This is a genomic window from Mesotoga sp. BH458_6_3_2_1 (assembly GCF_003664995.1).
Lineage (GTDB): Bacteria > Thermotogota > Thermotogae > Petrotogales > Kosmotogaceae > Mesotoga.
This window is the reverse complement of record NZ_JFHL01000002.1, coordinates 1-230,686: the sequence shown is the minus strand read 5'-3', so window position 1 is coordinate 230,686 and position 230,686 is coordinate 1. Positions and strand designations below refer to the sequence as shown.

The 230,686-nt window shown below is 44.5% G+C and carries 208 protein-coding genes, 5 tRNA genes and 4 pseudogenes (1 of these 217 cut by a window edge); 89 read left to right on the top strand and 128 right to left on the bottom strand.

The window, feature by feature from the left end; translation table 11 throughout:
• The 3 genes from Y697_RS01420 to aglA all read right to left on the bottom strand — a co-directional run.
• A protein-coding gene (locus tag Y697_RS01420) for a DUF5700 domain-containing putative Zn-dependent protease (RefSeq protein WP_121549924.1) crosses the window boundary here: on the bottom strand, positions 1 to 965 show its 5' portion. Its footprint begins 7 nt before the window's first position; 965 of the gene's 972 nt are visible here — the first part of the coding sequence; its start codon is at positions 963 to 965; its stop codon lies beyond the left edge, outside the window.
• Between the two features lie 80 nt (positions 966 to 1,045).
• On the bottom strand, positions 1,046 to 1,585 hold the full coding sequence (locus Y697_RS01415) for a DNA-3-methyladenine glycosylase I (RefSeq protein ID WP_121549923.1): 540 nt from the start codon (positions 1,583 to 1,585) through the stop codon (positions 1,046 to 1,048).
• Positions 1,586 to 1,761: 176 nt separating this feature from the next.
• Positions 1,762 to 3,180 (bottom strand): alpha-glucosidase AglA, encoded by a 1,419-nt coding sequence (gene aglA / locus Y697_RS01410; protein WP_121549922.1) that lies wholly within the window; start codon positions 3,178 to 3,180, stop codon positions 1,762 to 1,764.
• 291 nt (positions 3,181 to 3,471) lie between these two features.
• Here aglA and Y697_RS01405 point away from each other — a divergent pair, with 291 nt between their 5' ends.
• The 3 genes from Y697_RS01405 to Y697_RS01395 are packed head-to-tail and all read left to right on the top strand — an operon-like array spanning position 3,472 to position 6,496.
• The gene (locus Y697_RS01405) at positions 3,472 to 4,704 is read left to right on the top strand and encodes an ABC transporter substrate-binding protein (RefSeq protein ID WP_121549921.1); all 1,233 of its coding nucleotides are present in this window, start codon (positions 3,472 to 3,474) and stop codon (positions 4,702 to 4,704) included.
• A 38-nt stretch (positions 4,705 to 4,742) separates the two neighbouring features.
• A complete protein-coding gene (locus Y697_RS01400; protein ID WP_121549920.1) occupies positions 4,743 to 5,687 on the top strand; it encodes a carbohydrate ABC transporter permease in 945 nt (314 codons plus the stop codon).
• Positions 5,684 to 6,496 (top strand): carbohydrate ABC transporter permease, encoded by an 813-nt coding sequence (locus Y697_RS01395; protein ID WP_121549919.1) that lies wholly within the window; start codon positions 5,684 to 5,686, stop codon positions 6,494 to 6,496. The genes Y697_RS01400 and Y697_RS01395 overlap by 4 nt, the downstream gene beginning before the upstream one ends.
• A 57-nt stretch (positions 6,497 to 6,553) precedes the next feature.
• On the opposite strand, the gene Y697_RS01390 is transcribed toward Y697_RS01395, so the two are convergent.
• From Y697_RS01390 to Y697_RS01375, 3 genes are all read right to left on the bottom strand, one after another.
• A complete protein-coding gene (locus Y697_RS01390; protein ID WP_121549918.1) occupies positions 6,554 to 7,561 on the bottom strand; it encodes a hypothetical protein in 1,008 nt (335 codons plus the stop codon).
• A 337-nt stretch (positions 7,562 to 7,898) separates the two neighbouring features.
• Entirely contained in the window at positions 7,899 to 8,714 is an 816-nt protein-coding gene (locus Y697_RS01380; RefSeq protein WP_121549916.1) for a GNAT family N-acetyltransferase, read from the bottom strand.
• Positions 8,711 to 9,772 (bottom strand): alanine/ornithine racemase family PLP-dependent enzyme, encoded by a 1,062-nt coding sequence (locus Y697_RS01375; protein WP_121549915.1) that lies wholly within the window; start codon positions 9,770 to 9,772, stop codon positions 8,711 to 8,713. Before Y697_RS01375 ends, Y697_RS01380 begins: the two co-directional genes overlap by 4 nt.
• Before the next feature lie 92 nt (positions 9,773 to 9,864).
• Between Y697_RS01375 and Y697_RS01370 the strand changes: the two genes are divergently transcribed.
• Genes Y697_RS01370 through Y697_RS01320 form a run of 11 tightly spaced genes read left to right on the top strand, consistent with a single transcriptional unit; the run spans position 9,865 to position 22,176 of the window.
• A complete protein-coding gene (locus Y697_RS01370) occupies positions 9,865 to 10,287 on the top strand; it encodes a DUF123 domain-containing protein (protein WP_121549914.1) in 423 nt (140 codons plus the stop codon).
• Positions 10,268 to 11,050 carry an S-adenosyl-l-methionine hydroxide adenosyltransferase family protein gene (locus Y697_RS01365; RefSeq protein ID WP_121549913.1) on the top strand — a complete coding sequence of 261 codons (783 nt, stop codon included), beginning with the start codon at positions 10,268 to 10,270 and terminating at the stop codon, positions 11,048 to 11,050. Before Y697_RS01370 ends, Y697_RS01365 begins: the two co-directional genes overlap by 20 nt.
• Positions 11,037 to 12,332 (top strand): PAS domain-containing sensor histidine kinase, encoded by a 1,296-nt coding sequence (locus Y697_RS01360; protein WP_121549912.1) that lies wholly within the window; start codon positions 11,037 to 11,039, stop codon positions 12,330 to 12,332. Before Y697_RS01365 ends, Y697_RS01360 begins: the two co-directional genes overlap by 14 nt.
• The gene (locus tag Y697_RS01355; RefSeq protein WP_121549911.1) at positions 12,322 to 13,680 is read left to right on the top strand and encodes a sigma-54 dependent transcriptional regulator; all 1,359 of its coding nucleotides are present in this window, start codon (positions 12,322 to 12,324) and stop codon (positions 13,678 to 13,680) included. The genes Y697_RS01360 and Y697_RS01355 overlap by 11 nt, the downstream gene beginning before the upstream one ends.
• Positions 13,643 to 16,231, top strand: coding sequence for a CBS domain-containing protein (locus tag Y697_RS01350; protein ID WP_121549910.1), 2,589 nt, complete (start codon positions 13,643 to 13,645; stop codon positions 16,229 to 16,231). The genes Y697_RS01355 and Y697_RS01350 overlap by 38 nt, the downstream gene beginning before the upstream one ends.
• A 2-nt stretch (positions 16,232 to 16,233) precedes the next feature.
• Positions 16,234 to 17,304 (top strand): hypothetical protein, encoded by a 1,071-nt coding sequence (locus tag Y697_RS01345; protein WP_121549909.1) that lies wholly within the window; start codon positions 16,234 to 16,236, stop codon positions 17,302 to 17,304.
• Between the two features lie 14 nt (positions 17,305 to 17,318).
• Entirely contained in the window at positions 17,319 to 17,897 is a 579-nt protein-coding gene (locus Y697_RS01340; RefSeq protein ID WP_121549908.1) for an NUDIX domain-containing protein, read from the top strand.
• Positions 17,858 to 18,727 carry a 4-(cytidine 5'-diphospho)-2-C-methyl-D-erythritol kinase gene (gene ispE, locus Y697_RS01335; protein ID WP_121549907.1) on the top strand — a complete coding sequence of 290 codons (870 nt, stop codon included), beginning with the start codon at positions 17,858 to 17,860 and terminating at the stop codon, positions 18,725 to 18,727. Before Y697_RS01340 ends, ispE begins: the two co-directional genes overlap by 40 nt.
• Positions 18,709 to 20,397 carry an NFACT family protein gene (locus tag Y697_RS01330; protein WP_121549906.1) on the top strand — a complete coding sequence of 563 codons (1,689 nt, stop codon included), beginning with the start codon at positions 18,709 to 18,711 and terminating at the stop codon, positions 20,395 to 20,397. The genes ispE and Y697_RS01330 overlap by 19 nt, the downstream gene beginning before the upstream one ends.
• A complete protein-coding gene (locus Y697_RS01325; protein ID WP_121549905.1) occupies positions 20,394 to 21,314 on the top strand; it encodes a hypothetical protein in 921 nt (306 codons plus the stop codon). Before Y697_RS01330 ends, Y697_RS01325 begins: the two co-directional genes overlap by 4 nt.
• A 13-nt stretch (positions 21,315 to 21,327) precedes the next feature.
• Positions 21,328 to 22,176, top strand: coding sequence for a rhomboid family intramembrane serine protease (locus tag Y697_RS01320; protein WP_121549904.1), 849 nt, complete (start codon positions 21,328 to 21,330; stop codon positions 22,174 to 22,176).
• A gap of 29 nt (positions 22,177 to 22,205) precedes the next feature.
• On the opposite strand, the gene Y697_RS01315 is transcribed toward Y697_RS01320, so the two are convergent.
• From Y697_RS01315 to Y697_RS01195, 25 genes are all read right to left on the bottom strand, one after another.
• On the bottom strand, positions 22,206 to 23,369 hold the full coding sequence (locus Y697_RS01315; protein ID WP_121549903.1) for a type III PLP-dependent enzyme: 1,164 nt from the start codon (positions 23,367 to 23,369) through the stop codon (positions 22,206 to 22,208).
• 126 nt (positions 23,370 to 23,495) lie between these two features.
• Positions 23,496 to 24,443, bottom strand: coding sequence for a GAF domain-containing protein (locus Y697_RS01310; protein WP_121549902.1), 948 nt, complete (start codon positions 24,441 to 24,443; stop codon positions 23,496 to 23,498).
• Positions 24,444 to 24,447: 4 nt separating this feature from the next.
• A complete protein-coding gene (locus Y697_RS01305) occupies positions 24,448 to 25,575 on the bottom strand; it encodes an LCP family protein (protein ID WP_259462257.1) in 1,128 nt (375 codons plus the stop codon).
• Positions 25,576 to 25,649: 74 nt separating this feature from the next.
• Positions 25,650 to 26,360: a hypothetical protein gene (locus tag Y697_RS01300; protein ID WP_259462256.1), complete on the bottom strand. Its 711-nt coding sequence runs from the start codon at positions 26,358 to 26,360 to the stop codon at positions 25,650 to 25,652.
• Positions 26,347 to 26,940, bottom strand: coding sequence for a bis(5'-nucleosyl)-tetraphosphatase (symmetrical) YqeK (gene yqeK, locus Y697_RS01295; RefSeq protein WP_121549899.1), 594 nt, complete (start codon positions 26,938 to 26,940; stop codon positions 26,347 to 26,349). Before yqeK ends, Y697_RS01300 begins: the two co-directional genes overlap by 14 nt.
• Positions 26,912 to 28,135: a hypothetical protein gene (locus tag Y697_RS01290; RefSeq protein WP_121549898.1), complete on the bottom strand. Its 1,224-nt coding sequence runs from the start codon at positions 28,133 to 28,135 to the stop codon at positions 26,912 to 26,914. The genes yqeK and Y697_RS01290 overlap by 29 nt, the downstream gene beginning before the upstream one ends.
• Positions 28,136 to 28,151: 16 nt before the next feature.
• Positions 28,152 to 28,430: a DUF503 domain-containing protein gene (locus Y697_RS01285; RefSeq protein WP_121549897.1), complete on the bottom strand. Its 279-nt coding sequence runs from the start codon at positions 28,428 to 28,430 to the stop codon at positions 28,152 to 28,154.
• A gap of 104 nt (positions 28,431 to 28,534) precedes the next feature.
• Entirely contained in the window at positions 28,535 to 30,607 is a 2,073-nt protein-coding gene (fusA, locus tag Y697_RS01280; protein ID WP_121549896.1) for an elongation factor G, read from the bottom strand.
• A gap of 28 nt (positions 30,608 to 30,635) precedes the next feature.
• Complete coding sequence (locus tag Y697_RS01275; protein WP_121549895.1) at positions 30,636 to 32,309, bottom strand: phosphodiester glycosidase family protein; 1,674 nt, start codon at positions 32,307 to 32,309, stop codon at positions 30,636 to 30,638.
• A 12-nt stretch (positions 32,310 to 32,321) separates the two neighbouring features.
• On the bottom strand, positions 32,322 to 33,623 hold the full coding sequence (locus tag Y697_RS01270) for a thymidine phosphorylase (RefSeq protein WP_121549894.1): 1,302 nt from the start codon (positions 33,621 to 33,623) through the stop codon (positions 32,322 to 32,324).
• Positions 33,620 to 34,822 carry a cell wall metabolism sensor histidine kinase WalK gene (locus tag Y697_RS01265; RefSeq protein WP_259462255.1) on the bottom strand — a complete coding sequence of 401 codons (1,203 nt, stop codon included), beginning with the start codon at positions 34,820 to 34,822 and terminating at the stop codon, positions 33,620 to 33,622. Before Y697_RS01265 ends, Y697_RS01270 begins: the two co-directional genes overlap by 4 nt.
• Positions 34,823 to 34,874: 52 nt before the next feature.
• Complete coding sequence (locus tag Y697_RS01260; RefSeq protein ID WP_121549892.1) at positions 34,875 to 35,594, bottom strand: response regulator transcription factor; 720 nt, start codon at positions 35,592 to 35,594, stop codon at positions 34,875 to 34,877.
• Complete coding sequence (locus Y697_RS01255; protein ID WP_121549891.1) at positions 35,566 to 37,041, bottom strand: radical SAM protein; 1,476 nt, start codon at positions 37,039 to 37,041, stop codon at positions 35,566 to 35,568. The genes Y697_RS01260 and Y697_RS01255 overlap by 29 nt, the downstream gene beginning before the upstream one ends.
• Positions 37,034 to 37,441 carry a thioesterase family protein gene (locus tag Y697_RS01250; protein WP_121549890.1) on the bottom strand — a complete coding sequence of 136 codons (408 nt, stop codon included), beginning with the start codon at positions 37,439 to 37,441 and terminating at the stop codon, positions 37,034 to 37,036. Before Y697_RS01250 ends, Y697_RS01255 begins: the two co-directional genes overlap by 8 nt.
• A 7-nt stretch (positions 37,442 to 37,448) precedes the next feature.
• Positions 37,449 to 39,356 carry an ATP-dependent zinc metalloprotease FtsH gene (gene ftsH, locus Y697_RS01245; protein WP_121549889.1) on the bottom strand — a complete coding sequence of 636 codons (1,908 nt, stop codon included), beginning with the start codon at positions 39,354 to 39,356 and terminating at the stop codon, positions 37,449 to 37,451.
• Between the two features lie 4 nt (positions 39,357 to 39,360).
• Positions 39,361 to 40,752 (bottom strand): tRNA lysidine(34) synthetase TilS, encoded by a 1,392-nt coding sequence (gene tilS, locus Y697_RS01240; protein WP_121549888.1) that lies wholly within the window; start codon positions 40,750 to 40,752, stop codon positions 39,361 to 39,363.
• Positions 40,753 to 40,794: 42 nt separating this feature from the next.
• Positions 40,795 to 40,870: transfer RNA gene (locus Y697_RS01235), tRNA-Thr, on the bottom strand.
• A gap of 44 nt (positions 40,871 to 40,914) precedes the next feature.
• Entirely contained in the window at positions 40,915 to 42,450 is a 1,536-nt protein-coding gene (rny, locus tag Y697_RS01230; RefSeq protein ID WP_121549887.1) for a ribonuclease Y, read from the bottom strand.
• A 54-nt stretch (positions 42,451 to 42,504) separates the two neighbouring features.
• Positions 42,505 to 42,942 carry a regulatory protein RecX gene (locus Y697_RS01225; protein WP_121549886.1) on the bottom strand — a complete coding sequence of 146 codons (438 nt, stop codon included), beginning with the start codon at positions 42,940 to 42,942 and terminating at the stop codon, positions 42,505 to 42,507.
• On the bottom strand, positions 42,942 to 43,991 hold the full coding sequence (recA, locus tag Y697_RS01220) for a recombinase RecA (RefSeq protein ID WP_121549885.1): 1,050 nt from the start codon (positions 43,989 to 43,991) through the stop codon (positions 42,942 to 42,944). The genes Y697_RS01225 and recA overlap by 1 nt, the downstream gene beginning before the upstream one ends.
• The gene (thpR, locus tag Y697_RS01215; protein ID WP_121549884.1) at positions 43,975 to 44,547 is read right to left on the bottom strand and encodes an RNA 2',3'-cyclic phosphodiesterase; all 573 of its coding nucleotides are present in this window, start codon (positions 44,545 to 44,547) and stop codon (positions 43,975 to 43,977) included. The genes recA and thpR overlap by 17 nt, the downstream gene beginning before the upstream one ends.
• Position 44,548: 1 nt before the next feature.
• Positions 44,549 to 45,055: a CDP-diacylglycerol--glycerol-3-phosphate 3-phosphatidyltransferase gene (gene pgsA, locus Y697_RS01210; protein WP_259462292.1), complete on the bottom strand. Its 507-nt coding sequence runs from the start codon at positions 45,053 to 45,055 to the stop codon at positions 44,549 to 44,551.
• 19 nt (positions 45,056 to 45,074) lie between these two features.
• Entirely contained in the window at positions 45,075 to 46,376 is a 1,302-nt protein-coding gene (rimO, locus tag Y697_RS01205; protein ID WP_121549882.1) for a 30S ribosomal protein S12 methylthiotransferase RimO, read from the bottom strand.
• On the bottom strand, positions 46,373 to 46,909 hold the full coding sequence (locus Y697_RS01200; protein ID WP_121549881.1) for a DUF4416 family protein: 537 nt from the start codon (positions 46,907 to 46,909) through the stop codon (positions 46,373 to 46,375). The genes rimO and Y697_RS01200 overlap by 4 nt, the downstream gene beginning before the upstream one ends.
• Positions 46,909 to 47,244: a hypothetical protein gene (locus Y697_RS01195; protein WP_121549880.1), complete on the bottom strand. Its 336-nt coding sequence runs from the start codon at positions 47,242 to 47,244 to the stop codon at positions 46,909 to 46,911. The genes Y697_RS01200 and Y697_RS01195 overlap by 1 nt, the downstream gene beginning before the upstream one ends.
• Before the next feature lie 149 nt (positions 47,245 to 47,393).
• Between Y697_RS01195 and Y697_RS01190 the strand changes: the two genes are divergently transcribed.
• From Y697_RS01190 to Y697_RS01160, 7 genes are all read left to right on the top strand, one after another.
• The gene (locus tag Y697_RS01190) at positions 47,394 to 48,047 is read left to right on the top strand and encodes a redox-sensing transcriptional repressor Rex (protein ID WP_121549879.1); all 654 of its coding nucleotides are present in this window, start codon (positions 47,394 to 47,396) and stop codon (positions 48,045 to 48,047) included.
• Complete coding sequence (gene udk, locus Y697_RS01185) at positions 48,047 to 48,652, top strand: uridine kinase (RefSeq protein ID WP_121549878.1); 606 nt, start codon at positions 48,047 to 48,049, stop codon at positions 48,650 to 48,652. Before Y697_RS01190 ends, udk begins: the two co-directional genes overlap by 1 nt.
• An 18-nt stretch (positions 48,653 to 48,670) precedes the next feature.
• Positions 48,671 to 50,992, top strand: a complete 2,322-nt coding sequence (locus Y697_RS01180) for a hypothetical protein (protein WP_121549877.1) — start codon at positions 48,671 to 48,673, stop codon at positions 50,990 to 50,992.
• Entirely contained in the window at positions 50,989 to 52,011 is a 1,023-nt protein-coding gene (locus tag Y697_RS01175) for a BMP family protein (RefSeq protein WP_121549876.1), read from the top strand. Before Y697_RS01180 ends, Y697_RS01175 begins: the two co-directional genes overlap by 4 nt.
• Positions 52,012 to 52,151: 140 nt before the next feature.
• Positions 52,152 to 53,693: an ABC transporter ATP-binding protein gene (locus tag Y697_RS01170; protein ID WP_220665718.1), complete on the top strand. Its 1,542-nt coding sequence runs from the start codon at positions 52,152 to 52,154 to the stop codon at positions 53,691 to 53,693.
• Positions 53,690 to 54,745 (top strand): ABC transporter permease, encoded by a 1,056-nt coding sequence (locus tag Y697_RS01165; protein WP_121549874.1) that lies wholly within the window; start codon positions 53,690 to 53,692, stop codon positions 54,743 to 54,745. The genes Y697_RS01170 and Y697_RS01165 overlap by 4 nt, the downstream gene beginning before the upstream one ends.
• Entirely contained in the window at positions 54,742 to 55,701 is a 960-nt protein-coding gene (locus Y697_RS01160) for an ABC transporter permease (protein WP_121549873.1), read from the top strand. Before Y697_RS01165 ends, Y697_RS01160 begins: the two co-directional genes overlap by 4 nt.
• A 33-nt stretch (positions 55,702 to 55,734) precedes the next feature.
• On the opposite strand, the gene gltX is transcribed toward Y697_RS01160, so the two are convergent.
• From gltX to Y697_RS01120, 8 genes are all read right to left on the bottom strand, one after another.
• Complete coding sequence (gene gltX / locus Y697_RS01155; RefSeq protein ID WP_121549872.1) at positions 55,735 to 57,183, bottom strand: glutamate--tRNA ligase; 1,449 nt, start codon at positions 57,181 to 57,183, stop codon at positions 55,735 to 55,737.
• Complete coding sequence (locus Y697_RS01150; protein ID WP_121549871.1) at positions 57,176 to 57,712, bottom strand: NUDIX hydrolase; 537 nt, start codon at positions 57,710 to 57,712, stop codon at positions 57,176 to 57,178. Before Y697_RS01150 ends, gltX begins: the two co-directional genes overlap by 8 nt.
• Before the next feature lies 1 nt (position 57,713).
• Complete coding sequence (locus tag Y697_RS01145; RefSeq protein ID WP_121549870.1) at positions 57,714 to 58,106, bottom strand: cytidine deaminase; 393 nt, start codon at positions 58,104 to 58,106, stop codon at positions 57,714 to 57,716.
• Positions 58,060 to 59,427 (bottom strand): hemolysin family protein, encoded by a 1,368-nt coding sequence (locus tag Y697_RS01140; protein WP_121549869.1) that lies wholly within the window; start codon positions 59,425 to 59,427, stop codon positions 58,060 to 58,062. Before Y697_RS01140 ends, Y697_RS01145 begins: the two co-directional genes overlap by 47 nt.
• A gap of 20 nt (positions 59,428 to 59,447) precedes the next feature.
• Positions 59,448 to 59,915, bottom strand: a complete 468-nt coding sequence (locus Y697_RS01135; RefSeq protein WP_121549868.1) for a 23S rRNA (pseudouridine(1915)-N(3))-methyltransferase RlmH — start codon at positions 59,913 to 59,915, stop codon at positions 59,448 to 59,450.
• Positions 59,912 to 61,045, bottom strand: coding sequence for an imidazolonepropionase (gene hutI, locus Y697_RS01130; protein WP_259462254.1), 1,134 nt, complete (start codon positions 61,043 to 61,045; stop codon positions 59,912 to 59,914). The genes Y697_RS01135 and hutI overlap by 4 nt, the downstream gene beginning before the upstream one ends.
• Positions 61,046 to 61,125: 80 nt before the next feature.
• The gene (gene ftcD, locus Y697_RS01125) at positions 61,126 to 62,040 is read right to left on the bottom strand and encodes a glutamate formimidoyltransferase (RefSeq protein ID WP_121549866.1); all 915 of its coding nucleotides are present in this window, start codon (positions 62,038 to 62,040) and stop codon (positions 61,126 to 61,128) included.
• Between the two features lie 17 nt (positions 62,041 to 62,057).
• Positions 62,058 to 63,149 carry an FtsW/RodA/SpoVE family cell cycle protein gene (locus Y697_RS01120; RefSeq protein ID WP_121549865.1) on the bottom strand — a complete coding sequence of 364 codons (1,092 nt, stop codon included), beginning with the start codon at positions 63,147 to 63,149 and terminating at the stop codon, positions 62,058 to 62,060.
• A 227-nt stretch (positions 63,150 to 63,376) separates the two neighbouring features.
• On the opposite strand from Y697_RS01120, the gene panB reads away from it, so the two are divergent.
• Both panB and Y697_RS01110 read left to right on the top strand, forming a co-directional pair.
• Entirely contained in the window at positions 63,377 to 64,177 is an 801-nt protein-coding gene (gene panB / locus Y697_RS01115; protein ID WP_121549864.1) for a 3-methyl-2-oxobutanoate hydroxymethyltransferase, read from the top strand.
• A gap of 45 nt (positions 64,178 to 64,222) precedes the next feature.
• Positions 64,223 to 64,951, top strand: coding sequence for a biotin--[acetyl-CoA-carboxylase] ligase (locus tag Y697_RS01110; RefSeq protein ID WP_121549863.1), 729 nt, complete (start codon positions 64,223 to 64,225; stop codon positions 64,949 to 64,951).
• Here Y697_RS01110 and Y697_RS01105 read toward each other — a convergent pair.
• Together Y697_RS01105 and Y697_RS01100 are read right to left on the bottom strand one after the other, a co-directional pair.
• On the bottom strand, positions 64,941 to 65,165 hold the full coding sequence (locus tag Y697_RS01105; protein ID WP_121549862.1) for a S4 domain-containing protein: 225 nt from the start codon (positions 65,163 to 65,165) through the stop codon (positions 64,941 to 64,943). The genes Y697_RS01110 and Y697_RS01105 overlap by 11 nt on opposite strands.
• Before the next feature lie 109 nt (positions 65,166 to 65,274).
• Positions 65,275 to 66,609, bottom strand: a complete 1,335-nt coding sequence (locus tag Y697_RS01100; RefSeq protein WP_121549861.1) for a hypothetical protein — start codon at positions 66,607 to 66,609, stop codon at positions 65,275 to 65,277.
• A 247-nt stretch (positions 66,610 to 66,856) separates the two neighbouring features.
• Here Y697_RS01100 and Y697_RS01095 point away from each other — a divergent pair, with 247 nt between their 5' ends.
• From Y697_RS01095 to Y697_RS01080, 4 genes are all read left to right on the top strand, one after another.
• The gene (locus Y697_RS01095) at positions 66,857 to 67,993 is read left to right on the top strand and encodes an ABC transporter permease (protein WP_121549860.1); all 1,137 of its coding nucleotides are present in this window, start codon (positions 66,857 to 66,859) and stop codon (positions 67,991 to 67,993) included.
• A 115-nt stretch (positions 67,994 to 68,108) separates the two neighbouring features.
• A complete protein-coding gene (gene rimP / locus Y697_RS01090; RefSeq protein WP_259462253.1) occupies positions 68,109 to 68,567 on the top strand; it encodes a ribosome maturation factor RimP in 459 nt (152 codons plus the stop codon).
• A 21-nt stretch (positions 68,568 to 68,588) separates the two neighbouring features.
• A complete protein-coding gene (gene nusA / locus Y697_RS01085) occupies positions 68,589 to 69,617 on the top strand; it encodes a transcription termination factor NusA (RefSeq protein ID WP_121549858.1) in 1,029 nt (342 codons plus the stop codon).
• Between the two features lie 28 nt (positions 69,618 to 69,645).
• A complete protein-coding gene (locus Y697_RS01080) occupies positions 69,646 to 70,113 on the top strand; it encodes a Fur family transcriptional regulator (RefSeq protein WP_121549857.1) in 468 nt (155 codons plus the stop codon).
• Here the strand turns inward: Y697_RS01080 and Y697_RS01075 are convergent.
• Entirely contained in the window at positions 70,044 to 71,345 is a 1,302-nt protein-coding gene (locus Y697_RS01075; RefSeq protein ID WP_259462252.1) for a ComEC/Rec2 family competence protein, read from the bottom strand. The two genes, Y697_RS01080 and Y697_RS01075, sit on opposite strands and share 70 nt — an antisense overlap.
• A 158-nt stretch (positions 71,346 to 71,503) precedes the next feature.
• On the opposite strand from Y697_RS01075, the gene Y697_RS01070 reads away from it, so the two are divergent.
• The 10 genes from Y697_RS01070 (at position 71,504) to Y697_RS01025 (ending at position 82,078) form a co-directional block, all read left to right on the top strand.
• Positions 71,504 to 72,571, top strand: a complete 1,068-nt coding sequence (locus Y697_RS01070; protein WP_121549855.1) for a polysaccharide pyruvyl transferase family protein — start codon at positions 71,504 to 71,506, stop codon at positions 72,569 to 72,571.
• A gap of 4 nt (positions 72,572 to 72,575) precedes the next feature.
• A complete protein-coding gene (locus Y697_RS01065) occupies positions 72,576 to 73,676 on the top strand; it encodes an iron-containing alcohol dehydrogenase family protein (protein ID WP_121549854.1) in 1,101 nt (366 codons plus the stop codon).
• Positions 73,673 to 74,851: a class I SAM-dependent rRNA methyltransferase gene (locus Y697_RS01060; RefSeq protein WP_121549853.1), complete on the top strand. Its 1,179-nt coding sequence runs from the start codon at positions 73,673 to 73,675 to the stop codon at positions 74,849 to 74,851. Before Y697_RS01065 ends, Y697_RS01060 begins: the two co-directional genes overlap by 4 nt.
• A gap of 77 nt (positions 74,852 to 74,928) precedes the next feature.
• Positions 74,929 to 75,741 (top strand): septum site-determining protein MinD, encoded by an 813-nt coding sequence (gene minD / locus Y697_RS01055; RefSeq protein ID WP_121549852.1) that lies wholly within the window; start codon positions 74,929 to 74,931, stop codon positions 75,739 to 75,741.
• A gap of 16 nt (positions 75,742 to 75,757) precedes the next feature.
• The gene (locus Y697_RS01050) at positions 75,758 to 76,033 is read left to right on the top strand and encodes a cell division topological specificity factor MinE (RefSeq protein WP_006491911.1); all 276 of its coding nucleotides are present in this window, start codon (positions 75,758 to 75,760) and stop codon (positions 76,031 to 76,033) included.
• A 6-nt stretch (positions 76,034 to 76,039) separates the two neighbouring features.
• The gene (locus Y697_RS01045; protein WP_121549851.1) at positions 76,040 to 76,441 is read left to right on the top strand and encodes a secondary thiamine-phosphate synthase enzyme YjbQ; all 402 of its coding nucleotides are present in this window, start codon (positions 76,040 to 76,042) and stop codon (positions 76,439 to 76,441) included.
• 86 nt (positions 76,442 to 76,527) lie between these two features.
• The gene (locus tag Y697_RS01040) at positions 76,528 to 79,245 is read left to right on the top strand and encodes an O-antigen ligase (protein WP_259462251.1); all 2,718 of its coding nucleotides are present in this window, start codon (positions 76,528 to 76,530) and stop codon (positions 79,243 to 79,245) included.
• 101 nt (positions 79,246 to 79,346) lie between these two features.
• Positions 79,347 to 80,084, top strand: coding sequence for an ATP-binding cassette domain-containing protein (locus Y697_RS01035; protein WP_121549849.1), 738 nt, complete (start codon positions 79,347 to 79,349; stop codon positions 80,082 to 80,084).
• Positions 80,077 to 81,033 carry a SufD family Fe-S cluster assembly protein gene (locus Y697_RS01030; protein ID WP_121549848.1) on the top strand — a complete coding sequence of 319 codons (957 nt, stop codon included), beginning with the start codon at positions 80,077 to 80,079 and terminating at the stop codon, positions 81,031 to 81,033. Before Y697_RS01035 ends, Y697_RS01030 begins: the two co-directional genes overlap by 8 nt.
• A 16-nt stretch (positions 81,034 to 81,049) precedes the next feature.
• Positions 81,050 to 82,078, top strand: coding sequence for a M42 family metallopeptidase (locus Y697_RS01025; protein ID WP_121549847.1), 1,029 nt, complete (start codon positions 81,050 to 81,052; stop codon positions 82,076 to 82,078).
• A gap of 30 nt (positions 82,079 to 82,108) precedes the next feature.
• Here Y697_RS01025 and Y697_RS01020 read toward each other — a convergent pair whose 3' ends face one another.
• From Y697_RS01020 to Y697_RS01000, 5 genes are all read right to left on the bottom strand, one after another.
• On the bottom strand, positions 82,109 to 82,534 hold the full coding sequence (locus Y697_RS01020) for a hypothetical protein (RefSeq protein WP_121549846.1): 426 nt from the start codon (positions 82,532 to 82,534) through the stop codon (positions 82,109 to 82,111).
• A 91-nt stretch (positions 82,535 to 82,625) separates the two neighbouring features.
• Positions 82,626 to 83,189 carry a multidrug transporter gene (locus Y697_RS01015; RefSeq protein ID WP_121549845.1) on the bottom strand — a complete coding sequence of 188 codons (564 nt, stop codon included), beginning with the start codon at positions 83,187 to 83,189 and terminating at the stop codon, positions 82,626 to 82,628.
• A complete protein-coding gene (locus Y697_RS01010; RefSeq protein ID WP_121549844.1) occupies positions 83,186 to 83,947 on the bottom strand; it encodes an ABC transporter ATP-binding protein in 762 nt (253 codons plus the stop codon). The genes Y697_RS01015 and Y697_RS01010 overlap by 4 nt, the downstream gene beginning before the upstream one ends.
• Entirely contained in the window at positions 83,944 to 85,293 is a 1,350-nt protein-coding gene (gene dnaB / locus Y697_RS01005) for a replicative DNA helicase (RefSeq protein WP_183083675.1), read from the bottom strand. Before dnaB ends, Y697_RS01010 begins: the two co-directional genes overlap by 4 nt.
• Positions 85,294 to 85,306: 13 nt before the next feature.
• The gene (locus tag Y697_RS01000; protein ID WP_121549843.1) at positions 85,307 to 86,428 is read right to left on the bottom strand and encodes an alanyl-tRNA editing protein; all 1,122 of its coding nucleotides are present in this window, start codon (positions 86,426 to 86,428) and stop codon (positions 85,307 to 85,309) included.
• A gap of 161 nt (positions 86,429 to 86,589) precedes the next feature.
• Between Y697_RS01000 and Y697_RS00995 the strand changes: the two genes are divergently transcribed.
• The 5 genes from Y697_RS00995 to Y697_RS00975 all read left to right on the top strand — a co-directional run bounded on the left by Y697_RS00995 (position 86,590) and on the right by Y697_RS00975 (position 93,192).
• Positions 86,590 to 87,576, top strand: a complete 987-nt coding sequence (locus tag Y697_RS00995) for an ABC transporter ATP-binding protein (protein WP_259462250.1) — start codon at positions 86,590 to 86,592, stop codon at positions 87,574 to 87,576.
• Positions 87,573 to 88,745, top strand: a complete 1,173-nt coding sequence (locus Y697_RS00990; RefSeq protein WP_121549841.1) for an ABC transporter ATP-binding protein — start codon at positions 87,573 to 87,575, stop codon at positions 88,743 to 88,745. The genes Y697_RS00995 and Y697_RS00990 overlap by 4 nt, the downstream gene beginning before the upstream one ends.
• Positions 88,742 to 90,466 (top strand): ABC transporter substrate-binding protein, encoded by a 1,725-nt coding sequence (locus tag Y697_RS00985; protein ID WP_121549840.1) that lies wholly within the window; start codon positions 88,742 to 88,744, stop codon positions 90,464 to 90,466. The genes Y697_RS00990 and Y697_RS00985 overlap by 4 nt, the downstream gene beginning before the upstream one ends.
• An 82-nt stretch (positions 90,467 to 90,548) precedes the next feature.
• Positions 90,549 to 91,520, top strand: a complete 972-nt coding sequence (locus Y697_RS00980) for an ABC transporter permease (RefSeq protein WP_121549839.1) — start codon at positions 90,549 to 90,551, stop codon at positions 91,518 to 91,520.
• Positions 91,521 to 91,530: 10 nt separating this feature from the next.
• Positions 91,531 to 93,192: an ABC transporter permease gene (locus Y697_RS00975; protein ID WP_121549838.1), complete on the top strand. Its 1,662-nt coding sequence runs from the start codon at positions 91,531 to 91,533 to the stop codon at positions 93,190 to 93,192.
• Between the two features lie 644 nt (positions 93,193 to 93,836).
• Here the strand turns inward: Y697_RS00975 and Y697_RS00970 are convergent.
• The 5 genes from Y697_RS00970 to secG all read right to left on the bottom strand — a co-directional run bounded on the left by Y697_RS00970 (position 93,837) and on the right by secG (position 98,919).
• Positions 93,837 to 94,265, bottom strand: a complete 429-nt coding sequence (locus tag Y697_RS00970) for a hypothetical protein (protein WP_121549837.1) — start codon at positions 94,263 to 94,265, stop codon at positions 93,837 to 93,839.
• Between the two features lie 54 nt (positions 94,266 to 94,319).
• Entirely contained in the window at positions 94,320 to 95,567 is a 1,248-nt protein-coding gene (locus Y697_RS00965) for a hypothetical protein (RefSeq protein WP_121549836.1), read from the bottom strand.
• A 116-nt stretch (positions 95,568 to 95,683) separates the two neighbouring features.
• Positions 95,684 to 97,372 carry an S-layer homology domain-containing protein gene (locus tag Y697_RS00960; protein WP_121549835.1) on the bottom strand — a complete coding sequence of 563 codons (1,689 nt, stop codon included), beginning with the start codon at positions 97,370 to 97,372 and terminating at the stop codon, positions 95,684 to 95,686.
• An 88-nt stretch (positions 97,373 to 97,460) separates the two neighbouring features.
• Complete coding sequence (tyrS, locus tag Y697_RS00955; RefSeq protein WP_121549834.1) at positions 97,461 to 98,654, bottom strand: tyrosine--tRNA ligase; 1,194 nt, start codon at positions 98,652 to 98,654, stop codon at positions 97,461 to 97,463.
• A 13-nt stretch (positions 98,655 to 98,667) separates the two neighbouring features.
• Positions 98,668 to 98,919, bottom strand: coding sequence for a preprotein translocase subunit SecG (secG, locus tag Y697_RS00950; RefSeq protein WP_121549833.1), 252 nt, complete (start codon positions 98,917 to 98,919; stop codon positions 98,668 to 98,670).
• Positions 98,920 to 98,967: 48 nt separating this feature from the next.
• Here secG and Y697_RS00945 point away from each other — a divergent pair, with 48 nt between their 5' ends.
• A complete protein-coding gene (locus Y697_RS00945) occupies positions 98,968 to 100,716 on the top strand; it encodes a lipopolysaccharide assembly protein LapB (RefSeq protein WP_259462248.1) in 1,749 nt (582 codons plus the stop codon).
• Positions 100,716 to 100,985 carry a chromosome segregation protein SMC gene (locus Y697_RS00940; protein ID WP_121549832.1) on the top strand — a complete coding sequence of 90 codons (270 nt, stop codon included), beginning with the start codon at positions 100,716 to 100,718 and terminating at the stop codon, positions 100,983 to 100,985. Before Y697_RS00945 ends, Y697_RS00940 begins: the two co-directional genes overlap by 1 nt.
• Positions 100,986 to 101,169: 184 nt before the next feature.
• Here Y697_RS00940 and Y697_RS00935 read toward each other — a convergent pair.
• From Y697_RS00935 to Y697_RS14880, 5 genes and pseudogenes are all read right to left on the bottom strand, one after another.
• Positions 101,170 to 101,340, bottom strand: a pseudogene (locus tag Y697_RS00935) (iron-sulfur cluster assembly scaffold protein); the annotation flags it as partial.
• Positions 101,341 to 101,450: 110 nt separating this feature from the next.
• Positions 101,451 to 101,567, bottom strand: coding sequence for a hypothetical protein (locus Y697_RS15120; protein WP_366144357.1), 117 nt, complete (start codon positions 101,565 to 101,567; stop codon positions 101,451 to 101,453).
• A gap of 253 nt (positions 101,568 to 101,820) precedes the next feature.
• Positions 101,821 to 102,143: pseudogene (locus Y697_RS15115) on the bottom strand (SufD family Fe-S cluster assembly protein); the annotation flags it as partial.
• Between the two features lie 69 nt (positions 102,144 to 102,212).
• Positions 102,213 to 102,527, bottom strand: coding sequence for a hypothetical protein (locus Y697_RS14885; RefSeq protein WP_259462247.1), 315 nt, complete (start codon positions 102,525 to 102,527; stop codon positions 102,213 to 102,215).
• A gap of 142 nt (positions 102,528 to 102,669) precedes the next feature.
• On the bottom strand, positions 102,670 to 102,837 hold the full coding sequence (locus tag Y697_RS14880) for a hypothetical protein (protein WP_259462246.1): 168 nt from the start codon (positions 102,835 to 102,837) through the stop codon (positions 102,670 to 102,672).
• 284 nt (positions 102,838 to 103,121) lie between these two features.
• Between Y697_RS14880 and Y697_RS00915 the strand changes: the two genes are divergently transcribed.
• A complete protein-coding gene (locus Y697_RS00915; RefSeq protein WP_121549829.1) occupies positions 103,122 to 103,940 on the top strand; it encodes a DUF368 domain-containing protein in 819 nt (272 codons plus the stop codon).
• On the opposite strand, the gene Y697_RS00910 is transcribed toward Y697_RS00915, so the two are convergent.
• The 5 genes from Y697_RS00910 to recJ form a co-directional block, all read right to left on the bottom strand.
• Complete coding sequence (locus tag Y697_RS00910; protein WP_121549828.1) at positions 103,941 to 104,951, bottom strand: rod shape-determining protein; 1,011 nt, start codon at positions 104,949 to 104,951, stop codon at positions 103,941 to 103,943. It lies immediately after the preceding gene.
• 24 nt (positions 104,952 to 104,975) lie between these two features.
• A tRNA-Arg gene (locus tag Y697_RS00905) sits at positions 104,976 to 105,051 on the bottom strand.
• Positions 105,030 to 105,740, bottom strand: coding sequence for a Holliday junction resolvase RuvX (ruvX, locus tag Y697_RS00900; RefSeq protein ID WP_121549827.1), 711 nt, complete (start codon positions 105,738 to 105,740; stop codon positions 105,030 to 105,032). The genes Y697_RS00905 and ruvX overlap by 22 nt, the downstream gene beginning before the upstream one ends.
• The gene (locus Y697_RS00895; protein WP_121549826.1) at positions 105,721 to 105,993 is read right to left on the bottom strand and encodes a DUF3343 domain-containing protein; all 273 of its coding nucleotides are present in this window, start codon (positions 105,991 to 105,993) and stop codon (positions 105,721 to 105,723) included. Before Y697_RS00895 ends, ruvX begins: the two co-directional genes overlap by 20 nt.
• Entirely contained in the window at positions 105,986 to 109,129 is a 3,144-nt protein-coding gene (gene recJ / locus Y697_RS00890; protein WP_121549825.1) for a single-stranded-DNA-specific exonuclease RecJ, read from the bottom strand. Before recJ ends, Y697_RS00895 begins: the two co-directional genes overlap by 8 nt.
• Positions 109,130 to 109,189: 60 nt before the next feature.
• Here recJ and Y697_RS00885 point away from each other — a divergent pair, with 60 nt between their 5' ends.
• Positions 109,190 to 109,933: a pseudouridine synthase gene (locus tag Y697_RS00885; RefSeq protein WP_310793762.1), complete on the top strand. Its 744-nt coding sequence runs from the start codon at positions 109,190 to 109,192 to the stop codon at positions 109,931 to 109,933.
• Positions 109,934 to 109,969: 36 nt separating this feature from the next.
• Here the strand turns inward: Y697_RS00885 and Y697_RS00880 are convergent, their stop codons facing one another.
• The 5 genes from Y697_RS00880 to acpP are packed head-to-tail and all read right to left on the bottom strand — an operon-like array spanning position 109,970 to position 115,206.
• Positions 109,970 to 111,793, bottom strand: coding sequence for a PEGA domain-containing protein (locus Y697_RS00880; protein ID WP_121549824.1), 1,824 nt, complete (start codon positions 111,791 to 111,793; stop codon positions 109,970 to 109,972).
• Positions 111,794 to 111,819: 26 nt separating this feature from the next.
• Positions 111,820 to 113,331 carry a DUF5693 family protein gene (locus tag Y697_RS00875; protein ID WP_259462245.1) on the bottom strand — a complete coding sequence of 504 codons (1,512 nt, stop codon included), beginning with the start codon at positions 113,329 to 113,331 and terminating at the stop codon, positions 111,820 to 111,822.
• Positions 113,259 to 114,023 carry a hypothetical protein gene (locus Y697_RS00870; RefSeq protein ID WP_121549823.1) on the bottom strand — a complete coding sequence of 255 codons (765 nt, stop codon included), beginning with the start codon at positions 114,021 to 114,023 and terminating at the stop codon, positions 113,259 to 113,261. Before Y697_RS00870 ends, Y697_RS00875 begins: the two co-directional genes overlap by 73 nt.
• A complete protein-coding gene (locus Y697_RS00865; RefSeq protein WP_259462244.1) occupies positions 114,020 to 114,913 on the bottom strand; it encodes an RluA family pseudouridine synthase in 894 nt (297 codons plus the stop codon). The genes Y697_RS00870 and Y697_RS00865 overlap by 4 nt, the downstream gene beginning before the upstream one ends.
• Positions 114,914 to 114,954: 41 nt before the next feature.
• Entirely contained in the window at positions 114,955 to 115,206 is a 252-nt protein-coding gene (gene acpP, locus Y697_RS00860; RefSeq protein WP_121550322.1) for an acyl carrier protein, read from the bottom strand.
• A gap of 140 nt (positions 115,207 to 115,346) precedes the next feature.
• Between acpP and Y697_RS00855 the strand changes: the two genes are divergently transcribed.
• Positions 115,347 to 116,171 (top strand): purine-nucleoside phosphorylase, encoded by an 825-nt coding sequence (locus Y697_RS00855; protein ID WP_121549821.1) that lies wholly within the window; start codon positions 115,347 to 115,349, stop codon positions 116,169 to 116,171.
• Positions 116,168 to 117,151, top strand: a complete 984-nt coding sequence (locus tag Y697_RS00850) for a bifunctional oligoribonuclease/PAP phosphatase NrnA (RefSeq protein ID WP_121549820.1) — start codon at positions 116,168 to 116,170, stop codon at positions 117,149 to 117,151. The genes Y697_RS00855 and Y697_RS00850 overlap by 4 nt, the downstream gene beginning before the upstream one ends.
• Here Y697_RS00850 and Y697_RS00845 read toward each other — a convergent pair.
• From Y697_RS00845 to folE2, 4 genes are read right to left on the bottom strand one after another with little or no spacing between them, the layout of a single operon-like run.
• Positions 117,148 to 117,783 carry a site-2 protease family protein gene (locus tag Y697_RS00845; protein WP_121549819.1) on the bottom strand — a complete coding sequence of 212 codons (636 nt, stop codon included), beginning with the start codon at positions 117,781 to 117,783 and terminating at the stop codon, positions 117,148 to 117,150. The two genes, Y697_RS00850 and Y697_RS00845, sit on opposite strands and share 4 nt — an antisense overlap.
• Complete coding sequence (gene rsmI / locus Y697_RS00840) at positions 117,776 to 118,480, bottom strand: 16S rRNA (cytidine(1402)-2'-O)-methyltransferase (protein WP_121549818.1); 705 nt, start codon at positions 118,478 to 118,480, stop codon at positions 117,776 to 117,778. Before rsmI ends, Y697_RS00845 begins: the two co-directional genes overlap by 8 nt.
• Positions 118,477 to 119,103 (bottom strand): 16S rRNA (guanine(527)-N(7))-methyltransferase RsmG, encoded by a 627-nt coding sequence (locus tag Y697_RS00835; protein WP_259462243.1) that lies wholly within the window; start codon positions 119,101 to 119,103, stop codon positions 118,477 to 118,479. The genes rsmI and Y697_RS00835 overlap by 4 nt, the downstream gene beginning before the upstream one ends.
• Before the next feature lie 54 nt (positions 119,104 to 119,157).
• Positions 119,158 to 119,922 carry a GTP cyclohydrolase FolE2 gene (gene folE2 / locus Y697_RS00830; protein ID WP_183083674.1) on the bottom strand — a complete coding sequence of 255 codons (765 nt, stop codon included), beginning with the start codon at positions 119,920 to 119,922 and terminating at the stop codon, positions 119,158 to 119,160.
• Positions 119,923 to 119,973: 51 nt separating this feature from the next.
• Here folE2 and Y697_RS00825 point away from each other — a divergent pair.
• Positions 119,974 to 120,062: transfer RNA gene (locus tag Y697_RS00825), tRNA-Ser, on the top strand.
• Positions 120,063 to 120,080: 18 nt separating this feature from the next.
• Here Y697_RS00825 and lepB read toward each other — a convergent pair.
• The 22 genes from lepB to Y697_RS00715 all read right to left on the bottom strand — a co-directional run bounded on the left by lepB (position 120,081) and on the right by Y697_RS00715 (position 134,225).
• Positions 120,081 to 120,923, bottom strand: a complete 843-nt coding sequence (lepB, locus tag Y697_RS00820; protein ID WP_121549815.1) for a signal peptidase I — start codon at positions 120,921 to 120,923, stop codon at positions 120,081 to 120,083.
• 6 nt (positions 120,924 to 120,929) lie between these two features.
• Entirely contained in the window at positions 120,930 to 121,277 is a 348-nt protein-coding gene (gene rplS / locus Y697_RS00815) for a 50S ribosomal protein L19 (protein WP_121549814.1), read from the bottom strand.
• A 1-nt stretch (position 121,278) separates the two neighbouring features.
• The gene (locus tag Y697_RS00810) at positions 121,279 to 121,863 is read right to left on the bottom strand and encodes an RNA methyltransferase (protein ID WP_121549813.1); all 585 of its coding nucleotides are present in this window, start codon (positions 121,861 to 121,863) and stop codon (positions 121,279 to 121,281) included.
• The gene (gene trmD, locus Y697_RS00805; protein ID WP_121549812.1) at positions 121,853 to 122,596 is read right to left on the bottom strand and encodes a tRNA (guanosine(37)-N1)-methyltransferase TrmD; all 744 of its coding nucleotides are present in this window, start codon (positions 122,594 to 122,596) and stop codon (positions 121,853 to 121,855) included. Before trmD ends, Y697_RS00810 begins: the two co-directional genes overlap by 11 nt.
• Complete coding sequence (rimM, locus tag Y697_RS00800) at positions 122,593 to 123,153, bottom strand: ribosome maturation factor RimM (RefSeq protein WP_121549811.1); 561 nt, start codon at positions 123,151 to 123,153, stop codon at positions 122,593 to 122,595. The genes trmD and rimM overlap by 4 nt, the downstream gene beginning before the upstream one ends.
• Positions 123,150 to 123,383, bottom strand: coding sequence for a KH domain-containing protein (locus Y697_RS00795; RefSeq protein ID WP_121549810.1), 234 nt, complete (start codon positions 123,381 to 123,383; stop codon positions 123,150 to 123,152). Before Y697_RS00795 ends, rimM begins: the two co-directional genes overlap by 4 nt.
• Positions 123,383 to 123,673, bottom strand: a complete 291-nt coding sequence (gene rpsP / locus Y697_RS00790) for a 30S ribosomal protein S16 (RefSeq protein WP_121549809.1) — start codon at positions 123,671 to 123,673, stop codon at positions 123,383 to 123,385. The genes Y697_RS00795 and rpsP overlap by 1 nt, the downstream gene beginning before the upstream one ends.
• Before the next feature lie 31 nt (positions 123,674 to 123,704).
• The gene (gene ffh / locus Y697_RS00785; protein WP_121549808.1) at positions 123,705 to 125,021 is read right to left on the bottom strand and encodes a signal recognition particle protein; all 1,317 of its coding nucleotides are present in this window, start codon (positions 125,019 to 125,021) and stop codon (positions 123,705 to 123,707) included.
• A 236-nt stretch (positions 125,022 to 125,257) separates the two neighbouring features.
• A complete protein-coding gene (locus Y697_RS00780; RefSeq protein ID WP_121549807.1) occupies positions 125,258 to 125,830 on the bottom strand; it encodes a thymidine kinase in 573 nt (190 codons plus the stop codon).
• 4 nt (positions 125,831 to 125,834) lie between these two features.
• Entirely contained in the window at positions 125,835 to 126,569 is a 735-nt protein-coding gene (locus tag Y697_RS00775; protein ID WP_259462242.1) for a carbohydrate kinase, read from the bottom strand.
• Positions 126,570 to 126,597: 28 nt separating this feature from the next.
• On the bottom strand, positions 126,598 to 127,236 hold the full coding sequence (upp, locus tag Y697_RS00770) for a uracil phosphoribosyltransferase (protein WP_183083673.1): 639 nt from the start codon (positions 127,234 to 127,236) through the stop codon (positions 126,598 to 126,600).
• Positions 127,223 to 128,512 (bottom strand): serine hydroxymethyltransferase, encoded by a 1,290-nt coding sequence (glyA, locus tag Y697_RS00765; protein WP_121549804.1) that lies wholly within the window; start codon positions 128,510 to 128,512, stop codon positions 127,223 to 127,225. Before glyA ends, upp begins: the two co-directional genes overlap by 14 nt.
• A 21-nt stretch (positions 128,513 to 128,533) precedes the next feature.
• The gene (mtnA, locus tag Y697_RS00760) at positions 128,534 to 129,562 is read right to left on the bottom strand and encodes an S-methyl-5-thioribose-1-phosphate isomerase (RefSeq protein WP_121550321.1); all 1,029 of its coding nucleotides are present in this window, start codon (positions 129,560 to 129,562) and stop codon (positions 128,534 to 128,536) included.
• Positions 129,563 to 129,579: 17 nt separating this feature from the next.
• The gene (locus Y697_RS00755) at positions 129,580 to 130,359 is read right to left on the bottom strand and encodes an Mrp/NBP35 family ATP-binding protein (protein WP_259462241.1); all 780 of its coding nucleotides are present in this window, start codon (positions 130,357 to 130,359) and stop codon (positions 129,580 to 129,582) included.
• A 23-nt stretch (positions 130,360 to 130,382) separates the two neighbouring features.
• Positions 130,383 to 130,805: an OsmC family protein gene (locus tag Y697_RS00750; protein ID WP_121549803.1), complete on the bottom strand. Its 423-nt coding sequence runs from the start codon at positions 130,803 to 130,805 to the stop codon at positions 130,383 to 130,385.
• 40 nt (positions 130,806 to 130,845) lie between these two features.
• A complete protein-coding gene (rplT, locus tag Y697_RS00745; RefSeq protein WP_121549802.1) occupies positions 130,846 to 131,205 on the bottom strand; it encodes a 50S ribosomal protein L20 in 360 nt (119 codons plus the stop codon).
• Positions 131,206 to 131,228: 23 nt separating this feature from the next.
• Positions 131,229 to 131,432, bottom strand: coding sequence for a 50S ribosomal protein L35 (gene rpmI / locus Y697_RS00740; RefSeq protein WP_006491740.1), 204 nt, complete (start codon positions 131,430 to 131,432; stop codon positions 131,229 to 131,231).
• Positions 131,401 to 131,967 (bottom strand): translation initiation factor IF-3, encoded by a 567-nt coding sequence (gene infC, locus Y697_RS00735; RefSeq protein WP_259462290.1) that lies wholly within the window; start codon positions 131,965 to 131,967, stop codon positions 131,401 to 131,403. Before infC ends, rpmI begins: the two co-directional genes overlap by 32 nt.
• 126 nt (positions 131,968 to 132,093) lie before the next feature.
• Positions 132,094 to 132,169 (bottom strand) — tRNA-Lys (locus Y697_RS00730).
• A 49-nt stretch (positions 132,170 to 132,218) separates the two neighbouring features.
• Positions 132,219 to 133,022: a carbon-nitrogen hydrolase family protein gene (locus tag Y697_RS00725; protein WP_121550319.1), complete on the bottom strand. Its 804-nt coding sequence runs from the start codon at positions 133,020 to 133,022 to the stop codon at positions 132,219 to 132,221.
• On the bottom strand, positions 133,015 to 133,467 hold the full coding sequence (locus Y697_RS00720) for a hypothetical protein (protein WP_259462240.1): 453 nt from the start codon (positions 133,465 to 133,467) through the stop codon (positions 133,015 to 133,017). Before Y697_RS00720 ends, Y697_RS00725 begins: the two co-directional genes overlap by 8 nt.
• Positions 133,468 to 133,508: 41 nt before the next feature.
• A complete protein-coding gene (locus Y697_RS00715; protein WP_121549799.1) occupies positions 133,509 to 134,225 on the bottom strand; it encodes a tetratricopeptide repeat protein in 717 nt (238 codons plus the stop codon).
• Positions 134,226 to 134,306: 81 nt separating this feature from the next.
• Here Y697_RS00715 and thiI point away from each other — a divergent pair, with 81 nt between their 5' ends.
• Genes thiI through Y697_RS00695 form a run of 4 tightly spaced genes read left to right on the top strand, consistent with a single transcriptional unit; the run spans position 134,307 to position 137,618 of the window.
• Positions 134,307 to 135,521 carry a tRNA uracil 4-sulfurtransferase ThiI gene (gene thiI, locus Y697_RS00710; RefSeq protein ID WP_121549798.1) on the top strand — a complete coding sequence of 405 codons (1,215 nt, stop codon included), beginning with the start codon at positions 134,307 to 134,309 and terminating at the stop codon, positions 135,519 to 135,521.
• Positions 135,496 to 136,248: a 1-acyl-sn-glycerol-3-phosphate acyltransferase gene (locus tag Y697_RS00705; RefSeq protein ID WP_121549797.1), complete on the top strand. Its 753-nt coding sequence runs from the start codon at positions 135,496 to 135,498 to the stop codon at positions 136,246 to 136,248. The genes thiI and Y697_RS00705 overlap by 26 nt, the downstream gene beginning before the upstream one ends.
• A gap of 10 nt (positions 136,249 to 136,258) precedes the next feature.
• Positions 136,259 to 136,792, top strand: coding sequence for a bifunctional nuclease family protein (locus Y697_RS00700; protein ID WP_121549796.1), 534 nt, complete (start codon positions 136,259 to 136,261; stop codon positions 136,790 to 136,792).
• Positions 136,779 to 137,618 (top strand): polyprenyl synthetase family protein, encoded by an 840-nt coding sequence (locus tag Y697_RS00695; RefSeq protein WP_121549795.1) that lies wholly within the window; start codon positions 136,779 to 136,781, stop codon positions 137,616 to 137,618. Before Y697_RS00700 ends, Y697_RS00695 begins: the two co-directional genes overlap by 14 nt.
• Before the next feature lies 1 nt (position 137,619).
• On the opposite strand, the gene Y697_RS00690 is transcribed toward Y697_RS00695, so the two are convergent.
• Entirely contained in the window at positions 137,620 to 138,441 is an 822-nt protein-coding gene (locus Y697_RS00690) for a serine/threonine-protein kinase (RefSeq protein ID WP_259462239.1), read from the bottom strand.
• An 84-nt stretch (positions 138,442 to 138,525) separates the two neighbouring features.
• Between Y697_RS00690 and Y697_RS00685 the strand changes: the two genes are divergently transcribed.
• Complete coding sequence (locus tag Y697_RS00685) at positions 138,526 to 139,377, top strand: PHP domain-containing protein (RefSeq protein ID WP_121549794.1); 852 nt, start codon at positions 138,526 to 138,528, stop codon at positions 139,375 to 139,377.
• Here the strand turns inward: Y697_RS00685 and Y697_RS00680 are convergent.
• The 5 genes from Y697_RS00680 to Y697_RS00660 all read right to left on the bottom strand — a co-directional run bounded on the left by Y697_RS00680 (position 139,339) and on the right by Y697_RS00660 (position 143,247).
• Positions 139,339 to 139,527, bottom strand: a complete 189-nt coding sequence (locus Y697_RS00680) for a MoaD/ThiS family protein (RefSeq protein ID WP_121549793.1) — start codon at positions 139,525 to 139,527, stop codon at positions 139,339 to 139,341. The genes Y697_RS00685 and Y697_RS00680 overlap by 39 nt on opposite strands.
• Positions 139,527 to 140,420 (bottom strand): bifunctional enoyl-CoA hydratase/phosphate acetyltransferase, encoded by an 894-nt coding sequence (locus Y697_RS00675; protein WP_121549792.1) that lies wholly within the window; start codon positions 140,418 to 140,420, stop codon positions 139,527 to 139,529. The genes Y697_RS00680 and Y697_RS00675 overlap by 1 nt, the downstream gene beginning before the upstream one ends.
• Before the next feature lie 118 nt (positions 140,421 to 140,538).
• Positions 140,539 to 141,369: an endonuclease VIII gene (locus Y697_RS00670; RefSeq protein ID WP_121549791.1), complete on the bottom strand. Its 831-nt coding sequence runs from the start codon at positions 141,367 to 141,369 to the stop codon at positions 140,539 to 140,541.
• Between the two features lie 338 nt (positions 141,370 to 141,707).
• Positions 141,708 to 142,385: a PspA/IM30 family protein gene (locus Y697_RS00665; RefSeq protein ID WP_121549790.1), complete on the bottom strand. Its 678-nt coding sequence runs from the start codon at positions 142,383 to 142,385 to the stop codon at positions 141,708 to 141,710.
• Positions 142,386 to 142,443: 58 nt separating this feature from the next.
• Positions 142,444 to 143,247: a hypothetical protein gene (locus Y697_RS00660; RefSeq protein ID WP_259462238.1), complete on the bottom strand. Its 804-nt coding sequence runs from the start codon at positions 143,245 to 143,247 to the stop codon at positions 142,444 to 142,446.
• Between the two features lie 25 nt (positions 143,248 to 143,272).
• Between Y697_RS00660 and Y697_RS14875 the strand changes: the two genes are divergently transcribed.
• A complete protein-coding gene (locus tag Y697_RS14875) occupies positions 143,273 to 143,575 on the top strand; it encodes a hypothetical protein (protein ID WP_259462237.1) in 303 nt (100 codons plus the stop codon).
• Between the two features lie 712 nt (positions 143,576 to 144,287).
• On the opposite strand, the gene Y697_RS00655 is transcribed toward Y697_RS14875, so the two are convergent.
• From Y697_RS00655 to argS, 6 genes and pseudogenes are all read right to left on the bottom strand, one after another.
• Complete coding sequence (locus Y697_RS00655; protein WP_147433176.1) at positions 144,288 to 144,638, bottom strand: hypothetical protein; 351 nt, start codon at positions 144,636 to 144,638, stop codon at positions 144,288 to 144,290.
• A gap of 362 nt (positions 144,639 to 145,000) precedes the next feature.
• Positions 145,001 to 146,836, bottom strand: a pseudogene (locus Y697_RS15110) (ABC transporter ATP-binding protein).
• 6 nt (positions 146,837 to 146,842) lie between these two features.
• On the bottom strand, positions 146,843 to 147,349 hold the full coding sequence (locus Y697_RS00645; protein ID WP_121549787.1) for a MarR family winged helix-turn-helix transcriptional regulator: 507 nt from the start codon (positions 147,347 to 147,349) through the stop codon (positions 146,843 to 146,845).
• Between the two features lie 389 nt (positions 147,350 to 147,738).
• Positions 147,739 to 148,134, bottom strand: a pseudogene (locus Y697_RS15105) (phage portal protein); the annotation flags it as partial.
• A 239-nt stretch (positions 148,135 to 148,373) separates the two neighbouring features.
• Entirely contained in the window at positions 148,374 to 149,696 is a 1,323-nt protein-coding gene (rlmD, locus tag Y697_RS00635; RefSeq protein WP_121549786.1) for a 23S rRNA (uracil(1939)-C(5))-methyltransferase RlmD, read from the bottom strand.
• On the bottom strand, positions 149,696 to 151,327 hold the full coding sequence (gene argS / locus Y697_RS00630) for an arginine--tRNA ligase (protein WP_121549785.1): 1,632 nt from the start codon (positions 151,325 to 151,327) through the stop codon (positions 149,696 to 149,698). The genes rlmD and argS overlap by 1 nt, the downstream gene beginning before the upstream one ends.
• Before the next feature lie 163 nt (positions 151,328 to 151,490).
• On the opposite strand from argS, the gene argF reads away from it, so the two are divergent.
• The 3 genes from argF (at position 151,491) to Y697_RS00615 (ending at position 154,023) form a co-directional block, all read left to right on the top strand.
• Positions 151,491 to 152,432 (top strand): ornithine carbamoyltransferase, encoded by a 942-nt coding sequence (gene argF / locus Y697_RS00625; protein ID WP_121549784.1) that lies wholly within the window; start codon positions 151,491 to 151,493, stop codon positions 152,430 to 152,432.
• An 8-nt stretch (positions 152,433 to 152,440) separates the two neighbouring features.
• Positions 152,441 to 153,379 carry a carbamate kinase gene (arcC, locus tag Y697_RS00620; protein WP_121549783.1) on the top strand — a complete coding sequence of 313 codons (939 nt, stop codon included), beginning with the start codon at positions 152,441 to 152,443 and terminating at the stop codon, positions 153,377 to 153,379.
• A 92-nt stretch (positions 153,380 to 153,471) separates the two neighbouring features.
• Positions 153,472 to 154,023, top strand: coding sequence for a TetR/AcrR family transcriptional regulator (locus tag Y697_RS00615; RefSeq protein ID WP_121549782.1), 552 nt, complete (start codon positions 153,472 to 153,474; stop codon positions 154,021 to 154,023).
• 83 nt (positions 154,024 to 154,106) lie between these two features.
• Here the strand turns inward: Y697_RS00615 and Y697_RS00610 are convergent, their stop codons facing one another.
• Positions 154,107 to 154,751, bottom strand: coding sequence for a hypothetical protein (locus tag Y697_RS00610; protein ID WP_121549781.1), 645 nt, complete (start codon positions 154,749 to 154,751; stop codon positions 154,107 to 154,109).
• Positions 154,752 to 154,826: 75 nt separating this feature from the next.
• On the opposite strand from Y697_RS00610, the gene Y697_RS00605 reads away from it, so the two are divergent.
• Positions 154,827 to 155,918, top strand: a complete 1,092-nt coding sequence (locus tag Y697_RS00605) for an AI-2E family transporter (RefSeq protein WP_121549780.1) — start codon at positions 154,827 to 154,829, stop codon at positions 155,916 to 155,918.
• Between the two features lie 133 nt (positions 155,919 to 156,051).
• Here Y697_RS00605 and Y697_RS00600 read toward each other — a convergent pair whose 3' ends face one another.
• Together Y697_RS00600 and Y697_RS00595 are read right to left on the bottom strand one after the other, a co-directional pair.
• A complete protein-coding gene (locus tag Y697_RS00600; RefSeq protein WP_121549779.1) occupies positions 156,052 to 157,683 on the bottom strand; it encodes a capsule assembly Wzi family protein in 1,632 nt (543 codons plus the stop codon).
• A 13-nt stretch (positions 157,684 to 157,696) separates the two neighbouring features.
• Positions 157,697 to 159,076, bottom strand: coding sequence for a hypothetical protein (locus tag Y697_RS00595; RefSeq protein ID WP_259462236.1), 1,380 nt, complete (start codon positions 159,074 to 159,076; stop codon positions 157,697 to 157,699).
• A gap of 46 nt (positions 159,077 to 159,122) precedes the next feature.
• Between Y697_RS00595 and Y697_RS00590 the strand changes: the two genes are divergently transcribed.
• From Y697_RS00590 to cysK, 3 genes are all read left to right on the top strand, one after another.
• Positions 159,123 to 160,286, top strand: coding sequence for an MFS transporter (locus tag Y697_RS00590; protein WP_121549778.1), 1,164 nt, complete (start codon positions 159,123 to 159,125; stop codon positions 160,284 to 160,286).
• Between the two features lie 68 nt (positions 160,287 to 160,354).
• A complete protein-coding gene (epsC, locus tag Y697_RS00585; protein ID WP_259462288.1) occupies positions 160,355 to 160,909 on the top strand; it encodes a serine O-acetyltransferase EpsC in 555 nt (184 codons plus the stop codon).
• The gene (gene cysK, locus Y697_RS00580) at positions 160,906 to 161,793 is read left to right on the top strand and encodes a cysteine synthase A (RefSeq protein ID WP_183083671.1); all 888 of its coding nucleotides are present in this window, start codon (positions 160,906 to 160,908) and stop codon (positions 161,791 to 161,793) included. The genes epsC and cysK overlap by 4 nt, the downstream gene beginning before the upstream one ends.
• 10 nt (positions 161,794 to 161,803) lie before the next feature.
• Here the strand turns inward: cysK and Y697_RS00575 are convergent, their stop codons facing one another.
• The 5 genes from Y697_RS00575 to Y697_RS00555 are packed head-to-tail and all read right to left on the bottom strand — an operon-like array spanning position 161,804 to position 167,617.
• On the bottom strand, positions 161,804 to 163,468 hold the full coding sequence (locus Y697_RS00575) for an Ig-like domain-containing protein (RefSeq protein WP_121549776.1): 1,665 nt from the start codon (positions 163,466 to 163,468) through the stop codon (positions 161,804 to 161,806).
• A 17-nt stretch (positions 163,469 to 163,485) separates the two neighbouring features.
• The gene (locus Y697_RS00570; RefSeq protein ID WP_121549775.1) at positions 163,486 to 164,580 is read right to left on the bottom strand and encodes a YncE family protein; all 1,095 of its coding nucleotides are present in this window, start codon (positions 164,578 to 164,580) and stop codon (positions 163,486 to 163,488) included.
• Positions 164,577 to 166,394 (bottom strand): peptidoglycan DD-metalloendopeptidase family protein, encoded by a 1,818-nt coding sequence (locus Y697_RS00565; RefSeq protein ID WP_259462235.1) that lies wholly within the window; start codon positions 166,392 to 166,394, stop codon positions 164,577 to 164,579. The genes Y697_RS00570 and Y697_RS00565 overlap by 4 nt, the downstream gene beginning before the upstream one ends.
• 5 nt (positions 166,395 to 166,399) lie before the next feature.
• Positions 166,400 to 167,296: a DUF881 domain-containing protein gene (locus Y697_RS00560; RefSeq protein ID WP_121549773.1), complete on the bottom strand. Its 897-nt coding sequence runs from the start codon at positions 167,294 to 167,296 to the stop codon at positions 166,400 to 166,402.
• A gap of 48 nt (positions 167,297 to 167,344) precedes the next feature.
• Entirely contained in the window at positions 167,345 to 167,617 is a 273-nt protein-coding gene (locus tag Y697_RS00555; protein WP_103133832.1) for an HU family DNA-binding protein, read from the bottom strand.
• A gap of 216 nt (positions 167,618 to 167,833) precedes the next feature.
• On the opposite strand from Y697_RS00555, the gene Y697_RS00550 reads away from it, so the two are divergent.
• From Y697_RS00550 to rpsB, 9 genes are all read left to right on the top strand, one after another.
• Complete coding sequence (locus Y697_RS00550; RefSeq protein WP_121549772.1) at positions 167,834 to 168,754, top strand: ABC transporter substrate-binding protein; 921 nt, start codon at positions 167,834 to 167,836, stop codon at positions 168,752 to 168,754.
• Positions 168,755 to 168,872: 118 nt separating this feature from the next.
• A complete protein-coding gene (locus Y697_RS00545) occupies positions 168,873 to 169,499 on the top strand; it encodes an ABC transporter permease (RefSeq protein ID WP_259462234.1) in 627 nt (208 codons plus the stop codon).
• Positions 169,483 to 170,172 carry an ABC transporter ATP-binding protein gene (locus tag Y697_RS00540; RefSeq protein ID WP_121549770.1) on the top strand — a complete coding sequence of 230 codons (690 nt, stop codon included), beginning with the start codon at positions 169,483 to 169,485 and terminating at the stop codon, positions 170,170 to 170,172. The genes Y697_RS00545 and Y697_RS00540 overlap by 17 nt, the downstream gene beginning before the upstream one ends.
• A gap of 58 nt (positions 170,173 to 170,230) precedes the next feature.
• Complete coding sequence (locus Y697_RS00535; protein ID WP_121549769.1) at positions 170,231 to 170,767, top strand: DUF177 domain-containing protein; 537 nt, start codon at positions 170,231 to 170,233, stop codon at positions 170,765 to 170,767.
• Between the two features lie 17 nt (positions 170,768 to 170,784).
• Complete coding sequence (gene rpmF, locus Y697_RS00530; RefSeq protein WP_110989758.1) at positions 170,785 to 170,967, top strand: 50S ribosomal protein L32; 183 nt, start codon at positions 170,785 to 170,787, stop codon at positions 170,965 to 170,967.
• A gap of 12 nt (positions 170,968 to 170,979) precedes the next feature.
• Entirely contained in the window at positions 170,980 to 171,969 is a 990-nt protein-coding gene (gene plsX / locus Y697_RS00525) for a phosphate acyltransferase PlsX (RefSeq protein WP_183083689.1), read from the top strand.
• A 1-nt stretch (position 171,970) separates the two neighbouring features.
• On the top strand, positions 171,971 to 173,797 hold the full coding sequence (gene glmS, locus Y697_RS00520) for a glutamine--fructose-6-phosphate transaminase (isomerizing) (RefSeq protein ID WP_121549767.1): 1,827 nt from the start codon (positions 171,971 to 171,973) through the stop codon (positions 173,795 to 173,797).
• 123 nt (positions 173,798 to 173,920) lie between these two features.
• Positions 173,921 to 174,289: a ribosome silencing factor gene (gene rsfS / locus Y697_RS00515; RefSeq protein ID WP_259462233.1), complete on the top strand. Its 369-nt coding sequence runs from the start codon at positions 173,921 to 173,923 to the stop codon at positions 174,287 to 174,289.
• A gap of 288 nt (positions 174,290 to 174,577) precedes the next feature.
• Positions 174,578 to 175,387, top strand: a complete 810-nt coding sequence (gene rpsB / locus Y697_RS00510; protein ID WP_121549766.1) for a 30S ribosomal protein S2 — start codon at positions 174,578 to 174,580, stop codon at positions 175,385 to 175,387.
• A gap of 692 nt (positions 175,388 to 176,079) precedes the next feature.
• On the opposite strand, the gene Y697_RS00505 is transcribed toward rpsB, so the two are convergent.
• From Y697_RS00505 to Y697_RS00495, 3 genes are all read right to left on the bottom strand, one after another.
• Positions 176,080 to 177,237 carry a cytochrome c biogenesis CcdA family protein gene (locus Y697_RS00505; protein WP_121549765.1) on the bottom strand — a complete coding sequence of 386 codons (1,158 nt, stop codon included), beginning with the start codon at positions 177,235 to 177,237 and terminating at the stop codon, positions 176,080 to 176,082.
• 24 nt (positions 177,238 to 177,261) lie between these two features.
• Positions 177,262 to 179,010 carry a nitrous oxide reductase family maturation protein NosD gene (locus Y697_RS14870; RefSeq protein ID WP_259462232.1) on the bottom strand — a complete coding sequence of 583 codons (1,749 nt, stop codon included), beginning with the start codon at positions 179,008 to 179,010 and terminating at the stop codon, positions 177,262 to 177,264.
• A 142-nt stretch (positions 179,011 to 179,152) separates the two neighbouring features.
• Positions 179,153 to 183,706, bottom strand: coding sequence for an InlB B-repeat-containing protein (locus tag Y697_RS00495; RefSeq protein WP_121549764.1), 4,554 nt, complete (start codon positions 183,704 to 183,706; stop codon positions 179,153 to 179,155).
• A gap of 1,851 nt (positions 183,707 to 185,557) precedes the next feature.
• Here Y697_RS00495 and Y697_RS00490 point away from each other — a divergent pair.
• A complete protein-coding gene (locus Y697_RS00490) occupies positions 185,558 to 193,522 on the top strand; it encodes an FxLYD domain-containing protein (protein WP_121549763.1) in 7,965 nt (2,654 codons plus the stop codon).
• A 99-nt stretch (positions 193,523 to 193,621) separates the two neighbouring features.
• On the opposite strand, the gene Y697_RS00485 is transcribed toward Y697_RS00490, so the two are convergent.
• On the bottom strand, positions 193,622 to 197,953 hold the full coding sequence (locus Y697_RS00485; RefSeq protein ID WP_121549762.1) for an InlB B-repeat-containing protein: 4,332 nt from the start codon (positions 197,951 to 197,953) through the stop codon (positions 193,622 to 193,624).
• Positions 197,954 to 198,364: 411 nt separating this feature from the next.
• On the opposite strand from Y697_RS00485, the gene Y697_RS14530 reads away from it, so the two are divergent.
• On the top strand, positions 198,365 to 198,541 hold the full coding sequence (locus Y697_RS14530) for a hypothetical protein (RefSeq protein WP_183083670.1): 177 nt from the start codon (positions 198,365 to 198,367) through the stop codon (positions 198,539 to 198,541).
• 147 nt (positions 198,542 to 198,688) lie between these two features.
• Here the strand turns inward: Y697_RS14530 and Y697_RS00480 are convergent, their stop codons facing one another.
• The 5 genes from Y697_RS00480 to Y697_RS00460 all read right to left on the bottom strand — a co-directional run bounded on the left by Y697_RS00480 (position 198,689) and on the right by Y697_RS00460 (position 205,097).
• A complete protein-coding gene (locus tag Y697_RS00480; protein ID WP_121549761.1) occupies positions 198,689 to 199,123 on the bottom strand; it encodes a membrane lipoprotein lipid attachment site-containing protein in 435 nt (144 codons plus the stop codon).
• Positions 199,124 to 199,148: 25 nt separating this feature from the next.
• Positions 199,149 to 200,195 (bottom strand): hypothetical protein, encoded by a 1,047-nt coding sequence (locus Y697_RS00475; RefSeq protein WP_121549760.1) that lies wholly within the window; start codon positions 200,193 to 200,195, stop codon positions 199,149 to 199,151.
• Between the two features lie 33 nt (positions 200,196 to 200,228).
• Complete coding sequence (locus tag Y697_RS00470) at positions 200,229 to 200,951, bottom strand: InlB B-repeat-containing protein (protein WP_121549759.1); 723 nt, start codon at positions 200,949 to 200,951, stop codon at positions 200,229 to 200,231.
• A 19-nt stretch (positions 200,952 to 200,970) separates the two neighbouring features.
• Positions 200,971 to 204,207, bottom strand: a complete 3,237-nt coding sequence (locus Y697_RS00465) for an InlB B-repeat-containing protein (protein ID WP_121549758.1) — start codon at positions 204,205 to 204,207, stop codon at positions 200,971 to 200,973.
• 110 nt (positions 204,208 to 204,317) lie between these two features.
• A complete protein-coding gene (locus Y697_RS00460; protein WP_121549757.1) occupies positions 204,318 to 205,097 on the bottom strand; it encodes a serine protease in 780 nt (259 codons plus the stop codon).
• Positions 205,098 to 205,267: 170 nt separating this feature from the next.
• Here Y697_RS00460 and miaB point away from each other — a divergent pair, with 170 nt between their 5' ends.
• The 3 genes from miaB (at position 205,268) to priA (ending at position 211,381) form a co-directional block, all read left to right on the top strand.
• Positions 205,268 to 206,572 (top strand): tRNA (N6-isopentenyl adenosine(37)-C2)-methylthiotransferase MiaB, encoded by a 1,305-nt coding sequence (gene miaB / locus Y697_RS00455; RefSeq protein ID WP_121549756.1) that lies wholly within the window; start codon positions 205,268 to 205,270, stop codon positions 206,570 to 206,572.
• Between the two features lie 1,245 nt (positions 206,573 to 207,817).
• Entirely contained in the window at positions 207,818 to 209,101 is a 1,284-nt protein-coding gene (locus Y697_RS00445; protein ID WP_121549754.1) for a nucleotidyltransferase, read from the top strand.
• A gap of 3 nt (positions 209,102 to 209,104) precedes the next feature.
• Complete coding sequence (gene priA, locus Y697_RS00440) at positions 209,105 to 211,381, top strand: primosomal protein N' (protein ID WP_121549753.1); 2,277 nt, start codon at positions 209,105 to 209,107, stop codon at positions 211,379 to 211,381.
• 1 nt (position 211,382) lies between these two features.
• On the opposite strand, the gene Y697_RS00435 is transcribed toward priA, so the two are convergent.
• From Y697_RS00435 to Y697_RS00415, 5 genes are all read right to left on the bottom strand, one after another.
• On the bottom strand, positions 211,383 to 212,582 hold the full coding sequence (locus tag Y697_RS00435) for an ABC transporter ATP-binding protein (protein ID WP_121549752.1): 1,200 nt from the start codon (positions 212,580 to 212,582) through the stop codon (positions 211,383 to 211,385).
• Positions 212,579 to 213,595: an ABC transporter ATP-binding protein gene (locus Y697_RS00430; protein WP_121549751.1), complete on the bottom strand. Its 1,017-nt coding sequence runs from the start codon at positions 213,593 to 213,595 to the stop codon at positions 212,579 to 212,581. The genes Y697_RS00435 and Y697_RS00430 overlap by 4 nt, the downstream gene beginning before the upstream one ends.
• A gap of 13 nt (positions 213,596 to 213,608) precedes the next feature.
• Complete coding sequence (locus tag Y697_RS00425; protein WP_121549750.1) at positions 213,609 to 214,490, bottom strand: ABC transporter permease; 882 nt, start codon at positions 214,488 to 214,490, stop codon at positions 213,609 to 213,611.
• Between the two features lie 14 nt (positions 214,491 to 214,504).
• Positions 214,505 to 215,539, bottom strand: a complete 1,035-nt coding sequence (locus Y697_RS00420) for an ABC transporter permease (RefSeq protein WP_121549749.1) — start codon at positions 215,537 to 215,539, stop codon at positions 214,505 to 214,507.
• A 113-nt stretch (positions 215,540 to 215,652) separates the two neighbouring features.
• The gene (locus tag Y697_RS00415; RefSeq protein ID WP_121549748.1) at positions 215,653 to 217,494 is read right to left on the bottom strand and encodes an ABC transporter substrate-binding protein; all 1,842 of its coding nucleotides are present in this window, start codon (positions 217,492 to 217,494) and stop codon (positions 215,653 to 215,655) included.
• 172 nt (positions 217,495 to 217,666) lie between these two features.
• Between Y697_RS00415 and Y697_RS00410 the strand changes: the two genes are divergently transcribed.
• Positions 217,667 to 217,741, top strand: a tRNA-Val gene (locus Y697_RS00410).
• Between the two features lie 21 nt (positions 217,742 to 217,762).
• Here the strand turns inward: Y697_RS00410 and Y697_RS00405 are convergent.
• Positions 217,763 to 218,611: a purine-nucleoside phosphorylase gene (locus Y697_RS00405; RefSeq protein WP_121549747.1), complete on the bottom strand. Its 849-nt coding sequence runs from the start codon at positions 218,609 to 218,611 to the stop codon at positions 217,763 to 217,765.
• 120 nt (positions 218,612 to 218,731) lie between these two features.
• On the opposite strand from Y697_RS00405, the gene Y697_RS00400 reads away from it, so the two are divergent.
• The 12 genes from Y697_RS00400 to Y697_RS00345 all read left to right on the top strand — a co-directional run bounded on the left by Y697_RS00400 (position 218,732) and on the right by Y697_RS00345 (position 230,630).
• The gene (locus tag Y697_RS00400) at positions 218,732 to 220,474 is read left to right on the top strand and encodes a proline--tRNA ligase (RefSeq protein ID WP_121549746.1); all 1,743 of its coding nucleotides are present in this window, start codon (positions 218,732 to 218,734) and stop codon (positions 220,472 to 220,474) included.
• Entirely contained in the window at positions 220,474 to 221,385 is a 912-nt protein-coding gene (ftsY, locus tag Y697_RS00395; protein ID WP_121549745.1) for a signal recognition particle-docking protein FtsY, read from the top strand. Before Y697_RS00400 ends, ftsY begins: the two co-directional genes overlap by 1 nt.
• 1 nt (position 221,386) lies before the next feature.
• Positions 221,387 to 221,851, top strand: coding sequence for an Rrf2 family transcriptional regulator (locus Y697_RS00390; protein WP_121549744.1), 465 nt, complete (start codon positions 221,387 to 221,389; stop codon positions 221,849 to 221,851).
• A 61-nt stretch (positions 221,852 to 221,912) separates the two neighbouring features.
• Positions 221,913 to 222,389, top strand: a complete 477-nt coding sequence (coaD, locus tag Y697_RS00385) for a pantetheine-phosphate adenylyltransferase (protein ID WP_121549743.1) — start codon at positions 221,913 to 221,915, stop codon at positions 222,387 to 222,389.
• Between the two features lie 78 nt (positions 222,390 to 222,467).
• Positions 222,468 to 223,073: a translation elongation factor Ts gene (gene tsf / locus Y697_RS00380; protein ID WP_121549742.1), complete on the top strand. Its 606-nt coding sequence runs from the start codon at positions 222,468 to 222,470 to the stop codon at positions 223,071 to 223,073.
• A 46-nt stretch (positions 223,074 to 223,119) separates the two neighbouring features.
• Complete coding sequence (locus tag Y697_RS00375; protein WP_121549741.1) at positions 223,120 to 223,821, top strand: uridine monophosphate kinase; 702 nt, start codon at positions 223,120 to 223,122, stop codon at positions 223,819 to 223,821.
• Positions 223,822 to 223,834: 13 nt separating this feature from the next.
• A complete protein-coding gene (eno, locus tag Y697_RS00370) occupies positions 223,835 to 225,118 on the top strand; it encodes a phosphopyruvate hydratase (protein ID WP_121549740.1) in 1,284 nt (427 codons plus the stop codon).
• A 58-nt stretch (positions 225,119 to 225,176) separates the two neighbouring features.
• Positions 225,177 to 225,845: an L-serine ammonia-lyase, iron-sulfur-dependent subunit beta gene (gene sdaAB / locus Y697_RS00365; RefSeq protein ID WP_121549739.1), complete on the top strand. Its 669-nt coding sequence runs from the start codon at positions 225,177 to 225,179 to the stop codon at positions 225,843 to 225,845.
• Positions 225,842 to 226,723, top strand: coding sequence for an L-serine ammonia-lyase, iron-sulfur-dependent, subunit beta (locus tag Y697_RS00360; RefSeq protein WP_121549738.1), 882 nt, complete (start codon positions 225,842 to 225,844; stop codon positions 226,721 to 226,723). The genes sdaAB and Y697_RS00360 overlap by 4 nt, the downstream gene beginning before the upstream one ends.
• An 82-nt stretch (positions 226,724 to 226,805) precedes the next feature.
• A complete protein-coding gene (gene rpsO / locus Y697_RS00355; protein ID WP_099829023.1) occupies positions 226,806 to 227,066 on the top strand; it encodes a 30S ribosomal protein S15 in 261 nt (86 codons plus the stop codon).
• Positions 227,067 to 227,168: 102 nt separating this feature from the next.
• On the top strand, positions 227,169 to 229,352 hold the full coding sequence (locus tag Y697_RS00350) for a polyribonucleotide nucleotidyltransferase (RefSeq protein WP_121549737.1): 2,184 nt from the start codon (positions 227,169 to 227,171) through the stop codon (positions 229,350 to 229,352).
• A 6-nt stretch (positions 229,353 to 229,358) separates the two neighbouring features.
• Complete coding sequence (locus tag Y697_RS00345; protein ID WP_121549736.1) at positions 229,359 to 230,630, top strand: pitrilysin family protein; 1,272 nt, start codon at positions 229,359 to 229,361, stop codon at positions 230,628 to 230,630.
• The last annotated feature ends 56 nt before the right edge of the window (positions 230,631 to 230,686 follow it).

Genomic DNA, 230,686 nt, shown 5'->3' with positions numbered 1-230,686 from the left:
CCAAGAAGTTTCCCCAACATAAGAAAGGTCTCGTCTTCCAGGAGGTAGTAGGATTTCCTAAATGCTACCTCCTGGTAGGTTCTTAGGAAGGCAACAGTATCACCCACAGTCGCAATCAGTTTTTCTCTTCCCAGCTCTTTCTCGATTTCCGTAGCCATTTTCATTCCAACCGGAGCAAGACTTCCGATGCCAAACCAGCTTCTCTGCATGATCAGACGGGCCTCGTTATCGGAGATGTTATTCTGCGCAAGATTAAGAAAGACCTCCTGAAGCATCTCAAGATGCTTCTCAAACTCTCCCATTATCTTCTCTCTCGACAGCGCAACTCGTTTCATTACAGGAATCTTTGACACGTCGCTCACAAGATTCGCAATTCCTTCACACTCTATACTCACAAATCTGTAAACCAATTGGTCAAGCGGCGTCTCGTCGAACTCGAGTCTCTCTCTGGTAATTGAATTTCTTGCTATGTGATGAGCTTCATGAGCCATTACTTCTTCGATAGCCTCTATACCCACATCTAGAGCAAAAATCGGATCGAAGTAGACGCCTTTATGATCTGCATTGGCGTTGTAAGGCATTGGAATAAAGAAGACGTTTAGCCCTTCGAATGATGCCCCTTTTGGAAGATACTCTTCGGCCATTGAGATAGCCTTCGATCTGATCTGCTTTTCATCTCTCTTGATGAAATCAAAGAAGGTTCTTAGCTCAGGTTCCCTCTCTCTGATCTTCTCTACATAGAAGATCAGCTCCGTGCAATCCTTAGAGAGACCGGAAAGATCTTCTCTTCCAGAAAAAGCAGCATTCAGACATTCTTCTACCTCTGAATCACAGATGCGGAACTGTCCAAACATTTTTGCAAGCGGCGAAGCAAGGATTTTGCTCGCTTTTTCATCGTAAGAACCATTTCTGGAATCAAGCAAGTCTATTAGGGCAAAAATCTCTTCTGTATGAAAACAGCTCATCTAGATCACCCCACGCAGCTATCTAATTAAGCAAGAGATATTATATCATCAAACGATGAAGGGAGATGAGAATTCTCAATCTAGGTTTGCACCTCTGTATACCTGAAGCAGTATACAAGATGATCGTTCACCAAGCCGGCTGCCTGCATTAGAGCATAGACGATTGTTGGTCCAACGAAAGTAAAGCCCTTATCTTTTAGAGCGTGCGAAATCTGATGAGCTTTTTTACTCACTGCCGGGATTTCTGAGACATTAGCCCAGACATTCACCACCTGCTTGTAATCAACAAAACTCCAGATAAATCTATCAAATGTGCCAAACTCCACTTCAATTTGATGAAATTTCTTTGCATTGTTAATAGCTGATTCTATCTTTCTTCGATTTCTGATAATTCCGGAATCTGCCATTAGCTTTTCTATCTCATCCTCATCAAACTTTGCAACAATAAGAGGGTCAAAACCTGCAAAGGCCTCCCTGTAACTTTCTCTCTTTCTTAGCACTGTGCGCCAACTGAGACCAGCCTGAGCTCCTTCCAGAACAAGAAACTCAAACCACTTCTTGTCTTCATGAACGGGAACACCCCACTCAGTATCGTGGTATTTGATGTACACATCATCCATTTCGGCCCAGGGGCAACGTATATTAGCTGTCAGATTTTTTCACTCCACAGAGTTCGAGTTTTTTCCGATTCCGAAGAATCATTTCCCTGTTTCTCTGAAAAAGCAGTTAACTGACAATGCGATTCACAAAAACAGATTGTAAGAGCCCTTCATGTTTCTAAAAACGACTTGGCACTCTATTTGTCCCATCCTTCCGAATCGAATATTTCTTGAACAACCGCTTTTGCCTGCTCATAAGATTTCGTTCTAGGATCCTTTAGAAGAATCTCGACAATAAGATCGGGGTTCTTCTCTTCGAAGGCTTCGAGAGCCCACTCCATCCTGAGTATTCTTGGTTTCAAGTACCACTGAATGACTCTTTCGGGCAATGCCGGATCAATCGCCTCTACGTGAATCCCATCTTTGTCTACTATCGCAGGAACTTCAATTGCAACATCGTCATCAATATCTGCAATAACACCCTCATTCAGAGTGTTAACAACTAATCTTGCAGAATTCCCATTTACAATTGCGTCAATGAAGGGAATATGCTGCTCACCACTCATAGAATCTTTATCGTAAAGTTGATTTGCCTCTCTCGTGAAATCACTGGACAGACCTTTCGTACCCTCAATTATAAGCTTATCCAGACTCGCATCCGGAAACTGCTCGATTGCCTTTGCAAGAGCAAGAGTTGCATCAGTAACCTCTCCAAGCTGCTCTCTGTACCACCTCCAGCCAGGCACGGAATCCGGGCTGCCCCAAGGACTTCCATACCACTTTTCCATGGTCTGCTGGTCGTAATGATACTTCCACCCGCTATTTCGTACGGTATCTCCGATTGGAACCAAACCGTAGAATGAATACATGTCAAGAGCAGCAGGTGACATCTGGACATTGAAAGGATTTGACGGCTTGAACTCATTGCATTCATACTTTGACACGTAATCCTCAAACAAAGGATAGAGGTCCTCCCCGTTTCTCCTAAACCTATTTAGCCATATCCCGTGGTTTACGCCGGCAACCTGCCAGTCAAGTTCAGATGTATTCACTCCAAGTGTCGCGGCTACCTCCAGAACATCGTAATGGCCGTGACAGAATCCTACCATATTGATTTTCGAGCGCCTCCTTATCAGAGTTGTACCCTCGAAAACTGGATTGGCTGCCTGAAGAAGCCATGCATTCGGTGCACGCTTCTCCATGATTTCCGCGATTCCTAAGAAGTGCGATAGTTGGTTCCAGTTAGTCAGAGTATAGTAATCTGAGACCATGTTGAACTCTTGAGTGTCTATCCCTCTGCTATAGCCGTGCTTCTCGCCGATTGCCCTTACTCTTTCCAGAAAAGCGTGTCCTCCAACCAGTGCCGAGTTAATCACAAAATCGCTTCCCTCTATAGCTTCTTCCAACTCCACAGTCTTAGTAAACTCAAGACTTGTGCCCATCTCTTCTGCAAACTTTGATGCAAGGACCTGAACTGCGTCAAGTCTCCGCTCGTCAATGTCCATCAATGTTATCGTGCTACCATGAAGACCAATCGTCTTGCAGAGATCACTAACCAGCCTCAGAGAAAACACCGCACTTCCCGCACCAACTATGCTTATGTTAACTGCCGACAATCCAATCCCTCCCAATAGTTTATGAGTAAATGATACCACTACCGTGCGAGTCGAAGAAAACTGGCGGGAGAAAACTGCCATAAATCTCAGATTTCAGCCCCAATACATTGAATTAGAGGGCTGCGCGTAAAGGAGTGCAGTTATCTCTCGACAAATAATCACCGGCTTCTATTCAAAGGAGTTGCTTAGTGAAATGTTAACAGTAGTATAATCTTCATTAGGTTCTCATTCGGTCTGGGGATAAAGAAGACTATTGCGCGGCGTGAAGCCGAACAAACAGGGGGTGTTTTGATGAAAAAGTGTCTTTTGGCAGTTCTTCTTCTCTCCGTAAGTCTGCTCTTTGCCTCGGGAAGTGTTGAGATTTTCAGCTGGTGGACTGGTGGAGGAGAAGAGGAAGGACTTGCTGCCATCTATGAGGTATTTAGAACCAAGTATCTCGACGTCGAGATAATTAACGCAACCGTCGCCGGTGGAGCCGGTACAAACGCAAAAGCTGTCTTGAAAACAAGAATGCTGGGTGGTAATCCTCCTGACTCCTTTCAGGTGCATGGAGGTATGGAACTAATCGACACTTATGTGATTACCGATATGATGGAGCCGCTCACCGACATTCTGGAAAGCTGGGGAATTCTCGATAAATTCCCCGAAGACATTATGACAATATGTAGCTACGAAGGAGAAGTCTACTCGATTCCCGTAAACGTTCACAGAGGAAACGTAGTCTTTATTAACAACGAAATCCTTACGAAAGTCGGTATAGACAAGGTCCCTACCGATGGACCGGGATTCTTGGAAGTCTGTGCAAGGATTGAAGATGCCGGTTATATTCCACTATCCCTTGGAGACAAGGATAAGTGGGAGGCCGGGCACCTGTTTGAGACCGTGTTGCTTTCGGCTTTGGGACCAGATAAGTACAACGGCTTATGGGACGGAACTACAGGCTTCGAAGATCCAGGAATTGAAAGAGCTATCATAATTTTCGAAGAACTAATTAAGTATGTAAATGAAGACCATGCAGCTCTCACCTGGCAAGATGCTACAAGGATGGTCTTCGATGGAAGGGCTGCCTTCAACGTAATGGGAGACTGGGCAGAAGGTTATCTGAAAACTCTGGGATGGACACCGGGAGAGGAGTTCAGCTGGATGGCAGTTCCCGGAACCGAGGGCTCCTTCATGGTAGTAACGGATACGTTTGGCCTGCCGAAGGGCGCTCCAAACAGAGAAAACGCACTTAAATGGCTCGAAATTGTTGCTTCAGTCGAAGGTCAAGATGCATTTAACCCGATAAAAGGTTCGATTCCTGCGAGACTGGATGCAGACAAATCACTCTACGATCCTTACCTGACATGGTCTATGGAGGACTTTTCTACAAACGCGCTATGTCCCTCTATAGCTCATGGATCTGCTGCGCCTGAAGGCTTCATAACCGAGCTGAACGACGCTGTTAACATCTTTATTACTACAAAGGATAGGGCGGCTTTCCTGAGTGCCATAGAAAACGCTGCTGAAGACTACATCTATTAATCCTTGCGAAATGGGGCCCGCATCTGTGGGCCCCATTATTGGAGGTGTTCCAGATCAAGAGGAAGACAAAACGCGGGATTATTTCCTTTTTCATTCTTTCGCCAACCTTTGCGGCAATAGGAATCTTCGTATATTTCTTCATTGGTTGGACGAGTAGAACTTCCCTTTCCAACTGGAATAGTTTTGCCAGGCTTCTTAAAGGCGAATTCGAATTTGTCGGACTGCGCAACTATTTCAGGCTTTTCGAAGACCCGCGATTTCAAACCGATCTGTGGAACACTCTGTATTTCACACTTTTCTTTATTCTAGGGTGTCTTCTGCTGGGAATTGTTTTAGCTGTACTGATTGATCGTAACCTCAAGGGATCAAGTGTATTCAGAAATATTTATCTGTTTCCAATGGCGCTTTCATTCGTTGTGACAGGCGCAGTCTGGAGATGGATCTTCGCTCCTGGAATTCTACCAAGCAGTCCTCAAGGTATGAATCTTCTATTCAATCTGGTAGGACTGGATTTTTTTCAGTGGAAGTGGTTCACCAGCACTGAGAGTTTCCTAAATTTCAATATAGCGCTGATTCCAGTGATAATCGCAGCTGTATGGCAGATGTCAGGCTATACAATGGCCATGTATCTTGCAGGGCTTCGTGGGATATCCCAGGATCTCGTGGAGGCTGCCGAAGTTGATGGAGCAACCGGCTGGCAGATCTTCTGGAAAATCAAGTTTCCTATTCTAAGACCGATAACTCTAAGCGCGATGATTATTTTAGGTCACATTTCGCTGAAGATCTTTGATCTTGTTTACGCTATGACCGGCAGCGGCCCAAACAACGTAACCGACGTACCGGCTATCTACATGTTCGAAACCACTTTCAGAGCGAATAAATATGCGACCGGCTCAGCAATAGCGATAATCATGCTTCTGATGGTCGCCGTAGTCATAATCCCTTACCTTGCTTCTGCTTTCAGAAAGGAGAAGAGGATATGACCAAAAAAATCCTAATCTATATCCTTCTTACTGTTTTCGCATTGTTCTTTCTGATGCCTGTCTATGTGTTGTTGGCAACAAGTCTCAAACCCCTTAAAGAAGTGGGGCTTGAGCGAATGTGGTTTCCTCCGAACGATCTTTCCTTCGATGGGTTTGCCAAGGCCTTCAGCCGTCTTGCACCTAACTTAAGAAACTCGTTCCTGTTGGTCATCCCTGCAACGCTTTTCTCGGCAATCATAGGATCGATAAATGGATATGTTTTGTCTAAATTGAAGTTCAGGGGCTCAGATCTTCTCTTCGCTCTTGTTCTTTTCGGAATGTTTATTCCTTATCAGAGTGTCCTTTTTCCTCTAATACGCTTTCTACAAGATATCGGGCTTTACGGCTCTATATGGGGATTGGTATTGGTTCACGTAGTCTATGGTTTGCCAATAACCACCCTGATTTTCAGGAACTACTACAGTGAAGTGCCTACTGAATTAATTGAAGCGGCCGGAATAGACGGAGCAGGTATATTCAAGACATACCTGAAGGTTCTATTTCCGATATCCCTTCCTGGTTTTGTGGTAGTAGTCATATGGCAGTTCACGAATATCTGGAATGAATTTCTTTTCGCCGTGACCGTTACCAGTGACCCCACAAAACAACCAATTACTGTTGCCCTTGTGAATCTAGCGGGGAGTCAGGTTGTCGAGTGGAATGTCCAGATGGCAGGTGCGCTGCTGGCCGCTCTACCAACATTGATAGTCTATATACTGCTCGGAAAGTACTTTCTGAGAGGGCTTCTTGCTGGTTCGGTAAAAGGCTAGAGAACTCTAGGCGATCCTTCTCAGTCATCACTCAGAGCTCTGTCGAAAAGATGCCGTCTATTCTGTGCCGAAAATCTCGGCAAGCTCATCTTCAAACTTCATAACCCTCCCTTCTCTTGAAGCTTTCAGGTAAAGGTAAAGCTGTCTTCCAACAACATCGCTCATCGTGAAGCCTGCCTTGCCTTCCATGGTCTTATGGAAGCTTTCTGCAACCTCCTCTCCAAATTCGTCCAGCAGGTAGGCATATGTCATCCCGTAGATAAGAAACTCGGCGAACATATCCTCCCAGGAAGGATACCTCTTTCCGTAAGACTCGAGAACTCCAAGCGAGAAAGGTGAATGCTCGAGTCTTTTGACGAGTTCGGCATTCCGCGAGAGAAAGGGATCTAAAAGCGGGTGACAGAACTCGTGAAAAGCAACGATTCTGGACCAGACGAAGTTCTCAGAATAACTGGAGAATTCCTCATCGGGCGCCGTGACCCCTGGCTCATAGGGCCACTTCTCGGTCGCTTTGCCTGGATATCTTGCAATACAGTAGAGCCCGTCAGATCCAGATACACCAAGGGAAACAAGTTCAGGATAAAGCGGATTTGGAGCGAAAACGAGCTCCTTGTCAATTACTCCAAAGAAACCGCCAATAACTCTTTCAATACAATTACCAACCAAAGCTTCGATAGCATCTTTCTCAATCTCATTCCATAGCGGCTTCTGGCTTTCCCAGAGTTTCTCCAGAGTTCCGGACTCGAGAACCCCCCTGATCTCCTTGTTCAACCCGCTCCTGCATAAACCCGGTTCGTATCTTTCGAGAAATGATGGAAATTCAATTGGCTCGAGACCAGGCCATGAATGGCTAAGAATGTAAGTGAAGAGAAAATAGGACGGTGTTCCATCTCTCAGTAGCCTTTCAAGCTCATGAAAACGGACCTTACTGCCTATAATGAAGTTCTCTGTATCCAAATAGAGAGGGTGGTGTCTGTGGGGCTTCTGATTTGCACTTTGATTCAGCTCTGATGTCATAAGGGCTATTGCCATCACTCGGATCCGCTTGTCAACTTCGACCTTCATCTTCCACCTCATCTTCAAAATGCGTCATTATGAAACAGAAGGAATCTTGATACAGACTCCAATCTTCGGAATCATACCAAAGATTGAGATGAAAGCAAAACTGAATCTTTGCGTAGATCTCATTACTGTATTGAGTCCCGGCAATTGATGCCATCAGAAACCGTCCTGGTAATTGTAGGATACCCCAGTCTCTAGATGCGGAACTGAAGCAACTAGAGTTCGTAACAGCCATTCCGCTCTCGCTCAGCTCAACACCATCTCTTCTAGAAACGAAAAAACTATCCAAGATCGCCGAGAACCACTGTCACAAGATATAGTCGAAAACGACTTGTGGAGATCAGATTTGAAGAGTTGAACCATCGGCGTAATAGAGGAATACATCCTTTGTTCTCTCGAAAGGCTTGAATCCATTCAGCAGAAAGGGTTCTAGATTGAAATCCTCGCTGGCCATGGTATGCATCCGGCCGAAACCTTTCGCCTTCGCGTAAAACACAAGCTCCTTCACGAAAACCTCAATACTCTCCCTGTCCACCATTTCAATGAAATTGATGTCAAGGCAATCATTGAACTTGGAGTTCATCGACAAAACCGCCCAGTTAGCGCCATCTGAAAGCTGCACAGGATGTATCAGGAAACTGGTCTTGTTTGGAACTTCTTTTGGAATAAATGACCAGTCTTCGCTTATGTGACAGCTGATTTGTGGAATTTCACTGCATTCCACTAGATCAACGGAATGGGAAGTCAATTCGTCAATCTCCTTCTCCAGATTTGTGAAGACAGCTATTCGTTCGAAGCCAAAAGCTTCGTTCATTTTGATCGAAGCTGTGTTGTCAAAGTAAGTTGCAAAATACAACCTTTCAATCCCCAGATTTCTGGTCAACTGCAACATCTCTTTGCCTAACTCTTTCCCGTATCCCCTTCCCTGAAAGGCGGGGTCTATTCTCATTCCTTCCATCCAACCCACTTGGCGACTGAACAGCCTGAGGTTGTCTATACCAATCAGTTTTCCTCCCTTCCAGAGCCCCATGAAATAGCACGAAGGATCGCGAACCCACTTCTCAAAGACTTGTGGAATGTAATCATCACCTTCCCATATTGTCTCTACGATTTCCATAACCCTCAAATGATCTACCTTCTCAAGTCGCTTTATCATAGGTACACTTTCCTCACATAGGGGGATGTCATAACTCTCAGCAGTGCTCCGTAAGACATTCTGAAGGGAATCGAGTCACCAACAGCAAAGGACTTCTCGGAATCGGTTATATCCACTATTAGATGATCGCTGGAAGCATGAATTATTTCACATCCAGTTTCTAAAGGCGTCAATCCTGAGGGAACCACATCTTGTTCGCCAAGATCAAGTATTGCCTTCATTCTATTCCCTTTATCTAAAAACCTTGGAATCCGACCAAAGGCATCATGACCGATATCTCCAATTGGTAATGAGGGCTTCTCTGCAAGTTCAATGATCTCTCCTACGAGAGTGAATGTGTTTTGCAGGGTTCCCGGAACTCTTCGATTGTTTGTGACATCTGTTCCACACATTATCGACTCTCCCAGTCGAAAGTGGTTTATGCCTTCTGGAAGACTCTTATCTTCAAGCAGGGGTAATGAAGCTGTGTTTCCGGCAGAGTATCTCCTAACTGGGTAACCGGTAGTCCTCTTCAGAGATTCGCCCAGATTGAGAAGGATTTCGAATTTTTCCGGAGTTGCAATTACCCCTCCAAAACATCCAAGATTGGTGCCGATCCCATCAAGGTCCTTACCGACGATAGCGAATGCTTTCTCGAGAACTTCTTGAGCCTCATAAAACATGACTCCCTCTCTAAGGTCTCCAGTATCTACCATATATATGAACTTCAGTTTTTTCTCAGTTTCCGATGAAATCTCCTTTAGTCTGGAAAGATTCTCAAGATCTCCAATAAGCACTGAATCAACAAGCTCTACAACTTGCGGGAATCGAGACTTCTCTGGAAGTCTGAGCAGAATAAAACTCGGATTGATGCCTGCGCCTTTCATCCTCGCGACATTCTCAAGTCTTGATTCGCCAATTTCCGTAATCCCGTTTTCAACTAAAGATACCGCTACCTCAGGATCTCCGCACACAACTTTAGTTACTCCAGCGACCTCAACACCATTACTTTTGGCAAGCTCCACGATCTTTCTTGAATTCTTCGCTATGCTATTCTTATTCACTTCAACGTAAGCCATCTAGATCACCTCAATAAATTATATATTAAGCTTGCCACCAAGTTCCAGCCGCCAGTCATCTCGCACTGAAGCTGTCGTATAATATCTACATTATGGATTACAATAAAGGTGATTATGTTGTTCTTTTCTTTCTCAAAGAGGCGGTTGTGATTTCAAGCCTTTGCAGGAGCTGGACCCTTGATGCGGGCTATTACATGTATATCGGTTCGGCAATGAGCTCTCTAGCAGAAAGAGTGAAAAGACACCTAATCGAAGAAAAGAGAAAATTCTGGCATATTGATTACTTTAGGGAGAAAGCCGAGGTCGTGGCCGCTCTGCTTCTTCCGACAGAAGAGCAGAGAGAGGAAGAGCTTTCGAATTTCGTCTCCGAGTATGGTGAAGCAGTCCCCAAATTTGGAGCTTCAGACTGCTCAACTGACTCGAATCTCTACAGACTCGAATCAAGGAGTATTGAGAGAGTCTTTTCTTCTATCGTTTGCAAATGGAGGGATAAGTGTGATAGCTTTTTTGACTGACTGGGGTTCCGACAGCTATTATGTCGGGGTAGCAAAGGCTGTTATTAGGGAGCTGAATAGGAAGGTTGAGGTAATTGATGTTAGTCACGAAATCAAACCCTTCAACATAAGACAAGGTGCCTACATCATTCATAGGACACTCAAAGATATGCCTGAAAGTGTTGTCTTTTTGGCAGTAGTTGACCCCGGGGTGGGCACGTCGAGAAAACCGATACTAATGGTTCTCAAGAATGGGATGAGGCTCGTGGGACCTGATAACGGCCTGTTCACCTTTGCGGCCGAAGAATACGGAGTTCACGAGATCCGGGACCTCGAGAACAAGGAGTATCACTGGGGGAACTCAAGAAGCTTTCACGGAAGAGATATCTTCGCTCCCGTAGCTGCTCATGTAGCCGCCGGACTGGAACCGGAAAAGCTGGGTTCAAGACTGATGAACTTCGAGTATCTGAAATTCAAGAAACCCGGCAGGGAAGGAAACACGATTGTCGGTGAAGTGGCGTTTTATGATCACTTTGGAAATCTTGAAACTAACATCCCTGTAGACCTTGGAAATGATCTCGAGGAAGGTGACGTAATTGAAATTGGGAAGGGGAGAAGACCATTCAAGGCAACATTCGGAAAGACATACTATGATGTGAATTCGGGGAATCTGCTAGCCCATTTCGATTCAAGCGGATTCCTAGAAATCACTGTGAACAAAGGGAGTGCCCGAGAGTTCCTTTCTTTAGAAGAAGGGGAACCCATTACACTTGTCAAAGTTTGACAAAGGATTGTTCAATCCTGGCTACCACTATATAGTCGGTGGGGTAGTCATGGGAGCGGGAGTTCTATTCTCTCTCGTATACGGCTTCAGTCTAGAAAGAATGTCACTTGTAATTCTTCTCGCACTTGCGTCAGTTATTACCGTATATCTTACATTGGTAAGGCAGCTTGAAAGGCTCATTAGACTTATCCGTACGGGAGAAAAGAAATCGATTGGCGAACTTGAGGGGCAGTTTAATGAGATATATGGCTTCTACAGAAACCTCTCACTACAGATAGAAGAGGAGAGAAATTATTACGAAAAACTATACAGGGATTACTCAGAGCTTTTAAACACACTTGACATTGCCGTAGTCTCGGTTGACGAAAAAGGCAACTTTGATCTCGTTAACGATTCTTTTATCCGAAGCTTCTCCTATGGTGGTCAGGGAGGAAGATATCTCCGTATCGACAGATTCACGAGAAGAACAGGTCTTATCTTCCCACTTCAGGAAGGCCAGTACGAGGTTTACAGCAGGAAGCTTGGGAAACGCTACCTCGTATCGGTAGCCCACAAAAAGAAGAGCGGTTTTCTGCTGACTCTGACAGACAAGACCAGCCAGTGGAAAACAAAACAACTTCTGGAAAAGACAAGAAGGTACGCAGTAGATGCCCAGACAGTTGCCGATCTCGCACACGGTCTAAAACAGCCTCTAGCAAATGTTAAGTTGGCTCTTGATCTTTACAAGAGAACAAACAAGCCGGAGTATATGGAGACTCTTTCAAAAGAACTCAACTCATTCCAAAGTAGGATTGGGGGAATTCTGCAGATCTTCAGATATGGCGAAGAGTTCGATAGGGTAGATCTTTCTGAACACGTGATGAAGGTAGCTTCCTTCATGTCTTCGATCTTCTCGGAAAAAAAGATACAGTTCAAGGTTGTCTCTCTCGACAAAGGAATCGTTCTCATTCAGCGGGGAAGGCTTGAAAATGTTCTAAAAAACTTACTCATGAACGCCGTTGAAGCAAGCATACCGGGAGAGAGCTCAATCATCTCTAAAGTCCGGACATCTAGAGAGATTGTTACGCTTATTATTGCCGATACAGGAAAGGGAATTGATTCTGCCGCTTTGCAGAATGTATTCAAACCATTCTTCTCTACAAAGGCCGAAGGATCGGGATTGGGACTGTACCTTGTCCGCAATTTCTGTGAAGAGAACGATGTAAGATTGAAGATGAGAAGTATTCCAGGAAGGGGAACCGTGTTTGTATTAACCTTCAGGAGGCAAAGAGATGAAGAGTAAGGTTCTGTTAGTCGACGATGATCTCGCCTTTAATGGCTTGCTGGGCTCCGCTCTGGAAGAAGAGGGGTACGAAGTCGTTCAGGTTTACAATCTTGTTCAGGCAAAAAAGCAAATTTCAGAAGAATTCTTTGACTGCCTTATACTGGACGTGAGACTCCCCGATGGTTCAGGACTTGACATTCTCCCTGAAGCCTCGAATAATGCGCCCGTGATAGTCGTTTCTGCTCATGGGGATATAAATACAGCTATTGATGCGGTGAGAAAGGGAGCCTTCAATTTCCTGGAGAAGCCCTTCGACCTAACTCATGCTCTTCTTGAAGTTAAGAGGGCCATTGAGTTTTCAGAGCTTTCACAAGAGAGGGACAGTCTCGCTGAAAGAATCTCTATCGAACCGTCTGTTGAGATAGTAGGCAACAGCAACAATATCCTTCAACTAAGGGAGACAATTGCCATTATTGCACAAAAAAAAGTAACGGTCCTTCTTGAGGGAGAGAGTGGGACAGGCAAAGAGGTCGTTGCAAGGTCAATCCACCAGCAAAGCGGAAGGAGAAAGTTCGTTCCGATAAACTGCGGTGCAATACCGGAAACCCTATTCGAAAGCGAACTCTTTGGATATGAAAAAGGAGCCTTCACTGGAGCATTGAATTCGAAGCCTGGTCTTGTCGAAGAATCACACCGTGGAACACTCTTTCTTGATGAAATATCCGAGATGCCACTTGCGATGCAGGTTAAGTTGCTCCGCGTGTTGGAAACTTCCTCAAGCCAAAGGCTGGGCGGTAATTCTTTCCGTAAGCTTGATCTCCGGGTTATCGCAGCTTCAAACCGAGAACTCGAATCGGCAGTTGGAGAAGGGGATTTCAGAAGCGATCTGTACTATAGATTGAATGTTGTTAAGATAAAAATCGAACCGCTCAGGGAGAAGAGAGAAGACATTCCACTCTTGATAGACTACTTTCTGCCAAAGCTGTGTGATGAACTGGGACTAAAGAAAGTCCCAAAAGTGCCGGAGAGTTTTGTCAAAAGGATGAAGGAGTACGATTGGCCAGGAAATATCCGTGAACTGAGGAACAGACTCCTATCGATTCTTGCAATGCACGGCAGGCTTGAAAATCTTTCACATTCAGTTCTCCCCGAGCGGGTTAATCCCGAAGAAACAGAGTTCAAATTCGAAGAAGTCACTCTTGATGAGCTTGAAAGGTGCTATGTTAGGTGGTTGATCGATCGACATAAAGGAAACAAGACAAAGGTGGCAAGGATCCTCGGAATAAGTAAGAGCACGCTTTACGAGAAGCTAAAGAGGTGGAGTGTCTGTGAAAGTAATAACAACACACCGGAACCCCGATTTTGATGCATTTGCGTCTGCAGTAGCTGCTCAGAAGCTCTACCCAGATCATGTGATTGTCTTTGGAGGACAACTTGTTCCTGCATTGAAGGGATTCCTTTCATCCAAAAGTCTTTTGTTATCATTCTACAATGTGAATGAGCTGAAGATCTTCAGTCTCTCTTCCCTAGTCGTTGTCGACACTTCAGACGTGAAAAGAATTCCCTCTGTTCTTCAGCAAATGATAGGTAAGAGCACCGAAGTCAGATTCTTTGATCATCACAACACAACTCTTTCGGAATCGCAGCATGGGGTTTTCAAGGAACTTGGATCTTGCACCACTCTCATGTGTAACCAACTAAGAAAGAAGAGGAAAGAAGTGACTCAAAGTGAAGCAGTGCTCTTCGCTACAGCTATCTATAGAGAAACAGGGAACTTCACTCACGCCTCGACCAAGGCCCAGGATCTAAGGACGGCCGCCTGGCTAATAGACATCGGAGCACAACCCGACGGCCTAGGAGTCTATTCGAGTTATAAGTTGAGCTCCTCCCAGCAAAGACTTGTCGAGTCTCTTATATTGGGCCTCAAGAGCACATCGATAAGGGGTGTGGAAATCAATATGGCTACTGCAAAGAGGAATTCACTGCCCGCCGGGTTCAGTCTTGCGGTCGAAAAGCTCTGGTCATTCCTTGGTGTAGAGAACCTAGTAGTGCTTCTCGAAACAAATAATAGGGTCTACTTCACACTTAGGTCGCGCTACATGAATCTCGAAACAGCTGAGCTCGAAGGCATTCTCAGGAATGGCGGAGGGTCTTACACACTAGGTTACTTCGAAAACTGCTCTGCAACGGAGGCAGAAGAAAGAATAGTAAGAAACTTCGAAGACAATATTGAACGCTTGATAAAGGTTAGGGAGATTATGTCCTCACCTGTCAGGACCGTTCTTGTCGATATGAGAGTCGAGGACGTCTTCAAAATCATGCAGCGAACTGGCCATCACTCTCTCCCGGTAGTGGACCATGAGAAAATCGTGGGCGTTTCCAAATACAGAGATATCGAGAAGGCTGTACGTCACGGTCTCTCTGAAAAGAGAGTTGTTGAAGTTATTGACAGGTTCTTCGTAACATCTTCAGCAGATGATTCCGTTCAGTTGGTGACCGACAAGATGGTGGAGAACAACACAACTGCAATTCTAATTCTTGACAACGGCATATTAAGTGGAATAGTGACACGAACTGATCTGTTGAGAAGTACTTTTGGCAGAAGAAGAATAATTGATCCCGGAGAAAGCCATGGAGAACAGAATTACGCAAAGTTCCCGGTAGAAGATTTCATAGAGGAGCGCACAGAGAAACGCATAGTAACGATGTTAAGATTTCTTGGTGCTGTCGGTTCAGAACTCAACATGCCGACGTATATTGTGGGAGGGTTTGTAAGGGATCTGTTGCTCAACAAGCATAATCTAGATCTGGATATCGTTGTTGAGGGCAATGCAAATACTTTTGCAGAAACTTTCAAGAAATACTTCAACATAAAGATAGTGGAACACAAGGAGTTCCTTGCAAGTTCGATGTTTTTCAACGACGGTCTGCGAATCGATGTGGCAACCGCCAGGACCGAGTATTACAAGAAACCTGCAATGCTTCCTGAAATCGAGATGAGCACAATCAAGAAGGATCTCTACAGAAGGGATTTTTCCATCAACGCAATGGCGGTGAAGCTTAATCAAGAGGAGTTCGGTATTCTGATTGATTTTTTCGGTTCAAGGAAGGACCTTTCAAATGGAGTAATTAGGGCTCTTCATCCGCTTAGCTTTATAGAAGATCCGACAAGAATTCTCAGAGCTGTGAGATTCGAGCAACGTTTTGGATTTGAAATTGAGATTCGGACTGCCGAACTGCTAAAACTGTGCGCTGCTGAAGGATATTTGAATAGAGTCACCGGACAGCGGCTGCGAGATGAGTTGATCAAGACTCTACAAGAGCCCCTTCCACTGAAGGCACTTAGGAGACTTTCCAGTCTTGGCGTAACTGAAAAACTCTTCCCGCAATCGAAGTTTGATAGAGAGACTGACCTCATGCTCGACAGATATTTCAGCAGAAGAGCCAGGAACGCTTCACTGGTTGGAGAGGACAGGATTTTCTATACTCTCTTGATGATAATGCTTAGAAACAGCGACAACGAGGCTGTTGAATGGTGTATAGAACGTTACGGACTTACGAGAAACTTTCTCGACAGGCTTACTGATGCAATGAGTACTGCTGGTAGAATAGTAGTTGAGAAGCCAAGAAAGCCTTCTCAGTTTCACATCCTGTTGAAGTCAAGAAAGTCGGAAACCTTGAATTTCGTTGATTCCTGTCTCGATGAAGAACAAGATCTTCTGTTTCTAACTTATTTGAGAGGGCTGAACGAAATTAGGCTGACAGTTGATGGAACTGTGCTAATAGAAAAATACCGCATGAAAGAAGGTCCGGAAATCAGGGAACTTCTCGAAGAGTTGTTATGTGCAAGGCTGGATGGTCTTGCTGAAGAGAAGGAAGATGAGTTTGTCAGGGAATACCTGAAAGGGAGGGGATAGAAATGAAAAGAGCAAAGTTGTTCGTAATGCTGGGTCTGTTTGTAATACTTGTTTTCACATTTTCTTCGTGCATTCCTAAGCTTCCGATTCCCGTTTTGTTTATTCAAGAAAGTAACAGAGAACCTGGAAAACCAATCCTCATTAAGGTCGAGAATATCGGTACTGTAGATGTAACCAGTTACGATTGGAAAGTAGAAAATAAGAACGGAGATAATATTACCTCTCAGAATCTCAAAAAGAAAAGCTTCGACACTGCGGTAGTATATCTCCCCACTGTCCCCGAAAACAGCGAAGTAAAAGTCACTGTATATGCGAATTTCAGCGGTGGTTATGTATCAAGAAGCGAAGAAATCAACTACAATGTAAAGGAATCCGTTCTGGTTGAGGTTTTTGAAAAAATCGGTGCTCTATTTAATGAACCATCCATTTGGTTTAGTGGAACTAGCTTTCCATCAGTAAGAGTCCCAACTTTCGTAAGATACAGAGAGAATTATCTAGAATCCGCTGTAGGATTTGATCCATTCGCCCAGAGGCTGTTGTTGGGAATACTACCAATGTCTGCGAGCGGCATATTCAGTCAAGGGGAGGTCTTCTTCCAAAACTGGCAAAGTCTCACGAAAAGTGGGTACTCATCAAGCCAGATGACGACACTATTCAACAGTGCACCAGTTTCCGATAATTGGAGTATTCGAATCAAACCAGTCAACTTCAGTGGTTGGAGAGCAACGGGTTGGAAGGTAAGCGTTGAAAACATTGATCGTTTTACAGATGACCTTTGGCTGTTCAGAGCGCGAAAAAGTGACAATCTGGCAACTCATTTGGTAAGAATTAACAACTATTACAGCACTTCTTCTGATGAGTTCGAGGAAGAAGCCGTGGGAACTTTCGTAGACTTTACGTTCAACGAGACGAATATTGTTGGACCATCTAAACATCTGTGGGATGAGAACTACTATTTCGGGGTCATCGTAGTAGAGAAGACCGCACCCTCAAGCAGCTTCAATGAAGAAGCAATTGCATTTAGCGTTCTGAGAGGCTCTTCGATGGTGCTGTTCCCGGATCAAAACTGGTAGTAAAGGAGAAAAATTTGGAAGAAAGAGTTCTCGTAGTCGATGTTGACTGTCTAGGAGAGCTGGCAACCCGAAACGGGTTGCTGGCTCTTCCTTTAGATGAGATAAAGATGAGAGTCGAGAGATTCGGAAGGTTTGTACGTCGCTCTGAAGCTGAAAACGATGAATCGATGAGGCAAATAATACCTTATGCGGTTTTCAAGAATGGGAATGAACATCTCCTTATGAAGAGAACAAGAAAACAAGGCGAAGTGCGTCTTCACGACATGTATTCAATAGGTGTTGGGGGTCATATAAATCCAGAAGATGGAGCATTCCCCTGGGAGGCTTTTGAGAATGGCTTCGAACGGGAAATCCGAGAAGAGGTCTCAGTTAACATCCATTCAATGGATTACATGGGGATCTTGAATGACCTTCATACAGCTGTAAGCAGGGTCCACATGGGAGTTGTCTACTTGGCAGAAGTGGATTTCAACGGATTTAATGAAGTGGAGAAGTTCACCGGTGAGATGGTTGACCTGGCAAAGCTTTCCAGGTACAGGGAGAAGATGGAAACATGGTCTCAAATAGTTTTGGAATACCTTCTGTCTCATTGAAATGCCCGGCAAAGATAAATCTGTATCTTGCGGTAGATAAGAGGAGAAGTGACGGATTTCATAACATAAGCACCGTCTTCCAGACGATAGACTTATTTGACGAGTTGATCCTTACTCCAGGAGTCACTGATTCTTACTTCAAATGCAATACCGACCTTAGCTGGAATCATGAGAATACTCTTCACAAAGCGCTTGCTGAGGTTGAAAGGCAGACTGGTAGAAAAATCGAAATCGGAATGGAATTGAAGAAGAGGATTCCTTCAGGAGGAGGTTTGGGCGGAGGTAGTTCAGATGCCGCTTCTTTATTGAGATTCTTTGCTAAGGCATTCGAGATCGAAACTGAAAGAGTGATCGAAATGGCATCGGCGGTCGGTAGCGACGTCCCATTCTTTCTTAGAGGCGGAACAGCCATAGCTTCGGGAAGAGGTGAGATTCTGAGTTATCCCGGCGATGTGACGGGTTATTCAGTTGATTTGAGCTTTCCAGAGGTTGAGGTCTCGACAGTATTGGCATACAGACTAATAGATGAATTGGATTCATTTCATTGCATTGACGAGAGAGGAGCCAGGCAATACTATGAGGCTCTGAAAGCTCGTGATACCGTTAGGCTAAAAAATGATTCACTAAACTCATTTCAGAATCCAATTTTCAGTCGTTTCGCGGAGATCAAAGACCATTATTCGAAATCCCTGTTGGAGAAACCTAATGCAGTAGTTACGATGATGACAGGATCAGGATCAACAATCTTCTCACTTTTTCAAGGCAGAATGGGAAAGCACAAATTCATTAGTTCAGAGGAGCTGAGTAAAACATGGTTTTCGACGGGCTGACTCTTCAAAGAGCTGCTGCAGAGATCTCGGATAGCAGAGGAATGCAGCTGAAACAGCAATATCAAATAGGTAGGACGGAGTTCTTCTTCAGGTTGTCGAAAACCGGTATTGAGGTCTCAATTAACCCGTCTTCCCCATACATCGCAAAAGGAGAGAGGAAACATAACTCTCCGTCACTGGAAACACCGTTCAGCCTCTTCTTGAGAAGACATCTCAACGGATTCTTCCTAATCAATCTAGAGCAGAAGGGAATGGACAGGATACTTAGATTTGACTTCGAAGGAAGAGACGCCTTTGGAGAGAAAAAGCAATACTCGCTGATCATGGAGTTTATTGGACCGGGCTCGAACATTGTTGTACTGGATGAACAAGACATGATAGCACAGGCTTTTAGGGAGATGGTGACCTCTAAGAGAACCATTGCCCGGGGCTTGAAGTATTACTCTCCTGACACACCCTGCAAATCTCTCAGAGGGCTGTCTAGAGAAGAGATCAAGTCTCATCTACTTAAGTCGACCGATATTCTATCGTCCGCTATCAGAAAGTCCTTTACAGGTTTTTCCAGGGCGACGGCCGAGAATATCATCGGTTATCTTCAACTCGAAGATATTCCCCCAGAAATGATTGAAGAGGAAAGGCTTTCTGAAGCAGCTGAATTTCTGAGTAATCTTTCCAGTAATAGTAGCGACAACCACCTTTTTATTCTCGAGGGGGAAGATGGTACTGAGATCTCTCCCATCCCACTCGATCACAAAAACCGTTGTGAGAGAGTTAGAGCATCCGAGGCGATAAAGCGCGCGCTCGAATCTGCTGGCATTGAAACTGAGATTGACAGGCGAAAGACTTCCATTGTCAGGAAAATTGAGAAATCCTCTAAACGGATTGTCAAATTGATTGAGAAGCTGGAGAAGGAGCTAGCCGAACTTGAAAACTACGAAGTATACAGGAGGTACGGAGAGCTTCTCGTCGCAAACTTATACAGACTGAAGGAAAGACAGAAGGAAGTTGAACTTGAAGACTGGGAAACTGGTAAGATGACAACGATTTCTCTAGACAAGAAACTTACACCCTCAGAAAATGCTCAGCTATTCTTCAAGTACTTTGGCAAATCTCATAGGAAGGAGCTTCATATTAAGAAAAGGCTGAGAGTCCTTCACGGGGAGAGCGAATACTTGGAGCAACTCAAAGAAATGCTTCTTCAAGCCGAATCAATCGATGAAATTCGTGAGTTCTCATCTGAACTTGAAGAGGCCGGTATAATCCGAAAGCCGAAGAATGCTAGAAATGAAAGGAAAAAGCTTAAGAGATCTGGCCCAAGGATCTTTGAAAGAGATGGTTTCAAATATCTCGTTGGAAGAAACAACGTCGAAAATGATGGAATCACGAAGAACGCCTCCAGGAACGATATCTGGTTTCACGCCAGAGGTATTCCAGGAGCACATGTTATACTTAAAAGAGCAGGTATTGAGATTTCAGTAGATGCAATCCACTTCGGCTCTATGCTGGCCGCAAAGTATTCGAAAGGCAGGCAATCAGGAAAGGTAGATGTTGTCTATACGGAAGTTCAGAACGTCAAGAAACCAAAAGGAGCAAAACCAGGAATGGTTCTATATAGAAGCGGGAAAACAATCACTGTAGATCTTACGAAAGAGATGGTGGAAGGAAATTGATAAGACTTCCGCCATATATATTTTTCCTGGGAGGCTTTCTAACTTACGCCTCGATTTTCTTCTCAAGCGCAGTAGTCTCAATGACAATGTCGGTTATTGGAATGACGATAAGTCTATATATATGGTATATTCTTGCCTGGAATCGCGACCGGCATCTGGCAGAAATGAAGAAGAAAGGTCTTGTTGAACCGGAAAACCTCGCTGAGCTCAAGATAACAGGGAATTCTAGGTTCTGGGTGGTATTCTATTCTGCAGCTTATTTGACAATGAATTTCACCGGATTGTACATTATCAAGGCTATTGTGGAGCATGTGGACATCGGCCTTAATTCTGCGAACGTAGACGAGCTCATTGAGTTGCTGGGTACTGGTTATATTCTTTCCAGCTGGTTGTTTTTCATAACTGGAATTGCAGCTCTATTTCTTTACGGAAAACTTATCACGATTTTGTACAACGATGAGATGAAAATACAGTCACTCGAGAGCAAACACAGGAATATACCTGTGCTGATTATCAAGCCTCTATCTATTGCTCTAATGGTAGTTTTTACTCTCGTCACTTACGGACTTTTCAGTTGGTTCATGAGATACAGGCTCGCTGCTGTGCAGAGATTCCACAATCAGATTGAGAGGAAGCTGGACGAGCTTGAAGTTTCCTTCAGAGAAAAAGCTGTGGAAGCTCAGAAGATCAAGAAGAACCTTACGCAAACGTCAGTTGGTGAAGAGATTATTGAGAAATACTCTGAGAGCCTTGCCTCAACTGATGAAAGTGAAGAACGAAAAGAGGTCATTGCTTCTCTATTCAGAGATCTCGGTAGTCTTAAATCCGATCAGGCCAGGTCTTTGCTCAGAAATTTGCTTTCCAAGCAGTTACTCACTGAAAACGAGTTCAATAAGCTCATCAGACTTTTGGTTTAGCAGGAGGAAAGAATTGATCCGATTTAGAAGCGCAACGATAACTTTGATAGTCATAAATGTGGCTGTATATCTCCTGGTTGCAATTATGGGGCTCTTTAGAGGTCCTCAGGGAATTAGTTATCGTGACCTTATCACGATATACGGTGGAGTCAGCAGGTTTGCCCTTTCAAACGGCTTGATATATACGCCGCTTACGGCCCTCTTTCTCCATGGGAACCTCATGCATATTCTTTTCAATATGTGGGCCCTTTTCCAGCTGGGTCATGTGGTCGAAGGTGTATACGGTATGAAGTGGTATCTATTCTTCTACTTTGCCACAGGAATCGGCGGAAGTCTCAGCGCTGCCGCCTTTTCGAATGCTTTCACAATCGGTTCGAGCAGTGCGATCTTCGGCCTTGTTGGCATCCTCTTCACCCTAGGGCTCAAGAAGGACACTCCGGTTGCATTGAAGTCGATTACAGGGTATTCCCTTTTGCCCATTATACTGATAAACTTGTTTCTTGGATTCAGTATCCCCGGAATAAGTAACGCAGCTCATATCGGGGGTCTTGTGGTTGGAGCAATCATTGGGTGGTTTGCAAAGCCTGCCTATGTTAGGTTTGGTCGCTCCAGAAGGGTCTATACAAAGGTGAAAGAAAAGAGCCCTGAAGAAACCTCAAGAGATATTCTTGTTAAGTACATTCCTTTACTGAACACCCTAAAGGACGAAAGATCGGAAGAAAGAACAGTAAGAGTAGCTCAGCTCAGGAGTGAATTGAGCAGCTTGAAAGATCAAGAGATAGCCTCAAAAGTACTATGGGAACTATATAAACGAGATCTGATTTCTCAGGAGGAATTCGAGAGGCTGAGAAAATTTCTATAATTTAATTGGAGCCCCTTTCGGGGCTCCAATTATTCTATGAAATCACCGTCAATTGGTGTTCTTGCATCTATGAAGTCTTCTACGAAAAGCACTCTAGGAGCATCTATCCCATTGAAATTGGTTGCGTATTCTGTTGTATAAGCACCCGCGTTGATAAAATACAGAATATCTCCGTAGCCTATATTCTTCGGCAAATCAATTTCGTGGTAGATCGTGTCAACAGAATCACATGTGGGTCCTGCAAGATGAAAAGAGATCTTTGTGTCATCAACCTTTCCTTCGGTAAGGACCTCGTATCTGAACCCTTCGATTGTCTCCGTGAGGCCGTGAAAGACACCTGCATCTATGTAGACCCAGTTTTCATTACCCTTCTTGCTTCTGAGAATAACCTGGCTCACGAGAATCGCCGAATTCCCAACCATTGATCTTCCTGGCTCTATGAAAAGCTCAAGATCGGGGATCGAAGACATATATCTGTCAAGCGCTTTGTTAATAATGTCACCATATGCCTTGACAGACTTGATTTCTCTGACATGTTTAACTGGCATACCTCCACCAAGGTTCAACATTCGAAGGTCGATACCCCTGGAGCGTAGAGTCTTGAAAACCTCTGCGGCATCACTTATCGCGTCGTCCCAGCTATTGACGTTGTAATTCTGAGAACCAACATGGAAGCTTACCCCATATGCATCAAGTCCCAGCTGATCTGCATATTCCATTATTGAAATGACATGATTAACATCGGTTCCAAACTTTCTGGAGAGAGGCCAGTCACAATCGCCACCGCTGGTAGCAATTCTTCCATATACTTTGCTTCCGGGAGCGTGAGCGGCTATTTTCTCAACTTCCATTTCAGAGTCGACAGCATAGTAATCTATTCCAACGGAATAAGCGTATGCAATGTCCTCCACTTTCTTGATTGTGTTTCCAAAACTCATTCTATCTGGACCAATTCCAAGCGAGAGAAGTTTCTCAATCTCACCGCGAGAAGCTACATCAAAATTACTGCCGAGGTCCCGAAGAGTCTCGATAATCCTGGGGTGTGAATTCGCTTTAACCGCGTAAAACACCTGAACATTCCTAACATGGCTTACAATGTCGAAATAGTTGTTTCTGACGTAATCCATATCCATTATCAAGAATGGTGTCTTCACTTCTCTTGCGGCCTTTCTTACCTCAGGGGTAATGTGCACTACGGCATCCCTCCTATAAAATAATCAAGTTATTGTAGCATCGATACTATGAAGGAATGCCAAAGATAAAATGTCATTTATAGTTTAATAAAGTTACAAAACTATATCGCCCAATATTAGCCGCTTTCAGCTTTCGATGAGGAGTCTGCAAGTTTTTTCGAGAAATTCCCGATCGAGATCATCGAAACTATTTTGAAAATGACTGTCAATGTCTAGTTCACCTATTACCGTCCCTCCAACCAAAAGTGGAAGAACTATTTCTGCTTTCGTTCTTGCACTGCAAGAAAGATAGTTGGATTCCTTGGAAACGTCAGGCACAAGAAAAACCCTCTTAGTCTCCGCCGCTTGGCCGCATATGCCACTTCCGAAATTGATCTTAACGTGTTCGGTAGGTTCACCCACATAGGGACCAAGAACCAGGGAGTTATTATTAACAAGATAGAATCCAGTCCAATTATAATAATCGACAAATTTATCAAGCAGCTTCGAAACAATCGTTAGCTTTTCTTCCAGAGAATGTCCCTGTACCTTCTTGTCAATGCGCTCGAATACTCTCTTGAGCCTTGCTGCCTTTTCTGAACCACGCATATAATGACGAACATTCATGCTTGAATAGTCGATAAAGTCATCAAGAGCACTTAAAACCACACTAAGGAAGTCCCTTACCGTATTCTCTTTCCAGCAATAGAGAAGATCTATCATTACTACATTTCCCTTTGACGTTGGAACAATCAGGTGTTGTTGTTTTCCAAGAGCACCCAGTATGTGGATCACGAAGTCTTCCCTTTCCAGGTGAAGTTGTGACGACATTCTTCCCAGCTCTTTGAGCACCTTCGTCTTTTCGATTGGACCTTGAGTTTCCCAATAGTGAGAAAGCCTATCGATTTCTCTCCTTTCAAGGCCATCCAGTGCTTGAGCAAGCAACGTTTCGTCAAGGTTGTTTTTGAACATGTATTCTTCGAGAACTCTTGGATGTCTCTCTCTATAAAGTACCCAGAAATCGTTCCATTGTTCTTTCGGATAGTTCAGAATACCGAAGAAATCGTATGTGAAATCCCTGAAGATACTCCTCATCTCGTTACTTTCCTCCTACACCAAGCAATACATATGCATCGTAGCCGGATTGATAAAATCTATTTTTCGACAGGGAATCTATTAGCGAGTAGTAATACTCAAGCCCTCCGAAGCTAGAAGTAACAATGACAAAAGGTCTGTGATAAACATGGGCCTTCGAGAAAAGCTCTCTGATCTCAGAAGCTCTCGAGTTAATGAAGAGATATGTGTCACGCTTCTCAATTCCTGATACATCAGGAACGATACCCGTTGCTCCTACCTTCACTCCGGCCAGCGAAGACCACTGACCCTTTATTGTCTCGGCAAAATCACCGAATTTTGCGCTGAAGTCCGGAATGTTGTTCACCACGAGGATCTTTGGAGAGGCGCCCTCCGCCTTAACTGCTTCTGGTTCATTCTCGCCCGGTCCAGAAGGAATTATTCGGCCGTTGTCATCAATATAGTAGTCTATTTGTGTGAACCTTACAGCTCTTTGCCCGGTGAAAAACCCAACTGCCAAATCTGTCAGCGACTTCTTATCTATACTGATATCAGTTCTTTCAATCACAAAGTCTATCATCTCGATTATTTTCGATGGCCCCGCCTTAATCAGGTTTTGGACAAACTGCTCGACAACTTGCTTCTGCCTTTCAATACGACCTAGGTCTCCCGAATCCGCCTCCCTGTAGCGAAGGAATTTGAGCAAATCCTCCCCTTCAAGAAAATGAATACCGGGTTCAAAGTGAATGTGTAGTCCTTGTTGAAAATCATCGTGGTGCATAAGAGAGGTAACTTCCACGCGAATGGGACCGGAAAACTTTGTTACTTCAGTGACTGTATTGAAGTCTATAGAAACTGAACCAGTGATTTTTCTCTCTGTGAGCTTCTCGACTTCTCGAATTAGTACCTCCATTCCAAAAGAGTTAAATAGAGAGTTGATCTTTCTTCTTTCCGACTCGTGTGTAATGATCGTGTCTCTTGGGATGCTTTTCAGCAACAAAGTCCCTGAGGATCCGAAGTAAGCTACCGATATGTAGTCTGTTCTTCCACCGACAGCATTTTCAGAGTCTCCACCGGTATCAGTCCCAACTATCAGGAAAGTCTCACCCGCAAGATCTCTCCCCAACATAGAACTATACGCTTCCTTGAACATCAGAAAGATCAGGAAGAAGAAAAGAACAACCTGAAAGATCACAAGGACAACCAATGAGAGATGAACGGATTTCATCAGTTTGAAAGTGCTCTCTTTACGTTCTCCAGAGAATCAGGTTTTAGATAGAGACGGCTTATGCTCTCTTCTCCAACCCCTACAGAGATCTTCATAGGAAACTGTGTCGATGTCTCCAGTTGATAGGCCATTCTCGACGAGTTACCGAGTCTTTCGAGAAGCACAGCAACTGCCTTGGGAGTCATGGTAGAAGCACCATCGTACTCCTTGAAGGTCTCGGCATAGCCTGCTATCTTCCAGTAATCCAGTATCTTGAATCCCCTCAGTGCTATTGCATCGATTAGCTGAACGGGATTCAGTGCATCAACACTAAGCCTGGAGGCAAGCGTATCGATAAACTCAGGAGAGAGGTTAGCAAAATACGAGAAATCACCGTTAGTACCAAGCCAACTATGGATTAGATCGATTGCTGCCACTCCCGTTTTGGGATCTAGAACTTCTTGCGAATTCTCAATAGTGGCATAGACAGGGAAAGTAACCACTGAAGTTCTGCCTCCAGCAGTAGTTCTCAAGTAGTAGTAGAGAGAATCGTCACCCTCCTGCCAGTAGAAGAGATAGTCGACATTTCCCGCCTTCATTTCATCGCTGTTTTTCACACCGTTGATTGTGAAATATACGTAACCTGCACCAGCTGCAACAACTATTACTATAACGAGAATCAGCCACAACAACTTTGGACCACGTCGTCTCTTTGGCTTAATTAGAGACATGATTGGCACCTCCAAGCAATTCATTCCACGTCCATACAGTCTCGGGAAGCAAAAGACTGCCTGTATTAATGGCCCATGCTATCTTCAATCTTATCACGTCAGCAAATGATTTTTCTAGATCGACCTCAGCCGCTTTCCGAATCTGAAGGGCTTCTGGAAAGGATCTACCTTCCTCGCCAATATCCGAAATCATAAGTATTTTTCCTAGAAGAGTCATACCCGGGACTCCGCTTACATGCCAGTACAAAGCCTGAAAAACGTCTTCTTGCACGCCGTGTTCTTCCCTCAGATGAAAGGCTGCTATTTTGCCATGAAGAAGAACCGGAGCATTTCTCTCGATCTCCGTGGCTTCTATTCCGTAGAAAACCGACAAGCGTAGGAGCTCGTCTTCATCATGATCCCGAAAGATATCGTGCGAAACAGCGACTAACCCAGCCTTTGAAGAATCAATACCGTGTATTCTGCTTAGCTTCCTTGCGAGTCTTTCTACTCCAAAAACGTGCTTCAGTCTCTCTTCGGAACACATTTTTCTTGCTTTGTCTCGGACAACTTCAATTAGCGTATCGTATTCGATATTCAATCTCAACCTCCGCTGTCTCATTTGGTTTGACTGAGATTGTGGCAGACCAAATTCCCGATTCCTTTACATATTCGAATCTGCCTCCGAAGTTTGTGAGAAACTGATCAGCGTTTTGACCAAGATAGTCCTCGATTTCCACATCTATTGTTTCCTCTGAAAGGTTTCTCAAATAATACGTGTTTTTGTAATATCTGTGACTGGAATCAACTTTCGTTGTTACTGAGCTCCTTCTACCTGTGATCTCGATCGATCTGGCGATGCTTTGCAGAGTAATGCTTTCCCCAGCCGCTATGTTGCCTATTCCAGCAGATCCAATATATACTGAACCACTCCAGATCTCTATGTTTCCAGATGGGAGATCAATCGGTACTTCGTCCAAAGATACATCTATATCGACACCGGAGAAGCCGCTTTCCCCTCTGTTGGCTCTGAACACGAGTCTCTTCTTTCCAGCAAACACCTCGCAGAGGAAAGCAATGTGGTTGGTCCCGCGTTTCAACGGGACAGAAATGTCGTAGAGTCTAGTTTCCGCATCGGAAGTAGCGGGAGATACTGAGTAAGATTCATTTGCTGCCTTAGCTGCCATCTCTCTCATCGCATAGCCGTAGCTTGGATTAGAAGAAACCAGAGTCACGTTGCCTTCAGTATCAAACTCCAAATAGACGACCATAAGACCGGTAATCATAAAATCTTCTAGTGACAGGGAGTACTTCACGGTCCAGCTGTTGTTTCTCATTTGGTATGCAAAGGATGAACGCCCATTGAAACTATCGGGAGCGGTTAGCAAAAACTGACCATTAGGATTGAATTCTCCGGTGAAAACAGGAGAACCTTTTGGATTAACAAGAATCTCTCCGTAAGAATTTCTGAAGACAGGAAACGAGGAGATAACTTCGAGCATTTCAACTCTTCCATCGTCAAAAAAGTACTTGATTTCCTTTCCGATGCTCTTCTCATATAGTGACTGAACACTATCACCGGGAATGAAGTTGATCACGGTGCTTTTCGGCACATCCAGCACCGAAAGAGTCTCAGGAGAGACCTGGACCCCAAACGGCACTTCTATGACAGCTACTCCCCCCTCAAATGTCAGCTCTCCCGTCAAAATCGAGAATCCGTTGAAAATATAAAGCTGTTCGGAAAACGAAACAACCGCAAGAAAAATAAGTATTGCAAAAGTAATTCCCTTTCTCATTTTTCACCTCCACTTCTCACCAAATCTCTCCATTCTCTCCGATGATCTCAATGCCATTCCAGATAATGCGCTGCCAAACCGATTGGAAGAGTGAATCTAATTCACCTCTCTCGTTTGCAACTATGCTTACCGTTAATTCCGCCTCCTTCTTCGAATCATGTTTACCGGTTTCGACGACAGAAGCGTTGAAGTTTTTTCTGAGATCACTGATTAGAGGTCTAATTACCGCACGCTTCTCCTTCAGAGAACCGACCCCATATAGCCGTAACAGATATGTCATGTAACCCACATGCATTTTACCCTCCAGGTTTCTGAAGTCTTAAGTCTATGACATTTATCACTCAACTACCGTTCAAAAGAAAGCGGGGGATAACCCCCGCTTGAATTACTGTCTCGCTACTACTTCTGCTGTTCTTCGAGCTCTCTTTGTCTCTCCAAAATGATTTTCTGCTGGACGTCGGGCGGCGTTTCCTGATAACCATTGAATCTCATAGTAAAGTAACCTCGCCCGCTGGTTATGGAGCTTAACTTGTTTGCAAAATCAAGCATTTCCGCAAGTGGTACCTGAGCAACGACTTTCGAAGTACCCTTCCCTTGAGGTTCCATGCCCATTGGTCTGCCCCTTCTAGAAGTTATCTCACCCATTATGTCCCCTGTCGCTTCTTCGGGAACGAAGACATCTACATCCATCAAAGGTTCAAGAATTACGGGATTGGCTTCTCCCATGCCATTCTTGAACGCCTGCCTGCCAGCTATCTGGAAAGACATATCTGAAGAATCTACATCATGGTAAGAACCGTAGAATAGCGTTACTTTCGAATCGACTACTGGATAAGAAGCCAGCACGCCCTTCTTCATTGCCTCAACTACACCCTTCTCGACAGCAGGTATGTAATTCTTTGGAACAACCCCACCAACGATTTTATCTATAAACTCAAAACCACCGCCACGCTCATTTGGCTCAATCTTTATCTGAACATGTCCATACTGACCATGTCCCCCGGTCTGTTTCTTGTGCTTATATTCAGCTTCAACAGTCTTCCTGACAGTCTCTCTGTATGCAATCTTTGGTTTTCCAACTTCGACATCTACAGAGAAAAGTTTCTTCAGCCTTTCTATCATTATTTCGAGATGCACAGAACCAAGACCGCTGATAACCGTTTCATTGGTTTCGGGATCATTTTCCCACTTAAAAGTCGGGTCGGATTCAGCCAGTCTTGCTAAACCTCCGCTTATCTTATCTATGTCTCCCTTTGATTTCGGCTGAATCGACTTCGAAATCATCGGTTCAGGCATCAAAGGAAGCTCAAGCGTCAGCTGTCTATCCTTGTGAGCCACAGTGTTTCCTGCGGCGCTTTTCTTCAGTTTGCTCAGCTTGACTATATCTCCAACCGTTGCCTCATCTACCTCAATTTCCTTTGTACCCTCTGGTAACATGACGTGACCAACCTTCTCAGAGGAATCCTGATCGACAACAACGAAGGAGTCCCCCTGCTTCAGAGTACCGGAGAGTACCTTCATAAAAGTAAGCTTCCCAACGAACGGATCAACGACAGACTTAAAGATGTAAGCCACAAGAGGTTCCTCTTCTGTGGGCTTGACTTCAATTCTTTCTCCAGAGAGAAGTTTAGCCGGCTTCGCAGAAGTCTCAGAAGGTTTTCTCCCTACTTCAATCACGAACTCCAGGAGCTGCTGAATTCCAATATTCTTAGCGGCCGAACCTAGAAGGACCGGTATTACTTCATTCGCCAGGTAGGCCTTCCTGAAGGCTGAAAGCAGTTCTTCGGTCGAGAGTTCTTCTCCCTCCAGATACTTCATCATCAGTTCTTCATCGTTCTGGACGATATCCTCAATCATTTTTGTTCTTGCCTCTGCGGCAGAAGACTGCAGATCCGCGGGGATATCTTCTTCACTGCATCTTCCTCCGTCTTCAACAATAAATGCCCTCATCTTCACAAGATCTACTAGACCTCTGAAGTCGTTTTCTCGTCCTATCGGTAGCTGAACGAGGACTGGAGTTCTTTCAAAAGTGTCTGCGACGTCTGTAAGGGTCTCTTCATAGCCGGCTCTTTCCTTGTCCATCATGTTGAAGAACGCAATTACTCCTTTTCCAAGCTCTTTTGCGATTGTCCCAAACCTCTCGGTCTGTATCTCTAGCCCGGCTGTTGAGTTTATGACCGCCACAATATTCTCTGACGCAAAGATGCCGCTTGCAGTCTCCGCATAGAAATCCGACATGCCAGGGGTATCGATAACATAGATTCTGCTGTCGTTATGGGGTAAACTTGTGACTCCCATAGAGAAACTTGCTTTCTTCTCTTTTTCAACTTCTTCAGAATCAGTTGCCAGGATGCCTATTCGATCGATTAACTTTGCATTGAAAAGCATGGCATCAACAATTTGAGTTTTACCAGACCCGTGGTGCCCAATGAGTGTAATGTCTCTTTTGGCATCGATCGGAATCTTGTCCATATCTGACCACCTCCAAATCTATTTCAATCTATTTACGCGACCCAGTAATAATTACGGGTAGAGAAGGCACTCCTGAAGAAGGTGAGTTGATTATTTCACCATTCACAGACATTACAGAAGACTTCCCACCATCAAGACACATCAAGGAAAAGAATCCCTTGTCTTTGAAAAATTCTATCATCTCTTTGAAAGTTAAGCCATAGCTGCTCTGTTGGTAGCCGTCGATCACTATAAAAACAACTTCCCCAGTCACTTTTACTCCAACAAGTGTTCTTGGAGCTCTGACATCAAGAAGCGATGCTGAATAGTAGTTCCTTTCGTAATCAGTGACCGGCCTACTATTATGTATGATCATTGGTCCACCTTCGACGGCTCCCGTTATCCTCTCGCCATAGGAATTCAGAAGCTCCAGCGAAACTGCTCTACCCACTGAGACTGAATCCGATATTTTCTGAAGCGATGAAGGTGAAAGAACGAGAACATCTAAGCCCTTCTCCACTCTAGAAACAAAACCCTTGCTAATTATCCTACCGTCTCTTATTGAAAGGTAAACGAAGTCGTCAAATTCTGGGATACCGTTACGGTATTCGTCAGTGTATAGAACCGCCTCTCCTCTGTACGGAGAATTGACTCCCGTGATCTGTACAAAACGGTCATCGAATCTTGCCAGATAGATTATGTCCATCCTGGAAACGTGGACTCTGCCCTCCTCAGTGAAGTAAATTGCGGGTCTACCAAGAGTAGGGAGTCCGAGGACCTCTCCATTTCTCACAAGAAGACCGATAGGAAGATTCTGATTCTGATCGAAATAGCCACCGTTTATCATTATCTGCGCACCGCTTCTTCTGAGAGTGTCAGTTGCCTTTTCCAGTCCGGAGATTCTATCATTTGCAAGCTCAATTTCGAAAGAGAACTTTGCACTATTCATTTCAAGGAAGGACATTGTGAATTTCTGACCGCCCGCATAGGATTCGAATATGTTCAGATCAAAATCAAAACTGGTTTCCTGCTGTATAGTCCTCCCCATTCCACTCTTTCCCCTAAGAATCAACGTTCTTCCCTTTATCTCATACTCGACGTCAGGCCACGGTTTCTCAGCAGATATCTTCACGAAACCCCTCCCCGTGGTCACAGTCATTCCATCATATGCCAGGAATGGATCAATCTTCGCGGGCCTTAGAGTCACGGCCAACGAACCGCTCCCAGTCCACCATATCGTAAAAAAATCTGGAAGTATATCTCTGTCTAACGTTATCGATATTGAATCCTGCCGATTGTCAATACTTTTGACAGTTAGCGGCTGAGAATAAAGTATCAGCGCCTCGCTTTCGCTGAAAAAAGACTTACCGGTTATCGCCGCAAGCAATTCTGCGTTGACGTGGACCTTGTCGTCTTTTATAATCAGTGAGTTTTCAAATTCGCTCCCAAACTCGACTGTAGCCCTCTGATTCTCATGGGAGAGAGATACGATGATCCCTGAAGGAAGAATCATTATTGTCTCTTCCTGACGAAGAGACTGAGAAACAACTACGCCCCTTATGAGCTCTCCAATTATTTCAAGTTTAACGAAATCCATAGACCGCTCAGTAACTACTGCATCAGTAAATACCCTCGTCTGTCCTCTTTCGTCGAGATAAATCAGATTCTTTGCTGAGGAAACGAACGAAAGAAACAGAAAACAAATAACGAAAATTCGTCTCATTGAATGCACTCCTTAAAGCACTTCGTAGACTATAGGAGGAGGTGTGGACTTCTGTTCTGAAAGCACAAAGCTCTTTTTAATCGCTTCGATCTCCTTCTCAATCATATTTTCATTATTCACATGAATTATTGCGATAGGCTCACCCTCTTGGACTCTATCTCCAATTTTCTTCAAGACCTCCAAGCCCACGGAAGGATCCACGACATCTTCCTTCTTCGCTCTTCCAGCACCCAGTCTCATACAGATAAGCCCTATTGATTCTGCGTCGACAGATCTCACATATCCATCGGAACTAGATCTGACTTCCTTCACAAAAGCGGCTCTTCTGAAATATGTGTCATACTGCTCTGAAAAACCTTCAGGCCCACCTTGAGCACTGACGAATTCATCGAACTTGCTTACTGCTTCTCCGGAGACTATTAGACGATCAACAACCTCTTCGGCATCTTTCACATTTGCAACGCCACCAATTACTAGCATCTGACTCGCAATAACTCTGCAAAGGTGACTGAAGTCACCGGGACCGGCTCCCTTAAGTGTCTCTATTGCTTCTGCGACTTCCAACGAGTTACCGACAGCGATCCCCAAAGGCTGATTCATATCGCTTATTACAGCCTTTGTCGTCCTCCCCTTCCTCTTTCCTATATCGATCATAGCAAGTGCAAGCTCTCTGGCTTCTTCTAGACACTTCATGAAGGCGCCTGTCCCAATTTTGACATCAAGCAGTATTCCATCTGAATCGATTGCGAGTTTCTTGCTCATTATACTTGAGGCAATAAGTGAAATCTCATCAACTGTCGCAGTAACGTCTCTCAAGGCGTACAGCTTCTTGTCTGCTAACGCAACCTGTGCAGTCTGACCGGCCAGTGCAATTCCAATCCGCTCTGACTGTTGCTCAAACTCCTCAATACTCAGTGAAGTCACAAACCCTGGAATTGACTCAAGTTTATCAATAGTCCCACCCGTATGACCCAGACCTCTTCCAGATAACTTGGCGAAGACTAGACCTGCAGCCGCAACGATAGGTCCAACAACCAATGTCACTTTGTCCCCGACACCTCCAGTAGAGTGCTTATCTACTTTCGTGCCATTAATGGATGAAAGCTGAATCTTCTCTCCGGAATCAATCATTATTTCTGTCAAATAGAATCTCTCTTCTGAATTTAGGTGATTAAAATACACTGACATTAACCATGCTGCCATCTGATAATCGGGCACATCGCCACTAACAAAACCCCTTATTAGAGAACAAAGCTCTTCCTTTGTGTTCGGGAGTCCGTTTCGCTTTTTCATGATTATGTCGTATGTCCTCATTCAAACACCTTCTTAAGTGGTAGCTTTACCTTTATGATTGTCCCCGTTCCATATTCACTTTCAAGAGAAATCGCGCCTCCGTGTTTCTCGATTATGAACCTCGTAATTGCCAGCCCCAAGCCGGTACCACCCATCTTTCTAGATCGTGCCTTATCTACTCTATAAAAGCGCTCGAAAATATGATTTAGAGAATCTTCAGGTATCCCAACTCCAGTGTCTTCCACTTCTATCATCGCATGGTTGTTCTGCGCAAAAGCTCTCAGCCAGATCTCTCTCGGCCCGTGTTCCTTTGCAAAAGTATACTTAACGGCGTTATCAATCAGATTTAGAAGAAGCTGTACGAGTCTGTCAAAGTCACCCTCTACAAAGATTCCCTCTTCCATGTCAACATTGACAGAGACATCTTTCTCGTTTGCGAGCGGTTCAACAATCCTCATGACATACTTGACTACTTCTCCAAGTTCGACATCTTCCTTACTGAAAGAGGCTTCACCAGATTCAAGCTTCTCCAGATCAAGCAAATCGTTGATCAGTCTCGTCATTCTGGCGGATTCGTTTTCGATAATTGACAGGAACCTGTAGACCGTCTCTTTGTCTTCAAGATCATCTTCAGCAAGCGTTTCAGCATACCCATGAATTGATGTCAGGGGTGTCCTGAGTTCGTGAGAAACGTTGGCAACAAAGTCTCTTCTCATTGCCTCGACTTCCTTTTCTTTAGTTATGTCTCGCAAAAGTATGAGGTATCTAACGTCGTTTTTAAGAGGCACTCTCATTATTTTGCACTCTCTTATTGTTCTCTTGGGATAGTATATAGTTATCTCGGATTCCTGGTTTTCCTGAGTTCTAACCGAATCTTCAAACAAATCACCGATGTAGTAGTTATCTATCCCTTCGCTTATTTTTCTTCCAACAATTTGCTTGCTGGAAAGCTCTTGGGCGGCTTTGTTTGCGTATTCTATCTTTCCATCCTCTGCTACTATCAAGAAGGCATCGCTAAGATTATCGAAAATTGTGACTAGATTCTCGATTCTGGCGTTAAGAGAGGACATATCCTCTTCGATTTTCGAGACCAGTTGCTGGACCTTCTTATATATGAAGATAAACTCGGCGCTTCTTGGAACTTCAACGAGATCCGCGAAGCGCCTTTTGGCGGCTTCTAATCTCTCATTTTTCTGTTTTTCGTGTCTGAACAGAATCAAAAAGAGAAAAGCTATCACCGCAACAGTAGCGAGGACAGCATAAAGCAACGAATCAGTCTTCCTTTCCGGGATCTCTAAACTTGTAACCTTTGCCCCTAACAGTAATAATGTACTTCGGATTGGAAGCGTCTTCTTCGATCTTCGTTCTCAATCTTCTTATATGTACGTCAACAGTCCTGGTATCGCCGTAGTAATCGTATCCCCAGAGCTTGTCGAGAAGAACATCACGACTGAATACTTTTCCCTCGTTTTCGGCTAAGAACCTTAGAAGCTCGAATTCCAAGGGAGTGAGACTTACCATTCTGTTCCTGACTCTCACTTCATACTTCTCAGTATCGATCTCAAGATCTCTGGCAAGTATCTTCTTTGGCCTTTCCTCTTTTGCCTGAGCACTTTGCTGAATTCTTCTAAACACTGCTCTGATTCTAGCTAACACTTCTCTTACACTGAATGGCTTAGTGATGTAATCATCTGCGCCAAGCTCAAGCCCCAACACCTTGTCGAATTCTTCACTCTTGGCACTCAAAAAAATCACAGGTGTCTGTCTGAACTTTTCAGTGGCTCTGAGATTTCTGACCAGCTCGAATCCATCCATTCCAGGAAGCATAATATCGACGATGAACATGTCTGTTTCGTTATCTTCGGCGATCTTCAATGCTTCTTCGGCATCATAGGCTTTAAGTACATCATAGCCCTCCTTCTTCAGATTGAAAGTTAGGAGTTCCACGATCGAAGGTTCATCGTCAACGACCAGAATACTCTTCTTTGCCATGCTTATTCCACTCCTTCCGTTTCGAATTCACTTCCTCTGCATATTTGCTCAGAATAGGTGTTGGATCAATTCCACGTACTACGTATCCGAGTAATTCTCTACATCTTTCCTTATCGATATTGGCAAGGGCAAATTGAATTTGCGACTCTCTAAGGCTCTCGAAATCAATCTTTATTCCCTCCATTGCCAATTCCGATCGAATCTCCCTTTCATACTTTCTAAGATTTCCTATTGACTCCATTGGCATTCCTTCAAATGGAGTTCCCGGTTTCGGAATCAGAGGATTGAGACTCAAAGTAACACTTGAGTATCCCATTCTTTTTGCTTTTTTGGCCGTTCTCACTATCCCTTGCCTGTCTTCAGAGTCTTCAAATACCGCACCAAAAATATAGTACATCTTCACTTTCCGGAACCCGTTCTCCCTTCCAAGTTCGAGCGCCTTCACAATATCTCTGTCACTTATCCCTTTTGAAAAGGCATCCCTCATTCTTTGACTTCCTCCTTCTGGAGCAATTGTAAATGAGCTCTGCTTTGAAAGCCTAAGTGTTTTCAATAGAGTACTTGAAAGAGAATCCAGTCTGAGTGAAGAAACGGACAGCTCATAGCCTTTTTCTATACAGTGTCCGGCTACTTCCTCAACATTCGGATAGTCAGTAACCGTTGCTGCCACAAGGCCAAATCTCTTAGTTATTGGAGAAACGGAATCCATGAGATCAATTGTATCCTTCAATCCTCTAAACCTTGGCCTACCGAATCTGTGTCCCGCTACACAGAACTTGCATTTTCTGTAGCATCCTCTGCCGATCTCAATTAGGTATCGATCTCCAAAAACAGAATCTGGGGTAATGTAGACACTTTCTCCAAGAGAGTTCGAGAAGGCCGGTTCCACTCGTTTTGTAGTCATAGCAGCGACAATCTCTTCTCTACTCATTCGATGGTCTACAGAAGAGAGACAACCGAGGAACTCTTCGCTCAAATCTCCTTTGTAGACAACATCACCAACTTCGGCAAGAAGGACGTCACTGAAGTAAGTCATGGCACCACCAATGAGGATTACCGGGTGAAAACTGTTCCTTTCCTCTCTCTTGAGGGGAATGGAGAACCTATTAAGAATGTCAAAGACGTTTAGCAAATCGAGTTCAAAATGTACCGAAAAAGACCAGATTCTGAATTCATCTAGGGGCGTAAGCGAATCAAAGGAATAGTACTTCGAAAAACCACTGCTGTAAAAAAACCTCTCCGCTCTCACACTCCCTATTTCATTAAACTTCTTCAGTAACACGTGAGTTGACAAACTTGCGCTTCCTACTTCATAAGAGTTTGGATAAATGATTGCCACTCTTACATCTCCAAAACTCTCCAGATTCTTAATAAACCGTTCCCTAGATTTAAGATTAGAAACTAATTCGTACTCATCCCAGCTTCTTTTGTCTCTCGGTCTACGCACCAAACACTCTCCTGAGAAAGTCAGTAGAGATGAATTTCCGCGAGAACTCAAAAGAACCTGCTTCCGAACCAAGTTGGTCTACCGACCCCGAAAATCGAACCTCGGCATTGTCAGAAACGGATTCAATCTTTATATGTACTAACAGCTCCTCATCCATCAACAGAGGAGAATGATGCCTGATAAAACTCTCAGATACTACCGAGACAAGGGACTCAGATTCAAAGTCAGCGATAATTTTGTGACCACAATTATGAACAATCTTCATCAAACCGCTCGTGGAAAGGAGGTTCAGCAGTTCAAAATCGTATCTCTCTGACCATCTCAACGATACATCGGTTAGAGTCACCGCTTCGGTGTATTTCTTGCCTATCAACGACTTTAAATGCTCGAAATCCAGCATTCGGCAGTCACTCCAGTTTTTTGGTGATCTCAGGATCTGATGCATTTGCTCCAGGCGCAATATCTACCGCTTCAAGGTCATCCTTATAATAGTTGCCGGCTTTCAGTTCCAGAATCTCTGCAAGTTCTCTGCCGGAGATGGTCTCCTTCTGGAGAAGGTAATCTGCCGCTTCATCGAGCTTCTTCCTATGATCGGAGAGAACTCTCTTCGCCTTTTCATAACAAGTAAGAACTATTGTCTTTACCTCAGAATCGATTTCACTGGCAATCTCCTCTGAATAATTCTTCATTCTGGTCAGTTCTCTTCCAAGAAAGACCTCATCTTCTTCCTTGCCCCAGGCAATTGGCCCCAATCTCTCACTCATTCCGAACTGAGTAACCATGCTTCTTGCCATGGCGCTTGCCCTTTCAAGATCACTTGCAGCTCCCGTCGTTATTTCACCAAATACAAGATCCTCGGCGGCCCTGCCTCCCAGTGCTTGAGACATGTTATCCAGGAGTTCAGACTTGGTTATGAGATACCTATCTTCCAAGGGAAGGCTCTCCGTGAAGCCCAGCGTTGAAGTCCCACGAGGAATAATCGTAACTTTGTGGACTGGAAAGGCCTTTGGAAGTATCAATCCGACCACGGCGTGACCAAGCTCATGATAGGCAAGTATCTTTTTCTCTCTTTCACTTATTATCCTGGACCTTTTTGCCGGGCCCGCGAGCACTCTGTCGATAGCTTCTTCAAGTTCGGTCATTCCTATCATCTTTTTCTTCTTTCTGGCCGATAGAATCGCTGCCTCATTAATCAGGTTCTCAAGATCAGCCCCTACAAATCCAGGAGTTCTCCTACCGAGAAGCTGCACATCTACCTCGGGATCTATTGGTTTTCCACGCATGTGAATTTTGAGAATTTCCGATCTTCCCTTCAAATCTGGCGGATCAACGGAGATTTTCTTGTCGAATCTTCCAGGCCTTAACAAAGCCTTGTCAAGAATATCGGGCCTATTTGTTGCAGCGATTACAATTACATCCGTCTTTGCATCAAAACCGTCCATTTCTACGAGGATCTGATTCAGTGTTTGTTCTCTCTCATCGTGGCCGCCACCAAGTCCAGCTCCTCTATGCCTTCCCACGGCATCGATTTCATCAATAAAGAGAATAGCAGGTGCCGAGGACTTAGCCTGGGTGAAGAGATCTCTAACCCTTGCAGCTCCAACTCCAACGAAAAGTTCCACGAAATCTGAACCGCTTATGAAGAAAAAGGGAACACCGGCTTCACCTGCAACTGCCCTTGCAAGAAGTGTCTTTCCTGTTCCAGGAGGACCGACAAGCAACAGTCCTTTCGGCATTCTCGCACCCGTATCAGCAAAAACAGTCGGATCCTTAAGATAGCTCACAATATCAGCCAGTTCTTGTTGAGCTTCCTCTACTCCCGCAACATCTTTGAAGGTCACCTTTTTGTCTGTACTGACGTATTTCTTCGCAGGGCTCTTAGTGAATGTGAAAGCCTGAGAGTTTCTTCCTGACATTGATCTCATAAGGAAGAACCAGATGAAAATTATTATCGCCAAAGGAATGATAGTACCTAGCAGGTTGACCCAGAAGAGAGAGTCACTACCTCGTTCAAATGTTATATTTACTCCCCTTTCAGCTAAACGGTCAATGTGATTCTGAAAAGTCTGGGTTACGAGAGTTTGAGAAGGGACATAAGTCTCAAGAGATCTTCTCGGATTATCTCCTGTTATGTACATGACCTTCCCGTTGTCATAAATAACTATATCAATAATGTTATTGAAGTCATCCAGGAACTTCGTGTAGGGAACTACAACACTTGTCTCAGATGGATATAGGCCCCTGAGAGCAATCAGCAGAAAAATGCCCAAAACAACGTAAAACAAGATCATTCCAATCCTGGGCTTCTGATCCACAGAACTACCTCCTTTCAAGGCAAAAAGCTACAGTATCAAGACTGGAGGGGCCAACTCTACAAAGCTCGCTCGTGACAACACCTGGAATCCAAAGGATCTCTCCAGAAGCGTTTTCAAGAACCAGAATCTTACTTGAGAAGCCCTTCAAACCTTTCTCTGAAAGCACACTAACCGCTTTCTTCTTTCGCTTCATTCCAAACGGAATGATTGTATCTTCCGCTTTCATTGTTCTCAACCTCATCGGTAATACAACCCTGTTGGCAGAACATATACTGTAGAAAGCACCGTCTAGTTTCTCAAATTCCTCTCTCGGCTTCTTAGTCAGCCTTTTCAGTGTAATCTCCCATCTATTATAGGAACAGGCAAAAGGCAAAAAATCAATGATTCTTTCCTTCAACCCCTTCAATAACAGCTCTCCCACATGGAAGAAGACATACTTTCCGATTTTCGAGGCCTTTACATCCTTCCTAAACTCTACTGTCCATCTTCCTTTAGCGGAGGTGAGAAGATTGTAAAAAGCTATGACACGCTCTCTTGAAGGCGGATAACTGTCGTAACTCAAGTCTGAGACTATTTCTCTTGCCATCTCGAGAACTACGGCTTTTTCGACTGTAATCAGCTTTGAGCTTTCTATGAAATATACATCGTCCACAAGTTCAAATTGGTCGAGAATCATTTCAACCTTCGCATGGATAATTTCATATCCATCGTATATATTTTCAAAGAACCGCCATATGGCTTCATTGAGGGCCGGATTCATCTTTTTCAACTCGGGGATGATTCGCAAACGAACGTAATTGCGCTCAAAATCATCCTCAGAGTTGGTTTGATCCTCCATAAATGTAACCCTGTTAATTGTAACATAATCTATAATACGTTGCATATCGCTGAACAGCAAAGGTCTGATCAAATCACCACTGAATGGGCGCAGTCCCACTACACCTTTCATACCCGTTCCCCTCGCTAACCTTAGTAGAATATTCTCGACTAGATCGTCACGATTATGACCTACAGCTATCAGGTCGGCTTCGACCGCAGACTTCACATCTCTTAAGAAATCGTACCTGACCTCTCTCGCAGCCGACTCAATAGATAGGCCGCGCTTTTTCTTCATTAGATCTCTTACATCACGTTTCTCATGGTAGAAAGGCACAGATCTCTCTCGGCAAAAATCATCAATCATCCTCGCCTCTTGATCAGGACCTTCCTTTCGAAGGCAATGATCTAGATTAGCCGCGAAAAGCTTTATCCCCAACTCTGCCTTCAGGTTGATCAGAATGTTTAGGAGTGCCATCGAGTCTTTCCCGCCTGAGACAGCAACCAGTATCTTCTGATCCCTTTTGATTAGGTGCCATTTCTTTATGAAATCTAGGACTTCAAACTCAAATTGATCCATCTCTTTCACCACCAATAATAATGCGCCCGCTAAGGGCGCATCTGGAGCCAACGAAGGGACTTGAACCCCCAACCTGCTCATTACGAATGAGCCGCTCTACCGGTTGAGCTACGTTGGCACCCGACTTCAATTCTATATTACTGCTTTTCACATGTCAATCCGTCAGGAAGCATAAGAGACGCTTCTTCTCTCTCTTATAACAGTTACCTTGATGACGCCTGGATACTCAAGTTCCTCTTCTATCTTCTTAGCAATATCTACAGCCATCTTCTCGGCCAGAAGATCGTCGACCTTCTCAGGTTCGACAATCACGCGAATCTCCCTCCCTGCTTGAATAGCGTAAGCCTTTTCTATGTGCTTGAATCCGGTCGCAATGTTCTCGAGGTTCTCCAATCTCTTTATATACATGTCTAGAGATTCTCTTCTTGCTCCAGGCCTTGAAGCAGAGACCGCGTCCGCTGCAGCCACGAGGACAGCTTCAGGGGTTAGTGCCTCGGTTTCACCATGATGGTACTGTATCATATTAATTACATGAGCCTTTTCTCCATATCTCTTTGCAATTTCACCGCCAATAATTGCGTGTGATCCCTCAACTTCATGGTCAATCGCCTTACCTATGTCGTGAAGAATTGCCCCCCTCTTCACCTTGTCAATATTCAAGCCCAGTTCCGAAGCCATTAGAGCTGCCAGATGAGCCACCTCAACAGAGTGTTGCAACACGTTCTGACCGTAACTGGTTCTGAACTTCAGCCTCCCAAGCAATTTGACAAGCTCAGGATGCATGGAGGGAATCCCCACTTTCATCAGGGCCTCCTGGCCGGCCTCCTTTATCTCGCTGTAGACTTCTTTTTTCGACTTCTCGTACATCTCTTCGATTCTTGCCGGATGGATTCTTCCGTCTTCAACGAGTTTATCTAGAGTCATTTTCGCTATCGCTCTCCTAAGAGGATTGAAACAAGATACAACGACTACCTCTGGTGTATCATCGATCACAAGATCCGAACCAGTAAGCTTTTCGAAGGCCCTGATGTTTCTTCCCTCTCTTCCGATAATTCTTCCCTTCATTTCATCGGAAGGGAGACTTACTGCGCTTACTGTCACATCGCCTGTATAGTCTGCAGCGTAACGCTGCACAGAGTTTACGATGACCCATTTCGCATATCGATTCCCTTCTTCATCATAATGATCCTTCATTTCCTTCAATCTCTGAGCAAGATCGTGTTCATAGATCTCTTCAGCTCTCTTCAGGACAATCTCCCTGGCTTCTTCCATAGAAAGATCGGCCAGACTAAAGAGCTTCTTTTCAGCCTCTTCTTTCATTTCTTCAACGCGAACCCTTTCTGAATCGAGTAGCTGCCGCGTCTTTTCAATAGCCTCTTCCTTCTTGTCGATGTTGTCTTCTCTTCTGGAAATCCTGTCTTCCCACTGCTTCAATTCTTCACGATCTCTCTTGAAATCCTTCTCCTGCTCTTCACGAAGTCTGTGAAGTTCTTCACGACCTTCGATTAGAGCCTTTTTCTTCATATGATCGGCCTCTTCCTGGGCCCTCTTGATGATCGATTCAGAATCTTGCTTTGCAGATTTTAGCTGAAGCTCCAGATCCTCCTTTGCCTTCTTCACGGCCAAGGGGGTAAGTATAAAATAAGCCAGCGCTATTCCTGCCGCCAGGCCGGCGATTATACCAATCAATAGCATCATAGTTTCTCGTCGCTGGTCCTTTAACTAGCCTTCGAGGAAACCAGCTCCCTCCCTTCATGATTTCTGTTTTATCTCACCAATAATCTCGTCGATTATCGTAGACGAAAAACCCTTTCTGTAGAGTTTTCTTCTAATCTTATCAGGATCTGTCTGTTCTGTGTTACCTGCTGCCTTCTTTGCAACCTCTTGCAAGTCGCAATTCTCTAATTCTTTGTCCATCGAATCTCTAATAAGCTCTTCCGAAACGCCAAGCTTCAGAAGCTCTTGTTTCAGTCTGAAAGGTCCCTTATAATAAACATTCAGCCCATCACTGATATAAAATCTGGCAAAGACCCTGTCGTTCAGTAGATTCTGCTTTTCCAACTTCTCAATGACCTCTTCAATCTCTTCTTCGGAATACCCCTTCTTGAAGAGCTGTGTGCGGATTTCCTTTCTTGATCTTAACCTGTATCTCAAATATCTCAGAGCATCTTTCAACGGATCGGAAAGCATCAGCTATCCTCGTCCTTCTCCTCTTTCTTCACTTCCAGAAGCGGCAGATTAAATTTCGTTCTCAGTCTGTTTTCCATTTCCAGCATTAACTCGGGGTTCTCCTTCATGAACTCCACTCCGTTGGCCTTTCCCTGGCCAAGGCTTACTTCATTACCATCGGTGGCAATGTATGCATACCATGCACCTTTTCTATCAATCATGTTTTCTGAGAGTGCAAGATTGAAAAGCTCATTCGCGTGTTCTATTCCCTGTCCGTAGATTATGTCTACCTTCGCTTCGCGGAAAGGGGGAGCAACTTTGTTCTTGACAACTTTAATGGTTGTTTCATTCCCCAAGACTGTATTTCCTTCTCTTATCGCACTGCCTCTTCTGACTTCTAGCCTGACCGAAGCATAAAACTTCAGTGCGACACCTCCTGTAGTGGTTTCAGGGTTACCATAGACTACTCCGATTTTCATTCTCGTTTGATTGATGAATATCACAATGCATTTTGACTTGCTCACATTTCCCGAAATCTTCCTCAATGCCTGTGACATCAAACGAGCTTGCAAACCTACTTGTAACTCACCCATAGCGCCCTCTATTTCAGTTCTAGGCACGAGTGCGGCAACCGAATCTACTACAATGAGGTCCACTGCATTTGACCTGATCAAACCATCTACGATATCGAGGGCCTGTTCACCGTAGTCCGGTTGAGATATCAGAAGATTATCAACGTCCACGCCAAGATTTTGAGCGTAATGAATATCCAGGGCATGTTCTGCATCAATAAAGGCAGCTATTCCGCCACGTTTCTGAACTTCTGCGATGGCATGCAAGGCTATTGTTGTTTTTCCGCTTGATTCCGCACCGTAGACCTCAACAACTCTACCTCTAGGATATCCTCCCACTGTGAGGGCGATATCAACTGCAAGTGACCCGGTCGAGATTACCTCAATGTTTTTTCGGTCTTCCTTCTCTCCCATCAACATAACCGAACCCTTTCCAAACTGCTTTTCGATATCCTTTATCGCTCTTTCGAGTGCGTTCTTCTTATCCTTCGACAGCATGTTCAATCAGTCCTCCTTCAAAGCTGCATGTGAAGACCTTCCTGTACCTCGCTCCATCCCTGGAGAGGATAGATTCGAATACCGATACTTCTCCAACGGGAAAGATTATTCGTTCATCTTCAATAGTGCTTAGGAATTTGCGCCACATTGGCGGGCTGAACTTCATTCTTCCAACGGTCAAGTGAGGTCTGAAGTTTCCGTCAACCGGCAGATTCATCGCCTCCAAAACAACTTTGGTTTCCCTCTGGAGATTCAGAAGACTTTGATTCCGCTCTATCGCTACCCAGATCACTTTTGGCAACTCCTTATGTTTAAAATAACCTATCCTTCCAGTTTCAAGTGTAAACGAAGGGAAACCCCTAAGTCTACGCGATAGCATTGATGCTATCAAAGAAAGTCTCTCCGGTTCAATATTGTCTAGAAAGGCTAGGGTAAGATGGGCGTTTGTGCCCGGAACCCATGAAGCTTTGAATCCCATTCTCCTAAGTCTTTCCGAAATACCATCTATCATCGCCGGAACTTTCTCTCCTGTATCTACTGCAATAAACGAGCGCAATTTACTTTCCCCCCTTGAAAATATCTATATTCTTAAGCAGGTAATTGGCGCCACTTATTGCTGTAACTGCCGCAATTAATATCTCTAGCCATAACATCACTCCCCTGGGAGGAATATCCCAGAGCAAATTGGAGTAGAGCAGAATCAAAAAAGTCATTTGAGAGACCGTCTTTGCTTTTCCAAAAATGTCAGCGGCGATCACTTTTCCCTTGTTCGATGCCACCATTCTGATTCCCGAAACCACTGTATCTCTAGTTACAACTACAAATAGGAACCATAGACTGACTTTCGAAAGAGCCATGAAACCGAGAAATATAGAAGTGACCAGAATTTTATCAGCTATCTGGTCTAGGAATTTTCCTAAATCAGTAACCAATCCGCGTTTTCTGGCAATCCTTCCATCAAAAAAATCAGTAAGAGAAGCAATCAAAAAGACAGCAAACGAAAAATAGTATCCAATTGTGTTCCCTGTCATTAGGAGCACGAGAACAGGCAAGGTTAGCACCATTCTTGACAACGTTAGAATATTAGGCAAGTTCATCCAGCACAACACCTTCCATGTCATGTTCATAAGTTTCCGTAATTCTTGCCTTCAAGAAAACTCCTTCCTCATTATGACCCTTCAACACGACCACTCCGTCGACTTCAGGAGCACTGTTGTAAGCTCTTCCCAAAGTGTAGCTGGCACCGCTTTCCTCAAGCAATACAGTCAATACCTTTCCTTTGAAGTGTGAAAGCCTTTCAGCGGAAATGGTATCCTGTTCTTCCATTAGTGTCTCTAGCATTTGTGTCGCATGTTCCTTTCCGACCGTCGCTCTCTGGCCAAACGCTTTTGTTCCTTCTTCCCTGGAATAAACAAAGCCTCCAAGTCGGTCGAATTCTACAGTTCTCACAAAGTCCAAAGTCTCATTGAAAGTAACTTCGCTTTCACCAGGAAATCCAACCATGACTGTAGTTCTCAAAATAGCGTGAGGAGCCTTCTGCCTTATACATAGAAGCATCTCAAGAAGCTCGGCAGAATTCCTGGATCTCCCCATTCTCTTCAGAATTTTGTCCGAACCACTCTGAACAGGCATGTCAAAGTAATCTACTACTTTCGGCAACGAGATGATCGTATCCACCAAAGCATCATCAACATGATCGGGATGAAGGTATAGAAGGCGTATCCAGAAATCGCCTTCGAGATCATTCAGTTTCCTGAGAAGTCCTTTGAGGTCAAGTCCTTCATTCAGATCTCTGCCATACTGCGTGGAGTCTTGAGATACCAAGACTACCTCCTTAACACCCTTTTTCACAAGAGAAAGCGTCTCCTTAACCACACTTTCTGAGGCGCGACTAACCGATCTTCCTTTGAAACTGGGAATTGAACAGAAAGCACAATCTCGATTGCATCCGTCTCCTATCTTCACGTATGCAGAATACTTGCCTGCCACTCTGTTGGAATAATCATAGACTACCTCGGGCTCTCTGTGATAGAAAAACTCTTCCTTCTCAATCAAATCAGCAAGAGTCATCGGGCTTGTAACCCCTATCAAACCATCGATTTCTATAATCTCCGACTTCAACTCTTCAAAATACCTCTGAACAAGACATCCTACTGCAAGTACTTTGAGCCCAGGATTTCTTGCTTTGAAGGAAATGGACTTGAATATTTCTTCAAGACTTTCCCTTTTCGCGTCGTCTATAAATCCGCAGGTGTCAATGACTAGCAAGTCAGCAATCAAGGCATCTTTCACAATCTCATGTCCCCTGCCTATCATAATGCCCATGAAATTATCCATATCGGCCATATTCTTAGAGCATCCCAGGGAAAGGACTCCAAATTTCATAGTCTTTCCTTTCTCTTCAGGAGATACAACTCTCTAATTCTCATCAATTCTTCGATGTATTCCCGATCCCTGTAGTTAGGATAGGTATATGGAAGAGGTGTAAAAGAACCGTTGACAAACATAAGTGTAATTTCCGCAGAGATGCCGTCCCACAAATAGATTCGATTTGCCCAGTGCTTTGTGGAAGCAAGAACAAACTGTGCATGGTGGACGTAACCCGGATCGAGATTAACTTTTCGCTTCCCTTCAAGTCTGAAGTTCTCTTCAACCCCATTGGTAATCTTCTTTATCAACGAAAGCTGCTGAGGATGAACCAGTCTTTTGAAGGAGATCAGCTTGCCTTTGAGGTTGTAGCCCATTTCATCATTATAATAAGACGTGTACTTGTCGAAGTCCAGAGACCTCGATATATAATCTGCCGGTCCAAACTTCCTCTCAAGAACTGGCTGAATTTCCTGAAGCCTGTAATCTATGTATGAACCGAACATAAAGACAACGAGATTCACCATTTCTGTCTTTCGATAACTTCCCATCACCTTACACTCACTTCCGCCAGTGGAATACTCACGTTGATAATCTTCCCGCCACTCATTATTGAGTACCTTCCGGGTAGCTCTTGTTCAACGACAAGTCTATCGTTTCGTTTTATCTTCAGTACCAGGTTTTCTCCTGGTTGAAGCAAATACCCTTCATCATCAAAAAGCACTCTCAATCGACTTGTAATATCAAAAAAACCAACTTCAAATTCGGTAGACTGCGCTTCTTTTACGTACCTGTAAATGAAGAGAGTTTCTACGAAAAGGAAGAGAGACAAAATCAGCAGCACTACCGACGCAAATTGACTATTCAACCCAACTCTCTTTCCCATAAAAAGTGCTCCAGTCTATATTATGAACATTCTAAGAGTAATTATAGCACGTTGATGTATGACATTTTTTGAGTGGTCTGATCAAAGGTAGTTAATGAGTAACCGTGTTATAATTTTCGCAAAGAAACCGGCCGGGAGGTTGATTAACAATGGATAGCAGGAGGATCCCCAAACCTACGATAAAAAGGCTTGCCGTATACCACAGATGTTTAGAGAATTTGGTTATCTCTGGTGTGCCTAGCGTATCCTCAAAGGATCTTGCGGAAAGGCTTGGAATCAAAGCTAGCCAAGTCAGGAAAGACCTATCTTATTTTGGAGAATTCGGAAAGAGAGGCGTAGGCTATGCCACCGAGCTTCTGCTTGACAGTATAAGCGAGATACTTGGAATCAGGAAAAAATGGAATACTTGCATCGTTGGAATGGGCAACCTGGGGATGGCTCTGGCAAACTATCCGGGCCTTTCCAATTCAGGCTTCATTACAAGAGCTCTATTTGACAACAACCCCAATAAGATAGGAATCCCAATGCCAAATGATCTTGTAATCGACTCTACTTTGTTGCTGAAAGAGATTGTCAGGGAAAGAAATATTGAGATTGGTGTCATTACAGTTCCCGCAAATGCTGCACAAAGTACTGCTGAACTGCTAATCGAGGCCAGCATTAAGGGAATAGTCAATTTCGCTCCAGTGAGACTCTCGTTGCCGCCAGAAGTGAGGAATGAAGAGATAGATATCTCTGTCTCATTCAGGTCACTGGCCTTCAACATGACCTTTGGATCTTCAAGAAGGGTAAGAATAAGATAATGGTGCTTGTTTCGATAATCGGCGGCAGTGGTTCAGGCAAGACATCGGTTACCAACGTAATCTACAACCACTTCAAGGATAGAGCTGCAATACTCTCAATGGATGATTACTACAAGAACCTCGATCCTGGGACAGATCCAAGAGAGTTCAACTTCGACTCACCAAGAGCCTTCGATTTTGAACTCTTTGAACAACACCTGAAGTCGACAAAAGGGAACAAAAGCATTATGGTTCCAGTCTATAGTATGGTTACTTACCGACGGGAAGAGGGAATATGCAGAGAGTTCAAACCAAAGCCGCTTGTTATTGTTGAAGGGCTCCTTGTTATGTTCAAGAAAGAGATGAGAGATCTCTTCGATTTTTCTATATACATAGATGCTCCTTCAGATGAGAGACTGATTAGAAGGATTGAGCGCGATACCAAGGAGAGAGGAAGGTCTGTGGACAGCATAATTGAGCAGTACAGGAAGTTTGTTGCGCCTTCGTTTGAGAGCTTCATAGAACCGCAGAAATACTTTTGTGATATAGTTTTACCTGACGGAGCCGCTAACACTACTGGGCTAAATGTAATAATAAACGCTATTGAAAACATGTTGAACAAGTGATCGGGCTGGAGGTGTAAAGTGCCAAAGACTATACTCTCGGTCATCTTCTTTCTGGCAATAGCTGTTCTTTCCTTTTCCTTTAGCCAGAAACTGATTGTTGAGGACTTTAACACTTATGTAGATGACTACGGCCAGCAAGAACCACAGCTACCGAAGGTCGTCAAACTTATTGAAGACCTCGATTATCTGTCGATTTACAGATTGTATAAGCTTCAGATGGTAGGCAGTATTGAGAAAAAAGAAAGTTCGACAACAATTGCAGGACTCCTCACAAAGCATCTTGAGGCATTCGCTGAAGAGGACTTCCGCGATAGCGACGACAGAATTGCTTACAGCGCTTTTCTCGCGTGGGTTCTTTCAGACATTTCGGGAAAGGCCTTTGAGACATACTCGCTTAATGAAATGCCGGCCTACCTCGAAGTCTTCAATGCTTATTCCTCAAGAGTGCGAAGTATGGCCGAGGTTGTCTACAAGGAGTGGATCGCCTACTCTTTGGGTCTATTGGAGGAGAAGCCAGGAGCATTTCCTGAAGCGTTAGGGGTATCTAACTCATTTTCCTCTTTCAGTTTGAACGTTGACGCTCCAATTGAGTCAGAGCGGGAAATATTAAGTCTTTCCGATAACAGAATAATCGATGCGCTTAACGAGACAGTAGCCAAGCTAAGCTCAAAAGAGTACAGTGTGAGTACTCTAGTTGAAGAAGAAATCAGCAGGTTGGCGATACAGACGGCCATGGATCTCGCTCAATTAGGAGATGCCCAATTGATGTCCGATGGAAGAGAGCTTTTTCGACTTTGGCTTCTGAGATCCATGGGGCTGATCGAATACGCACCTTTTTTCCCCGAGTCGATTGCCGTAAGAGAAAAGGAAATTGCTGGATTTCAGCTTGATATTGAACCCGTAGACTCCAAGTATGAAGTACTAATCGACTCACTTGAGCAGAACCCTGGAGTCAGGACAACTGTAATAGAAAAGATTGGAATGGGAGCACAGCTTCTTTCAATGAAGCAATTCACTCCCGTAGGTCTAATCGAAAGCGATATTGCAGACGAAGTAAGGAAGATTGTTCCAATTCAGGCGAATATTATGGGTGGAATAAGGAATGAACTCTCTGCAAATCTTGTTCGGAGTGTTGAAAGGAGCCTCAATCTCTGGTGGCTGAGGGTTCTTGTGTATGCATTATTAGTGGTTCTGGCGTTCACAATTCTCCCTTCCGTCAAGAAGTATCTGATTGGCTTAATAATACTTCTCGAAACCCTCTATCTATTTTTCATAGGCAATATCACTGCAGGTATCTTTGACCTATCCCTTCATTCAATAGTCGGGCTTCCAGCCTTTGCTTTCATATTTATACTAACTATCTCTTCTCTGCTGAACAGAAGGAAAAGAAGCAGGATTCTTATCCTGAAGTTGATCCTCCTTGTCTTGATCTCAATATTCCCCTTCCTCAATCTTCTTAACGAGCAGCCAGAGATAGCTATGGACAGCTTCGAGGGATTCTATGATTCCGTCTATTATTCGACACTGAAGAATGATGTGTTTCTCGCTCCAGAATCGATGATTAGTCTGCAGACTAGAGACCTGAACTCTCTTGTTTCAAGCGAACTGAACGCTTTCAAGAGAATTCTGCGAGTAGTCATTCCAAATAAGATGAATTCATTCTCAGCATCAGCCGAAATGAGTTACAGTGTCGACAGCAATGGAAGACTTAGAGTTGCGGCTCCCGCCTTCACTGAGTATTTCTCCATTGAGAATCAAACTACATACATCTCCGAGCTCCAGGGCCTTACAAAGGACATTGATAGTTTCATAAGGGATAGCAATAGAAATAGCAGGAGTTACTCAACGTCGGTATCGACTCTGATAGCAACGTCGGAAAAAATAGTTGTTTACGCCGGAGAGAAAATGAGGGAGGATTTCACCTACTCGCTCGAAACGGTCCTTGGATCCAAACCAGAATTGGCAATTGCTCTAAATGATTATCATGAAGAGATTGATCCCCTTCTCGAAAGCGACCCCTCACCAGTACCTGTAAAAGTATATAGAGTTCGTGAATTTGCGGCACTATTAGTCGCTCTATTATTACTAGCAGTTTCTCTATTCGTTGTTAGAAGGCCCATGATCTCCTATATCAACCTGGCAATTATCGTCCTCTATTTCTTCTTGGTTCTGCCAGGAATTAGCAGCTTGAATCTCTTTGTTCAAGGCGGGTCTCCAATCTTAAGAGTGACCATTAATCCCTCAATAAACGTTTTGTTTTTGATTGTTTTTGCGGGTATAATTGTTTTATCAGTTCTATGGATCTTACTATCTCATAAGAAAGGGAGTGTTAGTGAATGAAACTAAGATTATTGCTGGTGTTCTCACTTATTCTCATGATTGCCCTCCCAGTAATGGCAATGAAGGTAATCATGGTTACTGACGTCGGCGGACTTGGAGACAAGTCTTTTAACGACGGAACATGGGAAGGAATTGTGAAAGCTTCTGATTTCCTTGGATTGGAAAGGGAAGTAGTTCAATCCAAAGAACAGGCCGACTACATACCGAATCTATCCAACGCCGCAAAGGAAGCAGATATTATCTTCGGAGTCGGCTTCATGATGGCCGATGCGCTTTACAAGGTTGCTCCTCAGTTCCCGGACACTTACTTCATCGGTATCGACATCGATCCGATCGAGAATATGCCCAACAACGTGGCAACGTATCTATTTAAAGAACAGGAAGGAGCTTTCCTGGTAGGCTATGTAGTAGCCGCTATGACTGAGACAAACATGGTAGGTTTTGTTGGTGGTCTCCCAATTCCTCCGGTCGAAAGATTCCGCTATGGCTATGAGGCCGGCATTAGAGTTTACGAAGAGCTTCACGGAAAGACCATTAGCATGCTTCAGGGATACACTATGGACTTTAACGATCCAAAGAAGGGTAAGGACCTCGCACTCGCTCAGTTCGCTGAAGGCGCAGACATCGTCTTCCACGCAGCAGGTGCATGTGGAAACGGAGTAATTGAAGCCGCTGCTGAAAAGGGAGAAGGTTTCTTTGCAGTAGGAGTTGACGTTGATCAGGACTACATGGCTCCTGGAAGAGTCCTTACCAGTTCAGTCAAGAGAGTCGACATGGCTTCTTATCAGGCCGTTATGAGTATTGCACTTGGAACTTTTGAACCAGGAACGAAGACCCTCGGTATTAAGGATGAAGGCGTTGGAATCAGCCCCATGACTTATACTAAGGATGTTGTTGGACCAGTTATCCTTTCCGAAGTTGAATTCCTAAGAGGTCTTCTTAAGGCTGGAACATTTGTTGTTCCAGATACACAGGAAGAGCTGGATGCATTCGTTGTCCCAGAAATAACCCTTCCATAATGGAAGCTCTTCACACAATCGTGTGATATCAAAGATCGGGAGAGCAGACTCTCCCGATTTTTCGTATCATGTACGATGGAGGTGAGCGTGTGAAAGAAAACAACGTTGAAAACCTCGATCTCTCCGGCATCGCAGTTGCAATGAAGGGAATTGTAAAGACATTTCCTTCCGTTGTCGCTAATGATCATGTCGATTTCCAAGTCAAACAGGGTGAAATACACGCACTTGTTGGCGAGAATGGTGCAGGAAAATCGACACTCATGAATCAGTTGTATGGACTTTATACTCCTGACGAAGGAGAGATTTTTATAAATGGCAAGAGGACAGTAATCAATGGTCCTAAAGATGCTATTGAAATGGGTATTGGTATGGTTCATCAGCATTTCATGCTTGTGGACAATCAGACTGTAGCTGAAAACGTCGTCCTCGGTTCTGAACCGAAGTACGGCCCTCTAAAACTCTTCTTGGACACTGGAAAGTCACGAAAAATCGTTAAAGAATTGTCGATGAAGTTTGGATTGGCCGTTGATATTGATTCGTATATCGAAGACATTCCTGTTGGAATGCAGCAAAGGGTTGAAATTCTAAAAATTCTCTACAGGGGCGCTGAGATTCTGATCTTCGATGAACCGACAGCCGTTCTTACTCCCCAGGAAACTGAAGAGCTTTTCAAGATTCTCCGAGTACTTAAAGAGAATGGTAAGACTATCATCTTCATTACTCACAAACTGAACGAAGTGATGGCTATAACTGACAGAGTAACGGTAATGAGACTTGGTAAAGTTACCGGTCAAGTAAACACTAAAGACACTAACCCGAGACAACTCGCCACAATGATGGTCGGAAGAGAAGTTCTTCTACGTGTGGAAAAGGAAGAGAAGCAGGCTGGTGATACTGTTCTCGAGGTAAAAGACCTCCATGTCAAAGACAACAGAAATCTATACACTGTTAACGGAGTCTCTTTTTCGGTCCGTCAGGGCGAAATCGTGGGAATAGCAGGTGTTGCAGGCAACGGTCAAACAGAGCTTGTTGAGGCAATAACTGGTTTACGGAAGGTTGAAAAAGGCAATGTCTTCCTTAGCGGCATGGATCTTACCAATCAAACCGCGCTGGAGATTAGAGAGACAGGCTTAACTCATATTCCGGAGAACAGAATCAAACGAGGCATGGTAACTCAGTACCCCGTATTTTACAATCTTATCCTTGGGAAACAGGACGAAGAACCCTTTTCACAGGAGGGGTTTATTAACCAGAAAGCTGTTAAGGATTTCGCCAGGGAAGTTGTGGATACATTTGATGTCAGGCCAAAGAATATAAACATGCTTGCTGGAAACCTCTCAGGCGGAAACCAGCAAAAAGTGGTTGTAGGGCGTGAACTGAGTATCGTACCGATAGAACCGAAAGTTGTGGTAGTCTCTCAGCCGACAAGAGGACTAGATATAGGAGCCATTGAGTTCATACACACAACTTTGATTTCAATGCGTGACAAGGGTATTGCAATGCTTCTGATTTCAATGGAGCTGGACGAGATATTTTCCCTTTCTGATAGAATACTCGTCTTCTATGAGGGCGAAATAATGGGGGAAGTAACTCCTGATGAAGTCGATCGAGAAGAAATAGGACTGATGATGGCCGGTCACAAGAAGGCCGAGGTCGTCAGGGAACGGAGTGATGAAGAATGAATACAAGCAAAATCTACGCATTACTAGTACCTGTTGTCTCCGTTTTAATAGCTCTCCTGATCGCCTCCATTATCATCATAATGATCGGAAAAAATCCGATAACTGCCTATTCCATAATGCTTGAAGGTGCATTCGGCAGTCAGGAAGCAGTCGCGGATACAATCATGAAGATGACACCTCTAATTCTAACCGGTCTTGCAGTAGGGTTCGGTTTCAGAGCGGGAGTTTTCAACATAGGCGCAGAGGGCCAAATGACAATGGGCGCACTCATTGGCGCCATAGTAGCTATGAACATTGGGGGAATACCCTCGGTAATCGCTATTCCTCTTTCGATACTTGTTGGAATGCTTGCCGGTGCCTTTTGGGCGTCTATAGCCGGTTTTCTTAAGGCATTTACAGGGGCTCACGAAGTTATCTCGACGATAATGCTCAACTGGATTGCTGCAAACATTGCCTCTTTTATGGTATCTGGACCTCTTGCGGTGGGCTCGGGTACTCCTAAGAGCCCAGAAATTGCAGAAGCGGCTAAGCTTCCAGTAATACTAAAGGTTCAAGCCACAGAACTCAGTATTGGGATTTTTATTGCCATTGCCGTGGCAATAATAATGTACATCTTGATAGAGAAGACTACAACTGGATACAAGCTAAAGGCCGTTGGGTTCAACCCTCATGCAGCAGAGTACGGTGGTATTAGCATAAGAAAGAGTATAATTCTAACCATGGCGATCAGTGGTGCTCTTGCCGGAATGGCAGGAATAGTTGATCTCATTGGGGTCCCACCTCACAGATTTGTCGGCGAACTGACCGGTGGAAGGGGATTCGATGGGATCACAATAGCTTTGATCGGTAGAAATCATCCTATCGGTATAATTTTTGCTGCTCTACTTATTGCTGCCCTTAGGACCGGCTCAAACGCGATGCAAATTAGAGCCCAGATACCAAACGACATTGTTTCAATAATCCAGGGGATAGTAATCTTTCTTGTTGCAGCTGAAAGGATCGTATCCACACTCATATCCTGGAGGCGAAAGAAAGGAGTGACTGCAATATGAGCTGGATCGAAGCGATCTTTGCTATACTTGTCAACCCTTTGTTCTACAAACTGACTCTGCTTTCCGCAACTCCTTTGATTTTCGCCTCTCTCGGAGGTACATACAGCGAAATCACTGGGGTAACGAATATTGCTCTCGAAGGTATCATGCTTATGGGAGCGTTTACCTCTATTGTTTTTACCCTTCTTTCAGGCAATGCGTGGATTGGAGTTCTTATGGCAGTAATTATTGGAACAGGGTTCACGTGGTTCCATGCATGGGCTAGCATAAGGTGGTCTGCAAACCAGATTGTAAGCGCTACAGCCCTTGTCATCATTGCTCAAGGGACGACGTCCTTCTTGATGATTCCAATATTCGGAAATGAAGGCCAAACTGATTTCATTGGTAGAGTTGCGTATCTTGAAGCCGGTTGGCTGAAGGAAATCCCTTTCATAGGGGATATTTTCGGTTCTATGAGCCCTTTTACCTATCTTGCGATCATCTCCATAGCAGCAAGCTGGTTCCTGATGTACAAGACACCTCTAGGACTGAGAATGAGAGCCGTTGGAGAGAACCCGGAGGCCGCGGATACTCTTGGGATAAACGTATTCAGGATAAGATATTTTGGAGTTCTTATGAGTGGTGTCTTTGCCAGTCTTGCAGGAGCTTTTCTATCAGTAGGAGAGCTAGGAAGGTTTGTTGAGAATATGATTCACGGAAGAGGGTTTATTGCTCTTGCAGCGATGATTCTAGGTAACTGGAATCCAGTTGGCGCGATGTGGGCCGCGATTTTGTTTGGGGCTGCAGAAGCGATGAATCTTCAGCTGCAAAGCAGTTCGATTGTCTCGGTATCTGCAAGTGTCAAACCGCTTTTCAATATGCTTCCTTTTGTAGTAACGCTTATTGTTGTTGGCGGCTTTATTGGGAAAACAAGATCACCTGCAGCTTCGGGAACGCCTTACGAAAAGGAATCATGATAATTGAGAAGAGGCCCCCAGGGGCCTCTTCTCCTATGCCATCCTTAGTGCCCGCTGAAGCCGATTAAGTGTCTTATTTCTTCCAAGAAGGAATATAACATCTACTAGTTCGGGCCCTTCTTCGGCCGATGTAAGGATATACCTTAACGTCATGTAGAAACCCTTTCTATCAGGTTTCATATCTTTTATGATAGCTCTTATGGTCCCAATTATTTCATCGTTATTCCAGGAATCAAGATATTCTACTCTGTCTTTGAAGGCTTCAAGAGCCCTGTAAACTTCCCTTTCGCTATCACTGGATGGGCTGAATTGAGTCAGCTCAGGGTCATCGAAATACAACTTCATTTTCTCTGGTACTTCAGAAAGTGTCTCAACTCCCTTTCGAACAGAGTCAATGGCTCTTCTTAACCACTTTCTGTTGGCAACAACCTCTTCAGAAGTCATTAGCTTCGATTCCACAATAAAGGGGATTGTCAGATCCGTTATCCTGTCAAGGTCGGTTTCGCGAATATAAACCCCATTCATCCACCTTACCTTAGCGTCGTCAAAGATCGCCGCACTTGTATTGACCCTTTCAATTGTGAAGCTTTCAACTATCTCTTCATGTCGTAAGATTTCCTTCCCATCCGGGTGAGACCAACCCAACAAAGCAAGGAAATTGAAGAACGCTTCAGGAAGAAATCCTTTTTCTCTGAACTGCTCGACCGAGGTATCGCCATGCCTTTTGCTGAGCTTCTTTCCATCAGGTCCAAGGATCATAGACACATGGGCAAATGAGGGTATTGCGACCCCGAAGGCTTCATACAGAGCCAGCTGTCTCAGTGTGTTTGAAAGATGGTCGTCTCCTCTTATCACGTGAGAGATCTCCATTGAGATATCGTCGGCAACTACGGCAAAGTTGTAGATTGGCTGCCCGTTGGACCGCATTATCACGAAATCACCAATCGCTCCCTCTTTAAAGACGACCTCTCCCTTTATCTTGTCCGAAAGCCGGTACTCTTTACGTGGCATTTTGAAGAAGACAACGGGATTCAGCTGTTTCGATTCAAATTCAGATACTCTATCGGCTGAATTGAAGGACTCCAGCATCGAGTGATCGTAGTGTGGAGCTTTACCTTCCGAAAGAAGCTTGTCGTGAAGTCCCTCTATCTCCTCTGGATAAGCGTAAACCTTATAGGCCAGATCTCTTTTAAGGAGATCTATGACCATGTCTCTGTAAATCTCACCTCTTTCACTCTGCCTGTACGGTCCAGATGAACCACCAACGTCTGGTCCCTCGTCCCATGTAATGCCCAACCACAGGAGTGCTTCCATCAGTTGTTCTTCGAACTCCTTCGTGGATCTGGAAATATCTGTGTCTTCAACTCTCAGAACGAGTTTCCCTCCGTAGTGCTTTGCGTACAGATAGTTAAAAAGCGCAGTTCTCGCTCCGCCGACATGGAGAAATCCAGTAGGGCTGGGCGCAAATCTCACTCTAATCATTATAATCACTTTCCTTTCCAAGAAAAGAGAGCAAAATACCTGAGATCGTTTTGCTGTCAGTTATCTGCCCGTCGATTATCATCTTGATAACCTCTTTAGTGTCAATCAGAACCGGTTCCACAAATTCACCCACATCGGGACACGGAACCTGAAATCTTTCAACTTCCGAAGAGTAGATGTGAATTATCTCATCGGAAAAACCCGGCGAAGTCTCAATCGTTGCCAGTTTTCGCAGATCTTTCGGAATGTATCCCGTCTCCTCCAGCAACTCTCTTCGGGCACATTCTTCAGGACTCTCACCTGCATCGAGTTTTCCTGCCGGAATTTCGAGCATATACTTCTGAACAGGAAAACGGAACTGCTTGACAAGAAGCAATTTGCTGCCCGAAACCGCAACAATTGCCACTGCCCCAGGATGTCTTACAACCTCTCGAGATGCGGTGCTTCCGTCCTGCAAGGTCACAGTGTGCTTCTCGAGTTTTAGGATTCTGCCAGAGAAGATTTCTTCCTTCGCAATTGAAAGCTCCATCTTACTTCTCCATTTCGAAATGAAGAGGCAGTAACTCATAGGTGCTTGTTCTTAGAATTCTTTCACTTCCTACGAGAATTACTTCGAAGTCACCAAATTCAACCATAAACTGTCTACATGCTCCACATGGAGAGGTTGGCTCCTTCTGGTCGCTCACTACTGCAATACTCCTGAATCTCCTGTAACCTCTTGAGACTGCAGATACTATTGCCGCTCTTTCGGCACATATGGAGAGTCCGTATGAACCGTTCTCCACATTAGTTCCAACGAAAACCTCACCCTCCTCTGTCAGCAGAGCCGCTCCAACGGGAAATTCCGAGTACGGTGAATATGATCTATCCTTTGCCTCAATAGCCTTCTGTATTAGTGCTTTCTCCTCTGAAGTGTCTTTCATCAACATCCCTCCTATCAACATTGAGCCTAATCTTCTCTACCTTATTCTTTCCGGCCGCCAGGATTTCGAAAGTGAAACCATTTACGATTATTTTTTCTCCCACTTCCGGAAATCTCTCAAGAACTTCAAGAAGATACCCGCCTATTGTCTCAAATTCAGTATTGGGAAATGGCTGCTCCAGTTCTCTCTCTATATCGTTAATCGGAGTCATTCCATCAACAATATACTCACTTTCACCAAGTCTCTCTATCATCATCTCTTCTGACTCCTCATCGTACTCATCGAGGATCTCGCCTGTCAGTTCCTCAATAACGTCTTCCATCGTTATTATTCCTGCCGTTCCTCCATACTCATCAATGACCACCGCGAGATGATTTTTCTTCTCTCGGAATTCTCTCAGCAGGTCATCGACCTTTTTAGTTTCAGGCACGAAATACGGAGACCTCATTATCTCTTCAACATGAATAGTCTTAAGAACGTTATTGTCCTTTCTCTCTAGAATGAAATTCAGCAGATCTTTCGCGTAGCATACTCCAACAATTCTATCTATGTTCTCTCTGTAGATCGGGTATCGAGAATATCCTTCCGATTCGACAAGTTCCATCAAATCTATGAGCGGCTGCTCTTCTTCCAGCGCCTCGATCTCTACTCTCGGAGTCATTATCTCTTTTACTGAGATGTCTTTCAATTCCAGAGTTCTCTTCATTATCATTCTTTCTTCCGATTGGAGTACTCCCTCTTCATGACCGGCATCTACTGCAGATCTTATTTCGTCCTCAGTAATGAATGGCGCAAAATCAACCTTCTTTCCCCCAACAACTACTATGAAGAAATTCGAGATATGCAATAAGAGCCATAAGAGAGGTTTCAAAACCACGGTGATTACAGTGATTACCGTTATCATTCTTCTGAAGAATCTCTCTGAATTCTCACGTGCGAAAATCTTAGGAGTTATCTCTCCAAACACCAGAATGAGAAAAGTCATGACCCCCGTAACAAGCGCCGCGGCAATTCCGGCCGAATTATTCGGAAGAAGTCGAAGTGCAAGTAAAGTCGCGAGTGACGAAGAAAGGATGTTTACAACATTATTCATCACAAGTATTGCAGTAAGAACTGAATTCGGGTTATCGACAAAGTATTTCACAGAACTGCTGAAGCGCTTTTCTTTGCTATCCATAAGATCGCGTAGTTTCAATTTGCTCATAGTCATGAGAGCCGTTTCTGTTCCAGAGAAGACACCCGAAAGGTAAAGAAGAAAGCCAAGTAGTACAAAGTTCAATAAGAGCGAAACAGGATCCCCGCTACTAGTAGGGTCTTCCACTTCTAATTTGCACCTCCAGATCAATAATGATACGGTCTGTTGTCCAGAATTGTGAATCCCCTGAAGAGCTGCTCCAAAAGTAAGAGAACAGCCATTTCATGAGTGAATGTCATCCTTGACAAAGACAACTTCTGCCAGTCTCTCGAAAGAACCTCTTCGCTGAAACCTAATGGTCCTCCGATAAAGAAAGACAGACTACTTACTCCTATATTTTGCCATTTTTCAAGCATTCGTGCAAACTCTTCTGATGAGTATTGATCTCCACGATCATCGAGAAGGAGAATTGTGTCATAAGGACTGGCAATTTTCAGATACCTCTTTCCCTCTTTCTCTTTAACCCTTTCCCTCTCCCTATGGATTTTACCACCCAGTGGGAAATACTCAAGATCAATTCTTGCAAAGCTAGTAAGCCATTTTCTGTACTGTTCGATTCCTTCAACTATGAAATGCGACTTTGGCTTTCCGGTAACAACAACCTTTATATTCATCTTACCCTGTTCCCGTTCTTAATTACTCCTTCTACAAGATCCCTCGAAAAATTGTAAACTATTTCGCTATAATCTTCTGCCCTAATTAGCACCATATCTGCATCGTATCCTACCTCAAGCATTCCCTTCTCTTTCTCAAGGCACAACGCCTTTGCACTGTTCGCCGTATAGGCATTTATAGCCTCTTCAACAGAAAGACCGCAACGGGATACCGCAAGGAAGATAATGAAAAACGGATTGAATATATTGCAAGAGCCCGGGTTAAAATCCGATGCTATCGCTACTATCGCCCCGAGATCGATGAGTTTTCTACCTTTGGCAAAAGGCTCATTGAGAAAGAATGAAGTCCCGGGAAGAAGAGTAGCAACTGTCTCACTTTCTGCCAGAAGTACTAAAGTCTCATTGTCAGCTGAAATCAGATGATCTGCCGAAACGGCTCCCAGTTCAACTGCCAGTCTTCCTCCACCTGACGATGAAAGTTCATCAGCATGGAGCTTAACTTTGAAACCCTTCTTTTGTGCCTTCATAAGGTATTGTCTGGACAGGGCTTCGTCGAAGACCCCATTCTCACAGAAAATATCGATCGTGTCTGTCAGTTCCACCAAATCATCGAATATCCCCGCCATTAGATCCAGAAATTCCTCTGGTGATCCATACTCATCAGTTACTGCATGCGCTCCCAGAAAAGTTGGGACAACATCTACCGGATGAATCGAATCCAGAGCTCTCAAGACCTTCAGCTGTTTGAGCTCATTTTCTTTATCCAGACCATATCCGCTTTTCCCTTCAACAGTTGTAACACCGAGCGAGAGCATTGAATCCAGAGAACTTAAGGAGTCGGCAAGGATGCTCGTGGCCGAAGCCTTTCTTACCTCTTTGACGGTAGATATGATGCCTCCGCCGGCTCTCATGATATCCATATAGCTCTTCCCTGAAAGTCGCATTATGAACTCGCTGCTCCTGCTTCCAACGAATGGGATGTGTGTGTGACAGTCAACAAACCCTGGCATGACGACGAGTTGACTTCCGTCAATATACTGATAGGCCTCCACGTATTCCCGACCGATGTACGATATCTTCCCTTCCTCAATAGCGATGTTCACATCGTGCTTTATCTCGAGAGAAGACATCTCTTTGCCCCGGAGAGGGCCGGCCTTTGGAGGAGATACGGCCTGTCGTATATTCAAAATGGCGAGCTCGGCAGGCACTTTCATTTATCCCTATCTGCGATGAAGTCCAGCACCCTTTTCTCAAGAATCGTAGAACCTGAGAACTTCTCCAGTCTTAAGTAGTGCTCAGCAACCTCGACAAGCGCTTGTAAAGGAGTAAGACCGACGATTTCGGAGCCAACAATCGGAACACCGTATCTCTCCGCTTCTGACTTTATTACCTCAAAAACTCTGAAAAGAGGAGTCTTTCTATAGTTCGTCATGTTCATCGAAATCTGAACGATGTCTCTATCCTCTAGCCTAAATCCAAGAGCTTTCACGTAGCGAAACCCTCCACTTATATTCCTTATCGATCTAGATATTCTGTCCGCAATCTCGATCTTATCAGTTCCCAAATTGACGTTGAAAGCAATTAAATATTCTCTGCAACCTATAGCTACTACTCCCGCAGACGGATGAATCTCCGAAGGGCCGAAGTCAGGCTTCCATTGCTCACTTTCAATCTTCGAAGCAAAATTCTCAAACTCCCCTTTTCGGATGTTTGAAAGACTTACCCGTTCAGGTGCAGATGCAGAATCTTCGTACAAGTAGACGGGAATCTTTAGTTCCTCCCCGATTCTCTTTCCAAGTCTCTTTGAAAGCGTAATACATTCTTCTTTAGTCGTATTCATTACTGGTACGAGCGGAATGACATCCGTCGCGCCCATTCTCGGGTGTTCACCGGAGTGGTTTCTTAAATCGATCAATTCCTCCGCCTTCTGAGCCATGCTAAACAACGCAGTCTCCACTGCTTCAGGTTCTCCAGTTATAGTAATTACAGAACGATTGTGATCTGGATCACTTGAATAGTCAAGAACCCAAACGTTCTCTACTTTCCTGGCTTCCTCAACAATCTGCTCAATAACGTCTAATCTTCTACCCTCACTGAAATTTGGCACTGATTCTATGAGTCTCATTCATACCCCCTCACAATCTACTGCTCTCCAAGTTCTTTTTCATATTCAACCTCTTTTACTGAGTAACTATGGACTATTCCTAACTGAAGCGCAAATATCATCGACGATGATCCGCCGTAACTTACGAAAGGCAACGGGATACCAGTAACTGGCAGTAGTCCCAGATTCATTCCAACATTCTCAACCACATGAAAGGCAAAAACCGCGAATATTCCGCTAAGAACTATTCTACCAAACTCGCTCCCTGTTTTTCTTGTGATCGACCAAATCCTCCAAAGCAGAAGCAAATACATGATAAGCAACGAAACGGCTCCAATGAAGCCCCACTCCTCACCAAGAACCGAGAATATGAAGTCAGTGTGATCTGCTGGAACGTATCCAAGCCTGTTCATCGTTCCCTGAAGCATTCCGGTGCCCTCCAGACCACCGGAGCCAATCGCCCTGATTGCCTGTATCGTATTATAAGCTGCTCCGGAGGCGTATTCCTCGGGGTGAAGGAAGCTCAGAAGTCTATCTCGCTGGTAAGGTTTTAGACCGAACAAAAAAACTACTGGCACCAATAGAGCGATAAGCGCAGTCATTGCAATCATTAGCTTATCGTATTTCTTACTGACTAGAGTCATGAAATACCAGATGATCATTACGATAATTGTCGTTCCCAGGTCGGGTTCAAGATAGATGAGACCAACGAAGACACCAGTAATCAGCACACCCAGAAAAAAGAGCCCATACTTGCTTTTCCCTTCTCTCGAATAAATATATCCAAGGAAGATTATCAGGGAGAATTTTGCAAGCTCTGATGGCTGGAAGCTGGCAATGCCAAGATCTATCCATCTTCGAGAACCTTCGACCGGTCCCAGGTAAAGAACTGCGCCCAATGTGACAACAGAGAGCAATACCAACAGAAAAGAAATACTCTTCCAAAAACCTCTCTTAACTACATAAGCAGTAAAAACGAAAACCGCGCACGAAAGCAGAACCCAAACAAGTTGCCTGCCGAACAGGTACTCTTCTCTATCACCAAAAGTGGCACTGTAGAGCACTATCAGGCCAAATATCATCAGTGAAACCATAATTAACGGAAGCAAGAACTCAACTCTGCGCTTCATATACACTCCTCTCATTCAATATGATTATATAACTTCTGAATCACCTTACGCATTAAGGCCTTCATCTGGGAATCCCAGTAGAAATGTGGTCTTGACTTTGCTTTGTCTTCGAGGCCGACAAAAATGTATAATCGAACCGGAGAGGTCTCCATAATCAAAGATAGTCAACGAGAGGAAAAGACTGAACCCGGAGACGCAGACGAATCTGAAGGAGAAGTGAGGATATTATGAATGTGAGAGAGATTCTTGAATCAAAGGATCAAAGGAAGCTTTCCATGGTTTCCGCATACAGTTACTTTGAAGCAAAATTCGCTGAAGAAGCGGGGGTAGACATAATATTGGTCGGAGATTCTCTCGGAACTCTTGTCATGGGTAAGAGGGATACCTTATCAGTTACGATGAACGAGATGATCTGGTCTCTCAAATCCGTTCGCCGAGGTTCAAAGAAGGGATTTATTGTTGCAGATATGCCTTTCGGATCCTACCAGTGTTCTACAGAAAAAGCCGTTGAGAACGTCATGGCTTTTCTTAGGCATGGAGCCAATGCAGTAAAGATTGAGGGAGGATTCGAAACAGCCGATCTAATAAAGTATCTGGTAGACAGAGGGTTCCCCATAATGGGGCACATTGGAATAACTCCTCAGCATGCCAGTTTGGTTGGGGAATACCAAGTTCAGGGAAGAGACGAAAAGAGCATAAAAAGGTTGATTGAGTCCGTAAACGATCTTGAAGAAGCCGGAGTCTTTGCAATACTTCTCGAAATGGTGGTAGAAGATGTGGCAAAGAGGCTAACGGAGGATTCTTCGGTACCTACCATAGGTCTAGGTTCAGGGCGATACTGTGACGGACAGTTTCTGAGATGGCATGACCTTCTGGGAATAAACGATGAATCGAGGCCAAGATACGTTAAGAGATTTGCAGACCTTAAATCGGAGATAATTGAGGCCCTCTCGAATTTCGATGAAGAGGTTAAGTCAGGTACCTTCCCCGACGAAAAGAATGCCTTTGAGGGCGCCGAAGAAATTTGATGCCCCTTGACGTTTCTGAACTGTCTGGAGAGGTAGGACCCTAATATGATGGCGGGAGAGAATGTGATTTCTTTCTCTGAGATAGATTCCACTAATCGGTTCGCTGTTGATAACCTGGACAGACTTCCTTCTGGTACAGTAGTCTGGGCTTTATCGCAAACAAAGGGTTATGGGAGGCACAAACGAGTTTGGCACTCTAGCAAAGGCGGGTTGTGGTTCTCAATAGTCTTCAAACCAACACTGATTAGAGAACCAAATGAATACACTAAACTTGCTTCCGTCGCTATTGTTGAAACTCTTCTCCAGCTTGACTTCAAGTCTGTAAGGATCAAGTGGCCAAACGATGTTCTGGTAAATGGCAAGAAAGCTGCCGGAATTCTCACAGAGGCCGTTTTTGCTGGCAGCTCACTCGGTGCCATAGTAGTAGGCATAGGTGTCAACGTAAACAATGAAATGCCCGACGAAATTAAGCAAACCGGGATCAGTTTGAGTACCGTGAAGGGTAATCACATATCACTTGAATCGCTTCTAGACAGGCTTCTTAAGAGAATAGAATTCCTCAGAAAGACCTACCTAATCAGAGGAAAAAGTAGATACCTCACCCGACGATGGAAAAAACACCTCGCTTTCGGAGAGAATGATGAAATAACTGTATCCCTACGCGAAGATGAAAGAGTCACTGGTATAATTAAGAGGATAACCCCTTCATCCCTGTTGATCGAACAAGAAAGCGGAACAGTCCTAGAAATAAAGTCAGGGGAGGTTATTCTCTAATCTCCCGAACAACCTCCGACCGGAAATCCTCAGTAACCTTCACAATAAGTGTTCTGTTTGAAAACCTTATGGAAACGATGTCATCGGGTTTTACTTCCGATGCTGGCTTTGCCGGAGTATTGTTTCTTGAAACGTAACCCCTCTCAATCGCTCTTTTTGCAACTACTCTTCTTTTGATTATCCCATTTGTTTTCAAGTATTTGTCTATCCGCAAGAGAAATCTCCTATGAGTATACACTTGACTAACTAACTCAAAATAGGTATAATTATGTCATCGAGATGTTCTTGCCCCCGCCACTCCGCTAGGTGCAGGGGCGCTTTTTTTACATAATCACTATAAGACTTCTTACTCCACCCATCTCTTCAAGATACTGGCTGTTTAGAAGAACGCCGCTTTCGATTTCGAGACCCATGAGACCTGTCAAAATGTACCCGGAATCGACAAACAACCTGGCGAATCCCTCCACTCCCGTGAAATCCAGAAGTTTGCTGTATGTAGCTAATTCGGAGACTATTACTCCATTATTAAGCGCTTCAGTAGTTTGAGTCTGATTCTTTGATGAAACGAAAAGCCATCCGTTCTGGATCCATATATACTGCCCTTCCACTAACAGGCTGTCGTTGGAAACCAACACTTTTAGATTCGGTTCTGCCTCCTCTATCATGAACTTGATTCTATCTAATGTGCCCTTGTAGGAGGCTCTCACAACGTATGAGTAGCCCACTGAGTCTGTACTTTCAGTTGTCGTTCCCCCTGTACCCATTAGACTTGCAAAGATATCATCTACCGAAATGTTGGCATCAATCATAATTTCGCCATTCATATCTTCGGACAACTCACTAATGCTTAGATTACCGATTCTTAGCGCCTCCAAATCCAAAGGTATCAATCCCATTTGCTCAACATCTAGATCAGAAAGAAATGAGAAGTTGTTAATTTTTACAGATCCAGAAACAAGTGGAAGATGTCGCCCGACTTCAAGCTCTGAGATTGAGGCTCCGCTAAGAATCTCAAAGAACTTCTCCCTACTTTCTTCCGATTGTGGTATCGAAAGAACCTCTGCTATTAGAACTTCTTCGCCATTCCATATAGAACCCTTTTGAATACTATCTCCCGTTGCAGAATAGAAGTAACCAAAGCCGGGAGAAAGTTCAGCTATGACCAAATCGAGGTCAAATCCCTTTTCGGCAAGCGAATAGGGCTCAAGATCACCTATATAAAGGTAATCTTGATCAGCAGCAATATTCAGATTAAAATCCGAGGGCAGCAGCTGTGGAAGGACCTTTTCGATGGCAGACTTCAGTGTCTTTGGATTGTCAATTGGGCCAAAGACAGCCACGAAACGATCATCACCCTCTGAGTCGACCCATACAGCCAACCCAAAATCCCTATCAAAAGCCTTGTATATATCCTTGGGATCGAGACCGTTGTTGTAAGCAAGCATTTCGACATACTGTGCTATCAGCTGCTCTATAGCAAGCTGGTTAAGAACCATATCCATGAGAACGGTTTGCTTTGTCACACCGTAATTCTCTTTGAGATTCTCAACAACGAGAATACTGTGAGACTTTGCAGGGAGTTTATCTGCCATAGAATAAACGCTGGCAAGTGTCAAAGACCCGATGATTAGTAAAACGAATACTGTAAACCTCTTCATTTATGCACCTCCAAGATCACATTCCAGATTTTGACGCAAAAAGGAGCGAATCTGTTCTCATTGTGATTCTACCATTAGACACAAAACAGATGAATCCCACCTGTGATCTTTTCGCGAAATCTTCTTAATCACTTCAGTAAAGAAGACTTAGAGGTTTTGAGTTGTTTCGAGAGAGTATAATAGTTGAGAAAAGAAATCGCGGGGATTTTGATTAAGCATCAGAGTTGATTGAAACGGGGGATATTACTTGAGATTTTTCAGACTAGTGCAAAACGATCTTCTTCTGATTTTCAAGTCAAGGACCTTCCTTATAGTCCTGGTTTTACTTCCAGTGCTACTAGCGTCAATCTCCGCTATAACTTCTGATACTGGAGGTTATTCTGATCTAAGAATTGGCATTATTAACGAAGATAAGACTTTCATAGGACTTTTCTTTATTCAATATGCCAGCTCAATGCTTAAGGGAGAGAATATCATCCAGTTGTCTGGCAGGGAGGAAATTGATTCAGTAATAAACATCCTTGACGGTGTCTTCATAATACCGAGGGGATTTGCGAACAAACTTCTCTTCCAGGAACCGTCTGAGCTGATCTTTATCCCAAATCCCGGCTCTATGCAGACCGCAGTTGCACTCTACCAGGTCTTGAGTAATGTCTTGAGGGAATTCAAGGCTCTCCCCGTTGTAGCGGATCCCGAATTTATGAAGACCGTAGATATCGATCCAAATTATGTGGCTCCTTCTCTTACAGTAGAGGGGATTTCTGAATCGAAACTCAGCTTCTCTTCCCTTCTCTTCCCAATAGTGCTGGTTACAACTCTAATGTTCATGACATCAATAGGTGCTGCAACAGGTGTTTTTGAAGATAGAAGAAACGGTGTAATCGACCTTCTGAGGCTTTCGAACATCGGCTCATTAAAGTATATAGGAGCTAAAGTAGTAAGCTTTATGGTGTTTTCAACGGCACAGGTCTTGATATTCATGATTGCTGGAAGTTTCTTTGGACTGGAAATAGCATCCAACATTTTGCTCTATTTAGCAGTGATAGAAGTGTATATCTTCTTGTTCACATCTATTGGCTTGCTGATAGGTACCGTTCTCAATTCTTCGAGGAGCGCCCAGCTAACTTCCATATCAATAGTTACGACCTTGCTGGTTCTGAGCGGAATTATTGTTCCCCATTCGATGTTTCCTGACTGGCTTGAATCTTTCAGTAGAAACCTGCCGACAACATCCCTTCTGGTACTCCTTCAGGGAATTTCAATGCTAGATTTCAGTCTGTCCAAGGCGGTTATCCCTTCTGCAGTGAATCTATCAATTGCGGTGGTAATAACAATAATTGCTGGCCTTATGACTCTGAGAGAGGATATCTCACTCGCAGACTAGATCTTGATCGCAATATTGACTGGCGTGGTCAAAAGAGTTATAATTGTGCTAGTTGAAAACTCCCAAAGGGAGAGGGCTTTCTTGCCCTCTATTTTTTATTATGGTGGTGTTGTTTGTGGAGGACCTGAAGAAAGAGTTGCTTGAACTGGCAAACGAAGTCGCAAGTAACCTTGGCTATTCGATCTATGATCTCGGACTTTCGAGAAGGGGAAAGAAAAGACTAGTGAAAATCACGATCGATAAGCTAGATGGGTATGTATCTATTAGCGACTGCGAATTGTTCTCAGCCGAGTTTGGTAAGGCGCTTGATTCAGCGGACCTCGTACCATTTTCATATGATCTGGTTGTAGAGTCACCTGGGCTGGAACGCGCTCTTAGAAGCCTGAAAGATTATGCTAGATTCGTAGGCGAGAAGGCGAAAATAATTCTCCAAGAACCCGTTGATGGGGTTTCTGTTGTGATTGGGAAGATTATCTCATGCGAAGGCGACGTTATCACTGTTGAGAATTCCGAAAACGGTAAAGAGATAGCATTCCACTTTTCAGACGTAAGACGTGCCAACCTAAAACTATGATTTTGACGGTGAGGTGTTCATATGAATCTCAATCTCTTGGAAGCCCTGGATCAGTTGCAGGACGAAAAGAACATTGAAAAGGAAGAAGTCTTAGATATACTTGAGAAAGCATTGCAAAGTGCCTATAAGAAGAACTTTGCTTCCGAAAGTGATGTTGACGTTAGGATAGACAGGCTTACAGGAGACATAGAGGTCTTCGAAAGGCTTGCTGTCGTCCAATCGGTCGAGAATCCTTCGGTTGAAGTGACGCTGGAGGAAGCTCTTAAAATCGATTCTACAGTTGAAGTTGGTTCAATAATCGAGAAAAAACTCAACATAAAGAAATTCAAGAGAATTGCCGCTCAGACTGCTCGACAGGTTCTAATTCAGAAAATTCGTGAAAGAGAAAAGGAAAACCTGTTCGATAAGTACGTCGATATGAAGGGAACCGCAACTACTTCCGAGGTATTGAGAGTTACCGCCGAATGGATTGATCTTCGAATCGGCAAACTGGAAACCAGAATTCCCACGAAAGAACTTATCCCTGGTGAACAGCCTAGACTGAATTCTCTTATGAAGGTATTTGTTGTGGACGTCACGAGGTCTGCGCGAGGACCTCGTTTGCTTGTCACGAGGCGGACACCTGAGTTTGTAATAGAACTGCTGAAACTTCAGGTCCCGGAAATTGCTGGAGGAGATGTCACAGTCAAAGCAATTGCCAGGGAAGAAGGTGTCAGGTCTAAAGTTGCTGTATTCAGCCAAAATACAAAGGTTGATCCAGTCGGAGCTTGCATTGGTGAGAGTGGTACTAGAATCGCTGAAGTTCTAAGAGAAATAAAACCCGAGAAAGTCGACATTTTGAGGTGGAGCGACGATCCAGCCGAATTCGTTGGAAATTCGATTGCGCCTGCCTCTGCTCTTGAAGTAAAAATCGCGAATCCTGAAAACCATGAGGCAGTGGTCTATGTCTCGCCAACCCAGCTATCTCTTGCAATTGGAAAGGGAGGCCAAAATGCGAGACTTGCAGCAAAACTAACTGGCTGGAAGATAGACATAAAACCCATAATGTAACTCAGTCTGGCTTGAACGGAGGCTGATTATGAAGAAAGACCTGCTTAGGGCAGAACTGAAGAAGAGAAATCAGAGGATGACTGCTCAGCGAGAATACGTGCTTAGGTTCTTTCTAGAAGCCGAAACGGATCACCTGAGTGCAGACGAAGTATATCAGAAGGTTCAGGGAAGAAAATTCAGAATAAGCAAGGCAACAGTCTACAGGACGATCGAGTTACTTGTGGAAATTGGTCTCCTCAGGAAAATCATCTTCAGAGACGGAGTAGTCAGATATGAGCCGGTAAAAAAGGGAGAGCATCACCATCATCACATAATCTGTATTAATTGCGGGGCAGTTGTCGAATTTCACCTGGACAACCTTGAAGAACTAGAGGAGCTCGTAAAATCGAGGACTGGCTATACAATAGATGATCATCAACTGAAGTTCTACGGCTTGTGTCCAAAGTGCCAGAGTACAATGAAGAACAGAAATAGTGACAACAATGACACTAGATAAGCCGGAAATGGTTCAAGACTTATCGAGGGAAGCACTTCCCCAATTCTCTTCGTAGTCTCTTCGAGCAAGATCGAAATAGTTCTCAGACTTCCCGAAACAAAATCGCTTATCACTCTCAGTCCGAGGAGATCTGTCACTAAGATGACTATCATTCCGACATACGCAGGGACGACAAATATAGGAACCATGATGACAGTAAGCGGAATTCCGACAACCGATAACGTTCCAAATGTGCTTAGAGACAGTGGAATAACCGCTGTTTGCGCGATCAAACCAACCAGAAAAGCCTGGCCAATCAGATTCCTGTTCTCGATTTCAGGCAGAAAGATTAGCAGGGCAGCGGTGGCAAAAAAACTCAGTTGGAAAGAGATGGATGCAACGATTGAAGGCTGAGCAATAACGAGAGTCATTCCCGATATTCCAAGTATATTTAGCGGGTGCTGGCGGTAATCGATTAGTTTGAATATAGAATAACAAAACAGCATTAGGAAAGTTCTGAGTGCCGAAATTGCCGGGCCGGTAGACAGCGTGTAGAAGAAGAGTATCGTAATTGAGATCAAGATTCTTGTGTTTCTGCCCAGCAAAAGAAACGAAAGAGTGGAATGAACCAGTAAGTACATAAAGCCAATGTGTAGGCCTGAAACGGCAAATAGATGAGCTACTCCTAGATCCGAGATTCTCCTTCTGGTTTCATAATCGATATACCTTCTGTTGCCGGTGAAAACCGCCGCAGCTACCGTGTCCTCAAGTCTATACTTCGAAAGCAGTCCATCAACGAATTTTCCGGGAAAAGAGATGATCTCGACTCCATCTATGCATCCTTCGACACTTGAAACAATCTTGAATAGCGGATAAGACTCCTGCCTTTCCAAGGTACCGGTAGTCCAGATTATCTGACCAGGAAAAGCAGTCGCATCTCTATCCGAAAGTCTAATATTAACAGCGGGGTGAAGTTTCGTCCACTCACCCCCAACGAGTATCTTTCCCATACTTGCCTCGATACTTCCAGATCCTCCTTTGCATATATACCCAACATATTCAACCTCTCCCGTGTCAGGAAGTCTAAGTGTTACGGTTTGGGCGAAGCAACCTATTACGAAAAAGACCAGCCATGTCAGCGGACTGATTTGTTTCGAGGAGAAAAGGAGTACGGAAGTTGCCAGAAAGACTACAGGCAACCAGCCATTCGCTTTCCAAATTAGTGCAAAAACAAGCAGTTCTCCTAGCAACACAGCCAGGAGGCAGTAGAAAAATGGGAAAGCCGTCTTTCTTTTCAGAAGTCCGTCTAGCATATATTAATTCTACATCCCTCGCAACGCTTTGTGAACAACGTGTTCGATGATTCACATGTGATAGAATAATATCGTTGAATGTTCCTGGAGGTTTTGAAGTGAGACAATTTTCTTTTGGCGGGCTGACGCTGGTGGGTTACTATGGATACAATAACCTTGGCGACGATCTTCTATTGCTTTCATCACTATCTCTCATCCAAGAGATAGGGTTTGAAGGGCCGATCTATTTGCCGGCCGCCTCTCACATTGACAACATTGGTCACAGATTTCCTTCAAAGCTCGACATCAGGTTGATCAAGAGATTCGGCGTAAATGATCTCAGAAATTCTATTAAGCACTCGATGGTAACCGTCTTTGGAGGAGGTAATCTTCTTCAGGATCAGACAAGCTGGAGGAGTTTTTTATATTACTATGAGATCGCAAAACATACGCTAAGAAATCGCAAGCCACTTCTATTTCTCTCACAGGGGTTCGGTCCAGTGGGCAAGTCTGTGAACAGGAATGCTCTGAACAAATTGCTGAAGAATCCCTTGACTTACGGAGTTATGAGAGATGAAGTAAGCTATAAGCATTTTGCATCGATTTCCAGAAGCGCGATTTTGGGGACAGACTATGGTCCCTATTACCTGCAGAACGAAGGGATAATTCCTGATAAACGAACTATGGAAGATGGACTTGCAGTTATTGTTTTGAAGAACGGAACCAACGTTGACGATGTACTAAGTTCTTTGAGACTCAACAATCTCACCGAAGTCTGTGCTGTGGGCTTCCATAACCATCATGATGAAGAAAAGAGAAGTGAGCTTGAATCAAAGGCGCGATCAAATGGTTTCAAAGTCAGGAAACCTCCCGAAGACCTTGAAGGAATGATAAAAATCTTCAACAATGCTGAATTGATAATTACTGAGCGTCTTCACGGAGCAATACTAGCCATCTCTCTTGGAGTTCCATTTGTTTGGAAGAGAAACAGTAAACTCGATAGATTCGTAAAATCTCTCGACAGGAACTGTGATCTCTTTTTTGAAGGAAGTTGTGAGAGCTTGAGCCTGGCCATTAACAGTTCACTGAAGAATCCGATGAATCTTAAAGAGCGTTACTGGTCACAGATGGACACAACTATCAGCGAATCCAAAGAGCTACTCAAGAAACTGCTGTTAAGAAGGTGATTAGATGTGGAAGTATTTCCTGCCGACAAAGATTTTCGCCGGAATCGAAATTATAAGTGAGAACGCCGAGTTATTGAGGGAAGTTGGAACAAATGCGTTCTTAGTTACCGGAAAATCGTCCGCCAAGAAGTGCGGGGCGCTCGATGAAGTACTGAGCGTACTAAGGGGCCTAGATATTCCGAACATGGTATTTGATGAAGTTGAGGAAAATCCCTCTTTCGCAACGATCGAAAAGGGCGGAAAAAAGCTCTCTGCGAGCGGATGCGATTTTGTGATCGCAATCGGTGGCGGAAGTCCACTTGACGCCGCCAAAGCGATCTCAGTTATCGGAATGAACAGCGAATGCGATTGCAGAGATCTATACACTGGACAAAATCTTCCTGCCTTTCCGATAATCGCAATTCCTACTACATCCGGCACAGGAAGTGAAGTTACACCATACTCCATTCTAACTGACGGCGAAGGAACCAAAAAGGGCTTTGGTATGCCCTCAACTTTTCCCTACATCTCCTTTCTAGATCCAAGGTACACTGTCACGATGCCCGCAGACATAACTGTCGCGACTGCACTAGATGCCCTATCTCATTCAGTGGAGGGAGAGGTAGTTAACAATGGGAAAAACCCACTTGTTAAGATGCTTTCCAGGGAGGCAACTGGAATAGTCAAGGAATTTCTTGGAAAGGTCCTAATGAACGAAGACAACGTATCTTTGAGAGGGCAGATGCAGTTCGCTTCCACAATAGCAGGGATAGTGATTGCTCATACAGGAACAACGGCTGTTCATGCAGCCGGTTATCCACTTTCATCCTTCAAAGGGGTAAGACACGGTATGGCTAATGCACTCATGTTGATCAAAGTATTCAGGAGGATTGCTAATGCCGATCCAGAGAGAATAGCAAGTGCCATCGAACCTTTTGAAGATCTTGATGAGCTTAACGCTTTCTTGAAGAAATTTGGTGTGGAAAGGGTAGATTTAAGGATTTCAGATGAGGAAATTGAGAAATGGTCTGAACAGACAGCGAAAGCATCTCACTTGAAAAAGACACCCGGCGATTTCGATAAGCAGTTCTTTGCCCAGTTGTACCGGGAGATAAAAAACCATTGACCTCCAGAGTGATTCTAAAAAGATCAATAAAGAGACGGATTGCGTTCGGTCATCCGTGGGTCTATGACAACGAAATAGATAGAAGCGACGTTATTGACGACGGCTCCATAGTCGATGTCTTAACCTATTCCGGTCAGTTTTTGGGTAGGGGCTATTACAACTCGGGTTCCACAATAAGAGTGAGGCTTCTGACAAGGAGAAATTGCAGATTTGACGTCGATTTCTTCTCGAGGAAGATAGAAAGGTCTGCCTTCTTGAAGTCTTCTCTGCTAAGAACCAGCGATGCCATGAGAATCGTTTTTGGTGAAGCAGACGGACTTCCCGGATTGATAGTAGACAGGTTTTCAGGGTGGCTCGTTGTTCAGTTCAACACACTCGGCATAGCGCACTTGAAAGATGTGATAGTTGAAGCCTTGATCTCAGTCTTGAAACCGAAGGGGATATTCGAAAAGAGTGAGGGAATCTCCCTCAGAAAAGAAGGCCTGGATGCGAGAGAGGATTGGATTTACGGAAGCGGACCGGAGCTCCTCCCTTTTTCTTCAGATGGAATCATTTTCTTTGCTGATACTAAGGGCCAGAAGACAGGATTCTTCCTCGATCAAAGAGAAAATGCAGAGAGATTGTCTGAGTATGCGGCCGGCCGAAATGTCCTAGATGTATTTTCCTATACTGGCAATTTTTCGTTCCACTGCTTAAAGAAGGGAGCCCGAAGCGCAACTCTGTTAGACGCTTCGGAGAGGGCTCTTTCAGTAGCCAGAGAAACAGCAGAAGCAAATCGATTTACGGACAGTTGTGAATTCGTGAGAGCAAACGCCTTCGATTATCTGAGGACGAGCCGTTTCTCAGGTAGCGATCTTGTCATAATTGATCCTCCGGCAATGGCAAAGACTCCATCTTCGAAGAGGAGCGCTCTGAGAGGATATAAGGAACTCAACTTGCGGGCAATGAAGATCCTGAAGAACGAAGCGCTTCTTGCATCCTCTTCTTGCACTCAGATCGTTTCCGAAGAAGATTGGTCTCGGACTATTAATGACGCTTTTCACGACAGCAAGAAAATTGGTGTAATTGTATTCAGAGGAGGTCAACCTATAGATCATCCCGAGGTTAGCTCGATCTTCGAAACCAGATATTTGAAATTCTGTCTGTTTCGAATTTTTGAGCTAGCTGATTATTGATCGACGGATCGAATACTGTCGATGTATCAATGTAATGCTATAATTCAGAAAAGTCTAACGGCTGGAGGTAGATATATATGGCCAAAGTATACGTTGTGACTTCCGGAAAAGGGGGAGTCGGCAAGACAACAATCACGGCCAATATTGGTTGTGCTCTTGCCAACAAGGGGGCTAAGGTCTGTCTTATTGATGCAGACATTGGTCTTAAGAATCTAGATATTGCTCTGGGCCTTGAAAACAGAGTTGTTCATACAATTCTAGATGTTGCAAATGGTAAGGTGACGGCTTCCGAAGCGCTGGTGAGGCACAAGCAGATCAAAGGGCTATATCTACTTGCAGCCTCTCAAATAGCAACGAAAGAGATGCTTTCCCCAGAAGATATGAAGAAGATGATCGCAGAACTTTATCCGAAATTTGATTACATTATCGTCGATTCTCCCGCAGGAATTGAGAGAGGGTTTAGAAACGCAATCGCTGCAGCCGAAAAGGCCTTAATAATAACCACTCCTGAACTGCCCGCAATCACAGACGCGGATCGTGTCATCGGACTTCTCGAAAACTCTGGAATGCAGGAATCAAATATCAGGCTAGTCATAAACCGATTCAAAGTTCAGATGGTCAAACGCGGTGATATGCTTACTAGAGAGGATATCCAGGGGAACCTCGCAATAGATTTAATTGGAATCATTCCCGACAGCGATGAAGTAATCGTGGCCACAAACAAAGGCGTACCTGTTATCCTGAACGGAAACGGTGAAGGAATCGGAAAGGTCTTCGAGAACATTGCTTTGAGGATGAACGGGGAACCTATCCCGGTCGAGCAGGATATCCTTGAGCATGGATCGAAAGGATTCCTTGAATTCCTGAAGCGCATCTTCAGAAGAAATTAAGAGGGAGTTGAAGTGTATGTTCTTTGGACTTTTCAGGAAGAAGAAAAAGACTGAGGGAAGCAGAAAAGAAGCAAAGGATAGACTTGATTCCATAACCGGTGGCAGGAGATACTCAGTACCGGTGAGAGAGGTAATACCACAAGACATTCTTCAAAACAGCGGCAAGGATATGGTACATCAGATAAAGACCTATGTAGCTGATAAATACAAGGTTAAGGAAGAGAATGTCAAGGTTCAGCTTGAAGAGCATAATGGATATGTGGTTATCATTACAAACGTTGTTTTTCACTGATTTGTCATGAGATACTCCATAAATACGAAATTCAGAAACCAGCTAATAGACATTACAGATCTCGTAATCCAGTCTGTCAGAAAGTCAGAAGCTTCTTGTGGTCTTGTCAATGTCTTTGTACCACATACCACAGCTGCAATCACAATTAATGAAAACTCCGATCCCGATGTTGCTCACGATATCTTGCATTGGATGGGAGATGTGATTCCGAAAAGCAATGAATTCAAACACCTGGAAGGAAATTCAGACGCACACATAAAGGCAACTCTTGTGGGATCTTCAATTTCGATTCCGTTCAGGGATGCTTCACTCCTGTTGGGAACCTGGCAGTGCGTCTATTTCTGTGAGTTTGACGGTCCCAGAAGCAGGGAAGTGATTGTTACAGTAATAGAAAAAGCAAATCTCTGACGGGTCTCGTCTCGGGTACTTGTTGAGGATCGAGAGAAGACATAGGGGGCGATATGCACAGAGGAAGATTAGCATTTTTTGCTCTTTTGGTTTTTGGATCTTCGCTTTTTGCAATCAAGGGGTTCACGTGGGACATGGGCATTCCTAAGTTCTATTTCTCATCTGTTTCGATTGCAGTTTTTGTCGTCTTCAGTTCTTTGAAAGCAGTAAGAAAGCCATATCGCTTAGGTGTCTCGGCCCCGCAGGTCTTCGCTCTGTTGTTTGGCGCTTACGCCTGCCTCACGACTCTTCAGCTGATTGGCACCCTGCCTCAGGTCTTTCTTACGTCGCTCGGGTTCGCGATGAATCTGCTTCTTTTTGTGCTTTTCTCAGTTCTGATGTCTGCAGAGAGATCCGATACTCTACTAATAATTCTTCAGCTCTTTATGTTTGCTGGACTTGTAATTGCCTTCGATGCAGTTTTTTCATTTTATTCTGGTCACGGTTTGTTGTGGGGAACAGACAACAATCCCTTTACCAGGGGAAATCTCTCTTCAGTAATCGGCAATGTCAATTTCACCACCGATTTGATGGCGATGTTACTCTTCCCGGCTGCTTTTCTAACAGTTTCAAAGAAAAAAATCTGGAAATTTGATAATATCCGACGAGCTTTCTATCTGGCACTTTTTTCGCTGTTCCTTATTGTTATTATGATTGGTCAAACCAGAGCTGTATATTACTCTGTAATAGGTTCCATAATCTTTATGGCGGCTTTCTCGATCTTCCCTCTCTTGAGATTCAAGATGAGATCCTTCGCTTCAGCACTGGACAAGCTGTTCAGTATTCTGCTCATTTTTTCTGCCGCGGGGATAATGATCATCTACTCGGGCGACAATGTGCTCACCAGTGGAAGATTCAGCTTTTCAGAAAGGATTTCTTATACTACAGAAGACAGTATCTCTGTTGACGTCAGGATTCTTCAGTGGAAGGCAGCAGTCAAACAGTGGGAAAAATCAACTGTACTTGGTACTGGATTTGGATCATACAAGTACCTCTCGACCGAAAACATGGGAGAGGTGATCGTTGAACAACCGAAATACATGTATGTCGCAGGACTTAACAGTATTCGCACTCACAATGAGTATCTTCAACAAATGGGAGAAACAGGAATAATTGGAATCCTATTGATTGCAGGTTTCGTTATTTCCATGCTGCTAAACACAATCAAAGTGGTGAGAAAGTCTTCATCTGTAGAAAAAATCATACTGTATCTTTTTCTTACCGCAGGATTGCTGGTAATTTTTATTCACTCGACTCTTTCTTTTCCCGGACATTTGATGCCCAACGCTTTGTTCGCCGCCTTCCTCTTTGGATTCATTATGAACCCTGATCTAAGCGGAGAGAGGAGACCCGGTTTTCCCATGGACAAAGCTTTTCCTCTATTGATCGTTTTGTTTGCTCTTACCACATCCGTTCTGATGAGCCGAACTTTCATCTCTGAAGGTCTATTTACTAGAGGCTACATAGAATATAGAAGACTTGAAAGCATAAATCCTCAGATTCCAGAGCTTGTGAATTCAATCGGTAACATCAGAAAGGAAGTTGAGGCCGCAGAAAGTCTGGAGGGAAAATACTCATACCTGCAAAGCGAAACCTATGTATCTGAACGGTTCGAGACACTGGCTGAGAGTTATCCTAACGCGCCATTTGAACTCCTTCAATCAATGGCTTCCGAAGAACGTGAAAAGGCCTTAGAATCGACTTTGACGGGCCTCAACTCTAAACTCAGATCTGCTTCTTCGGCTCTTTTGAATGCAAGACAAGATTCGACTGATAGTTTCTACTCTGCAATGCGCAATCTATCAACTTCAAGGGAAATTTCGGGAGGCCAGTATCTGTCGGAGGCTTACCTTGGATACATGTATTTGACCGCACAAAGAAAAGAAGACTTTCGTCTGAAACTCAACATGTCAGGAGGTGGAATCGAAAGCGCTTTCAGAGAGATTTTCTCAAGAGCTGATATTTTCTCAATCTGGCTTGCCGAAGACAATTCACCCGGAGCAATGCTACGTGAACTCCAAATCGATCACGCCTATTTGAGCGATCTGGCAGATCTTCTCAAGCCGGACCTTGCTGCAACAGACGTATCAGGACTCTTTCAGGATATAGATATAAACCTGTTGATAGACTATCAAGTGACTCTCGATGCTGTAGATGCACTTTTGCGGTCCTTAAAGATATCTCCCGATCTTCAAGTAGTAAGGAATACAGCGAATCTTCTATTTCGAGTAATTGCTTCTGCCGAAATGATCGCAGACGAGCTTGAGCATTTCGCTCCTTACGTAATTGGCACTAACGCCTTGAATAGCCTAATAGAGAAGATCAGAAGAATTCCAGAATCAGAAAGAAAAGACCTTGCGACTCTTTACGATATTGCGATTGATTACAATCCCGGAGGATGGCTGAAAGGGAACGATAACATCTACGGCGAGTATTCGAGAAACCTGCTCCTACTTTACGGTTTGGAAGCACTAGATGAGGTACTTGAAATAGCGGAAAAAGAAGTGTTCGCATGGAGTGTAATGAAAGTCACCGATAGAGTGGTTCCTTCAGGCTCGATAGGAGAACTGACTCCTCTCAAAGAACATATTTCAAAAGAATGGTTTGAAGATCAATATAGGGAAGTGCATTCTTGGTGCAGAGATACTTCAGTAGAGATCTCAAAGCAGATTGAGAATGGAGAGCTTTCTGGAGAAGCCTTAAATAAAGCTCAGACTGCCCTCATCAAATGTGATAAGTTCCTGCAGCTTTATTCTCAGTGGTGAGAGATCAAAAGTCACCGGGGTGTTACACAGACAATATGCCGGGTAATGTGGACGTTATTAATCGGACTTATGATAGTGTTGATGTAAATGGAGGTTTGTTTATGCTGGAGGTAAAAGAAATCAAGTTAGTCAGGGAAGAGCGGAAGATTCTGAACAGTCTCACGGCTTCCTTTGAAAAAGGTCGAGTTTACGCAATTCTCGGAAACAATGGCGTTGGAAAGTCAACACTATCATATGTTCTTATGGGTCTCGAGTCGCATAAAGACTACGAGGGAAATGTTTATCTTGATGGAGAAGAAATAGATTTACTGTCAGTACCAGAGAGAGCAAAGAAAGGCATCTCTCTTGGTTGGCAGGAACCGGTAAGATTCGAGGGGCTTACGGTTAGAGAATATCTTACTCTAGGCGGCAAACTGAAGCTTTCCGTAGAGGAACTCGATGAGACGCTTTCCACAGTAGGCCTCAACAGAGATTACCTGGATAGGTTTGTTGATGAATCGCTCAGCGGCGGAGAGAGGAAGAGAGTCGAACTGGCTTCAATAATCCTGGTTAATCCCCGAGTCACTATTCTCGATGAACCTGATTCCGGCATAGACATAATGTCTATGGAAATGATTGAGCATGTACTCGAAAGGCTTAGAGACAAAGGCTCCATAGTTATAATCATCACTCACCGGGAAGAAATTGCAAGGATGGCAGACGAAGCATATCTTCTTTGTGGAGGCAGAATACTTGCTTCGGGTGAACCGGAAGAAATCGTTAGTTTTTACAGGAAACTCTGTGACAGCTGTCAGCACATAAATGAGCCGGTTAAGGAAGGCGGGCTTGCCAATGATTGAATCAAACTATGAGAGAGAATTCACGGCAATTGCCAAGGAGTATGAGAAATCAGGCGGCAATGTCTCTGATTTCTTGAGGAAGGATATTGTATCGATTATTGTTGGCGGAAACAAAGTAATTGGTAGGAATACGGTAGATGGCGTGCATGTGAGGGCAAAAGAATTGGACAATGGAGTAGAGATTTGGATTGACATCGATGATGGCACTGTAATAGAAAACCCCATACATCTCTGTACCGGTTACTTGAAGCCCGAAGGAACTCAAGAAATTCTTATTCATAACCACTTGGGAGACAGAGCCAGGGTGAAATTCATTTCTCACTGCGTCTTTCCTAGCGGCGTGAATTTTACGCACTCCATGGTCGCCGATACAGATGTTGGAAAAGACTCAGAAATGTTGTACGAAGACACGCACATGCACAGTAAGGATGGCGGTGTAACCGTCAAGGCAACGTACAATACAATCGTCAGAGAGGGCGGTAGCTTTCAGAACCACTTTTATCTAACGAAGACCAGAGTCGGAAAGCTTTTCGTCAAGATGAGTGTTACTCTTGAGAAATACGCATCGGCTCATATAGAATCCAAGGTTTATGAACGCGAAGATGACTATCTCGAAATAGATGAAGAACTCTACCTGAATGGTGAGGGCTCTTCAGGGATAGCAAGAACAACTGTATTTGCTACTGACAGAAGTCGGGCCAAGATTATTAACAAGGCCTATGGAAATGCACCTTTCTCCAGAGGACACATAGAATGCAACGAGATTATCAAAGGTGACTCCGTAGAGGTCGGAACGGTTCCCGAGTTATACGTCACAAATGAAAAGGCCGAGCTTACTCACGAAGCATCGATCGGAAGAGTAAACGTAAAGCAGATGGAGACATTGATGTCCAAGGGTCTGAGTGAAGAAGAGGCAACTGATATGATTGTCAGAGGAATGCTCAGATAGAAATGGGGGGAGTCCTTTGAATTACTCGGAGCAGTTTCTTGTGAAAAAACTAGTAGATCTAGCCAAGATACCTAGTCCTTCTGGTTTCACAGATACGATAATTACTTATCTTGATTCTGAACTCCGTGGAATGGGGCTCATTCCACGCAGAACCAGAAAGGGCGCTCTTGTCGTCGAGATAGGAGGGCAAGATAGACCAATAGTATTGGCAGCTCATGTAGATACTCTTGGAGCGATGGTTAAGTCTTTGAAGCCAAATGGGCGCCTTGAGATGACGAATATCGGTGGTTTCACTATGAACAGCATAGAAAACGAAAACTGCATCGTTCACACAAAATCTGGCAAATCCTTTACAGGAACTATTCAGTCGATTTCACCTTCAGTTCACGTCTTCGAAAATGCTCGAACCCTTGAGCGGAAGATCTCTAATATGGAAATTCGTGTCGATGAAGAAGCTAAAGACGCTGAAGCACTTCAAAGACTGGGAATAGAAGCAGGTGATTTTGTCTCATTCGATCCCAGAGTAACTGTGACTGATAATGGTTTTGTGAAGTCAAGGCACCTAGATGACAAGGCAAGCGTGGCTGTCTTACTTGATCTGGCAAGAAGGGCCTCATCCGGTGAAGTGACCTTTGGAAGAAAGACATATCTCTTCTTCTCAAACTACGAAGAGGTAGGTCACGGAGCCTCTGCGGCGATGCCTGAGGACTGTGAAGAGATTATTTCGGTCGATATGGGCGCGATAGGCGATACTTTGAAAACTGACGAATTCGTAGTTTCGATATGTGCAAAGGATTCAGGCGGCCCTTACGATAATTCGGTTGTAAGGAATTTGATCGAAACAGCAAAAAAAGTCAGTGTCGATTATGCAGTTGACATATATCCCTTCTACGGCTCCGATGTCGAAGCATCGCTCAGAGCTGGATACGACGTTAGGTTTGGACTTGTCGGCCCGGGAGTTGAATCATCCCATGGTTATGAAAGGACTCATTACAGAGCTTTGGAAAATACCTTGAAGCTTTTGATGGGATACATTGAAAGCTGAGGCACAGCAGCGCCCCAGCCATCTAAAATCCTAGAATACTATCTTACCTTTCTTCTGGCCCTTTTCCTGACCAAGCTGGTTTACAAAACCCGCTGGTGCAACGTCTATTACTTTGCTTTTTTCAGCTTCCATAGTCTCTTGGAGTCTTTTTCTATAGGCATCCATCTTTTCCTTGAGCTCGGTAACATCTCCTTCTAACCAACCGAAAATGCTCTCAGTCAACTTAGAAGAAATCTCCTCAATCTCATCGCTTTCTTCCATCATTCCAGCGTTCTTAGTGACCTCAAGCTCTTCACTCACTGCCTTCTCGACATCATCCCTAGTAAGCTCGGGCACCGTTGTCTTAACCAAACGCATAGCTATGTTAGTTCTGAGCCTTAGATCATCTATAGTTGCCTCTAGATTATCTACTCTGGACATTATCGCTCCTAAGAATTGATCAAGTGAAATCTGCATCTCTTTTCAGCTCCCTTCAACGTTTTTTCTCACAGTAATTTTACTACCGAAAAGGTCAACTATAGTTAAGGCTATGTTTTTGATCGTAATATTAGTCATTTCTGTCGAATCTATGCCTTAGTCTAAACAGCCACAAAGATAGAACACCAACAAGCAGAAAGGCAAACAAATCACCCGATGCAATTTCGAAGAACCAGAAAGAAGGAAGGTAACTGTTTGCAAACAACGGAAGAGTGAGAGCCGACGGAAATAGCCAACCCGAAAGAAGCATAACGGCAGCAATAGAAACGGCTATTAGGCTCTCCCGGAACTCCCTCAGCTTTCGGAATATCAGGAAAGAAATCGAAGCTACCGAAGCAATAAGAGCGTATGAGGAGATTATTCCCAGCGCTGACTGCAAGTTCCTGTTCTGATTGGCCAAAATCACAGTCACCAGAATCAGAGTACATGGCTTCCTTAAAATCCCTCTAACGATTCTGGACAAAGCGTACATAGATTCAATCTTTTTTTCGAACTGCGGTCTATATACTATGACTCCCAGTAAGATTGTGAAGAGCAGCAAGCCCTTTGATAGAGAGGGGTCCCAAAAAAACAGGACGGAAACTGCCACAAAACCAATGATAACCTCCTGAAAGAGTATAATCAGTCTCTTCACATTCCCTCCTGTAAACTCTTGACCAAAGCATCTATACTGCTGTCGCCTGTAATATCAAGAAAGAGCTCTTCAAGAGTCGATTCAACACTTCCAAAATCCTCTCTTAGGGCTGAAAGCGTCCCCTCGGCAATGAGTCTTCCTCTATCAATGATTCCTATCCTGTCACACATCTTCTCGGCAACCTCAAGTACATGAGTTGTCATGAAGACAGTCGTTCCCTTATCGGCCATGTTTCTCAACCAGGCCTTCAATTTGCCCGCACTCGACGCATCAAGACCCACAGTGGGTTCATCGAGAAAGATAACGGTCGGCTCTCTCATAAGGGCAATGGCTACCATCAGCTTCTGTTTCATTCCGTGTGAGTAATCGCCTATGTATTTCCCGAGGTAGTCGATTTTGAAGGCATCGGCAATGTCCATAAGCTTCGACATAGTCTCCTTTGGAGGAAGACGATAAATGTCAATTATGAATTTGACAAACTCAACCCCTTTCAAGTTGTCATACATCTTCGGTTCATCAGGAACAACAGAGATCAACCCCTTTATTTCCAGCTTGTTTCTCTCAATATCCAACCCAGCAATTTTAATCTTCCCTGAACTAGGGGCAATTACCCCGGTGAGCATCTTAATGGTCGTTGTCTTTCCCGCTCCGTTAGGTCCTAGAAAACCGTAGATCTCGCCGGAGGGAATGGTTAGATTAACCTGGTCAACAGCTATGAGGCTTCCGAAACTCCTTGTCAAATTCAGAGCTTCTATCATCGATTTACCTCAAACGCCTTATCATAGAACGTGGCCGTCTTCGGGTGAAACATCAGCTCGATAGTTCCGACGGGACCGTTTCTCTGTTTTCCGATTATTACCTTTGTAACTTGTGGCGAATCACTTACCTCGCTCTTATCTTTGTAATAGTCTTCTCTATAAAGGAACATTACAGTATCAGCATCCTGTTCAATGGCGCCAGATTCTCTGAGATCGCTCAAGCGGGGCATCTTGTCCTCTCTTTGTTCCACAGCCCTCGAAAGCTGAGAAAGAGCTACTACAGTAATATCCAACTCCCTTGCCAGTAGTTTCATGGATCGAGAAATCTCCGAAATCTCCTGCTGCCGATTATCAGATCTGCCTTTTGTATGCATTAGCTGAAGATAATCAACAAAGAGAACCTGAACATTGTGCTCCATCTTTATTCTTCTTGCCTTGGCTCTAAGTGATCTGGGGTCCAGCGATGGTTCATCATCGATGATGATCGGGGCCGTTTGCAGGGTGCTGGCTCCATTTGTCAAGCGCTTCCACTCTTCATTACCGATATCCCCCGCCCTGAGTCGCGATAACTCGAAGTTTGTCACATTGCACAGAAGTCGTTGAGCAAGCTGTTCCTTAGACATCTCCAGGCAAAAAACCGCTACAGGCAACTGGAATTTCAAAGCCATGTTGCTTGCCATACTCAATGCAAAAGCAGTCTTGCCCATTGATGGCCTAGCAGCAACAATGACAAGATCGGAGGGTCGGAAACCAGTTGTAACTTCGTCAAGCCGTCTGTAACCACTAGCAATACCGGTAATCCTTCCAGTAACAGCGTTCTCCTTCAGTCTTTCCAAATTATGGAAAAGCTCATGCATTATCTTTCCAATATGCTGGTAAGTCTTCGAAATCTGCGCCTCTGTTATCTGGAATATCGCCTTCTCTGCGCTATCAAGAATATCGTCAGTCTCTTCCCCTTCGTAAGCGTTTTCGACAATGGAGCTAGCTGCCGAAATGAGGGAGCGCAGAAGCGACTTTTCCTTAACTGTCTTTCCATAGTAAAAGAAATTGGCTGAAGTGGGAACGACATCGGCAAGTTTCGCAAGATCCACCTCTCCTCCCACTTCTTCAAGGACGCCACCGGTTCTCAGCCTCTCAGTAACCGAGACAATGTCTACTGGACTTCCTTCATCAAAAAGCTTCTCCATAACGGAAAACACAAGCTGGTTCTTTCGCGAGTAGAAGTCTCTACTAGTGAGAAGCTCCATCACGTCAGGAACAACATCTGGATCTATAAGGATGCTCCCTATCACTGCTTCTTCAGATTCAATACTATTGGGAGGTACTCTTGCCTTCAAAATGCTCACCAACTTCTCTACATTATCCAAAGCTCTTCAAAATCAGTTTCTTAATTACCGAATAATCCCCTTCGAAAACAAACTGGCCCCTTTCTTTTCCAGAGCCACCCTTTACATCAAACTCTTCTTTTACCCTGTTTAGAACCTCTTTACAGTCCACTCCTTTACCATATAAAAAGATTCTATCTCTCGCCTTACCAACAATAAGATACTTTTCTAGAGTAACAAACCTTGGAATAGATGCTAGGATGCTTTCTTCATCCTCAAGAAACGTCACTTCAGAGCTAGATTCATCTATCTCTTTCGCAGTATAAATGGCCAATCTTTCGGAAAGACTCCTGACTGTCGAACTGTTCTTCTTAACTTCACTTAGAAGCGATTCTACTCGATTCGGCAAATCGGAGTAGCTACAAGTCAAGGAGAGGGCCGACTCAGCAATTAGATTGTGCTTCAAAATATAGTCGTTTACGGCTCTATCACCTGCCACGAAATAGACTCTGGTTAACTCCCCTTTGGCCTTCTCACGTCTCAAGATCTTCAGTAACTTTATTCGGCCGGTACTTTCAACATGAAGACCTGAACAAGCACTCAAATCTATTCCATCTATTTCAACTAGTTTGATGTCTCTCTCACTCTCTGCAATTTCGCGTTTGATTTCCTTTCTAAGATTCAGTTTTTCAAGCTCAGGTCTATTCACGATGAATCTTCTTACCTGAAGATTGTCATTAATCAGCTCATTGCAGGTCCTCTCGACATAATCGATCATATCATCCTTAAGGATTCCAAGAGAAAGATCGATTGAAGTGTGTTCTTCCCCCATCTGAAACCCCACGGTTTCGGCATCCAATTCGCGAAGAAATATTGCCGATAACAAGTGCTGCGCAGTGTGCTGTTGGGAGATATCCTGTCTCCTCGTCTCATCGATATTGATTTCCACCGATTCACCTCTGCCCTTATCGATTATTCCATCTACTTCGATAAGAATCTCATTATTCGACTCATTTACAGACAAGATATCCAGTCCGTCCACTTTTCCACGGTCGCCAAGTTGTCCTGCTTCTCCATCAACATACACATTACCGTAACATATCCTGACGTAGGTAGTACCTTCTCCAAACCATATTTCCCTTACTGCTTCTAACATACATCGCCCCCGGCCACTTGATATTATGTGCAAATATATGTAATAATTATACAGTAGCATTTCTTAACTCCGTGGGTGATAATTCGAAAAATGAATATGAGGTGATTTGGTTGCAGGAAAGGCCTATCCTTTCGGTAAAAAACCTCTCTACTCACTTCAATATGGCCGAAGGAGTTGTTAAGGCCGTTCAAGATGTCTCTTTCGATCTTTATCGAGATGAGGTCTTGGGAATAGTTGGAGAGACTGGTTCTGGGAAGAGTGTGACTGTGAAAACAGTTGCGGGGATGGTTGATAACCCAGGCTTCATTGCTGGTGGCGAAATTCTCTTTTTGACCGATGAATTCAGTAAGAGCGGTGAAAAGGACTATATTGATTTGGCAAAGCTTCCAAAAGATAGTTTCTCCAGAGTCAGGGGGAAACACATAGGAATGATCTTTCAGGACCCAATGACTTCGCTTGACCCGATGTACACTGTCGGTAACCAGATGATAGAGACCATTGTTCACCATAAGAAAGTTACCGAAGAGGAAGCAAGAGAACGATCGATAAAGCTTCTCGAACAGGTGGGAATTCCAAAGCCCTCCGAGCGAATCGATGATTACCCCTTTCAGCTTTCTGGGGGACAGCGCCAGAGAGTAGTGATAGCGATAGCGCTTTCGTGTGATCCGGAAATCCTGGTTGCCGATGAGCCTTCAACAGCTCTGGACGTGACAGTTCAAGCTCAGATTTTGGAACTGATGAAGGATCTTCAGGAGCAGTTCAATAGCAGCATGATTTTCATCACACACGATCTGGCTGTAATTGCCGAAATAGCCACGAAAATTAGTGTAATGTATGGAAGCTATCAGATGGAGATGGCAGATTCTCTTGAGATCTTTGACAGTCCGATGAATCCATACACATTTGCGCTACTCGAATGCATACCGAGACTCGATATAAAACAAGATCAGCTCCTCCCTATTCCTGGCCAGCCGCCAGTAATGTTGAATCCACCCGTGCTATGCCCATTCCTTCCAAGGTGTTCAAGAGCAACGGACAAATGCTATAAAGAGATGCCTCAGCTTGAACAAATGAAGGATAATCATTTCGTCAGATGCTGGAACCCAATTACTAACAAAGTACTGCTGGTCAAGGAGGCTCAAGAATGAAGCTTCTTGAAGTTAGAAATCTGAAGAAGTACTTCCCGATCAAGCAAGGCTTCCTCATAGAGAGAGTTGTTGGTTTTGTCAAAGCCGTTGACGACGTATCCTTCTCGGTTGATAGGGGCAAGACCATAGGAATCGTCGGAGAGTCGGGATGCGGAAAGACGACAATCGGCAAATCGATTATTCGTCTACATGAAGTAACTGATGGAGAAATGCTTATTGACGAAGAAGACACCACTTTCTACTTCATGAAGAAGCGAAGAGCAAAACAGTATTTGAGAGAGAAGTATTTCGATACTGAGAAGTTCAATAACGGCGATGGTGTTGTGTTCGAACCTTTCGAAAAGAAGATGTACGATGTATATAATGGAGTCAATAAGGACTCTTCAAAGGCGATAGATATCCTGTTTGATAAGTCAGATCACAAGAAGAAGCTTCTCAGGCAAAAGGCACAGATAGTATTTCAGGACCCAATGTCTTCTCTGAATCCAAGGATGACAGTTGGGCAGATGTTAACTGAACCGCTTCTTTTCCACAAACTTGCTAAAGACCTTGACGAAGCAGTTGAAATGGTGAAGGAACTCCTTGTACAAGTCGGCCTTAAACCTTATCACGTGGACAGATATCCGCACCAGTTCAGTGGTGGTCAGAGACAGAGGATAGCCGTTGCAAGGGCTATCAGTGTAAACCCGGATCTCATCGTTCTCGATGAGCCGACTTCTGCCTTAGATGTTTCGGTTCAAGCTCAGATAGTCAATCTCTTTGAAAAACTGCAGGAGCAACTCAATGCAGGTTATGTTTTCATCTCTCATAACCTTTCTCTAGTAAGATTTATATCGCAAGACGTCTCTGTAATGTACCTTGGTAGGATCGTAGAACAGGGCAACAGCGAGTCGATTTTCAAGGATCCATTGCATCCTTACACGAAAGCACTTCTTGCTGCGGCTCCAATACCCGATCCGAAGAAGAAGCGAAATCGCAAAGATCTTGTCGGCGGCCAGGTACCAAGTCCAATAAACAGACCGGCAGGCTGTTTCTTCAATCCAAGATGCAAGTACAGGATGGATATTTGTACCAAGGAATATCCGCCCATGTTTAGGGCGGATGAGAATCATTATGTTGCGTGCCATCTTTATTCCACATCTCATGAACAAGGAGGGGAAAGTAAATGAAGAAACTCTTAGTGCTTCTCGTAGTACTCATTGCTGCAGGATTACTCTTTGCGGCCCCTGAGTACCAAGTAGAAGAGACATTCAATGGCAAGCCCGGAGGAACTTTCTATTACTGGGGCTTGGGAGATCCAAAGACCTTCAACTATGACTGGGCTCAGGAAACCAGTTCAACCGATCCTCTCGGATTCACTCTTGCAACTCTCATCGAAGCCGACGAGGGCGGTATGCCATCGCTTCCCGGTCTGGCAAAAAAATGGTGGTTCTCTGATGACGGACTTACCTTCTTCGTACAAATAAGAGAAGGTCTCCAGTGGTCCGACGGGGCACCATTCACAATGGACGACGTGTACTGGACATTCGTTGACTTGTCCTTTGTTCCAGAGAACACGGCCAACGGAAACGGCTCTTATCTCGATTCAAACGACCAGCTTCCAGTGGTCGAGATCGTCGATGAAACCACGATCTCCTTCACATGGACAGTACCTCAGGTTACTGCTTTAAGGCAGATTGGCTTCCGCCCGATAATGCCAAAGCACATTCTGGAGGAAGTTGTCGCCAATGGTACTTACCCGGAGTTCTGGACAATTGCAGACTTTGATAAGCTAGTCGGAATGGGACCCTTTGTGATTACAGATTACGTCGAAGGCGTAAGGATTGTATTCGAGAGGAACCCCTACTACTGGAAGGTTGACGCAAGTGGAGTACAACTACCCTACTTCGATAAACTCAACTACGAGCTTCTTGCAGACCAGAACACATCTCTTCTCAGATTTGAGGCTGGCGAAATCGATCTTTACGGACCGACTGCCGAGCAGTTCCCAAGGCTGGCAGAAATGGCCGCAGAAAAGGGCTGGATAACTGGCGTCGGTGGACCGGCTCTCGGTTCTCAGTTCGTAACTTTCAACTTCAATTCCACAGATCCAGTCAAGAGAGAATGGTTCAGAAACGATGGATTTAGAAGGGCCTTTGTCTATGCAATGGATAGAGATGCCATCATCGAATCCCTCTACAATGGACTTGGTTCTCCTCTGTATGGGCCTGTATCTCCATCGAGTGGTTTCTACAATCCGGAAATTGAGGAGTTTGCCTACAAGTACTCAATCACGAGAGCAAGACTCGAGCTCAGGAGAGGCGGCTTCAACTGGCTTCCAGATGGAACCTGTGTGGATGCAAATGGAAACCCAGTTGAGTTTGAGCTCATAACCAATGCTGGAAACGTAGTCAGAGAGGCAATAAGCAACATTATCGTCGATGGGGCTGCCAAACTTGGAATAAAGGTCAATTTCAGACCAATTGACTTCAACACCGTTGTTGCAAGACTGACAGACGCAACCTACGAATCAGTCGTTATCGGATTGACAGGCAGTGTGGATCCTGGAACAGGCTGGAACGTTTACAGGCTTGACGGCGGTCTGCATTTCTGGAACTATCCTCCTGACTACAATCCTGATGACCACATAACTGAAGACATCTACGTTCTTCCCGACTGGGAAAAGAGAGTAGACGAGATCTACAGACTCCAAACGTCTGCCGTTGTCGATCAGGACAGATATGACTTGTTTGCGGAGTTCCAGGTGCTTTTTGCCGAGTATCAGCCGGTGGTCTTCACAATGGCACAGAACTTCCTTTATGTCTACAAAAACAACATTAAGATGCCAGTCGAAAAACTAACACCTGCAACTGGCCTGCTCTTCCAGTTAGAAGGCTGGTGGAAAGAGTAATATCTTGATTCTCGATGCGGGAGGGCTTCCCTCCCGCTTTTATATAATCAGAGACTTAGCGAGAGTGTGAGGAGGTAATGAGGTGCTGAAATATATAGTTAGAAGGCTGATTCTGGCAATTCCAGTTCTGCTCGGAGTCTCTATACTGGCCTTCATGATTATATCCGCTGCCCCTGGTGATTTCTTGGATGCCTATAGGTTAAACCCTTCTATTTCGAGAGATCAAATAAAGGTTCTTGAGAATCAATTTGGCCTTGATCAGAATGTCTTCGTGCAGTATTTCAAGTGGTTGGGCAATGTTCTTACAGGCAACTTTGGATACTCCTTTAGTTACAGGATCCCGGTTTTTGAACTGGTTTGGAGAAGACTTGGAGCTACGCTATTACTCAGCATAAGCACATTGATTTTCACTTGGGGAATAGGTATTCCTCTTGGTATTTATTCAGCCCTTCATCAATACTCGCCCAGTGATCAGGCTTTTTCCTTCCTTGCATTCATTGGAATTTCTATTCCAAATTTCTTTTTTGCACTGCTCTGGCTATTTATGGCCGCCAAAACGGGGTGGTTCCCAATTGGGGGAATTATCTCTCAAAACTTTAACGATATGAATGTCATGGGAAAGATCGGAGATTATCTCTGGCACGTGGTTGGACCTATGGTTACACTGGGAACTTCTGGACTGGCCGGCCTTATGAGACAGATGCGAGGTCAACTGCTCGATCAGTTGAGACAGGATTATGTTCTCTTTGCCAGGGCAAAGGGTATGCCAGAAAAGAATGTGATCTATAAACATGCCGTTCGAAATGCGATCAATCCTATTGTAACGATGTTCGGATATGCTCTTTCCGGCTTGCTCGGAGGTGCAGTTCTAACAGAGACCGTTTTTGGATGGCCCGGAATGGGAAGACTGGTTATCGAAGCCCTGAATGCTCAGGATTTGTTCCTTGTCATGGCCACATTGCTTCTTTCTGCTGTCCTTCTGGTAATCGGCAATCTTCTGGCTGATCTTCTGCTTGCCTGGGTCGATCCCAGAATTCGGTATAGACTGAGCTGAGGGGTGTGACATGAAGAAGAAAACAATCATAGATAACAATACATTACAGAGTCAGGAAGTCAGCAAAGAAGACCTCTTTGAAGTAAAGTACATGAGCCGTTGGCAGCTGGTCTGGAGGGCACTTAGAAAACATAAGCTCGGAATGGTTTCTCTCTGGATTCTAATTATCATGTACATAATCGCATTACTGGCTGATTTTCTTTCACCCAATAGCCCTTATGAACAAACTCAGGGATTGTCTTTTGCACCGCCTTCAAGAGTTCATTGGACTGACGAGAGCGGCAAGCTCACTGCTCCTTACATTTACGCCTGGGTAATGGAAAGAGACCCCGAGACGTATAGAACAACATTTGTTGAAGGTGTTTCTATAGGCTCAATTTCTGCCTTAGATAGATCAACCGGAGAGGAGATTCTTTTCAGACAGGGCGAAGATGGCGTCCTCGATATATTCCTGACAATAAAGACTGTCAGATACGCTCTCGACGCAGAAGGCAATAGGGCAAATCTAGGTCAACCCGATTACTCGATCATCCAGAATATCAAACTGAATGAACTTGAGCTTTTCGAAAGACAACTAGTTACTGAGACTACAAATAGAACCACGATAGATTCCCTGAGTCCGAGCAGGTTCAGGGAACTTCAGAGGATTGGCCCGCCTGTGAAAGTGGTAACTGAACGATCCCTCCACAGGGTTTTTGCGCAAAAGGAAGATGAAATCAAGGATATTGTTCTGGAAGCGATCAGCATATACAATGAAGTGATCGATGTCGATGGCGGAGATGTTAAACTTGCAACTGAGTTCCTTGCGGAACTTGAGATCTCACCTAATTTACTTGGTGTGATTGTTGAACCGGAAATAAGAGAATATGAAACGGTGAAGTATCCAATCAAGTTCTTCGCGAAGTCCTGGGAATACAAATTGTTGTGGCTGTTCCCGACTAACATACATCTCTTTGGTACGGATCAACCGTCCAAGCTACTTCTGTTCGGTGCCGATAGATATGGTAGGGACGTTTTTTCGAGAATTCTGGCAGGTTCGAGAATCTCAATGAGCATCGGACTACTTGCTATCCTGATCACCTTCTCTCTAGGTCTTTCAATTGGAGGTGCTGCAGGATACTTCGGCGGTATTACAGATGAAATACTTATGAGGGTCACTGAGGTTCTGATGTCTATACCGAGTTTCTACCTGTTGATCTCGCTGAGAGCTGTTTTGCCGACGAGTATTCCCTCGCATATGACTTATCTCTTGATAGTTGTCATCCTAAGTTTCATTGGGTGGCCGGGAATGTCGAGGGTTATCCGAGGAATGGTTCTAGGCCTGAAAGAGACCGAGTTTGTGCAGGCAGCTGTAGCCATGGGTTATCCGTCAACCCGTGTGATTCTCAGACATATAATTCCAAACACTGCAACCTACATAATTGTTGCGGCCACTCTTTCGATCCCCGGATACATTCTAGGTGAAGCTGGATTGAGCTTTTTGGGTCTCGGGATAACTGAGCCATCAGCAAGTTGGGGACTTATGCTATCGCAGGCGCAGAGTATAAAGGCAATGACTGAAGCTCCTTGGCTACTAATACCGGGAATCTTCATATTCATTGTGGTAATGGGATTTAACCTTCTTGGCGATGCGCTGAGAGATGCTCTCGATCCCAGATCTCTAGGCTACTAACTATAGAGCTAGTATATAGATTGTGTTGAGCGGGTCATTCGACCCGCTTATCTATTGAGTTGAGAATTGTATTGCTAACGTTTTCTATTCAGGAGAGAAAATGCAAAGAAGATCCCATCTCTGAAAGAGAAAGTTAGGGAGTTATTGTATCTGTTCCGAATTAGGCTTCCGTTATTCTCTTCAATATCTTGCAATTTTGTAGCTGAACACACTCTCTACCATCCTCGCCCCCGTATTTTCAAGCAAGAAGGATGACTTGCGAGGCAAAAATGAGGGGAAAGGTAGTAGACAGAGAAACTGAAAGGATCACAAAATGTAAGCATACAAGTTTCAAAATTCTGCCGTGGAATAAAGCTTACTATTTTGCTTCCCACACTTTTCCCCTTAAGGGAATCATCTCTCTTCACTGAACGTTGCCAGTGTCAGTTTATTGCTCCAGGCTTATACTACTCCCAGATGCTTGCGTACATTGCGATTATTACAAGAACAGCACGAGAACTTTCTTTAGATCCCTTGAGAGACCAGCTCACAGTCAAATCTCTCATCTAGAATATTAGACAGGCATCAACAAATGTCCCTGTCCAATCAACACTATAACGGTCAACCCAACTGAATAGCTCATTCAGTCACAAGCCTCTGTCAATCTACTCTTCTTCTTTGTCTCCTGATACCATTATCATCAGGACAATCAGTGCGGCCATGACAAAGACGATTATTCCTGGCAGCAAATACCCAATGATAGTAAACATCATCGAAGAAGGTATATAGTCCCTCAAAGGGATTAGCCACCAGGTGAAACCACCTGCTAGGCTTTCACGAATGTAGAGAACTAAAGAGCCGGCAAGCAATAGTTCTTCAAATATTGGAAGGGCAATCCTCTTTGCCAATGCACAGTACTGAAGAAAGAATCCGGTTATGAACAACGCAATTGGAAAGAGAAAGTCCATAATCTCCATATCGATACTCTTTCCTTCTAGTAAGGAGTTCACAACTTCTCCCCCGCCAAACAAAAGGGCTATTACCACTGCAATGATCATTAAGAGATTACCAAGAAATATGTATATTCCCCTCATGCTCTCACCTCAAAAAAAACCGGCCCAAGAGGGCCGGCTCATATACTAACTGAATCAGAATGTTTTGGAGAAGTAGAGTCCAACTGACCAGTCAACTGCGGGGAGAATATCAACGTTCGCCCTGAAAGTAATGAGATCAAGTACTGGGAAGCTCAGGTTCACGTTGAGCGCAGATGCAGAGTCCTTAATGTAGTATCCGCCGCTAGCACCGATAGTCGGCTTGAATCCGCCCATCTCAAGTGACAAACCAGCTTCTGCGTAGGCCGATATATTAGTCCAGTCGGCAAGAACGTCTGTAAGGATTTTGTAACCAAACCCTGTTTTGTGCGCATCGTCCTTAGTCCTGAAATCACCAGAACCGACGAAGACATCGAGACTAACAGGACCTGCTGCCCAACCGAGAGACTTGACCAGGAAGCCAAGCTCCATCGTCTGTGCCGGAGTTGCGAAGTCGTAGTTATACACAAACTTGACTCCTGCATAGCCGATTCCTTCCTTGGAAATGACGGGCTGTATCCATGCACCAAGTGCATTCGCAGCGATGTCGTATTCTACGTTTGCATCAATAGCAAGAACACCAATTGCGTATCCAACGTTTAGACCGACCCACTGACCGAGAGTATCTGAGTATCTCGCGTATGGGTTCAGAGTCAGAAGACCCACTTCAAGAACATAATCGACATCGACTACGTAATTGAAGACAGGAGTTCCCGTGAGGTCACTCGCACTGACGCCACCCTTAATCGTTAGACCCTTGAAAGGTACCAGAGCTGCCTCAAGAATTATATCGCCACTCCACTTAAGAGCATTAAGCCCGGTCTGCGCAGAGAAGGAGAAAATATCCCATGCTCCCCTCAATGCAATCCTGTCACTCGCGCCAAGTAGATCAGGTTCCTGGGTGGCAACCTGAAGGCCGAGTTCCTTTAGATTCAGAACAAAAGTGATTCCCTTTGTCTTGCCGTAATACGAGAACCAGTTAAGACCCTTGCCACTGTCATAGGCAAAAGACTTTGCCTTGAACCAGCTGGCGGCGGCCTTGTCATTCTCGACCGTGAAAGAGTTGAGAGCTACTTTTCCATCAGCCAGGTCAATGTCTAAGCTAAATGTCAGACCATCAACATCTGCAGACGCTCCGAAACCGATTCCCTTAAGAGTGAAGTCCAGATTTGTGTCCAGACCGTTCTTATCGAGCTCTACATGCCCCCACAGTGTTCCTTTCAAGTAGGGATTCAGAGTTACTGTAGCAGAGAAAGCAACCGAGATGGCCAGAAGTACCACTAAGATTCCAACAAGCTTCTTCATGCACACTTACCCCCTTTATAAGAGTGTTTTTGGTTTTTGGTGATGCGCATAACGTAAATATACCACATTTCATGTAACAAAAGCAAACACATGCGTTGCTAAGTTGCACAGAGAGATCATTTCAGGATTAACCCTACGGCTCCAAATGCTAGTGCTACAAAAGAGAGAATTATGGCTGCATTTGTATTGATTATGTTCTGCTTCTGTGTGTCTTCCAGAGCCGATATCTTGCTTTCCAAGGCCACGTCATTCTCTTCAAGCGCAGAGATCCTCGTTTCTGCAGCTGCAAGAGCAGTCTTGTCTGCCTTGTTCCTGTCGAGCTTGAACATCTGAATCGCCATTGTGTTGGTAATACTCTTCAAGCTGTCAACTTCTTCCTCTAGGACTCCGACTTTTCCCTCAAGAGAAGCTGTTCTGCCTTCAATAGAAGCGATCATATCGGCATGTTCGTCAAGAACCGCAATGTTAGCATCGATTTGATCGAATGCGACTTCCAACATTTCGTAATTGCCAGCGACTTCATTTTTCACCATAATGACTTCGTCAGCTAGAACATTGATCTCTGCTTTCAATTTCTCTTCGGTCAGTCCAAGCTTCGTGTAAAGGAAGTTCATTTTGGCAGCCAGCTGATCAGGAGTCACATAGTTCAGCTCAGAGATTCTCTTATTAGCAGAAATTACGGCATTGCTCAACATCCTAGATAGAACTTCAAGATCGGTGACTCTCCCTTTCAGAGTATCTACGTCACCGGACGAAGCCTTTGCCGAAAGCTCTGTCTTCAATTCAGAAAGCTGGTTGTCCAGAGAATCAAGTCTCGCAATGTTCAGGTCAACCTGATCAAATAGAACTTCCATGGTCTCGTCAATCCCAAATAGAGCTACTTCAATCTCTTCAATTTCAGTGTCATAGTACTTGACTTCGGGCATCTTGGCAATGCTGTCCTGGATCATGAGGATCCTTGTGTACATAAGAGAAAGCTTGTCATTTAACTCCTCATTGGTCACATAAGGCTCAAGATCAGGCATTTCGCCCGACAGCTTTGCCTCAAGATCGGCTAGATCAGCCTTAGTGGCCATCCCTCTCCTAAGTGCGAATAGATCAGCAGTCAAACTGTTCATAACATTCTCAGAAACACCGAGTCTCGAACTAAGCGCTGCAACCTCATCATTCTGTTCGTTCTCATCCTTCTTAAGGTTGGCAATGGCCTGTCCTAGAAGTTTGACGGTTACTTCAAGATCGGTTGCCCTGTTCTTGAGAGATTCGATGTCCGATGGAACTCCACTCATTGCGCTTAGCTTTTCGTTAATGAGCCAAATTCCATCATTCGCGCTGACCGCTTCCGCGGAGAGTCTGTCGATCTCATCATAAAGGAATGCGATCGCGTCATCGAAGGTTTTCAACGACACGAAGTCTCCAGACATTCCATTTTGTTTCAGAGATGCGACCGTTGCTTCGAGTGCCCTCAGTTCCGCCGTTAAATCAACCAAATTCTTCTTGTTGTCAGAGATCTCCAAGGAAAGTCCTGCAACTTTCTTAGTGAGCGAAAAGACTACTTCTTGGAGCTTAGCATCCCCGGCATCAGAATAATCCATAAACCTGGCAAGAGTCATAGCCAGTTGGTAACGAGTAACATCTTCACTACCTCTGAATGTGCCATCGGGGAAACCAATGAACAATCCACCGGCTGTCGTCTTAATAACGCTATCGTAGGCCCAGTGATACTCTGACAAATCGCTGTACTCAACACCCAAGACCAGGCTCGCGAAGGTAACAACGACTAGCGCCAGTATAGAAAGCTTCTTCATGGATCCTACCCCCTTTCAAAATGTTGTCATTTTCTACGCAGACTACGAGTTTATTATACAGTAAAAATACGTCAATATTCAAGAGTATTCAGCACTTGACAAGGCGATAGAAACGCTTTTTTCCGATTCTAAGAACATCTCCATCGGAAACATCGAGAACGGAATGAATATCATCGAGAACTTCGTCATTCACTCTCACTCCGCCCTGATCTATCAACCTTCTTGCTTCACTTCTTGATGAAATATTAGCATGAGAGACGAGAAGATCGACAATTGAAATACTCTCTGCCGGAAGTTTTATTTCCGGCATCTCTTCAGGAAGCTCTTTGTTTCTGAATATATTTACGAATTCTCTTTCAGCATTCAGCGCTATCTCTCTCCCATAGAACTGGGACGTGATCTCAACACCTAGTGCCAATTTTATATCTCGCGGATTAACTGCCTTATTCAGAAGTTCTCTGTCATATTCAGCAAGTTCGGCATCACTCTTATTGGTAAGCAATCTGAAATACTTCATCATCAAAGAATCTGGTATGGACATTACCTTTCCAAACATATCCCTCGGGGAGTCCTCGAAAGCTATGTAGTTGTCGTAGCTCTTTGACATCTTCAGTTTCCCGTCAGTGCCTTCAATGAGAGGGACGGTGAGAATCGCCTGAGCCTCAAGTCCGTACTCCTCTTGAATCTTTCTGCCCACCACAAGATTGAAGAACTGATCATCGCCGCCAATTTCCACATCTGCCTTAACCACGACGGAATCGTAAGCCTGAGCAAGAGGGTAAAGAAACTCAGATACACCTATTGGTTCGTTTTCCGAGTATCTCCTTGCGAAGTCGTGTCTCTCCAACATCCTTGCGACAGTGTACTTGGAAGAAAGTCGTATCACATCTTCAAAACTCATAGCATCCAGCCATTCGGAATTAAATCGGATTTCAGTAAGATCTCTGTTTAGAATCTTGAAAGCCTGATTGCTATAGGATTCGGCATTCGCTTTGGCCTCCTCCCTGGAAAGCATGGGTCTTGTCTTTGATCTCCCTGAAGGATCACCAATTCTAGCTGTGAAATCGCCAATAATGAGAACCACTTGATGACCAAACTCCTGGAAAAGCCGAAGTTTCCTCAATACTACAGCGTGACCCAAATGAAGATCTGGTCTGGACGGATCCACACCAAGCTTAACCCTTAAAGAACACTTTTTCTTAAGCTTCTCAAGAAGCTCTTCCTCTGAGATTAGCGAAACATGATTCTTAGAAAGCTCCTTTAGCTGTTCCTCAGGCCCCACCAAATCTACCACCTTAAGCGCCAAATGCTCTGGAAATCACAAATGCAATAAGAATGCTGTTCACCATGAATCCAATAGCAAGACCTAATGTGATCTTTCCCATGGTATCCAGCCCTTTCTTTCTTCCAAACATGGTGTGAGAAGCACCGCCTCCAAGAGCTCCACCAAGCTCGGCTGATTTCGACATCTGGAGCATTACAGCAATTCCAAGCCCTACACTTATTGCAATGTGTAGAGAAATAAGTACGTAAGCAAGAACAACCATCAAAAAATACCTCCTGTATCTTCTATCGCTCTTCTGGTATTATACAATATGTGCGGGTTTGTAGCAAATGAGAAGCAGAAGGTAGTTGGTGATTCTTTGAAAGACAAGACGGTCTTGGTTTATCTTCCATTGAAACCGGAAATCGCGAAGGCAAACAATCTCCCAGTGAAGCTGCCTGTCCTGGTTGAAGATATGAAGTACATAACAGACAGGGACAGAATTGATCTCGATGTAATCATTAGGGGACTCGAAGCCCAGAATAGGATCGAGCAGAATGACTATTACGAATCGTACCTTCTTTACTATTACTTTGAAGCCTTTAAGAGAGCCTTAAATTCAGGCAATCTTGAAGAAGCAGGTCAATTTCTCGAGAAGACAGCCAGAGTTAAAAAAGATTACAGATATCACTTTTATCTCGGCCTGTTGCTTAGAGAGGAAGAGAAAATTGAGCTGTCGGAGATTGAGCTCAAGAAGTCGGTCGAGATGAACGAAGAGTTCTACATCGGGCACTACGAACTTGGAAGGCTTCTACAGATTCAGGAGGAGTACGAAGATGCAGTTTCCTCTTACATGAAGTCTATTGAGAAGTCCGGAGGTCAGTTCTCACTTCCCCTGGTCGCCACGATTGACTGCTTCATTTCTAAGGGTGAGTATGAAACAGCGCTGGAGATAATTGAAAGAGTGAAGAAGGGATTTCCTCTTTTCGCGGATGTGCTTCTAAGAAAGGGCGTAGTACTTAACGAAATTCAGAAGTATTCTCTTGCCGAGGAGGCTTTCACCGATTGCATCGGCCTAGCGAATGACTGGAAAAGCTTCTATAATCGCGCTTATTCAAGGGCGAGGCAGGGAAAGCTTTTCGCAGCCCTTGAGGACTTGAGAACTGCTTATGATCTCAGCAGGAATACGGAAATTCTATACGAAATGGCGATAGCAGAGAAGAACATCGGAATGCTTGAAGATTCACTTTCTCACTGCGAAAGCTACTACAGCAATACAAAGGACGAGAAGGCTCTCGTGTTGAGGGCCAGAATTCTTGACATGATGGGCGAATACGACACGGCTCTCGAGACCCTTGATGATACACTCCTTGAGTTAAGAAATTCAATACTGCTGCACAAGTCTATGGCAGAGGGTGAGATTGCATGCAATCTCAGCTTTCAAGATGCGATCAGTGAGTCTTTCTACAGTTATCTGATGAAGAATTATCGAGATTCACGGTTAACTGAACCCAGTTTCCTGGAATCGGGAGAAATCAACGTTGAAAATCTGATGGCCTTTCTTTCGGATGCGAATGATGAAAACATAATCCGAAGAGTCTCAGACTTCTTTGAAGGAATGATTCCACGAGAAACTAGGGAAATCACGTTGTCCGAGGTCGGCCTCTTTACCGAGATGATTTCTCATCTAGATTTTCTTCCTTCCCAGCAAGATTACCTTTCATACCTCATGGCTTTCATAGTTTCAGGCAACGGAAGAACCACCGCAATATTCAGAACACTGGTTTATCTGCTGAGATGGGCTTTGTCCGAATTTCCTTTCAGGATAGAGTTGTTTGTCGACGAGTACCTTGAGGAACTAAAGGATCTTGATTTCGATTTCGCACTGAAAATCGCAAAACTGATTGAGTATGGTGGGACCGACATTGATACCCTTCAAGAGGAGGCTCGCACCGACCCTGAAGATGTCACGCTTGCGATTATAAATGCACTGGATAAGGGAACCATCAGCGATTTGAAGATCCAAGACGAATCGCTTAACAGGTACATAATCAGACTTTCTGGAATAGGAGGAAAATGATGGACAATATTGATCAATTGCTAAAGAGGTTCTTTAATGCACTCGAGCAGCATACTGCCGATGGAATTGATGAAGAGACGATCGCCCAGATACTTCATAAAGAGTTTGACGGTTCAGAGAGAGAAATGCTTATTACCGTACTTGATTCTCTATTCGGAGAGGTTACGAAAATGGCGGAGAACCCGAAGGACTACTTCTTCAGCAATGAGCAAGAAAAACTCGACAAGTATCTGGAGGAAAAGGATAGAAAGGTTGATCATACAGACTAAATTGGTGTATAATCAACCTGTAGGGTTACTTCAGCGCAGAGTATAGCCGGTGTTATGCACCGGTCTTTTTTTGCTGTTCAGAAATTAGAACTTTCGCAGTTGTTTTCCATGAAGGATTGCACACTTCAATCTCTCAAAAAAGTCAGCATCAACGATTTTTGACCCATCATACTCTCACCACGTCTCATTTTCTCGAAATTACAATTGTCGCACCGGCTTTTTCAAGAGATTTACCTTCTAGAATCTCCGTCATAACTGCCGCATATACCTCGCTTATCGCGCAGCTTTCGCCCTCAAATCCCATAGAATTAACAATTCCTCTTCCAATAATCAGATAATTAGTAATCGAATCTCCACAAGAAGTGTTCGAGCCCTAGACTGTGTAATTAGAGTCCTCTGGACGTCCTCGATGCGTATTGTTCATGAAGTGATACATTATGAAGTCGGAATATTGTTGCTCGCAGTTCATAAGAACCACCTTTCTACTTTGCAAATCCCTTCTATAAGTCTTTCAACATCTTCAACCGTATTGCACAAGTAGAGTGACTCTCTACAAGCCGAAGTAATGCCAAGTGCATCCATCTGAAGTTGAACACAATGATGACCGCTCCTGATGCAACTGCCTGAGTTCTTTCAAGGAATTCGGCCAGATCGTGAGAGTGTGTTTTCTTGTGATAAAATAGCAAAATCGCAGACTATCTGGTGAACTGTAAACAGTAACATCGGAGATCTCTTCTTTCTTCTCTCTAGCGATTTATGCAAGATGGGAAACGCACTCGTGTGTCGCGGGCACACCGACCTTGTTCAGGTATCGGCGGGCCGATGCAAGTGAAACGGCACCGGAAATGTTCTGTATTACGCCCTCCTCGACAATTGCCCCTTGGTATTCAAGTTGTACGTTTTCTTGGATCGGTTCTGAATCGTAGAATACCTGACCTTCGCATCTTTTAGAGCAAAGATTTCTACCATGCCAACATGAAGATTGAGATCGTTGAATCTCGTAGCAGAACAGCCTTCTATGAACTGTAGATCTGAACCTTAATCTGCAATGATCAACGTGTGCTCAAATTGACCGCTGCTTTCCTCGTTCATTCTAGAATGTACCTGAAGAGGAAGGGGGACTTTGACTCCTTTGGGTACATAAACGAATAAACCGCCTCTCCTAGAATCCTCTTCCGCTTATAAAACGGTACTTAGTATCTGAAAGGAATTCAAACTCAGTACTGTCTAGGAAAACTTCTTCTCGTATGATCCGGCCCCCTTGAGTGAGCCAAAGGTCCCTTCATATCCCTTCAATTCAACTTCTCTAGCAAGTTCCTTTCCTCCGCTCATTGCTATCGATCCATCGATCAAGACGTGAATATGGTTGGGCTCAACATGCTCAAGAAGCCTCTGATAGTGTGTGATTAGTAAAACTGAAGTTTCTGGATTTCTGAATCCGTTTATTGACAACGCTGTGCTTTTCATAGCGTCGACATCCAGCCCGGAATCTATTTCGTCAAGAACCGCAAACCTTTGCTCAATTAAGTTCTTCTTAACCATCTCGAATTTTTTCTTCTCCCCTCCGGAAAAGCCTACGTTCAAATATCTATTAATTCACTTTCGAGACCAAGTTCAAGAGATAGTTTGTCGATTTCTTTGCTCATTTTCAGTAATGGCTCCCGGCTGCCGGTCCTTTGAGAGACTAATATGAGAAGGCTCCTGAGTCTGATCCTTGGAATTTCCTGAAGATGCTGAAAGGTATGCACATTCCCATTCGAGCTCTTTCGTCTACAGCCCATCCAGCTGTGTTCTTATTCATGAATTTCACAGTACCACTAGTAACTCTGTATTTGGGGTTTCCCTTCAGCACATTTGCTAGAGCTGATTTACCGCTACCATTGGGTCCGATGATAACTTGCAACTCTCAGTTTCCTATTTTGAGGCTCAAGCCCTTCAATATCTTTACGTTATCTTCCGCCAAAACTGCATGCAAGCTTCTAGCTTCTAGAAGCGTCAATTCATCACTCCAAACCCGGAATTTATTTTCTGGGTTCTAACATAATACCGACAATTATTGCCGATAATCGTCACCTGTAAGTGAGATACCGTTTCTAAGGATATATAATTGGAGAAATTAAGGTATGGAGGTGCTTCGTGCTCTATGTAGTCTTTATTGGTTTCCTCATGGGTCTTGCCAATCTCATTCCAGGCGTTAGCGGTGGAACTATTGCTCTACTGGGGGGGCTATATGAACGTTTTGTAGGTTCTATATCGATGCTTACAGCTCTCAAGATTCGTAGAGAAGAGATTCTCTTCTTGATAGAGCTTGTCATCGGTATCGTTACAGGAATCTTTGGGTTCTCAGCTCTTATTGATCTTTCTCTTTCAACCGTCCCTTCACTTATGTACGGGATATTCTCAGGACTTGTGATAGGAGGCATTCCAGTAGTTTTCAAACGAATCGAGAAACTAGGCATCAGCGCATTACTTTCGATGGCAGTGGGAGCCTCGGTTGTTATTCTTATATCACTCCTAAGTCCCAGTGCTGGAGGCGTTTCACTCACCGACCACGGCGCAATTAGTCTGATCTATGATACAGTCGCTGGCTTCTTCGGGGCTTCAGCTATGGTACTTCCAGGGCTTAGCGGAGCATTTATTCTTCTGATTATGGGAGAGTACGCCAGGGCCATCTCCGCAATCAAGAGCTTCGACCTGGTCATCATTGCTTTCATTGGGGTAGGTGTGATCCTGGGAGTGTTATTCGTAAGCAGACTTCTTAGATACTTGATGAAGAAGTTTCGCAGTGAGACTTTTGCCTTCCTTCTCGGCCTAATGATAGGTTCAATACCCGATCTAATCACTAGACCGGGAAAGAATACTGATCTCACATTAATTGTTTCAGGAGTCATTTTGGGCGTTCTTGTTTCTTATCTTCTCGCCTTACTTGAAAAAAGAAACAAGATTCAAGTCTAGCTATTTACTATGATTGATTGCAACCCTCTGAAGACGTTTATCGTTGTCGAGCAACTCGCCAATTCCTTTGACGACGCATGTCCTTGGGTCCTCGGAAACTATCGTCTTTATACCGGTTTCTTGAATGATTAGATCCGGCAAACCTCTTATCAGGGAACCTCCACCGGTAAGTACAATGCCAGTGTCCATAATGTCTGCAGCGATTTCCGGAGGTGTGTCTTCTAGAATCTGGCGAAGATTTAGCACGATGTCCTGAAGTATCTGTGAAATTGCCTCATGAACATCGTCAGAGGTGATTCTGATATTCCCTGGAAGGCCGTTCAGCGCATCTCTTCCTCGAACCTCAAGTTCGTAGCTCTCCAGTGTCGGGAAAGCCTTTCCAATCTTGATTTTCACATCTTCGGCGGTCGAGCTTCCAATAAGGAACTTGTATTTACGCTTCACAAATTTGATTATTGCATCGTCCATCGCATCTCCCGCAATTCTTAGAGAACGAGAAACCACTATTCCTCCAAGGCTTATTACAGCTATATCGGAGGTCCCTCCCCCGATATCTACTACCATATTTCCTACAGAATCGAATATATGAAGTCCGGCTCCTACAGCAGCCACAACGGGTTCAAGTACCAGATATACTCTGCTTGCTCCCGCAGCCGTGGTAGCCTCAATGACTGCTCTCCTCTCTACACTGGTAACCTTGGCCGGAACCCCTACGACAACTGCGGGTCGAGAGAGTGAGAATTTCGTGCGAGTTCTCTTGACCAGCTCTTTCAGAGCCTGTTCAATTATCTGATAATCGGCAATAACCCCGTCTCGAATAGGTCTGACGGCCTTGATATCTTTTGGGGTCTTCCCAATCATTTCCTTAGCTTCAGACCCTATTGCAATTATCTTCCCGGACTTCACTTCAACGGCGATGACCGAAGGTTCATCTATGACAATATCTTTGCCTTTCTGGAAGACCAAAAGTGAAGCAGTTCCCAAATCGATGCCAAGATCGCCCTTTTTCATAAATAACCTCCCGTGTGACATAAATGGCGTGCTCGGTGGGATTTGAACCCACAGTCTCTGGATCCGGAGTCCAGCGCTCTATCCGTTGAGCCACGAGCACTCAATAACCTGCGGTCCTCTTGAATTCAAATGAACCATCCCATCGAGCGCTTCACCACAAGCGATTACTATTATATCGTAAGTTGAAAAGTCTATGTCGTCAATGAGGTTTACTGGCTTCAATCCTTTCCTGAAGAATGAAAGGAAGACCTGTGGGTCTTCAACAAACACCCCTGGCTTTTTCTCCAGTGAGTCTATTCCCTTTATCAGTCCAGATTTCGGTTTGAAAAACAACACTCTGCTACCTGACGGAAGTTCTGGCAAATTCCGGCATACACTTCTATTGTTGTGTACTTCCCATTTAACAGCCTTCCCGGAGGACTCATTCCTGAGAATCTGCATTGCGCTGAAAACATCCCTTACCTTCGCGAACTCTATCCCAATCTCAACGGACATTTTTCTTGCACTTTCAGTTGTAAGGGTTTCATCAACCAGCAGTACATTTCCAGGAAACATCTTCTTCACTTTCTCGGCAAATGAGACTGCTCTCATAGTCGATTCACTGTATCTGCCCGACATTGAAATCGGCAGACCAACAACAACTGTCTCGATTCTTTTCTCTTTCAAGATTTCAAGGAGAGATTTTCGGTAGCCGGCGTGATCTATCGAATATAGAGGGATCTCCACTCCCTCTATCTGCAAGGCAAGTCCTATTCTTGATGTACCAAAGTCAATTCCAAGTTTTATCATAGAAGGACCTTACCGGATTATCAACGAAGTAACTTGTGAGCAAGACCTCAATTTCTGCCTCCAAAAGGAGTTCTGAAATTACATCAAGGTCTCTCGAGGCGACCGCAATGGAAAGAGAACATCCCGTGAATAGATTGGGTGGCGTCGGAAAAATCTTTGCCTGCAAACCGCCACTTCTAAGCAGTGACAAAGCTTCAAGGATGTCTTTTTTCGAAACCGTGACCAAAGCATCCAGTTGCCGAGTGTCAACCAACTTTCAGCACCTCTTCTGCATTTGTAAGACTCCTTAGCAAGCCTCTTGTGGTCATGGTTGAGAGTTTGGTTGCAAACCATCTGGTCATTCTCTTCTCAGCAACTCCCTCTCTGTATCTCAGGGTCTTCTTAACCTGAGAGGTATCAAGATCTGAGCTTGAGCTGCTATGCCATACGCCACTTTCTATGCTTAGCAGATTCATCTCCTCCAACATTGACAGAAAGACTTTCGAAATCCCGTCTTCAAAGCTGAGCGCCTTTCTTATATCTCTTTCTGAAGCCGGCAGAACATCCTTCAAATCCTGATAGACAGCTTCCAGTTCTTCAACGGTGGGAAACAGCCTGTCCATTTCACTTGTATTGGAAATAAGATCTGCCTTATTGAAAGACAAATTCAGAAACAGCTCAGAATCCTCGCCAGGTCTGGTTGATACGGAATCAATGACCTCGAGGAAATTTCTTGGCGCGCTGTAGAATACAATATTCGAGTTGCCCAAGGTGACACCCAGGCCATCGCTCGAAGGAGTCGTTATCAGAACTCTTATCTTCTGTCTCTCAACTAGCGAATAGATGACAGATCTCTGAAAATCCTTAAGAAGATAATTGTAAAAGATCAGCTCACCGTTCTGAAGAGCATGAGAGAGCCTAGAACCCATCGATTTTGCGAGAGTTACCGTTTTGTGCGGAGAATCAACGATAACAGCAACGTTCTCTCCATGTCCAACTATTGACATAACTTGCTCAACTTTTTTTCTGGAGCCACGGTTGTCGATTATGCCCACTCTCTTTATGGGACTGGGTTTGTATATATTGGATATCCTCCTGTCCGAGAGAAAATCCTTCAAATCGTCATAGAAGACGCTTCCCGCGAAACCGGAAATACTAAGCACCTTGTCGACGTTTTTGAGAAATGCTTCAAGATCAGGGTGATCTTTGAAGATACCTGAGAGGATATAGGTTGGTTCGTCAAAGATTATCTCGCCGGCGATCTCGGAAATTTCCTTGAATCTCTCGACAAAGAACGGTAGCGTAACAAATACCACAGGTTCATCCAGCCTACCACGGTAAAGAGAGTTTGCAAAGACTGGCTTTATCGAATCTAAATAATGCTGCAGCGAATAATAAGTGTGTGCCAAGGTACCGTTGATGGCCGATACTATGAAGGTTTTCTTTCCCTGCTGATAGTTCTTCAAAATCTTGAGAGCCAGGAAGGGATTCTTTATTCTGATATTGCCGAACACTCCCCAAGGATTTCTGGTGCTGATATCCAAGAATTCCGGACACTTGTGAGACAGCTTCTTCTCTAGTTCGCCAATTAGTGACGATACATCTGTCTTGCCTTGTGAACCAGGCTGCTGATTCTTCCAGTCTCTAATGAACTCAAAAACGAAATTCTTGTCTCTAACTTCCTCTTCAAATACCGGATCTATGTATAATTTCGCGTCTGAAAGTGAAAGCTTAACACTTTGAAGTCCGTAAAGACTGTCGCTCTTCACTGAGGCTATCGCATCAACCTTCAACAGATTCGGCTTCACGTACTTGAAGTCATCAAACATGGTGCCCATGTTATACCCGATTGCAAGAGTCTTCCTATCACCGCTGCGAAGAATTAGCTTCACATGGTCGCTGCTGCTGCCAAACATCTTCGCCTTCTCTATGTTGAGACCTTTAATCAAGAATCTCGGCTCGGGATTAGAGTGGCCAAAGGGTCTCAGAAGTTCGAGCTTATCAAGAATGCCTGACGTAATGGAATCAAGAGACAGAACATCATCGACATCGATCTTGAAAACAGGTTGTTTCTTTCCGTACAACCTTATATAAGCATCGTTTATCGCGGCTCTGAATTTTGATATGTTCTCTTTGTCAATGCTGAATCCAGCTGCCATTTCATGTCCACCAAACTCTCTAAGCAAATGAGAAACTTCATTCAACAGACTTATTATGCTTACTCCTGCAGGACTTCTGGCCGAACCTTTACCGTCTGAACCATTTGTGGCAATTAGGAAAACTGGTTTATTATGAATTGAAACAAGCCTTGAAGCCACTATTCCTAGTACTCCTAAGTGCCAGTTATCTCCATCGATTACTAGAGCAAAATCATCCTTGAAACTTGCAGTGTTTGCGAGATCCTTTTCAGTCTGATCAAAAATCTTTGCCTCTATAGTCTGTCGGTTCTGGTTGTGTTTCAGAAGACGGCTGGCAGTATTCATTGCCGAATCCATGTCTTCGCTTATGAGAAGCTCCAAGGCAACTATAGCGGAAGCCATTCTTCCCGCAGCATTAAGCTTCGGAGCGATCTTGAAAGCGATATCTTGCGCTGTAAGATTCTCAGCTGGAATTCTAAGATATGACAGAAGGGCCTTCAAACCAAGTAATGGACTGCTCTGGATCTTGGCAGTACCTTCCCTGACTATGTAGCGGTTCTCATCCCTGAGCGGGACTATATCGGCGATAGTTCCAAGCGCGACAATGTCCAGATAATCCTCCGGATCAATAGGGCAGTGAAGGGTCTCATTCAATGCCACCAGCAGTTTGAAGGCCACGCCAACCCCGGCAAGTCCCTTGAAAGGATAATCATCGTCCGGTCTCTTCGGATTGATTATGGCATCGGCAGGTGGGAGAACATCCTTAACTTCATGATGATCCGTGACAACAACATTGAAGCCTATCTCCTTTGCGTATGTTATCTCATCGAATGAAGTAACCCCGCAATCTACGGTTATTAGCAGGCTATGCCCCTGGTCTCTCAGGTCCTTGATTGCGTCCTTACTTAAACCGTATCCTTCTTCCAACCTCAGGGGGATGTAGTAGCTAACATCGAACCCCATTCTTTTCATTGCAAGATAAAGGAGCGCCGTACTGGTAACTCCATCAACGTCGTAATCACCAAAGATTACAATGCTCTCTTTTCTTTCTCTAGTTTCAATGATTGTCCGAACGGCTAGCGGCATATCTCGTAGAAGGAAGGAATCGTGGAGAACAGTTTTGTCAGGATTAAGAAACTTCATCGCCTCAACCTCATTATCGATTCCACGTGTCACTAATAACCTTGCTAGAAATTGATCAATACCCATGAATTCGACCAGTCTATTCACGGCCTCATCATCGGGCTTTAGGAGAAGCCACTCCTTTCTCATAAAGATCCACCCTCTCTTTTTTCTTTTGAAAAGATTATACCATTCTGCACAATAGCTTGGATGAGACACCGGCTAGTACCACAAGAAAAGGTATTGTACAATTTGTCCATGAGACTCGATGCTTTTTTGTCTAAATTCGCCGGCTTCAGCAGAAGTCAGAGCAGAAAAATGATCAAAAACAGAGTAGTGACTGTAAATGGCGAAATAGTCAATAGTCCTTCTGCCATTGTTGATGAAAAAGACAAGATAGTTGCCAACGGAATGACTGTAGAGGCTTTTGGCATGATATACATAGCTCTTAACAAACCGGTGGATTATGTTTGTTCAAGAGAGAAAGCCGAAGGCAAGAGCGTCTTTGATCTTGTTGAAACGAACTTCTCGGCGGGACTCTCAGTCGCAGGACGACTTGATAAAGACACGACCGGTCTTGTATTGCTCTCCAACGATGGTAAGTTCATTCACGAAGTTATATCGCCTCGCAATTTCGTGGAAAAAGAGTATATGGTAGAAACTTCCAATGAGATAACCGAAGAACAAGTTTTGGCTCTCTCCCGCGGAGTCTTTATCGGTAAGGATGAATTCTCAAAGCCCGTTTTTCTTGAAGTCCTGGATTCCTCTCACCTCAAAATCGTTCTCACGGAAGGTCGGTATCACGAGGTGAAGAGACTTGTTTCAGCAGCTGGAAACAATGTAAGTCGCCTGCACAGAACTAGAATTGGCTCTTATGTTCTTTCCAGTGTACTGAAGCCGGGAGAATGGGATTACTTGTCAAATGCAGATACGAAAAGAATAACCGGGACCTGAGTCCCGGTTATTTGCTATCAAAGGAAGCAAGTATTGCTAGTCAATTTTGGAGAGATTGAACGAGAGATTATGATCTCCCTTTCCAAAATAGCGGTATGTGACCGATACACGGTATCCATCGAGTACGAGCACAACTTCGTAGTATCCTGGATCAAGCTCGACAACTGTGTTGGATCTGCCGTAGTCTCTACCGTTTATGAAAATTCTGGCATTTCTTGGATCTGAAGAAATCGTAATCCTTGCAATCGGCCTTTCTTCTATCAGAGTTATTTTTGTCGACGAGCTTGTTCCCGCCGCAAGGTTGACATCCTTACTGTCTGTTATATAACCGGATTTTTCAACTCTGATCGTGTGTCTTCCCGCATCGATATCAATTGAAAGCGGAGATCTCCCGACATAGACATTGTCTACAAAAACTGAAGCATTTGTCGGCTCAGTTTCAACTGTCAGTCTAGCCTTCTTGGCATAAAGAGTAGCACTAACCTGTCTGTCTCTGTCGAGCGAAACACTCGTAGAAAAGTCTTCATAACCATCCGCAGTTACTCTAACGGTGTAGGATCCCTCTCTAAGCGTGAGATTCAATGGTGTTCTGCCTTGATAGGTCCCATTGATATATACGAGAGCATTTGACGGGGAACTAGTAACGTTTAATTTGTAATCTCTCACCTGAGGGCTCAAAGTAATAGACTTAGAAATCGAGCGGTCAAGGACGAAAGTCTCCGAGTAAGTTTCATAACCAGATCTCTCGATCCTTAGATTCTTAGTTCCACCCTCCAAAGTCACGTTCAATGGACTTCTTCCTACGTATGCATTGTTCACATATACATCGGCTCCGGAGGGACTTGTGATTACAGATAGCTGATGGCTTTGAACAACAGGAGTCAACGTCAAAGATTTCGAGATATTCCTATTTAAAACAAAAGTCTCCGTATAAGTCTCATAACCCGCTTTGGATACACTAAGATTCTTCGTTCCTTCTTCGAGGGTGACATTCAATGGTGTTCTGCCTATTGAACTACCGTTAATGTACACTACAGCGTCACTGGGGTTCGTAACCAGAGAAAGCTGATACTCCTTGGCAAACTTCTGCAGATCAAGCTTCACATCCAGTGTACGCCCACTCTCAATGGTGAACTGTCTGGTTTCGGTCCTGTATCCGTTCATGTATGCCGTAACCATGTGGTTTCCCGGATCGAGGTCTATGTTAACGGGACTCCTGCCGACCATCTTTCCGTCAACGTATAAGGTTGCATTTGACGGTGTTGTGGTTATTCTCGCTCGACCAGTGCTAGGCATAATGTCAAGATAGAACCAGGCAGTGGAGACTGCGTACTCCTGCTTGTCTATCACCGGTATTACTTTCATAGTGACGAAGTCTTCTGCGCCTATACTAGCCCTAGGGAAGATATCTCCCGATTCAGCCCTAACCATAAGATCATCAAGGAAACCAAGGGGCGATGTGGATGCCACTATCTGGAAGATTTCCTTACCGCCGCCGGTTTCGCTGGTCAACTGAAGCCGGTATCTGGTAGTTGCATTGTCAGTCGGAAGCGAATAGGTAACACCGGCCTTCAGTGCGTTGTTACGGTCATAGCCGTTAGGGAAAATTAGCTGAATCTCTCCGTTTGGCGTTATATCGTAAATTGCAACATACGCGTCTTTGCTCACTTGGAAATATGTCTTTACTTCTTCACCGGAATAATAGAGTGAACCATTATCTCTATCAAGCCAAATAGAGACTTCGAGGCCTCCCTGAGGCTGTTCCGGTACAATTATGACTTTCTGCACATCATAAGTTACTACACCAAAAACTGATATTGCCAAGAAAAAAAAGAGAATGACAAATATTGTCTTCTTCATAATTTCACCCCTCCCATTATCAGGTATTAATTAGACTGATTTTCATCAACCTCGTTCAATGATCCTTCAACTGCTCTTCCTAACTTATTATACTTCTTGACAATTCCAATCACTAGAAGTGAGATTACTGTTCCAAAACCTAGACCGTATAGACTCCTGACCAAGCCGGTCCAGAGGGGAACGGTCGCATGACAAAACGTGTTTACAATGGAAACGATCACAAGAGACCCACCTGAAGCAATAATCGGACCGAGCTTTCCTTTGATGTCGAAAGAAAAGTGAAGGAGCAAGGCAAGCAGCGGATATGCAAACAATTCTTTGAAGCGCGGCCGAACAACAAGAAGATTATCGAGAAAGTCTCTCAATGATCTTTCCAGATCAAGAACAAAAGTGAAGTTACCACTTCTAAGGATATAGTAGGCGGCTGCAACAAGAACAAGAGCAACTACCATCAAATCGCCCTTCGTAACCTTCTTAGCGATACTCCTAGCAAAACCGCTAACAAATAACCATCCAGGAAGTGCTACTAGAGATAGTTTTACACCTCGAAAGAGCTCAAGCCCGTTCTGATAATCTGCTCCGACCATAGAAGCGTTCACGGCGATTCCAAGGAAAACCGAAAAGGAGAAGAAGAGAAGAAGTCCCTTGAGAACCCCCGTTTTCAGAGAAGACACCTTGATATATATGGCGAACTCTCCAGATATCACGGCTAATGGAAGACCCACGATCGGGAAAAACAATAATAAAGCAGTACAGACAACCGCAAGCAGCGGACTGATAGACAACAGGAGAACAAACACGAACAGAGATGCCAAAAGTACAAACCTTGATGAACCTGTCCTTGGAGAGACGATCTCTCCAGAGATCAGCCCCCTGTAGCTGAGATTTTCATATACTTCGGAAACCAAATGATCGTAGTCAAAATCGTTATCAGGTGTGAAGAAAAGTATTGCGTCAACACTTCTCTCTCTTATTGCTCTTAGGTATCTTGTCACTGCTTTCTGGATATCGTAGTTTGGATACTCTTTCTTCTTCAGGTTATGTACGCGGAATACCAGAGACTTGTTGATTCGTGCCGTCAAAACATCCTTTACGTACTGACCCCTTTCATCAAACTCCATATATCCTGCATAAGCGGAATGGCTGTCAAGAATTGCAGCCAGTTCCGAAACAGTGTAAGGAGACACGCCGGTAAGAATTACGGGTATCTGAAGCTCCAAAATCTCTTCAAGACTGAACCAGTCTTCCCTAAGATCGATCAGAACAACTGAAGATTCAAGCGCGGTCGCCGTCTCAATCTCCTTCACATAAACAAGCTGTTTGGAAGGAACTCCTTCAACTGCTTTCTCAGTGATTAACGCCGCGCTGCTGTAATTAGAATCTAGAGCAACTCTCCAGGGAATGTAAAGAAGAATCAATAGCAGTCCAACAATGAAGGCAATGAGGACTACTCCGTTTCCAAGACTTACTGTATTCCTTTTTCTTTCGTTTCTTTGTCTTCTTCGAGGCTTCTTAGGTCTAACGGGAACTTCCGCCAATACTTTTCTCTCCTCCCGATTAGAAGATAAAGAAATAATACAACACCGATTAGAAATGGAGAATACGGCAAGAGAAGAATCAATCTCCAGCTCGTGATCATTGAACCAAGACTTGATCCAAAAACCTTGACAAAAGCGGGATTAAAATCTCTCTCATCGGAAAATTCATCTATTACTCTAATTAGATCTCGGTAAGAAAATCTCTCTAGAATGTAACCGGCAAAGCTTGAAACCGCGCCGTAGAATACACTCTGATCAGTCTTCTGAGGATATCTCCTATCAAATTCCGTAAAATCAAAAAAAGCGGCTCTCAACTCGGGTCTCTTTGTCCGAGTATGGAGATTCTGAAACCCTTCTGCAATAAGCTCATGATACCATAGAGGGATTTCATCGGGATTAAGACCTTCACTTCTTAGATATTCGAAGAAATAGACGTGCGCAAGTTCATGCCTTGCAACTCCCGACCTGTAAGAAGAGGTGTAGAGAAATATCTGATATATCCCGTTGTCATCAATCGCTGCAGGTTGCTCATGACCTTCGCCCTTAAGAATAGTAAGGCTGTATTTTACCGAGAAACTGTAGATCATTGATAGCTCAGCATTTGCTTCTTCTATCTCTTTTCTGATCTCCAACTGACCGAATCCAGAGACAGTCGCTAAAGTAATGACTAGAATCAGTAATATTGACTTCATTTAAGGTTGACCAACACTTTCTGGAGGTCAACAGCAAGGTGGGAAGCGATCTCGATTCTCTTTCCATTTTCTCTCGTGAAGGAGAGTCTAGAGCAGTGAAGAAAATACCGCTTGAGTCCCGTTATCTTCTTAAAATCTCTATTGAAGTCCCTGTCACCATACACATCGTCTCCGACAACCGGATACCCCGCTTCACTCAACTGGCGACGTATTTGATGCTTCTTCCCGGTAAATAGATCAACCCAAAGCAGTGAGACCGATTCAAAGCACTTTTCAACCTCAAAAGCCATTGACTCCACGAATTTCTCTCTACGCGAGATTAACTTTCGGTTTTCCTCTGGAATACCTTTCACTAGCGTGTAGTAGCCCTTTTCTACTTCCCGCTCTCTAAAAAGCCTAGAGAGCTCTCTAGCAGCTTCCGGCGATTTGGCAAAGACAATCACTCCGGAAGTGTGCTTATCAAGCCTGTGAACTGGGCGGGGCACAAAACCTCTGGCATCTCCATATGCCATCAGCCCTTCGATGAGCGTTACTATCTGAATTCCCTTACCGGGATGAACGGATATCCCCGAAGGTTTGTCCACCGCTACTATCAAATCATCTTCGAATAGAATAACAAGGGGAATTTCGTGAGGAGTCAGTTCGCGCGTTTCTTCAAGACGCTTTAGTCTTGAAGGATCTCCCGAAAATACTACATGAATTACATCTCCAATCTTCAGTCTCGAGGAACCGTCTTTCACTCTTTCTCCGTTTACTCTGACGTTTCCCTTTCTCAGAAGCTTGTAAATAGACGAAAGCTTGAGATCCGAGAGCTCTCTTCTCAAGAATCTATCAAGCCTTTCATAAAAATTATCTTTCAAGACTTTCAGTTCTCTTTCGATAGAAATCACTCCACAAAATTTTAAGGGGGCTTCAAGCCCCCTTACAGACCTCAGTCCTCAACGCCCAGACCTTTGTTGATACTCTCCACAATATCTCCAACAGTAGAGATACTCTCGATCTGTTCATCCTCAACCTTGAAATCAAATTCATCTTCGAATGCCATAACAAGGTCGACCAGATCAAGGGAATCGGCTCCGAGATCCTCGGTAAGATCGGAATCCATGGCGATTTCATCTTCCTCTACGCCTAGTTTCTCAGAGATTATGCTTTTCACTCTGTCGAAAACTTCATCTGCTGTCAAAGGATTTCCTCCCTTCGAATTCTTTCTGGAAATCGGAACAATTATATTGATCGAAAGCTCCAAAGTCAAATGGGTCTCGATTCTCAAAAGCTTTCATTATTATATAATAATTTGAAAGGCTTTACTTTCGGAGGTTTGCTATGACAAATTTTGAAGAGATGAAAAAGACAGTAATCAAACGAGTCAATCTCGTGCCGAAGGCAGCGCTAATACTTGGATCGGGTCTTGGTTACTTGACGGAGCAGTTTGCTGAACCAACGGCAATAGAATACTGCGAGATTCCTGGCTTTCCTGACACTACAGTAGAAGGTCACTCAGGAAGGCTCGTTTTTGGTATTTTCCATGGACTCCCTGTTGTTGCAATGGAAGGACGTTTCCATTTCTACGAAGGTCATGAGATTAAGGACGTTTCTGCCCCAATATACTTGTTCAAGGAACTGGGAGTGGAGAATTTGCTGATCACAAATGCTGCCGGTGGAATAAACAGGAGTTACACTCCCGGAGATATCGTAGCAGTGACCGACATTATTAACTTCGGTTTTCGAAACCCCCTAAGGGGTCAGAATGACAAGCGTTACGGAGTAAGATTTCCCGACATGTCTGAGATCGTCGACAGAAATTGGCTGAATGAACTACGGGTGAGACTTGACAACAAGGGAATAGACTTGAAGGAAGGAACGTACTGTTGGGCTCTAGGTCCAAGTTACGAGACTCCCTCAGAGATTAAGGCATTTGAATCCTTCGGGGTCGATCTCGTCGGAATGTCAACCGTTCCGGAAATAATCTCAGCCAAGCACTGCGGAATGAAGCTTCTTGTTCTTTCTTGCGTGACCAACATGGCCTCGGGAATTCTTAAGGAAAAATTGACTCACGCCGATGTTGTGAAAACAGCCAACAGAATCAGACCCAGATTCACTTCTATCGTGCAGCAAGCAATCGAATCAATAAAGGTGAACAAATCATGATAAGAAGAGTTAACAGTGTCCTTTCATGCATTCAGGAAGCCAATAACGTACTTGTCGTCGGCCATATAATGCCCGACGGAGACTGCATTTCTTCCGTTGTATCTCTTTCAATGGGTCTGGAGAAATTCGGCAAGATAGCCACACCGGCAATCGACTGGAGGATCCCATCGAGTTTCAGTGCCTTTCCTTGGGTAGAAAGAATAAGGGAATATGGCGAGGAAATCTCTGAACCGGACTTGATTATTGTTGTTGACGCATCTTCCCCTGATAGAATCGGTAGGTTTGAAGAGTTTCTAAGAAAGGGCATCCCCTCAATAGTGATTGATCATCATGCCACAAACACTTATTTCGCAAATGAATGCTGGGTAGATGCTTCATATTCGTCGGCTGCCCAGATGGTTCTCGACCTCCTCAAACTTATGGATGTTGAATATGACAGCGATCTTGCCCTGATGAACTACCTTGGCATAGCGACAGATACAGGATTTTTCAGATATTCTAACGTGGATAGCTCGGTCTTTGAGGCTGCGGCTGAACTCGTCAAATTGGGTGCCGATCCCGCCTTTGTTGCAACAACGATTCTGGAGACCAGAAAGATCGAAGAACTATTCTTAGAAAGAGACGCAATCGACAACATTAAATTGATTTCAGAGAACAGGTTTGCTTATTCTTACCTCACCATGAGGGATTTTGAAAGGCACTCACTGACGGAGGACGATTTTACTGGATTTGTTGGTGAATTGAGATCTATTGAAAGTGTTGAAGTTGCCCTCTTTGCTTCGGAAGCCGGCAAGGGACAGGCCCATGTCTCTTTAAGATCTAAGAGATATTTTGATGTAAGTGAGATCGCGGTCGCGTTCGGAGGTGGAGGACATCAGAAGGCTTCAGGCTTCACTCTCAACTATGAAAGCGATCTAAAAGAGGCTCTCAGAGAGGTCGTCGAGATGATCGATTCCAGGCTTCGAAATGAAACGAATTAGGCAATTAACCTCGCAAGAAGCTGTATGAATTGTGTTATTGGCCACATTATCAACTGAATTATGCCCATTAGAGACAGAACAAGAAGAGTTAGTATTCCGTAGAGTTCATACTTGACCAACCAGTTGACCTGGCTTTCGGGAACGAGCACAGTAACAATATTCGCTCCATCTAGCGGTGGTATTGGGATTAGATTGAATAAAGCAGTGTTGAGATTGATTACCATTGTCCAGTAAACAACATCCGCGATGTAACTGGCAGGAAATAAACTGACACTATCCGGCAAAAAAGTTGAATACTGGTAAAGACCTGAAAGATAAAAGAGAAGACCTGCAACAAGGCCCAACGAAAAGTTAGCAATAGATCCCGAGATGGAAGTCAGTATAGCTCTGAAATACCCAACTCTTCTCAGTTTCCAATAGTTGACAGGAAACGGTCTCGACCAACCAAACTTGAAAAAGTAATACATCAGAAGGCCGACAGGATCTATTCTTCTAATGAATCCCGGCGCTCCCCATTCTGGCTTGATTGCTTCGAACTTTTTTGCGGTTATGAAACGAGCATACTCATGGGAGAGAATAGTTGCCGCAATTGCTGGTGACAGGCAGAAGAAGTTCCTCATCATTTCAAGCATTTTGATTCTCCCTTCCCGAAAGAACGACCGTTATCTCTCCCTTCACTTCGGAAGTTCCGAATCTCTCAATTGAATCAGATACTCTCCCAAAGAACGATTCCTGGAAAAGTTTAGTCATTTCTCTTCCAACAAAAACTTCCCGATCGCCAACTATTTCAAGGAGATCGGTCAAGGTCTCGGTCAGTCTGAACGGGGACTCGAAAAAGACTATGACACTCTCCGCATAAAGCCCTTGAGCAATCTTTCTGAAGATCCTTCTGCGATTCTTCCCTCTTGGAAGGAACCCAAGAAAAGTGAAGTGACTCCCCGGAAAACCGCTAATCGCAAGCGCAGATGAAACGGCGCTGGGACCAGGGGCGATATCGATTTCGAATCCTCTCTCGCGACAGACTCTAATAATCAGAGCTCCTGGATCCGAAACCACAGGCATTCCAGCGTCACTAGAAAGGGCGATTTGCGCTCCCTTTTTTAGCCGCTCAATCACGAAAGGCACTCTTTCCTCCTGGTTATGCATGTTCAGAGATACGACCTCTTTCTTGGATATTCCAAGAGCAGAGAGTAGTACCCTCATTCTCCTTGTATCTTCTGCGAGGATAACATCTGCAACTTCCAGTATCTTCCTGCCTCTCACTGTCATGTCATCTAGATTGCCGATTGGAGTTCCGACAATCCAGAGTTTCCCAGTATTTTCCGTCACTTTGAACCTCCGAGCGGTGACTTTGAGGCCATTCCGACTCTCCGTGGAAATTCCGGCGGTGTTTCAACTTCCTTTTCGTAGACTACCAAGAACCTGGTAGATCCGTCTGAAAGACGATATTCCTTCTCTTGGGATAGACTAAGTCCAAGCCTCTCTTCCGCAATTCTTGCGAATCTTCTCTCCTCATTCCACCCAGGTCCCTTATAGAGAACAATGCTGCCACCAATCTTTACCAGTGGGGCCGCGAGCTCCATTGAAATGTCACTCCTTGCTACTGCTCTGAGAAAGGCCGAATCGAAACTCGCTCTTTCCTCGAGAGCAAACTCTTCAGCTCTTGCCGTCTTCACTGTAACATTGCTAAGTTTCATCTTGAGAGCGAATCTTTCGATCTCTTGAGTCTTCTTTGCAATCGAATCAAGAAGCACCCAACATGATTTTGGAAAAACCGCTGCAAGCAAAAGACCGGGAATCCCCCCACCACTTCCGATATCCACATAACTGCCTGTCAACGTAGAATTGGCAAACGGGATCAGAGTGTCCTCGAGGTGCACTGTTACTGCCCTTTCGAATATCCTAACTGATGTGAGATTATGTGGAGAAGAAATCACTAGCTCTAAAAGCATATTACACTTCGAGCGAAGAGATGGTTCAAGCGAATCAAATGAGAACATTACGGCTCATTCCTTTTCGATGCAAGCGTATGCCTCGTGATTGTGAATTGACTCCTGACTGATCACTTCTACCCTGTACCAGTTGATGCGATCATCCTCTTGAAGAAATAGAACGACTTCTCGCGAAAGATCCTCTACAAACCGGGGGTTATCATACGAGTGTTCTGTAATATATTTCTCGTCTTCCCTTTTTAGAAGAGAATAGATCGGGGCGCTCGAAGACTTCTCGACAAACTCAATGATTTCTTCAATCCATACAAGAGAATTCATTCTGACGGAGGCAAAGACTTCTGCCCTTTGGTTGTGAGCTCCTCTGTCACTTATCTCCTTTGAACAGGGGCAAACGGTCATGACGGGAACTTTAACTCCTAGAATAAAATCAAACGCCCCATCCTTCATGGTATTGAAAGAACACCCGAATGAACTGAAACTCTCACTACCACTTACCGGAGCATTCTTTCTGATGAAATATGGAAACTCAACCTTAATGTGTGCAACATCTGCTTTAAGTGATTCTTTCATGTCATCAAGAATCGATTCCATATTTCTCGGGGTGATTTTTCGATGGTGTCTCTCCAAAACCTCCACAAATCTAGACATGTGGGTACCTCGAAAATCCTTTGGAAGATCTACAAAAAGATCGAATTTTCCAATTGTCTGTTGTGTCCCGAACTTCCTGTCCAACACAACTATTGGATACTCGATTGACTTTATCCCAACCATATTGATCTTTATGTTCCTCTTGTCCTTCTCATTCTGTACGTCTCTCAAGATTTAGCACCCCTTGAATCTGAAGTATCAAAGAGGTATAATTTTCTAAACGGAGGCGTATCCTAATTGGCTAAGGAGCCGGTCTTGAAAATCGGTGGGGTTGACGCCCCTTGTGGGTTCGAGTCCCACCGCCTCCGCCAGAACCGGGGTTTCCCCGGTTATTTCTTTAATGGGCCAAAATCCGATAAAGGCCAAATGGTAAGCATCGGGCTCCCAACTATCGCTTCCTCCGGAACAAAGCCAAAATACCTGCTGTCGAAGCTATTGGTGGAGTTATCTCCCATCATGAATCTGAAACCTTCTGGAATCCTGACTTTGACTTCCCCGGTTGCAGGGTCCTGACTAATATACTCTTCCATTCCAAGAGGTCCCAGTACTGTATCATAGTACTCAGTATATTCGATTAGCCCCTTGTATGCCTGGTAAAGTCTGTAATACGGCGAAATCCTGACAGAGGGATCATCGGGATGAGCCAGCCCGAAATAGAACATCGGATCGTAGAATATTCCTTCCCTTACGTATCGCTTTTCTTCCAGCGCAGGAGGGATATCCCCATTGACGTAAAGCTGATAGACTGGATTAGCGGAAGTGTAGTCTGGAGCTTTTCTTAGTTCCAGTATGTCACCCGGTTTCCCGACCAGCCGTTTGACGTACTTTACATGACCCCTGTACTCGGCAGGGGCGAATAGGTCCATGAATTTATCAAACCCCCGCAGATACTTCTGCGATTCGATATCCACATACGGAGTCCAAAACACGACGATATCCCCATAGTCCGGTTCTCTATATTCATAGGTGACTTTCTCCACGAATAGTCGAGCGGGAGGGTTAATTGTAGGTATCATCGAGCCAGTCGGAACTAACATCGTCTCAAAAACAAACAGACGAATTATCGTACCAAAGACAACCGCGTAAAGAATCGCCTTTCCCCACTCTCTAACTTCGTGGAGAAAGCGCGATCCTTTCTTTTCAGAGGCCTTTTCCGACATTTTGGCAGACACTTAGCCTCAGTCCCTTTTCTCTTTAATCTTTACCTTACCCTTCACATCTCGAATGTAGTAGATCTTAGCTCTTCTAACCTTTCCCCTTCTGAGAACTTCTATCTTCTCTAGAGACGGGCTTGTGAACGGGAAGATTCTTTCAACTCCAACACCTGCCGCTCCAACTCTTCTAACGGTGAAAGACTTTCCGGTTCCACTACCTCTGATCCCCATAACAATACCCTCAAAGGCCTGAATCCTTTCTTTGTTACCCTCTTTGATCCTTACGCTTACCCTTACCGTATCGCCCGGACCCATCTTCGGCAGATCTTCCCTCAAATGTTCATTTTCCAGAGACCTTATGTACTGATCCATCTTAATCCCTCCTAACATCTATTGTATCCTCTCGAATTAATCTATCTAATACTATTGCAACCGCCGCTCTCACAGAGAGGTGATTGAAATCCGAATTAGCTCTCAGTGGTTCCAACGAGTAGTTGCACATTTTTTCTATTTCCTCCGGTAAGCCCCAGCTAGTTCCAAAAAGAAGAAGATGCGGCTTTTTGCCCCCGGCAATAATGTTTCTCATGGCTTCGTAAGTGAGCCTGTCTCTTCCCCTTTTAGCAGAAGTGAAAACAAGATCAGGCTTTTGACCTTCGATCTCTTCTATATCTTCAAGAACATCTTCAATATACGATGCCCTCTTAACAACCGTCAGCGCTTCACTTCTGCTTGGATTGTACTCTTTTCCAAACTCCTCAAGCCAGTAGTTGAGGACGTTATCTACTATCTCTCTCTGCGCGGGAAGATTGCTTACCACAAAATAACCCTTTAGATTGTAAGTTCTGCAAGTGCGGGAGATATCGTGAACGTCGAGATTTGTAACGGCACTCGAAACGATATTCCCATGTCTTCCCAAAACCGGGTAGTGAATCAAAGCAAGATATATGTTATTCAACATCCTTTTTCAGCTCCTTGAAGAGCATAAGTAAGGCCTTCTTATCAGAGAGATCAAACTCATGCTTCAAAAAGATGTCAGGCCTTCTTTCGATTGTCCGCCTCAAACTCTCAACTCTTCTTTGAATTTCAATCATCTCGTGATTTCCACTGAGAAGCACCTCGGGCACTTTAATTCCATTCACTTCTCTAGGCCTTGTGTAATGCGGGTGATCAAGGAGTTCAGAGAAAAAGGAGTCATTAATGACTGATTCCATGTCTCCAACCACCCCTGGTATGAATCTTGAAATAGCCTCTATCATGAGTATGGTGGGAACTTCCCCACCGCTGAGCACGAAGTCACCAATCGAGAGTTCTTCATCAACCACGCTCATAACCCTTTCATCAATCCCTTCGTAACGGCCACAGATGAAAGCAATATGATTGAGTTTGCTGAGTTCAAGAGCTTTTTTGTTATCAAAGACCTTTCCTTGAGGAGAAGGGTAGATTATGTATGGCCTGCTACTTTCTGTAAAGCGACTCGCAACTGCCCTTAGAATCGGCTCAGCCTTCATTACCAAACCGCTCCCTCCACCGAATGGATAGTCGTCGGTAGTTCTGTGGCGATCATCAGTGAAATCTCGAATATCTAAGGCTTCAAAAACAATTATCTCGCTCTTTAGCGCTCTCGAAATTACACCCCAGTTGAAAATCGTTTCGAAAAGCCGTGGGAATATGGTTAGAACATCTATCCTCATTCAGGCTTAACCTCTTCAAATTCCAAAGACCTCGCAATAATCGTCTTATCATCAAAGTTTAGCTCTATAATACAGTCCCTAATCATAGGAATGAGTTCTTCTCGGATCGAAAAGTCTTTCTTGGTTTTGACAACAACCATTACATCATTCGAACCGGTTTCAATAATATCGTCTACAATACCAATGAAGTCCCTATTCTCATCGAAAACTTTGCAACCAAGAACCTGAAAGTAATAATACTCTCCTTCGCTCAGTTCTGGCAATATCTGTACTTCGATGTAGAGATGGAAGCCAGCAAGTCTTTCTGCCTGAGCCACCGAATTGATACCTTCGAAATGCAGGATCCATCCTTTTGTTGCTCTACGGGCTCCGTCAATTGAAGCCATGAAATGCGATCGCGTTTTTTCGTTGTAAAGAAGAACCTTCCCAACGTTCCTGAAGACATCTTCATCTTCAAGGGAGACTTTCACCTTCATTTCGCCGTGAAGACCATGGGGCTTCACTATCCGCCCGATAGGAATCATGTTTTCCAGAATACCGTCTTTCAAATCGCTCATCTGACCACCTTAAGAATGAAACTTTCTTTTGATGAGCCTGCAAGAGCGTTGAGTAGCACGTTGACTGACTTGATTGTCCTACCATCCTTTCCAATAATCTGGCCAACATCTTCTTCTGCGGCACCAATTTCAAAGACCGTGTTCCCGTTTTCGTCAAGTGTCTCTGAAACGGTTATCTGATCGGGCTCTCTAACTATTCCCTTCAGAATGTGTTCAAGTACTTCCCTCATTACTCTGCTTTCTCTCCAACTTCCTTGACAAACTTCAGTTCGTGAACCTTCTTCATAACTCCGAATTTTGCAAGAATCGATCTTGCAGTCTCTGTCGGTTGAGCCCCCTTCATAATCCATTCCACTGCCTTATCAACATCGACGCTCATGATACCGGGATCTCTTATAGGATCATAGAAACCCAGAGAGTCAATATATGCTCCGTCCCTGCGTTTCTGAGAATCGACTACAACAAGCCTGTAAAAAGGCCTGTTTCTTCTACCCATTCTTGTTAGCCTTATCTTTACCATTCTTTGCGTACACCTCCTGATTCTCTACTATCTAAAATGGAAATCCTTTCATACCTTTTAGAAGCTTTCCTTTCCTTCCAAACTGCTTCATCATACTCTTCATCTGATCATATGATTTCAGGAGCTTATTCACATCCTGAATTGACGTTCCGCTTCCTCTTGCTACTCTCTGTTTTCTCGAGTAATTGAGCAGCTTTGGATTTCTTCTCTCCTGTGCATTCATCGAACTGATAATCGCCTCTGTTCGCTTCATACTTTTTTCGCTCCCGGCCAAATCCACATCTTTCGGTGCACCGGGTATCATTTCCATAATATCTGCGATCGATCCAAGTTTCTTTACTTCTTTCAATTGCTCAAGGAAATCCTCAAGATCAAACTTGTTCTTAAGGAATTTCTCTTCCATCTCTTTCGCCTTTTCCTCGTCTATGTTAGATTGAAGCTTATCTATAAGAGACAGCACATCTCCCATGCCAAGTATCCGTCCAGCAACTCTGTCAGGATGAAAAGCTTCGATCCCATCGGGTTTTTCAGAGACTCCGATGAATTTCACTGGCTTTCCCGTAACATGTCTTATGGATAGAATAACTCCACCTCTGGCATCCCCATCAAGTTTTGTAACTACGAAGCCCGAAAGCTCTAGTGCTTCGTTAAACGCCTTTGCAGAGTTAACCGCATCCTGACCCGTCATTGCATCAACAACCATGAGAATCTCATCGGGCTTGACTGCAGCAACTATGTCTTTTAGCTCTCTCATCATAGTGTCATCAATATGAAGTCTTCCTGCAGTATCAAGAATCACGACATCATTTATGTTCTTTACGGCCTGCTGCATTGCTTCCTGTACAATACGAACAGGGTTCTTTCTGTCACCCGTGAAGACAGGCATATCTATCTGTTTCCCCAGCTGCATCAACTGATCTATGGCAGCCGGCCTGTATACATCTGCCGCAACAAGAAGCGGCTTTCGGCCTTCTTTTCTCAAAAGAGTACCAAGTTTCGCGGTGGTTGTCGTTTTTCCGCTTCCCTGCAATCCAACCATCATGATCTTGGCAGGTTGACTCGAAAGTTTCAGTGGAACGTTCTTTTCACCCAGCATATTTATCAGTTCATCTCTCACAACTTTTATGAACTGCTGATCCGGTGAAAAAGATTTGAGTACTTCTTCACCAAGCGCCTTTTCTGTTACACCGCTAATAAATTCCTTGACTACCTTGTAGTTAACGTCTGCTTCTAAGAGCGATAGTTTGACCTGCTTAACGGCATCTTCTATGTTTTTTTCCGAGATTCTTCCCTTTCCGCTCAGCAATCTGAATGCTCTGCCGAGTTTGTCCTGGAGATTTTCAAACATCTAAACACCTCCACAGCTTGAAAAGTATACAACGCGTCTGCACGCGAATGTTGAACTTATCTAAACAACAACTGTGATTATCTTCTACTTATATTAAATTTTGATTACCGGAAAGACATCAATATACTTAATTCACCTATGTTCCTTCGAGGAACATCTCTAGTAGATTGATCAGCAATACTTGCTGAAGAGAACACACCTCGCTCTGGAAGTAATTTAACGACGCAAGCAAACACTCATTTGTGATTCAATGAATTAAGTTTTATGTAACAATCTCTGCAGACTGCAATGTATTTCTCCATTCCCCCAACATCGATTTCTGTATCGATTGCACCTGAAATCCTGTGAGTTACTGTTGCACTATATTCTCCACAAATATGGCAGACGGCCTTTTTCTTTATCACTTCATCTGCTGCAGCCATCAGATTTGCAGTTACAGCAAACGGTCTATGTTTGTAGCTGAGATCGAGTCCCACGCAAAATACATCGATCCCAGCGAAAATCATCTTCTGTACCACTTCTAGCAGACCCTGATCAAAGAAATTAGTCTCGTCAATGAATATTGCATCGAGCTTCTCATTTTCCCGCGAGACGATCTCTTCTATTTCAGAAGAGTCATACACATTTATCGCTTCCGCCATTTGGCCTGAATGACTTACAACATGATTGGATGAGTATCGGGTATCAATTATTGGCTTGAAAACCCTTATGCGTTTCTTCCCAAGAGTGTAGATTTCAACCATAGAGAGAAGAGTCGAAGTCTTCCCGGAATACATTGGTCCTACAACAACCGTGAGTTTGCCCGACATAAACTCAGCTCCTTATCACATAATCAAGACTGTCCCTAATGCCAAGCAAGAACTGTCCGACTGATTTTCCTTGATAACAATATTCTCCACTTGTCTTCACAGCTTCTTCTATTGCCTCTTCAGGAGAGGCCCCTATCGTAACCAGCAGCGAAAAGATTGCTCCAAAGAGATCTCCGCTGCCAAAGCGATTTTTTCCGATTCTCGGAGGCAAATACTCCTTCTTTCCGTAAAATGCACCTTTTGACGAAGCCTTCATAATGACTCGTCTGTCGTCTCTATCAAATGACATATAGTCATTAGCGAGAATGAAATCGTACTTCTCTAAACCCTCAAGTCCTTTGAACTCATGAAAGGGGGAAGGATCTATTATCTTAATCCGGGACTCTATGGAAGCTGCCTTTGAGGCCGCAAATTGGCCAATCTCAAGAGTACTGTACAGGAGATCGAATCTCTCCCCAGAAAGAAGCTCGAGCAATTCCTCATCAATGCTTACTAATGAAGGTTTCTCAACTGCGATAACCTCGGAATCTCTAAAGAGGAAGATCCCACTAGAGCAATTCGAGGTGACCGGAATAGACTCAAAAGGCCATTTTCGCGAATCACCGACGCCAAAACAGCTCAAAAATAGAACATCGGCGCCAATCAATGAAAGGCAGTTAGCCACATTGAAACCCGACCCCCCCGGAGTCTGTTTAATCTCGGCGTTGTGGCCACTGCCCGAAATCTCGATATCTTCCAAGTAACCACCTAAAATGAGAGCACGAAACTTACTTCGTCCTGTAGAGTCTATCACCGGCATCTCCTAATCCAGGAATGATATACGCATGGTCATTCAGTCTTTCATCAAGAGCTGCAGTGAAAACCTTCACGTCAGGGTGGTTCTTCTCGATGAGTCTCACACCTTCGGGAGCTGCGATGAGACACATCAAAGAGATCTGCTTCCCTCCGGCTCTCTTTACCAGCTTCAAAGCCCAAGAGGACGATACGCCAGTTGCAAGCATCGGATCTAGAACGAAGATCTGAGTAGTTTCGTCGATCCTGGGGAGCTTTGAATAGTATTCAACGGGCTGAATCGTGTCGGGATCTCTGTATATGCCAATATAGCCAACTGAAGCATTGGGCATTAGAGAAAGAACCCCCTCAACCATGCCGAGGCCGGCTCTAAGAATAGGAACTACGGTCACTTTTTTATCTTCGATGGACTGACCGGCCATCCTGACGAGGGGAGTAGTAATTTCCTTCTCATAAGTAGGTATGTGTCTTGTCGCCTCATATGTCAAGAGCAGGGTTATTTCCTTGAGGAGTTCCCTGAATTCTTTGGGACCGGTCTGATCATCTCTCATTATTCCCAACTTGTGCTGAATTAGAGGGTGATTGACGATTGTAAGCTGATCAAACACACTCATCACTCCTGTGTATCAAATCAGAATAAAGGGGGAATCTTTCCGTCAAAGCCTTGACTTCCCCACCAATCTCTTCCACTTTTGATTCAGGTATCTCGCCCTTTTCACCTTCTATGTTTTCAAGGACCCGGATCATCAAATCGGCAATAATTGGCATTTCCTTCTCCGTCATACCCCTTGTAGTGACGGCGGGAGTTCCAATTCTTATTCCACTGGTAACAAAAGGAGATCTAGTCTCCTTTGGAATGGTATTCTTGTTAACCGTAATGTCTGCTCTCTCAAGAGACTTTTCAGCAGCCTTCCCTGTAACATTTATCGGATTAAGATCTACAAGGAAAAGGTGAGTATCTGTTCCACCGGAAACTATCCTTAATCCTTTCTCTTCAAGTGATTTCGCCAACTGACGAGTGTTCTCCAATATGCTCTGCTGGTATACTTTGAAGTTATCCTCCAGAGCTTCGCCGAACGAAACTGCCTTAGAAGCAATGACATGCATCAACGGACCACCCTGAGTTCCCGGGAAAACCATCTTGTCTATCGACTTGGCAATCCCTTCATCATTTGTAAGAATCATGCCACCCCGAGGACCTCTAAGGGTCTTGTGTGTTGTCGTCGTTACTACGTGAGCAAAGTCTAGCGGATTGGGGTACAGACCCGCAGCTACAAGACCGGCGAAGTGAGCCATGTCTACCATAAGAATCGCGCCTACTTCATCCGCTACCTCTCTAAACTTTCTGAAATCGATTATTCTGGAATAAGCGCTTCCACCGGCAATAATTACCGTAGGTCTAGCTTCGAGGGCAAGCTTTCTAACTTCACTATAGTCAATGAGCTCGCTCTCCTCGTCGACACCATATGCTACAACATTGAAAAGCTTCCCTGAGAAATTAACCGGAGAACCGTGAGTTAGATGTCCTCCGTGGCTCAAAGACATTCCCATTATAGTATCGCCAGGCTTGGCAACCGCCAGATAGGCAGCCATGTTTGCCTGTGATCCCGAGTGTGGCTGAACATTTGCGAATCCAGCATCAAAAAGCTTCTTGGCCCTTTCTCGAGCAAGCTCTTCGACTTCGTCAACATAGACACATCCACCATAATATCTTTTGGACGGATAGCCTTCCGCGTACTTGTTTGTCATGACAGATCCCATAGACTCCATGACTGCCCTGGAAACGAAGTTCTCAGAAGCAATCAACTCTAGCCCGTTTCTCTGTCTTTCTAGCTCTTTGACCATGATATCGAATACTTGCTTGTCACTATTCTTCAAAGACTCCCACATGTAAAAACCTCCTCCAGGATTCTATTCAAACATTTTCTTGAGTGAAATGTTGTAAGGTGGCCTTGCAATTCCCTTTTCCGTGATTATTCCGGTTATCAAATTCCATGGAGTTACATCAAAAGCGGGGTTCAAACATTTTACATTGTCGGGAGCAATCTGGTAGCCTCCTAAGTGAGTTATCTCGCGGTGATCTCTTTCCTCTATGGGGATTTCATCTCCTGTAGGAGTTGAGAGATCCACAGTACTTAAAGGAGCAACTATGTAGAAGGGAATTCCATGTCTCTGAGCAAGAATCGCCACTGAATATGTCCCTATCTTGTTTGCTGCATCACCATTTGCTGCAATTCTGTCCGCTCCCACTAGCACTAGATCTACCAGTCGCTTCTTCATTACCCAACCAGACATATTGTCACAGATGAGCGTGACGTCGACTCCCGATTGCATGAGCTCCCACGCCGTCAATCGAGCCCCCTGAAGATAAGGACGTGTTTCATCGGCGTAAACGTAGATCTTCTTACCCTGTTGAACAGCAGCACGCATTACTCCGAGCGCCGTACCGTAGTCAACTGTTGCAAGGGCGCCAGCGTTACAGTGAGTGAGTATTCCATCACCGTCTCTCACAATTGCTGCACCGTTCTTCCCTATTGCCTTGTTGATCTCGATGTCTTCACTGGCTATTTTCAGTGCTTCGCTTTCGAGAGACGCAATCAGACCTTTCCTTTCCAGCTTTCGGAGCTGGTTAAGCGTCCTTTCCATTCTATCAAGAGCCCAGAATAAATTCACAGCAGTAGGTCTGCTCTCTGAAAGTCTTTTCTTGACCGATACCATGTGTCCGAAAAACATCTCTTCAGAACCAGTTCTAGCCTCTCTTGCACCGAGAAGATAGCCGAATGCTGCACTTGCACCTATTGCCGGCGCACCTCTGACAACCATATTTTTGATTGCAAGATATACGTCTTCGTGAGTTAAGCATTCAACATACTCTTCCTTTGAAGGAAGGCTTCTTTGATCGATGAGTATCAGTCTGTCTTCTTTCCATTCAAGCGTCATGCTCTTGAACTTGCCCACTACAGCTTCACCCTCTGAACAATCTCTTTCACAGTCTCTCGATAGGCGGCTTCAAGCTCGGAACCCCTCATGTGTGTCACTATACTCTTACCAATATCCGAAAATCCTACTAGCGCCGGATCAAAGGGAAGGGAACCTAGAAGCGGAATATCAAAGAGATTCTCAAGGTCCTTTCCTCCACCCTCTCCAAACAGCTTTATTACCTCTCCACAGTTTGGACATTTCATGTATGACATGTTTTCAACAATGCCGAGAGGCGTTCTGTGCATGGTCTTGACAAGATTTATCGCTCTTTTCACGTCCTGAACCGCAACGGCCTGAGGTGTCGTCACCACAAGCGCCATTATGTCGGAAAGAGTCTGGAGAGCAGTTAGCGGCTCGTCTCCTGTACCTGGAGGAGAATCAATAATGAGAAAGTCGAGTTCGCCCCACGCAACGTCACCCAGAAACTGGTATATTGCCGTAGTCTTCATAGGACCTCTCCATACTACCGGGGCATCATCTTCAACAAAACTGGAAATGCTTATAACCTTGAGATTCGGCAGGACCTCTGGGGGAAAGATCTGATTCTCAATAACCTCAGGTTGTTTCTTGAGTCCGACCATTCTCGCCACATTCGGACCGTGAAGATCAATATCCATGAGACCAGTTCTGAATCCCTCATCGGCAAGAGCCAGCGCTAAATTCACTGCAACAGTGGATTTACCCACTCCTCCTTTTCCTGACATCACAAGTATTTTGTGCTTTATTGACTTGACATTGTTTCTTATCTTCTCCATTGCTTCCGCCATCTCTTGTGGATTCAATTTTCTTCACCCTCATATTCAATCCTCATTGCAAGATCTACCGAGTTCTTCAACATAGCAGAGACAGAGCAGTATCTTTCCTGCGAGAGATTAACTGCCTTTTCAATCTTGTCCTTCGGAAGATTCTTGCCGGAGAAATGGTAGACGAGTTCAATATTTGTGAAGACTTTTGGATGTTCTTTAGCATACTCATAGTTTGCAGAAATCCAGTATTCGTAGTCGTTGACCTTCATCTTGGAGAGTATGGAAACAACGTCCATCGACGTGCACCCCATCAATGCAGCCAGAACCGTCTCCATTGGGCTTGGTGCAGACCCATCTCCACCTGAAGCTTCCTTGGCGTCCATATATATATCATGACCTGAGGGGGTTTTTGCGTAGAAGGCCATCTTTCCTATTCTCTTAGCAGAGTATTCCATTGTCTCATCTCCTCTCAAAAAAAAAGGGCCTAAGCCCCTTTTAATTTCCGTTCAGTGCCGATTTGGCGATCTCGCAATACTCCCTAAACGTATTGAAGTCATTGACTGCAAGGTCTGCAAGCATCTTTCGGTTGATGTTCACACCAGCGATTTTCAAACCATGGATCAGATCATTATACTTAGTGCCTGCGATTCGCGCACCGGCATTGATCCTGGTTATCCAGAGTTTCCTGAAATCTCTCTTTCTTATCTTCCTTCCCGCATAGGCATAGACACCGGATCTTATATAAAACTGCTTTGCCAGCCTGTACCTTCTGCTCAAGGCACCTCTATAACCCTTCGCGGCTTTCAGATATTTCAGCTTTTTCTTCTTTGAATTTACTCCACCTTTTACACGCATCTAAATCTCACCTCTCAAAAGGGTCAAATGCCCAGGCTTTTCTTGACTTTCTTCTCGTATCCGCCTTCGACCAGCTTCCATTTTCGAGCCTCTCGGCGACTGCTTTCACTCTTCTTACCGGTATTATGACCAGTTCCTGATTGGTTCCTCATGATCTTTCCACTACCGGTAACCTTATACCTCTTGGCACTTGCCTTATGAGTCTTCATTTTTACTTTGTTGCCCATTATCTTTACCTCCTTGAGGAGCTGCCTTTGGCTTAAGAATCATCCACATATCTCTTCCCTCCAACTTTGGAGGCCTATCGATATCGGAAATCTGCTGTAGCTGATCTGCAACTCTTTCGAGAATCTCTCTTCCTTTATCTGAAAAGACGATTTCCCTGCCTCTGAACATTATGACGACCCTAACTTTACTTCCCTTTTCAAGGAATTCTTTTATCCTGTTCGTCTTGGTCTGGAAATCATGCTCATCAATCCTGATTCTGAATTTCATCTCTTTAAGCTGTGACTGCTTGGTCTTCTTCTTTGCTTCCTTCTTTCGCTTGTCCTTTTCGTACTTATACTTTCCGTAATCCATTATTCTTGCAACCGGCGGATTTGCCGCAGGCGCCACAAGAACTAGATCTAGACCCTTTTCTCTGGCATTTTTAAGCGCTTCTGATGTCTGAACAACACCCAGCTGTTCCCCGTTAATGTCAACAAGTCTCACCGTCTTCGTCATTATTTCATTGTTTTTCGGTGTTGAATCACCTCTTGCGATACTACATCACCTCTCATATAAAAAATTGGCGGAATAACCCGCCATGTCAATAACCTATTCTTAAGGTATTGACCCCTCAACCTTCGGGCGGGGGTGGGAGAAAATCTCCACTTAATTTACACTCTCTGGTGAGCCGTGCAGGGATCGAACCTGCAACCTATTGATTAAGAATCAATCGCTCTGCCTGCTGAGCTAACGGCCCACTAACGGTATTTATTGTATCTCATGGGAATGAACCTGTCAACCGGGTTTCAAACGTATAGATCGTCTCTTAAGTTAGAAAAATACCCGTGAGAATCACGACTCTCGTTGAATCGATATCTCTTGACAAGCTTAGTGTCAACATCGGCAAAAGCAAAACCTTCTGCGCCACCACAATCTGCAATGATTTCCCCTGAAGGCGAAACGATTCTGCTTTCTCCGACAAAGTTCATAGACTTATTCGATCCAACTTGACTGGCTGCCGCAAGGAAGCACCCGTTTTCAATTGAACGAGCTCTGGTCGCAGTATCGTAAATCAACCTTCTCTCTCTTCCAAAGGCGAATGGAACTAAGAGAACCTCGGCTCCTTGCCTGCAGAGTTTTCTCGAGATTTCGGGGAACCCGATTTCATAGCACATAAGTAGTCCAAACTTCACACCCAAATACTCAAAAGACTTGAATTCTTTGCCAGGAGTGAAGACTTTTTTTTCATCGCGGAAAAGGTGAGTCTTGTTGTAGTAGATCGCTTCAAGATAAGGAAGCATTATTACAGCGGAATTGAAAAGACCGACTTTCGTCCTGTTCACCATTCCACCGACAATAGCAATGTCATTGTAATCGGCAAGCGCCGAAAGGATCTCTTCTGTCTCCTCCTGCATCTCGACTGCATTGTTGACGGTGGCTTCATCCGTTCCATATCCGCTGTTGAACATCTCGGGAAGAACAACAATGTTCACATCCTCTTCAACAAGACTCTCAATATAGCTTGTCGCCTTCTCCAAATTCTCGCCCGGCTCATCATTGTCTGCTTTGAACTGAACAATTCCAATTCTGATTTTCTCCGTTCTACTCATACTTATCTTCACCATCCCACTCAAAAGGAGTCCTCACAATGGGCTTCAGAATCCTTCTAAGATCCTGAGCTGCAACTAAAATCATTAGAACCGCAGCAAGCACGATTCCGCCACTTCCCAACCTAAAATTCGCGATTCTGCCTATCGCCACTCCAACAAGAGTCCAATACAAAAGTGAAAAGGCAACCGCCAACGGCTTCTTATGGTGAAAAAGTCCGTAGAATCCCGATAATGCTTGCGCCGCGGCGAGAATAAGAACTTCACCTTCGTACATTGTGCCAGTTGTATCCTGAAAGAAGCCAAATAGTAGAACTACATAAAAGAGAATAAGGGTAAGGTTCTGAATTTTCGAAACACGAACTGTCTTGCTTCCAAGAATCATACCCGTAAAAACTAGAAAGGCAGCTATCGCCGAAAGCAAAAACGAGTAATTAAGGAACGGCATAAGAACAAGTGGAACGAGAGAAAAGATGATTCTGTATAGCATCAGTATCCGTTATCTTCCAGCCACTTCTGCGCCTTTTCCTTCGACTCCTGACCTTGAACCACGAAATCACTCTGAATTTCCAGTTCAAGAACCTTCTTGTAGTATTGTGCGGCCAAATCTTTCTTTTTCCATACCTGATAAAGTAAAGCGAGCTCGTAGTAACTGTTGATATATGCAGGATCATTTTCAATGGCCTTCAGGAATCGTTCTTCCGACTTTCCGTAATTTCGGTATGGCCAGGGAGTATCTCTATCTCTCATTCCTTTAGCAATAAAGGGAAATGGACTGTCTGGCATCAGTTCCATAGCCTTATCTATACTCTTATCGAAGTCGGTTATCAGGAACATAGATTGGATTATCCCCGCCATCTGAGCAAGCTGTCCTATCGCCGCACCTTTTACATAGTAGGCCATCCCATAAGAATCGTCCATTTTTATTGCCTTTTCTGCAAGTTCCCTTGCCTTCTTATAGTGAGTTTCTCTATCTTTCTTGTCTTCTATCCAGTTTGCATACTCTCTGTGAGAATCCGCAAGCAACGTGAGAATTTCTATGTCTCCTAGATCCTCTGACTCGAGTCTCTCTATGAAGCTGGTCATCAGCCCAGTGTTCTGTACCGCCCTTATCTGAACAAATTCAGATTGGAGCGTCTCGAAATCAGAAGCAATAAAAAGCGATGAAAATAGAACCAAGAAAGAGATTAATAGCAGTTTCTTCATGTAAAGGAACACCTCCTTAGTAAGATTATATGATAGGAATATTATATAACTACAATGGAAAAAACAACCCGGAGGTATTTCATGGATAGATTCGTAGTAGTGAGATATGGAGAAATTGCTCTAAAGCAGGGAAACAGAAAACTCTTCGAAAAGGTCCTGTCAAACAACATAAAGAGACAATTAGGAAAGTCGACTGTAGAAAGGATCCGGGGGCGAATAATAGTCACTGTGCCTTCTGACAAGCTGCAAACAGCCACGGAAGTAATGTCTCGGACATTCGGAATCCAGAACTACAGTTTGGGGACGTGGACAACTTACGATCTTGAGGACATCTATCTGACTTCCACAGACCTTGCAAGGAGGGAGGTCGAGAGAGGGAAAAGAACCTTTAAGGTGGAGACCCGAAGGCTCGACAAGCGATTCCCTTTGAAAAGCATCGAACTGAATCCTCTTGTTGGGGAGCGGATTCTTGAAAAGATCCCCGAAACTTCTGTCGATCTTCACAATCCGGATTTCAAGATCGAGATTGAGATAAGAGATGAAGGAGTTCTCATTTCATGCGGAAAAACGACCGCTAACGGAGGTCTACCTGTTGGAGTAAGTGGTAGGGCTATTCTGCTGCTTTCTGGGGGAATCGATAGTCCTGTGTCCGGTTGGCTTGCCCAGAAGAGGGGATTAGATCTTGACGCCATTCACTTCTCCAGTCCACCATACACGGGTGAGAAGGCTTTCGACAAAGTTCTCTCTCTTGCGAAATCCCTTTCTCTCTACAATGGAGGCAGGGAGTTTAGACTATATTCAATTCACTTCACAGAAGCTCAAATCGCCGTTCACAAACATGTTGAAGAGAGATACAGTCTTATCTGTCAGAGAAGGTTAATGATGAAGATCACAAACAGAATTGCTGAAAGGAACAGGATAATCGCTGTCGTGACTGGAGAGAACCTTGGTCAGGTGGCGAGTCAAACTCTCGAGAACCTGAGAGTAATTGAAGAACAGACAGATTTGATAGTGCTTAGGCCTTTGCTTACTTACGATAAAATCGAGACAATAGAGCTTGCCAAGAAAATAGGGACGTTTGAGACGTCAATATTGCCTTATGAAGACTGTTGTACGGTGTTCGTGCCATCGAGTCCCGCAACAAAGGCAAGACTATTCGACATCAACCGGGTAGAAGCCGGGCTGGACTTTGAGGACCTGACGACGAGGGCCCTCAACAAGTCGAAAATGTACAGAATGAAGAACGGCGAGATATTGGAGGTAGGGGGAATTGAGATTCCTGAAAAAGCTACTTAGTCTGGTAGTTACTGTCTGGATAGCCGTGCTTGGAGTCCTTTACATCTGTGTCTATGGCGGAATCGTGATCCTTATTGGGAACTTGATAGGCAAGATAAAAGGGAAGAAAGAGAGAAAGACTTTCATCTCAAGAGAAGTCTCGAGATTTGGCAGAGCGGCCTTTGTACTTTCGGGATCAAAGGTAAGGGTAGCAGGTAGGGAAAATGTGCCCCAGAACGGACCAATGGTAATCGTCGCAAACCATCAAAGCGCGTTCGACATACCGCTTATTCCGGGCTACGTCTATCCGGAAATTTCTTTCATAGCAAAGAAAGAGTTGTCGAAAATTCCAGGTGTCAGCTGGTTCATCAGTGCTCTTGACGGAGTATACATTGAGAGAGGAAACAGATCGCAGACAGCAGGTGCTATGAGAAAGATCTTCAGAATACTGAAAGAGGACGGGACGATTCTGCTGTTTCCGGAAGGAACTCGAAGCACAGCCGGAGAAATTGGAGAGTTCAAAGACGGGAGTCTTTCAATACCTTTCAAGCTTGGAGTTAAAGTCATCCCTGTAGCTCTAGACGGAACTCGTAATCTTCTGAAGAAGAACAGTTTCCTTATCACTCCGTCAAGGATCTCTCTTGCCATATCTAAGCCTGTTTTACCGGAAGACTTCGCTTCCGAAAAAGAGTTCTGCCAAGGAGTCTATAATATAATTGAAGATGCACTGGAATCACTGAGAAACTGAGGTGAATTTTATGTTGCAGGTAAGACTCAGGGGATTGGCCCTAGACCAGAGTAATTCCCCAGTAGTCATACTGGAAGTTGAGAAGACAAACAAGGGGTTTGGAATATGGATTGGCCCATTTGAGGCAGAGGCTCTTGCCCTTGCTGTTAGTGGAAAAGACTTTCCAAGGCCTTTGACATATGATCTCTTTCTTAATACAGTCGCTCAACTTGGGGGTAATTTCGAGAAGGCAGTTATCGGTCAGGTAAAAGACAATATCTATTACGCGACTCTACATTTGCAGGATCGAAACGGTCAGTTTTACGTGATAGATGCTCGCCCATCTGACTGTCTGGTGCTCGCCGTTAAGAAGGGTTTCCCGATTTTCGTAGAAGATGCTGTATTCGTTGAGAGTTCTATCGACCTAAGCAACCTTCAGACTGACACTCTTCAGCACGGTCCGGAAGAGGAAAATGAAGGCTTCAAGAAGTTCGTTGAAAACCTTGACATTGAAGAGCTCAAAAAACACTTCAGAGGAAAAGACGAGAACAATGAATCTAGCTGAATTTACACCCTTTTTCAATATGAATCTTAGAAGGTTTCTCGATGAACTGGACCTTTATGAACCATTGAAAGAAGTAGTCTCTTATACTCCTATGGCTGGTGGAAAGAGACTCAGAGCATATCTTGTCTGGGAACTAGCTAGGTTCACTGGGTTCGGCGAGGAAAATGCCATAAAGACAGGTATTGCCGTAGAACTCTTCCATAGCGGAAGTCTGATCCACGATGATCTGCCTGCGGTAGATAACGATACTATGAGGCGGGGCTTACCATCTAGTCACGTTAAATTTGGTGAGTGCAAAGCCATATTGGCAGGGGATTTTCTCATGCTGTATCCCTCAGAACTCCTCTCTTCACTAGATATAGAAAGCAGTTCTAAGCTGAATCTCATGAGACTCTGGCAAGAGACTTCTCTTGAGGTAGTCAAAGGTGAGTTCGAAGACGTCTTCCCCGTAAACAAGTCAAGAGAACAAATGGAAAGAATTCACGCTGCCAAGACGGGTTCTCTTTTCGGCTTCTGTTTCGCAGCTCCGTTTGCGGGAAAAGAGGAAGAGAAATTCGTTCAAATGCGCCAGCTGGGGCTGAGATTCGGCAAGTTGTTTCAGATGATGGATGACATAAAAGATGTAACATCTACAAAAAGTGAACTTGGAAAAACACCGGGAAAAGATGGTAAACAAGACAAGCTCACTATACTCTCGTTCGAATCCATTGAGGAAGCTCAGACGAAAGTCAAAGAGATGTTTCTCGACCTTCTGGAAGAAATCGACGAGTTCTATGATCTTTCAAGAGAAATGGTAAGTGTTTACGACTTGATTGCCAGACGCTGAATCAAAGTCCAAAGAATCTGGACTTCAAAGCTCTTCTGAAAGCTGCCGCATCAGAGTACCTTTTCTCTGAGAGCAATGCCATTGATTTGTCGAGAATTCGCTTGGCTCTTCTTGAAAATGTGTCGAAGATGAGAGGAACTCCCTTAACTCTTTCTGTCGAAGGAACAGGATCCTCTCCGCTCTGCAGAAAGTATAGAATCCCCCCAACTGAATACACATCCCATGAGTAGTTTGGAGGAGAAGAAGAATAGAATTTCTCGGGACAAGTATAGCTGAGGGATACCACTTTCGCGAGGGAATTCATAAGGTACACATCTTTTAGACATGCTGCGCCGAAATCCATTACTTTTATTCTTCCATCATCTGTGAGCATTACGTTGGTAGGTTTCAAGTCGCCGTGGATATAGCCTCTTTCGTGAATAGACGAGACTCCTTTAAGTATGCTTTCCACCGTTTCAAAAGCCTCTTCATCGTTCATCACACCTTCGTCTCTCACTGCGTCCTTCAAAGTTTTTCCACTTATTAGCTCCATCACATAGTAAGCGGTGTTATTCTCTGTGAAAAGATCTAGAACCTTAACAACTCTGTCATCTTCGATTCTGGACATTATTGTGAATTCTTCGGAGAAGGAAGAGAGCTTGTCGAAATAGATCTCTCTCAGGTCATCGCTCACCGGCTTGACATTGTTGCCTTCTCTTTCTACGCCTCTGGGAAAGAACTCTTTCACGGCGACATTATTTCCCTTGTGAAAGTCAGAGCATAGATAAGTTAAACCGAATCCACCTCTGCCCAACGGCTTGATAACCCTGTAACGCTTCTTCAAAATTGTACCTTCACTGAGGTAGTATTCTATTGTCATCACCTCTAGTAGAATAATATCATCATTAATGAGAAAGGTGGCAGACGAATGTTTGTTGATTTTCACTGTCATTCAGACCATTCAGATGGAACCAACTCGGTTGCTGGGATAATTGAAGAATCCCTCGATAAGAGAATTATCGCTCTCTCGATAACAGATCACGACACTCTAGCCGGTCAAGTTGAAGCAAGCGAGCTTTCTTCACAGATGGGAATAAGATACGTAAAAGGAGTAGAGATTAGCTGTGATTTTCACGAGACTCTTGACATCCTTGGTTACGGAATGATTTCATCGGCTGCGTCTATCGAAAACAATTTAAAAGAAGTCAGGCTGAAAAGAGATCTCAGGAATACCAGAATTCTCTCAAGGCTGAGATCCCTAGGAGTTCATATAGCGGATGAAGAACTCGAATATTCTTTTCCTGGTGAGAGTCTCGGAAGACCTCACATAGCAGATCTCATTGTGAAGAAGGGGTACGCTGATTCAATAGAAGAGGCCTTTTCTCGGTTCATCGGAAGAGAGGGAAGAGCATATGTAGAGAAAGAAAAACTATCGATAAAAGCCGCCATAGAACTCATCCTTTCTGCCGAGGGCATTCCAGTCCTAGCTCACCCTCTTTCGATGACGCTAGATCGCAATCGAACTGTAGAGATGATAAGAACAATGAGGTCTTACGGTCTGAAAGGAATAGAGGTATTTTACAAGACATACGATATAGAAACGAGAAATGAACTTCTTGAGATCTCGAAGGAACTTGATCTGCTTGCCACAGGTGGCAGTGATTACCATGGAGAACACAAAAAGAATCTTGAACTCGGGATCGAGATTCCTGATAACTTTGTCTTTAGGTTCCTTGAATCTCTACCCTCCCACGATCGCTTTGATAATCAAGACCTCTGAACCATCATCAAGAAAACTATCCAGATCAGCCATTTTCCTATCCTTTAATACTATGTACCGATCAGAATCAACGTCCAGACTGATAAGAAGCTCTCTGACTGAAATTCCGCCTTCAAGATCTAGAACTTCATCTTCAAACTCTACTTTCATCATCGTTCTCCTAATGAGTAACTTGCCAAAGCAATCGAGGCGAGTTTTGAAGGAGATGAGTCGGCCCTTGATACAATAACAATCGGTGCCGAGGCACCCAGAATTAGCCCCGCAATCTTTCCGCCCGCAAAGTAGACGGCCGATTTCCCAAGGAAGTTTCCGCTAGCAATGTCAGGCACGACAAGTAGATCTGCCCTGCCCGCAACTGGACCGCAAACCTTCTTTATTTCCGCTGCGAATGATGATATTGCATTATCGATTCCAAGAGGGCCATCTATCTCACAATCTATTATCTGTCCCCTCTGGCCCATCTTCGAGATCACTGCAGCCTCAAGGGTTTCTGGCATGTCTTCATTTACTGTTTCAACAGCAGCTACCAATGCGACTTTTGGCTTTTCATAACCTAGTGATATCAAAAAGGATACTGCATTTTCGATTATAGATATTTTGGTCGGCAGGTCTGGGCGAATTACCATTCCACCATCCGTAACGAAGACTATCCTATCAATTGCCGGGACTTCAAGAGCGGCAATATGGCTCAGGATCTTTCCGGATCTCAGCCCCCATTCTTTGTTGAGAACTGCCTTCAGCAGTGTGGAGGTCTTGACAAGACCTTTCAATACTATATCGGCATATCCGGAGTTCACCAGCCTGATACCCTTCTCACATGCTTCCTCGGGACTTGAAGCACTCATAACCTCTCCCTTTAGTCCTTCTTCTTCGAGGATCTCATTCGTTCTTTCTTCATCACCTACGAAGACTGGCATCGCTATTCCCTCATCAAACGCAAATTTTAGAGCTTTGACTCCTTCTCTGTCTTCCGAACCAACAAGTACAACTCTTCTTGGACCCTTGGCCTTAGCCAAAGAAATAAGCTCAGAAAAACTTTTCACAGAAAATCCTCCTTGCTCAACAGTTTCTATAGGCAAGTATACCCTATGATAGAGTACTGATTGACTCTCTTTACGCTAAATCAGTATCTTCTCAAGAAAGCTGAAAAGGTAGAGCATTTCACTCCAGCCTCTGGCAAGATGGGCAGAAATATACCTTTCCGCCAAGATAGTTTTGCCTTCCTATCGTTCCGCCACATCTAGGACAAGCCTTGCCAAAAGTCGCCCTTCCAATGATTGTCTTATACTTCCCTTCAACTCCAAAGAGGTCCTTCTCAGAATCTCTACCACCATTTTCAGTCATATCTTTGAGAACGGTCTTAATCGAAGAAAACAACCTCTCTTTGTCACCATCAGAAATCTTACCTATCTTTATTCTTGGATGAAGCCCGGCAGTCCAGGCTATATCTTGAAATACACCGTTACCCAAACCCGGTATCCGCTGCTCAGTTGCCAGGAAGGCCTTTAGACTAAGCGAATCGGCCTTTTCGAAGTCAAAGAGCTTCGAGAAATAGTTTTCATCGAAATCCTCACTGATAGGTGACGGTTTCTCCTGTGCCACAAAATAGTACTTGTTGTCAAAATCACCTTCTTCGAAGCACCATAACCCTCCATAAAGCTGAACGTAAACACTCAGGGATGAACCGTCGCCGAACTTCACTGTGAGCTGGGACTTCACTTTTGGCTTCTGATCTTGAGAGTAGAACCTAGGGGCGGCTCCATCTGAGAAAACCAATCGCCTCCTGTCGGCGGAAATTTCTACCATTCCACCTATTGCCCTGGCCGAAGAAAAAAACGAACCAATCAACAGTTTTTGATATTCGATTGGATCTCCAAGATAGAAAGAGAACTTGCCTGGATTCTCAGGCACTTCAACTCCGTCAACTATCTTACCGGAAAGAGTCTCGTCTATCTGACTCGCAAGCACAAATGCTTCGGGAATCTCTATCACAATTCACCTCCACAGAACGTAAGTTGATCAAAATTGAGGGGCCTCGCCTTGACGTCGAGCTTGACAATCAATTTTGTTTCAGACCTGTTTACATTTGCGAGCCGGCTATTCTAAGAAAACAGCAGGGAGAGTCAACTTCAAAAAGAAGAAGCCGAAACAAGCTGCGCGCATCCAAAACGGACACACTAATCTAACTTATCTTCGGCCTCAGAAACTTCATAAAAGGCGGACCCAAGTGTTCGTTCCAATCTTGATTCTCGTGTTTACTCTGGAGACACTGCTCCTACCACGAGAATAAGCATACTTACTTAAAAGCAACAGAAATCGAGAAAAAACTGTTAAACACCAAGATCCTTCTTCATCTGTTCAAGCTCTTCATCAACTGCAAACGAACTCTTGGCAGCGTACTTTTCTTCAAGGGCCTTTGCCTTGTCAATAGTCTCGGTGTTCAATTCTGCCATGGCATTGGCCTCATCTAGCATTTTTTGGGCCTTGTCTTCCAATCTTCCTACTGCGTCCATTGCTCCCTGAGTCTTTCCAGCAGAGGAAGTCACTTCGTTTATCTTCTTCTGAGTCTTGGCAACGGCCACCTTAGCCTTTATCATCGACCGTTTAGACTTGAGTGACTCAATATCTGAAACAAGTTTGTCGTGCATCTGGCGCATCTTCACAGCGTTCTCGTGAGCTGCTGCGTAAGCAGTCATAAGACCGGCTCCTACATTCTCGAGTTCCTGCTTCTTTGCTATGAAGACCTTCGCATCTTCTTCATTTTTTGCCAGCAATGCCCTCTTTGCAAAATCCGCGTATTTGGCCACTTCACCCATGTTTTCATCGACTAGACGCTTTGTTCTTGTTTCCTCTGCGATTACTCCCGCCGTCCCTCGCTTCACTTCAGCGAGATCTTCACTAAGTTCGCGAAGATGCTGATCAATCATCTTCGAAGGGTCCTCCATTTTGTCCAGCAGAGCATTCACGTTTGATTTGATAATGTCGTTGAACCTGTCAAGAATACCCATTTCTTCCTCCCACAACTAGCCTGTATAAGGCTTTGAAATAGTTTGCACTATCAGAGAACTAAGTTTTGTCATCATCATCATATTTCTTTGTCAACTCTTCTACGTCCTTATCACCGAATTTCTCGAGCGGTGTGTTCAGAATCTCTTCGGTCTGCTTGGCCTCAATGTTCTTCTGGCGCTTCACATTACTCCACCAGAAAAGCAATAGCGCAACTAGTGCAATAACTCCTATGATAATAAACACTGGAATCCAGGGTGATCTGGTAACAGTCATTATCCTGTCTGCCGCGTCAATGAATGCCTTGGCGAAGAACTCTTCATCGGCGAAGTTGTCATAATAATAATACTTGTCTATGTAATCGAGAAGGATATCGGCAGCCTCGTCGTCGATAACTGTCTTCGCCTGATTACCGCATATATATCTGTCCATATAGCCGTCGCCATATTCGAAGAAGACTACTAGGCAGTGAGCTTCGTCTGTGAATAGCCTATCGTAAAGACCGCTGGCGAAATCCGCGAGGTCATCTTCAGTTGGATAGTGAGAGCCGTTTACAGTATCTGTTATGTACAGATAAGGTTGAACGCCCGTCTCCTGATAGAAGTGTTTCATGCCGTTTATAAGAACAGAGTCTTTGTTAATCCACCCGAGCTCATCTGTATAATACCCGGTTTCGTTAACCGATCCTTTTGGCAGCGGTTCTCTCGCGATCGTCGATTTGGTGATCTCAACATTACTGGTATTACTTCCACAAGAGGAGAAGGTCCCTGAGACAACCAGTACAATCAGTATTATAGCGATAACGATCACACCAAATGCAAAGACGCTGCAGCCACTGCATCCGGCACATCCGGCAGTATTCACTCCAGACCCACCCGTAGTCGGCCTCTTGAAACCTCCGACAGGAATTCTGAAGGGCGATGTAAAAACCTTTTTGCGCGAAGAACTACCAAAGGTTCCTGAAGGGAAAGAGCTACCCGGTCTGCTTGAAGTGCTTCCTCTAGAGCTACTCGAGCTACTGCTTGAGGACCGACTGCTTCGACTGCTACTAAACGATCCTCCGCTTCTTCCACCGCTACTTCTGTTGCTCGATGACGACCCGCCGCTACTTCTTCTAGCCATTGCTTATCTCCTTTCGGGTAAGGAATCCTCTCTGCTAATTATAGGCCAAAGGGCTGAGAAATGTGTATAATGATACGAGTATCTGAAGATATTGCTGTCACTCAAACAAATGCTGATAAAGAGAATCATGCATCAGACTTTCTTTAGAATTGTGCTAACATTGATCCCCGTTGTCGAATCAACTATCACAATTCGTGCAGTGCTTTCTTGTCCAGAAAACATGGATTCATAGACGTAACATTCAGCAAGAGACTCTCCCAAATCGAAAAATCTTGAGTTAGTTCATTTTGAGGTAAAAACCATCTCAACATACTTCAAAAACTTGCAAGGAAATTGAACTATGAAGGTTTGTGAAATGGCCATCCGATAAAACGCTTATTTGAGCGATTCGCCATCTTCCTTGGCTTTAAGACTTTTCGCTCAGCTTCGGTAAAGAATACGGCAGGAGCCACCTGGCGAATTCATGAATGAGTTCAGATAAGAGTGGTGTTCATATTGTCCCACTCAAACGACTCATATATGCAGCAGCCTATGCGATTTGGCTTCTTTGCTTTGCCAGTCTTCATTCCATGTTGAATTAACCACTCATGTGATGTTTCCTGTACTTATCGTGAACCATTTCGTTTGCCAGGTCAGCAGTCTCAGCGGGGTTTTTGTTCTGACAATACCACTTCGGTTAAGGACTCTATTAACATTAGTGCAACCGCTATTGAGCTGTCCCCAAAAGTGAAGTTCATTAGGATGTTGAAACTCTTTCTTGCCACATCCTTCGAAGCAAGAAGCTATTCTCTAAACTGGGGCACCTTACCTCCTTGCTTTTCGATCTGTTGCCGACACATCTCCTTCAGCGTTATTTTCTTGCGACTGTAATGAGCGACAGGTTTGAAAATCTCCCTAAGATGTTCATCGGTAAGTTGTTCTAGTTCATGCGGAGTCGAAACCTCAGAAAAAAGTTCAACAGCCGCACGAATTACTCTCTTTGTATGCGTCATCGTCGAGAGAGTTACCGAAACACTGTTCTTGAACGGAGTACTGTTCACTCCGTCGGACATCCACTCATTGTCATGTTCGCTGAACAACGGGTAATTCTGGCTCAGTATATCGAATACTTTTTCTATTTGACTTCTGTCCATCTCACTCTCGAGATCCGTAATCACTTTTGATAGATCTTCTAAACGGATCGGTTGAGCTCTACGACGACATCTTCATATCTTATAGGTGCTTGTTATCAAATAGTTCTCAATCTTTTGGCAGACCATATACTTCTCCACTCTATAAGACTATCGTTACGTATTCTCTGAACCTCATCCCAAAGACTCTCAAATGACAATCCGAACCTCATCCCAAAGACTCTCAAATGACTATAGGTTTATCTTTTAGAATTAGAAAGGATAAAACACCCTGGTTATCCGCTTGATGAAGGCTTTGATATTAGTACCTATCTTCTCTCATGTAGACAGACCGTCTCAATATGGCCTGATTATGCGGTAGTGTGCTACTCCCTTGGTTCCAATGCGCCAAAAAACTGCGTTTCATAGAGTTCGGTGTAACCGCCACCAGCTTCCAGTAAGTCAGTATGAGTGCCTCGTTCGGCAATACGCCCTTCTTTCATGACCAGGATCTCATCAGCCGCCAGAATGGTGGAGAGACGATGAGCTATTATGATGCTGGTTCGGGTGGAAATGAGGGGGTCGATAGCTTTCTGGATCAGCTGTTCGGAAATGGAGTCTAATGATGAAGTCGCTTCATCGAAGATCAACACAGCCGGATCTTTGAGAAGCGCCCGAGCAATGGAAATGCGCTGTTTTTCTCCGCCTGACAGCTTAAGTCCGCGATTTCCAACCAAAGTGTCAAAGCCTATGGGCTGCTTGCTGATGAAATCGTAGATATTCGCCTTGATACATGCTGACACGAGTTCATCTTCCATCGCCATCGGCTTTGCATACAGTAGGTTGTCCCGTATGGTTCCGTTGAACAGATACGTCTCCTGTGTCACGATGGCAACATTCTGGCGGAGCCATCCGAGATCGAGTTTTCGGACATCGATACCGTCAAAGGTAATACTACCTTTCGATACATCATAAAGGCGCGGGATCAAGTTGCTGATGGTACTTTTACCGGATCCGGAGGGACCCACAATGGCAATGCTTTTTCCGCTTTCTAGGGAAAAGCTGACATCCCTTAGGATCGGCCGGTCTGGCTCATAGGCGAAATCAACGTGAGAAAAGTTGATATTTCCCTGTGCAGAATGCGGCACTACGGCATTCGGATCACTGGCAATGTCAACGGGCAGGTCAAAATACTCAAAGATGCGTGTAAACAGCGCCATGGAGCGGATCCAATCCACCTGGATCCCCATGAGTGAATTCACAGGAGAATACATTCTGCTCAACAGTGCGACCAATACCGTGATGTCGCCCACCGACAGATCCGAACCGTATCAGATTATCAGCAATCCTCCCACCAGATAGATCAGCATGGGACCGATGCTGGCAAAGGTACCCAGTATGACACGGAACCAACGGCCGGCCATTCGTTCACGGATGTTCAGTCGAATCATCTGATGGTTGGCCACTTCGTAACGGGTGATTTCAGCCTCCTCCCGGTTGAACAGTTTGACCAGGAGCTGCCCGCTCACAGACAGGGTTTCATTCAGGATACCGTTGACTTCATCGTTACGGGCCTGAGCTTCCCGTGTCAGGCTCCAGCGGGCCTTGCCCACCCGCTTGGTGGGCAACGTGAAGAACGGCACGATGATGATACTGATAGTGGCAAGAATCCAGTTCTTCTGATACATGGCCAGCAGAGACACGCCTAGGGTAATTATATTGGAGAGGATGCCGGTCAGAGTTCCCGTGATTAGTTGCTGGACACCGGAGATATCGCTGGTCATCCGGGTGATGATCTCACCCGGATGGTTGGTGGTGAAAAACTGGTGCGGCATGGACTGCAGATGTCGATACATGCTGTTGCGCATATCGTAAGTGATGTGCTGTCCGATCCAGGTGTTGAGGTAGCTCTCAAGGACACCGATGAGATTAGCTCCCAAAGTCACGGCCAATGAGATCAGAAGCAGGCGGACCAGCAAGTTCAAATCACGGCCAATAAGTCCTTCGTCGATAATCCGACCTGTTAGAACGGCAGGCATAATAGACAAGACCGACGACATCAAAATAGTCGCCACCACCAGCAGCATTTGCTTCCAGTATGGTTTTAAGTAAGATCCGATGCGCAGAAGGAGTTCCCGTGTGATTTTTGGCCGGTTGATCTTTTCTTTCTCTGACAGGAAGCTCCATCCAGACCGCTTGGTAATCCCCGGCCTCAGTTCCATGAAAGATCACTCACTCCTATTAGCTTCGTTCCCGTGACATCCTTCGGATTCCTGAAGCCCTGTCTCCGAATCGCTGAGGGCTTCGATACCATCAGCTAGTTTGTTGGCAAGCCCGATCATATCCCTGACTTCATCCTCGGTGAGGATCTGACTCACGGATTTATAGAACTGCTTGCGTTCAGCGTGGATCCTCTCTAAGTGAGCTTCTCCTCTTGGCAACAACCGAACCAGAAATACCCGCTGATCCCGAGGATCCCGCTCCCGACTGATTATTTGCTCGGTTTCCAGACGTATCAGTTTCTCGTTGAGAGAAGATGGTCGGATCTCCAGCAGAGTTGCCAGTTCCCGCGTCGATATGCCTTCCCGATCACGAATCATGGACAGCAGGCGATAGACTCCTCTGCCCAGATTCGTCCGTCTGGCCGGCCGCCGACGCAACAGACGCATGACACGGTCCAGGGAAGCCAGCATGGCTTCATTGGTATTGTTGTCACTTGCGTTTTTCGATTTCAAATATATCAATCCTCCTTTGTAACAGGTACCTGTTGGTTTGATAATTACATTATACAACAGGTACCTGTTATTTGTCAAATCATTCACTGATTAACGTTTTAAGCCTGATATCAAGGTTAAACCCTCAAATTCAGTAATTTTACAAAAATCAATATGAGACTCCCGAACCAATACGAGGAAATGTTTACTTACATTCAGTAAGAGCCTTTAACAATTGACAATACTGCGTCAAAATATTTCAGGGTGATACAAATGGCAATCAGATATGAAATTGCCGCAGAACAGAAGACAAAATTGAAGAAGCGAGCAAAGCAAGCGACTAGGCAATCAAGGCCTTAGAAGAATCAACAGCCAAGTCCAAGATATAAAGTTTTCCTCAGGTATCACCCAAGGGATTGTTCCTCAATTTTAGAAAAGTTCGACATTTCCACGTCCCCCCACGTGTGGAGGTACACGAAAAATTCGAGCGATTTCATTTATTTGGGATTTCCGTGTTTCTAAAAACTGTGCCTGTTTGTTCCTGTGAGATCCCAATCTGTTGATATTTCATGCCTTCCTCAAGCACTGCTTCCTTGATAGGCCGTATTCCAGCTTTCGTTAACTTTCTGTGGATGTTTGATCGTTCCCAGATATTCAAGTACTCCTTCCAGTGTAGCCCCATTAGCGAAAAACTGCGCTCCATAATATTCACAGGCAATCGCCATAACAATCGCGTTCATGGCCATGGAAATCGGAGAATACCGCACAAGTCCACCGAATTCTAAGCCAGGAATGTGACGTAAATCGTAAATCGCTGGCGGAAACGTAATAATAAAACGTCTTCTAGTCTGTTATTCATCTAATCTGAAGTTACACAGTAATTCTATCAACTCACCAAGCCAACATCCAACTTGTCTACTCAGCCTTTAACCTTAGCTATCTTGGATAAGCTCCCACAAAGCAAAAAAAAAGCCGTGATTATCATCCTGGCCGAAACCGGAACTCAAATCACGGAAAGTCCTTTTATAGATACATTTCTACACTTTTACTTCTCTACCCTCGACATCAAGACAACAGTCTCAACATGCCATGTCTGAGGAAACATATCAAATGCCTTCATAGATGAAATTTCAAATCCTGCTTCCATTAGCTTTGCAACATCTCTTGCGAGAGTTGCAGGGTCACAAGAGACATAGAAGATTCGCGAGGGCCTTGCCTTTTCAAGAAGTTTGATACCTTCACCCACGCCAGCTCTTGGAGGATCTAGAATGACAGTCGAAAACTGCCTCTCATTTGATTTCAAGTAATCTATGACGTCACTCATAACGAGATCAATTCCGAACATTCCATTTAGATTCGCGTTGGCTTTGAGTGCCTTTACCGAAACGGGATTCGACTCTACTGACGTGACCTTCTTCATCTGATTTCCAATGGTGATCGAGAAGGTACCAATACCGCTATATAGATCAAGAAGAGAATCACCGACCGATTTTCCCATTTCATTCACTATGTGCTGAACTATCAGTTCAGTAACTTCCAGATTATTCTGAAAAAATGCAACAGGAGGAACTTCAAATCTCTTCGCAGAAAGATCCTGTTCCAGGATACCCTCTCCAAAAAGAGTTCTTGATACTCCCCTCATCACAACTCTGTCATTACTGTTCATTATATGAACGAGAGTTGAAACCTCGCTCAGTCTTTTCTTTACGCTATAAACTATATGGTCTTCATCCGGGAGTCGTTCACCCTTCGTAACAAGAATTGCCATAACCTGACTTCGATTGCCTCTCAAAATCAGGTGCTTAAGTTCACCCTTTCCGTTTGCCCTGTTGTAAGGTCTTAGAGACGTCTTTCTTAGAATATCTTCAAAGACCGCTCTTGTCTTCTCGAAATTTCTCAAGCCCAAGACACAATTCCGACAATTCACAGGGAACTTGCTGTTTCTCCTGTAAAGACCAAGGGAGAGTCCCTTCTTTCCCTGATAGCAAACAAATTCCATTTTCAGCCTGTAATTCACTTCTTTCGGAGAGGGAACAATCTCAAAATCATCAACTTTGATCTTTCCAACTCTGCTGAACTGCTCTCGAATAATCTCTCTTTTCCAGTGGAGCTGTTGAGAATACTCGAGCGTCTGCCAGTCGCATCCGCCGCATACTGGGAAGCTTGTACATAGTCTTTCCCGTCTTGCATTTGAGGGAGTTACGATCCTTTCGGTCTTCATCAGATGGAAGTCGTTCTTTCCTTCACTTCGGCTTGCAAGAACCACTTCCCCGGGGTAACCTCCGTCCAGCAAGGCAACCTTACCTTCTCTCGTTCTGGCAAGAGAGTACCCTCCAGCAATAAGCTTCTCTATCTTCAGTTCTTCCATCACATACTATCGGGAGCTTCCACTCCAAGTAGATCTAGCCCGGCTTTCAAAACATTCTGCAGAGCCTTGCACATTGCCAGTCGAGCCCCGGAAAGAGCCGGGTTCTCTGGATCAACAATGATGTTTTTGTTGTAGTATCCATGAAACGCCCTTGAAAGATCCTCCAGATAAGAAGTCAGACGATTTGTCCTGTAGTCTGTCACTATAGAATCTAGAATCTCAGGGAAGATGGTTAATAGCTTGATGATTTTTCTGTCTTCCTTAGTATTCAGCAACTTCAATGAACTCGTTGATATCATCACATTCTTCTCATCTGCAGTCCTAAAGACATTGCTTATTCTTGCGTTGGCATACTGGACGTAAAAAACAGGATTGTCATTCGACCTCTGCCTTGCCAGATCTATATCAAAGAGCATGTGAGTGTCAGGATCGAACATCGCGAAGAAATATCTCGTCGAATCCACTCCCACGGCTTCAACTAGTTCATCCAGAGTTGTGAACTCCCCTCTTCTTGTAGACATCTTCACCACTTCACCCTCTCTCTTGAGGTTTACATACTGGTGAATAATCACGTTCAAAAAATCATCATCAATATCGAGCGCTTTCATCGCTGCTTTCATTCTGGGTATGTGACCCATGTGATCTGCACCCCAGATATCGAAAACTTTCTTGAACTTCCTCTCGTGCTTGTTGTAGTGGTAAGCAATATCTGTCATGAAGTAAGTGTTGGTACCATTTGACCTAACTAATACCTTGTCATCATCTTCAACAAACTTCGATACCTTCAGCCATCTTGCTCCTTCGGATTCGTATATCAACTCCTTACCTTCCAGAGATTTGATAACGAATTCAACCGTTCCGTCTTCAATAAGAGAACTCTCATAAAAGATATTTTCAAAGTCTACTCTCAGCCTCTTTAGGGTTCCCAAAATGTCTTCGAGCATCTTATCAAGCGCATACTTCTTAAAGAAAACTTCTGATTCATCGTTCCAGCTCCCTTTGAAGCGATCACCAACTTCATTTGCGAGTCCTTGCGCAATCTCAACCAGATACTCGCCTTGATAACCATCCTCAGGAAGTTCTTCTTCCCGGCCTAGGAGCTGATTGTACCTTACCCACAGAGATCTCCCAAGAAGCCCTATCTGTCGACCCGCATCATTTATGTACATCTCCTTCTGAACCCTGAAACCCCTTGAAGAGAAGACCCTGCATAAAACATCGCCGAATACTGCCTGGCGTCCATGGCCAACAGTAAAAGGCCCTGTTGGGTTGGCACTGGCAAATTCGAATTGAATATTTGCTTCGCCCTGTTTCTTCCAGAAGCCTGGCTCTTCAAGGATTTTGGCCAGTACAGAAGAGAGATAATCTATGGAAAAATCGACGTTTATGAACCCGGGTCCAGCCACCTCAACTCTACTGTAATCTGATTCCTTTCGCAGCTTTTCGGAAATCGAAACAGCGATTTCTCTGGGACTCCTCTTGAGAGATCTTGAGAGAATGAAGGCAACATTGGTCGAGAGGTCACCGTACCCTTCGGGAGGTATCTCAATCTTAAAATCTACTTCCTCTTCTTTTACACCGAACTCTTTTAACAAGCGCTTCATTGTGCTCTCCAACTTTTCTTTGAACAAAGGTCACCTCCATATTAGGGCAATATACCTTAGCATACAAAAGCATAACACCGCATTGTTGTGATATGGTTTAGTCTACGTTTCCTCGCGCCCATAAACACAATTGAAAGCAAGGACTTATATATGTATTATATTAGAGATAACCAAAACAAGGAGGGTTAAGATGGGCGTAAACCTTAAAGGAAAGAGCTTTTTGACACTACTTGATTTCACAAGAGATGAGATCCGCTATCTACTGGATGTTGCGAGGCAGGTGAAGGTAGAGAAACGGGCTGGAACTCCGACCAGTAGATTCACCGGCAAGACACTGGCAATTGTATTTGAGAAGCGGTCGACAAGAACAAGAACTGCCTTTGAAACTTCTTTTGGAGAAGAGGGAGGCCACGCGGTATTCCTCTCAAAAGATGACATTCACCTTGGAGTCAAAGAGGATCTGAAGGATACTGCAAGAGTCCTTGGAAGGATGTTCGATGCGATAGCGTTCAGAGGCTTCAAACAGGAAACAGTTGATGTGCTCTCTCAGTGGTCAGGGGTCCCTGTGTACAACGGTCTTACTGATCTGTACCATCCGACTCAAATCCTAGCAGATTTCATGACGATCGAGGAGAGCCTGGGCAGCCTCAAGGGTCGAAAGCTTGTCTTCGTTGGCGATTCCAGAAACAACATGGCTAACTCTCTTATGATAGGTTCTGCGAAGATGGGTCTGCATTTCGTTGCATGCGGCCCAAAGAGCCTACACACAGACCCAGCGATAGTTGATAAGTGCAGTGAGATTGCGAAAGAATCTGGAGCTAAGGTTGAGGTTACTGAAGACGTGGAGAAGGCACTGATGGATGCCGATGCGGTTTACACCGATGTTTGGGCATCTATGGGAGAAGAAGCAAAGCTTCAGGAAAGAATAGCCCTGTTGAAGCCCTATCAGGTAAATACTGAGATGATGAGAAAGACTGGAAAAACAGAGACGATCTTCCTTCACTGCCTCCCTGCAGTTAAAGGAAATGAAGTAACTGAAGATGTCTTTGAGAGTCCCGTTTCAAGAGTCTTTGAAGAAGCAGAGAACAGAAAGCACACAATTAAGGCAGTTATGATAGCCACACTGCTGTAGGGGGCAAAATGAAGAGAATTGTTGTTGCAATAGGTGGGAATGCGCTCAATAAGCCAAATGAAAAACCAACCGCAGAAGTAATGGAAAAGAATTTGCTCTCGACAACCTCCTATCTTGCTGATCTTATCGAGGAAGGGTATGAGCTGGTTATTACTCACGGAAACGGACCTCAAGTGGGCAACCTGCTGGTTCAGCAGGACATCGCCAAAGAAGTATTTCCACCCTTTCCAATTGATGTTAACGATGCGATGACTCAGGGTTCGATCGGCTACTTGATTAGCCAAACCTTGAACAATGAACTAATCAAGCGCGATCATAGGAGAAACATTGCTTGCGTTCTAACTCAGATAGTTGTAGATAAGAATGATCAGGGCTTTCAGAAACCTTCGAAACCTGTAGGACCATTCTATGATGAAGATACTGCTAAGGAACTTGAGAGAACCAAGGGCTGGACCGTAAGGGAAGACGCCGGAAGAGGCTTCCGCCGTGTAGTTCCTTCGCCAATTCCTCTTGATGTTCTTGAGATTGAGCCGATAAGAGAGATGATTGAGGATGGAACAATAGTGGTTGCTGCAGGCGGTGGCGGAATCCCCGTCGTCAGAGATAAGTCAGGGACGATCAGCGGAGTTGAAGCAGTTATAGACAAGGACAGAGCCTCAGCATTACTTGCAAAACTAATTGAAGCAGACGCTCTAGTAATCCTCACCGGAGTAGATCATGCCTACATAAACTATGGAAAGAAAGACCAGCAGGAACTGAAGGAGCTGACTGTTGAGAAAGGCCTTGAGTTGATGGAAGCTGGCCACTTTGCAAAGGGAAGCATGCTCCCAAAAATCGAATCCGCAATCGATTTTGTTTCTAGAACGGGAAAGGAAGCAATAATAACCTCTCTGGAGAAGGTAGACCTGGCACTTAGAGGAAAATCGGGTACAAGAATTGTTCCATGAATAGAAGCCGGGTATTCCCGGCTTCACTGTTCATTTTCAAATACAATGTGATATAATATGTGTTATACGAATGATTGAAAGGAGTGACGACAGTGCGTGGACAAGAAACGAGAGAAAGAATAATGGAAGCAGCTATACAGGTGATAGCCGAGGAGACAATTGAGGGACTGAGTACACGGAAGGTTTCAAGCATAGCAGAAGTTAATCTTGCGGCGATTCACTATCACCATCGCTCCAAAGAGGGAATGCTGATAGATCTCTCGAGGCACATTCTGAACAACTACGTACTTCCAAGGCTCGAACCGCTCATCGATCAAGCCAAACAACCCGTTGAGATTGCCAGAGATCTTTATTCCGAAGTGATAAAGCTTTTTTCCGAAAGATCTGACATAATGGTTTCTCTTGTTTACCTTTGGCTTCACGGAATGAAGAACAAAAGAGTGAGAGAGATTCTTATCAACGCAAGAGCCGACTTCTACGATAGAGTCGAGAGGGCTTTAGGCGCTTCAATGTCCATGAGGAGAGCTTCGAAGGTATCCCATCGCCTCTTAACCTACATGGCAGGTAAGGTTATGGAGATGTCCGTCGATGGAGAGATGCCCGACGAAAAGGAAGTAGATGAGATAGCAAAACTCCTTTCATGAACCCGATGGTACGAGGATTATTCATCACAGGCGCAAACAGCATAGTACGGATTCTACCGTGATGCCGGAAAAGACTTTGCTTCTCAGTTAAGGAATCCTAGGTTCAACTGTATTCCCACAAAACTGTAAGCAGGAAAAGGGTTGAAAGAAGCGAGGTCGTCTTTGACTTCCCACTTCAATGTGCCGACCAGTTCAATGCTTTCGATATTTACAAAGTAGAACTTCTTGTCAATATCCAGTCTTCTCCTCGCTGAGAACCCGATGGAGGTGAAACTTTGCTTTTCGGTCTCGCCGGCCACCTTCTGAAATCTCCCCAGCGTGGCACTCACAGTGCTCAAATAGTTGTCAAAGAACACTTCGGTTTTCAGTTGCCCACCAAGGAAGGATGCGTCAGGCGCGGCATATTCATACAGGCCGCTAACTTCAAGATAAACAACATTGAAGTCATATCCTAGCTCTGCGACCACTCTTGCTTCCTCCAATGAAGAAAATGATACTCGGGACGCGACATGAAAGTTGCCGTCGTAGCCAAGAGTGAAGTAAGGACCCTCATCGATAAACCAACCGGCCTCTAGAAAGGGGAGAATTCCTATTCTCAATCCTATGTCCCTGAAACCGATCATTGTCCTCACCGATCCCGGAATCATCATCCTGGAAGAGTGAGTTGATCCAAATAACATCACAGAAAATAAAAAAAACACGATCACGATAATATATACTCTTCTCATAGGGCACCTCAGTTCCGAAAATATACATAATGAGTATACAACAGATTTGCCATTATTCTCTGGCGGAGGGCTAATATGAAGACAACAAAATTCTGGGTTCTTGGGTATTTCATAGCAATCTTCATGACTCTTTTCCTCTTCCCTATGACTTCCCGAGTCTTAGGCCTGGCCTTTATTTTCTCGCTAATAATTAATACACCGGCGCGGTTTGTAAGTAGAAAGATCCCTAAAGGAGCGCTCAATATCATCACAGGTATTGCCCTCCTTACATTCATGTTCTTCCTGATATACAGCGCTATTCCAATAACCATCAGAGGAGTTAGAAGTCTATCTACCGAGTTAGATTCATTGTTCAATGACGGAGCGTTTGACAAGTGGTTGGAAAAGCTTCCTCCTTTTGTTTCCGAAGCGATAGTTGATATCGTTGAAAGTGCATCTCAGTGGCTTAGCGATTCGGCAATTGCCATTGGACAATATGTTGCCTCTAACATAACTTCATGGATTACCGGAGTTGTACTGCTCATCATAGCGGGATTTGTCATTGCTCGCAGAACGGGTTTGATTCAAAAAGGCGCACCAATACTTTTCCCCGGTTGCGACCAAGACAAGGTTGGCAATTTTTTTGACTCTCTGTATAAGGATTTTCAGACTTACATAGGTGGTCAATTGATCATTGCGCTTGTTGTCGGGACCATTATTGGGATCGGATCTGCAATAATCGGAGTACCAAACGCAATATTCCTCGGATTGCTAGCCGGAATAACGAATTTCATTCCGTATTTGGGAGTAGTAGTTACATCGATTCCGATGATAGTCCTTTCTTTCGTTAGCAAGGGTTTTTGGGGGGTTGTCGGATCTATTGTTCTGCTTGTGTTCGCGAACCAGATAGAGATCTGGTTTCTCTCTCCGAAGATCCTTTCGAACAGAGTCAAGATCAACTGGTTCATAGTCCTTGTATCGATAATTGGATTTGGAGAACTCCTGGGTGTCTTCGGAGTAGTCTTCGCTGTCCCAATTCTGATATTCGTTAAGAGATTCTGGATGGACTTCGTCCTCAAGGAAAGGGGTGAAAGCAATTGGGAATCTACGATAGAGACTGGTACAAAGAAAGTCAGGGACAAGAACCACCCTCTCCAGGAAGAACAGACAGATTCACAAAGGGATTGATTGTTGGTTTGATAATCGGATTCATCATCGGCTTTCTGATCTTTGGCTTCATTTGATTGCACTGCTCAGAAGGGGCGAAGAGCTGGTCGCCCCTTCTGAGCAGTGGTCAACTCATAGAGTCCTACAGTTTTATCTAGAAAACGTAAGATACATAAGGCCTTATTTCGAAAATCGGTTTTTCATACCCTCCATTCTTCTTGAAATAATCTCCAAAATAAAGAGAGAAGTCGCTTCCGAACGTAAAGTTCCGGTAAGGGATCATTACATTGAGCTTCAAAATGTTAGCATTAACGGTTTCACCAACTGGCCCGCTCCAGTCTTCAGGGGCCGTAAATTCGCCGGGATCGTCCTCCGGCTCCTCCATGTTCAAGTACGGGGTTTTCAGAGTAACCTCTCCCTGTTTGAAGTGATCATACACGAAGGAGATTGAAAGCCCATTCGTCATTATTGCATTAGCCATAAGAGAAAAACCGTTCAGATCAGGGCCATACTTAAAACCGAGCGGATAGTCAGTGAAATCCCTGCTTCCGGGTAGCTCGGATTTAGTGTAGATTCTGTTTGTAAATGTAAGAAGCGGCTGCCAGCGATTGTACATCCACGTGTCAGTGTGATAGAGCTCTACGGAGGCAAGAAGCAGCGTTCCCTTAATGTCCATCGCGTATCTAAGACCAGCACCATAAGCCAGCGCCGTTGGCTTGCCCCGAGCTCCGGCTTCAGTAGAACCGAAAGAGACGTCATCTATGGCGATTTCTCCGTAGAGCTCTATACCCTTGAAAGGAACAAGAGAAAAGTCAAGCGATGCCATGACGTTGGAGAAGTCTTCGCCGTATGTATTGTGGAAGATTATGAATGGATTGGCATCGTTCAAATCGGGATGTTTCCCTCCAACGACGTTAAGTTCTCCTACACCGACCCTCCCCCATGTCGAAAACTGAACATCGAAACGATGACCAATAATAGTCTTCGCTCCTTCGGTGTATGGCCTTCTCTGGTTCAGATCCCACACCTTTCCCTGTTTCACCCACTCCTCATCGTTCAGGAGTGAAGTCGGGGTTATAACCAGAAAAGAATAGGTAAAACGGCCATTCTTCCAGAGAGGCGTAGTGTATGAAGAAGAGATGTTATCGTAATACGATGATGCATCACTTATCGTCAGTCCATTTCTCATAGGCCCCCAGGCCACCTTGTACCTACCCAGGGAAGCATAGAAGTTATTGCTAGCATAGGATACATAACCGAATGTTGGCCAGCTCATATCGAGCGCCTCGAGTTTTCCCTCAAAAAGCTCTACTGGAAAATTCATATACGGCTTCGAATCAAAGTTATCACCGTGACTGATGTAGCTTCTGTAGTCTTTCGGGATATCGAGATTTATGAACCCCGTTATATTGTCTGATACTTCGCTTTCAAACCCCAGAACAAGCCAGGGCTTCAAAGTATCGTACCGATACCTCAAATAAAGAGGAACAACAGATTGCAACCGCCCCTTCTGCTTGAAGGGTTCGAAATTATGTATCAAGAACTGCGGAGTGACTCGGAGAAAAATGTCTGTCCCGGCCGCGATCTTCACCGTAGGTTGTTCTACCTGAACTGAAGCAAATCCCTCTGGAATTGCCGTATTTGCAATAAAGAGAGTTTTTCCATCAATCAGGTTTCTGCCCAAAAACAAGTTGTATTGATCTGTGCCCTTGAATATCAAAGTTCCCTGACTGCCAAACACTGCCACTACCAGTGTAAAGAACAGAAGCAAGGTTAACTTCTTCATCGGCGATACCTCCCTATAGTAGTGAAAACATTCTAATAAAACCAATATTTATCCAGAAATCAACCTTCTTGGAAAAGGTCAGTTTACCGGCAACGAAGAGAGTTGTGTTTCTATTTGCTGCATAAAGACCCTCTCCTGTCAGAATGAAAGAGGTAGTTATTGGTTTCTTCGGTCCGTACCATTCTGCATCGAAGGGTGGCGAATATGGAGAATCGATTGTGATTGAACCGATTCGCAGCAGTTCCGCAGCGATTTTCAACGAAACGCTCTGGCTCTCATATTCTATGCCAATCAGAGTAAGTGTAGAATCGGGGCCATAGGGAAACCCGAAGAACCCTGTGATAACGGGCCAAAAATCGAGATGTAAGACATTAAATCTGTACGGATATGTAAATTTTCCAATATTTGTTCCTCTGTTATAGAGATATGTGGTGGAATGATAGTGTTCCATCCTGACTCTGAGGCCACCGTCTTGCAGAAGAGTCTTGTCTCTTATTTCGTGTTCTGATTCATTCAGTTTCAGCCCAGAATATGGCTTACCATCGGAAATTCTCCAGAGAAAACCCGCAACCCAGCCAAATGCCGTTGGATTGGAATTCTCGCCCTCCGATTCAAGTCTGAAGTCATCAAGCGTGAACTCACCGTAGGCAACCACGCGGTCAATTCTTACCTCGGCCGCTATGGTTGCTGTGACGTTTGAATGATCTTGATAGGTATGATGATAGATTAGAAATGGTCCAATGTCCTGCAGGTCAGGGTAGACACCATAAACGAGATTTTCTTCGCCGAAAGTGACTTTGAGATTGTCGTTCATATATCCAAAACGGTGACCAAGAAGCGTCTTGGGTCCACCGCTAACTGTTCTGTCGGAAGATATGGCAAAGAAATTATAAAGATACTCTCCTGATTTGGCTTTGCCATTCAACTCAATCCACAGGTGATCGAAATATGGCAGAGTATTGGAAAGAACGAAACTGTAAGTAGAACCACCAAGACTCAATTTTCGCCTTCCCAAAGAGATCAGCGAGTTTTCATCCTTTCTCTCGAAGTAACCCAGCCTGGGAAAATTCATATCTACCTCCGGAAGAAAAGATGTCTTCGACAGCGGTAAGTTAGTAAACCACTCTCCCGTCAAGTAATCAGAAAACTCCTGTCTAAGATCCATATTCACATACAGCCTTGATTTTCCCAGGTAAATCTCCATGCCGCCCGAGAAGATTGCAGGAACGCTTAAATAGCGATTGAGGTCTTCCAGGCTTGGCTTATAGCTGTTGCTGACTGCCTGAAAGCTGTTAAACGACAAGGATGGTGAGAGAATCACATGGAGTCCAGTACTCCCGAGAGCTATTAGTGGTATGATAAGCATCAAAAGCAGTGCATGTTTTTTCGACAAGAGATTCACCCCCACTAGAATTTTACACCAGGAGGTTAAATATTCGGTGGACATTTCTCTTTTTAGGGCCTCTTCCAGCGTCCGTGAGATCGTTACTGAAATATTCATATATTCAAATCTCAGCATCACCGCTCTTTTCAGTCAGCTTTTCCACAGCAAAGGCTTTTCATCAATAGAGATCGGGATTCTGATGGCGGTTACTCCTACCCTCTCAATTATTGCAAATCCTTTTTGGTTTAGGCGATCAAGCAGGACAGGGGGGCCATCTGTTATGGGAACAGTTTCTATTGTCTCGGCAGTCTCTGTCTGGACAGTTTTCTTCTCATCAACCTTTGAAACTTCATTGATTGCAATGTGTTTCTTCGCGTTCTTTGTTGTGAGCATAATACCTATCGCTGAGTCTGTGGTCGTTCCTTCTTTGAGAAAAAAGAGTAAACGCTTTGATCGCGTAAGATTATTCGGAACCGTTGGTTATTCGATTACCGCCCTTATGTCGGGAATCATATTGAAGTACGGATTTGTCTTTATCTTCATAATGGCCACAGTGTCATTATCTACAGTGGCCTTTGTAAGTAGAACCTATCCGACAGGCAGGAAACTGAAAAGGACAGATGAAGAGACTGATCCCTCATCTTTGCCACTTCAATTTTATCTGCTTGTACTTGCCGGTGTCGCCTCCATTACTATTGGAGCATTTGGATCAACCTTTTTGCCTGTCTTAACCAGCGAAAGAGGTTTCAATGTTTCCTCGGCAGGGTTCGCGTTTTCTTTGATGGCTTTTTCGGAAGTCCCATTCCTTTTCTTCGCAGAGAAGGTGGTTGAGAAGATTGGTAATACACGCCTTCTAGTAATAGGAATCTTTGCAACAGGTCTTCGATGGTTTTTGACATCGATGGCGATTTCTTTTCCCGTCTTTCTCCTTCTTCAAATGCTTCACGGCATCAACTATATTGTTGTCTATTACTCTGTCATGAATTACATCCATACAAGATTTGAAGCCAGCAGAGCCACCAGAGCGCTTACAATCTACTGGATGTCGACTACCGGATTGAGCTATCTTCTTGGCTCCGTACTTGGCGGAGTGCTCATTCGTACATTTGGAATTGTAAGAGTGTACACTGCCACAGGAATAACCGGTATGGCGATTGCCATCTTCTTCTCGTTTTTATTTGCCGCGTTCCACAAACGAACTGCCTTCACATATCTTTAACTTCAATGCCGATAACAACGGTATACTTACAATAGATAATTTCAATTGAGGGTGATACAGTGAAAGGGATGAAACGCATAAAGCAAACATTGATAGATATCTCTATGGACGTAGACTCCTATCTTGAGAAGGACCCTACAGCTTCCAGCAAATGGCACATCATTCTCTTCTCTGCGGGTTTTCATGGTCTTTTGCTATACAGGATTTCTACCCTTCTTTGGAAAAACAGGCTTGTTTTTCTGGCCAGGGGCCTCCATCTATTTTCAAGGATAGTATATTCAATGGACATTCACCCTGCAGCTCGAGTAGAAGGCGGAGTTGTAATTGATCATGGTGTAGGAGTTGTTATAGGTTCGACGGCTTCAGTGGGGACGGGAACGCTGATATGTCACGGAGTGACTCTAGGCTCAAAGAATGTGATGAAGGGAAAGCGGCACCCGGACATTGGGCGAAATGTTGTGCTTGGGGCGGGGGCTAAGATACTTGGCCCGATTTATATTGGAGATAATTCTAAAGTCGGCGCAAACAGCGTGGTTATTGAACACGTGCCTCAATTCTCTATTGTTACCGGCATACCGGGGAGAATCCATAGGGTATGTGAAAGACTGGGATCACAACAATGATTTCTATTGATTCTCTAATAGGTAACACCCCGATCATTAGGCTTCGATCTCTTGGAGATTCTTCATCCATAATGCTTAAGATCGAGAAGAACAATCCCGGAGGAAGCGTAAAGGACAGAACAGTGCTTGGAATGATTCTTGACGCCGAGAGAAGTGACATTCTCAAAAGTGGAATGACTATAGTAGAGCCGACCAGCGGCAACACGGGAATTGCAATAGCAATGCTTTCGGCTTCCAGAGGTTACATGTCGGTTATTTTTATGCCCGAATCGGCAAGCATTGAACGAGTTAAGCTAATGGAAGCCTTTGGTGCTAAAGTGATAAGAACTCCATCTGATAAAGGGATATCCGGCTCATATGACGAAGCCAAGAGCTTTCTCCAGAGCAATCCGGGTTCAATAATGCTTGATCAGTTCAACAATGATGCTAATCCGTTGTTTCACTTCTCTACTACCGGTCCTGAGATTTTTAAGCAGGTCAACCGGGAGCTGGACGCCTTCATTTGCGGCATGGGAACGGGAGGAACAGTGACCGGAATTGGACGCTATCTCAAGAAGGAAGTTCAGAATATTCATATAGCCGGTATCGAACCTGCGGGTTCGCCCTTCATTTCACAGGGGAGAGCTGGCTCTCACCAAATTCAAGGAATCGGTCCCGGCTTTAGACCGAAAGTCCTCGACCTTTCAGTGCTGGACGAAGTAATCACCGTTGAGGACGAAGAGGCTCTATCTATGATGAAATGGCTCCACACAAAAGAGGGATTAATGGTTGGAATATCATCCGGAGCCAACGTTGCGGGAGCTCTAAAACTTTCCCAAAGAGGTTTCAAGCGAATCGCAACGATAGCTCCGGACACTTACGAGAGATATTTGAGTATGACTTAAGACCTTCTTCCTATGGACAATCGTGCTTGTACACTGCATAAAGCCTGATTGGACTTTCTACATAGACCGTGATAATTCTTCCTACAACCTCTTCTCCGTTCTTAATCCATCTGTCGAAGGTGAAGTTATCAACTTTTGGAGCGCTTATGGACACTTTTTCACCTGATTCATACCAGGCGGCACCTTCAATTACGATTTCGAGATCTACAGGAAGGTTGTGAGTAATATTTATGTAATAGCTCGCATCGAAACTAACAGAGAAATCAACTGAATCTCCAAGGACAATTGATCGCTCAGGGCTCTCTTCACCATCACTCCATCTGGCAAATTCCAATCTAATATCATCACCATCTGGTAAGACCGAGTCATAAAGCTGCTCTTCTGGAACCTCCATCAGGACAACTTCACTCTTCTGACCCTCAAAGATTACAGGCAATTGGCGCTCAATTCCATTTATGACTACTAGAGGTGCCACCGGAAGATCATCCTCTGCAATGATTTGAAGTATAACTGGAGGCACCACGGTGGTGAATTTCCAGACAGGACTCTCGACGGTCTCCTCTCCATCTGATGCAACGACTTTCCAATAGTACTCAGTATCTGGGTCAAGGTCACCGGGAACGAAGTTGTCTACAAAAATATCTGCGGCAACTAAAAGTGGATCTTGATCTTTACCCAGGTAGATATCGTACTGAAGAGCATCGCCATCCGGATCACTGCAAGTCCATTTCAGAGAAGAGCCGGTTGCAACATCTGTCTCGCCATCTGTCGGTGATTGGTTTGTAGGAACTTCTGGCTTCCTGTTCACATTCTCAACAGTAATCTGGAACTGATCGGAGCTTGATGCGCCTTTCGTATCAGTTACTCCAATTGTCGCCCCATACACTCCAGCACTTTCGTAATCTGCTGAGTACTCGTAGATGCTCCCTTGTACAGATCCCACACCATTTATCAATTCAAAAGTGAGTGCGTCACCATCAGGGTCTGTTGCGAAGTCTAGAAGATCGACTGACAGATTTTCGCCTTCCTCAATGGTTTGATCTGGTAGATTGATTTGCGGCGCTCCATTCGAGTCAAAAACGGTTATGGAAAATGATGTACTATCAGTCCCGCCCTTGCCGTCGCTAATACCAACAGTGACGCTATTCTCTCCAACATATATGTCACTTGAACTGAACATATATGTATTTCCCATGATTTCTCCGACTCCACTAATGAGAGAGAATGCCAGAGCATCTTCATCGGGGTCATCAGAAAAGTCCGTTAGGTCAAGCCGGAGTTCTTCTTCAATCTCAACATGCTGATCCGGCACATCAATTGAAGGCGCTCTGTTCTTATCAACAACGGTTACAGCGAATACCCTGTTGTCAGTCAGCTCGTTACTATTAGCAGTAAGCTCAACACTGTAGACGCCAGCAGAATCGAAATCAGGGCTGTAAACAAATTTGGTTCCGATTATTTCGCCAACTTCACTGTCTATCTCAAATGTAATTGCTTCAGCACTATAAACCGGAAACACGTAGGCCATGAGATCAAGTTCAAGAGTACTGCCTTCGTCAACAAACTGAGTATGGATTGCCTTTAGCAATCTAACCGTCGGATCAAAACAGGATACTGTTGAGATTAGCACTACGGTAACAACGATAGCAAGTCCGAAAAACTTTTTAAGATTCATCTAAACCTCCAAAATCATCAATGCCTGATTAGCTGAAGCGCTCCTGTATTCTTGCCGGTCTGCCAGTCTTCTTGAAGTAAAACAGCAACTTCCTTCCCACTGAAAACAATGTCAACCGGATAACCATCTAACTCTACATATTCTATCGTATTTCCCCTACTATCCAAAACCTCTAGTGTTCCAGTAATAGTCTCAAGAACGTAAATTCTATCTCCATTGTGAACAACCTTTATTGGACCTCGCCCCACAAGATCAAAATACTTCGATTGGTAGCTCGATAAGTCTATCGCCATAATCTGGTCTTCACCGGTCAAGGCAAGCCAGATCTTTCCATCATGAATTGTCGGAAAGTTCGGATATCTTCCAAGCTTGATTGTCTGAATCTGAGAAAAATCACTTTTTGAAAGGACTTCCAGAGTCTCTTCAACATATGATACAAGAAAGACCCTATTGTCTTCCAAGAGAATGTAGGAGGGCCTCTTTCCGATATTCACTTCCTTCACCAAGTTGCCCCATTCATCAAAGACTAATAGTCCCTTCTCTGTTTCATGAGAGCGCGTCAGCATGTTGTAATTGTGAAAGAGCGAGACGAAGAAATTCTTTGCATCCTCGGCAACCGACAGTCCGATTACTGGCAGATTTTCCCTCTTGAGAATCTCTCGTTTGTCGATATCAAGCACAAGAAACTCGTAATCATTAGTCAACATTCCGACTTTGCCGTCAATAAAAGAACCGGTTACCAGTCTGCTGGAAGTTGGAATCTCGTCCATCTTCTTCCATTTGCTGGGGTGACCGGAAACGTCAACAACAATCACTCTCCCACTGTAGAATCCAAAGCAATATAACTTCCCATCCCTGTAGATGAGATCATTTATCCCATCGTTTCTCATGGAGTCGAAAATAGTCAGGGGTCTGAAACTTGTATCAAAAACAACTAGTTCCGAGTCACCTTTTACAAGGGTTACGAAGTACGTACCGCTGCTATTCTCAACCTTCTTAAGTCCCGAAGGCATGATACCAAGAGGATATCGCTGACCAAGGGTGATTGTTCCGGATGCTGTAACTGCTATTATTCCAATGAATAGGAGAAAAAGAATCGGTGATCTTTTCAAGGTTTCTTCACCACATACACCAGAAGATCTTCTTTGAAATTTGACGCTATATCGAAATCGTGGGTGTAAACATCGATCTTATTACCTCTTATAGAACTACCGGTATCCTCAACAACAAAGAATCCTTTGTTTGGAGAGGATGAGAAGAACGGGATATAGACAATCGAGCCAAGAGGAATTACGCTGGGATCGGCAGCAACCGTTCGATATCCCTTCACAAAATCCCCACTTGCAGTCATCTTGAAAGAAGGTGACGTTGGATTCTTTGCATCATCCCATTCAGTATACATTGTAACCTCGAAAGTTCCCACGTTCTCAAATATTATATCTGCAGGGTTAACCGGCACGTCAGCTTTCCAGAATTCAAAATGGAGGTTTCCTTTTGCATCGGAGGCCGATCCGATTGTATCTCCAACCCGAACAAAATCGCCTTTCACTACTGTACGACTACCAAGGCGCGCATACACAGTCTTAATATTGTTTCCGTGATCTACGACAACCATTTCACCGTATAGATCGTTCACACGCTCGGACAAAATAACCTTTCCAGGAAGAAAAGCCGTGATTCTTGATCCGGGCGGTACAGTCAAGTCCATACCTGGATTGGCGTAACCGTAATCATAGCTTCCGAAATTAGACTCTATCGAATCGACAAGAAAGTCTACTCCAAGGTTCAAACCGAAATGAGTTGCAATTGATGCCTTGGCCATCAGATTGTCAAGAGAAAGAGGAATCTTGATCTCGTCACCGCGGTAGATTAGATCCCAGTTTTTAACATCCGTATTCATAACCTTTAGCTGCTCCACCGTCACACCGTAAGCTTGCGAAATACTCCAGAGACTGTCTCCCGACTTCACAACGTAAGATACATAAGATGTAGGTTCTATGGTCTCGTAAGCAGCTGCTCCAAGCCTGCTTCGAATGTCGGAAATCTCTCCCAGGAAAGTGGTCATAGTAACAAACTCTCTCTGTTCAGGCTCTTCCTGCTGTTCAATTGCCTCGAGATTGCTGGCAAGCTCTCTAGTTCTTGAATCCATTTCCTCAATTCTCGAAACGAACTCGTTGAAAACCTCTGCATCAATCACAGAGGAACCCACAGTCTGCTCCAACTCGGCAAGCCTTCTTGCCAGTGAATCGTACTTAACGCTGTCTACAACCGAAGTATCCGTCCTGGCAGAAAGTTCCTCAATTTTCTGTACCAGTTCATCGTATCTGCCGTCTGTGTTTTCCGGTTCCTGCTGAACGATAACGGTCTCGGCATTCTTGATCTCTTCAATCCTCTGAAGAAGCTCATCATACTTCGCTTCATCGATAGAACTATCGTAACTACCAACTTCAGAAATTCTCTGGACGAGTTCTGAATATCTTGAAGAATTAAGAGACTCGAGTGCCTGAACTTTTCTGTTCAGGTCGTCGATTTCTCTTGTGATGATATCATTCTCCACCGAGCCGGTGAGAACACCGTCAATCTTGTCATAGAGTGTCTTAACTATTGCAGCGGAAGAAGCTGAATCGATTACTGACTCGGCGAGCATATTCTTTATTATCTGAAGTTCGGCTCTCAAAGCTTCGAGCTCTTCATAGCCTGCATACGTAGGCTCTATTGCTTGAACAAAGTTAATCCGGAAGGCAAGCTCTTGAACTGCGTCTTCCAGTTGGACAATCTTTCTCTGACCTAGAGTCAGAGAATCAATCTTCTGTTCAATAGAATCCATCCTTGCAAGAAAGTCATCCCTAGTAATGAAAGGTGAGTCACACCCTGTGAATAACAAAAAAACAGGTACAAGAAGAAATAGAAGGGCAACTTTTTTCAACTGAATCAACCCCCTCCCGCGGGAATGGTAATGAATTCAAGTGGCAGAAAAGTCACTTCAATTTCTCTGCCCTTAAAAAACTCCTTCAAGAGACCCAGACCGGAAACCAAATAATCGTAATCGCCCAACACTTCAATAACAATAGGCGAAATTTGTGTAGGGACATCATCAATTATAACAGTTGCTCCTACGCAACGCACGTAAGTATATGGCATTATTCTCTTCCCGTTTAGTGAGATCTTAGTCGCCCTCAAGGCATAAAGTTCATTCAATATCATGAGAATATCACTGTCGTGAAGTATGCTGCTCCCTTTAAAGCCCGATTCTATTCTAATCCGAACACCTTTTCCAACTTCTTCATCGAAAGACTCATTTGCAGAACTTGACGAAGCTCTCACGCTCTCTACAGATTTCTTCAGATCAACTGTACTTGTTTCGAGCAATGTCTTCAAATCTTCTACCTGCCATTCAAGCGAGACGATTTTCCCCCTAATCCCTTCTATCTGAGATGAGTAATCAATACTATCTCCCTTATCGAGCGAGCCAATAGCATTTTGAATGTTCTTGACATCTGCGGACAATTTCGTAAGTGAATCGACAACAGCAGAACTACTCATGGAATTTGACGCTGAATTCATCGCTGAAACGATTACTTCGAAATCCGAGATGATTCCCGAGAGATCACTTCTCACCTCGATTGATGAAAGTGAATCGAGATTGAGATTGAGTTGGGAAAGCCTTTCTGACATGATTTGAAGTTTGTTTTCGATTTCCTTGGTGCTGAGGCTCGAGATCATCTGATCGCCAAACTGCTTAAGAAAGTAGATGTTGAAGAAAGCACCCAAAGCCACGATAATAACAAAGACAATAAGAAGAACCCAGATTCCTTTCAAGCTTTTCACTCCAAAACAAAAGCGGCGGCTACTCTGGCCGCCGCAGAGTCTACGACACTATTTTACCTTTTCCTTCAGTTCCTTTCCAGGTACAAACTTAGGAACTTTTCCACCCGGAATCGTGATGGGTTTCTTGGTTCTAGGATTGACACCCTTTCTGGCCTTTCTTGAAGCTACCATAAATGTGCCAAAGCCAACCAGTCTCACAACGTCACCCTTAGACAGTGTCTTTTCAATAATCTCGATCACCGTGTCCAGGGTTTTTCCAGCATCCTTCTTAGTAACACCCGTTTTCTCAGCGATTTCAGCGATGAGTTCTTTTTTGTTCATACTGTTCCCCCCTTCGCATGAGATGTCGCTATTATTCTACCACTCAGAGCCTAAATTACCAAACTCCTTATAGAGGGCGATTTTGGCCTTCTCAAGCAAGAAACCCGCCATAAGAGTCCTAATTCGCTTATGAGCTCTCGATTTGGCCTTCAAAGCTGATAAGCCATCGCCACGCTTGAAAAATGAGTGTATAATTGTCAGTGGAGGTGGTTCTCTATGAAAAAAGTCATAATTGTATTCTTGTTGCTGTTCCTTACCGTAATTTCTTTCGGGGTAAATTACATCAATCCAGTCGGTCCCACACTTATTCCGATCGCAGAATTGCTGTCTTCAAACATCTCCGAAGAAATACCCGGCCTCGAAGTGAATCTTTGGAGAAGCGTTGACGAGGCAATATCCTTGTTGGTGACTGAACAGGCTCAGATCAGCCTTCTTCCCGTCACCGTTGGGGTCAAACTTGCGGCGTCAGGGGTAGACATAAAACTCGCCGCAGTTAGCATGTGGAACGGCTTTTATTTCATGTCTTTGGAAAAGGGAATAGTCATAATAGATGATCTAGTTGGCACCGAAGTCTACACGCTTCAAGCTCCGGGTCAGACGGCCGATACTATTCTGCGAGGCGCACTTGAATCTAAGGGATACGAAGTTGGAAGAGATGTGACAGTTGTTTACGTTGGAGGAGCAGAAGCTGTTCAACTTCTTGCAAGTGGAAAAGCAAAGGTCATCCTTGTACCTGAACCCTTTGCCTCGCTCGCCGAAACGCGTGTGCAGGGAGTTATAAGATCCATGCCTATCGAAGATCTATGGAGCAGTTTCAATGATGAGAAAATCAGGATCCCTACTTCGGGAATATTTGTGAGCGGTAGTCTGGATAGAGGAGTTGTAGAGTCATTCTTGCTCCTGTACCAGCAGTCTATGAACCTCTCTATAGCTAACCGGGAGAAGACTGCACAGATTGTATCGGAAAAGATGGGCGGATTTCCAATTCCCGTATTGCATAAGGCAATGGACACGGCAGGTTTTCTCTTCCTAACCGCTGAAGAGGCAAAGAAAGAAACCGTCATCTATCTTGAAAAGCTTCGGGAACTGAATCCCGAACTGACAGGTGATGTTGACCTAGATGCTCTCTTCTTCTAAGAGAAAGTATCTTGCACCGATTCTCTCAGTTGGTTTTCTGGTACTGATCTGGTTTGTTGCTTCACGACTTGTGTCAAGCAGTCTCCTGTTACCGAGTCCTGGCGAGACCGCAAATGAATTGGCAAGGATCGTTTCAAGCGCAAGAGGCTGGTCGAATATTGCCGAGACGTGCTTAAAGGCATTTATCGGGCTATTTCTTGCTCTTGGGTTTGCTCTTGTTGCTGGATTCTTGATGGGACTGCTGGATGCTCTCTATGATCTTCTAAGACCTGTTGTCGTTATTCTTCAGTCCATACCCATAGTTTCCTGGCTTGCACTGGCAATTTTCTGGTGGGGAGTCGGTTTCACTTCTCCTGTCAATATTGTGTTCTTGACTTTGTTCCCTATCTTCACCATAAACATCGCCGAGGGAGTGAGAAATGTAGACAAGAAATTGGTAGAGATGGCGAGGATTTACAAATTGCCAAGAGATATTGTTCTCAGAAAGATCTATCTGTCCTCGGCTTTTCCTTTCATCGTATCCTCAATGAGAGTGGGAATAGGAATAATGTGGAAATCCGTCGCCGTTGCGGAGTTTATGGTAGGAACTTCGGGAATAGGGAGAGCAATATCTGATGCGAAATATTCTATCAACATCGAAAGAGTCTTCGCGTACACTTTGATTCTGATTATTCTGGGCATCTTAACTGAGAAACTTCTCGACTTGATAGTCAGAAGGGGTAGTCGTTATGCGTTTAAGAATTGAGAACCTTCATAAAGGATTCGATGGCGAAAAGATAATTGACGGCCTGAGCTATTCGCTGGAAGGTAACTTCTTTCTGACAATTCTGGGTAGCTCTGGGAGCGGTAAAACAACTCTATTGAGAATTATCAGCGGTATACTCAAACCCGAAAGGGGCACGGTGGATGTTCACAGTGAGCGGCTTGGATTCGTTTTTCAGGACGACAGGCTCGTCCCTTGGTTAACGGCAGCTCAGAACATCTCTATTGTTGCTCCAGAAAGCAATCCGGTCGAATTTCTTTCATTTGTGGGACTGAAGGGGCAAGGAGACAAGTATCCTTCTCAGCTTAGCGGTGGAATGAGAAGGAGACTTAACATAGCAAGGGCACTGGCCTTCAATCCCGATCTCATTCTTATGGATGAGCCCTTTGGCTCCCTCGATATCGTCATAAAAGATAGCCTAATCGATGACATCCAGAAAATCTGGATCGATAGGAAGATCAGCGTAATTATGGTGACTCATGATCCATCCGAAGCAGCAAGACTCTCTACAGATATAATGCTTGTGCGGGACAAATTTTCGAAGATCGAGTCCATACACCTTGGAAATCCTGTTGAAAGAAGCCCGGATGAGAAAGATAAAATTGCCAGAGATCTGCTATCCAGAATGAAGGAATCTTCTTCATTTGTTCAATGAAACGTGCGTAATTTGAAATACCCTTGTTGTAATATTTGCTGGCACAGAGGTGATTTGAATGTCAAAAGTTTATGAATTGATCGTTGATCTGAATAGTTTTGAGTTCAACAAGACTATAGACGTAGTACTAGATCCTGACTTCACCGAAGAGCTAAGACTTTCAGGTCAGGTGAACGTTCACGTTGAGTTATTCAAAGACAAAGATTCGATTATTGTGACAGGTTCAGTTGGGACGGTTATCGAAGACAATTGCGCTCGATGCTTGAAGGAAGTGTCAATTCCTATTGAAGGGACAATCGAGGCCACCTATGTTCATAAGGATTCTCTTCCACTTATGAAAGAGGGAACAAGCGATGATCTGGAGAATTTTCTGCAGTTTGAAGGAGATCTTCTGGACTTGTCAGAACGCGTTATAGAGGCTATAATTGTTGAGGTTCCTCAGAAGGTTCTCTGCAGGAAAGATTGCGCGGGACTTTGCCCGTATTGCGGAGCAAATCTAAATGAGGAGCCAAATCACTCGTGCCAGAAGAAGGAAGAACTTCCCGATGGCTGGCACAAAGCGGTGTCTGAGCTCAAATCGAAATTGAAGAGTTAGATATAGGAGGGATTAGAGTGGCCGTTCCAAAGCAAAAAAGAAGCAGAAGCAGAACCCACTTGAAACGCGTAAAGATGTATAGCCCGATCAAGGTTGCTGTTTCTACATGTCCAAACTGTGGAGAACCAAAACAACCACACAGAGTTTGTTTGCATTGTGGTTTTTACGGAGGAAGACAGATTCTTGAGATCGGTGAGTAGTAGATGCAAGGCATAAAGATTGCCCTCGATGCTTATGGTGGAGACAGTGCCCCAGAAGTCAACATAGATGGCTCTCTTCTTGCTCTTAAGGAGTTTCAGGATCTCGAGATAGTTCTGGTCGGCAGAGAAGAAGAACTGAAGCTTCTGCTGAAAAGGACTCCAGAGACCTCAAGAATTTCAATAGTTGATGCAAGAGAGGTTTTTCCGATGTCGGAGAAGCCTTCTCTTTTGTTGAGAAAGAAAGACACTTCCCTATACAAAGCCGCCCTGCAAGTGAAGGAAGGAAAAGTCGATGCTCTTGTATCAGCAGGTAACACAGGCGGAGTTCTTGCTGCGGCACTATTTGTTGTTGGCAGGATAAAGGGTGTCGATCGCGGTGCCATTGCTGTTCTTATTCCTTCTAAGAACGGTTTTACCGTACTCATTGATGCAGGCGCAAATGCGGAGGTCAGAGCAGAACATCTGCGCGATTTTGGCACGATGGGCTATGAATATGCTAATCTTCTTGGAAGAGATAGCCCCAGAGTCGGTCTACTCAATGTAGGAGAAGAGCAGGAAAAGGGTACAGAACTGACGAAACTGGCTTATGAATACTTGGAAAACGAGTTAGGAACCAATTTCATTGGAAATGTTGAGGGCAGAGATATAAATTATGGCGACGTTGATGTAGTTGTCTGCAGTGGATTCGACGGAAACATTGCAATGAAAGCAATGGAAGGAACGGGGAAGTTGATTTCCGAGACTCTTAAGAGAGAGATCAAGAATAGCGGCCTATTTGGTCTTATTGGTGCTCTTTTTCTTAAGCGAGCACTGGGAAGACTTAAGAAGGCAATGGATCCAAGTGAATACGGCGGGGCCTTCGTTCTCGGAGTTAAAGGGGCTGTCGTTAAAGCTCACGGAAATTCAAACGCTCTCGCGATAAAGAATGCGATCAGAGTAGCGTATCAAGGGGTTAATGGTGGCCTAGTCAAGAACCTTGAAAACAAGCTTGGGGGAAAGTAGCGTGTGCGGCATAGTTGGAATGGTGGGCAAAGACCTTACAATTAGGAAACTGGTCGACGCTTTGAAGAAGCTTGAGTACAGGGGATATGATTCGTCCGGTGTCGCAGTGAATAACGGAAATGAATTGAAAGTGATGAAGGCCGTTGGGAAGATCTCCTCCCTTGAGAAGCTTCTGGACGGAGATCTTGATTCATCTGTTGTACAGGGAATAGCCCATACAAGGTGGGCAACCCACGGAGGCCCGTCTGATTTCAACGCTCATCCCCATACTGACTGCACCGGAAAAATTGCAGTCGTTCACAACGGGATAATTGAGAACTTCGACGAATTGAGGGTCGAGCTTGAAAAGAAAGGTCACATATTCAAATCGGTAACCGACACGGAAGTAATCGCCCATCTGATTGAAGATCACTATTCGGGAGACATTGTTGCCGCTGTAAGACATATGTTAGTGGATCTGGAGGGCGCTTACGCAATTGGAGTAGTACATCAGGACCATCCCAATGTGATCGTGGCAGCGCGTAAAGGTAGCCCTCTTGTCGTAGGTTCTGCAGAACAGGCTGGATATCTTGCTTCTGACGTTACTCCCTTACTCAAGTACATTCGTGACGTCTATTTCGTAGATGACGGAGAACTGGCGATAATTAGGCCGGAGAGTATTAACATAACCAGGATTGATGGGTCTATCGTCAAGAAGTCTGCAACGAGAATCACATGGGGCGAGGACTCTGCGGAAAAGGGCGGCTATGCTCATTTCATGCTTAAAGAAATATTCGAAGAACCACAGACTCTCCGAAACGCTCTTACGGGAAGAATCAAGGCCGGTTCGCCCAATTTCAAAGAAGTCGAGAATTTGCAGGATGATATAAAGAAGGCCAGATCTATTACCGTTCTGGCATGCGGAACTAGTTACCATGCAGGCCTCGTCTTTCAGAGATTCATTCAGGATTATTCAAATATCCGCGCAGAAGTGGAGGTTGCTTCAGAGTTCCGTTATAGAAGGCTATCGGAGAACTTCGCCGACTTGGTCATTGCGATTTCCCAATCAGGAGAAACCGCAGACACTCTCGAAGGTATCCGAAAGGCAAGAAAGATGGGAGCTAAAGTAATATCCTTGACAAACGTTGTCGGATCTACGATATCAAGAGAAAGCGATGCTGTGATCTATATAAATGCAGGCCCAGAGATAGGCGTGGCGGCTACGAAGACTTATGTAGCGCAGCTCGCAGTACTTATTCTTTTGGGGGCAGCCATAGCGAAGATTATGGACTCTAGTACAAGCAATATTGCTATGATCGTTAATGAACTGGAAGGTATGCCCACGATATTTGAGAACACTCTGCCAATAGCAAACGCACAGTGCAGCAGACTTGCGGGAGAGTATTTTGCCTACAAACACTTCATGTACATCGGCAGAGGATACAGTTACGCGACCGCCCTTGAGGGCGCTCTGAAGCTCAAAGAAATCAGTTATATTCATGCTAGCGGTTATCAGGCCGGCGAATTGAAGCACGGTCCAATCGCGCTTCTCGACAATGATTTCCCAGTCTTTGCTATAGTTCCCGAGGATGAACTCAAATCCAAAATGATTTCCAACATTATGGAAACCAAAGCACGGGATGCCAAAGTCGTAGCCATCTGCTCTGAGAATGACAGGGAAGTTGCAAAGGCAGTCAACAGTCGAATTGAAGTACCTGGAGTCCTGGAACCCTTGTACCCGTTAGTAATGTCGCCATATTTACAGCTCTTCGCATATTACGTCGCCGTCAGGAGAGATCTTGATCCAGATAAACCCAGGAATCTTGCGAAGAGCGTCACTGTTGAATAGGTAGAATCAAGATTATTGCTAGACTCGATTTTCGAAATCATCTTGATTGATTCGTTTTCTTAGGTTTTGCGGAGAACGGTGAACCCCCAACGGATGACCATGATATGAACAGGAGAATCTATCTTGGATAACGTAGTGAAGGAAATTGTAGAGATACTTGACGAAAAGCACGGAGAAGAGATAATTGTACTCGACGTCTCCAAAGTGTCAAATCTTTCTGACTACTTTGTTGTGACAACAGCAAATTCCGATCCACACATGGACGCCCTCAGAGAGGGAATACTGGAATATGTTGAAAGAGAAGCAGTCCAGATCATCTTCTACGACAAAGGAAAGGGGTATGACTGGATGGTAATCGATGGTGGTTATTTTATCGTCCACATATTTAGCAGGAAGGGCAGAGAGTTTTACTCTCTCGAAGATCTTTGGTTGAACGCAAAGAGATACACATATAGAGATCTCGTCAAAGACGGGGACAACACACGGCAATAATCGTTATCGATCCCGGTGCCCCAATAAGCGCTAGTCGTTGCTCTTTAGAACTACTTGAGATTTGCTCGCTCTCGGTCTTCACCCCACTAGAACGAGGTGGACAGATTGCGGCAGGGTGTGTTCTTTCTATCTGAGAAGATAGTTCATTAGGAAATCACTGAATCGACACATCTATCGGTAGAGACGCTCTTCAGGAGAGGTACTAGAAGAAGAGTATTGAGTAATTCTGGAGCTTACTGGGGTCGATCGTTGACGAAGCCGGAGGTAAACCAAAACGGAGGTGTATTTGTGTCGGTAGTATCAATGAAGCAGCTTCTCGAAGCCGGAGTTCACTTCGGTCACAGAACGAGAAGATGGAACCCCAAGATGAAACCGTATATCTATGGTGAGAGAAAAGGCATCTACATTGTGGATCTTCAGAAGACCTTGAAGCTCATCGAAGAGGCTTATGAGTATGTGAGGAATTCAGCTCAGGAAAGTGCAACGTTCCTTTTTGTTGGCACTAAGAGACAGGCTCAGCAGATCGTACAGGAAGAAGCGAAGAGATGCGACTCTTTTTACGTCAACAATCGCTGGCTCGGCGGACTTCTTACGAACTTCACCACGATCAAGAAAAGAATCGAAGCATTAAAGAACTTCGAGGAAATGGAAGAGTCCGGAAAACTTGCAGCTCTTCCCAAGAAAGAACAGAGCATGATAAATAAGAGACTCGACAAACTGAGAAAGAATCTCAGTGGTGTCAAGGAGATGCAGAAGCTCCCAGACGTGATTTTTATTGTTGACCCAAAACAGGAAGAAATCGCCGTTGCAGAAGCCAACAAACTCGGAATAAAAGTCATCGGAATTGCAGATACTAACTGCGACCCTGACGTCATCGATTTCATTATCCCCGGAAATGATGACGCAATCAGAGCCATTCAGCTAATAGTACATACGATGGCAGATGCTATTCTTGAGGGCAGAGAGGGTCTTAACGCAGCTGCTCTCGAGACAAAGAAAGAATCAACTGACGAAAAAACCGTCGAAGTCTCCTCAGATGAAGAGAAACCTTCTGGAGAAGAGGTTGATGACTCAGATGATTCAGAGGACAATGAATAACAGAAGCAACTTACGCCTTTAGTACTTCGGGGAGCTGCTAGGCTCCCCGTTTCTTCTGCTCATCACTACCCACATCATTTTCCCTGGAGATCAATCAACTTGTTCCTTAGTTCCGGAATCAGTCATAATTATCAAGTAAATGCGGCTTCACGAATCCATAAGCACTTGATCTCAGTCGCCACTTGAGTGGGACACACTCTCCCGAAGAGTAGTAACCAGCCTGAACTCACAAGGTCTGCGCAGACACCACACCATCTCTTGAGCGACCTCTTCTGAAGCGCTTTTTCAACCGTATGTCCTTTTCAAAATCGAAGATGCATTTCTTTCTGAAAGGCTCGCGACAGTTCTTCAGTAAGTCAGACTAATGCACTAATGTACGAACGAGATTTCTGCTCTTCAGAGACGCAAACCCTCCGCCGTCATGTGACCCTCCTCCCTCAAGGGAGGATTTGAGATCAGGATCATAAGGAGTCAAATACACATTCAAACAAGATTCCGCATATTCTTCGCATTTAACTCCCTGGCTTGTGGGTAATGATGAGGTTTCTTATGTGTGAGCTATGACAAACAAATCCTCGCAATAGAAAGCTTCAAAAAAATGGAAAAGCCAGATGGAATCATACATGACTAATCTCGTATTCCATCGGGCTTGTATTATCGGCACCATCTATGAGTTCTGGGAGAAGCTCTGGCTAAATCAAATTGAAGGTCTTGAGAGTAATATTCAGCATTATCACAAAGAAGACAACAAACAAAGCCCCCATTAACAGCTTGATTTTCGCGGCAGCTTGTGTCGAGGTCATGAATTCTTGAATTCTCTTCGTTGAGGAACTGAAATATGCTATTAGCGTTATACCTATAATCGGAACCGTGAACCCTAAATTGTAGATCATCAGAAAGCCCAGAGCCCTACCTGAAAGACCTGCACTGTTTATAATATAGACGATCGTAGGTAAATAAACCTGCCCGGTGCACATAAACTCTACAAAAGAAACAAGAATTCCTGTGACTAAAGAAGCGATCCATATTGTTTTCGCCCTTGCATTCTTTCTGATTATTTCGTGAGTCTTTCTTTTCAAGCCCGCTGATAGTTCTAGAATCGCCTTCTTGTTCTTATACCTCATCCTGTAGAAATCAACGATGGAGAGAATTGCGAGCACTCCGGTGAAAATTGCCATAGCCGGATAGAATATGAATTGGAAAATCCTGGAAATACTCTCGATGTAACCCACGGCTCCGAGGAGCCCCGTCCCCATCAAGAGATAAGCTGCGAAAATACCGATGGCAAAAAAGAGACCCGACACGAGGATCTCGTTTCTTCCCCGCCCAACGTAGTACAGATATGAAACAAGAAAAATCAGTACCACAAAAGCGCATGGGTTTATTCCGTCAATCAAACCTGCTCCGAGGACTACAAGGAAACCAAACTGCTCGTATCTCTCGGTAAGTCTTTGGCCCACATCTTCGCTCAAAGCATTAATCTCGCTTAGCTTCGACTCTCTTTCTTCCTGAGAGTAGTTCTCCATACTCTCAAGTAAGGCGCCCGGTTCAAGATTCGATGGAGTGAAGGCAGCCTTTCCAACAAACAACATTGGATAGAGGTCATATTCACTTTCATCGACTCCATAGACCATCGCATACTTCAATTTCAGTAGCTGATTCTCTGATTCACTCAACATAAACTTGTTCAGAACGACTTCATCCTCAATTTCATACTTCAGGCTTTCGATCATCATTTCGGCTTCAAAACATTCCTGACAGGTCGAAACTCCAAAGAAATCGATAACAACGGTTGCATTGAGAGCCACCGCAAAAAGCAACAATAAGAGAGATGTCAAGTACTTCTTCATAAACCGTCACCCAATGTCTTAATATCAGTCTTTCCCAAGAGTCTCATCGAAGCTGTAGAAAGTCTCATCCCAATAATCGAGTGGGCAGATTTCTTCTTCGGAATCAAAGACATTCCCAGATCCCAACACAGTTCCTTTGAAAGTCGTTCCACCGCATCCGCAGTCAGTGCAGTTCTTTAGATAAAGATCAAGTCCATGTCTCACATTCGCGTAGAAAACATTGTCAGTAAGAGTTGCAGTAGAAGTGATATTGGCGAGCACACCATTATCAACGTTTCCAGTTATCTTGTTTTCGATGAGAGATCCTGTAGACGCACCGCTAAGAGAGACTCCAACTGTGTTTCTATTGAAAGTACTGTTCTTGACTATATAGTTCAAACCGTTAGAGAAATTCACACCCGTTCCTGTTCTTTCAATGACGGTGTTTTCTACTATCAATGTGGCCTCTCCGTATGCATATATCCCTACCAACCTTGTGCTTAGGTACTCATCGTTGCCTACCCCCATAAGACTTGTAATATATGAGTCTGCAACCCTAAGCGTTCTTCCGTCTCCGCTGAAAGAAATTCCAAATCTTCCTCCTGCAATATTGCAGTTGACCACCTGACCAGAAGATCTAGAGAAATTAATCACAGACCCGCCTGACTGGAAGGACACACTATCAACAACAAAGTCCTCCACACCTCTTACAAAGAGCACTGGAGAAGATTCACTTTCAGCAACAACCGTTACCTCTTCCCTCGAAGAACCAATGATTGCTATGTTCTTGCTTACAGTGACATTCTCTCGATAAGCTCCAGGGAGTATCTTGACGGTATCACCGTCTTTTGCCGCATCAACTGCGTCTTGAATCGTGGCATACTGTCCCATCGCTCCAACGGTCAGCACTCCCTCGGCCACATCTGGTGCCTTAACGATGCTTATCTCAAATGATTCCTGTGTTGAAGCACCCTTTGAATCTACCACCTTTATTGATACGGCAACTGCTTCCTCAGAATAACTTCCCGCTTCATACGTGAAGATTCCGGAACTTACTTCAGAATTCACTGGTTCAATGACCTCGAAGCTCAGTTCATCGCCATCTGGATCGCTTGCAAACTGCTTGAGATCGATTACTAGTGCCCTATGTTCCTGCACAATCTGGTCATCTATGTTCATTATCGGAACCGAATTTGTAGTTTTGACTTCTACGACGAAAGTCAATTCGCTGGAATTCCCATTGGAATCCGAAGAAATTATCTTCAGCTCGTTCCTTCCCGAATCCACATATCTCGGCTGAACAAAGAGGACCCCTTCTTCTATCCTCGCAAATCCTTCTTCATAATCACCCGAAAGTTCATGACTAACCTCTGAACCCTCCGGATCTATAATAAATACATCAAGAGGCAAACTAAGTGACTCTCCTTCAAGAACAGAAATATCTCCGATTGTTCCTTCTGGCGGAAAATCAGTCTCTTCGATTGTAACCCTGAATGATGAGACGACAGGTTCACCGCCTTTTGTAAAAGAAGCGACTTCGACCGTTGAACTACCAGACAATGACTTATCAGCAAACAGCTCGAACCTACTCCCCTCTATTCGTCCAATTCCCGATACCAAAGAGAAATACACTGTCGAATTACCGGAATCATCGATGTAGTCATTCAGATCAAGAGTGAGGACCTCACCCTGAGAAACCCGCTGGTCCGGAACGGAAAACTTTATCTTCGCACCGCAACCAATGACCATAATTGTGATTAAAATAACAAGAAGAAAAAAAAGCATTCGCCTCATAAGATCACCTCTTGAGAATGAATAGAGCTAATTACGATAAATTATATCACAAAAGCGAATCTCTCATCACAAGAAAAACCCGCGGCCTCGGCCGCGGGTACTCTCTATCAAGGACAATTTCCACAACTCTTGAGCAATTTTCCTATTCTGCTGGCTCCACACCTGGAGGATACACTGCAAGTTCCTCATTGCAACAATAATCATATGCAATTAGGGTTGCAACTAGCGTCTCGTTCTCAAAGCCAGTTATATCCCAAGTAGTCGTCCCAGCAGGGGACATCGAAATCCCTTGATCTGAGAAGATCTTTGGTGCCATCTCAGTCTGAGATTCAACAAATTCATCTTTTGGTTCTACAGAAATGTCTGGTAGAGTACCGTGACTTACCCAGATACTGACTCTGTCAAAGCAGTTATCTGTTGCGTCCCAAGTAATAACACTTGAACCATCGAACATGAAGGTCATGACCACTGGAGCCTTATTGTCGAACCCTGGTATGTCATCGTCCGGATCATCCTCGATCTCAATATACTTCGTGCTCTTGTTGCCGGAAGTATCCCAAACAACGAGGGTAGCACCCAGAGTCTCACCACAATCCATACCTTCAAGGGTCCACTCTACAGTTCCACATAGTGGCAAGTCACATCCGCATGGCGCAGATATCGGAACTCTAGTGAGCCCAGCGTATGGACCTGTAGCCATTGGTTCACTGAGCTCTACGTATCCAACCATAATATCGATACAAGTTCCACATGTCAAACACTCATCCGAGATGCAGTAGTCAATCAATACAGATGTTGCACCACAAGTAAGTGTCTCTGCGTCAAACTCGAATTGAACAATCTCTGGTGGCATGTTATCGATTATGAAGGATGTTGCAAATTCGGTAGGATCACATGCAGCGTCATCGTATGCGGTCACCGTGAGTTCAACTTCTTCACAATCAATCAGTTCGCCAAGATTCTCCAGATTCCAAACTACAGAGAATGGACCAGTAAGATTGGTCGCCCATGGAGTTATCTGACCATCTATCGTTCCATGAGTTACTTCGATAACGAGTTCATCAAAACAATTGTCTGTCGCGAGAACTGTTATCGTGACTTCCGTTGCGTCTGAAGTGAATTCACCCTTGCAGTACGGAAGCTCTGTCACAATCAAGCCACTGAGTGTAACATCCAGTTCGGGCTTCACATTGTCTACAGTTTCAGTCAGCACTTCCATCGGCTCGCTGAGTGGCGTGAGTCCGCCGCAGCAGCAACCGGCTGCATAGAGCTCAACTTCAATCTCAACACAGTCGAGTTCTTCATCAGATCCAGTTATTGTTCCGTAAGCGGTCAAAGTAACAGGATCAAAATCGATCTCCCATTCTGGATCTACGAACATTCCATCATAGGTAGCATTTCCAAGACTGTCTAAGAAGATATCAAGGTATCCCTCTATCTCTCCATCAACATTAAGAACAAGCCTACCTATTGGGCAACCCAAATCGCTATCACATGTTCCACATGGGAATGATTCGTCCTGAATAGACCATGTCAGTATTACTTCAGTTGAACATGGTGTGAGATCCCATTCGAGCGTTGTCTCCGGCGGGTAGTTGTCAACGGTAATGGTTGCGTAATCACTGACTTCATCCGTGCAGTCGGAGATATCATCCGCCGTCAAGGTCGCTTCGAATGTTTCACAGTCGATCAACGGTAGACAGAATGGAATGAATCCTATTGTCACGTCTCTGTCGAGCATCCAGCAGTCTTCTGGTGTCAGAGTATCCCACCACAAGCTGAGGTGCTTCGGATCGTACGTATAGTTTCCTACAGGTCTTTCCATTATTTCGTTGCCACATGGATTGAGCGGGTAGTTTGTCGTCAACCAGATGTCTTCGACACAGTTCTCTTCAACTATCCAGATAAGACCCAGACAGGTGGCGTCTGTACAGAGATCGGTTATGAAGCCTTCGTCTACGAATTCATCAAGATCAAATTCGCTCAGATTACCGAGCACTTCCAACTGTGATGGCCTGTTGTAACCAAGTCCAAAGATACCAAGCTCCACATATGGCTCCATGTTATCTATCACGTTTTCGCTTACCAACACGTCATAGTTACAGTTTACACATGTATCAACTGCAATTGCAACTGCCTCTAGGTTCTCACAGTCAACAGCATTTTCAAATTCCCATTCAATTTCGCCGATTGCAGTTGTCGTTGCGTAGTAACTCATGATGCTATCTGAATCTACACCAATGGAATCGAGCTTACCATTTTCCAGAATAATTCCTTCATCGGGCCATATCAGTTCTCCCTGCATGACCATGATGAAGACGAAGTCAAGACATGCGTCAGAGGCATCCCAAGCAAGAACGGCAGAGGTTGCGCATTCTTCGGGTTCGCCACAGTCTGCAAATGTGAGATCAATCTCAGGCTTCACATTGTCCATTGGATATGGAGATGTCCAACTCTTTGTTGTGGAATTCAGAGTGCCTTCGCAATCGTCGTGAGCAACTATAGTAGCCGTGACGGTCTCACAGTCGATGTCTCCAAGAGTCCAGGTTACGTGACCTTCCATCTTCTGATGGTCAAAGGTATCAAGGTCTCCATGGCTAACTAAGATATCGAAGTCTGTAAAGTCACCCTGAGTATCTACGATTCCCCACTGGAGCTCGATCTCGGTTGCATCGCAGCTTGGCGGGCACTCGGTCAGGTGGCACCAGGGTCCGAAGTCGACTAGAGGAGGAACGTTAATTCCGCATTCCTTATCCCATTCTGATTCTATACAGTATTCGTCTTCAACTACTGCGTACAGAGTGTATTCACCGTCAATACCGGTAATTGTTCCAGCCACGGTGACTTCAGTTCCAGAGAGTGCAAACCAGTCGCCAACTGTCTTACCGGCAGGAAGCTCTACGGTGATGCCCTCGGAACCCCAGATCTTGGCTCTCTGAAGACCGATGTTGTCGGAGAAGGTAACCGTGAAGGTTGTTTCGGTTATACCTTCGTTTACACAGCAGTTCTCAATGACTATTTCCGCTTCAGGTTCTTCGAAATCTATCATGACTGTGCAGGTAGCATCTAGTTCAACTTCTGTCGGTGTTACTACCTCCCAGTACAGATAAGTCTCTCCGCTGAGTTCGGGTGTTACCATTCCCTCTTCGATAAGAATCCTGACTTCAAGTTCTCCATCGTCTTCGGCAAATGTGAAATCTTCGTTGGTGAAGACGGTGTCGTTGATCGTCAGAGTAATATCGAATTCAGCTGGATTCGTGACTAGCAGATTCTTGATTAGTAATCCTGGTTCGTAACCCTTGAAGCATGGATCACATGGATTTTCGCATTCGCATGGCAGACATTCAAGCTCTGGAGTGAGATCTTTAATGAAATCACAATCGACTAGCTTGTAAGCCTCAATTCCACAGTCTACGCATCCTAAGGCTCCACATTCAGGAGTGAAGAGAACAACAAGAAGCTTGTATTCCACTCCAGCATCCATGTAGGGTCTCAGGTCAGGAAGACCAATTGTGACTTTCTCTGTTGTAAGCTCATCAGTTAAGAATGGTTCTTCTACAATGAGCTCAGTACTCTCGTCTTCCAGCATTCCTGTAATACCATCGACAGCATCTTTCTCGATCAAATATACTCTGACCGTTATCTTGGAATCGTAGGTGAAAGTAGCTTCAACAGTTGCAGGTAAGCCATCTGTTGTAACTACACAAAGACCGTCAGCTTCTTGTATCTGGTCTTCATCAGAGTCCACAATTCCAACATCGATTGCATCAAAAGACGGAGCGACATACTGCTTCACATAGAAGGAGATTGTATCGCTAGTTCCATTTCCCTCTGTGTTTGTTGCTGTCACAGTGATATCGTACCTTCCACCGTTCAAAGGAACGAAATTGCTGCGGAGTATCGGTTCCGATACTGTGTAGGTCCACGGTGCGCCCCAGTTGTCTTCCGGAATCTCTACTGCAAAGAACTCGCCGGAAGCCACGTGCGAAACCTTGTACTCTGCTGCAACGAGTTCGCTTTCAGGATCATCAACCGCAACCTGGAATCTTATCTCAAGATTCTCGGTACAGGGCTGAAGAACCATGAAGTTTGCAGTTGTGAAACTGAGATTGGTAACCTTTGGGAATGGACCAACTGGCGGTTCTTCTTCCACAAATACGGCTTCGGCACTCTTGTTGGAAGTCATTACTACAGTTGTCGGATTTTCGAAAACATCAGTACCACCAACAACCCACTTGCTGAAATACCATCCCTCGGCAGGAGTTGCGGTAAGGACGACTTCGGCATCTTCGTCGTACTCATGAGCTCCCACAGCTGGATCAACGGTTCCCTCACCGGTCTTTGTAATTGTAAGAGTATACTTATCAATTGGTGGTTCCTCTTCCTCAAAGACCGCTTCAACAGTTTTGTCGGCGTCCATTGTGACTACTCCAGGATTCTCTGTCACATTTGTTTCACCGACTACCCACTTAACAAATTGCCATCCTGCATCGGCTACGGCTGTCAATGTTACTTCTGTTCCAGCCGTGTACTTGCCGCTTGTATTGGGTGCAGGATCGGCAGTAACGGTTCCATTGCCAGTCTTCTCAATCGTTAACGTGTACTCTTCAGCCGGTGGCTTGGGACAGCCAGTCAGCATGAACACGAGGAGTAGAATAGCTAGCAATGTGGTTAATTTCAAGAGTTTCTTTGCCACTGCACACACCCCCTATAAGGCGTTTGGTTGTGAATATTTTCTTCCTCACATAGCTTAGAGTATATCAACCTTAAAGAACTAACTTGATTTCGAAGAGCTCTAACGTCAAAAAAAGACCCGGAAAAACATATTAAACAGAAAAATACCAAAGAAATACAGCATTCGACATTGCCAATTATACACCAAATACCGCAAGAGAAACTTGTCTGGGATTATTCTACCACTTACAACAAACCAATGTCAACTATTTTCAAGCACAATAGCGCATTGGGTAGTGCTCATAGAAACTCTGGTGACTGAAATGGAATGGATAATGAACCGCTCGATATTCCCCCTCTGCTTGATGATGTAATTCATCTATTCTATAAATGATTATTACCACAAACAATGCTCATAGACAAAGCATAAATCATACTTGCTCCCGGATTATCAAGCAGCTCTGCGGAGAAGTTCGCCTCCATCTGAAGGACTTTTCGAATACGATCCTTATTCCCCACGATCTTCGTTACTCGCAGATTCGATGACTCTTAGTGTCCAAACTTAATCTCTTTCTCGCCGTCAGCAATCTCTTCAGGTGCTTCATACTTCCACTGACAGGATGTTTGCTCACACATACTTTGTCTGGCGGCTCAAGAAAATGGTGTGGTGAGGGTACGGATTTTTTGTGCCAACTACTCGCTCCCCAACCCGGAGAGTAACCCACTCTAGCCGTTAATCTGATCCGTTTTCACCTCTTGATGACAAGCACCACACATGAGAATTCTGCACTTAACATTCTTTACTTGCTATAACTGGAGATCTCTGAGACCTGTTCGCGCTGGTAGTGCTTTTTGCAAGAGATATTTAGTTCTTAATCACTAGGTTCATCTACATAATCATTGAAACTTCGACCGACTCATTCCTGACCAAGTCATGTCTTTGGTACTCATGTAGAAAACAACCAGCTGACTTCTGTTACTCTCGCTAACAAGTCATCGCCGTTTTCTTAGCTAACTGCTGTTCATGAAAACTGCTTTGGTGAAAGAAATCGCTTTTCTATTCATTATATATATCATCGACTCTTTGAGATTACTTCGCTCTTGAAGGACCCCATCATGTGTTTGGCCTACATTTCTGCCGGACACTTAGACTGTAGTATACGATCCACCTAAACCTCACCGATTCACAAATCTCGCTCGAAATCACTATGCATTGAGCAAAGAAAGACAATTAACATGCTCAGAGCTCAATCCCCGCTTGCCGATTCCTGATGAACTGAGTGAGCCCAGTTTTTTCGCCATTCTCTTGATTCAACAACTTGTAATTCTAGTAGAACAAGCACTCACTACTCGAAAAAGCGAGTTGGTTTTCTTCAAAGAGAGATTCAAATGACTCCTTTATAAGTCATTTCAAGGTTTGAAACGATAGCAAAAGAGATCTCGATCTGACGCTTGGCTATGAAGATTAGGGAGGAGATTCTCATACGAAGCCACTCTCCTTATCCGTTATGCAGTCTGCAGAGCACAAGCCTTCCAAAACAATGCGAACGGTTGAAATCGCAAACATGTTTATATCAGTCGTTTACCATATTCATTGAATCATTATGATTGATCACTCAGAAAGGGCTTTCAGAAACAGCTTCGATTACTAATACCATTCTATACAGCTTATAATGGGAATCACAAATCATTATCGTAATGACGCCTTGTCTCTTCGTTAACTTATCATTTACGTATTACACTTATATATTGTTACCGGAATTCTCAATCAAACGGCTGGTATTTATACAGCAATAGACTATAATTGATCCAAGTAACTTCATTATTTTTATATTTTGAGCTTTGGGGTGGAAGATATTAGGAGGTATGGGCTATGAGGAAACTTTCATTTCTATTGGTTATTCTTTCAATTCTCATTATCATCTCGAGTTGTATGGTTCCCAAAACCGAGGTCGAAAAACTGGTTCCACCCACAGATGCTGCAGAGAATGTGATATTTGCTATTCAGTCGTCCAGTGGGGTTTATAGTTCTGACTTGATTGTTGGGGCCGACACAGTCATTGGACGTATAGACTATTGGGTAGATAATGACGACAAGCTTCTGTACATCGAGTTCTATGCTACAGAAAATGGGTGGTTGCTGACAGAAACACGTGTGGCTACCGCACTTGCAATAGGCGATCTACCACGAAACCCGGTGACGGGAAGATTGGATCCTGATTACTATCCAAATGCTAACTACCATAATCCCGCTGCAGGCGTTTCTAAGTTCACGATTCCTCTGGATTTTGTCGGTGAAGGAACCACAAAGATTTATTTCTCGGCATATGCGGAGGCACTTCGTAATGAAAGCAAGTATTTCTCTCAGATAGGTATAACTGCCCCTTGTATATACTTCGCAGTTATTTACACTGAGCCCGTTGTAGAACTTAGGCCAATACTTCAAGTGGATGTTGAAGGCGAAGTTGATCTTTCCAGAGTAACTGATTACGACTGGGAGATAACTAAAGAGGCAAGTCCCGAGGCAATAAGCAATCTCAAGCAGGGTGATTCAGCAAGTGTGGAATATACTCTGACCGCTACCAGGCTTACCCCCGAGGCAACTGATACCTACACGCTAACAGGTATCGCTACCGTTACCAACGAAGGTTCTCTTCAGGCCGAACAGGTTGGACTTAAAGTATTTCTTTTGGGGAAGAACGGTGGCGACTGGATTGAGATGGATTATAAGACCCTTATACTTACGAGTTCAAATACGACTGTAGCTGCAAGCGACTTGATTGGAATTGGAAAGCCATTCACTTTCGTTTTCAATCCAGGTAATTATGCTACAGTCAGAATAATTGCTGAGGCAGTAGACAATTGGCCGGAATTAGTGGATGACTCTGAAGATTATCTTATTCCAATTTCCCCATCGTCACAGACCTTTATAGATGAAAGCGCTTCGATAGTCGATATGCCCAGAAATCTCGTTGAGTTCGAGAATTATGGATTCTCTGTAGATCATACAGGCACCTGGCCATGGAACGTTTCCCCCTGGATTTTGGACGACGTTACCGGTGGTACAAAGAAGTATTCAATCGTTATCACGAATGTCGATGCCCCTCTTGGGAGCTATACGTTGACAAACGATGCCACTTTGACAGAAAACGACACCTCAGAAAAGAGGGAGGATTTTGCCAGAGTTTTGATTACAACTCCAGAACCCCAGGAAGATATTCTCACTCTTGAAGCAACCGTGACAGGTTCTTTCAGATGGAGTAGGGAGATCGAGTATGACTGGGAAATTGAAAAATCTGTCACTCCTGAAACAATTTATCTTGATATTGAGGAAGATGAAGATGTAACATATTCAGTTAATGCAACAAGGACTTTGACGGACAATTCAACTGACACATTCTTCTATAAAGGTGAAGTTGAAGTAGGCAATTCTCTTATTTCTAATCTCACAGCTTCTGGGGTATCACTTACCATAACCTTACTGGAGTCCAGTGACGGCGGAACGTTTGTCGTTGCTCAAACCAGCACCCAACCAATTGTTGACCTTGCCCCAGGAGACGTAGTTACGAAAACCTTTGATTTCTCGAGCTACGCTTTTAAGAATGGTTACTACTACAGGGTGAAAGCAGAAGTCCTCTCCGGCGCTGTATCCAAGTCCAATACGGGAGCTCTTGCCGGTCCGATCTCGCCCACAAGCCTAATCGAGTTCGACAAGACTGCCACTGTGAACGATGCATACATGGTACCGGTGGGATTTGACGTCACTCCCGACTCCGATTATGTATGGCCATGGCTGCTTTCAGAGACACCGGTGGCAACTACCTATACGTTTAATATTATGAATATGGATAAAGAGAACGGAGAGTACAAAGTTCCAAATACTGTGACTCTCGTTGAAGATGATACAAAGCAAGAAAGAAGCGATGATGCCACTGTGACGATCCTCGTTCCAGGCTTGAACGTCACAGTAGATTCAACGATAACCTGGGTCAAGACTCTCGAGTACGATTGGAATATTGAGAAGGAGGCAACTCCAACTTTAATCACACTAGGCATAGGCGAGGAGTCTTCCATCCAATACACAATAGAAACTGAAAGGACTACAGGCGATGCAACTTACACTTACACGATTTCCGGTACAGTTACTGTTGAAAACACAGGAGATATTGATCTTACCAATATCTCAGGTTCAGTCTCTCTGGATGGTTATCCGAGTAAGTCAAATAACTTTGGTCCGTTTTCCCTTACAATAGGAGCGAATCAAGATTTAATGTTCTCCTTCGCTGTCGAGAGCACCACTCCAATTTCCGGATTCACGATAAGTGCGAATGCTGATTCAGATGAAACTGGGCCTGACTCGGACAGTGATACCCAGACATCTCCTGAGGACCCTGAAGAAGTGGTGGAGATAGATGAGACAGCCGATCTTGAAGACTTAATAACCAGTGTACCGGCAGGCTTCTCTATAAATCCTTCCACACTCGACAGAAGCTGGCCCGATCTGTCCGATTCGGCTACAAAGACTTACTCATTGGTTTTGAAGAATGAAAGTGCTCTGCCTTCGGGTAGTCCTTACTTCTTGACTAACACAGCTACAGTTACCGAAGACGACACAGGCGAATACTCTTCCGATAATGCGGAAGTAAAGATTCTTGTTCCTTCTCCAGGACTCAACGCTATAGTAGACGCAGAAGTGAGCAGAGAAGACAAGGTTGAGTATGACTGGACTATAGACAAGAGCGCCAGTCCGACCGAGGTCACTCTGGGTTTGGGTGAAGAAGCTCCTATAGATTACACGATAGAAGTAACCAGAGAACCATGGGAAACCGTAGATAGCACCTACACTATAACTGTGGATGCCAAGGTCAAGAACACTGGCCCAGGCTCCGCTCTCGGTGTAAAGATAGTACTCAAGATAACTGAGGCCGCTACTGAAGTTACTCTTGAAGACGGTATTACTATGGCCGTAGGCGAGGAAAAGACTTACACCAAGACTTTCACAACGAAGACTTACAGTCCTAGTTACACCGCCGTTCTCTCGGTGACTTCCAGTAATGCTGGCAGTCCTTCAGCTAGCGATACTGCAGACACTCCATCTGATCCGAACATCGTCGAGTATGTGGATGAAACAGCCGATCTTGAAGACTTAATTACTAATGTACCGGCTGGATTCTCCATCACTCCTTCCACTCTCAACAGAGACTGGCCGCTGACCGATTCGGCTACAAAGACTTACTCCTTGACACTGAAGAATGACGAAGCCTTGCCAACCGGCAGTCCATATTACTTAACCAATACTGCTACCGTTACCGAAGACGATACAGGAGAAAAGGATACTTACGATGAAACAGTGACGATCAATGTGCCTGAAGACAAAGATCTAGAGATAGCGAACGAACACGAGATGAAATGGGATCAGATGAAGGATTACAGCTGGGAAATTGAAAAGAGCGCAGTACCTGAAAGTATAGAACTGAATGAAGGAGAAGACGGTACCTTCGCCTATACCCTTCTGGCAACCAGGACCCTGCATGAGACGAATATAGCAACTCTGACTGGCCTTGCCACTGTTACTAACACGGGTAATGTGGCTCTCACGGGCATAGATGTTGAGATAGTCCTTAAAGATGCAGACGGTGTGGAGATAGATACTTTCACCGACACAATAGCTACTCTGGCAATCGGAGTGGAAAAGGGATTCCCTTACTCATTCACATTTGATCCTAGCTTGAGCAATCCACCCTTCAAGGTGTTTGCAAAGGCAACTACCGGAGCAGTTTCAGATGATCTTGAGACGGATCAGCCTTTGCCACTTCCAAATTTCACAGAGTATGATGAAGACGCATTTGTGAAGGATACCTTTATTTCATTCACTGTGCCTGGAATTGAGATCGAAGGAAATATCTATCGTGATTGGTTCAACATAATAGAAAGTGCAAACTGGAATTCTCTCGCTAACAGCTGGAGTGTAAGCTACAGCGTTACAGCTACCAACACGGGAGCTGCCCCTGATGAATACCCTCTCGATAACACGGTAGATATCTACGGAGAGGATTCTGAAGAAATACTCGATAGTGATAATGAAAAAGTCCTCATTATTGTTCCTCCAGACAACGACCTGGAAATAGAGAACGAACATGATATGGAATGGGATAAGACGAAGGAGTACAGCTGGATAATAGATAAGAGTGTTACCCCGCAGAGTCTGACTCTGGATACGGGCGAATCCGGTACCTTCAATTACACCCTAGTGGCTACCAGGTCGGTTGAGGAGACAAACATCGCAACTCTTACCGGTGTGGCAACTATTTCCAATACCGGCAATACTACACTCACCAATATAGTTGTAACGATAATTCTTAAGGATGCCATCGGAAGTACAATCAAGAGTTATAATACGATAATCATTTCTCTCGCACCTGGGAACGAACAGACTATTCCATACTCCTTTAAGGGGTTCAATCCCGGCGCCTTCGTTGCTCCTTTCAAGGTTGTAGCAAATGCAGTAGACGGTGCCTCCGATACTCTTGAAACAACTCAAACAGTACCATCTCCTGTTGTAACCGAGATAGACGAGAACGCATATGTACAGGATACTTTTGATCCATTCTCGGTTGCCGGACTTACTCTTCTGGGCAACCAGTACAGAGATTGGCAAGTGACGACTGCTAGCTGGACTCAGTCCTACTCTGTCTCAGTAGCCAATTCGGGCGCTGCCCCAGGTCAATACTATCTACACAACACAGCCGATATCTTTGGTAAAGATACGGATACAAAATATGATACTGACGATGAAACAGTGACAATCAACGTGCCTGAAGACAAAGATCTAGAGATAGCGAACGAACATGATATGGAATGGGATCAGATGAAGGAGTACAGCTGGGAAATTGAAAAGAGCGCAGTACCTGAAAGTGTAGAACTGAATGAAGGAGAAGACGGAACCTTCGCCTATACCCTTCTGGCAACCAGGACCCTGGAAGAGACGAATATCGCAACTCTGACAGGCCTTGCCACTGTTACTAACACGGGTAATGTGGCTCTCACGGGCATAAATGTTGAGATAGTTCTTAAAGATGCGGACGGTGTGGAGATAGGCACTTTCACCGACACAATAGCTACTCTGGCAATTGGAGCAGAGAAGGGATTCCCCTATTCTTTCACATTTGATCCTACCTCATACAAGGCACCGTTCAAGGTATTTGCAAAGGCAACTGACGGAGCTTCAGATGATCTTGAGACGGATCAGTCTTTGCCGATTCCAAATGTCACAAAGTATGATGAAGATGCATTTGTAAAGGATACCTTCCTTTCATTCACTGTGTCTGGAATTGAGATCGAAGGAAACATCTATCGTGATTGGTTCAACATAATAGAAAGTGCAGACTGGAATTCTCTCACTAACAGCTGGAGTGTAAACTACAGCGTGACAGCTACCAACACGGGAGCTGCACCTGATGAATACCCTCTTGATAACACGGTAGATATCTACGGTGAGGATTCTGAAGAAATACACGATAGTGATGAAGAAAGCGTTCTCATTATTGTTCCTCCAGACAACGACCTGGAAATAGAGAACGAACATGATATGGAATGGGATAAGACGAAGGAGTACAGCTGGATAATAGATAAGAGTGTTACCCCGCAGAGTCTGACTCTGGATACGGGCGAATCCGGTACCTTCAATTACACCCTAGTGGCTACCAGGTCGGTTGAGGAGACAAACATCGCAACTCTTACCGGTGTGGCAACTATTTCCAATACCGGTAATACTACACTCACCAATATCTCAGTAGTTATTACTCTTAAGGATGCTAATGGAACTACCATTGGCAGCTATAGCACATCAATTCCGTCTCTGACTCCTGGTAGTGAACAGGCTATTCCATACTCTTTTGAAGGGTTCGATCCAAGTTCATTCACTCCCAATTTCAAGGTCTTAGTTGAAGCTACGGATGGTGCTTCCGATACTCTTGAAACAACTCAGATTGTTCCATCTCCTCATTTAACCGAGATAGATAAGAACGCATATGTACAGGATACTTTTGATCCATTCTCAGTTGCAGGACTTACTCTTCTGGGCAACGAGTACAGAGAGTGGTCTGTGACGACTGCTAGCTGGACTCAGTCCTACTCTGTCTCAGTGGCCAATTCAGGCGCTGCTCCAGGTCAATACTATCTACACAACACAGCCGATATCTTTGGTAAAGATACGGATACAAAATATGATACTGACGACGAGACTGTGACTATAATCGTTCCAGATACAGTCACACTAGAAGCTGAAGTTGAAGCTGAATTCTTCTGGAATAGAAGCAAGCTATATTCATGGGAGATAGACAAGGAAGTTAATCCAAGTTCTATAACCTACGACGTGGATGAATTCGAAAAGGAAATCAACTACACAATAACGGCAACGAGGACACTTGAATCAGATGTTAGTGAGCACTCTTATCAAGGGGCCGTAACGGTTACTAATAGCGGCCTGAGTGAAGCTCAGAATGTGAAACTGCTCATAGAACTTCAATACTACAATGGCACTAACTGGATCACTATTGAGACGCTTCCACAAGTCTCTCTCGGGAATCTGGCATCTGGATCGTCTACCGTTCACAACTTCGGACCTTCAGTCTTCACTCCGGTTGATGTTTCCGCGGAACACAAGATAACAGTGGTAGCTTCGGCCGATGCACCAGCAAACACCGCCGATGATTTCTACAGTTCGATGCTCCAGATCACATCGAGTGAGTCAACAAATGCCACAGCAACTCTGGACGATGAATTCACGTATATTCCTGACGGATTCCAGATAGTCGGGACAGATCCCGACCCACTTCCCTTCCCTAAGGAGCTAACTGATTCAGCGGTCGTTCAATTCTCAATCACGTTGAGAAAGTTCTCATTCGACGGAGTAGGCGGAATCACTTATGAAATGGGCGCGGATGCCTACATAAGTGCAACAGTCTCAGGTTACATGGAAGGAACATATCCTGGCTGGTGTACCCAAGTAAATGTTTCTGGAATTAGTGGTCCATACACAATACTGGACATTTATGAGGGTGGCGCGCCAAGTACACAGATGGCCAAGATCAACTACATTCTCAACAGGTTCAGAGACGGCGATTATCCTGGAGTTGATTACAGGCACATTCAGCTTGCTATCTGGGCGATAATGGAAGGTTCTCTCAACTGGAGCTCATGGAGGACTATGTTCAGTCCTGATGTACCTGATGGAGACAGACCAATAGTTCAAGCAATTATTGACACTGCTGAAGACGACTTCCTTCCAGGCTGTGGTGATGTGATTCTCATAAGTGCATTGAGTTCAAACAAGCAGAACCTGATACTGGAAGCAGTATTGTCTTGCGAAGTGCAGGAGTTCACACTTGAGAACACGGCAACTCTTGTAACCGAGACTGATGAACTCTGGGACGATGCGGTAGTTTACATTATGCTGACTCCAACAGATCCTGAGACTTGGGGCGAGGAAACAGCTTGGGGAGGCAATTATACAGGTGGAGGGTCTTCTTGGTGGTACTATTTCGATGCAGATGGACCTTCAACTCAAGCAATCTATGCCGGCGATAACCTAGTTTCTGGAGCTTCAGTTATCTATAGCGATAATAGCAATACTCTCAAGATAGTACTTGGACCTAATATGCGTTTGCAAGCTGGTTCTGAAACGGTGAAGATCTCCGGTTATGATGAGGGAGAACTCCCAGACTCAAGACCCAGCATGGGAACTACCAACATCTATAAGGGGACAGAACTGATGATCTACAATGTTCCAGACTATCGTTACTATGCTATTCACATGGATGTTGAAGTAAGAGATTAGTTCAGTTCAGTATGGCACTTCAAAGGAAACCCAATACGCATTGATCAAAAAAAGGCTCTCTTAGAGGGCCTTTTTTCTGTTCTGTCCTATCGACCTTGTTTACCCAGTTATTCCGGCATACTGTATCGTGGATCCCTGGTCACCTGGTTCCGTATATGAATCAGATATGCTCTTGAAGATCGCAGATCCTCCTCTTAGCTCTTTTGACGAGCCCGTGTAAAGCCTCTCGATTATTCCGTCGAAGTCAGAGTCTCCGTTGAAACCGTAGGGGCCTGCTGAATTCTTGAGATGAAGTGCAAGTCTGAAATCAGTCATGATCTCTCCCAGTGTTTTCGCAATTCCATATTTGGCAAAAGCATTTGTGATAGCTGCCGAATTGTTATTCTTGTCAAGAAGCATGTCTTTGTACACGCTTTCCGTTCCCACCTGAGCTCGTATGTACTGCAGGAAGAGATAAGATAGTGCGTAGTTAGATAATGTGTCGTTGTTATCACCCCAGTAAACCAGTGAGTGACCGTTCTGAATATTTGTCGAGGAGTTGTAGTAGGAGATCCTTCTCGTGAGAACCCCGCTATACAGGTGTTCAGCTGCCATCGAGAGTCCTTCATTTATCCAGGAAGGCATTGGGTCTCCGCCTTCTACCAGGTAATTCCTGTTGAAATTCACCATGTGTTGGAATTCATGAGCAAGAGTCGAATATGCCCTTGATACATCTACAGGTTTGTCCTTTGGATAGTACATGGTTGGATAGGTATCTATGTAGAAGATCTCTGACTTATTGGAGTTACTGATGTTGAAGAGATCACCAGAGGAGAAGTAACCGCCAACATATGCTCCCGTTGTTGCGAAGTTGTCCTGGATGTCAAAACAGAGAATCTGGACTCTTCCGTTTCCGTCTACATCGGAAGGTGTGTAAAAGTATTCAGCTACGAGGGGATAGATTGCATCATCAAATTCGCTTCCAAGCTCTGAGGCTTTCGCTGCTGTTATCAACTCGGTGTTCTCTACCCAGACCTCCGAATGCTGCCCGGCATACTGAAGCGTAGCCGTCAGTTGGTAATACTTGTTAGTCGCGAAATCCAGTACCCAGAATTCTCTTGTATCACCTATGCTGGATAACTCAAATGTATCTCCCGGAACTGCAATGTTTTCGGGGAAGGCATCGTATGGAAGCGGAATCTCGGGATTGACCATGAAGGCTTCCATCTCAAGACTATCGGAGTGGGTGAATGAAGTTGGAAGGAAGTCCTCCGATAGCGTCCCGGTAAATGCCCTGCTAGTCCCGCTATCACTCTCGTTACTGACCAATAAGACTTCTCCGCTGTAAACGGGTCCCACCTTGTCGACTCCATCCACTGGAAGGGGATTCTTCGTCGAGAAGCTCCATACAGGGCTTTCAGAAGTAGCTCCCTTGCTGTCTTTTGCGACGATCTTCCAGTAGTATGTGACCCCTTCACTTAAGTTCGCAGACTGCCAGTTATTGGCTAGGATATCTGATGCAACTTTTTCCAGACTTGAAGAAGTACCAAAATACACGTCAAAGACCAGAGCATCGCCGTCTGAATCTGAACAAGTCCAGGAAAGCTCTATGGATAACTCCTGATCGACAGAACCACTTGCGGGAGATGGTGTGCCGGGAACGGCTGGTGGATTGTTCTGCTCTGTCACTGTCATGGTAAATCCATCCGTTGCATATCCGCCTCTGCCGTCGCTAACCTCTATTGTGATCTCGTAGGTACCCGCATCCAGTTCACTCGTGTCAACTGAATAGGTTCCGCCTGAAATACTTCCAGGACCCGATAAAAGCGAGTAAGAGAGCGTATCACCATCCACATCTGCCGAATGTTCGCTTAGCAGCAACTCCAAAACTCCGCCCTCGGAAACCTCTCGATCTTCAAGTGAAATCGTTGGAAGTGAATTGTAAACTGCTTCTATTGCGGTCGGCTTATCAACGATGAACTCTATAGTTGAGCTCTCTCCGGCCTTCACTCCGTTGACCGACCAGTAAAGGAAGTTGTAACCTTTCGCTTCTACTGCATTCAATATAACTGTCTCACCATCTGGATACCATCCTGCGCCACCAATCTGAACTATACCGGAGGGTTGCGCCACTGTCTCGAGTTTGAATTCTTCGTCGAAAGCTGCAGTGAAAGATAGATTGGAGTTTAGCTCTATTGTTCTCGTAGTTAAATTACTTCCGTCATTCCAACCGGAGAAGACATATCTGACATCGTTGCCAACAATCTGTGTTGAAATGTCCTTCTCTTGAGGAGTAATCGTGGATATTGAGTGTGAGGACCCTTCTGCAGCAGTGATCTGGCACGGTGAAATCATTTGATTGTTGTCAATCTTGACAAGCAGTCCTTCAGGGGTAGTGGAAACAGTCAGAGTCTTGTTGCTAACAACTGTTTCTTCGTAGACTGCAACAATCTTCTTCGGAGAATCAACGGTTATAGATAAGGGATTTCCGACTGCATTTGCTCCATCAACACTCCAGGAAACAAATCTGTATCCTGAAACCTCTGGCGCGGTTATATTAAGCGAATAGCCCTTCCTGTACCAACCAGTTCCTCCGATTTGAGAGATTTCCGATGACACCTCCACTAGATACTCCGTATTTGCAATGGCTTCAAGTCTGGTATCTTCGATTAATTCAACAGTTCTGGTATTTTCAGCCCATCCATCGGCCCATTTTGAGAAGAGAAATCTTGTATCGTTTCCCGATACCTGTTCATCTTCATCCTTCTCCTGTGAAGCCGGGAAAGAAACCTCGACGGAGGTTCCACTTCCGAAGACGAAGCTCTTCGGAGCTGAATACAACTCATTGTTGAGGCTAAACACCAAACCCTCAGGATTTGACACTATCTCAAGAGTAGATTGTTCCTTGCTTTTGTAGACCGCTACGACCTTCATAGGTTTCTCAACTACTAAATCAAGATTCTCTCCGTCTACGCGCTCTCCGTTAACTTCCCAATGCGAGAAAGTATAATCGCTTAAATCACTTGACTCATAAGAAAATAAAGAGCCTTTAGGCTTCCAGCCTGCGCCTGTTATTTCATTCAGTCCCTCAGGAAGGGTAGACGTCTCAACAAGGTACTCTACTTCCATATTCGCGGAAATTGATTTATCCGAATCCATCAGTATTGTTACCTGATTGGAAGTAATCGAATCACTCCACTCGCTGAATGTATAACGAGCGTCGCCTCCTGAGACAAAATTCGATTCATCCCTTATCTGTGTAATTGGAATCTCAACACTCACCGAGCTACCATGTGTGGCCGAAACAGAAGCAGGAGAAATCTTTTCTTCTCCACCGATCTTTACCTCAAGTCCAGAAGGATCTGTATTAACGGAAAGGACATAGCCGATGACTTCATAATGGGCGATGATACTCTTCGGAGAATCAATAATCAGTGAAATACTGTTTCCATCCAGACGCTCTCCGTTCACTTCCCAATGAGAGAATGCATAACCGACTGAATCACTTGACTCATAAGAAAAAGAAGAACCTTTGACTTTCCAGCCACTTCCAGGAATCTCTGCAACTCCTTCAGGGAAGGTTGAGGTTTCAACAAGGTATTCCGTTTCTGTAATCACTTTCAATGAGAGGTCGCTGTCCACAGTTAACGACCTGGGATTGTCTGTTTCGAAATCGCTCCACCTTTCAAAACCATAGCGAGTATCTGCTCCTGCCACTAAATCACTTAGGTCTTTTTCTTGCAGGGGAAATCCCAGAGAATATAAAGTACCGCTTTCCGATTCAGTAATGTAGGGTGTAGATACTTCATCGCCCTCCACCGTAATACTTAGTCCAGCCGGTTCTGTCTCAACCTTAAGCGTAATTATCGACTTCAGTTCATAAACCGCTTCGATCTTCGTCGGTCCCTCAAGTTTCAACGACAATTCTCGATCAAGCACCGTTGTCTCATTGACTTTCCATTTGGAAAAGCTGTACTCCCCAATCTCGGCTGGAGCGACAAATGTAAGCAGCGAACCGTTTTCATAGAACCCGCTTCCGTCGATCTCTACGAGGTTCTTTGGATCAGTAGTTACGGAGACTCTCACATTGGTCTTTGTCTTAACGGCTAGTTTCTTGTTGGAATCGGCAGTAATGACTCTCGGATTTGCGATAGATCCATCTGCCCAGCTATCAAACAGCTGAATGGAGTCGACTTCATCTGAAGGTTCTTCATCTATCACCTTAACAATTACCGTCTCTTCAGGTCTGAGGTTTAGAACAAGCGGAGTCTTTTGAAGATCCGAGACCTCGAAATCTGCCTGCTCGATATCTTTCAGCAGAGCAACAGAAATCGGATTGGGTTCTGAAACAACCTCAACGGTAAACATCTGAACCCTGGGCACGCAGCTGCTGAATATCAAGGCTATGGAAAATAAAACGCTTATTAGAATCGTATTCCTGTATCTTCTCATAAAGTTCTCCTCCGAACCGGTGGTGGATTAACCGGGTGTACAGGTCTATTATATACGATTCATACATAAGTATTACTACATCGATCTATACATAAGATATAATCAAGTGACCCACTTCTCAATTGACATAGTACAGCTCTTTTTAACTGCCTTATGTCTATATGCACCTCATTAGAGGAAGGACAATTGCGATAGTCTATCGAGAATACGTACGAATGATTTTTTACTCGCGCACAATTTGCGTGATATACGAATTCTTTACGCTGCCTTAATGAAGACATAACACGAATAATTTGTCTGTCCTGTGGTTTCATTTTGCTCTGAAAAACACACAAAGTGCAGACAATCCGAAGAGAAACAACTGCGAATTTCACATCGGACTATTGATTACTCTTATGTCTAAACACAGAGATGTCCGAGAATTATGGTAGTGCTGAGATTCGAGAAGTGATCGTGCTTCGAAGAACTAGCATTCCAGGAGCGATTCGAAAGATTTTCGGCAAAGATTGTGAGGTGTTGATTGAATCGATTATTCTCGAAGATTTGAAGCTCTTCATTGTGCGAATAGTTTCTGCAAGAGACCGCTAGAACCAACGAACAACATGATTCTAGTGCCGAGTCATCTAACTTTCTGAACTCGCAGCCTAATGAGAAGAATTTAGAGCATCAAAAAGCAATAATGCGGGGACTACTTCACAATATTATGAGGAAAGAACTGACAAGAGTGTATTTCTATCACGGTGCAACTGTCCTCTCTCCGGTCCAAGTGCCAACTTTTTTCGTAAGATTATCAAGGAATATCTCGCCATCCTCGACAGAGATTTCGCTCTCGAATTCCTTGACATGTCCTACGAAATAGACTGTCCTTTCCTGACCGCCATACGTAACCGTAGCATGCATTACAAGATAGTTTTCGGGTCTTTCGGAGACTGTTCCTTCTACAGGCGCACTGAGGACAAAGTACCATCCGGTACCGCTGAAAGTGCTGCCATCCTGTTTTGTAATGTATAGAGTCCCACTTCCTGTCAGATCAGTCTCGCCGTACACTACTCTACCGTTGAGTGACCAAGTACCTGCGATCTCAACAAAGCCTGCCGGATTGGACTTGAAAATGCACCCCGACAGCAGAAACACAATTCCTACAACCAATAACAGAAGTATTCGCTTCAAAATCTCCACCTTCTCTTGCAAAGTCTCATTGTTTGCTTCCAGACCATGTGCCGACTTTTCTTTCGGGATTCAGAAGATAGATATCCCCTGAAGGCACTTCGGCATACAGCGCATCGCCGACGGTTCTTAGCGCACCTCTCAACCGAACATCGTATGTACTGCCTGAACCTGTGGGATCTTCAACTGTTGCGTCAATTGTCATAATAAGATTATCGAAATCAAAGCTGACATTGTTAATAGTTGTGGTCATCTCTGAATGAAGTGGATTTCCACTTTCATCTTCATAATCAGCCTCAAAATACATCGTCACATTTCCAACCAAGTTGAAATTTGAAGACTGAATAGTTGCGGTACCTTCTCCAGTTGCATCGACCTGTCCGAATGAAGAACTTTCATAGTCAATTGCTCCGGTGAATGTCCAAGTTCCAAGATATGGATTGGCGAATCCGTAGTTGTTGGCGAATACGATGAAATCCGGACCATCTATCTTTCCGTCTGGAACTCCTTCCTGAGAATAAATCTTCGCCCATATTCCTGAAAATGCTTTGCCCGCTGGGTTTTCCAATGAACTCATATCATAAATTGAGTCATAACCTGGAGAACCAACGGCATTTCCATAACTCTGAGCAAATGGTATGAAATCGAATCCCTCGACCTGACCATCTCCTGTGAAATCACCAAGCAGTTCTGGTTCAGTCCCGTTTGATTCATGGTAGGTATCGCAGATATTCCATATCTTAATCGAAGTAATCAGGCTCTTTTCTGTAAGTCCTTCAATCCTTAATATCTCTTCACCTTGGTTAATCGTTGACCCCCTTGCAAGCGCAATAAGAGTACTCTCATCAATGTGTTTGACTATCTTCAGATAGTCATCAGGTACAAGTAGTGCTGAGAAATCTATCGTCTCGTCAATTAGCAACTCAATCGCACCAGCTTCAGATTTTAGTATGAAAACCATGTCGTTGCCATCTAACCTTGTTTCCAAACCGTTCTCTTCATAAAGCTTGATGTAGCAACCGGAAAGTAAGATCGCCATGAGAAGTACAAAAACAAAACTTCTGAATGTTTTCATGGTCGCACGCCCCCATTAATGAATTCCTCAGAATCAGTTTTCATTTATTGTTATTACACCTTTCGTAAGCTCGAGTTCAGGATAAGTCTTCTTCAAGCCTCCCGCAGTGATGCAGTTTGTCTCAAAAAACACGCCACCCTCACTCTCGTAGGTTGTGAATTCGATTTCGCTAGAGCCTATTTTCTTCGGCAAAAGATACATACGAACTAACTCTTTCTCTTCGCTTATGTCGGTTGATGCGCCTGATATAGCTATGTGGGCTATTCCGGGCGAGGGGTTTTTTTCAATGGTTATCCAACCGGCAATTCTGCAACTACTACCTTCCCAGCTGAGGACATTAGGGTCATACTCAATTACAACTTCAATCAGATTTACTGCCCCAAGCCCAACTCCGTTTATTTTTACGTGGCCCTCTTCATCAACTACAAAATTGGCGTCAGCAATCGATATTTCGCCTGCGTCAGCGACAAAAACCGCTTCGAAGCTGACGTTACTAGTGATATTGAAAGAGTATGGGTTCTGGTCTGTAAGGAAAACACCATCGCTTTTCCAATACAAGAAACGATAGCCCTCGGAGTGAATTGCATTCAATGTAACCGTCTCGCCTTTCTTGTAGCTTCCGTCTCCTGTAACATTGCCCCCACCAGCCGGTGTTATCTGTACTGCGACCTGAAATGTTGGCTTTATACACCCAGTCAATGAGATAATTGAGATGAAAAATGCTGAAATCAGGCAGATCTTGATAGCTCGCTTCACAATTATCGCCTCTCAAAAGTTAGTTTGTGATGGTTATAGTCCCTTCTTGAAGAATCAGATCAGAACCGCTGAGTCTCGTTTCTTCAGTGGTGATAATATTCGTCTCAAAAAAAACGCCACCTTCTGCGGTGTAACTCGTATATGAAAGCTCGGTAGTACCAGTCTTCTTAGGTGTTAATTCAATTCGAAAAATTTCGGTTAAAGCATCTATTGTTTTCTCGGCTTCCGCGCCAGCTGCTAATACGACGTGAACAATCCCATTCCCAGGGTCTTTCCGTATTCCTTCCCAGTCCGGTAACCTAACGGTGTAGAACCATAAATCTTCAAAGTATTCAGGATCATACTGAATAACCACTTCAATGAGATTGACATCTCCAAGATTCTGAGCCCTAACACTTATCGGGAGTGGGTCATCTATCTGCATGATTCGATTCACTACTTCAATCATAGGTTTTTTCACCAGAGTTAAATTTACAGTTTTACTAGAATCAACAACGATACTCCCCGAGACGTCGCCATAGCCATCTTTACTCACTGCATACTGCTTTTCGCCAGCTGTTACACCAGTGAATATGGCTTTACCCTGACTATCTGTCGTCTTTGTCTCACTATTGAAAGTTACACTTGCTCCCGGAAGAGCTCCTTCCGAATCGCTCACGCTGAACGTTACAGTGTATGTTATCTCGCTGAAATTCGCTGTAACCGTCTTATTCTCATTCATTATTATGTTTACCGGATTGGTCGATCCTGTAAGATCGCCGCTCCATGAATCGAAGTTCCAGCCAGAGTCCGGATTAGCAGTCAGTTGAACAACTTCACCATGTGTGTAGGTTGCCTTGTCGGGATTCTTTGTTACCGTTCCCTGCCCAACGGTGCTCACTGAAAGAGTGTAAGTCTTCTTCACCATAGTGATATCGACACTCTCGTCACTATCTACGTCAACTGTTCCAGCTTCATTGTTGTAGCCTTCTTTGCTGACAGTGTATGCTTTGCTGCCAGTGACAACGCCGGTGAAAACGGCCTTCCCCTGAACATCCGTAACCTTAATTTCTCCGTTAAAGGATACCTCTGCCCCCTGCAAAACTCCCTCAGAGTCGACAACGTTGAATGTAACGGAGTAGACCCTGACGAAATTGGCAACCAGATTTCTGTTGGAGGTGATGTTGAAAGTATAGGTAGAGTTATCACTCACGACCACTCCGCCTTCAGTCCAGTTGACAAATCTGTATCCTTCATTTGCGGTCGCCTGACAACTTACTTGAGCACCATGATTATATGTTCCGCCTCCATTAACACTGCCCCCTTCCGCGGGGTTTGAAGAGACGCTTACCGTGTAAGTCTTTATCTTAAAGGTTGCAGCAATTGTATGATCGCTTGTCACGTTGCTAAATGTATATGAACCAATAGCTCCCTCAGTAGCTCCGTCGACCTTTACGTCTTGTATATCATAGCCTGTATTGGCACTTATGCTGAAGCTCTGATTCGATCCATGATTGACCTTCACTTGTCCCGAAGGGCTTATGGTACCTCCGGTTCCTGCAGAAGCGGTAATCGTGTACTGTACTATAGAGAAGTTCGCAGTCACCGTTTTGTCAGAATTCATTGTGATGCTCTCCGGATTGGCCGAGCCGGCAAGATCTCCACTCCAACCCGTGAAATTCCAGTTATCCGCAGGATTGGCGGTGAGCTGCACGACTTCTCCGTGAGTGTATGTCGCCTTGTCGGGAATCTTGGTGACTGTCCCCTCACCGACAGTATTCACTGTGAGGGTGTATGTTTTCTTGGTAAGTGTTACGTCCACGCTCTCATCGCTATCGACGTTGACATTTCCAGTTGAGTTGTTGTATCCTTCCTTGCTGACCGTGTAAGACCTACTTCCCGAAAGCACCCCCGTGAAAACAGCCTTCCCCTGGGCGTCTGTGGCCTTTGTGTCGCCATTGAAAGTGACGTTCGCTCCTTGCAAGGCTCCAGATGAATCACTCACGTTGAAGGTAACTGTGTATGTATCGGGAGGCAAGGTCGTGAAACTAACAGTTATCGTATGATTTGAAGTTACATTGTTAAAGGTGTAAGTAGCTCTTGGCCCAACGGATTCTCCGTCTACAAGAACATCCTCCACACTGTAGCCCTCTGAAGGATTCATAGTGAATGTCTTGCTCGATCCGTGCTCAACAGAAACACTTCCCGAAGGATCGATGCTTCCACCAGTCCCCGCACTCGCCGTTATAGTATAAATCTTCTTAGTTAGCGTGACATTGACGTTCTCGTCGCTATCAACGTTAACGGTTCCAGTTGAGTTATTGTAGCCTGTCTTGCTCACAGTATAATCCTTGTTCCCCGCCAACACACCAGCGAACACGGCTTCGCCATCAACGTCTGTGGACTTCATCTCGCCATTGAAAGTGACGTTCGCTCCTTGCACGGCTCCAGATGAATCACTCACGTTGAAGGTAGCTGTGTACGTATCGGGAGGCAAGGTCGTGAAACTAACAGTTATCGTATGATTTGAAGTTACATTGTTAAAGGTGTAAGTAGCTCTTGGCCCAACGGATTCTCCGTCTACAAGAACATCCTCCACACTGTAGCCCTCTGAAGGATTCATAGTGAATGTCTTGCTCGATCCGTGCTCAACAGAAACACTTCCCGAAGGATCGATGCTTCCTCCGGTACCGGCTGTTGCAGTTATAATGTAGGTCTTCTTTTCGAGGGTGATGTCTACTGTCTTGTCTTCATCCACATTAATGCTTCCGGTAGCTTCGTTGTAGCCTGTCTTGCTCACAGTATAATCCTTGTTCCCCGCCAACACACCAGCGAACACGGCTTCACCATCCACGTCTGTGGCCTTTATCTCGCCATTGAAAGTAACGTTCGCTCCTTGGAGAGCTCCAGAAGAATCGCTAACTGAAAAAGTTACGGAAAACGATTCTACCCCGACAACCTGAACGCTGACTTTCTTCAAAGCGCTCTTGTATTTGTCCTTGGTCGCCTCAATTGTAATCTCTGCCTCTCCGGCAGAGACACCTGTCACCAGACCAGAAGTTGAGACTGTCGCTACCGATTCGTTGTTGGAAGAGAACTTCAAGGCAGCATCATCGGGTTTCACATTAACTTGTATCTGCTCCGACTCACCGATTCCAATTGACAGCTCAGAATTTTCTATTGACAGAGTTACGTTTCGAAAAAGAAAGCAACCTTGGGTTGAGAAAAGCACAAGAACAAGCAAAATAGCCACTAAAACTGATGAAGTCTTTTTCACAGAAATCTACTCCTTGAAGGAAATATGTAATTTTAGAATACCTGCTATTAAGATATTTTACCATGTTGTCATCTTATTCAACAAAGTGAGATGACTCCACTGGCAGTGCTTTAGTTCGGGTTATTGATGTGGTGCAGGACTTCCCTGATCTTCTCTACGTGAACTCCCCAGCCGGCGTTGAGGAATTGATTTTCCTCGATTTCCTCTCTGCCTTTTTTTACCTTTGGGCTGAAGCCCAGCGGCAGGTGTACGGTCCGGCTTTGAATTCCCCAAACTCTCCCTTTCGTATCGAGGATAGGGCCGCCACTCTGTCCCAGCAAACCTGGTGATGAAGTCTCGATAAACTTTGTGGTCTTCTTTGCTCCCTTGAAAGCGGAAGCGGAGACAGTTCTCGTATAGATCCCTTCTATAGGATAGAGGTGCGGAAGACTATTTCCATCCATCATGAATCTTGACTTCTTCTCGTCAAAAGAAGCGCGTATTCTCGAGAAGGGGTAGCCAATCCTGCAAAGACTGCTCCCTATTTTTAGCTCATCCACTGTCGCAAAAACGGGATACTCGAAAATCTCTTCTGGATCAAAGGGTTCAAGCCTTCCAATGATCAGATCAAATTCAGGAAAGGGCTTGATGTCTTTCAGAACCTTTCCATCTCCCCCCCACCAGAACGAATGATTCTCTATCTTCTTCTCTGGCTCAATATCCTGCTTTGCCTGCTGTTGTCTATACATGAAGTATGATTGCCAGAGGTGTGCAACGGTTATTATCCAGCCTTCTCTGTTAAGTATCATGAATGTTCCGCAAGTTGCGTTTACCTTTCCCAAACCACTTCTAGTTAGGACCACAACTGGTCTTGTGAACTGACCTGCAATTCTGAACGCTTCCGAAAACACAATGCACCTCCGTTTTATTGCTCGGGTTCTTCCTTGATATTATTAGCCTGTTCATTGTAATAAGGTCAGGAAAATTCATCCCAATAGAATGGTAACATAACGTGGTATATCGCTCTTGGCTAATGCGGTACAATTTAGCTGAGCAATGATATCGGAATAGGAGTGATTTCTTGAAAGTAGCTTTCAGAACCTTTGGTTGTCAGATGAATATCAATGATACAGAAGCAATGATGGGTGTCCTATCTGATGCAGGACATGAAATAGCCAGTAGCGAAGAAGAAGCAGATGCAGTTATCGTAAATACTTGCGCTGTTAGAGGAAAGTCTGAAGACAAGCTTTATGGAAAGCTGGGACAGCTTAAAGCCCTAAAGAAAAGGAAAGGGAATCTGCTTGTTGGAGTGTGCGGTTGCGTTGCTGAGAAAAATGCGACGGAACTGCTTACTCATAAAGAAGTTGACTTCGTTTTCGGGACGAGAGCGATCACGAGAGTTGACGAACTACTAAAGAGGGCGGAATTGGGAGAGAGATTTATCGAGATGGGCGATTTTATAGATGAGCTCGATTCAGATACCCCTAGAGTGAGAACCAGTTCACACCATGCATGGATCACAATCATCTTCGGTTGCGACAAATTCTGCTCTTACTGCATAGTTCCCTATACAAGAGGCAGAGAAAAGAGTAGGAACATGAACGACATCCTTTCTGAGGCAAGGGGACTTGTTGCAAAAGGCTATAAAGAAATAACCTACCTTGGACAGAATGTCGATTCATACGGTAAGGACTTGAAGGATGGATCTTCACTTGCAGATCTTATAAGAGAGACGATTAAGATAGATGGAATTGAGAGAATCTGGTTTCTCACTTCATACCCAAGAGACTTCAGCGACGAGTTGATTGACGTAATTGCGTCATCCGATAAGATATCGCGCTCAATTCACCTCCCAGTCCAATCGGGAAGCAATAGAATTCTGAAAGCAATGAACAGGGGCTATACTAGAGAATACTACCTCGATCTAATTGACCGCGTGAAAAACGGAATACCTAATGCGACTCTCAGTACAGATCTCATTATCGGTTTCCCCGGAGAGACTGAAGAAGAATATGAAGAAACAGTCTCTTTGGTAAAAGAAATTAGATTCGAGCGCATCAATCTGGCAATGTATTCACCCAGAGAAGGCACACTATCTGCCAGAAATATGGCTGATGATGTTCCACAAGAAGTGAAAACCAGAAGACTGAATGATCTTCTCGCTCTGCAAAAACACATAAACAGGGAAGAGAACGAGAAGTACCTCGATAGAATCATAGATGTAATTGGTGAAGGCAAGATCAAAGGGAATGGCAAGATCTACGGAAGGACAATGAACAACAAAATCGTCATCTACGATGCGCAGCCTGAACTGATAGGCAAATCTGTTAAGATCAGAATTGAAAGGGTTTCTGCCGGACCCTTGTATGGAGTCTTGGTCAGATAGACGTTTGAAGACGGATGGGAACGAGGTTAGAGGTCGGTGGTCAGAGGTTGGAAGAGCAAGCGAGTAAATCACCGTCGAATTGTCCTACGTTCTCAGAAAAGAACGGTTGCAAGTTCCAAGATGCAAGAAGAAGAAAGAAGACCTTTTCTAAAGGGCGATAAAGTAAGCTCGTTACTGACATTCAACAAAAGAGCGAGATTCTGAATCAAGTTCAGAATGACGCGATGTGATGTTTTCGTAAGGCCCGCCGGAGTGCTGATACAAGTTCAGCATGACAGGATGTGACGTTATTGCAATCACAAAACACTGTCATCCCGGACTTGATCCGGGATCTGGGTTCTTGAGAAATCGTGGTTGCGGGTCGCAGGTCGGTGGTAGGAAGAGCAGGGAAATTGATGTCCATTGAAAAGTTCTACGTTCTCAGAAAAGAACGGTTGCAAGTTCCAAGATGCAAGTTGCAAGAAGAAGAAAGAAGACCTTTTTCTAAAGGCGATGAAGTAAGTACGTTACTGACATTCAACAGAAGAGCGGGATTCTGAATCAAGTTCAGAATGACGGAATTAATACCGGGTCTCGGATCTGGGGTTTAGGGTCTGGCAATCGAAACGGCCCAGTACCTTCACCAATTATCAGTGCTAATGAAGACGTCATCCCGGGCTTGACCCGGGATCTGGGCTTATGAGAAACGTGATCCGTGGTAGCAGGTGGCGGGTTCGTAAGAGCAAGAGAAACTGGTTGATTGTTGAGCGGTTCTCCGTTATCCGAAAAGACTATGGGCGACTAGAAAGAAACGTCGGGATTCTGAATCAAGTTCAGAATGACTGTATGTAACGTTTTCGGAGAACCCCCCGGGATGCTGAAACAAGTTCAGCATGACAGGATGTGACGTTATTGCAATCACAAAACACTGTCATCCCGGACTTGATCCGGGATCTGGGTTTTTGAGAAATCGTGGTTGCGGGTTGCATGTCGGTGGTAGGAAGAGTGGGGAAATCAATGTCCATTGAAAAGTTCTTCCAAAAGAGAGAGCTGGATGCTGAAACAAGTTCAGCATGACGGAATTCTCGACAAAGAACCGAAAACTTGGATGCGCAGCGACCAGCGGTTTTTTGTTCTTAAGCGTGCAGCGGCTCTTTCGAAGGACGGGTATACGACCTTGGGCGAAGGACCAAGGACGGCTTTTCGCAGCGCTCAACGGATCTTTCTCTCGCAGAACGACGAACTTCTTTTATCGGAGGTCCACAAATGAAAGTACTTGGTCTCATTGTTGAATACAATCCCTTTCATAATGGCCACCTTTATCATCTTTCACAATCGAAAGAGATTGTGAAGCCGGATGTCACCGTTGCGGTAATGAGCGGTAATTTTGTTCAGCGAGGAGAGCCAGCGATTGTCGAGAAGTTTGCAAGGGCAGAAACAGCCCTAGTGCAAGGTGTAGATCTAGTTCTAGAATTGCCAGTAGTGTATTCAATACAGGACGCAGGAGGATTCGCAACTGGATCAATATGGACACTTGACCATGTGGGAGTGACAGATGTCGTTTTCGGAAGCGAGACAGACGATATAGACCTCATGAAAGCAGTGTCCGAAGTTCTGATCAAAGAACCCGAACACTATCATGATCTCTTGAAGAAACATCTAAAGACAGGTCATTCATTTCCTAATGCCCGAAAGTATGCCCTGAGGGACTTCATACATACTGAAAACTCAACTTTTTCACATCGAATAGAAGAGATAGGTTCATCCAACAACATCCTGGGTGTGGAATACTTGAGAGCGATTCAAGAGATAAAGAGTAAGATGACCCCACACTCAATAATGAGAGTCGGAGCTTCTTATACTGATGAAGAGCATCGTGGAGAGTTTTCTTCTGCTACGGCAATCAGAAGGCTGATTCAGAATGGCGATATCGAGAGCGCTTCTCAATCAATGCCAAAGGAATCCCTTGATGTGATTCTTCGGGAAATCAGATCTGGAAGAGGTCCCGTTTTCAAGGAGAATGTTGAATCCTTTTTCATTCCCTTCTTCAGACTACTATCAAGAGAAGATTATTGCAGATACTATGGATTCGCCGAAGGTCTTGACGCAAGATTTCAAGAGTGTTCCATGGAAGGAAGTCTTGAAAGGTTTCTCCGCTGCGTCAAATCTAAGCGGTTCACCTTATCTAGAATCAGGAGGCTTATGTACTATCCCGTCTTAAGATTCACCGATAATCTAATAAGAAAAAGCAACGAACTTGGTCCTCAATACATTCGAGTTTTGGCCTTCAATGAAAGAGGAAGATTCCATCTTTCGCGGATTAAGCGATCAATGAAAATTCCAGTAATAACCACTACCTCCCTTTGGAGAAAAGTGGTAGACAAATCTCTCAAAGAAGAAATCAAGATTGATGTTGACTTGTTTGAGGCACAGCTGAAGAGGGATTTCACTGCAGTCAGCTTTTACTCAAGTCTCTACAAGTATCCCGAAAGCAGAGCAAGAGGCTCTGACCTATTATCACAAGTTGTTTACCACAGACAGGAGCGGTAGCCAATGCTAATTCAGGTCGCGATCTCAAATTCGCCTCTATACGACACATACACTTACAAGACTGATGAACCCGTCGAACCTGGTGAGAGGATCGAAGTCAATTTCGCCGGACGCAACACTATAGGTTATGTTGTATCGCTGGAAGGTAAGACGGGGAATTACAGAATCAAGAGTATCAACAAGAAAGTCGATGAACGTTCCTTCCTTTCATTAGAGGATATTAAGCTTGCGGAGTATGTAATGAAGGAGTATCTTGCGCCTCCAGGTAAAGTATTGGACCTTTTCTTCCCGCCCGGAAAACTTCTGGCTGTAGATGAATTCATCGTCCCCCTTTCCGAAAGCTTTGAATTTTCCCCCACTTCAAAGGACAAGTTCGTCAAAGAATTCGGCGAAGGGAAGCTCAAGGAGCTTCTGGCTTCACGAGAAGTCAAGATCATGCACAGCTTCGAAAGGAAGACTCCAAAAAAGCGCAAGACAAGGCGAGTATCATTAACAAAGAAGACCGGGCTACTGAATCAAGACCTAACACCCCTTTGGCAGATCATAGTTGACTATCTCCTTTCTGTCGAATCAGAGGAAATATCCGAGCTTGAAAAGAAACTTGAACTAAGAAGCAGAAGCCCGATCGAAACACTGATTTCTAAGGGAATACTCAAGACCGAGGAAAGTGAGGAAGATGATTCGCACTGGGTAATCCCGGCGGTAGAAGAAATTAACGCAAGCCAAAGAGAAGTCTATAGAAAAATAATGGAGAGCGAATCAAAGGCTTTTCTACTTCACGGATTGACTGGTACAGGCAAAACAGAGGTCTATTTCAAAGTCATGGAATACTGGCTCAACAGAGGTCGACAGATCCTGTACCTGGTTCCGGAAGTTTCGCTGACACCCCAACTCCTTGCAAGAATAAGAGGCGCTTTCCCGGGAAGGGATGTGAGACAATACCACAGCTACATGCCGAGAAACCAGCGTCAGAGGATCTGGCTGGATGCTGTGGAGCAGAATGTGGATATTCTTGTCGGTACAAGGAGTTCACTATGGGTGCCGATGAAGAACACGGGTTTGATAGTGGTTGATGAAGAGCACGATTCAAGTTTCTACCAGCAGAGTCTGCCTTATTATGATGGAGTTGAAGCTGCCTTAAAAAAGGCGGAGCTGCTAGATATACCTGTCATTCTTGGGTCTGCGACACCGAGAGTTGGACACTATCACCTGGTTGAATCTGACAGATTATCTCTACTACGACTAACAGAGAGACCCGTCGGGTCCTTTCCCACAATCGAGATAATCGATATGAAAGAAGAGAAGAACCCAATAATCAGTAAGAGGGCACTTGAGGAAATCACACAAACGATTTCTGCAGGAAAGCAAGTCTTTGTTTTTGTCCACAGAAAAGGATATTCAAATTATGTGGTCTGCTACACTTGCGGAAACACAGTTAGCTGTCCGCATTGTTCGGTGTCCATGACCTACCACAAAGCAGACAATTCCCTTAAGTGCCATTACTGCGGCTACAAAGAACCTATACCAAAGTCTTGTCCCGTCTGCGGCTCAATGACCCTCTCTGCACGTGGCTTCGGCACAGAGAGAGTAGAACATGATCTGCAAAAGTATTTCCCTTCAGCAAGAATTATGAGAATGGACCGAGAGACGATCGACAACCCCATTTCATATGAAAAGGCATTGCTAGAAATCTCAAGAAAGGAATGTCAGATAATTGTGGGAACAAAGATGATAACTAAAGGCCTTGACTTTCCCGATGTTGAGATGGTTCTGATTGTTGACGCCGATAGGTTGATGAGTTTCCCAAGCTATGATAGTCCGGAAAACGCTTTTCAGCACATTTCCCAGGTCAGCGGACGATCCGGCAGGGCAAGCATAGGAAAAGCATTTATTCAGAGCTTCAATCCAAACAACAGAATAATGAAAGCTGCCTTCGAAAGAGACTATGAGACTTTCTATTTAGATGAAATAGCTCTCCGAAAAGAGTTGAATAACCCACCTTTCAGTAAAATTGCTGAAGTGATATGTTACGGAGAGACTGAGGACGAGAGCGGACTGTTGGCCGAAAAGATCGCAGAAGAAATAAGAAAAGCGAGAATCGATTCCATCGAGGTATTTGGCCCTATTGCTCCGCTTCTTTCAAAGCTCAAGAATTCCTACAGAATGAAAATCACGGTTAAACTTCCGCCAGAAGCGAACTGCGAATTTCTCCAGAAGATACAGAAGAAACATCCCGCCGATATCCAGATTATTATCAACGGCATCGGCGGAATAGTGTAGTTTATAGTCCTCTTTTCAGTTCTCCCGGGAAGAAACAGGAAACGAAGTGACCTCCACCTACATCTTGCAGTTTAGGTTCTTCTTTCGAGCAGATATCCTTTGCAATTGGGCATCTCGGATGGAATCTGCAGCCAGAAGGTGGATTTATCGGACTGGGAACATCGCCTTCAAGTAGTATTCTCTGTTTCTTCTTCTCAGGATTGGCTTCGGGAATTGCAGACATCAAAGAAACCGTGTAAGGATGGAGCGGGTTATCGAAGAGCTTCTTCTTATCTGCGAGCTCGGCGATTTTTCCGAGATACATCACGGCAACACGCTTACTTACATGCTTCACGACTCCAAGATCGTGCGCAATGAACAGATATGTTAGTCCAAACTCCTTCTGCAGATCGCTTAGAAGATTGAGAATCTGGGCCTGGATCGACACGTCAAGTGCAGAAACGGCTTCATCACAGACGATGAGTCGCGGATTAAGAATCAGCGCTCTTGCGACACCTATTCGCTGTCTTTGGCCTCCGCTGAACTCGTGAGGAAATCTTGACATGTGATCCTTTGAAAGACCGACTTTTGTCATGATGTCGGCCACTTTATCCATTACATCTCTACCTGTAGCGAGGCCGTGAATTCTTGCGCCTTCGCCGATAATATTCTTGACTCTCATTCTTGGATTCAAAGAAGAAAACGGGTCCTGAAAGATAATCTGAGCATCTCTTCTGAATGCCTTTCTCTTGTCTTCCCTGTCTCCCAGAAGACTCTTCATGAATTCACCGCTATCTTCGTTAAACTCTTTGAAGTACTTCTCGGCCATCTTTTTGTCGAAATCATTGTCAAAAGAGCTCAAAGCCCCTTCAACAGAGCCTGATTTTGCTTTCAAGTCGGAAAACTTTTCGACGTATGTCTTTTTCAAGTATTTCCTAGCCTTCAACAAGGGCATGAAGAAATGTGTTGTATCCTCATCTCCAACGATTATTCTACCTGAGGTCGGTTCGTAAAGCCTGAGAACAGTCATACCGGCAGTAGTCTTGCCACAGCCAGATTCGCCGACCAATCCGAGTGTCTCCTTTTCGTAGATATCGAAACTAACGTCGTCTACGGCCTTAACCTGCGCAACAACTCTTCTGAAGACTCCAGCTTTTACTGGAAAATACTTCACGAGTTCATCTGCTCTCAGAAGCAACTTGTTTTGGTTCGGAATGCTCATGCGCTCTCACCTGCCCTCGATACTTTGATCGTTTCAATGAGCTTATCTATATGCCAGCAGGCAGCAGTGTGTTCACTCTCAATTTCCACTAGAGGCGGCTCTTCCTTTCGGCACTTGTCAGTAGAGAGAGGACATCTCGTGTTAAACCTGCATCCATCGGGAAAATCGAGAGGGTCGGGAACCACACCGGGAATGTTGTAGAGAACCTCTTTGTCTTCATCCAGCTTGGGAATCGCATTCATAAGCCCCCATGTATATGGATGCCTTGGATTCTTGAAGAGGGTATGTACATCGGCATATTCAACTACCTTTCCGGCGTACATCACTACGACTCTCTGGGCCATCTCCGCAATTACTCCCAGATCATGAGTGATCATTACGAGAGCCATTCCGTACTGATCCTGAAGAGACTTCATGAGCTCAAGTATCTGCGCCTGAATAGTCACGTCAAGAGCAGTCGTGGGCTCATCCGCGAAAAGCAGTTTGGGATTACAGGAGAGAGACATCGCTATCATCGCCCTTTGGCGCATCCCTCCAGAGAGTTCGTGGGGATATTCATCGATCCGCTTTTCAGGTTCGGGAATTCCAACCTTCTTAAGCATATCTATTGCCATCTCACGTGCCTTCTTTTCGTCAACATCCTGATGAAGCAGAATAGCCTCCATGATCTGGAATCCTATCGTAAATACTGGATTGAGAGCAGTCATAGGTTCCTGAAAGATCATGGCCATGTCGTTTCCTCTAATCTTCATCATCTTGGATTCAGGAATAGCCAGGACGTCTTCGCCGTCAAATGATATCCTGCCACCCGCTATCTCGCCCTTTTCATCAAGAAGTCTCATAATAGAGAGCGATGTCACGCTCTTTCCACAGCCCGATTCACCGACTATTCCAAGAGTTTCACCAGGGAAGACGTCGAATGTGACTCCATCTACGGCTTTCACTATCCCATCCTCTGTATGGAAATACGTTTTTAAATCCTCAACCTGCAACAGTGCTTTTTTTTCATCCATGACTCAAACCTCCTCAGCTTCTCATTCTCGGGTCAAAGATGTCCCTCAGGGCATCTCCAACAAGATTCCATGCAAGAACGAAGAGCACCATGGCAGTACCGGGGAAGACAATAGCAAACCATGACTGGTCAAGCATCGTCATCCAGTTTCTCGAATAAGAAAGTATCGTTCCCCAGTCGGCATATCCCGGTTCTGCACCAACTCCTAGAAAGCTCAGTCCTGCTGCAGTTATGACATAAGATCCAATTCTCATTGACATCTGAACAACGACTGGAAAAATCGTGTTGGGGAGTATATGCTTCATAATGATCTTCCAGTCTTTCTGACCCAAAGCCTTGGCAGCAAGAACATATTGTTCCTCTCTTGCTTGAAGAATATTTCCCCGGATAAGACGTGCAGTGCTCATCCAACCGAAGATTATTAACGCGATTATTACTTTGTCCAATCCTTTACCCAGAATCGTGGTTAAGACCATCGCCGCAACTAAAAATGGAATCGACAAAAAGATGTCAGTTATCCTCATGAGTACTTCATCAACCCAGCCGCCAAAATAAGCGGATATTGAGCCGACAATAACTCCAACAAGTGCGGCAAATCCAGTTATAATTAAACCCAATCTGAAGGCAGTTCTTGTTCCCCAAACCACACCATAAAAAATATCTCTGCCTCCGATGACTCCGAAGGGATGCTCCGGGGAAGGCGCTTCTGGCCTAGATGACCACGAAACTCTTGGTATTTGATAGTTATCACCAAGCTCGTTGACTCCCGCTATTTGAGGAGCAAATATCGCAATAACGATGAAGAAAACGAGAAGGGATGTACCTAAAACAGCTGTGCCATTAGTCCAGTATTTCTTCATTACTTTTCTAAATTCGCTTTTTTTCTTCGCTGGCATCTACATCTTCCCCCTTACTCTAGCCTGATTCTTGGGTCAACTAAAGCATAAGAAACATCTACGACTAAGTTTCCAACAACCATTATGAAGGAGAAGAACAATGCCCCACCAATAATCGACCAGTAGTCCAGGAGACTAGCAGCGTCTGCAATGAAGCGGCCCATACCGACCCTTGAGAATATTGTTTCAACAAATACAGTTCCACCGAGAAGCCCTATGATCGACGCCCCCGCAACTGTTATGACGGGAATTAAGGCATTTTTTCTTGCGTGCTTCTTTATTACCACTCTTTCAGATACTCCCTTTGCTCTTGCTGTCCTTATATAGTCTTTTCTGAGAACTTCGAGCATACTTGATCTCGTAATTCTCAGAAGATACGCCCACCACAAATACGCTAGAGTCAATACGGGAAGAAAGATGTGGCGCAATGCATCAATGAATATGTCTAATCTTCCATTCAGCAACGCATCAAATGTCGTCATGGAAGTTATTGTCTTCCAATCTGCACCCCTCATTACAAGATCAAACTCAGTGCTGGCCATTCCCGGTGGGAACCACCCCAGAATTGAGTAAAAAAGCATAAGCAGCAAGAGCCCAAAGACAAAATCAGGAAGTGACCAACCTACTAGAGCAACTACCCTAATGAACTGGTCAATGAACTTGTTTTGATGAACCGCTGAGATCACCCCCAACCATACCGCGACAAGTATTACGGGAATAATCGCATAAATTGTCAACTCCAGGGTATGTGGGAAACGTTCAAGCATAGCCGGAAGAACTCCCTTCTTTCCAACCATGGAATACCCAAAATCGCCCTGAAGAATATTGCCCAGCCACTTAATGTACTGCACAGGCATCGGCTCATCCAATCCATATTTTCTGATTAGTCTCTCTGCCGCATCAGGTGTTTTTAATGCCTCTGGACTTTTAATGTACGAAGCTAGTAGTCTGTCTGGTCCAAGTGCCCATATCATAGTGAAAATCACCAGAGTAACACCAATCAAAATTAGCGGCATTAACAGTAGCCGTCTGATTATATAGGCAGTCACCTAAGTATCACCCCTTCTTACAAAAAGAAATCGCACACACAATTATAGCCTAAAGTTGGGTCAAAAAAAGAGCCGGGCAGAAAACTCCCGGCTCCTAAACACCATTTTACCAATTAATTGGTTTTCGAAAGATGGTAGTAGTAAAGATTGGATCTTACGGGCATTGGATACCAACCCTCAACCCAAGGAGCTCTAACATTGATTCCGGTGGGCTGGTAAATTGGCAATCCAGCAACAGCTTCTATCACGTTTTCCTGTACCTCTCGGTAGAGGGCAACTCGTTCGTCATTGTCAGTTGCCTTGATTGCCTTACTGATCAACTCATCGACATTCTCTCTTGCCCATTCCTGATACAGCTCGCCCTGAGGTCCGCCATAAACTCCATTGCTGGCATAGTAGGTAGCGATGAAGTTATGAGGATCGGGATAGTCCGCCTGCCAGCCTATAACAAATGCTGGAAGCAGTCCGTTCTGATAAGTACTCAGATATGTCGGCCACTGAACACCAAGAGTGGTAATCTTGAACTTCGGATTAAGTGAATTTATGAAGTAGGCCAACATTTCACAAGCAGTCTGCCTGGCATCATTACCAGTATTGTACATCAGTTGCAATGCAAAGCCCTTTTCCCACACTTCTCCGCCCCAGGCAAGCTTGAACTCTGCTGCTGCCTTAGCTAGGTCGAATTCTGTAAGAGGTAGGGTCTCATCGAAACCAAGGAATCCCTCAGGAAGATCTGTAGGTACAAGCCTACCCTGACCCATTGCTACCTCTTCGATAAATGTGAGTCCATCAAAGGCATAAGTGAAGGCCTTTCTAACATGAATATCGGAGAAGAAATCTCTTGGAATACCGTTTCCATCAAGCTTTCCACTACCAACATATTCGCTGCCTTCGACGACTAACCAGTTAAAGTGAAGTGAAGTAATGGATGCCTGAGGGTAGCCTAGAGTAACGATTGCCTTGCCTTCTGCTTCAAGTCCTCTAGCTTGATCGAGATACTGAGCAGGCACATAAACAATGTCTGCATCTCCGGCTTCGAAAATTGACTTTCTAGTCGAGTACTCGTCAACACCCCAAATGACTACTGTCTTGAGCTTCGCAGGGCCTGCCCAGTACTCATCGAATCTCTCAAGAATGACCTTCTGCTGTGCTCTGTCCCATTCAACAAGCTTGAATGGTCCTGAACCGGCATCGTAGTTGTGAAGTACACACTCTTCAACCTGGAGGTCGTGCCACTTCCACCAGCCATCGGCCTGTCCATCCCAGCCGCCGAGTTCCTTCACTTTGCTAGAGTCCACAATTGCGCTCCAAGAACCAAAATGGGAAATAATGTTCATGAACGGTGCAAAAGGACTTTCAAGAGTGAAGACTACAGTGTTGTCTACTACCTCTACTAGAGGATCAACGACTTCCTCATAGAAAGAAATTAGTTTTGCCTTAGCTTCATCGGACGTTGGATTCCTGTCAACATCGACAGCCTCCGAATAGGGCATTCCAGCATAATCGGCGAACAAACCTTCGATGCTGGCAAAATTTGCTCCCGTGAATGCCTCGATAATCATCCAATGAGGACCGCCAGAAGGATCGCCAAGAATATATCTTTCGAAAGAGTATTCAACATCCTCCGGGGTGAGAGTATTGCCAGTATGGAACTTAACGCCTTCCCTTATCGGGAAAGTGTAGACTCTTCCGTCCTCAGAAAGAAGTCCATTCTCAACCGAAGGCACTTCCGTGGAGATCATCGGTAAAAACTCGCTCAATGACTGGCCGTCATACTGAATCAAGTTGTCATATAGATTCTGAATCGCCTCACCACTTGCAGTATCGTAGGACTGAATAGGATCGAGAGTCTCCGGTTCGCCAATAGTCAAAGAAACGAAAGTGTCTGGGTCGCTTGCAAACGCAGTAAACGCTAAGAAGAGCATAGTAAGTGTTACCAGTAAAATCTTTTTCACTAATGTTGCCCCCTTTCAAAATAGAGATGAGTGTGTTAGTACAATTATAATCTATGGAGCCTATAAATTCAAAATGCCGTTAACCTGTACGTATTATTTCGCAGTCCAAATCAACTTCGCGAATTATTGTATTGACAACGCTCTTAAGACGGTGGTAGAATCAATCTTGTTCGGGTGCGTAGCTCAGTGGAAGAGCGCTTCCTTGACGAGGAAGAGGCCGTAGGTTCAATCCCTACCGCACCCACCAGATGGGAGAGTGTTACTCTCCCTATATTTTTTCCAGAGTCTTGAGTATCAACTTACTCATTTCGCTTCCTGCTCTCTTAGCCATTTCAAGGACCTCTTCAGCTGTAAGAGGCTTCAAGTCGTCCGGAACGGCTCTGTCCGATATCGCGGAAAGGCCCAGCACCCTGATGCCTGCGTGACGCGCCACTATAACTTCCGGTACGGTCGACATACCCACAGCATCTGCGCCAAATCTTCTCATCATCCTTAGCTCGGCAGGAGTCTCAAAATTCGGCCCCGCGACACCAACATAAACTCCTTCATAGACACCTATGCCAAGCTCTTTGGCAGAAATAAGCGCCTTGTCCAAGAGATCCCTGTCGATGGGTTCGCTCATATCCGGGAACCGTGGACCCCATTCATCAACATTCTGACCTATCAGAGGATTGTCGCCCATAAAGTTGATGATGTCTTTTATCAGCATGACTCTCCCTACCTCGAAATCAGGGTTCAGACCGCCCGAAGCATTGGTTATCAAGAGTACTTCTACGCCCAATTCCTGCATTATCCTTATTGGGAATGTCACAGTTTTCATGGAGTAACCTTCGTAAAAATGAAAACGCCCATTCATAAGCATCACATTGTGGTGGAGGGCATTTCCGAAAGTTAGTTCTCCCTTATGACCGGGAGCCGTTGACAACGGGAAGCCGGGAATCTCATCGTAAGGAATTGATACGGCGTTCTCAAGGCTATTTGATACGTCTCCAAGTCCACTGCCTAGAATCACTGCGACTTTCGGCTTCAGCTCAACTTCCTTTTCAATGAAACGAGCAGCTCTCTTTACGTTCTCAACATAATCCCTGAGCTCTTCTTGAAGTACAGAAATACTCATGCTCGTCCTCCTTATTAGTCATATACTTTATTATATCAAAACACCAAACAGCTTGCTGGAACTATGCTATAATCTCACTGAATTAGTCCTGATTAGCTGAATTTCGAGAGGAGAGATCTGATGAGGTTTTCACAACTTTATGCTCCAACGTTAAGAGATGCTCCGGCCGATGCCGACCTAGTAAGTATTAAACTTCTTGTTAGAGGCGGATTTGTCAGAAAAGTCGCCGCCGGTATCTACTCATTCCTTCCGCTTGGTCTTCGCGTTCTCAAGAAGATTGAAGAGATCGTCCGTCAAGAGATGAATGCGATCGGTTCTCAAGAGATTCTGATGCCAATCATACAGCCGGCAGAATTATGGCACGAGACTGGCCGATGGGACGATTATGGCCCCGAAATGATGAGAATGCAGGACAGGCACGAAAGGTTCTTCACCCTGGGTCCGACTCATGAAGAGATCATCACTCATTTGCTAAGGAATGAACTTAAATCTTACAAACAGCTTCCTGTATCTCTCTACCAGATTGCTATGAAATATAGGGATGAGATTCGTCCAAGATTCGGCCTCATGAGATCAAGAGAGTTTCTGATGAAGGATGCCTACAGTTTTCACGATTCATGGACTTCTCTTGACGAAACATATAGACAGTTTTATGGAGCTTACAGTAAAGTTTTGGAGAGAATAGGACTCGAATTCCTGGTTGTAGAAGCCGATTCTGGAGCAATAGGTGGAAATGAATCTCATGAATTTAACGTGCTTGCTGATTACGGAGAGTCGACTTTGCTTTACTGTGACTGCGGATACGCTGCTTCAGATGAAAAGGCGGAGTACCTCTTGAAGGAGGAAACCCAGGAAAGGAAGATCTCAGATCTACAGCTAGTTCCCACGCCGAATTCTAGGACTGTGGAGGAAGTGGCAGACTGCCTGAGCGTAACACCAAAGGACATTGTGAAATCACTAATATATAAGGGCAGAAAAGGGTACTATATGGCTCTAATTCGTGGAAACGAAGAACTTAACGAATCGAAGCTCAAGGCTGCAATTGAAGATCAGACTCTTGCCATGGCGAGCCCTCAAGAAGTACTGGATCTTTTAGGGGTGCCAATCGGCTTCGTTGGACCGATTGGACTTCCCAAGAATGTTGCAATAATCGCCGATCATACAATAAAAGGTTTGAATAAAGCTGTTTGCGGAGCTTTGAAGGAAGGATACCACTACTTTGGTGTTCTTCCGGGCCGTGATTTCGAGATAGGATCCTGGCATGATTTGAAAATGGTGACAGAGGGAGATCCTTGTCCTAAATGTGGAAATCCAATGAAGTCGGCTAAAGGCATAGAGGTGGGCCACATCTTCAAGCTTGGAACCAAGTATTCGGAGAAAATGAACGGATACGTAACCGATGATCAGGGTAATAGTATTCATTATATTATGGGTTGCTATGGCTGGGGCGTTTCTAGAACTATTAGTGCCGTAGTTGAGCAACTGTACGACGAAAACGGAATAATATGGCCTCTGTCTGTCACTCCGTTTGAAGTAATAATTACTGCCGTAAATGTTAAGGACCCAGATGTCCTGAAGAAATCTGAGGAAATATATGAACTTCTGATTGAGGAGGGCTACGACGTTCTCCTTGACGATAGGGAGATTTCACCTGGAATGAAGTTCAAGGATGCCGATCTTATTGGGATTCCCATAAGAGTCACTCTGGGAAAGAAACTTCAGCAAGACATTGTTGAGGTCAAAGCCAGAACTGAAAAGAAACCGCTTGAAGTCAGTATCCATGAAGGATTTGACTTTCTTCTTGAGGAGATAAGGAAAGAGTTGGCAGTGTATAAACCAATTAGCATAATGGGGAACGATTGATGGGTGTCTTTTCCAAGTTAAAGGATAGCCTGAAGAAAACAAGAGAAGGCTTTTTCAAGAGAGTAAAGAGGCTCCTCTCTTTCGAAACGCTTGATGCAGATGCCCTTGAAGAGATAGAGGAGCTACTTATACTTTCAGATATGGGCTCTGAAACTGTCGAAGAGGTAATTGAAGCTCTTAGAGAGAGAACTGAGAAAGGTAGTGAGCCTGTAGAGATCTTACAGGAAGTTCTTATCGATATTCTTGACATACCGTTTGAAGTTCCTCAAGCTAAACCATACGTGGTTTCTGTAGTAGGTGTAAACGGCACTGGAAAGACCACGACAATAGGCAAGCTTTCAAAGCTTTACTCCATGAGCGGAAAGAAGGTTGTCCTTGCGGCATGCGATACTTTCAGAGCTGCTGCCGTAGAACAACTGAGAATCTGGAGCGAGAGGGCAAATGTTGATTTCATAAACCAAGGACAGGGTGCCGACTCTGCCGCCGTTGCTTTCGACGCAATAAGTCATGCGGTAAGCAAAGGGAAAGATGTCGTAATAATCGATACTGCGGGGAGATTGCATACGAGAAGCAACCTGATGGAAGAACTGAAGAAAGTCCATAGAGTGATAGGAAAGGCATCACCCGGAGCTCCAAGTGAAGTTTTGCTTGTTCTGGATGCCACTACTGGACAGAACGGCCTGGTGCAAGCAAAGAAATTCAAAGAGGCTGTTGACGTAACCGGTATTGTTTTGACTAAACTCGATGGCACGGCAAAGGGAGGAATAATCTTTGCAATCGTCAAGGAGCTGGGTATACCGGTGAGATACGTAGGTGTCGGAGAAAAGGAAGACGACTTGAAGCCCTTTGATAGCAGGGAATTCGTGAACGCTCTTCTATCTTCCGGGGAAGAGAGTTCAGAGGAGGTTTGAAATGGGTTTTACGCTGAAGAGCAGTTACGCGCTAAGAGCGCTTTATAAGATGGCAAAGTCGGGCCGTGAAGGAAAGGAAAAACTTTCGCTTGTCGAGATCGTGCAGGGCAATGAGATCCCAAGAGATTTCTTGGAGAAGATCTTCGGAGAGTTGAGACAAGCTGGAATAATAAAGGCAGTTAGAGGCAGATACGGAGGATATTGTCTGGCAAGACCAGCCAATGAGATCCTTCTGAGAGACGTGATACTCAAACTCGACCGACCAATGAACTCGTATGCCTGTCTTCAGCAGAACGGCAAGTGCCTTGAAGATCCCAACTGCACAGTAAAGTATGTATGGTTCAGACTATATAACGCAATGATGAGGGAATTGGGTTCAATGACGCTTGAAGATCTTCTCATATACGGCGACAAGATTAGCGAGACTCCCCCGGGGTCTTACAAAATATCGGAGAATACAGAGTAATAGATTATGAAAGGAGGAGTGCCTATCTCAAGCAATTCGAGGCGAATAGGCGCTATTTAAGATGAAAGCCGTTTATCCAGGTTCTTTCGATCCCATAACGTATGGACACATAGATCTTGTCGAAAGATGTAGCGAAATCTTCGACGAAGTTGTAGTGCTGGTTATGGAAAACGTTAATAAGAGACATTTCTTCAACCATGAAGAGAGAATTGGTATGGTTAGAAGCGGAGTGTCTCATCTAAGGAACGTTACGATCACAACTCACAGCGGTCTGCTCGTTGACTTTGCCAGAGAGAACGATGTTAAGGTAGTCATTCGTGGACTTAGGGCTGTGTCTGACTTCGAGTTAGAACTTCAAATGGCCCATGCGAACAAAGCAATGCTTCCTGAACTCGAAACCCTCTTTCTCATGACTGAGACCACAAACTCCTTCATATCTTCGTCCATGGTAAGGGAGATTGCGGCGTTCGGGGGTGACATTTCAAAATGGGTTCCTCCCTGCGTACGTGAAGAGTTCAAAAAGAAACTCGGAAGATGACTTAACATCGCGGAAATTATTATTTGCTCAACTGAGTTATAATTTTTCTTGGAATTTTAGTGGAGGAGGACATATAAGATGGCAAATATTACCAGCGATATGGTAAAGAAGCTCCGTGATGCCACTCAAGCAGGCATGATGGATTGCAAGAGAGCACTTGTCGAAACAGATGGCGATTTCGACCAGGCAAAGGATTATCTGAGAAAGAAGGGCATACTCAAGGCAGATAAGGTTTCGGGAAGAGAGACTGCAGAGGGACTCGTTTACTCTTATATTCATCACAATGGCAAGCTAGGAGTGCTCCTTGAGCTTAACTGCGTAACAGACTTCGTGGCAAGAATGGAGGAATTCAAAGAACTTGCCCACAAGATAGCCCTTCAGCTGGCTGCGATGGGAGCTCGATTTATCTCCCGTGAACACGTGCCTCAGGAGGTAATCGACAAGGAAAAGGAAATATATGCCGAACAGATGAAAGAAAGCGGTAAGCCTGCAAACATAATCGAAAGAATTGTAGAAAGCAAGCTTGAAAGCTTCTATAAAGATAACTGCCTGCTAGAGCAGGAATACGTATTTGAGAGCGAGAAAACGATCAACGATTTACTCATCGAGTTGATTGCCAAGACTGGCGAAAATATCAAAGTTAGCAGATTCGTCCGCTGGCAAGTCGGAGAGTCAGAGAACTGAGTTAGAAAGGTGAGCCCAGTGCTCACCTTTTTTATTGGAGGCGCTTATGTATAGTAGAGTACTCTTGAAACTCAGCGGAGAAGTCTTGAGCGGAGAAGGCGAAAGAGGATTCGCTTCAGAAAGAACCCGTTTCCTCATAGAAGAGCTCCGACCTGTAGTTGAAAAGGGGATTCAGCTCGCGATAGTTATCGGGGCTGGCAATATAATAAGGGGTCGCGAGCTTTCCGAAATGAGGAGTTCAAGAGCCGACGAATTGGGTATTCTTGGGACAATAATGAATTCGCTTTACTTGAAGGAATCTCTCTGTATGAATGGGTTTGAAGCGATAGCAATTTCCTCGATTGCAGGAATTCCGTCTCTTCTTGAGCACAGGTACGATACAATAGAAGATGCTCTCAACACTGGAAAGATTGTAGTATTTGGTGGGGGCACATACCTGCCTTTTTTCACAACGGATACGGCCGCGGCAGTAAGGGCGGTGGAAATTGGGGCGGACGTTCTCATTAAGGGGACAAAGGTTGACGGAGTGTATGATAAGGATCCGAAAACTAATGAAGACGCCAGAAGAATTGAGAGAACAACATTTTCAGAAGCGATCAAGAGCAGATTTGAAATCATGGATGTAGAAGCCTTTTCGATTTGTCAAAGGTACGGTCTGCCAGTCAGAGTTATCGATTTCTTTAGCAAGGGCAATCTATTCGATGCTATAATTGGCGGGAAAACAGGTACGGTGGTTTTACCTGATTAGTGGAGGTGGAGAAATGTACGCTCAGATTGTTGATCTAGTAGCTAGGGAGGTTCTAGATTCTCGGGGAACTCCAACGGTTGAAGCCGAAGTCTGGCTGGATGATGGAGGCCACGGAAGAGCGATTGTCCCTTCGGGTGCATCAACAGGCAAGTTTGAGGCCCTTGAGCTCAGAGACGGAGATAAGAAGAGATACCTCGGAAAGGGAACGCTTAAGGCAGTTGAAAATATTAACGAAATAATCGCCCCGGAGATTATCGGAATGAATGGCTTTGACCAGACGGGTCTTGACGCAGCTCTTCTCGAACTCGATGGAACCGAGAACAAAGATAAACTTGGAGCAAACGCCATTCTTGCAGTCTCCATGGCTGTTGCAAGAGCTGCAGCTGACAGTATCGACACGCCGCTATACAAGTATCTTGGTGGAGTCAATTCTAAGACCCTCCCTGTCCCATTCATGAACATCGTAAACGGCGGCAAACATGCCGACAACAACCTGGACATTCAGGAATTCATGATAGTCCCTGCAGGGTTCGATCATTTCAAGGATGCCCTCAGGGCTGGAGTCGAGGTCTTCCACAATCTGAAGAAGATACTTAAGGATAACGGCCACGTGACGGCTGTAGGCGATGAAGGAGGATTTGCTCCAAGTTTTGAGAACAACGAAGCTGCGCTGAAATACATAATCAACGCAATTGACGCGGCCGGTTACAAAGCAGGCGAAGAGATAATGATAGCTCTCGACTGCGCGGCAAATGAGTTTTACAGTGAAGAAAGAGGTCTATACAGTGTAGACGGAAATGAACTGACACCCGATCAGCTTATCGAATACTATACAAATCTTACAAAGAGGTATCCGATAATCTCGATTGAAGATCCCTTTGCCGAAGAGGACTGGGAAAACTTTGCAAAGTTCACGAGAGAGATGGGAGACACTATTCAGATTGTTGGAGACGACCTCTTCGTGACAAACATCAAGCGACTGGCGCGAGGAGTGGAAGAGAAAGCGTCCAATTCAATCCTAATAAAGTTGAATCAAATAGGATCGGTTACAGAGACGCTTGACACAATCGAATATGCACAAAAGCACGGGATGACTTGTGTTATTTCCCACAGATCGGGAGAGACCGAAGATACTTTTATATCTCATCTTGCCGTCGCCGCTAACACCGGGATGATAAAGACCGGTTCTGCATCAAGAACAGACAGAATTGCCAAATACAACGAGCTTCTAAGAATTGAAGAGGAGCTTGGAGAACAGGCCGAGTTCAAAGGAACGGCCTCTTTCTATAATCTTTAAGTAATCTGTATTGTAACGCGGAACCGTAATGGTTCCGCGTTTTAATTGGAGGCATGCAATGTTGCTGGACATAATTGGGCCTGCAATTGTTGGACCATCTAGTTCCCATACAGCGGGGATGGCAAGGCTCGGCAGAGCCTTTCGATCCCTATTTTCTGGAGTACCCAGTGAAGTTAGATTCACTTTGAATGCCCCCCTCTTCGCAACCTTTAGAGGTCACGGGACTGACAGGGCACTCATAGGCGGGATAATGGGAATAAAGGAAGCAGATCCAAAGCTAAGAGAATCTTTCCGAATAGCCAAAGAAAAGGGCATATATTTTACATTCGAGGAAGAAGATATGGGAGATCTTCACCCAAATACTGTTAGAATCAACGGAAACACCGGAGAGCTATTTCTCAGCATGACCGGTGCCTCGATCGGCGGTGGTTCGATAAGGATCACTTCAATAAATGATTTTGATACAGACGTCTCTGGTAAATACCCTTCCTTCGTGATCTTGAACTCTGACATCCCCGGGGCACTCTCCCAGATAGTAGGAGAGATTTCTTCAAGCGATATGAACATCAGCAACCTCTTCCTCTCAAGGGTTGATCCTTTCAGAAGAGAGGCCCTTTGTGTCGTTGAACTCGATAATGAACCAGGCGAAAGCTTGCTAAGTGCGATCAAAAGGCTGCAGGTAGTCAAGAAAGTATCCTATCTTGAAAGGCTGGATTCGTCAATATGATAATGAAGTTCGAAGATCTTGTGAAGACTGCAAGGGACACCACGACAGCTCTGCATAAAGTGGTGTCTGACTGGTACATGATGAACACAGGAAATGATCCCAAAGTTGCCGAAGAGACCTCTAGAGGACTAGTGAGAGAAATGTTGAGTTCCTACCAGAGCAGATTGGAAAGACCGGAGAAATCTCTCACTGGATGGGTTGGAGATAATGATGCAAAGGCAAGGAGTCACACGCCCGAATTTCTTAGTCCGCTGGTTTTCTCGGGAGTAAGCATTGCTCTTTCAATGTCAGAACACAATGCAAGCATGGGAAAGATCGTCGCTTGCCCAACAGCGGGCGCCTGTGGAGTCGTTCCAGGAGCACTGCTCTCACTTCATATGAATCTGGGTATTGATCTTGACACCCTTGGGAATGCTTTGCTCGTTTCCGGAGCAGTTGGAGAAAGGATCAAAAGAAGGGCTTCCATTTCCGGAGCAATGTCTGGTTGTCAGGCAGAAGTGGGTACTGCCACTGCAATGGCCTCTGTAGCGATAATCTATGCAACGCACCCCGAAGAGTACGATGCACTGGAAAACGCTCCGGCGCTTGCTCTTAAATCTTTGATGGGTCTTGTCTGTGACCCCGTAGGTGGCTTCGTCGAGATCCCCTGTGTAAAAAGAAATGCTTTCGGAGTATCGATCGCCTTCACGGCAGCGGAGCTCGCCCTTGCCGGAATAAAATCGGCTATACCCTTTGAGGAAGTGGCAGACTCGCTTGGAAGAGTTGGAAGAAGATTGCCCGAAGAACTGAAAGAAACAGCCAGAGGCGGAATAGCGATAACTCACACCGCCAAGAAGATGGTGGCCGATTTTCTCGGTGGAGTTGACAAGAAAGACTGAACGGTTTAGAATTGCCTTGCCCTATTCTCGGTTTGAGGTGTAGCCCATTCCTGGATAGAGGATTATATTAGGAGGCAGATACATGGAAGTCAACAGACAAGAATTGGTCAAGGAGTTTCAGATTCACGAAAACGACTCCGGTTCAACCGAAGTACAGATTGCCATATTGACTGCGAGAATCAGACATCTCACCGAGCATCTTAAGAAGCATCCAAAGGATTTTCATACCAGAAGAGGACTTCTCAAGCTGGTCGGAAGACGAAGAAAGATGTTGAGATACATAAAGACCAAGAAGCCTGAAGTATATCTAGAACTGATAAGCAAACTCGGGCTGAGAGGTTGATAGAGTAGAAATCACCGGGAGCGGGATACCGCTCCTTTTTTGCGTGGATTTCACACAGCTGATATAATTGTTTATTTGATGAATTGAAAAAGAGGTGTTATTGTGAGTTACAAGAGATGGGAAAGGGAATTCTTCGGCCAGAAACTCGTCATAGAAAACGGGAAAATGGCCAAACAGGCTGATGGAGCTGTACTTCTCAAATATGCCGATTCAGTCTTGCTTACTACAGTAAATGGAAATGAAAAGGCAATGCCTGGAACTGACTTTTTACCGCTAACTGTTGAATATCAGGAAAAGTTCTACGCCGCCGGAAAAATTCCTGGGGGATTTCTGAAAAGAGAGAGCAGACCGAGTGACAACGCGGTTCTCTCCGCTCGAATAATTGACAGGCCTATCCGACCTCTCTTCCCTGATGGAATGAGAAACGAGATACAGGTCATCATAACCGTTCTCTCGGCCGATCCGGACAATCCACCCGACATTTGGGGAATAACGAGCTCTTCGCTTGCACTGAATATTTCGCCTATTCCCTTTGAAGGAATTGTTGCCGGAGTTCAGGTTGGGTACGTTGATGGAAAATATGTTATCTTCCCCTCAGCGGAAGAACTCGACAGATCAGAACTCGATATAGTAGTCGCAGGAACCGAGAACGCAGTTGCGATGGTTGAAGGAGAGGCAAAAGAAGTCTCCGAAAAAGTTATGATTGGAGCTTTAGAAGCTGCTCATGAAGCAATTAAGTCTCTCGTTGCCTTCCAGAAGGAAATCATAAGCGAGTTCGCGGTAGAAAAGTGGGTAGCAGAAATCCCAGTCGCTCCCGAGGGTTTCCTCGAACCATTCAATGCAATGGTAGACAGAGATAAGCTTGCTGAGATTATGCTAACTCCAGGTAAGAAAAACAAAGACAGGGCTCTAAAGACATATAGAGACGAGATGATCGAACTCTTCACCGAGAAGGCAAAGGAAACTTGGTCTGAAGAAGAGATCGAAGCGAATACTGGTTTTGTGAAAGATCTCTTTCACGACATAGAGAAAGAAGTTATGAGAAAGCGAGTTATCGAAAATGACGTGAGGATGGATGGAAGAAAGCACGACGAGATTCGGCCGATCAACATCGAACTCGACCTTCTTCCCAGAGCCCACGGATCCGCTCTATTTACGCGTGGAGAGACCCAGAGTCTGGGTATAGTAACTCTTGGTGCGACAATGGACGAGCAGATTGTGGATACTATGTTTGAGGAAGGTTCAAAGTCATTCATGCTCCACTACAACTTCCCTCCATTCAGCACTGGGGAAGTCAAGAGACTGAGAGGTCCCGGTCGAAGGGAGATAGGGCACGGACATCTTGCAGAGAGATCACTGAAGAACATCGTTCCCAAAGGTGAGTCTTTCCCATACACTATCAGAGTGGTCTCCGAGGTTCTGGAATCAAACGGATCCTCTTCAATGGCGACTGTTTGCTCCGGGTCATTGGCTCTGATGGCTGCCGGCGTTCCTATGGAAAAACATGTCGCGGGCGTTGCAATGGGTATGATTCAGGAACCTCAGAAAACGGTTGTTTTGACGGACATTCTTGGAAATGAAGATCACATGGGTGACATGGATTTCAAGGTTACAGGGACGCGAGATGGGATTACTGCCTTCCAGATGGATGTCAAAGTCGCGGGTGTATCCAGCGAAATAATGACAAAGGCGCTTGAACAGGCAAAAACCGCCAGGCTCAAGATACTCGAACTCATGTATGAAGTCGTTCCTGTACCGAGAGAATACGTCTCCGATTACGCACCAATTATCAGGACGATCAATCTTCCATATGAGAAGATCGGAGAAATCATTGGCCCCGGAGGAAAGGTCATTAAGAGGCTTTCAAGCGATTATGACTCTACAATATTCATTGATGACGAGAAGTCTCAGGCTAAGATCGTTGGAAGCAACAGAGAAAAGCTAGATCAACTCGAAAAGGTAATAGATGCGATAATTTCCGAAGTCAAACCGGGACAGCTTTTCGAAGGAAAGATCACCAGGGCCGAAGCCTATGGCTTCTTTGTAGAGATCGCACCTGGAAAGACAGGCCTTCTTCACATCTCCAAGATGGGCGCAGACGGTAAGGACTTCTTGAAAGCCCATAAGGTCGGAGACATGATTGCTGTTGAAATCGCCGGAACAGACCAGATGGGCAAGATAAGTCTCAAGCTCGAAGGCGTGGAAGTGACTGAGGAAAAGAGAAGAGACACTAGAAAGCCCTTTCCAAGAAATGATAGAAATCGAGGAGATAGAAATAGAAAGTAGGTAGTGATGAATAATCAATATATTGAACTGCCAAACGGTGCAGTAATTATTGGAGAGCGAAAGCAAGAGACAAGAACCGTTTCAATGGCTTTCGCCATGAAGGTAGGTTCCGCTGATGAAGATGATGTCATCAGCGGAGTTTCTCATTTCATAGAGCATGCTCTATTCAAGGGAACTCTCAGAAGAAATGCATTCGAAATCAAGGAACCGATAGAGAGAATTGGTGGTAGCCTCAACGCATACACTGGGAGAGTCTCTACGGTATATTATGCAAAGGTCCCTGACACATATGCTCTGGAAGCTATGGAGATCCTCTTTGATTTGATCACTTCGCCTCGTTTCGATGAAGCGTCCCTGGATCTCGAAAGAGGTGTAATTCTCGAGGAAATAGCCTCTGCAGAAGACGACCCATACGACAGAATATACGACATGACTATTGAAAAAGTGTGGGATCGGGATTTCGGAAGACCTATTCTGGGCTATCACAATACCGTGCAAGGTCTACAGAGAAACAATGTAGCCGACTTCTACGGCCACACATATGTGGCAAACAACGCTGTTTTCGCTGTCTCTGGGAATTACGGGACAGACTTACTGAAGAACGCTGGAGAAAAACTTCTATCGATGAAGAAAAATGAGTCCACAATCACTCCTAAATCTCCGGTGATTTCGAAAGATCCCTTGTGGATCGTGGAAAAACGAAAGGACCTCCAGCAAGTTCATATTCTTCTGACAAGAGACGCGCCTGGTAGAAGGTGCAAAGATGACTTCGATGCATTTAAGATTTTCAACACTCTTTTCGGAAGCGGAATGAGTTCCATACTCTTTCACAATATTCGAGAAGAACTTGGAATGGTATACAATATCAACTCGGAATTCGTTTCATACGCAGATTCCGGCGCATTCATGATAAATGCCACCACCAGTCCAAAGAATCTCGATAACCTCGTAGATTCTCTGAAAAAGGAAATGGGCACCCTTATCAATCGTGGAGTAACTGAGGCCCAGTTCACTTATGGAAAGGAAAGGGCTCGAGGAAAGCTGTTGATGTCTACCGAAGGAACATTGCTAACTTTAAGCCGATTCTTGGATGATGTGGTGATTTGCGGAAAGCCCGATTCTTTAGATGATTTGATAACCAGAATTGACCGTCTCACGATTGATGATGTGAATGCTTCGATCAAGAAGTATATTGCCGGCAAATGGAATGTGTCCCTCCTTCTTCCTGAAAAGAAGCAGCAGTCAAGATTCCTTTCAGAAGCGAGCTTCAAAATTTGAGTTAATCCGCATGTATTCACTGAAAGAAGGGCGTTAAGGAAACGAACCTGTAACTT

Bases quoted from the DNA above. Each gene is read 5' to 3' on its own strand.
- Y697_RS01415 (WP_121549923.1), bottom strand. From the start codon at position 1,585: ATGGATGATGTGTACATCAAATACCACGATACTGAGTGGGGTGTTCCC.
- Y697_RS01405 (WP_121549921.1), top strand. From the start codon at position 3,472: ATGAAAAAGTGTCTTTTGGCAGTTCTTCTTCTCTCCGTAAGTCTGCTC.
- Y697_RS01395 (WP_121549919.1), top strand. From the start codon at position 5,684: ATGACCAAAAAAATCCTAATCTATATCCTTCTTACTGTTTTCGCATTG.
- Y697_RS01390 (WP_121549918.1), bottom strand. From the start codon at position 7,561: ATGAAGGTCGAAGTTGACAAGCGGATCCGAGTGATGGCAATAGCCCTT.
- Y697_RS01380 (WP_121549916.1), bottom strand. From the start codon at position 8,714: ATGATAAAGCGACTTGAGAAGGTAGATCATTTGAGGGTTATGGAAATC.
- Y697_RS01375 (WP_121549915.1), bottom strand. From the start codon at position 9,772: ATGGCTTACGTTGAAGTGAATAAGAATAGCATAGCGAAGAATTCAAGA.
- Y697_RS01370 (WP_121549914.1), top strand. From the start codon at position 9,865: ATGGATTACAATAAAGGTGATTATGTTGTTCTTTTCTTTCTCAAAGAG.
- Y697_RS01355 (WP_121549911.1), top strand. From the start codon at position 12,322: ATGAAGAGTAAGGTTCTGTTAGTCGACGATGATCTCGCCTTTAATGGC.
- Y697_RS01345 (WP_121549909.1), top strand. From the start codon at position 16,234: ATGAAAAGAGCAAAGTTGTTCGTAATGCTGGGTCTGTTTGTAATACTT.
- ispE (WP_121549907.1), top strand. From the start codon at position 17,858: ATGGTCTCAAATAGTTTTGGAATACCTTCTGTCTCATTGAAATGCCCG.
- Y697_RS01330 (WP_121549906.1), top strand. From the start codon at position 18,709: ATGGTTTTCGACGGGCTGACTCTTCAAAGAGCTGCTGCAGAGATCTCG.
- Y697_RS01310 (WP_121549902.1), bottom strand. From the start codon at position 24,443: ATGAGGAGTATCTTCAGGGATTTCACATACGATTTCTTCGGTATTCTG.
- Y697_RS01305 (WP_259462257.1), bottom strand. From the start codon at position 25,575: ATGTTCAAGGAAGCGTATAGTTCTATGTTGGGGAGAGATCTTGCGGGT.
- Y697_RS01300 (WP_259462256.1), bottom strand. From the start codon at position 26,360: ATGTCTCTAATTAAGCCAAAGAGACGACGTGGTCCAAAGTTGTTGTGG.
- Y697_RS01290 (WP_121549898.1), bottom strand. From the start codon at position 28,135: ATGAGAAAGGGAATTACTTTTGCAATACTTATTTTTCTTGCGGTTGTT.
- Y697_RS01285 (WP_121549897.1), bottom strand. From the start codon at position 28,430: ATGCATGTGGGTTACATGACATATCTGTTACGGCTATATGGGGTCGGT.
- fusA (WP_121549896.1), bottom strand. From the start codon at position 30,607: ATGGACAAGATTCCGATCGATGCCAAAAGAGACATTACACTCATTGGG.
- Y697_RS01275 (WP_121549895.1), bottom strand. From the start codon at position 32,309: ATGAGACGAATTTTCGTTATTTGTTTTCTGTTTCTTTCGTTCGTTTCC.
- Y697_RS01270 (WP_121549894.1), bottom strand. From the start codon at position 33,623: ATGAGGACATACGACATAATCATGAAAAAGCGAAACGGACTCCCGAAC.
- Y697_RS01260 (WP_121549892.1), bottom strand. From the start codon at position 35,594: ATGGCAAAGAAGAGTATTCTGGTCGTTGACGATGAACCTTCGATCGTG.
- Y697_RS01250 (WP_121549890.1), bottom strand. From the start codon at position 37,441: ATGCTGGATTTCGAGCATTTAAAGTCGTTGATAGGCAAGAAATACACC.
- tilS (WP_121549888.1), bottom strand. From the start codon at position 40,752: ATGGATCAATTTGAGTTTGAAGTCCTAGATTTCATAAAGAAATGGCAC.
- rny (WP_121549887.1), bottom strand. From the start codon at position 42,450: ATGATGCTATTGATTGGTATAATCGCCGGCCTGGCGGCAGGAATAGCG.
- Y697_RS01225 (WP_121549886.1), bottom strand. From the start codon at position 42,942: ATGCTTTCCGATCCGTTGAAAGATGCTCTGAGATATTTGAGATACAGG.
- recA (WP_121549885.1), bottom strand. From the start codon at position 43,991: ATGCTGTCGAAGGATAAGAAGAACGCACTCGAAAGAGCGATAAAGGAT.
- pgsA (WP_259462292.1), bottom strand. From the start codon at position 45,055: ATGGTGCTAACCTTGCCTGTTCTCGTGCTCCTAATGACAGGGAACACA.
- rimO (WP_121549882.1), bottom strand. From the start codon at position 46,376: ATGAAATTTGGAGTCCTTTCCCTGGGATGCTCTAAGAATATGGCCGAT.
- Y697_RS01200 (WP_121549881.1), bottom strand. From the start codon at position 46,909: ATGGGAAGTTATCGAAAGACAGAAATGGTGAATCTCGTTGTCTTTATG.
- Y697_RS01195 (WP_121549880.1), bottom strand. From the start codon at position 47,244: ATGGGAAAGAGAGTTGGGTTGAATAGTCAATTTGCGTCGGTAGTGCTG.
- Y697_RS01190 (WP_121549879.1), top strand. From the start codon at position 47,394: ATGGATAGCAGGAGGATCCCCAAACCTACGATAAAAAGGCTTGCCGTA.
- udk (WP_121549878.1), top strand. From the start codon at position 48,047: ATGGTGCTTGTTTCGATAATCGGCGGCAGTGGTTCAGGCAAGACATCG.
- Y697_RS01175 (WP_121549876.1), top strand. From the start codon at position 50,989: ATGAAACTAAGATTATTGCTGGTGTTCTCACTTATTCTCATGATTGCC.
- Y697_RS01170 (WP_220665718.1), top strand. From the start codon at position 52,152: ATGAAGGGAATTGTAAAGACATTTCCTTCCGTTGTCGCTAATGATCAT.
- Y697_RS01165 (WP_121549874.1), top strand. From the start codon at position 53,690: ATGAATACAAGCAAAATCTACGCATTACTAGTACCTGTTGTCTCCGTT.
- Y697_RS01160 (WP_121549873.1), top strand. From the start codon at position 54,742: ATGAGCTGGATCGAAGCGATCTTTGCTATACTTGTCAACCCTTTGTTC.
- gltX (WP_121549872.1), bottom strand. From the start codon at position 57,183: ATGATTAGAGTGAGATTTGCGCCCAGCCCTACTGGATTTCTCCATGTC.
- Y697_RS01150 (WP_121549871.1), bottom strand. From the start codon at position 57,712: ATGGAGCTTTCAATTGCGAAGGAAGAAATCTTCTCTGGCAGAATCCTA.
- Y697_RS01145 (WP_121549870.1), bottom strand. From the start codon at position 58,106: ATGAAAGACACTTCAGAGGAGAAAGCACTAATACAGAAGGCTATTGAG.
- Y697_RS01135 (WP_121549868.1), bottom strand. From the start codon at position 59,915: ATGAATATAAAGGTTGTTGTTACCGGAAAGCCAAAGTCGCATTTCATA.
- hutI (WP_259462254.1), bottom strand. From the start codon at position 61,045: ATGTCTTCTCTCGAGATAAAGCACGATGTGAACATCGCTATTGAGGAA.
- ftcD (WP_121549866.1), bottom strand. From the start codon at position 62,040: ATGAGACTCATAGAATCAGTGCCAAATTTCAGTGAGGGTAGAAGATTA.
- Y697_RS01120 (WP_121549865.1), bottom strand. From the start codon at position 63,149: ATGAAGCGCAGAGTTGAGTTCTTGCTTCCGTTAATTATGGTTTCACTG.
- panB (WP_121549864.1), top strand. From the start codon at position 63,377: ATGAATGTGAGAGAGATTCTTGAATCAAAGGATCAAAGGAAGCTTTCC.
- Y697_RS01110 (WP_121549863.1), top strand. From the start codon at position 64,223: ATGATGGCGGGAGAGAATGTGATTTCTTTCTCTGAGATAGATTCCACT.
- Y697_RS01100 (WP_121549861.1), bottom strand. From the start codon at position 66,609: ATGAAGAGGTTTACAGTATTCGTTTTACTAATCATCGGGTCTTTGACA.
- nusA (WP_121549858.1), top strand. From the start codon at position 68,589: ATGAATCTCAATCTCTTGGAAGCCCTGGATCAGTTGCAGGACGAAAAG.
- Y697_RS01080 (WP_121549857.1), top strand. From the start codon at position 69,646: ATGAAGAAAGACCTGCTTAGGGCAGAACTGAAGAAGAGAAATCAGAGG.
- Y697_RS01065 (WP_121549854.1), top strand. From the start codon at position 72,576: ATGTGGAAGTATTTCCTGCCGACAAAGATTTTCGCCGGAATCGAAATT.
- minD (WP_121549852.1), top strand. From the start codon at position 74,929: ATGGCCAAAGTATACGTTGTGACTTCCGGAAAAGGGGGAGTCGGCAAG.
- Y697_RS01050 (WP_006491911.1), top strand. From the start codon at position 75,758: ATGTTCTTTGGACTTTTCAGGAAGAAGAAAAAGACTGAGGGAAGCAGA.
- Y697_RS01045 (WP_121549851.1), top strand. From the start codon at position 76,040: ATGAGATACTCCATAAATACGAAATTCAGAAACCAGCTAATAGACATT.
- Y697_RS01035 (WP_121549849.1), top strand. From the start codon at position 79,347: ATGCTGGAGGTAAAAGAAATCAAGTTAGTCAGGGAAGAGCGGAAGATT.
- Y697_RS01030 (WP_121549848.1), top strand. From the start codon at position 80,077: ATGATTGAATCAAACTATGAGAGAGAATTCACGGCAATTGCCAAGGAG.
- Y697_RS01020 (WP_121549846.1), bottom strand. From the start codon at position 82,534: ATGCAGATTTCACTTGATCAATTCTTAGGAGCGATAATGTCCAGAGTA.
- Y697_RS01010 (WP_121549844.1), bottom strand. From the start codon at position 83,947: ATGATAGAAGCTCTGAATTTGACAAGGAGTTTCGGAAGCCTCATAGCT.
- Y697_RS01000 (WP_121549843.1), bottom strand. From the start codon at position 86,428: ATGTTAGAAGCAGTAAGGGAAATATGGTTTGGAGAAGGTACTACCTAC.
- Y697_RS00995 (WP_259462250.1), top strand. From the start codon at position 86,590: ATGGCCGAAGGAGTTGTTAAGGCCGTTCAAGATGTCTCTTTCGATCTT.
- Y697_RS00990 (WP_121549841.1), top strand. From the start codon at position 87,573: ATGAAGCTTCTTGAAGTTAGAAATCTGAAGAAGTACTTCCCGATCAAG.
- Y697_RS00985 (WP_121549840.1), top strand. From the start codon at position 88,742: ATGAAGAAACTCTTAGTGCTTCTCGTAGTACTCATTGCTGCAGGATTA.
- Y697_RS00975 (WP_121549838.1), top strand. From the start codon at position 91,531: ATGAAGAAGAAAACAATCATAGATAACAATACATTACAGAGTCAGGAA.
- Y697_RS00970 (WP_121549837.1), bottom strand. From the start codon at position 94,265: ATGAGGGGAATATACATATTTCTTGGTAATCTCTTAATGATCATTGCA.
- Y697_RS00965 (WP_121549836.1), bottom strand. From the start codon at position 95,567: ATGAAGAAGCTTGTTGGAATCTTAGTGGTACTTCTGGCCATCTCGGTT.
- Y697_RS00960 (WP_121549835.1), bottom strand. From the start codon at position 97,372: ATGAAGAAGCTTTCTATACTGGCGCTAGTCGTTGTTACCTTCGCGAGC.
- secG (WP_121549833.1), bottom strand. From the start codon at position 98,919: ATGGTTGTTCTTGCTTACGTACTTATTTCTCTACACATTGCAATAAGT.
- Y697_RS00945 (WP_259462248.1), top strand. From the start codon at position 98,968: ATGTGCGGGTTTGTAGCAAATGAGAAGCAGAAGGTAGTTGGTGATTCT.
- Y697_RS00940 (WP_121549832.1), top strand. From the start codon at position 100,716: ATGGACAATATTGATCAATTGCTAAAGAGGTTCTTTAATGCACTCGAG.
- Y697_RS15120 (WP_366144357.1), bottom strand. From the start codon at position 101,567: ATGGATGCACTTGGCATTACTTCGGCTTGTAGAGAGTCACTCTACTTG.
- Y697_RS14885 (WP_259462247.1), bottom strand. From the start codon at position 102,527: ATGGTTAAGAAGAACTTAATTGAGCAAAGGTTTGCGGTTCTTGACGAA.
- Y697_RS00910 (WP_121549828.1), bottom strand. From the start codon at position 104,951: ATGAAAAAGGGCGATCTTGGCATCGATTTGGGAACTGCTTCACTTTTG.
- ruvX (WP_121549827.1), bottom strand. From the start codon at position 105,740: ATGATAAAACTTGGAATTGACTTTGGTACATCAAGAATAGGACTTGCC.
- recJ (WP_121549825.1), bottom strand. From the start codon at position 109,129: ATGAGAAAGGAGTGGCTTCTCCTAAAGCCCGATGATGAGGCCGTGAAT.
- Y697_RS00885 (WP_310793762.1), top strand. From the start codon at position 109,190: ATGAGACACCGGCTAGTACCACAAGAAAAGGTATTGTACAATTTGTCC.
- Y697_RS00880 (WP_121549824.1), bottom strand. From the start codon at position 111,793: ATGAAGAAGACAATATTTGTCATTCTCTTTTTTTTCTTGGCAATATCA.
- Y697_RS00870 (WP_121549823.1), bottom strand. From the start codon at position 114,023: ATGAAGTCAATATTACTGATTCTAGTCATTACTTTAGCGACTGTCTCT.
- Y697_RS00855 (WP_121549821.1), top strand. From the start codon at position 115,347: ATGACAAATTTTGAAGAGATGAAAAAGACAGTAATCAAACGAGTCAAT.
- Y697_RS00850 (WP_121549820.1), top strand. From the start codon at position 116,168: ATGATAAGAAGAGTTAACAGTGTCCTTTCATGCATTCAGGAAGCCAAT.
- Y697_RS00845 (WP_121549819.1), bottom strand. From the start codon at position 117,783: ATGCTTGAAATGATGAGGAACTTCTTCTGCCTGTCACCAGCAATTGCG.
- Y697_RS00835 (WP_259462243.1), bottom strand. From the start codon at position 119,103: ATGCTTTTAGAGCTAGTGATTTCTTCTCCACATAATCTCACATCAGTT.
- rplS (WP_121549814.1), bottom strand. From the start codon at position 121,277: ATGGATCAGTACATAAGGTCTCTGGAAAATGAACATTTGAGGGAAGAT.
- Y697_RS00810 (WP_121549813.1), bottom strand. From the start codon at position 121,863: ATGTTGAATAACATATATCTTGCTTTGATTCACTACCCGGTTTTGGGA.
- trmD (WP_121549812.1), bottom strand. From the start codon at position 122,596: ATGAGGATAGATGTTCTAACCATATTCCCACGGCTTTTCGAAACGATT.
- rimM (WP_121549811.1), bottom strand. From the start codon at position 123,153: ATGAGCGATTTGAAAGACGGTATTCTGGAAAACATGATTCCTATCGGG.
- Y697_RS00795 (WP_121549810.1), bottom strand. From the start codon at position 123,383: ATGAGGGAAGTACTTGAACACATTCTGAAGGGAATAGTTAGAGAGCCC.
- rpsP (WP_121549809.1), bottom strand. From the start codon at position 123,673: ATGGTAAAGATAAGGCTAACAAGAATGGGTAGAAGAAACAGGCCTTTT.
- ffh (WP_121549808.1), bottom strand. From the start codon at position 125,021: ATGTTTGAAAATCTCCAGGACAAACTCGGCAGAGCATTCAGATTGCTG.
- Y697_RS00780 (WP_121549807.1), bottom strand. From the start codon at position 125,830: ATGTCGGGCAAACTCACGGTTGTTGTAGGACCAATGTATTCCGGGAAG.
- upp (WP_183083673.1), bottom strand. From the start codon at position 127,236: ATGAGTGTGTTTGATCAGCTTACAATCGTCAATCACCCTCTAATTCAG.
- glyA (WP_121549804.1), bottom strand. From the start codon at position 128,512: ATGTGGGAGTCTTTGAAGAATAGTGACAAGCAAGTATTCGATATCATG.
- mtnA (WP_121550321.1), bottom strand. From the start codon at position 129,562: ATGACGCTTGAATGGAAAGAAGACAGACTGATACTCATCGATCAAAGA.
- Y697_RS00755 (WP_259462241.1), bottom strand. From the start codon at position 130,359: ATGGAGAAGATAAGAAACAATGTCAAGTCAATAAAGCACAAAATACTT.
- Y697_RS00750 (WP_121549803.1), bottom strand. From the start codon at position 130,805: ATGGAATACTCTGCTAAGAGAATAGGAAAGATGGCCTTCTACGCAAAA.
- rplT (WP_121549802.1), bottom strand. From the start codon at position 131,205: ATGCGTGTAAAAGGTGGAGTAAATTCAAAGAAGAAAAAGCTGAAATAT.
- rpmI (WP_006491740.1), bottom strand. From the start codon at position 131,432: ATGGGCAACAAAGTAAAAATGAAGACTCATAAGGCAAGTGCCAAGAGG.
- Y697_RS00725 (WP_121550319.1), bottom strand. From the start codon at position 133,022: ATGAGTAGAACGGAGAAAATCAGAATTGGAATTGTTCAGTTCAAAGCA.
- Y697_RS00720 (WP_259462240.1), bottom strand. From the start codon at position 133,467: ATGCCGTTCCTTAATTACTCGTTTTTGCTTTCGGCGATAGCTGCCTTT.
- Y697_RS00715 (WP_121549799.1), bottom strand. From the start codon at position 134,225: ATGAAGAAACTGCTATTAATCTCTTTCTTGGTTCTATTTTCATCGCTT.
- thiI (WP_121549798.1), top strand. From the start codon at position 134,307: ATGGATAGATTCGTAGTAGTGAGATATGGAGAAATTGCTCTAAAGCAG.
- Y697_RS00700 (WP_121549796.1), top strand. From the start codon at position 136,259: ATGTTGCAGGTAAGACTCAGGGGATTGGCCCTAGACCAGAGTAATTCC.
- Y697_RS00695 (WP_121549795.1), top strand. From the start codon at position 136,779: ATGAATCTAGCTGAATTTACACCCTTTTTCAATATGAATCTTAGAAGG.
- Y697_RS00685 (WP_121549794.1), top strand. From the start codon at position 138,526: ATGTTTGTTGATTTTCACTGTCATTCAGACCATTCAGATGGAACCAAC.
- Y697_RS00680 (WP_121549793.1), bottom strand. From the start codon at position 139,527: ATGAAAGTAGAGTTTGAAGATGAAGTTCTAGATCTTGAAGGCGGAATT.
- Y697_RS00665 (WP_121549790.1), bottom strand. From the start codon at position 142,385: ATGGGTATTCTTGACAGGTTCAACGACATTATCAAATCAAACGTGAAT.
- Y697_RS00655 (WP_147433176.1), bottom strand. From the start codon at position 144,638: ATGGACAGAAGTCAAATAGAAAAAGTATTCGATATACTGAGCCAGAAT.
- rlmD (WP_121549786.1), bottom strand. From the start codon at position 149,696: ATGGAAGAACTGAAGATAGAGAAGCTTATTGCTGGAGGGTACTCTCTT.
- argF (WP_121549784.1), top strand. From the start codon at position 151,491: ATGGGCGTAAACCTTAAAGGAAAGAGCTTTTTGACACTACTTGATTTC.
- arcC (WP_121549783.1), top strand. From the start codon at position 152,441: ATGAAGAGAATTGTTGTTGCAATAGGTGGGAATGCGCTCAATAAGCCA.
- Y697_RS00610 (WP_121549781.1), bottom strand. From the start codon at position 154,751: ATGAGAAGAGTATATATTATCGTGATCGTGTTTTTTTTATTTTCTGTG.
- Y697_RS00605 (WP_121549780.1), top strand. From the start codon at position 154,827: ATGAAGACAACAAAATTCTGGGTTCTTGGGTATTTCATAGCAATCTTC.
- Y697_RS00600 (WP_121549779.1), bottom strand. From the start codon at position 157,683: ATGAAGAAGTTAACCTTGCTTCTGTTCTTTACACTGGTAGTGGCAGTG.
- epsC (WP_259462288.1), top strand. From the start codon at position 160,355: ATGAAACGCATAAAGCAAACATTGATAGATATCTCTATGGACGTAGAC.
- cysK (WP_183083671.1), top strand. From the start codon at position 160,906: ATGATTTCTATTGATTCTCTAATAGGTAACACCCCGATCATTAGGCTT.
- Y697_RS00575 (WP_121549776.1), bottom strand. From the start codon at position 163,468: ATGAATCTTAAAAAGTTTTTCGGACTTGCTATCGTTGTTACCGTAGTG.
- Y697_RS00555 (WP_103133832.1), bottom strand. From the start codon at position 167,617: ATGAACAAAAAAGAACTCATCGCTGAAATCGCTGAGAAAACGGGTGTT.
- Y697_RS00550 (WP_121549772.1), top strand. From the start codon at position 167,834: ATGAAAAAAGTCATAATTGTATTCTTGTTGCTGTTCCTTACCGTAATT.
- Y697_RS00540 (WP_121549770.1), top strand. From the start codon at position 169,483: ATGCGTTTAAGAATTGAGAACCTTCATAAAGGATTCGATGGCGAAAAG.
- Y697_RS00535 (WP_121549769.1), top strand. From the start codon at position 170,231: ATGTCAAAAGTTTATGAATTGATCGTTGATCTGAATAGTTTTGAGTTC.
- Y697_RS00505 (WP_121549765.1), bottom strand. From the start codon at position 177,237: ATGAAGAAGTACTTGACATCTCTCTTATTGTTGCTTTTTGCGGTGGCT.
- Y697_RS14870 (WP_259462232.1), bottom strand. From the start codon at position 179,010: ATGAGGCGAATGCTTTTTTTTCTTCTTGTTATTTTAATCACAATTATG.
- Y697_RS00490 (WP_121549763.1), top strand. From the start codon at position 185,558: ATGAGGAAACTTTCATTTCTATTGGTTATTCTTTCAATTCTCATTATC.
- Y697_RS00485 (WP_121549762.1), bottom strand. From the start codon at position 197,953: ATGAGAAGATACAGGAATACGATTCTAATAAGCGTTTTATTTTCCATA.
- Y697_RS14530 (WP_183083670.1), top strand. From the start codon at position 198,365: ATGTCCGAGAATTATGGTAGTGCTGAGATTCGAGAAGTGATCGTGCTT.
- Y697_RS00475 (WP_121549760.1), bottom strand. From the start codon at position 200,195: ATGAAAACATTCAGAAGTTTTGTTTTTGTACTTCTCATGGCGATCTTA.
- Y697_RS00445 (WP_121549754.1), top strand. From the start codon at position 207,818: ATGAAAGTACTTGGTCTCATTGTTGAATACAATCCCTTTCATAATGGC.
- priA (WP_121549753.1), top strand. From the start codon at position 209,105: ATGCTAATTCAGGTCGCGATCTCAAATTCGCCTCTATACGACACATAC.
- Y697_RS00435 (WP_121549752.1), bottom strand. From the start codon at position 212,582: ATGAGCATTCCGAACCAAAACAAGTTGCTTCTGAGAGCAGATGAACTC.
- Y697_RS00430 (WP_121549751.1), bottom strand. From the start codon at position 213,595: ATGGATGAAAAAAAAGCACTGTTGCAGGTTGAGGATTTAAAAACGTAT.
- Y697_RS00425 (WP_121549750.1), bottom strand. From the start codon at position 214,490: ATGCCAGCGAAGAAAAAAAGCGAATTTAGAAAAGTAATGAAGAAATAC.
- Y697_RS00405 (WP_121549747.1), bottom strand. From the start codon at position 218,611: ATGAGTATTTCTGTACTTCAAGAAGAGCTCAGGGATTATGTTGAGAAC.
- Y697_RS00400 (WP_121549746.1), top strand. From the start codon at position 218,732: ATGAGGTTTTCACAACTTTATGCTCCAACGTTAAGAGATGCTCCGGCC.
- ftsY (WP_121549745.1), top strand. From the start codon at position 220,474: ATGGGTGTCTTTTCCAAGTTAAAGGATAGCCTGAAGAAAACAAGAGAA.
- Y697_RS00390 (WP_121549744.1), top strand. From the start codon at position 221,387: ATGGGTTTTACGCTGAAGAGCAGTTACGCGCTAAGAGCGCTTTATAAG.
- coaD (WP_121549743.1), top strand. From the start codon at position 221,913: ATGAAAGCCGTTTATCCAGGTTCTTTCGATCCCATAACGTATGGACAC.
- tsf (WP_121549742.1), top strand. From the start codon at position 222,468: ATGGCAAATATTACCAGCGATATGGTAAAGAAGCTCCGTGATGCCACT.
- Y697_RS00375 (WP_121549741.1), top strand. From the start codon at position 223,120: ATGTATAGTAGAGTACTCTTGAAACTCAGCGGAGAAGTCTTGAGCGGA.
- eno (WP_121549740.1), top strand. From the start codon at position 223,835: ATGTACGCTCAGATTGTTGATCTAGTAGCTAGGGAGGTTCTAGATTCT.
- sdaAB (WP_121549739.1), top strand. From the start codon at position 225,177: ATGTTGCTGGACATAATTGGGCCTGCAATTGTTGGACCATCTAGTTCC.
- Y697_RS00360 (WP_121549738.1), top strand. From the start codon at position 225,842: ATGATAATGAAGTTCGAAGATCTTGTGAAGACTGCAAGGGACACCACG.
- rpsO (WP_099829023.1), top strand. From the start codon at position 226,806: ATGGAAGTCAACAGACAAGAATTGGTCAAGGAGTTTCAGATTCACGAA.
- Y697_RS00345 (WP_121549736.1), top strand. From the start codon at position 229,359: ATGAATAATCAATATATTGAACTGCCAAACGGTGCAGTAATTATTGGA.